Genomic DNA, 224,527 nt, shown 5'->3' with positions numbered 1-224,527 from the left:
CCTCACCGGCCGCGACCACGCGGCCCGCTCCCGCACAGCCCACCACCGCCCGGCGTGCCCCCGCGCGGCCCGTGACGCCGCCACCGCACTCCAATCCCGTGGTGCGTCCCGTGGCCCCCACCGCGCGCAGGGCCGTGCCCACCGTGCTGCCGTCGGTGGCGCTGCCGCCGCTGACCTCCCCGCCCGCCGCGCCCTGGCGGCGGACACCGGCTCCGTCGCGGCGCTGACCGTTCCCGCGGCCGGAGCCGGGAACGACGACGGCCCCCGCGGCGACATCGGCGCGTGACGCCGCTGCGAGGGCTGTGGGCCTTCCCGAGGAGAAGCGCCGCCGCCGTTGTCAGCTCCCCCTCGGGAAGGGGTCTTGGGACCGTCTCAGGGGGCGCCGCCGCCGGTCCGCCCCCTGAGACGGGGTCTAGTGGCCGCCCACCGCGACCGCGGAGTCCACCGCGGGCAGGTGGTCGTCGTACGCCGACCGCAGCTGCAGCTCCGCACCCGGTGAGGCGCCGATGGTGTCCAGTCCGAGCAACGCCGCCCCGACGACCGGCGGCAGGTCCACGACCCGCACCTGCGCGAGCGGCGCCACCTCCAGCACCCGCGACCGCACCGGCCCGAGCACCGCCTCACCGGTGCCGGTCATCACGCCGCCGCCGAGCACGACGTCGACGGGTTCGCCGAGCAGGTCGAGCTTGCGCAGCGACACCGTCGAGAGCAGCACGATCTCCTCGACCAGGCGGTCCACCACGGCCTGCGCCACGGCGTCACCGCCGCCCGCCACCTCGAACAGGATCGGGCAGAGGACGTGCGGGTCGAACTCGACCTCCTGGAAGTGCAGCTTCTCGACCACGGCGGCGATCGACCGCTCGCCGTAGTGCGCGAGCAGCGCGGGCAGCAGCTCCGTGCCGGCACCGCGACCGTCCTCTGCGCGCACCGCCAGCCACAGCGCCTGCTCACCCAGGTGACCGCCACCGCCCCAGTCACCGGAGATCTGGCCCAGCGCGGGGAACCGGTGCGTGCGGCCGTCGGCCGCGACGCCCACCGCGTTGATGCCGGCACCGCACACGACCGCGACACCGACACCGGAGGCCGTGCCGGAACGCAGCAGCGCGAACGTGTCGTTGCCGACGACGACGGACTGCGACCAGCCCCGCTCGGTGATCGCGCGGGTCAGGTCCTCCTCCTCGCGCGGCAGGTCCGCGCCCGCCAGGTAGGCGGCTGTGTGCGTGGCGATCGGTTCGTCGGGGTCGAGGCCCGCCAGGGCCGCGGCCTCGCGTGCCAGACCTTCGAACACGTCGAGTCCGCGTTTCATGCCGACGGTCTGCGGCGGCGCACCCGGCCCGCGCACCTGCGCGAGCACCCTGCCGTCCGCGTCGACCAGCAGCACAGCGGTCTTGCTGTTGCCGCCGTCGATCGCGAGCACCCGGTCCGTCATCGTCGTCAGGCTCCCTTCACCCACGGGAGCAGATCGCGGTTCTGCGCGATCAGCTCGTCGGCCAGCCGGTCCGCGATGGCGTGCTGGCCGATCAGCGGGTGGGCGAGCAGTGCGTTCGCCACGCGGTCGCGGCCACCGCGGACCGCGGCCTCCAGCGCCAGGTGCTCGTAGGCGGTCACGTGCGAGATCAGGCCGGAGATCGAAGGCTCCACCGGCCGCACCGGCAACGGCGTGCCACCACTGCCGTCCACAGTGGACGACACCTCGATCACGGCGTCGTCGGGCAGGAACGGCAGCGTGCCGCGGTTCTGCACGTTCACCACGTGCCTCTCGGCACCCGCGCCACCGGTCAGGGCGTGCACGAGCTGCACGGCGGCCTCCGAGTAGTACGCGCCACCGCGCTGCGACAGCTGCTCCGGCTTCGTCACCACCGACGGGTCGCCGTAGATGTCGAGCAGCTCCTTCTCCACCGCGGCAACGACCTCCGCACGCGGCGGCGAGTCGAGCTGCTTCTGCACCACCGCGTCGTGGTTGTAGAAGTAGTTCAGGTAGTACGACGGCACCATGTTCAGCCGCCGCATCAGCGCACCGTCGATGCCGATGTGCTCGGCCAGCCCGTCGACGTGGTCGGCGAGCAGCTCCGGCAGCCGGTCCACACCGTCGACGAAGACGCCGCGTTCCCACGTGAGGTGGTTCAGGCCGACGTGCTCCAGCTCCACGGTGGCCGGGTCCACGCCGAGCAGCGCGGACGTCCAGCGCTGGAACGTGATCGCCACGTTGCACAGGCCGATCGCCTTGTGACCCTCCTGCAGCAGCGCGCGCGTCACGATCCCGACCGGGTTCGTGAAGTTCACGATCCACGTGTCGGGCCCGGCGATGCGCCGCACCCTGTCCGCGATGTCCAGGACCACCGGCACGGTCCGCAGGGCCTTCGCGAGGCCTCCCGCGCCGGTGGTCTCCTGGCCGACGCACCCGCAGGTCAGCGGGAACGTCTCGTCCGAGGCCCGCGCCGTCTGCCCGCCCACCCGCAGTTGCAGGAGGACAGCCGACGCGCCCTCGACGCCTTCTTCGAGCGACGAGGTGGTGCGCACCTTCGCCGGGTGTCCCGCGTGCTCCAGCAGCCGCTGGCTGAACGGCCCGACGAGGCCGAGGCGGTGCTGGTCCGGGTCGACGAGGACGATCTCGTCCACCGCCAGGCTGGTGCGACGGCCGGCGATGCCGTCGATCAGCTCCGGTGTGTAGGTGGACCCGCCACCGACGACGGTGAGTTTCATCCCTTGACCCCCGTGAACGTGATTCCCTTGACGAACGACTTCTGGGCGAAGACGAAGAGGACGACGGCCGGGACCATCGTCAGGAACGTCACCGCCATCGACGAGTTCCACTGCACGATGTGCATGCCCTTGAACGTGGCCAGCGCCAGCGACAACGTCCACTGGTCCTTCACCTCGCCCGTGTAGAGCAGCGGGCCGAAGTAGTCGTTCCAGGTGAAGAGGAAGCAGAACAGCGCGGTGGCCGCGATGCCCGGCTTCGCCATCGGCACGATGATCCGCACCAGCGCTTGGAACTCCGAGCAGCCGTCCACCCGTGCCGCGTCCACGTAGGACTGCGGGATCGTGAGCATGAACTGGCGCAGCAGGAAGATGCTGAACGCGTCGAACAGGAAGTACGGCACGATCAACGGCCACAGCGTGCCCGTCAGGCCCAGCGACGACCACGTGTCGTACAGCGGCACGGCCACGACCTGCGGCGGCAGCATCATCGCGCCGATGACCAGGATGAACGCGACGTTCCGACCGCGCCACTGCAGCTTCGCCAGCGCGTAGGCGGCGGGGATCGACGAGATCAGCATGCCTGCGGTCGCGAGCAGGGAGTACGTGAGGCTGTTGACCAGGTACTCCAGCAGCGGTGCCTTGTCGAAGACCTCGACGAAGTTCTCCCAGTGCCACTCGCGCGGCCACAGGTTCGAGGTGAACGCCTGGTCGTCCGACATCACCGCGGTGAGGAAGACGAACACGACGGGCGTGGCGAACATCAGGCCGAGCGCGAGACCGATCGCGTGGGTCGCGACCCAGTTGAGGAAGCCCCCGACGTCGCGCTTGCGGCGCGGCTGCTCCGGTTCCGCGGTGACGTCGACCGGCGGTGTGGCCAGTGTGGCGGTCATGCTCCCGGACCCCCTTCCTCAGCCGTGGAGTTCTTGCGCATCCGCTGGACCAGCACGATGGTCACGGCGAACGAGATGATGAACAGGACCGTGGCCATCGCGGCCGCGTAGCCCATGTCGAAGTAGCGGAAGCCCTGCGTGTACAGGTAGACCGGGAACGTCAGCGTGGAGTTGTCCGGGAACCCGAGGTACTTGGTCGACCCCGTCGCGTCCGCAGCGCCCGAGCCGGCCGACCCTGCGACGACCGCCTGCGTGAAGAGCTGCAGCGCGAGGATCACCGAGTTCACGACGCCGAAGAGCAGCACCGGGGAGATCGTCGGCAGCGTGACGTGCCACCAGCGCCGGACCGGGCCGGCGCCGTCGAGCTCGGCGGCCTCGTACTGCTCCTGCGGCACGTCGAGGATCGCGGCCAGGATGATGATCATCAGGTCGCCGGAGATCCACAGCATGATCGCGGTGATGCCGGGCTTGGCCCACGCCGGGTCCGAGAACCACAGCGGCGAGTCCAGGCCGAACCAGCCGAGGACGCTGTCCACCGGGCCGCCGTTGGGGCGCAGCACCATGAAGAACACGAGTGTCGCGGCCACCGGCGGCGCCAGCGAGGGCAGGTAGCAGAGCGTGCGGATCAACCCGACGCCCGACTTCAAGCGAGCGATGACCGACGCCACGCCCAGCGCGAACACGGTCCGCGCGACCGTGAGCACCACGACGAACCACAGCGTGTTCGTGATCGCCTTGACCAGCAAGGGGTCCTTGAACATGAACGCGTAGTTGTCGAGGCCGTTGAACTCCGGCGGGTTGATCAGGTCGTACTTCGTGAACGAGAACACGACCGTGGCGATCAGCGGGTAGCCGAAGAACAGGACGAAGCCGATGAGGGCCGGGGCCATGAACCCGAGCACGGCCAGACGGTGGCGGGCACGGGCCCGCCCCTTGCCGGGGGCGGGCCGGGCGCCGAGCGTGGCGGTCATCTCGTGGACCCCTACTTGCCGCTCTTGGCGATCTGGTCGTCGATGTTCTTGTCGACCTCCTTGAGGCCCGCCGCCAGGTCCGCGACCTTGCCGGACTGGTAGGAGACCGAGAAGTCGGTGACGGCCTTGATGTGCGCGTCACCGATGGGGGTGACGGGGTTGCCCTTGAGCTTGTCGCTCCTGGCGAGCTCGATGAACGTCTTGAACTGCTCGTCCACCTGGAGCTTCGGGCTCTCCATGGCGGCCTTGGTGCTCGGCACGTTCTTGATGGCGTTGGACAGGTCGACGATCGTGTCGGTGTCGAACGTCAGGTGCTTGATCAGCTCCCACGCGGCGCCGGGGTTCTTGGCGCCCTTGGGGATGCCCATGATCGTGCCGGTGGTGAACGCCGTGCCGTAGTCGGCGGGCTTCCACGTCGGGAACGGGGCGGTGCCGAACTTGATCTGCGGTGCCTGCGCCTTGAGGAACGCGGTGCGGTACTCACCGTCGATCATGATCGCGATCTTGCCCTGGTGGAACGCGTGGTCGGCCGAGTACTCCTGGCCCAGGCCCGCGCGGAAGCGCTCGAGCGCGTCGTAGCCGTAGAAGTCGACGAGCTTCTTCTGGAACGTCATCATCTCGGTGAAGCCGGGCGAGGTCGAGAGCGCGGACTTGCCGTCCTTCTCCCACTCCGCGCCGAACGACGGCGCGAGGATGGTCGGGCGGTTGGCGTAGAAGCCCATGGTGGGCAGGTAGCCCGCGACCTCGATGTCGCCGTTGGGCGCCTTCTTGGTCGCCTTGACGGCCGCGTCGTAGAGCTCGTCGAGCGTCTTCGGCGGGTTCGTGACGCCGGCGTTCGCCAGCAGGTCCTTGTTGAAGTACATGGCGTACACGTCGGTGAGCATGGGCATCGCGCAGCGGTTGCCCTTGTACTCGGTGTACTCCTGGACCGCGGGGGAGAGCTGGTTCAGGTCGACCTTGTCGCGGTCGATGTAGGCCTTCAGCGGCTGGAACGCGCCGGAGGAGCAGAACTGGCCGATGTTGTCGGTGGTGAACGACAGCGCGACGTCCGGCGTGTTGCCCGACCGGATGCCCGCGGTGATCTTGTCGTCGTCCTGCGAGCCCTCGTGCTTGATCTCGATGTTCGGGAACTTCTTGTTGAACGTCTTGAGGGCCTTCGTGACTTCTTCGAGCTCGCGGTCGGAGTAGTTGCTCCAGACCGTGAGCGTCAGCTTGTCGTCCTTGCCGGGAGCAGCTGCGGCGTCGGAACCGGCGCCGCCACCCTTGCCCGCCGCACATGCGGTGAGGGTCAGCGCTGCGGCGACACAGAGCAAGGCAGCACGGGTGTGCTTGCGCATGTGCACTCCTTCTCGATCAACGTGGGGACCCGGCGACCACGGGGCCGCGGAATGGTGCGGTGGTGGCTGCCGGCAGGCCGAACACCTGCTCGCGCGCGACGGCCAGCGCCGAGTGCAGTGCGCCGGAGCGCACCGGCTTCCCGGTCACCAGCGCCAGCTGCACAGGGGTCCTGGGCACCACCAGTTGCCGCAGCTCCGCGGCAACGAGGTCGTTCAACGTGGTTCCGCCTGCCTGGGCGATGTCGCCGGACAGCAGGACGAGCTCGGGGTCGAGCACCGCGACGACACCGGCCACACCCGTGGCGATGCGCCTGGCGAGGTCGGCCAGGAACTCACGGCCCGCGGGACCGGCGGCCAGCGCCTTGCGCACGGCACCGTGACCGTTGCGCGCGGCGAGCCCGTGGGCCTTGGCGAGCTTGCAGATCGAAGCACTGCTGAGCAGTTCGCCGTACGTGCCGCCGGAGCGGTCGGTGTCGGTGTCGGCGGTCGCGCGGTCGGGGATCATCAACCCGTCGATCTCGCCGGCGCCACCGGAGGCGCCGCGCAGCAGCACCCCGTTGATCACGACGGCGGCACCGACGAGGTCGGCTGGCCAGATGACGACGAAGTCGCGCACCTCCGTGGCCCGCCCGGCGACCATCTCCTCCAGTGCGACGAGGTTGACGTCGTTCTCGACGCTCACCGACGTCCCGAGCCGCTCGCGCAGCCGGCCGGGCACGTCGAAGCCGTTCCAGCCGGGCAGGTGCGGTGCGTACGCGAGCTCGCCGGTCGCGGGGTTCACCGCACCCGGACAGCCCACCACGACGTGCAGCAGCTCCTCGGGACCCAGACCGGCCTGCGCGCACGCGGTGCCGACCGCGTGCGCGAACGCCTCCACGACGCCGTGCTTGGCGGGCATCAGCGCTTTGTGCTCGGTGAGCACGGCACCGGAGATGTCCGCGATGGCGACGTCGACCGACTCGGGGGTGAGGTCGACGGCGGCGATGTGCGCGAGGGTCCCGTTGACCGACCACAGCTGGGCCCGCGGCCCCCGCCCGCCCCCGCGCAGTCCGTTGCGGACGACGGTGTCGGCGGTTTCGAGCCGGGTGAGCAGCTGTGCGGTCGCCGGCTTGGAGAGACCGATGAGGCCCTCCAACTCCGACCGGGTCAGCGACCCGTTGCGCAGCAGAGCCTCGATGGCTGCGCGGTCGTTGATCTCCCGCAGCAGTCGTGGGCTTCCGGCACGCATTGGGTCAGCTCCTGTCTGTTAACTTTCCAGACGATTTCGTGGAGACGGTAGTGACCTGGTTCACCGCGGTCAATCCCCGATACAGCTCCGTTACCTGACTTAGGCTGACCTAAGGCAGTCTGGGAACATGACCGACGTGCGCCAGGAGTCGCTCGCATCACTGCTCGGAGGCCGAGGCGGCGCCCTCGACGCCTCCCTGCCCCCACTGGCGTTCGTCGCGGGCTGGCTCGTCTGGGGCCACTCGATCGGAGCAGGCGCTGTCGCCGCGGTGCTGTGCGGCGTCGTCATCGGCGTCATCCGCTTCGTGCGCGGCGAGAAACCCCGCGCCGTGGTGCTCTCCGTGCTGCTGGTCGTGGCCGCGGCCCTGATCGCCCTGTACACGGGCCGCGTCGAGGACTTCTTCCTGATCCAGCTGCTGTCCAACGTCGCGTCGGCGCTGGCGTGGGCCGGGTCGACAGCGGTGCGCTGGCCGTTGCTCGGCGTGGTGGTCGGCACCCTGCTGGGGCAGAAGACCCGGTGGCGGCGCGATCCTGCCCTTTTGCGCGCCTACTCGATCGCCTCCTGGCCGTGGGTCGCCCAGTACGTGCTGCGCGTGGCGGTGTTCACGCCGCTGTGGCTCGACGCCCAGGTGTTCTGGCTGGCCACGCTGCGCGCGGCGCTGTCATGGCCGTTGCAGGTCGTGTGCATCCTGGTGTCGGGGTGGGTGCTGCGGAAGGCGCTGCCTTCCGGACATCCGGGGTTCCGGCACCCGCAGGTGCCGGAACCGGGTGCTCAGCCGGGCTCGGGCAGTGATCGCGCCCGCAGGTAGGACGCGTGGAGCGGCTCCGCGCTCCGCACGACCTTCCCGGTGGGAGTGCGCGGGAGCGCGTCCATCACGTGGATGTGCTGGGGCAGCTTGAACTCGGCGAGCCTCTCCGCGCACCACTCCGACAGGGCGCGCGCGGTGAGCGTCGTGCTCCGGGTGCTCACGTAGGCGCGGATCTCCGGCTGGCCCAGCGCGATGGCCTCGGTCACCTGCGGGTGCCCGCACAGGACCTTCTCCACCTCGGTCAGGTCGACGTTGAAACCGCGCACCACGACCAGCGAGTCGGAGCGGCCGAGCAGGCGCAGTTCGCCGTCGGGCGTGAACTCGCCCCGGTCGCCCGTGCGGAACCAGCCGCCGGAGAAGCGCGACGGGCCGTCCTCGGACAGGTAGGGGGTGGCGGGCAGCGCCACCTCGACCAAGCCGTCGCGGACCCGTGCGGTGACGCCCGGCATCAGCGGGCCGACGGACGGGCGGACCGTACCGCCGACGGCCATGGTCAGCGCGCCGGTCTCGGTGGTGCCGAAGCACTCGCCGACCGGGATGCCGTAGGTGGCCTGGAAGCGGGAGGCGACGTCCTGCGGCATGAGCTCGCCGCCGGCGAACGCCCCGCGGGCCGTGCGCAGCGCGGAAGGATCGGGGGAGGCGGCGAGCAGGTCGAAGTGGAACGGCTGGCCGGTGACGAAGTCGACCTCGAAGTCCCGCGCCTGCCGGAGGATCGCCGCCGCGGTGGGCCTTTCCGCGAAGACGAGGTGCACGCCCGCCGCCAGCGAGTGCAGCAGGCCGCCGACCATGCCGAAGCTGTGAGCGGGGGAGTTCAGCAGCAGCAGGCGTTCACCGCGGCGCACCATGCCCTCGGCGGCCTCGAACCGCGCGACCTCGTCTGCCAGCGACGACGTGCTGCGCCCGATCACCTTCGGCCGGCCCGTCGAGCCGGAGCTGAACTGGACCAGCGGGTGGTCGGTGGCGGCGGGCAGGCCGTCCGCGCGGGTGGTCACCAGGTCGTACCGCTCCTGGAAGCCGGAGGCGGCTGCACCGCTCGGGTGCACGAGGAACTCCGGGCGGGTCAACGAGTGCAGGACCTGGGTCTCGGTCGGCGTCAGGCGGTGGTCGATCGAGATCACCTGCGCACCGGTGCTCCACAACGCGAGCACGGCTTCGAGCTGGCTGAAGCTCGGCGGCACCTGGACGGCGACCGCGCTGCCCTCCCCGATTCCCGCAGCGGCGAAACGACGGGCCTGAGCGGTGACATCGGCGCGCAACAACCCGTGCGTGACCGTGCTGCGGTGGCTGAGGAACGGCACCTCGTCGCCGTGGCGGTGCAGCAGGTCGGTGATGAACGCGCGCATGTCAGGACTCCTTGCAGAACTCGCCGATCGGCAGGCCCACGTGCCGTTGCTCGGTGGCGACGTGGCCGAGGAGCTCGTCACCGGGTCGGAGCTCGGTCACGTTCAGCACCTTGCCACCGGGGCCGAGGACGCGGACGTGCCAGTCGTCCTGGACCATCAGGTCGACCACGACGCCCTCCGGTGAGCGCGCGGTGATCGTGAGCATCGGGCGGGACTCCAGCTTGGCGCGGCCCACGGTCAGCTCGCGGGTGCGGCCGTCGGCGTTGACGGCGAGGACCTTGCTGCCGGACCGCAGCTCGGACAGGTAGTTCGTGCGGTTCGCCGGTCCGAGGACGTACGAGTGCAGCGCGCCCGCGTTGACGCGGAACGGCCGCGTCGGCATGTACGGCAACGGGTGCGTCTCGCTGCAGCACAGCACGAAGCCGGACGAGAAGGAGCCGACGAGGATGCCCTCGTCCTCGGCGAAGTGCGAGGCGGTGTCGACGCAGACGCGGTCGCCCAGACCGTTGTGGGTCAACGCCTCCACGGTGAGCGTGGTCAGCGTCAGCGGCGGGGACGTGGCTTCGAGCAGCCGGGCGAGCTTGAACACGTCGGTGGCGTCGGCGGGGGCCATCAGGACGCCGTCGGAGCCGTGTTCCAGGCATTCGAGGACGATCGCGGCCTCCACGAGGTCGGAGACCACCGTGACCAGCTTGCCGGGGGCGCCGTGCGCGGCCGCGATCACGATCTCCAGGGGGATCTTGGTCGGGTCGGTGAACGTGACGACGGTGTGGTCCAGGCGCTCCGCCGCGGCGCAGGCGAGCTTGAGCGTGCGGTCGTCGCCGACCGTGACGGACGCCGACCGCGTGGGCAGCCGGTCGAGCTCGTCCTGCTCGTCCACCGGCACGACCACGAGGTGCGGGCTCTCGACGGGCTCGTCCGCCAGCAGCACCCGCGTCATCGTGGGAGGGAGGTCGTCGAGCAGCGCGGGATCGTCCGCGACGACTCCGGCCACGCGGCTGTGCACGGCGGCGTCGACCACCGCGGTGCGCTGCGCTTCCGGGACGGTTCTGAGGTCGATCCAGGCGAACTTCACCGGTTCTCCAAGGCTGTCAGTGCGTCGATGAGGCTGGTGTCGGTGGGCGTGTGCACGATCGCCGCGAGCTCCGCGACGAGCTGCATCGGCGTCGGTGAGGCGAAGACCCGCCGTCCCACCGCGAGGCCCGCGCAGCCGGCGGCCATCGCGGCGCGCGCGTGTCCGGCGAGGCTGTGCGAGGAGGCGGCGCCGCCCGCGACGAGCACGGGGAGCGGGCAGTTCGCGACGACGTCCGCCATGTTCTCCGCCGGGTGCGCGAGGTTGGTCTTGACGATGTCCGCGCCCAGGTCCGTCGCGATGTTGACGACGTGCGCCAGCAGGGCCGGGTCGCGCGGGTCTCCGATGCGCGGTCCCCTGGCGTAGATCATCACGACCAGCGGGACGTTCCAGGCGTCGCACGCCGCCGCGACCGTGCCCAGGTCGGCCAGCTGACGCGCCTCCGTGTCGGAGCCGATGTTGACGTGCACGCTCACCCCGTCGGCACCGAGCCGCAACGCCTCGTCCACCTCACCGACGAGCACCTTGGCGTTGACGTCGGCCATGTGCGCGGTGCCCGCGCTGAGGTGCACGATCAACCCGCAACCGCCGAGCACGGCCGGGTCGATGGTGCGCACGCGTCCTTTGTGGACTATGACCGCGTCGGCGCCGCCCTGCACGACGGCGCTGATCAGGTCGTGCCACCGGTCCCTCGGCACGACCGGGCCGTCCGAGACGCTGTGGTCCAGCGGTACGAAGAGGTACCTGTCGTCTTGCTGACGGGAAAGGCGTCGCAGCCGCAACGCTTTCCTCATGGCCTCACCCCTGGTGTCATCCGGTGGTCGACAGCAGCCTGAGGCAGCCGGTGCGCGCAGCGGTAGGTGTGAGGTTCCGATAACTCCCGGTTTATCGGCCGAACGGAGCAATCCGAGGGTCGGCGCGGGCCGCAGAAAGGTCATTTGGTGACACCCGCGTGGCCGTGTTTGTCGCTCCTCCACTGCCCTAGGCTTCGTCAGTGCGAATGGAGCTCAGACATCTGCACGTGGTGCTCGCCGTGGCGAGTGCGGGCAGCATCACCAGGGCCGCCACGCAGCTGAAGATCGCGCAGGCCGGACTGACAGCCCAGGTGCGCAGGATCGAGGCGAGCCTCGGCGGGCCGTTGTTCCTGCGTCGCACCGACGGCGTCGAGCTGACCGAACTGGGCCGCCACGTCGTGCTGCGGGCTCAGGACCTGGTCGAACGCTTCGACGACCTGATCGTCACCTCGCACCGGCTGGTGCGGCGGGGTGACTCGGGCATCCGGCTCGGTGGCGTGGCGGGGTCGCCCACCGGGCTGCTCGTCGGGGCCGTGCGCGAGGTGCTGCCCGGCTTGCCGCAGACCACGCACGTCGAACGCGGCGGCGACACCGTGCTCGAGCTCGTGTGCACGGGCGAGCTGGACCTGGCCCTGGTGGTGGAGTTCCCGCGCAGCCCACTGCGGTTTCCCGAAGCGATCGGCCTGCGCGGTGTCGTGACGGAACGCATGCTGATCGGCGTCCCGGTGGGCCACCGGCTGTCGGGCCGCAGCGAGGTGCGGCTGTCCGAGCTGGCAGGGGAGGAGTGGGTCGTGCCGGACGAGAACCACGGCGGCCGGCTCAACCTCGAACAGGCCTGCGAGGCCGTCGGGTTCACGCCCCGGTGCGCGCACTTCGGTGCCGATGCCGCGGTGGCCGCCGACCTGGTGCGGTCGACCGGTGCCGTGGCGGGGTTCTTCCCCGGCCAGGACGCGCCGGGCGTGCTGCTCAAGCCGATCACCGGCAACCCGCTGTACCGCCGGATCACGCTGGTGTGGAACGACGACGCCGCCGAGCACGTGGACGACGTGCACGCCGGGCTGCTCCGGGCCTACCGCGAGCGGACACCGCACTCGGGCAGGCTGCTGGCCTCATGACCGGCTGGGCCGCGGCGCGTCCGGGCCCAGCACGTCCACCGCCGCCAGCCAGGCCGCCCCCACGGCCCCTTCCGTCGCCATGATCACCTCTGCGCCGCACCGCCCCCGCAGCTCCTGCTTCAGGTGCATCCCCACCGGTGTCTTGATCAACGAACCCACCAGCACGATCGGCGACGTGTCCTCCGGCGCGCGCACCGCCGAGGCCATGTCCGCCAGCAACCGCGCCGCCGACGCCACGATCGACAGCGCCGCCGGGTCCCCGTGGTGGTAGGCGGCCGACACCAGCGGGGCGAAGCGCGCGAGGGCGATCGGTGGCGAGGAGTTCACCGCGGTGATCAACGCACCGCGCCCGCGCACCCCCGCCGTCGTCAGCACCGCGGTGGCCAGCCCCTCCAGCGGCGCGTCCAGGTCCAGCAGGCGCACCGTGGCGCGGACGGCCTCGCGGCCCAGCCAGAACGCGGAGCCGTCGTCGCCGAGCAGCCAGCCGTAGCCGCCGGACTGGCCGACCATGCGGTGGTCCACGATGCGGCCCGCGATGGAGCCCGTGCCGGCGACCAGCACGGTGCCGTCGGCGGAGGAGGTGCCCGTGGCGAACGCCGCCTCGCAGTCGGTGACCACGCGCATCGGGCAGTGCAGGCCCGCGCGTTCCCAGGCCTCCTCGAACAGGGCCGACACCGCCGGGTCCGACATCCGGGAGGCGCCTGCCATGCCCAGGACGCCGGAGCGGACGCGGCGGGTGTCGAGGCCGTCGAGGGCCTCCTTCAGGGCCTCGCCGATGTGGGCCGCGGCGAGGGCGGGTGGGTGCGAGTTCGGGTTCGCGCCGCCGGCGAGGCCCTGGCCCAGCCGGGCGCCGCCGAGGTCGAGCACCACTGCCCTGGTGGACGTGCCACCGGCGTCCAGACCGACCACGAGATCCATGACGACCGAGTATGCCGAGGTCAGGCCACCGGTGGCACGCCCAACCGGGTGTCACCCGGCCAGTGCGCGGTCACCCGTCGCGTTGTGGTGGAAGAACACCAGGGTGCCCGGCGGAACTCGATCACCCGGATGGACCACAGTGGACAGTGAAGGGACCTCGGTCCCGTAGGCGAAGACGGCAGGCTCGGTCACGTCCACGAGCTCGTCGGCGTCGGCGGGCGCGGGGTAGCGGCTGGCCACCGCCACCGTGTACGTCACCGGGCCGGTCGGCAGCACCGAGCGCGACACCGGCAGCACCACCACGTCGCTGTCGAAGAGGTTGGTGTCGGTGGAACCGGCCAGGCCGTTGAGGGGCTGTTCGTCCACCACCTCGTCGGAGGCGACGTCGGTCGTGCGCGCGAGCCACACGTCCGCCGTCACGGTGCCGTCCGCGCCCTCCTGCTTGACCGCCTCGGTCAGGAACTCCTTGCCGCCCACCGTGAACCGCACCCGCGGCCGGGTGTTGCCGCCCTGGTTCTGCCACGTGTCCCAGGTCGCGACGCCGAACGCCAGCAGCTCCGGCGTCGCGGTCGCGCCGGCGTACCGCAGGTCGGCGCCGCGGGCAGTCCGGTTCGCGGTGCAGCCGTCGCGCACCTCCGGGGTGCACGCGGGCAGCCGCGGTGAGCGCGCGCCCAGTTCCAGCACGGTCATGCGCGCGACGAACTCGCCCTGGTCCAGGCCCTGCCCGGTGACCCGGCCGGACGACACCGACAGCCGCGACACCGGCTTCGGCGCCGCGTAGACCGGGACCTGCAACGACCGGTCGCCGGTGAACCGCACGAGCCCGGACGCCTCCGCCAGGAACTGCCGGCCGTCGGCCAGCGACACGCTCGGGTCCGGTGTCTTGCGCAGCGCCGCCGGGTTCGTGATCCGCAGCTGCACCCGCACGGGCGCCGACCCGCCTGCGGGCACCACCACGAACGGCGACACGGAGAACGCCACCCCCGGCACCTTCGTGATCGGCTCGTAGAACGGGTTCAGCCGCACCGGTTCCGTGCCCTTGTTGACCACCCGCAACGTCCGCGTGGCCTGCACCGGCCCGTCCACCTCGACCGTGCCGAACGACGCGTCGCCCAGCACCAGCACGTCCGCGCCGAGCGCAGCCAGCCCGTCCACCCGGCCGGAACCGACCCGCATCGGCGCCTCCCGCACGCCGGACGCGGACCGGACCACCCCGGAGGCCGTGTTCACCAGCGCGGCGCGGATCTCCTCGACCGTCCACCGCGGATGCGCCTCGCGCAGCAGGGCCGCGATGCCCGCCACGTGCGGCGACGCCATCGACGTGCCGCCCATCGACACACCGTCCGAGGCGGTTCCCGAGGCCGCGGAGAAGATCGTGTCACCGGGGGCGGCCACCGAGATCGCCGACCGCGACCGCGACGACGAGGGCGTGATCGTGTCCTCGATCTCCGGCGTCACCGACGGCACCGCGCGCTTCAGCGACGACGCCAGGCGCACCGTCAGCGTCCCGGCCTCCAGCGCGGGCCGCAGCGCCGTGGTCGCGGCCGCCGTCAGCTGGAACGCCGGGATGTGCGCGTTGCCCGCGATGCCGGCCGCGAACGCCGGCAACGTCGTCGGCAGCAGCACCCCGGCCGCGCCGGCCTGCCACGCGTTGTCCGTGCGCGGACCGGAACCGCAGGCGCGCGTCGCGTCGTCGTCGTCCCACTCCAGCCAGACGAGCTTGCCGGCCAACGGCTCGCTGATCGGCTCGCAACCGTCCACACCGGACTTCAGCCGCACCACCGGCAGCGTCAGGTCGATCGGGTCCTTGTAGCCGATGCTGTACTGGCCCGGCCACCGCTGTCCCAGCGCCTCGACGCCGTCGAGCACCTCGCCCGCGTCCCTGCTGTTCGCCACGGAGATCACGCCCGGTGCGTTGCCCGGCGACCCGGACACGTCGTAGAGGTCGCCGCCGTTGCCCGCCGCCGCCACCACGACCACGCCGTGCTCGACCAGCTTGCGCACGAACAGCGAGTCGGGGTCGTCCGGTGCGCCGAAGTTGCTGCCCAGCGACAGGTTCACCACGTCGAGCTTGTCGGAGAAGTCGCCGTCACCGTTCGGGTCGAGCGCCCAGTCCAGCGCCTTCGCGGTCAGCTCGGTGGAACCCCGGCAGCCGAACACCTTCAGCGCGTACAGCAACGCCCGCGGTGCCGTTCCCGGCCCGATCCGCATCGAGTCGAGGTCGACCGACGAGTACGAGCCGCGGTAGGTCGAGCCGTCGGCGTTCACGCCGAACCCGGCCGCCGTGCCGGCCACGTGCGTGCCGTGGCCCTGGCAGTCCAGCGGGTCCGCGTCCGGCACCGGCGGGGCCTTGCCCGCGGTGTAGGCGTCGCCCGCGAAGTCGTACCCGCCGACCACCTTGGCCGTGGGGAACGTGCCGCCGCCGAAGTCCGCGTGCCGGTAGTCGATGCCCGTGTCGATCACGCCGATCCGGACGCCCTCGCCGAGGCGCCCGAGCGACCGCCAGACGTCGGAGGTGCGGGTGAGCCGGACGGCGGAGGCGTTGGACGGCTCCTTCGGGACCATCCGGTGGACCGCGCGGACCTCGGGCATCCGCGCCAGTTCCGACAGGTGGGAACGGCCGACCGCGAGGACGACGCCGGGCACCGCGTTGGTCGTTCGCGCAACCTCCTTCCCACCGGACCGGGACACGACCCGCGACACGTGCTCGGAGATCCGCTCCCGTGCGGAACGCGCCTGAGAAGCGTCCCGAGACTCGACCGCCGGGGCCGAGGTCAGCTCGACGAAAACGGTTACATCCGGCGGCGAAGCAACAGGTGTCAGCAGCGCGCCCACCAGGAGTGACGCGATGGCCAAATTCATGATCAACCTCTCCTAGTCATCGGACGACTTCACGTCAGGGCCTAGACGCGAGTGCCTCGGCAGGGCTATACATCCGATGTATTTCGTGCGGTGTGAGCAGAGGAGGAACCGCCGTGCAGCTTCTGCGGCTCGGACCGGTCGGCGCTGAACGTCCCGCGGTGAGGACCGGCGACGGGACGACGTACGACCTCCTGCCGATCACCCCCGACATCGACGGCGGCTTCCTCGCCGACGGCGGTGTCGCCCGCGTCCGCGCCGCCCTCGACGCGGGCGAGCTCCAGGCGCTCGACACCGAGGGGGTGCGGGTCGGAGCGCCGCTCGCGCACCCCGGCAAGATCATCTGCATCGGCCTCAACTACCGCGACCACGCGGAGGAGACCGGCGCCGACATCCCCGGCGAACCCGTGGTGTTCCTCAAGACGCCGGACACGGTCGTCGGACCGTACGACGAGGTGCTCGTGCCCCGCCGGTCGGTGAAGACCGACTGGGAGGTCGAGCTCGGCGTCGTCATCGGGCGCACCGCCCGCTACCTGGAGTCCGAAGAGGACGCCCTGGCGTGCGTCGGCGCGTACGTGCTCTCGCACGACGTCTCGGAACGCGAGTTCCAGATCGAGCGCGGCGGCACCTGGGACAAGGGCAAGAACTGCGAGACGTTCAACCCGCTCGGTCCCTTCCTCGTGCCCGCAGACGAGATCGCCGACCCGCAGGACCTCGCGATGCGGCTCTGGGTGAACGGCGAGCTGAAGCAGAACTCCACCACCAAGAACATGATCTTCCCGATCGCGGAGGTCGTGCGCTACCTCAGCCAGTTCCTCGTCCTTCGTCCGGGTGACGTCATCAACACAGGTACACCCGCTGGGGTGGCGCTCGGCCAGCCCGAGCCCAAGCCGTACCTGCGCGCCGGCGACGTGGTCGAGCTGGAGATCGAGGGCCTCGGCAAGCAGCGGCAGACCCTCGGGCAGGCCTGAGCCCATGCCCACGATCACCGCACTGGACGTGCTCGACATCCGCTTCCCGACCTCGCGCGAGCTCGACGGCTCCGACGCGATGAACCCCGACCCCGACTACTCCGCCGCCTACGTCGTGCTGCGCACCGACGACGGACCGGAGGGCCACGGCCTCGCGTTCACCATCGGCCGCGGCAACGACGTGCAGGCCGCCGCGATCAAGGCGCTGGCCCCGCACGTCGTCGGCAAGGCCGTGCCGGAGACCGCGCAGGCGCTGGGCGAGCTGTACTTCGAGCTGATCGGCGACTCGCAGCTGCGCTGGCTCGGCCCGGAGAAGGGCGTGGCGCACATGGCGATCGGCGCGGTCGTCAACGCCGCGTGGGACCTCGCCGCCCGCCGCGCCGGGCTGCCGGTCTGGCGGTTCCTCGCCCGCATGACACCCGAGGAGGTCGTCGGGCTCGTCGACTTCCGCTACCTCTCCGACGCGCTGACACCGGACGAGGCGCTGCGGCTGCTGCGCGCGGTCGAGCCCGGCAAGGCAGAACGCGCGGAGTCCGTTGCCCGCGACGGATATCCGGCCTACACGACGTCACCGGGCTGGCTCGGCTACTCCGACGAGAAGCTCGCGACGCTCGCCCGCCAGGCCCTCGCCGACGGCTTCGACATGATCAAGCTCAAGGTCGGCGGCAGCCTCGACGACGACGTGCGGCGGATGAAGCTCGCCCGCGAGGTCGTCGGCGACGAGGTGCGGGTCGCGGTCGACGCGAACCAGCGCTGGGACGTCGGCACCGCGGTCAGGTGGATGCGCGAGCTGGCACCGTACGACCCGTACTGGATCGAGGAGCCCACCTCACCGGACGACGTGCTGGCCCACCGCGCCATCGGCGAGGCGCTCGCCCCGATGAGGATCGCCACCGGCGAGCACGTGCAGAACCGCGTGGTGTTCAAGCAGCTGCTGCAGGCCGGTGCGATCGACGTGCTGCAGCTCGACGCCTGCCGGGTCGCCGGTGTGAACGAGAACATCGCGATCTTGTTGCTGGCCAAGAAGTTCGGTGTGCCGGTGTGCCCGCACGCCGGCGGTGTCGGCCTGTGCGAGCTGGTCAGGCACCTGTCGTTCTTCGACTACGTCGCCGTCTCCGGTGAGGTCGGCGAGCGGGTGATCGAGTGGGTCGACCACCTGCACGAGCACTTCCTCGACCCCGCCGTCGTCGAGAACGGCCGCTACCTGGCACCCACGGCGCCGGGGTTCTCCGCGCAGCTCAAGGACGAGACGCTCGTCGACTACGCGTACCCCGGAGGTCCCGTGTGGACGGAACTGGAGCACGCGGATGACTGACTTCGAAGGCCTCGTCGCCGTCGTCACGGGCGGTGCGTCCGGCATCGGCCTCGCCACGGCGACCCTGCTGAGCAGCAGGGGAGCGACCGTCGCGGCGCTGGACCTCAACCCGGACGTGCCCGAGCCGCTCACCGGCATCCGCGCGGACGTCTCCGACGACGAGAGCGTGCGGGCCGCCGTCGACGAGGTCGTGCGGCGGTTCGGGCGCCTCGACGTGGTCGTGAACAACGCCGGCATCGGCGCCCAAGGCGACGTGGCCGGCAACTCCGACGAGGAGTGGCTGAAGGTCCTGAACGTCAACGTCCTCGGCATCGTCCGCGTCACCAGGGCCGCGCTGCCGCACCTGCGCAACTCGCCGGCAGCGGCGGTCGTGAACACCGGCTCGATCGCCGGGTGGTCGGGGCTGCCGCAGCGCGCCCTCTACTCGGCCAGCAAGGGGGCGGTGCACGCGGTGACCCTCGCGATGGCCGCCGACCACCTCCGCGAGGGCATCCGCGTCAACGCGGTCGCCCCCGGCACCGCGGACACCCCGTGGGTGGGCCGCCTGCTCGACTCGGCACCGGACCCGGCCGCCGAACGGGCCGCGCTGGAGGCCCGCCAGCCGCACGGCCGGCTCGTCTCCGCCGACGAGGTCGCGGGTGCGATCGCCTACCTGGCGAGCCCGCTGTCGGGTTCCACCGCCGGCACGGTCCTCGCCGTCGACGGCGGCATGTACGGCTTGCGCCTGCGTCCCCAGCAGCAATGAAAGGCAGCTCAACGATGAAGCGTCGCAACCTCACCGCCGCGGTGTGCCTCGCCCTCGCCGGTGCCCTGACACTGTCCGCCTGCGGCGGTGGCGGCGCCGGCGGTGCGGGAGCCGGTGGCGTCGGCCCGATCGGCGCCGACCACCCGCGCGCCGACACCGACTTCTGGAACTCCTACATCAAGTACTTCCCGGAGAAGGCCAAGGACCTCGGCGTCAACCTGCTCAACCCCACCAACTCGCAGAACAAGGTCGAGAACCTCGTCGCCAACGCCCAGTCACTGCAGTCGCAGGGCGCCAAGGCGATCATCATGGCCCCGCAGGACACCGGTGCCATCGCGTCCACCCTGGACCGGCTGGAGAAGGCGAACATCCCCGTCGTCACCGTCGACACCCGCCCGGACAAGGGCAAGACCTACATGGTCGTGCGCGCGGACAACAAGGCCTACGGCGAGAAGGCCTGCAAGTTCCTCGGCGAGAAGCTGGGCGGCAAGGGCAAGGTCGTCGAGTTCCAGGGCGCGCTGTCGTCGGTCAACGGCCGCGACCGCTCCGAGGCGTTCGCCGCCTGCATGAAGGAGGACTTCCCCGGCATCACCGTGTTCGAGGAGCCGACCGACTGGGAGGGCGCCAAGGCGTCCGCGGCCCTGCAGACCCGGCTGAACCAGCACCCGGACATCAACGGCATCTACCTGCAGGCCGGCGGCGCGTTCCTCACCCCGACGCTGCAGGTGTTGCGGCAGAAGAACCTCATCGTCCCGCCGACAGATCCCAAGCACATCTTCATCGTCTCCAACGACGGCATCCCGCAGGAGCTGGAGGCGATCCGCAAGGGCGAGATCGACGCGACCGTCTCCCAGCCGGCCGACCTCTACGCGCAGTGGGCGCTCTTCTACGCCAAGGCCGCGGTCGAGGGCAAGACGTTCCAGCCGGGCAAGACCGACCACGACTCGACGATCGTCGACACCGGCGGCGGCCGCATGGAGGACCAGCTCGCGGCACCGCTGATCACCAAGGACAACGTCGACGACAAGGCCTTCTGGGGCAACCAGATCGGCGGATGAGCGAGCTCGCAGCCACCGCGCGTGGCGTCACCAAGCGGTTCGGCCGCACCCTCGCCTTGGACGACGTGGGCATCGAGGTCCGCGCCGGTGAGTCGCACGCGCTCGTCGGGCGCAACGGCGCCGGCAAGTCGACGCTGGTCTCCGTCCTGACCGGCATGCAGGTACCGGACGCGGGCGAGGTCGCGTTCTTCGGCGAACCAGCGCCCCCGGTCGCCGACCGGGCGGCCTGGCGGCGGCACGTCGCGTGCGTGTACCAGAGGTCGACGGTCGTGCCGGAGCTGTCGGTCGCCGAGAACCTGTTCATCAACCGGCAGGACCTCGGCGGCGGGCTGATCAGCTGGAAGAGGCTGCGCCGCGAGGCGGCCGAGCTGCTGGAGACCTACGACGTGGCGGTCCACCCGGACGCGCTGGTCTCGGCGCTGACCGTCGAGCAGCGGCAGCTCGTCGAGATCGCACGGGCGCTGTCGATCGGCTCGCGGTTCGTGATCCTCGACGAACCGACCGCGCAGCTCGACGGCCCGGCGATCGAGCGGCTGTTCGCGCGGATGCGGTCGTTGCAGGCCAAGGGGGTGACGTTCCTGTTCATCTCCCACCACCTGCAGGAGGTCTACGAGGTCTGCCAGACGGTGACGGTCTACCGCGACGCGCGGCACGTCGTCACCGCACCGGTCGCGGAGATGTCGAAACCCGCCCTCATCGAGGCGATGACCGGTGAGGCGGGCGGGCTGAACGTGCCCAGCGGCGCCGACCGGCCGTCGTCGGCCGAAGCCGTGCTGACCGTGTCGGCGCTGAGCGGTGACGCGTTCTCGGACGTCACGCTGTCGGCGGCGCGCGGCGAGGTGATCGGCCTGGCCGGCAGCGCGTCGTCGGGCAAGCACGAGTTCGCCGAGACCGTCTACGGGCTGCGCAAACCGTCCGGGGGAACGATCTCGGTGGACGGAACCGCGGTGCGCGGCGGTGACGTGCCGTCGGCCCTGAAAGCCGGAATCGGTTGCGTGCCACGGGACCGGCACCACCAGGGGCTCGTGCTCGACCTGTCGATCGCGGAGAACGCGACGCTGAGCACCGCCGGCGCGTTCGTGTGGCCGCGGGCCCAGCGCGCGGCGGGGGCGACGGCGATCGCCTCCTACGACGTGAAGGCCGCGGGACCGGACCAGCCGGTGTCGGACCTGTCCGGCGGCAACCAGCAGAAGGTCGTGATGGCGCGGGCCCTCGCGGGCGACCCGGCCGTGCTGGTGCTGATCAACCCCACCGCGGGTGTCGACGTGAAGTCCAAGGAGTCGCTGCTCGGCGTCGTCGACGCACAGGCACGCCGGGGCAAGGCGGCGGTCGTCGTGTCCGACGAGCTCGACGACCTGCGGGTCTGCGACCGTGTTCTGGTGATGTTCCACGGCCGGGTGGTGCGGGAGTTCGCCCGCGGCTGGCGCGACCAGGAGCTCATCTCTGCCATTGAAGGAATGAGTGCGGAATGACCAAGGCCATGACTCCGCCCGTCCCGGCGCCCACACCGCCGGGGAAGCAGAAGTTCCAGTTCGCGCGGTACCAGGACCTGGCGCTGGTCCCGGTGATCGTGCTGCTGCTGGTCGTCGGCTCTGTCCTGTCGCCGATCTTCCTCACCTCCGGCAACCTGATCGCCGTGCTGACCCAGCAGAGCGAGCTCTCGCTGCTGGTGCTGGGCCAGGCGATGATCCTGGTCGTCGGCAAGATGGACCTGTCGCTCGAGTCGACCGTCGGCCTCGCGCCCGCGCTGGCCGTCGCGTTGATCATTCCGGCGTCGTCCGGCGGCCTCGGCGTCGGCCTGGCGGCCTGGCTGGCACTGCCGCTGTGCCTGCTGATCGGGGTCGTGATCGGCGGCCTGAACGGGTTCCTCATCCTCAAGGTCGGTCTGTCCGGGTTCATGGTGACCCTGGGCATGCTGACCATGCTGCGCGGCCTGCAGCTCGCGATCACCGAGGGCAAGTCGCTGATCGACGTGCCGGAGTCGTTCCTGTACCTGGGTTCCACGACGTGGCTCGGGCTGCCGGCGGCGGTGTGGATCTGCATCGTCTGCTACGCCGCGGGGATCTTCGTGCTGAAGTACCTGCGCGCCGGGCGGTCGCTGTACGCCATCGGCGGCAACTCCGAGGCGGCACGCGCGGCCGGCATCCGGGTCGACCGGGTGGTGTGGCTGGTGCTGGTCATCGGCTCCGTGCTCGCGGTCGTCGCGGGCATCCTGATGACCGGGCGCCTCGGCTCCGTCGCCGCGACGCAGGGCGAGGGCATGATCTTCCAGGTCTTCGCGGCCGCGGTGATCGGCGGGATCTCGTTGCAGGGCGGCAAGGGCACGCTGTTCGGCGCGCTGTCGGGCGTGCTGATGCTGGGGCTCGTGGAGCAGATCCTGCGGCTGCAGGGCGTGTCCGGGTTCTACATCAAGGCGTCGTACGGCGCGGTGATCATCCTCGCGCTGATCGTGACCAGGTTCGCCACCGGCCAGAAGCAGGAGTGACGCCCGTGAAGGTGCCCGTTTCCCGTCTCGGCTTCGGTGCCGCGCCGATCGGCAACCTCTACCGGGAGGTGTCCGACGCCGAGGCCTTCGGCGCGGTCGAAGCCGCCTGGCAGACCGGTGTCCGCTACTTCGACACAGCGCCGCACTACGGCCTCGGCCTGTCCGAACGCCGCCTCGGCGTGGCGCTGTCCGGCCGCCCGCGTGACGGGTACGTGCTCTCCACGAAGGTCGGGCGGGTGCTGGAACCGTTCGACGGCACTGGGATGGACGACGAGGGTTTCGCGGTGCCGCGCCACTTCCGGCGGATTCGCGACTACTCGGCCGACGGTGTCCTGCGGTCTCTTGAGTCCTCTTTGGAGCGTTTGGGGACCGACCGGGTGGAGATCGTCTACATCCACGATCCCGACGAGCACTGGGACGCGGCGTTCGGCGAGGCGTACCCGGCGCTGGAGTCGTTGCGGTCGCAGGGGGTCGTGGGTGCCATCGGCGTCGGCATGAACCAGTGGGAGATGCCGGAGCGGTTCGTCCGCGAGACCGACATCGACGTGGTGATGCTGGCCGGCCGGTACACGCTGCTGGAACAGCCCTCGCTGCCCACGTTCCTGCCGCTGTGCCTTGAACGCGGCGTGTCCGTGGTGGCGTGCGGTGTCTTCAACTCCGGCTTGCTGTCGAAGCCGGTCGTGCCGGCGGACGCCAGGTACAACTACGAGGAGGCGCCGCCGGAGCTCGTGGCCCGCGCCCGCGCCATCGCCGAGGTGTGCGGGCGGCACGGCGTGACGCTGCCCGAGGCGGCGATCCAGTTCGCCCTCGGCCACCCCGCCGTCGTGTCGGTCGTGATCGGCGCGCGCACGGCCGAGCAGATGACCGCGAACAGCGCGTACTTCTCGGCGTCGATCCCGGCCGGGGTGTGGGAGGAGCTGAAGTCCGCGGGCCTGCTCGGTGCCGAGGTGCCCACGCCGTGACCGGGTCCGCGCCCCTAGGCGAACAACGCCTTCAGCTCGTCGACCAGCCGCGGCGTGGCCTCGGCCAGCGGCTCCCGCACCGGACCCGCGGGCAACCCGAGCAGGGTGAGCGCCGCCTTGACCGCCACGGCACCCGGCTCGCGCGTCATGATCGCCGTGATCACCGGCAGCAGCGCCTGGTGCCGGCGCAGCGCCTCCTTGTTGTCACCCTCGTCGTAGGCGTCGAGCATCGCCTTGATCTCGTTGCCGACGACGTGCCCGACGGTGCTGACCGTGCCGACGCCACCGATCGAGTACAGCGGCAGGATCAGCTCGTCGTTGCCCGAGTAGTAGTCGAGCCCGGTCTCGGCGATGACCCTCGCGGTCGCCAGCAGGTCGACCTTGCAGTCCTTCACACCCACGATCCGCGGGTGCTCGGCCAGCCGCAGCAGCGTCTCGGTGTCGATCGCGGTGGCCGTGCGACCGGGGATGTCGTAGAGCAGCGCCGGCAGCCCGGACGCGTCCGCCACCCGCCGGAAGTGGTTCTCGACGCCCTCCTGCGTGGGCTTGCTGTAGTAGGGCGTCACGACCAGCAGCCCGTGCGCGCCGTTCTCCTCAGCCTGCCGCGCGAGCTCAATGGTGTGGCGGGTGGAGTTGGTCCCCACACCCGCGATGACGTGCGTCCGGTCACCGACCGCCTCGCTGACGGCCCTGATGACCCGCGCCTTCTCGCTGTCGGTGGTGGTCGGCGCCTCACCGGTCGTCCCGTTGACGACCAGCCCGTCCGCACCACCCCTGTCGACGAGGTGCGCCGCCAGCTCCTGCGCACCCCCGAGGTCCAGGTCACCGTCAGGGGTGAACGGGGTGACCATCGCTACCAGCACTCGTCCGAACATGCCTCCAGCGTGGCTCTAGTTTTCGCGAAGTTCCAGTTAGAAGTTCTGCCCGGAACGTTAAGCTGAGCTTTGTGTTGGACGTACGGCGCTTGAGATTGCTCCACGCCCTGTCGGTCCACGGCACGGTCACCGCGGCCGCCGAGGCCCTGCACGTGACCTCGCCCGCGGTCTCCCAGCAGCTCGCCGCACTGGAACGCGAGGCCGGTGTGGCCCTGGTCGAACGGGCGGGCCGCCGGCTGACGCTGACCCGCGCCGGCCACGTGCTCGCCGCGCACACCCAGCTCGTCCTCGACCAGCTGGCAGCGGCCGAAGCCGACCTCGCCTCCCTGCGCACCTCGGTCTCCGGCGTGGTCCGCATCGGCGCGTTCGTGTCGGTGGCCGCGTTGCTCCCGCGCGTGATCCAGCTGCTGCGCTCGGCACACGGGTCCGATGTGGACCTGTTCGTGCACGAGATGGAACCCGAGTCGTCACTGCCCGCGTTGCGGCGCGGCGACGTCGACATCGCCGTCATCCACTCGTACAACATCATGCCGCGCACGCTGCCCGAGTCCTGCGAGTCGCACGAGATGTTCGTGGAACCGGTGAACGTGGCCCTGCCGCTGTCAGACCCGTTGGTGCAACAGGACTCCGTGGACCTCGCACTGCTGGCGGACCGCCCGTGGATCATGCCGCGCACCGACGCGTCGTGCCACGAGCTGACCCAGCGGGCCTGCGGTGCGGCCGGGTTCGTGCCGCGGGCACAGGCCTACTGCGACGACTTCGGTGTCATGTGCGGGTTGGTCGAAGCCGGTCTCGGGGTGGCGTTGGTGCCCTCGGTGGCGCGGCGGCCCGGGGTGGCGTTGCGGCCGTTGAAGCAGCAGGTGTTCCGCACGGTGTCGGCGGTGGTGCGCAAGCGGGCGGACGGGCAACCGGCGGTGCGGGTGGTGCTGGAGCAGCTACGCCAGGTCTGACAGCCACTGCTCCACGCCGGCCACGTGCACCGTCGACCAGCTGCGCGCCAGCTCCGGCTGGTGCGCCGCGAGCGCGTCCACGATCGCGCGGTGCTCGGCGACCGTGCGGTCCACGGCGTTCGACTGGGTGATGCCGCGCCAGATCCGCACCCGGACCGTGGGACCGGCGAGGGTGTCGAGGAGCTGCGCGAGGTAGGCGTTGCCGGAGCACTGGGCGATGGCGCGGTGGAACTCCAGGTCGTGCTCGACCAGCTCTTCGACGGACTTCGCCTGCTCGGCGGCGTCGCACAGGGTCCGCAGCTTCACGACCTCGTCCGGGTCGATGCGCTGGGCGGCCATCGCGGCCGCGGCGGGTTCGAGGATGCGGCGGACCTGGAGGACCTCCAGCACCGAATCTTCGCCGCGGTGCAGGTCGAGCACGAACGAGAGCGCGCCCAGCAGGTCGTCCGCGCGCAGCGACGAGACGTAGGTGCCGTCGCCCTGGCGGACGTCGAGCACCCGGACGAGCGACAGCGCCTTCACGGCCTCGCGCAGCGAGTTGCGCGAGAGACCGAGGCGTTCGGCCAGGTCAGCCTCCCGCGGGAGACGGTCGCCCGGCTTCAGCTCGCCGGACACGATCATCTCCTTGACGCGCAGGATCGCATCGTCAGTGACTGCCACAGCACCCTCAACTCGTCGTAGACCTCGGATGTCTGACACCAGTATGCGTCACCTCCGATCACCCACACGGGTCCCGGTAAACATGACGCTCATTCACTCACTGTTTTGTGGGATGGTTATCTACTAACGACACGTGACGCGGACCCCCGTTGTCGCCATAATGGTCTGGACCATTCAAGGAGGGATCTTGGACGCCGTTGTCGCAGCACCGCGCGCTTTGCTCGGTCGCACGATCGTCGGTCCTGCCTCGGTGCGGATCAGGGATGGCCGCATCGTCGAGGTGACCACCGGTGAAGCTCCACCCGGCGCGGAGGTCCTATCCGACGGCCTGCTCACACCGGGTCTGGTCGACGTCCAGGTGAACGGCGCCGTCGGCGTCGACTTCGCCGAGGTGGACGCCGCCGGCATGCGCTCGGTCGCAGCAGCACTGCCAGCCACGGGTGTGACCCGCTTCCTGCCCACGTTGATCACCGCACCGGTCGACGTGGTCATCCGCCAGGCCCGCGCCGTGCTGGCCGCCTCGGCCGCACTGCCCGACGGGGTGGGCGCACGTCCCCTCGGCGTGCACCTCGAGGGGCCGTTCCTGTCACCGAAACGGGCGGGCGTGCACGACCCGTCGTTCATGGTCGAGCCTGGTCCCGACCAGATCGACGCGCTCCTGAACGACGACGCCCTGCGCAGGGCGCTGCGCATGGTGACCCTGGCACCCGAACAGCCCGGCGGCTTCGAGGCGATCCGCCGCCTGGTCGACGCCGGGGTGCTCGTGGCCGTCGGCCACTCCGACGCCACCGGCGAACAGACCCGCGCCGCCGCCGACGCGGGTGCCCGCATGGTGACGCACCTGTTCAACGCCCAGCGCCCCCTCGGCCACCGCGAACCCGGCGTACCCGGCGTCGCCCTGGTCGACGACCGCTTCACGCTGGGCCTGATCGCCGACCTGGCCCACGTGGGCCCGGACGTGTGCCGCCTCGTGTTCAACGCGGCCGGCGCACGGGTGGCCCTGGTGACCGACGCCGTGGCCGCGGCGGGCATGCCCCCTGGCCGCTACCACCTCGGCGGCGCGGACGTCCTCCTCACCGAGGACGGCGTGCCCCGCTCCCCCGAGGGCACGATCGCGGGCTCGGCGCTGACGCTGGACCGCGCCGTGCGCAACATCGTGTCCGTCGGCGTACCCGCGGCGGACGCGCTGGCCTCGGCGACGATCGTGCCGGCCGAGGCGATCGGCGAGTCCGGGCTCGGGCGGCTGGCGCCGGGGGCCGTGGCCGACCTCGTGTGGTGGGACGACGAGCTGCGGCCCAGGAAGGTGTGGGTCGACGGGGAGGTCGTGTTCGACGCCGCGGTGCCGGTTGCGCCCGTTGCTCCCGTCGGGGCGGTGGGGTACGCGACCGCTGGACAGTAGGCCCGGTTCGTAGCGGCTGGGTTCGTGGGGCTGAGGGGGATCGTCTGCTGAGGCGGCGGTCCCCCTGGCCGTTTTCCGGGCCGGTTTCGAGGCGTGGAGCTCCGGCGCTCCTCTGACCCACGGGCAACGCCCCCTCCGCGCGCTTCCATACCTGCGGGCGCAGGAACGGGTGTGTTTCGGACACCTACAAGACGAGCCCAGGCGTGGATCAGGACAAGCTTCACCCGTTCGAGTGGCGCCGACCAGGTCCCAAGCACGAAAAGGCCGCCCGGAGCGAAAGCCCCGGACGGCCGATCGAGCCAGCAGAACGAAGAACCCCTAGAGGGTGCGCGTCACCTTGTTCAGCCCCCGCGGGCTGTCCGGGTCACCACCGCGCGCCAGGGCCAGGCCGTGGGCCAGGCGTTGCACCGGCAGGATCTCCAGGACCGGTGCGACCTCCTCGGCCGTCTCCGGGATGGCGATCGACAGGGTCGCGCCGACCTTCTCGGAGGCGGAGCCCACGGCGACCACGTCGGCGCCGCGCTGGTGGACCACGTCCAGGGCGTCGCGCAGTGAGTCGCCGCCCTTGCCCAGCGAGGTGATCGCGAGGACGGCGGTCTCGCCGTCGACGGCGGCCACCGGGCCGTGCAGGAGGTCGGCGCCGGAGTAGGCGCGGGCGGCCAGGTAGGAGGTCTCCGCCAGCTTCAGGGAGGCTTCCAGGGCCGTGGCGTAGGAGTAGCCGCGGCCCGTGGTGAGCACGCGGTCGACGAAGCGGTAGCGGCGGACCGCCTCCTCCACGGTCGGGGTGGAGGCGTCCAGCGTCACCTGGGCCAGGTCGCCCAGGGGGGCCGCTGCCGCGCCGTTGCCGCCGCGGACGGCGTCGATCAGCAGGTACAGGGCCAGCAGGGTGGCCGAGTAGGTCTTGGTGGCGGCCACCGCGTGTTCGACGCCGGCCGAGACGTCCACCGAGAGCTCGGCGGCCGCGTTCAGCGGGGAGGTGGCGGTGTTCGTCACCGCCACGGTGAGGGCGCCGCGGCGGCGTGCGGAGGCGGTGACCTCCAGCAGGTCGGGGGAGCCGCCCGACTGCGACACCGTCACCAGCAGCACGTCGCGCAGGTCGGGCTCCGCGCCGTACAGGGTCGTGGTGGACGCGGAGACCAGGCCCGCTGGCAGCTGCAGCAGGATCTCGGTCAGGTACTTCGCGTAGATGGCCGCGTGGTCGCTCGAACCGCGCGCCGCGAACAGCACGAAACGAGGTGCGCGCTCCCGGATGACGGCGGCCACCTCAGCCACTGACGACCGGGACGCGTAGAGGGACGAGAAGATCGACGGCTGGGCCGCGATCTCCGCGGCCATGTGCTGGCCGGGCTGGGGCGTGGTCATGTCGTGCCTTTCAGGATCAGCTCGGCCGCGGCCCGGAGGCTCACCCGAGAACCGCCGTGGGTGTCGATGCGGGCGACGCTGCCCAGGTCGGGACCCGGCACGCCGGTTTCGACGTGCACCACGTCCAGGCCCAGATTAGTTAAGTTAGTTACCAGTTGTCGAGCGCTGGTGTGGCGGTGGGCGTCGCGCGTCACCACCACGATCGTGCGCTTGCCGGCGGCGCTCGCAACTTCTTCGGCCGAGATGTCGCGGGCCGCGATCACCTCGGTGCCCGGCAGGACCTCGCTCAGGTACGGACCGAGGCCCCACGGGACGTCGCCGACCGCGATCGACGGGTCCACCACCAGGTCGACGACGACCGGGTCCGCACCGACACCGACGCGACCGCGGACCGAGACAGCGCGTCGAGCGGCCGTGAGGCCGATCTCGGCGTCGTGCGCGTCCACGGTCGACGGCGGCAGGCCGAGTGCCAGCGACCGGGCCGCTGCCTGGGTCAGGCGCTCCTCCGACAGCTCACCGGACCGCACCGCGGCGACGATCGAGTCGATCAGCCACTGGATCTCCGCGTCGTCGAGCGGGATGCCGCCCAGGCACAGCGCGTCGACGCCCGCGGCCAGTGCCTTCACCGCACCCACCGCCAGGTCGCCGCCGACGGCCTTCATGTCCAGGCCGTCGGTGATCACCGCGCCGGTGAAGCCGAGCTCGCGGCGCAGCAGGTCGATCGCGTGCTTGTTCAACGTCACCGGCGCGCTGCCCCACTCGGGGATCACGAGGTGGCCGGTCATGATCGACCGCACCCCCGCGTTCACCGCCGCGCGGAACGGCACCAGCTCGACCTCGCGCAGCTGCTGCTCGGTGCGCGGCAGCACCGGGAGCTGCTCGTGCGAGTCCTCAGTGGACGCACCGTGACCGGGGAAGTGCTTGGCGCACGCCGCGACGCCGACGGCCTGCAGGCCCTCCACCCACGCGGCGACGTGCCGTGCGGCGAGCACCGGGTCCGAGCCGAACGCCCGCACGCCGATGATCGGGTCGTCGAGCGTCAGCACCAGGTCCGCCGACGGCGCCAGGTTCAGCGAGATGCCGCACCGGGCCAGCCGCGCGCCGATCGAGGCGGCCACGGACCGGGTCAGGTCGAGGTCGTCCGCCACGCCCAGGGCGTAGTTGCCGGGCACCTCGGACCCGTGGCCCGCGTCGAGGCGGGTGACGTCGCCGCCCTCCTCGTCGATGCCGATCACCACGTCCGGCCGCGCCGAGCGCAGCTGCGCGCACAGCGAGGTCACCTGGTCGTCGGAGACGACGTTGCGGCCGAACAGGACCACCCCGCCGAGACCGTCAGCGACCCGCCGCACCAACCAGTCGGGGGCGGTCGTTCCGTGAAAACCGGGCAGCAGAACGGCAGCGGCCAACTGATCCACGCGTCATCCCTTCACTGCACCGGCGGTGACGCCGGCGACCATCTTGCGCTGGACGATGAGGAAGAACACCAGCGCGGGCACCGTGAACAGCACGGAGGCGGCCATCGCGCCACCCCAGTCGGTGCCGAACGCCGTCTGGAAACCGGACAGCCACACGGGCAGCGTCTCGCTGTCCTGGCTGCGGATCAGCACCTTGGCGAACAGGAACTCGTTCCACGCCGTGATGAACGCGAACACCGAGGTCGCCACGAGACCGGGGCCGAGCAGCGGCAGCGTCACCTTCTGGAACGCCTTCCACCGACCGCAGCCGTCGACCATGGCGGCTTCTTCGAGCTCGATCGGGATGCCGTTGACGAACCCGCGCAACGTCCACGCGCAGAACGGCAGCGTCACCGCGAAGTACACGAGGACCAGCGACGACAGGTGTTCGTAGAGCTGCAGGTCCCGCATCATCAGGAACATCGGGATCAGCAACGCCTCGAACGGCGCCATCTGCGCGACCAGCATCAGCAGCACGAAGCCCTTGCGGCCGCGGAACGCGAACCGCGACATGGCGACCGCCGCGGTGATGCCGACGACGATCGCGGCGAGCACCGCGGTCAGCGTCACCAGGAGGCTGTTGCCCAGCGACGACAGGAACCCCGGCTTCGTCCACGCGGTGACGAAGTTCGTGAACGTCACCGCGAGCGGGACGAGGTCGTAGTCCGACGTGATCGTCGAGCCCTTGGGCTTCAACGCCGTCGTGATCATCCAGTACGTCGGGAAGAGGAAGAACAGGGCCAGCACGAGGCCGACGACGTTGGCCGCGGACTTCTTGAGCATCAGATCTTCCCCTCCTCGGTCTGCAGCAGCTTGCGCAGGTACTGGAACGTGATCAGGCCCAGGATGACCATCATCAGCACGGAGATCGCGGCCGCGACGCCGAAGTGGCTCTTCGCGATGCCCTCCAGGTACTGCAGCACCGGCAGCGTCGTGCTCTGCCCGCTGGGACCGCCCTCGCGGAACACCCAGATCTGGGCGAAGACCTTGAAGTCCCACAGCGTCGACAGGAACGTCACCATCATCAGCAGCGACTTGATCTCCGGCCACGTCACCGCGCGGAACGTCTGCCACGGGGAGGCGCCGTCGATGCCCGCCGCCTCGTAGAGGTCGCGCGGGATGCCGATGAGCCCGGCGTACAGGGAGAAGGCGAGGAAGGGGATCGCCTGCCAGACGATCAGCAAGCCGACGACGGACAGCGTCGACGAGCCGGAGGAGAACCACGAGTAGCCGGCGAACGAGTCGAACCCGAGCTGCACCAGCGTCTTGTTCAGGATGCCGTAGTTCTGGTCGAACATCCACTGGTAGACCGTGGTGGACGCCAGGATCGGCATCGCCCACGCGCAGAGCATCGCGATCTGCAGCGCGATCCGCACCCACGGCGTCAGCACGCGCATCAGCAGGGCGATGCCCAGGGCCGCGCCCACCGACGTCACGACGACGGACACGGTGAACACGACGGTGCGCAGCGAGACTTCCCAGAAGCGCTCGTCCTGCAGCACGGTCGCGTAGTTGTCGAGGCCGGTCCACACGATCTCGCCGCGGACCAGCTCACCGAGGTTGAGCTGGCGGAAGCTCGTCACGAACACCGAGACGACCGGCCAGCCGATCAGCCAGAGGATCGCGAGGAGTGCGGGGGCCAGCAGCAGGTAGGGCAGCGCCCGGTCGAAGGCGCCGCCCCGGTGGCGGCGCTTGCGCGCCCCACCCGTCACGGCAGGCGGCAGCGCCGGCGGGATGTTCCCGGCCGGCGCTGCCGTTTCGGTCGTCTTGACGGCCGTCATCTCGGCTGGGCTATCCCATGGCCTTGGTGACGGCGTCGCTCGCGTCCTTCGTCGCCTGGTCGAGCGACTTCGCACCCGTCAGGTACGCGGTGAGCGCGTCCTTCAGCGGGTTCTGGCCCGCCTCGACGGCCGCCCACTTCGGCGTCACCGGGGTGACCTTGCCGTTGGGGGAGGAGGCCGCCATGGCCTTGCCGATCGCGTTGGTCTCGAGCTTCGCGGTGTCCTTCGAGGTACCGGGGACCGCACCGCCCTCGGCGAGCATGTCCTGGTACTTCTTGGACGACAGCAGCGCCAGGTACTTCTTCGCCGCGTCCGCGTTCTTGCTGGACGCCGGGATCGCGAGGTTCGAGCCGCCGAGGAACACGGGCGCGGCGGAGCCGGCCTTCTTCGACGGGATCGGGAACGCCGAGGTCTTGTCCTTCAGCTCCGGCTTGGCCTTGACGGCACCGGCGAGCTCCCACGGGAGACCGACCATCATGCCGACGTTGCCCGTGCCGAAGACCTCCATCTGCTGGGGCTTCGCCTCGTCGATGTCAGCCGGGACCTTCTTGACGGCCGAGGCGTCGTACAGCGCCTTGTAGGCCTCGAAGCCCGCCTTGGCCTGCGCGGAGTCGAGCGTGCTCGTCCACTTGCCGCCGTCCTGCTTGGCGACGTCGCCGCCCTCGTCCCAGATGAGCGAGAGCAGGAAGTACCAGGACTGACCCGGCAGGTACAGGGCCTGGAAGTCCGGGTTGGCCGCGTTCGCGGCCTTCAGCTTGGTGATCGCGTCGATCCACTCGGCCCGCGAGGTCGGCGGCTGCGCGATGCCGGCCGCCTGGAACAGGTCCGTGCGGTAGATGACGGTGCGGTTCGCGGCGTAGAACGGCACACCGTACTGCTTGCCGTTCATCGTGAGCGAGTCCTTGAGACCGCCGAGCCACTCGGCGTCGTTGAACTGCTTCGCGTCCGCGGTGAGGTCGGCCAGCGTGCCCTGGTCGGCGAAGCTCGCCGTCTGGGTGTTGCCGAGCTCGATGACGTCCGGGGGCGTGCTGCTGGCCAGTGCCGTGGTCAGCTTCTCCTGGATGCCGGTCCACTTCTGGACCTCGTACTTGACCTTGACGCCGTTCGCGCTCTCGAACTCCTTGTTCAAGGCGTCGGTCAGAGTTGCCGGCGCGGAGCCGTCCATGAGCCACACGGTGATCTCTTTGGACTCCGTGCCGCTACCGCTGTTCGTGCTCGTGCCACATCCGGACACGGCCACTGCCAGTGCGGCGGCACCAGCAGCGAGTCCTCTCCAGCCCTTCACAGTCGCGCCCTTTCAGCAAGCCCGGCCCCTCGGCCGGAACGCCCAAGTGGTGTAGACCAATGCGGAACAGCGTGTGCCGCGTCACCCCTCCTGTCAAGCGCGTTGCCAAAGCGTTGCGGAGTCCTCGGACCTTTTTTGAGTCGAATGGCGGGGGTTCGGACGCGCGGGAGGACCCGGACAGGGCATCCTTGTGGGGCGTGACATGGAGTGCGAGGAGGAGGCCATGCTGGAGACGACGCCTGCATCAGGCGTGGACGCCAGGACGCGTGCGCAACGCGAACCCAAGTACTGGGGTCTCAAGCGGCACCTGCTCGACCTGCTGAGGGCGCTGCCGCCCGGTTCACCCATCCCCACGGAACGGTCGCTGGCCGCGGAGTTCGACGTCTCCAGGACCACGGTCCGCCAGGCGCTCGCCGAGCTGACGGTCGAGGGGCGGCTGCTCCGGGTGCAGGGCAAGGGCACCTTCGCGGCCGAACCGAAGGTCGCCCAGAGGTTGCAGCTGTCTTCGTACACAGAGGACATGCGCGCCCAGGGCCGCGTGCCGTCGTCCAAGCTCATCGAGGCCTCGGAGATGCCGGCGGAGGCGGAGCTCGCCCGGTACCTGGGCGTGCGCCCCGGTGCCAAGGTGCTGCGCCTGCACCGGCTGCGCCTGGCCGACAACGAGCCGATGGCCATCGAGACGACCCACCTCGCGCTGGGCCGGTTCCGCGGCCTGCGCCGCTACCTGGCGCCCGGTGCCTCGCTGTACCAGGTGCTGTCCGACCGGTTCGGCGTCGAGATGGGCCACGCGGAGGAGACGATCGAGACGGCGCTCGCCTCGCCCGAAGAGGCAGAGTTGCTCGGGGCGGACATCGGCCTGCCGATGCTGCTGCTGTCGCGGCACTCGTTCGACACCGAGGGCAACCCGATCGAATGGGTGCGCTCGGTCTACCGGGGCGACCGCTACAAGTTCGTGGCCACGCTGAACAGGCCGTCTTGATCGGCGGGGCATGATCGCCTGGGGCACGCCGCGCGCCCGCGCGGTGCTGGCCACGACGATCCTCGGCTCCGGCATGGCGATGCTCGACGGCACGATCGTCAACGTCGCCCTGCCCCGCATCGGCGCCGAGCTCGACGCGTCCGTGACCGACCTGCAGTGGATCCTCAACGGCTACCTGCTGGCGCTGGCCTCGCTGATCCTCGTCGCCGGCTCGCTCGGCGACCGCTTCGGCCGCCGCCGCGTCTACGTGACCGGCGTCGTCTGGTTCGGCGTGGCGTCACTGCTGTGCGGCGTCGCCTGGAACGTCCCGGTGCTGGTCGCGGCCCGTGTGCTGCAGGGCGTGGGCGCGGCGCTGCTCACGCCCGGCGCGCTCGCGATCCTGCAGTCGTCGTTCAACCGGGAGGACCGCTCGCGTGCGATCGGCGCCTGGTCGGGCCTGTCCGGCGTGGCCACGGCGATCGGCCCGTTCGTCGGCGGGCTGCTGGTGCAGGCCTGGTCGTGGCGGCTCGCGTTCCTGGTCAACCTGCCGGTGGCGGCACTGTGCGTGTACCTCGCGCTGCGGTCGGTGCCGGAGTCGCGCGACGAGACGGCGGGGCACCCCCACTACCTCAGCGCGGTCGTCGGAGCCGCGGGGCTCGCGCTGCTGACCGGCGGCCTGGTCGAGCAGTCCTACCCGGTCGCGGCCCTCGGGCTGGTGGCCATGATCGCGTTCGGCGTGGTCCAGGCGCGCTCGCACGACCCGCTGGTGCCGCCGGAGCTGTTCCGCGACCGCACGTTCCTGGTCGCGAACCTGCTGACGTTCCTGGTCTACGCGGCACTGGGCGGCGTGATGGTGCTGCTCGTCCTCCAGCTGCAGGTGTCGCTGGGCTACTCGCCGACGGCGTCGGGCCTGGCCAGCGTGCCGATCACGATCATCATGCTGCTGGCGTCGTCGACCTCGGGCAAGATCGCCCAGCGGTACGGCCCGCGCGTGCAGCTCGTCGCCGGACCGGTCGTGGTGGGCCTGGGCATGCTGCTGCTGCGCAGCGCCCAGCCCGGTGCGGGCTACCTCACCGGCGTGCTGCCCGGCGTGCTGGTGTTCGGCCTCGGCCTGGCCGCCGTGGTCGCGCCGGTCACCGCGACCGTGCTGGCCTCGGCACCCGACCACCACGCGGGCGTCGCGTCGGGCGTGAACAACGCCGTGGCGCGCACCGGCAGCCTGCTCGCGATGGCCGTGCTGCCGGCCGCCGTGGGCATCACGGGCGAGGGCTACGCGGACCCCGCGGTCATGACCTCTGGCTGGCGGATGGCGCTCGTGCTGTGCGCGGTGGCGGCCATCGTCGGCGGCCTGCTCGCGCTCGGCGTGGACAACCGGGTGCTGGCCACCGACCACGAGCAGCCGGACAACCCGCACCCCGGCGACTGCCTGCACTGCGGCGTCGAGGGACCGCCGACGCACATCCGCTCAGGTGGCGAGAAGGCGAGCCAGTAGCGCGGGGTCGACGTTGCCGCCGGACACGACGGCGACCCCGCCCCCGCCCAGCCTGGCCTGGGCGGCCACGGCGACCGCACCGCTCGGCTCCGCGACCAGCCTGGCCCGCCTGGCCAGGTCCGCCACCGCCGCGAGGATCTCGTCCTCGGTCACCGTCACCACGTCGTCGACGTACCGGCTGATGTGCGCCCAGGTGAGCTCGGACGGCTCGTCGCGCAACGCGTCGGCGATCGTCTCCGCACGGGCCACGGGGTCCCAGCGCACCAGCTCACCGGCCCTGAACGAGTCCGCGACGTCCGCCGCGAGCGCCGGCTCAGCGCCGACCACCCGGACGTCCGGCTTGATCGCCTTCACGGCCGTCGCCACACCGGAGATCAGCCCGCCACCGGACATCGGCACCACCACGGTGTCCACCGACGGCAGGTCGGCGAGGACCTCCAGCCCGATCGTGCCCTGACCGGCGATCACGTCGGGGTGGTCGAACGGCGGGATCAGCACCGCACCGCGTTCGGCGACGAGCTCCCGCGCCCGCTGCACCCGCTCGGTGATCCCGACGATGAACACCTCCGCGCCCAGCGCCCGCGTCGCCGCGACCTTCACCTCGGGCGTGTTCGACGGCATCACGATCGCCGCGGGCACCCCGTGCAGCCGGGCGGCGTAGGCGACGGCCTGCGCGTGGTTGCCGCTGGAATAGGCCACCACGCCGCGCGAGCGGTCCTCCAGCAGCGCCAGCGCGTTGAGCGCACCGCGCAGCTTGAAGGCGCCGATCGGCTGCAACGACTCCGGTTTCAGCCACCCCCGGCCGAACGGCAGCAGGGGCGTGCGCACCACGTGCGGTGCGATCCGCTCCGCCGCCGCCAGGACGTCTGGGAGCGCGATCATCCGAGGATCGACGCGAGCAGGGCCGGTTCGACGTTGCCGCCCGACACCACCGCGACGGTCTTGCCCTCCGGCAGCGACCGGTTCAGGTGGGCCGCGACGACGGTGGCACCGGACGGCTCCGCCACGGTCCGGGTGCGGCGCGCGATCTGCCGCACGGCGTCGCGGATCTCGTCCTCGGACACCGTGACGATGTCGTCCACGTACTCCTTGATGTGCGCCCACGTCAGCTCCGACGGCTCCGCGCGCAGGCCGTCCGCCGACGTGCGGGCACGGTCGTGCGCGTCCCACCGCACCAGCTCGCCCGCCTTGAGCGACGCGGCCGAGTCACCGGCCAGCTCCGGCTCGACACCGATCACGCGGGCGTTGGGGCACAACGCTTTCACGGCCACCGCGACACCGGAGACCAGCCCGCCGCCGCTCACCGGCACCAGCACCGTCGCCACGTCCGGCAGGTCCTCGCAGATCTCCAGGCCGACCGTGCCCTGCCCGGCGATCACGTCGAAGTGGTCGAACGGCGGGATCAGCGTGGCCCCGCGCTCCTCGACCAGCTCCGCCGCGCGCGACTCCCGTTCGGTGATGCCGACGACGAACACCTCGGCGCCGTGCGCGCGCGTCGCGTCGATCTTGAGCTGTGGCGTGTTCTCCGGCACCACGATCGCCGCCGTCATGCCGAGCGTCTTCGCCGCGTAGGCGACCGCTTGCGCGTGGTTACCGCTGGAGTACGCCACGACACCGCGCGCACGTTCCTCAGAAGGTATGCGGGACAACGCGTTCACCGCGCCGCGCTGCTTGAACGCGCCGATCGGCTGGAGGTTCTCCGGCTTGATCCACAGCGAGGAGTCGAAGGCCAGCAACGGGGTGCGGACGACGTGGGGGGCGATCGCGGCGGCGGCCGCGCGGATGTCCTCGATGGTCACCAGGCGCATGTGTCGATGATGCACGTCACCGGCGCACAACCGGTGAACTGTGCCCAACGTCCCACGTGTGTCATGGCTGATAAGGAGAAGATCACCCCCGTCAAGCTCGTCGCGAGCGTGCTCGCCGCCGTCACCGCGGCCGTGCTGAGCCTGCGCCTCAACGTGGTCGGCACGATCATCGGCGCGGTCCTCGCGAGTGTCGTCACCACCGTGGGAGCGGTGCTCTACCAGCGGTCCATGGAGCGCGAGAAGCGCTGGCAGGTCGTCGCCGTCGGCGGTCTGCTCGCGTTCGTCGTCGCGGTCCTCGCCGTCACGAGCGTCCAGCTCGTCTCCGGCACACCCGGCGGCACCGGTCCGGCGGAGCAGGAGGTCGAGCCGTCGACGTCCGCGGAACCGCAGAAATCGGTCAACCGCACCGAAAACAACCCGCCGCCGGCCACCGAGACGGTCACCGTCTCGCCGCCTCCGGGCACGTCCGGACGGTCGTCCGCCGAAAGCACCACGACCACTGCGCCGACCACCACGACGACAGGCTCGCCACCGCCCGCCGACGGCTCGACGCCTGTTCCGACAGGCGACCCCATTCGGTGATCACGTCACTACGTTGAGCGATAGTTAACTGTCAATTGCTACGCACCGCAGTTGATCTGTCGTGAGCTGTGACACACTTCGTCCACAGTCGGGTTCGGGCGTCATAGATAACAGGCCCGTAACGTCACTCGAACGGGCGAAAGTTTAGCTCCGAAAGAGACCGAAGGAGGGCGCGATGAGGCTCGTGGAAGGACCACTGGAGCGCAGTGCCCTCGGCCGAGAGGCCACGCGGAAGGAAGTGGGAGGGGTGGGGCGACCCCTGCCGCCGCCCCACCACCCGTCCCCCTAGAGCCCCCGAGAGAAGGTCCCTGCAACCGATCTCTCGGGTTCCCCTGCACCCGAAAGTGAGGGAGACGTCTTGATGAACCGCACGAGTGCGGCCCGTGTAACCGGTGCCGTTCTGCTCGCCACCGGAGTCGTGACTGCTCTCAGCGTACCGGCGTTTGGTGCGCCTGCCGCGCCGGTTGGCGGAACTGGTTCCGATACGGAGAGCTACCCGGCCGAGTTGCTCCAAGCGGTCGAGCGTGATTTGGGCCTGAACGCTGACCAGGCACGCGTCCGGTTGGCCTCTGACCTCAAGTCGAGCGAGATCGCCGAGCAGGCGAAGAGCTCGCTGGGCGACGCGTTCGGCGGAGCGTGGATCGACCAGGCGACCGGCAGGCTGACCGTTGCCGTGACCAAGTCCGGACTCTCCGTGACCGGCGCGGACACCAAGGTCGTGAAGAACTCGCTCACGCAGCTCAACGGGACCAAGTCGGTCCTCGACCTGATGAGCGCTCCCCAGTCGATCGCCAGCTGGCGCGTCGACGAGAAGTCCAACAGCGTCGTGGTCGAGGTCAACAAGACCAAGCGCGACGCCGCGGCGGAGCAGTTCATCGCCACCGCGAAGTCCGTCGGCTCGACCGTCACGGTCGAGGAGGTGACCGAGAACGCGACCCCGCTGTACGACCTGCGCGGTGGCGACGCCATCTACATGGGCAGCGGCGGCCGCTGCTCCCTGGGCTTCTCGGTGACCGGCGGCTTCGTGACGGCCGGCCACTGCGGCACCACCGGCACCTCGGTGTCCGGCTACAACCGCGTCGCGGCCGGTTCGTTCGCCGGCTCGGTCTTCCCCGGCAACGACATGGCGTGGGTCCGCACCAACTCCAACTGGACCCCGCGTCCGTGGGTGAACCGCTACAACGGCACCAACGTGACGGTGCAGGGCTCGACGGTGGCGGCCATCGGCGCGCAGATCTGCCGTTCGGGCTCCACGACCGGCTGGCGCTGCGGCACGGTCCAGGCCTACAACTCGACCGTGAACTACCCGCAGGGCACCGTCCGCGGCCTCACCCGCACCAACGCGTGCGCGGAGCCCGGTGACTCCGGTGGCTCGTGGGTGGCGGGTTCCGGCTTCGGCCAGGCCCAGGGCGTGACCTCCGGCGGTTCCGGCAACTGCACCTCCGGCGGCACGACCTACTTCCAGCCGGTCAACCCGATCCTGTCGCGCTGGGGCCTGACCCTGACCCGCGGCTAGGAGCTGCTCGCTAGCTGAACTGGACAGACCGTTTCGAGAGCCCGTACCAGAAGCCTTCAACGCTGGTACGGGCTTTCTCGTCGCTCGCGGCGCCCAGCGCGACGAAGAGCGGCGCGAAGTGCTCGGTCCGCGGGTGCGCGATGCCGGCCGCGGGCGCCTTCACCTGGAAGTCGAGCAATGCGTCCACGTCACCGCTCGCGAGCTGCCGGTGCGCCCAGTCGTCGAACTCCCGCGACCACGACGGCGGCGCGTAGTCCGGTCCGGCCGGGAAGTTCACGCAGCTCAGGTTGTGCGTCATGAACCCGCTTCCGACGATCAGCACGTTCTGCTCGCGCAACGGCGCCAGCTTCCGGCCGATCCCGTGCAGCGTGCGCGGGTCCAGCGTCGGCATCGACAGCTGCAGCACGGGCACGTCCGCGTCCGGGAACATCTCCTTGAGCGGCACGTAGGCGCCGTGGTCCAGCCCGCGCCGCTCGTCCTGCTCGACGTGGCCGCCGAGCAGCTTGCGCACGTCCTCGGCCAGCTCCGGCGCGCCCGGTGCCGCGTAGGTGACCTCGTAGTAGTGCTGCGGGAAGCCCCAGAAGTCGTAGACCAGCGGGACGGTCGTGGTGGCGCCGATCGTCGTCGGTGCCTCCTCCCAGTGCGCGGAGACCACGAGCACGGCCTCCGGGCGCGGGAGCGTGGCGGACCAGTCCCTCAGCTCTCTGGTCCACGTGGCGTCGTCGGCCAGCGGGGGAGCCCCGTGGCTCAGGTACAGCACAGGTGCGCTCACGCCGTCGAGCGTACGCCGTTTTGTTCAAATTTCAACGATCAAGTTCAATTTTGAACGACCTGGCGGCGGCGCGCGGGTCCTCGGCGTCGGTGATGGCCCTGACCACGACCACCCGCGTGGCACCCGCGGCCATGACCTCGTGCAGGTTCCCCAGGTCGATGCCGCCGATCGCGAACCACGGCCGCCGCGAGCGGGTGGCGCGGACGAGGTCCAGCCCCGGAGCCGGGCGACCGGGCTTCGTCGGCGTCGGCCAGCACGGACCGGTGCAGAAGTAGTCGACGCCCGGCTCGCCGGCCGCCGCCCGCATCTGGTCCACGTCGTGCGTCGAGCGGCCGATCACCGGGCCGTCGCCGATGATCCGGCGGGCCAGCGGCACCGGCAGGTCGTCCTGGCCGAGGTGCAGCACGTCGGCGTCCACGGCGTGCGCGATGTCCGCGCGGTCGTTGACGGCCAGCAGCTTCCCGTGGCGTTCAGCGGCTTCGGCGAGCACCTCGATCGCCGCGAGCTCCTGCCTGGCCTCCAGCGACTTGTCCCGCAGCTGGATGACGTCGACACCGCCGGAGAGGGCGGCGTCCGCGAACTCGGCCAGGTCGGGCCGGTCCGGGGTGCAGAGGTAGAGCGTCGCGTCGGCGAGTCGTTGCCTGATCAGGTTTCCGTCGAGTCCTGGCACGCACGCACGTTAACCGTTATGTTGAAGGCGGTCCGCACGGGAGCCTGGAGAAGACCGGGCTGAGAGGGAGCGTGGTTCGCTCCGACCGTCGAACCTGATCCGGGTCATGCCGGCGCAGGGAGCGTGAATGCCTTGAGCACTGTGGAAGTGACCGTCGTGGGCGGCGGTGTCATCGGCCTGTCCGCCGCGCTGTTCGCGGCACGGGCCGGCTACTCGGTCTCCGTGTCCGACCGCGGTTCCCCGCACGCGGGTTCGCGGGTCGCGGGCGGCATGCTCGCACCGCTCACCGAGGCGTGGCCGGGCGAGGAAGCCGTGGTGGCGCAGGGGGTCGAGGCGCTCGCGCTGTGGCCGGAGTTCGCCGCGTCGATCGGCGTGGAGCTGTTCACCGCGGGCACGCTGGCGGTCGGCACGTCCCCCGGCGACCTCACCGACCTGCGGCACGCGGGGGAGCTGCTGACCTCGCGCGAGATCCGCGCGTTCGAACCGTCGCTGGGCCCCGCCGTGCGCGGTGGGGTGCACACGAGCGACCTCGCCGTCGACAACCGGGCGCTGCTCTCCGCGCTGGAGAAGGCGTGCGCCGAGGCCGGGGTGCGGTCCGATGTGGACGGCCGGGTCCGCGTGATCGCGGCCGGTGCGTGGAGCGCGGGACTGCACCCGGCGCTGCGGGACGTGGTCCGGCCGGTCAAGGGCGAGATCCTGCGGCTCACCCACCGCCCCGGCGCGCTGCCACCGCCCCGGCACACGATCCGCGCGCTCGTGCAGGGCCGAGCCGTGTACCTGGTGCCGCGCACCGACGGTGTGGTCGTCGGCGCCACCCAGTACGAGGCCGGTTTCGACACCGACGTGACCGTGGCGGGCGTGCGGGACCTGTTGCGCGACGCGGAGGTCGTGCTGCCCGGCCTCGCCGAGTACGCGCTGACCGAGACCGCCGTCGGGTTCCGCGCGGGCAGCCCCGACAACGTGCCGGTCGTGCGGTGGCTCGAACCCGGCGTGATCGCCGCGACCGGCCACCACCGCAACGGCCTGCTGCTCGCCCCCCACACCGCACGCGAAGTGCTGCGGTTGCTCGAAGGAGGAACGTCGTGAAGGCGAAGGTGAACGGCACCTTCCGCGAGCTGTCCGACGGCACGTCGGTGGCCGCGGTGGTGTCGCTGGTGGGAGCGCCGGCCGCGGGCGTGGCCGTGGCGCTCGACGGTGCCGTGGTGCCCAAGGCGTTGTGGGACAGGACGATCGTGCCGGACGGCGGCGTGGTCGAGGTGCTGACCGCGGTCCAGGGAGGCTGACGTGGACGACCCGCTCGTCATCGCGGGCAAGGAGTTCCGCTCCCGCCTCATCACCGGCACCGGCGGTGCCGCGAACCTGTCCGTGCTCGAACGCGCCCTGGTGGCGTCCGGCACCGAGCTGACCACCGTGGCCATGCGCCGGGTCGACGCCGCCGGCCAGACCGGTGTGCTGGAGCTGTTGCGGCGCCTGGGCATCGAGGTGCTGCCGAACACCGCCGGCTGCCGCACCGCCGCCGAGGCCGTGCTGACCGCGCAGCTCGCCCGCGAGGCACTGGAGACGAACTGGGTCAAGCTGGAGGTCGTGCACGACGAGGAGACCCTGCTGCCCGACCCGGTCGAGCTCCTCGACGCCGCCGAACGGTTGGTGAACGACGGTTTCGTCGTGCTGCCCTACACCAACGACGACCCGGTGCTGGCGCTGAAGCTCCAGGACATCGGCTGCGCGACCGTGATGCCGCTGGGTTCGCCGATCGGCACCGGCCTCGGCATCCGCAACCCGCACAACATCGAGCTGATCACCGCCCGCGCCACCGTTCCGGTCGTGCTGGACGCGGGCATCGGCACCGCCTCCGATGCCGCGCTGGCCATGGAGCTCGGCTGCTCGGCGGTGCTCCTCGCCACCGCCGTCACCCGTGCCGGTGACCCGGAGCTGATGGGCGCCGCAATGCGCTGTGCCGTCGAGGGCGGCCGGCTCGCCCGGCTGGCCGGTCGCATCCCGCAGCGCTTCTGGGCGCAGGCCTCGTCACCGGGAATCTGAACGGCCCCAGGCAGTCGGTACCTCTCCTCCTCGGCGTTCGGGAACGGGGCCGTTCCCGAGGTCGTCTCCCTTCGCACGCGATAAAGCCGCGGTGGTGAACGCGCAGCCGCTACCGTGGGTGCACACGTGTTGGGGGATGATTGACCATTGCTGATTTCCGTCGAGGAGGACGACTAGCCGTGACGGCCCCCATTGACGCCGAGGTCGAGGACGCGACCGCGCGCCTGTACCTGGCGATCGGCCGGCTGGCCCGGTTGCTGCGCCGCACCGGATCGCCCGGACTCGGCCCCGGCGCGGTCTCCGCGCTGGCGACCCTCGCCCGCTGCGGCCCCATGCGCCTCGGTGACCTGGCGACGAAGGAGGGCGTGGCCCCGCCCACGCTGTCCCGCATCGTCGCCGCGCTGGTCGAGGCCGGGTACGTGAAGCGCGAACCCGACCCGCAGGACGGCCGCGCCTGGCTCGCCACCCCCACGCCCGAGGGCGAGACGATGGTGTCCGGTGTGCGCTCCGCACGCGTGCGCGAGCTGCAACGCCGCATCGAGCAGCTCACGCCCGAACACGTCTCGGCCCTGGTCAACGCGCTGGACGCGCTGGAGACACTGGTCGGCGAAGAGCCGAAGTAGCGCCGTCGGTCCGCAACTCGACGAAATCGATCGTCACCGAGCCCGTTTTCGGTGCCCTCGCCGGGATAACCTCGCGGAGATCCTTCCGGCGAACATTGGGGCCACCGCATGAGTCGCCCGGTCGCGGTGCTGGACATCGACGGAACCGTCGCTGACGTCCAGCACCGCCTTCACCTGCTCAGTTCGGACTCGCCCGTCAGGTGGGCGAACTTCTTCGACGCGGCGGGAGGCGACGGGCTGCTGCGGCAGGGCGCGGCGCTGGCCCACAGGCTGGCGGTGGACCACGACATCGTGTGGCTCACCGGCAGACCCGTCCGGATCGCGGAGCTCACCCGGCGCTGGCTCGCCGAGTACGGGCTGCCGGCCGGCACGCTGCTGATGCAGCGGGAGGGGGACCGGCGGCCCGCTCAGGTGGTCAAGCTCGAACGGCTCCAGGAGATCCGGCACCGCCGCACGGTCGTCATGGTCGTGGACGACGACCCGCGCGTGGTGAGCCACCTCCGCGAGGCCGGCCTGCCCGTCCACCACGCGTCGTGGTCGCACTGGACTCCCACGCAGGCCAACGAGGGCTGAGTCCCCACCCGGTCACCGGGGCGGGTCGGCCGAGGCGGCGAACAGGTCGTGCAACGCCCGGTTGAAGGCGTCGAACTCCGCGACCAGCACCTCGCGCGTCTGCGCCGGCACGTCCGCGGCCATCGCCACCAAGGCGGGGGTTGGCCACCCTGCACACCGTGCTGCAGGCGGAGCACCTGGCCCGCGACGACGAGATCACCGAACGGTTCCGCCGCCGCAACCGGCTCCTGCGCGGCCACTTCGCCAAGACGCTGGGCGAAGCGGCCGCGACGGAGCTCATCGCGTTCCTCGAAGGAGCGCTCACGGTCTGGTTGCTCGACCCGAGCAGACCGACCTGCGGGCGATGTGCGCCCGCTACCTGTCCAACCTCCACAGCGGCGACACCGGCCCGACCCCCGAACCCAGGGGGTAGGCCGCCGCCACGGACCTCACGATGAAGTCCTTGCCGAACCGCACCGCGTCCGGCACCGAGGCCCCGTGCGCCAGCGCCGAGCTGATCGACGACGCCAGCGTGTCACCGCTGCCGTGCGTGTTCTCGGTGTCGTAGCGCGGGCCGGGCAGCTCCACGAACTCGCGGCCGTCGTACAGCAGGTCCAGGCACTCCGGGTCGTCCCACATGTGGCCGCCCTTGACCAGCACCCACTCCGGTCCCAGCTCGTGCAGCGCCTGCGCCGCAAGACGCTGGTCCGCGCGGTCCTTCACCGCGATACCGGTGATCAGCCGCACCTCGTCGAGGTTCGGCGTCACCAGCGTCGCCCGCGGGAACAGCAGGCCCTTCAACGCCTCCAGCGCCGAGTCCGCCAGCAGCTGGTCGCCGTGCATCGACGCCGACACCGGGTCGACGACGAACGGCACACCACCGCGACCGATCCCGGCCGCGTCCAGCGCCGGCGTGATCGCCTCGATGATCGCCGCCGACGCCAGCATCCCGGTCTTCGCCGCCTGCACCCCGATGTCGGAGGCCACCGACGCGATCTGCGCCGCCACGACGTCGGGCGGGATCTCGTGCACCCCCGTGACGCCGAGGGAGTTCTGCACGGTCGCGGCCGTCAGCGCCACGCACCCGTGCACCCCGCACGCGAACATCGTGCGCAGGTCCGCCTGGATGCCCGCACCACCGCCGGAGTCGCTCCCGGCGATGGTGAGGGCCCTCGGAGGTGTCACGAAGTCTCCACCACGGGCAGGTAGACCTTGTTGCCGGTGCCGGCGAACTCACCGGACTTCTCCGCCATGCCGGCCTCGATGGCCTCCACAGTGGACAGCCCGCGTTCCTCGGCGTAGCGCCGCACGTCCTGCGTGATCTTCATCGAGCAGAACTTCGGCCCGCACATCGAGCAGAAGTGCGCCGTCTTCGCCGGTTCGGCGGGCAGCGTCTCGTCGTGGAACGAGCGGGCCGTGTCCGGGTCCAGCGAGAGGTTGAACTGGTCCTCCCACCGGAACTCGAACCGCGCCTTCGACAGCGCGTCGTCCCAGTCCTGCGCGCCGGGGTGGCCCTTGGCCAGGTCCGCGGAGTGCGCCGCGATCTTGTACGTGATCACGCCGGTCTTCACGTCGTCCCGGTTGGGCAGGCCCAGGTGCTCCTTGGGCGTGACGTAGCAGAGCATCGCGGTGCCCAGCCAGCCGATCTGCGCCGCACCGATCGCCGACGTGATGTGGTCGTAGGCCGGTGCGATGTCCGTGGCCAGCGGCCCGAGGGTGTAGAACGGCGCCTCACCGCACCACTCCTCCTCCAGCCGCACGTTCTCGGCGATCTTGTGCATCGGCACGTGGCCGGGGCCCTCGATCATCACCTGGACGTCCTTGGCGCGGGCGATGTGCGTCAGCTCGCCCAGGGTGCGCAGCTCCGCGAACTGCGCCTCGTCGTTGGCGTCCGCGATCGAGCCCGGCCGCAGGCCGTCACCCAGCGAGAACGTCACGTCGTAGGCCCGCAGGATGTCGCACAGCTCCTCGAAGTGCGTGTAGAGGAACGACTCCCGGTGGTGCGCGAGGCACCACGCGGCCATGATCGACCCGCCGCGCGACACGATGCCGGTGACGCGCTTGGCCGTGAGCGGCACGTACCGCAGCAGCACGCCCGCGTGCACGGTCATGTAGTCGACGCCCTGCTCGCACTGCTCGACCACGGTGTCGCGGTAGATCTCCCAGGTCAGCGCCGCTGGGTCGCCGTTGACCTTCTCCAGCGCCTGGTAGATCGGCACCGTGCCGACCGGGACGGGGGAGTTGCGCAGGATCCACTCGCGGGTCTCGTGGATGCGCTTGCCCGTGGAGAGGTCCATGATCGTGTCGGCGCCCCAGCGGGTCGCCCACACCATCTTCTCCACCTCGTCCTCGATCGACGACGACACCGCGGAGTTGCCGATGTTCGCGTTGATCTTCACGAGGAACTTCTTGCCGATGATCATCGGCTCGGCCTCGGGGTGCTTGCGGTTCAACGGGATGACCGCGCGCCCGATGGCCACCTCGGCGCGCACGAACTCCGCGTTGAGGTTCTCCCGCGCCGCCACGTAGCGCATCTCCGGGGTGATGATCCCGGCCTTCGCGTACGCGAGCTGGCTGACGGCTCCGTTGATCGGTTCCCGTGCGGCGACCCACCCCGACCTCAGGTCGGGTAGTCCACTGTGGACGTCGATGGTCGCGTTGTCGTCGGTATACGGACCGGAAGTGTCGTACAGATCGACATGCTCGCCGTTGGTCAGCTCGACCCTGCGGTGGGGCACGCGGATGTCCGGGGACACCTCGCGGTACACCTTGCGCGAGCCCGAGATCGGGCCGGTGGTCACACTGGGCTTGACCGAACGGTCGTCAAGTGCCGTCACGACATTCCTCCCTACGCCGGCATTACCCGGTCAGGTTCAGGCGGTCGGTGACACCGGCACGACGGCCAGTCACCCTCTCAGCCCGCTCAGGCGCGAGCTCCCGCGTTGTGTTCAGTTGTCGAGACCCGACCATAGTCACGGTGCGCCGCGGCTGCCAAGGCCGCCTTTTGCCCCTAATCTTCTCCCCGTGGCTGATCACCAGCCGTTCCCGCCCGGCGCGCGGCGCGGTCAACGTCCCGCTGTCGTCTCCGCATGCCCTTCGTGCGGTGAGCTCGCGGGTCGCGGCTACCCCGACTGCGGGTTCTGCGCCGAGCTGCTAGACCAGTTCTGGCTCGCGGACTGGGAGGAGCTGCGGACGTCCTCGCAGCTCGCCGACCGGGAGCTGGCCGAGCTGGTCACCTCCGCCGACGTCGGCGTGTACCCCTGGACCTGCGTCGACTGGGCGATGACCCTGCTCGCGTGCTCCCGCTGCGGTGCCGAGCTCGGCACCGGGCCGGTCGAGTGCGTGCGCTGCGCGGTCACCGAGGAGCGCCGGTGGAACTGGGACCACACGGCGCACCCGGCGACCATGAGCGCGAACGAGCACCTGCTGCGCGTCGCGCGGTCGGTCCTGCGCGCCCCGCACCGCAAGCGCTCGGCCGTCGTGCAGGCGTGGAAGCTCGTCCTGCCGTTCCTCATCGTGGGCGAGGTGATCGACTTCGGCCGGCTCGACCGCGTCCGCGCCCACGTCCTGGCGGGTGGCTACGAGCCGCTGGCCCGCTGCCACACCCTCGCTGAGCTGGCCGGACTCCCCGAGCTGTTCTGGCGCCGCGGCGGCCCGACGTCAACGCGGGTCGAGTACCAGCCGGACTCCGAGCGCCAGCAGCACGCCGCCCGACAGCTTCTCCAGAGCCGTGCGCACCCGCGGCCGGGCGAGCCAGCCGCGGACGGCGTGCAGGACCGCGACGACGACCAGGTACCAGACGGTGTCGACCACGACCCAGCCGGCGGCCAGGAGGAGCAGAACCCCCTGGCCGGACTCCCCGGCCGGCGCGAACTGCGGTAGGAACGAGATCGCGAACACGCCCAGCTTCGGGTTCGCCAGGTTGACGACCAGCCCGCTGCGGAACGCGCGGCCGGGCGGTGGCGCCTCGGTCGGCAGGCTCCTGCTGACCAGCGCTTTCACGCCCAGGTAGACCAGGAAGACCGCGCCGCCGATCCGCAGCGCGTGGTAGGCGATCTCCGACGCCGTGAGCAGCACCGACAGGCCGAGCGCCGCGGCGACGGCCCAGCACGCCACCCCGACCTCCATGCCGAACACCGTCGCCAGTGCGGCCCGCCGCCCGTGCACCGACTGTCGCAGGACCACGGCCGTACCGGGTCCCGGCGACAGTGCGATGAGGAACGAGGCCGCGACGAAGGCGACGATGTTTTCCAGTGGCATGCCCCTGATGGTCGCCGACGGCCGCAAGCCGGTTTCTTGACCTGGAGCGCGCTCCAGGTTGTTCGCTGACCGGCATGACGGATCTGGGGAAGCTGGGTTTCGGGACGTGGGCCATGGGTGGCCCGTACACCTTCGACGGCGAGCCGGTCGGCTGGGGACCGTCCGACGACGCGGAGTCGGTCAGGGCGCTGCGGCGGGCGCTGGACCTGGGCGTGACGCTCTTCGACACCGCCGACACCTACGGCTGCGGCCACTCGGAGACACTGGTGGGGCAAGCGTTTGCGGGCGTCCGTGACCAGGTCGTGATCGCCACCAAGTGGGGGTTCACGTTCGACGCGGAGACCCGCCGGATGACGGGGACGGACGGATCGGTCGGGCACCTGCGCCGTGCCGTCGAGGGGTCGCTGCGGCGCCTGGGCACCGACCGGATCGACCTGTACCAGCTGCACATCGGCGACCTGCCGCTCGACCGGGCGGCGCTGCTGCGCGACGAGTGCGAGGCGCTGGTCGCGCAGGGCAAGATCCGGTCCTACGGCTGGAGCACCGACGACCCGGAACGGGCCAGGTTCTTCACCGAGAAGCCGCACGGCATCGCCGCGCAGGCCGACGTCAACGTGCTGTTCGACAACCCGGAGATGTACGCGGGGGAGTACGCGGTCCTGTGCCGCCGTCCGCTCGCGATGGGTCTGCTGGCACGCGAGACGTTCGACGTGCTGCCGGCGGACGACGTGCGCGTCACCAACCCGGCGTGGCTGCGGTTCTTCGTCGACGGCCGCCCGTCACCGGAGTACTTCCGGGCCCGCGAGGCGGTCAGGGACGTGCTGACCTCCGGCGGCCGGACGCTGGTCCAGGGCGCGCTGGCGTGGTTCTGGGCGCGTTCTCCCCGGCTCGTCCCCATCCCGGGGGTGCGCACGGTGGCGCAGGTCGAGGAGAACGCGGCCGCACTGCGGTTCGGCCCGCTGACACCGGACGAGCTCGCCCAGGTCGAGTCCGTCCTGCGCTGGTCCGTCCTGGGCTAGTCCGTCCTGCGCTGGTCCGTCCTGCGTCAGTCGGTTTCTTCGTCGTCGAAGTAGTCGGGGTCGGCGGGGTCCCAGGACAGGCCCGGCTGGCCCCACTCGTTGTCGCGCAGCATCCGCTTCGACTCCCTCTTGTACCGGCCGACGAGGCGGTCGATGTAGAGGAAGCCGTCGAGGTGGTCGGTCTCGTGCTGGAGGCAGCGCGCGAAGAACCCGGTGCCCTCGACCTCGAACGGCTGCCCGTCGAGGTCTTGGCCCGTGCACTTCGCCCACCGGGCGCGTCCGGTCGGGTACGCCTCGCCGGGCACCGACAGGCAGCCCTCGAAGTCGTCGTCCGGGTCCGGCATGGTCTCGGGGACCTCGGAGGTCTCGATCCGCGGGTTCACGATCACCCCGCGGTGCTGCACGCCCTCGTCGTCCGGACAGTCGTACACGAAGACCCGCAGGTCGACACCGATCTGGTTGGCGGCGAGCCCGACTCCGCGAGCTGCTGCCATCGTCTCGAACATGTCGTCGACGAGCGTCTTCAGCTCGGTGTCGAACTCGGTGACCTCACGCGTGGGGTTGTGAAGTACGGGGTCACCAGCGATCACGATGCGGTGCACGGCCATGGTCAGACTTTAAGCCGTCCAAAACTGTCGGTGTCGCGCGGTAGGTTGGAACGATCACGTGATTAGATTGCCCGCACCTGATTGGTGTGGCGACCGTGGGGAGCCAGATGGATCACGCCGAGACGCTTTCCTCCGCTGACGGGCTGACCAGCCGCGAGCGCACCATGCTCGCGTTCGAAAGCCAGTGGTGGAAGTACTCGGGGTCCAAGGAACAGGCCATCAGGGAACTGTTCGACATGTCCGCCACCCGCTACTACCAGCTGCTGAACGGCCTGATCGAGTCCGAAGCCGCGTTGGCTGCCGACCCGATGCTGGTCAAGCGGCTGCGGGGCGTCCGGACAGGCCGCCAAAGGGTTCGCGCCCGCGCCAGGAGCACCGAGGACTGATGACCTCCCCCGAGTCCGCAAGCCCGTCGCGCCCGGCCAAGGCCGCCGGGTTCGCCCTCCTCGGCGTCGCCGCCGTGGCCGCCGTGATCGGAGTCGTGAGCCTCTTCGGCGGCTCCGACGACACACCACCGGCCGCCGCCTCCGGCACGCCGACACCCCCGCCCTCCTCCGCCCCGTCGGAGCCCCAGTCGAGCGCCCCGGCCCAGTCGTCGTCGGCGACACCCCCGTCGTCGTCCGCACCCGCGGTCACGACGACCGCGGCACCGACAGCGCCCCCGATCACCACGTCCGCCGCGGCGCCGCCACCCCCGGTCACCCCGCCCGGCGTCGCCAAGTCCCCGGTGCGCGTCTACAACAACAGCACCGTCGCCGGCCTCGCCGCCCGCGCCTCCGACGAGGTGCGCGCGAACGGCTGGCAGGTCGCCGAGACCGGCAACTACTCGGGCGGCACCATCCCCACCACGACCGTGTACTTCCGGCCGGGCACCGACGAGGAGGCCTCGGCCAAGGAGCTCGCCGCCGTGCTCAAGGCCCGCGTCGAACCCCGGTTCACCGGCATCGACCACGCGGCGCCCGGCATCATCCTGATCGTGACGAACGACTACCGGGGGCCGTCCGGCAGCAAGTAGAGCAGCCGGCGCCAGGCTTCGGCGGAGAACGCGAGCACGTCACCGCTCGCGTTCTTCGAGTCACGCACCAACGCGTCGTGGGCGAGAGACACCTCGACGCACTCGCCCTCGCCGTTGCTGTTGCTAGCGCTGCTCTTCCGCCAGGTCCGGTCCGGGGTCATGAGCGTCCTTTCGAAGTCCGCTGACGTACTCCGCCAGTCGGCGCTTCGATTGTTCCGCATCCAAGGCTGCGGCATCCAGCCGCTTGAACAGCTTCCTGCTGCGCTCGATGGCGCAGCCGTCCTGCACGAAGACGCCTGCCACGTCGCTCTCGGTGTAGACCACCGGCGTTGCCTTCTCGAACTCGTACAGGGTGCATTTTGACTGGACCGCGAGGTCCTTGGCCTCCGCAGGCACGATTCGCAGCATGTGCGTGCTGAAGAGCAGTCGCAGGTACTGGTCTTCCCTGATCCCCACATCGCCCAGCAGCATCTGAAGCGCGAGTTCGTGCAGGTAGAACATGAACTCAGTACGGTGCGAACGCCGCGTGATCGCTTGCCGTTCTATCCGCAACCGGACGTACTCCTTGACGGCTTCTTGGCCGTACGGTCCCTCTGAGATCAGGGCGTGCGCATAACCTTCCGTCTGGATGAGCCCGTTCGGCGTGAGGATGTCGTAGGCGGTGATCTTCGTTGCCATCGCCTCGGTCATTGCGATGGTGCGGAGGTTGCCGGGAAACTGCGCGAAGAACGGGTCAAACGCGTTGTGGTAGCGACTCCTGAACTTCTGCAGGTACTCCAGGTCCTTACCGCACGCCGTCATGATCTGTGCGAGGTCGACGTCGGTCGCCCGCGCCTTCCCGTGCTCGATGTTGGACACCTTGCTCGGGTCCCACCCGAGATGAACGGCGAACTGGCGGCCGTTCATCTTGGTCGTGGTCTCACGCAACAGCCGCAGCTCGTCGCCCAGGTCTCGGCTGAGCGCGGTGGAAGTGGTCGCAGACATGCTTCTGGACGCTATGACGTGCAATTAGTCCATGCCACTGGCTCGTTCGGGTGAAAACGTCAGCGTGCCGCCGCGTACGCCGCCAGCCCGGCGAGCTGTACCGGGTCGAGCGACGGCCGCACGACCTGGCGGGCCTTGGCCAGGTGTGCCTGCGTGACCTCCGCGGCCTCCAGGGACTCGCGCATGGCGGTCAGCGCCGCCTCGCGCACCAAGCCCGCGCAGTCGGCCGCGGAGTACATCTCCAGCTCCTTCGCCAGCTCGGCGAGGTCGACGTCGGCGGCGAAGGGCGTGTTCTTGGAAGCCGCCTTGAGGATCTCCGTGCGCGCGTCCGCGTCGGGAGGCGACACGTACACCAGCCGCTCCAGCCGGCCGGGGCGCAGCAGGGCCGGGTCGATCAGCTCAGGCCGGTTCGTCGCGCCGATGACCACGACGTCGCGCAGGGGTTCCACCCCGTCCAGCTCGGTGAGCAGGGCCGCCACCACCCGGTCGGCCACGCCCGCGTCCGAGGACTGGCCGCGGCGCGGTGCCAGTGCGTCGACCTCGTCGAGGAAGATCAGTGCCGGTGCGGCGTCCGCGGCGCGGCGGAACAGCTCGCGCACGGCGCGTTCCGACTCGCCGACGAACTTGTCCATCAGCTCGGCGCCCTTGACCGTCAGCACGTTCAGCTGGCCGGAGCCCGCCAGCGCGCGCACCAGGAACGTCTTGCCGCAACCGGGCGGCCCGTACAGCAGGATGCCGCGCGGCGGCGACACGCCGAGGCGGGCGAAGGAGTCCGGGTAGCGCAACGGCCACAGCGCCGCTTCCGTCAGCGCCTGCTTGGTCTCGACCATGTCGCCGACGTCGTCGAGGGTCAGGCCGCCGGTCTGGATGGTGTCGGAGGCGGACATGGAGATCGGCCGCACCGTGCCGAGCGCGCCGAGCAGGTCCTCCTGCCCGACCCGCGGCTCGTCGACGTTGCGCTGCCGCAGCGCCGCCCGCACCGCCGCCTCCCTGCGCAACGCGCACAGGTCGGCCGCGACGAACCCCGGCGTCTTCTCCGCCACCGCGCGGAAGTCCACATCGGACTCCACCGGCACGTCCTTCATGAGCACCCGCAACAGTTCTGCGCGGGTGGCCCCGTCGGGCAGCGGCAGGCTCAGCTCGCGGTCCACCAGGTCGGGCACCCGCAGCCGCGCGTCCACCGACTCGGCGCGCGCCGACGTGACGACCAGTGCCAGGTTCGGCCGCGACACCGCCGTCCTCAACATCTCCAGCACGACCGTCGCCACCGGCGGTGCCACCGCGGGCAGCAGCGCGTCGATGTCCGTGATCAGCAGCACCGTCGGGTGCTCCGGCACCGCCGAGATGGCGTCACCGAGCTGCTTGGCCATCGCCCCGGGCTCCAGCACCGCGATGCTGGGCGCGGCCAGCTCCACCAGCTCCGCCTCGACACCGGCCGCGACCGCTCGCACGAGCGTCGCCTTGCCGACGCCCTCCGGCCCGCTGACCATGGCCGCGAGCCGCGCCTGCGCCCCGAGCCTGGTGAGCAGCTCCGGCTGCCGGAACATCAGCTCCAGCCACTCGGTCAGCGTCCTGGCCTGCTCCTTCTGCCCGACGAGGTTCGCGACGGGCAACGCCTCGTGCTTCTCCTGCACCACCACCGGCGTCACCTCCTGCGCCGGCGCCTGCGCGGACCGCCACCCGACGACGCTCGACGGCCGCACCGCCACGGGCCCCGCCGGGTCGGTGGACGTGATGGTGATCAGCTCGTTGGTCCACGTCATGCCGATGGCGTTGCTGAGCTTGCGGCGCGTCTCGGACACGTTCGCCTCGGGCGGCGGCGCGAGGTCCTGGGGGAGCAGCGACACGTTGTCCCCGACCGTCAACACCTTGCCCGTCAACGCCATCCGCACGTGCTCGGGCGTCAGCGCCGTCGTCGCCAGCCGCGACCCCGCCACCGTGATGCTGCGCGCCGCCTCGACCTTCACCGGCGCGACCACGATCTCCGCGCCTTCGACCACGCCGAGGTTGGTGAGCGTGACGTCGTCGACCAGCACCACACCCGGCGGCTGCTCACCGGCCGCCGCCAGCGCCGCGCTGACCCGCGCGCCGGTCAGCCTGACCGCGTCCCAGGCCCGCAACCCGAGCGCGTCGAGCACCTCCGGGTGCAGCCTCACGACACCGCGACGGGTGTCCAGTGCGGACGGGGACAGACGAGCCGTCAGCGTGATCACGCCCCGACTCTAATGCGCCCGCCGACCGCCCACGGGGCGAAGCGCCTCGACCTCGCGGTCAGAACAGCGGAAAGCCCCGCGGGCGCGAACTCCCGCGGGGCTTCCCCGAACTCCTCACCCGGCGATCACGGCTTCTGCTGCCGCCGCAACCCCAGCCGCCGCCACGACCGCCGCCGTCCCGCCGGCGACGCCCCGTCGGCCACACCGGAGTCACGCCGAGGCCGCCGCACAGCCCGCATCGCGGCCCCGGCCACCCGGCCGCGCAACGGCTGCCGCAACCCGAGCCGCCGCGCCGCCACCCCGTGCGCCCGCCGGATCGCCCGGCGCTCCACACCGGTCACGGTCCACGCCTCGGGGTGCTTCGACAGCCACAGGTACCGCCGCACCGAGTACGGCAGGTGCGCCAGGTACACGACCATCGCGATGATCAGCGCCACCAGCGGGAACGTGATCACCGCGGCCGCCAGCAACGCGATCAGCACCAACGACGGCGCCACGAACCGCGGCGGCACCTTCACGGTCTTCACGGACAGGGTGGGAATCCGCGACACCAGCAGCAAGGCCACCACCACGGTCCACACCCCGACCGCGACCGGCGAGTTCCACCAGCCGTCGGTGCGGACCTGCTCCTCGATGATCAACGGGAGCAGCAGCAACAGGCCACCGGCGGGCGCCGGCACGCCCACGAAGAACTCCTTCGCGAACGGCGGCTGTTCCTTCTCCAGCAACGTGTTGAAGCGGGCCAGGCGGACCACCATGCACACCGCGAAGATCAGCGCGATGACCCAGCCGGCCCGGTTGCCCTCGAACTTCCACAGGTAGATGGCCAGCGCCGGCGCCACCCCGAAGGAGATGGCGTCGGCCAACGAGTCCAGCTCCGCGCCCATCTTCGACGTGGCGTCGAGCATGCGCGCGATGCGGCCGTCGAGCCCGTCGAAGACCGCGGCGGCCGCGATGGAGGCGATGGCCGCGCCCCACATGCCGACGTTCGCGAAGTGCACCGAGGACAGGCCGGCGCACATGGCGAGGACCGTGATCGCGTTCGGCAGGAGGCGAACGCCGGGCCCGCTGGGAGCCATCAGGCCTCCGGGAGCTCGGCGAGGACGGTCTCCCCGCCGATGGTGCGCTGACCGGCCTCGACCAGGACGCGGGAGCCGCGCGGCACGTAGGTGTCGACGCGCGAGCCGAAGCGGATGAGGCCGTAGGTCTGGCCGCGCTCGACCTTCTCGCCGTCGGCGACGTGGCAGACGATGCGGCGGGCGACCAGGCCGGCGATCTGCACGAAGATCAGGTCGTGGCCCTCGGTCGTGCGCATCCACACCGTGTTGCGCTCGTTCTCCTCGGAGGCCTTGTCGAGGTCGGCCGAGAGGAACTTGCCGGGGTGGTAGGAGACCTGGACGACCTCACCGTCGGCGGGGATGCGCTGCACGTGCACGTCGAACACCGACAGGAACACGCTGACGCGGGTCATCGGCTGGTCACCGAGCCCGAGCTCCTTGGGCGGCACGGTGTCGACGACGTGCGAGACGGTGCCGTCCGCGGGCGCGATCGCGATGTTCGACCGGGCCGGCGTGACGCGCTTCGGCTCGCGGAAGAACCAGGCCACCCACGCCGTGAGCACGGCGCCGACGACGCCGAGGCGCTTGTTGAAGCGACGCAGGACGAACGTGAGGACCGCCGCGCCGGCCACGAACGGACGTCCGGCCGGGTTCATCGGCGGAACGATCCCGCGCGCGAGTTCGAGGAAGTGGGAGACGGGCTTTTCGCTGCTCATCGTGGTGTGGGATTCCGTAGCTTCCGTGGATGTCGGGCGGCAACACGCTACGCCAACACGCCAAACCGCCCACATGGACTGCCGAGAAAACAAGTGGCCGGTAGCCCCGTGCATCCCCCGACGAATGCACGGGCCCACCGGCGCCTCAAGCCAGTGTAATCCCGGTCACAGGGGGTCAACAACGCCGTGCGGTGAGCGTTCCGTCACAGTCCGTCGACGCCGAGCGCCCGCAGCCGCGCCCGCACCTCGCCCACCCGCGCCGGGTCCCGCACCGCCGGTGCGACCAGGTCTTCGGAGTGCACCGCAGCTCCGTCCGCCATCCGCACGACGGGGATGCCGCCCCAGTTGAGTTCCAGCACGCCCCGCCCGGTCGTCACGAGCTGGTCCGCGACCGCGCAGGCGAGCAGTTCCGTCACGCTCTCCACGGCCGCCTCGTGCACCTGCTCCTCGCTGAGCGAGCCGTCCACCGGCCGCCCGGTCAGCCGGTGCAGCTCGGCGCGTTCCAGGCACGCCAGCACGTCCCGCAGCGTCTCGCCGACCCCGCTGACCCGCCCCGCGTGCCGCAGCGCGTCCGCGTACCGCCTGACCAGCGCCGGACCGGTCAGCGGCGCCAGCTCCTCCCACGAGATCGGCGGCCCCTGCACGTCGAGCAGCGCCGCGAACGCCTCCGGAGGCGTCCCGTCGAGCAGCTCCCAGGCGGGCCGTTCGTCGACCGGCACCGAGTCGGCGGCCGTCATCGCCGCGACCCGCTCGCGCACCGGCGGGTGGCTGTCGAACACCGACGTCGGCTCCTGCTCGGCCAGCACCGCCTCCAGCGCCCGCAGCTGGTGCACCCGCCGCGGGTGCGCCAGGTAGGCGCGGAAGCCCTCCAGCAGCGGCGGCGTCCGCCCCGCGAGCACCGCGAGCACCACGTACCAGCGCAGGTAGTCGCCCCAGCCCGCGCCGACCGGCCCGATCCGCAGCAACGCCCGCCGCGCCGCCGCCACCCCGGCCGCGGCCACCGACACCTCGTCGGCGAACCGCTCGTGCCGCCGGCTCTCCGAGGCCACCACCAGCGAGTACAGCCGCGCCCACCCGTACAGCAGCCGCATGAAGTCGCCCTGCTCGACGGCCAGCTCCAGCGCGAGCTTCGCCCGGAACCGCACCGCTGACACCCGCGTGTGCCCGCCGCCGTAGTGGCCCAGCTCGTGCGCCAGCACCGACCGCAGCTCACCGACCGACAGCCCGGCCACCAGCGGCACCCCGAGCTGCAGGTACCGCGTGCCACGCCGTTCCCACACGCCCGCGTTCGGCTCCGGCACCAACCGGACGTCGTCGGGCGAGCGCGTCCCGGCGAGCGCCGCCAGCTCGTCCACGTGCCGCCACAGCTCCGGGTGCGCGGCCCGGCCCAGCGGCACACCGGTCGGCTCCGGCCGCGCGTACACGGCCCGCACCACCGCCCACAACAACAGGAACCCCACCGCGGCCGCGATGAACCCGACCCAGCCGCCGCCCTGGAAGTCCCCGATCCGGAACCGCCACACCGACAGCGCGACCAGCCCCGCCGTGACCGCCGCGCCGAGCACGAAGAACCCGGCGAGCAGCACCAACGCCAGCACAGACCGCACAACCGCCACCGGATCGCCCGCTACCGCAGGTGCCGGACGGTGACCTCGTCGCCGGCCGCCAGCTCCGTGACGTCCTCCGGCACCTCGATCAGGCAGTTCGACAACGCCAGCGCCGACAGCAGGTGCGAACCCGGCCCCCCGACCGGCGTGACCACCTCGCCCGACGCCGGGTCGTACGCGCCCCGCCGGAACTGCGTCTTCCCGGCCGGTGACGTGAGCGGCGACGAGATCCGCGCGCGTGCGGTCAGCCGGTCGGTGCGGGTGTGGCCCATGGACGCCAGCAGCGCGGGCCGCACGAACACCTCGAACGACACCTGCGCGCTCACCGGGTTGCCCGGCAGCGTCAGCACCGGCACGCCCTCGTACCGGCCGGAGCCCTGCGGGCCGCCCGGCTGCATCGCGACCCTCGTGAACTCGACGTCGTGGCTCGCGAAGGCGTCCTTGACCACCTCGTACGCGCCCGCGCTGACCCCGCCGGACGTCATGATCACGTCCACCGACCCGAGGTGGGGCGCGAGCGCCCGGTGGAACGCCTCCACGTCGTCGGGCACGAACCGCAGCCGCACCGCCACGCCGCCCGCGTCGCGCACCGACGCGGCCAGCATCATGCCGTTCGACTCGTAGATCTGCCCCGGTCGCAACGGGGTGCCCGGCTCCACCAGCTCCGTGCCCGTGGACAGCACCAGCACCCGCGGCCGGCGCCGCACCGGCAGCTCGGGCAGGCCCAGCGCGGAGGCCAGCCCCAGCTGGGCAGGGCCCAGCCCCGTTCCGGCGACCAGCACCGGATCGCCCTCGCGCACGTCGTCGCCCGCCACCCGGATGTTCGTGCCGGGTGCGACGGTCGCGTTCACCTGCACCTGCTCGGTGCCCGCGTCGGTCCACTCCACCTGGACCACCGCGTCCGCTCCCGGCGGCACCGGCGCGCCCGTCATGATCCGGTGGACTGTGCCGGGCTCCACCGGCCGCACGTCCACCTTGCCCGCCGGGATGTCGTCGGAGACCGGAAGGCGGACCGGGACCTGAGCGAGGTCACCGGAGCGGACGGCGTACCCGTCCATCGCGGAGTTGTCGAACGGCGGCAGGGACACCGGCGCGATCACGTCCGCGGCGAGGACCAGCCCGAGGCACTCCTCGAGCGGCAGCTGCAGGACCGGCATCTGCCCGACGAGCGAGGCGACGCGCTGGCGGTGTGCGGCGACAGAGGTGGGGGACACGACTGCATACTGCCAAGGTCGCGGAGGCCGTGACGATCTCCCGGCCCACTCGTGGACCGGTTCAACCCCTGGGGGTGCACAGCGTGCAGGTCCGGACCCGGCACACACCGAGCTTCGGCGTGGCGAGACTCGTGCTCGCACCCGCGGAGATGGTGCTGGTCGAGCCGCAGTCGGTGCTCGCCACGAGCTACGGGCTCGCGGTCGAGCCGAAGGGCGGCGCCGTCACGCTGTGCACCGCCGGCGCCGAGGGCGGCTGGGTCGACGTCGCACCGGCGCTGCCCGGCGAGCTGCACACCGTCGACCTCGACGGCAGCAGCGGCTGGTGCATCTCCCGGCTCGGCTGGATCGCGTCCGGCAGCGCCGTGGTGATGAACCCGCAAGCGCCCCCGTTGCAGGCGCTCTTCGGCGGCGTCGAAGGATTCCTGAACTACGCACGTGGACAGGGGACGGTGCTGCTCGGCTGCTCCGGCGCACTCGACCTCGTGACCCTCGGCGAGGGTGAGGCGGTCACCGTCGACACCGATCACGTGCTCGCTTTCTCCGACACCGTGCAATGCCGGCTCCGCGCGTTGCCACCCGAGGGCACGCAGAACGTCCGTTCCGGTGAGGGCCTGGTGTTCGACTTCGCCGGTCCCGGTGCCGTCCTCACCCAGACGCGCGGACCCCGCCGGCTCGCCACCTGGTTGCGCGCCAACGGAGTCAGCTCGCGTTCATGACTCCGTAAGGAGGTATCCGAGTGAGTTTTCTTCTCCTAGCGTTGCGTTCTGCGCTTTGCGTGATCTGAAGGAGGACGCCTTGGCTCTCGGTACCGTCAAGTGGTTCAACTCCGAAAAGGGATACGGCTTCATCGCAACCGACGACGGGCCCGACGTGTTCGTGCACTACTCGGCGATCCAGATGGACGGCTTCCGGACGCTCTCCGAGGGCGACCGGGTGGAGTTCGAGGTGCAGGCCGGCCGGGACGGGCGCAGCCAGGCCTCGGACGTGCGCAAGGCGTAGAAGTCACTGTTTGAGCAACCCCGAGCAGCGCGATCCCGGCGGGCGTTAGGCTGCCTCGCGTGTCTGAGGACCTGAGCGGGCGGCGGATCGCGCACTACCGGATCGACGGTGTGCTCGGTCGCGGTGGCATGAGCGTGACCTACAAGGCCACGGACGTGAGACTGGGCCGGAAAGTCGCGCTCAAGGTCATCGGTGAGCACCTCGCACCCGACGCGGAGTTCCGCGAGCGGTTCGTCGACGAGGCGCGCAACACCTCCGCCATCGACCACGCGAACATCGTGCCGCTGTACGACTTCGACGAGGTCGACGGCCTGCTCTACATCGCGATGCGGCTGGTCGACGGCCAGGACCTCGCGGGCCACGTCAAGGAGGGGCCGCTCACCCCCGCCCGCACCCTGACGCTGCTGGCCCAGGTCGCCGAGGCGCTCGACATGCTGCACGGCAAGGGCCTCGTGCACCTCGACGTGAAGCCGGCGAACGTCCTCGTGACCACCAAGGAAGGCGTCCGCGAGCACGTCTACGTCGCCGACTTCGGCCTCACCCGCCGCGGCGCCACCGGCCACCGCACCCGAACAGGTGATTTCCTCGGCTCGCCGACCTACGCGGCGCCGGAGCACCTGCGCGGCGAGCCCGTCGACGGCCGCACCGACCAGTACGCGCTCGCGTGCATGCTCTTCGCCTGCCTGTCCGGGCGCCCGCCGTTCCAGGGCGGTGTGCAGGAGGTCATCCAGGGCCACCTCGCCCAGACCGTGCCCCCGCTCTCGCAGCTCGTCGCGCTGCCGCCCGCCATCGACGACGTCATCCGCCGCGGCACCGCGAAGGAGCCGGCCCAGCGCTACTCCAGCTGCGCCGAGCTGATCGCGGCCGCACGCGTCGCGCTCGCCGGGGTCGCGCAGGGATCGAGCCCCGCTCAACTCGGGCCGCACTCCGGCTCGATCCCCGTGCAGTCGCCGCTGTCCGGTCCGACGCCGGTGCAGCAGCAGGGCGGCTACCAGGGCGGGTACCCGCAGCAGCAGCTGTCCGACCCGGTCCGCCTGCGGCCGCCGAACCAGGTGGGCGTGAGTGCGTTCAACGCCACGTCCAAGGAACGTCCCGCCTGGCTGGCGCCGGTCATCGCGGCCGCGGTCGCGATCGTGGCGATCGTCATCGTGGTGATCATCCTGTCGCCCGGTGACGAACCGGCACGTCAGCCCAAGACCAACTCCTCGCCCACGCTCAACGTCGGCGACGACCCGACCTCGCGCAAGCCGCTGCCGACCTCCGTGCCGGTGCGCACGACGGGCTGACGCTCCACCCCGGCTGCTTGCACTCGCCGTGCCCGAGTGCTAAACACGTCTTAGCACTCGGCTCAGTCGAGTGCCAAAGAAGTGAGGCTGGGAAGGTGAGGCCCCCTTCGCGGGGTCGTCCGTCGCGGGCACCGAACCTGGCCAAGCGAACCGTGTTCCGCTGTGGGCTTTGCCGGCCCGCAGTGGCCCAGAATCCACAAAGGCGGAGGAACACACCGCAATGGCCAAGATGATTGCGTTCGACGAGGACGCCCGCCGCGGTCTCGAGCGGGGTATGAACACCCTCGCTGACGCCGTCAAGGTGACGCTCGGCCCGAAGGGCCGCAACGTCGTGCTCGAGAAGAAGTGGGGTGCGCCGACGATCACGAACGACGGCGTCTCCATCGCGAAGGAGATCGAGCTCGAGGACCCGTGGGAGAAGATCGGGGCCGAGCTCGTCAAGGAAGTTGCGAAGAAGACGGACGACGTCGCTGGTGACGGCACCACGACCGCGACCGTTCTCGCCCAGGCCCTGGTTCGCGAGGGTCTGCGCAACGTGGCCGCCGGCGCCAACCCGCTCGGCCTCAAGCGCGGCATCGAGCAGGCCGTCGAGGCCATCGCCGAGCAGCTCCTGAAGAACGCCAAGGAGATCGAGACGAAGGAGCAGATCGCTGCTACCGCGTCCATCTCCGCCGCTGACCCCACGATCGGCGAGCTCATCGCCGAGGCGATGGACAAGGTCGGCAAGGAAGGCGTCATCACCGTCGAGGAGAGCAACACCCTCGGTCTCGAGCTCGAGCTCACCGAGGGCATGCGCTTCGACAAGGGCTACATCTCCGGTTACTTCGTGACCGACCCCGAGCGCCAGGAAGCGGTCCTCGAGGACCCGTACATCCTGCTGTTCGGCTCCAAGATCTCCACGGTCAAGGACCTGCTCCCGCTCCTGGAGAAGGTCATGCAGGGCGGCAAGCCGCTGCTGATCATCTCCGAGGACGTCGAGGGCGAGGCCCTGGCCACGCTGGTCGTCAACAAGATCCGCGGCACCTTCAAGTCCGTCGCCGTCAAGGCCCCGGGCTTCGGTGACCGCCGCAAGGCCATCCTCCAGGACATCGCCACCCTCACCGGTGGCCAGGTCATCACCGAGGACGTCGGCCTGAAGCTGGAGAACGCCGACATCTCGCTGCTGGGCAAGGCCCGCAAGGTCGTCGTCACCAAGGACGAGACCACCATCGTCGAGGGCTCGGGCGACGCCGACCAGATCCAGGGTCGCGTCAACCAGATCCGCGCCGAGATCGAGAAGTCGGACTCCGACTACGACCGCGAGAAGCTCCAGGAGCGCCTCGCCAAGCTCGCCGGCGGCGTCGCCGTCATCAAGGCGGGCGCGGCCACCGAGGTCGAGCTCAAGGAGCGCAAGCACCGCATCGAGGACGCCGTCCGCAACGCGAAGGCCGCCGTCGAGGAGGGCATCGTCGCCGGTGGTGGCGTCGCGCTCCTGCAGGCCGCCGAGGCCGCGTTCGAGGGCCTGAAGCTCACGGGCGACGAGGCCACCGGTGCGAACATCGTCAAGGTCGCCGTCGAGGCGCCCCTGAAGCAGATCGCCGTCAACGCCGGCCTCGAAGGCGGCGTCGTGGTCGAGCGCGTCAAGTCCCTGCCCGCGGGCGAGGGCCTCGACGCCGCGACCGGCGAGTACAAGGACCTGGTCGCCGCCGGCATCATCGACCCGGCCAAGGTCACGCGCTCCGCGCTGCAGAACGCCGCGTCCATCGCCGCGCTGTTCCTGACGACCGAGGCCGTCGTCGCGGACAAGCCGGAGAAGAACGCCGCTCCGGCCGCGCCGGACGCCGGTGGCATGGACTTCTGAGTCCAGCCGCTGCTGTTCCACCTCGGAAGGCCCGGTCCCGCTTCGGCGGGGCCGGGCCTTCCGGCATTCCGGGGAGTCGGTGGTCAGTAGACCGGTTCGGTGACCTGCCACTCGACGCACGTCGGCCGGGAACCGGTCCGCTGGAACTCCAGGAGGGCGTCCCGGACCTGGTCGAGCCGGATCGCGGCGTTCCGGGGGAACTCCGTCTTGTTGTCCTTGTCGACGTAGAGGGTCGGTACGGCTGCCGGGGGTTCAGCACCCCGAGTCACCCAGTAGCCGATCTCGTCAGTGGTGCTCTCGGGGTCCGGGCCGACGAAGTGCAACGCGCCGAACCCGTGCCGCGCGTCCAGCTTGAACATCCGGTCCGGGATCTCGAGGACCCCGAACTTCGGCAGCTCCCTCGCGGCGATCTGTGCCGGGTGCGGTTGCGGGTGGTTCGCGACGTGGGTCAGGACTTCGTCCAACTCCGCCGCGGTGGCGACGGCGACGGGCTCGTCGGCGCGGTTGTCGCCGTGGTAGTACCAGAATTCGAGCGTGTAACTCACCGCACGTCCTTTCCGCGGAACTCCCGCGACCGTACTGGGTCGTGCACGGTCAACGTCTGCCCCGGCCCGAGCACGTGGGGGAGCAGCCGGGAGCAGGACAGGACTCCGTTGCAGAGTTCGTTGTTGACCACCAGTTCGACGCGGTTCATGCCGCTCTGCCGCATCCGCCAGGCGACCTTCACCTCGACGTGCTTGGACGCCTCCACGCTCGCACCAGGGCGTCCGATGCCGAGATCGACCAGGTGGTCGTTGATGCGGTCGTGCTCCCCATCCGGTTCACGCCCGCTCTGCACCAGGTCGGTGCGGCCGTCAGAGGACCGGTAGACGCCGCTCGTCCGGTACCAGGGCAACCCGGCTCGCGTGCCCGCAACCCACGACTGCACGGCTGCCGGCGAGGCCGGTTCAGGACGGCTGTGGACCTCGAACCGGGCTCGGATTCGCGCGAGTCCCTCCAGAGCTGCTCGCAGCTCGCGAACTCGTTCGGCGACACCGTCCTGGACGGCTTGGAAGGACGCGATGACAGCGGCGGCATCGTCTTCGGCCGTGGTTCCGGCCAGCGCGGCCAGCAACTGAGACCGGCATTCGTCGACGAGGGCGGACGCCCGCGACAACGTGCTGATCGCGGCTTCGCTCTTCTGCACGGCCTGGGTGAGAAGTGCGGCGACTTCACCGAACGTGCTCGGCACGCCGCCACCTCCCGCCGCGCGGGTCAGGGCCGCGAGTCACCGCCCCAGTTCAGCACCCCAGTGCGGGCGCGGCACGCCCCCGGAAACCCATACCGCGCCAATCCTGCAAAACCGTTCCCCACACCGAAAACGGCTCAAAGCATGATCGTCGGCGTCACCACGGTCCGCCCCGGTTCCCCGTGCGAGTTCACCAGGTGCACGAGGATCTGCGTGGTCCCGGCCGGAACGTCCGGCAGCACGAACCGCCCGCCGTCGTCGGCACGGGTGCACGACGACTTGTGGTCGGCGACGCGCACCTCGACCGTGTGTTCGCCGGCCGGGACGAGCCAGCCGTCGATGCGGTGGCGGGAGCCGGTCGACGTGAAGTTCACCATCAGCGTCAGGTTGTCGACGGTGAACGTGATGGTGCCGGTCTGGCCGCCGCGCACGCCCGCGAAGGAGCCTGCGCGTTCCCAGCGGGCCACCTCCACGTCGAGGTCCTCCAAAGCGATCGCGAACTTCACGCGGTCGACGAGGTCTGCGGGAGGTGGATCGAGTTCGTCGACCAGCCTGTTCAGCTCGGAGAGGACTGCGGTGTCCTCAAGGCCCCTGCGGTCGTCGCGCGGGTCGATCTCGTTCACCGCGATCCTCCTTCCGTTTCCAGGTAGTTGCGCAGCAGGTTCAGGCACCGTCCCCTGGTCGGACCGATGCTGCCGTGGGGCATGGCGAGTGCTTCGGCGACTGCTCGGTACTCGGCGCGACCCGCGAGCACGGTGAGCCGGAGCAGTTCCTGGCACTTGGTGGTGAGCCGGCCGAACGCGAGCCACAGCCTGCGGTCGCGGTCGTCCATCAACGTCACGTCCTCTGGCAGGCCGGTGTCGGACTCCAGCTGTTCGGCGTACTCGTCGGACAGGTGGGTCTCGCGCTTGTTCGGCGTCCAGGTGCGGCGTGCTTCACGCCTGGTCGTCACGACCAGGTAGCCGACCAGGGCGCGCGGTTCCTTGATGGTGTCGATCTTGCGGAGGAAGGCGAGCCACACCGTTTGCACGACGTCCTCCGCCGCGGCGCGGTCGAGGCCTTGGCCGCGGGCGACGTGCCACACCAGCGGGGTCAGCTCGGCCACGAGGACGTCGAGTGCGTTGCGGTTGCCTTCGCGTGCGGCGGCGACGCAGACCGCATGCCGTTCGGTGCCTTCCAGCCCGTCCCACGGCGTTCGGTCATCCGCCGTGTGCAGCTCGTCCACGCAGCACCTCCGATCGGCCGCCACGTCAGCGCCGTTCGCCAGGTCAGGAGGCGTCGACTGGGCGGTAGATACAAAATTCACTCAATTGGAGCAGTCTCGCCCATCGTCCGCCCTCATCTTCCCCTGGGTGCACCAGCGGCCCGTGATTCCCCCTCCGCATCACGGGCCGCCCTGGTGGGAGCCGCGCCGGCCGGCACCCCTCGAACCGGCTGACGCTCGCTCCACGTCCTGTCGCTCACTGAACAAGAGCGGCGAACCAGGACCCAGATACGCACTCCGACGCGGGGATGCGAGAAATCGCTCCCGGATTTCCGAAAGCACATCGACTTGCGCACTATGGTCTAGACCATGCCGATTCTCGAAGTCATCGCACTCGACGCAAGGGACGCCGTTGCTGCTCAGGAGGGCGGCGCGCACCGCCTGGAGCTGGTCGCCGACATGGCCGCGGACGGGCTCACGCCGTCGGTCGCCACCTTCACGGAGGTGCGGAAGGCGTGCGACCTGCCCATCAGGGTGATGCTGCGCGACCGGAACGGGTTCGCGCCCGGCGACCTGAGGCAGCTGCGCCGGACCGCCGCCGAGCTGCGGGAGGCGGGTGCGACCGAGTTCGTCCTCGGGTTCCTCGACGCGGAGGGTGAGATCGACGAGGGCGTCACGCTCAACCTCGCCGCCGAGCTGGAGGGCTGCGCGTGGACGTTCCACCGCGCGCTCGACAACTCGAACGACGTGCGCAAGGGCTGGCAGACCGTCGCCGGACTCGGCTGCGACACCGTGCTCGCCGCCGGTCACCGCAAGGGTGTCGAAGCGGGCAGGGAGGTCCTGAAAGAGCTGGTCAACGCCCAGCCGCCCACGCTGCTGGTCGGCGGCGGCCTCCAGCCCCACCACGTCGGGGAGCTCCTCGAAGCGGGCATCACCGCGTTCCACGTCGGCAGTGCCGTGCGGCCGGGCGGGTGGGACGAACCGGTCGACCCGGCATCAGTTCGGCAATGGATCAACCGTCTGGTCTAGACCCTTAGCGCGGACCGTTCTAGTCTCACGTTGCTTCCTGTGAAATGGCTGTTGCACTATATGCAATGCGGAGGGCGCGATGAGGCTGAAGGCACTCGTGGCCGTGCTGGGCGTGGGCGCGGTGGTCGCCTGCGCTCCGGTGCAGTCCGGACCGGCGAACACGGCGGGGGACGAGAAGACCGGGCAGCTGCGGGTGTGGCTGTTCGACGAGGTCAACCGCGGGCCCAAGGAGGCGGTGGTCAAGGAGGCCGTCACCGAGTTCCAGGGCAAGCACAGCGGCGTGACCGTCGACGTGCAGTACATCCAGGTGTCCAGCCGGGCGGAACGGTTCAAGGCCGCCTTCAGCGACCCCAAGAGCGCGCCGGACGTGGCGGAGTTCGGCAACACCGACCTCGCCGGCTACGTCTCCGCGGGCGGCTTCTCCGAGCTGGACCTCAGCGCGTGGAGCGAGTCCAAGGACCTGGTGCCGACGATCCTCGACACCGCCAAGGTCGACGGCAAGACCTACGGCGTGCCGTGGTTCGTCGGCGTCCGCGCGCTCTACTACCGCACGGACGTCTTCTCCGAGCTCGGCCTCAAGCCGCCGGCGACGCTCGACGAGATCGCGACCACGGCCCGTGAGATCCGGCAGCGCAAGCCCGAGCTGATCGGCATCTCCGCCGGCGGCAAGTACCTGTTCGCCGCCCTGCCGTTCATCTGGGCCAGCGGCGGCGAGATCGCCAAGTCCGACGGCGGCAAGTTCACCGCCGCCGTCGACAGCGCGGAGGCCAGGGCCGGTGTCGCGAAGTACACCGAGCTGATCAAGGACGACATCTGCCCGCCGGCCACCTGCGCGGGCAACGGCGGTGACGCGAGCGTCGAGGCGTTCCGCGCGGGCAAGGCGGCCATGACCATCGGCGGCGACTTCAACCGCAAGTCGGTCGACGCCTCCAGCGCGGCCGGCAAGTACGCCGTCGTGCCGCTGCCCGGCAAGACCGCGGGCTCGATCGCGCCCGCGTTCGCCGGCGGCAACCTGCTCGGCGTCATGAAGGGCACCCAGCGCAAGACGCTCGCGACCGAGTTCACGCAGCTGCTCGCGTCGAAGGAGTACCAGCAGAAGATGTACGCGGCGATGGGCAACCTGCCGACGTTCACCGACGTGCAGAAGCAGGTCGCGGACTCGGACAAGTTCCTGGAGCCGTTCACCAAGACCCTGCAGGCCGGCACGAAGTTCGTCCCCGTCACCCCGGCGTGGGCGAAGATCGAGGCGCAGACCGTGCTGCCGACGATGATCCAGGAGGTCGTCACCGGCGCGAAGAACGTCGACACGGCCACCGCCGACGCCGCCAAGACGATGAACGCGGCCTTCACGTCGTGAGCATGACCGCCAAGGGCCAGGGGAGGACCGCGTTCGCCTACCTGGCCCCAGCGCTGCTGGTGCTGGGCGGCCTGCTGGCCTACCCGATCTACCAGCTCGTGCTCATCTCGCTCTTCGACTACGGCCAGGAGCAGGTGAGCGGTGGTGCGCCGCTGGAGTTCCTGGGCCTCGGGAACTACCAGAGGCTGCTGGGCGACCAGCAGTTCTGGACCGTGCTCGGGCAGACCGTCGCCTTCGCGGCGGTCTGCGTGGTCGGCACCCTGCTCGTGGGCGCCTTCCTCGCGATCCTGGCCACGCGGGTCAGGACGTGGGTCCGCATGACGTTGTTCCTGGCGGCGCTCGGCGCGTGGTCCACACCCGCCGTCGCCGGCTCGACGATCTGGCTGTTCCTGTTCGACGCGAACTTCGGGTTCGTCAACGAGGTCCTCGGCATCCAGGGCTTCTCCTGGACGTTCGACAGGTGGACCGCGTTCGGGCTCGTCGCCGCCCAGGTGATCTGGTGCTCGTTCCCGTTCGTCATGGTCACGCTCTACGCGGGCATCAAGGCGATCCCCGGTGAGGTGCTGGAGGCCGCGGCGCTCGACGGCGCCTCGGCGTTCCGCACGGCGTGGAGCGTCATCCTGCCGCTGCTGCGGCCGATCATCCTCGTGGTGACGATCCAGTCGATCATCTGGGACTTCAAGATCTTCACGCAGATCTACGTGATGACCAACGGCGGCGGCATCGCCGGGCGCAACCTCGTGCTCAACGTCTACGCCTACCAGCAGGCGTTCGCGGCGTCGGAGTACGGGCTGGGCGCGGCCATCGGCGTCGTGACGACCGTGCTGCTGCTGGTGGTCACGCTGTTCTACCTGCGCGCACTGCGCCGTTCCGGGGAGGCCCTGTGAAGCGCTGGCTGACCGAGGGCTTCGTCCTCGTCATCGCCGCAGTCGTGGCGTTCCCGCTGTTCTGGATGGTGCTGAGCGCGTTCAAGCCGGAGGACGAGATCATCTCGGCCGACCCGGTGCCGTGGACGACGCGGCCGACGCTCGACAGCTTCACGCGGGCGCTCACGGTCGCGAACTTCGGGCGCTACTTCGTGAACAGCATCGTCGTGGCGCTGATCGTGGTGGCGCTGAGCATCCTGATCTCGTTCCTCGCGGCGACCGCGCTGACCCGCTTCCGGTTCCGCAGCCGCACCACGCTGCTGATCATGCTGCTGGTCGTGCAGATGGTGCCGGTCGAGGCGCTGACCGTGCCGCTGTTCTTCCTGATGCGGTCGGTCGGCGACACCGTGCCGGTGTTCGGCCTGAACCACCTGGGCTCGCTCGTGCTGGTGCACCTGGCGTTCAGCCTGCCGTTCGCGATCTGGATGCTGCGCGGCTTCGTCGCCGCGGTGCCGGTGGAGCTGGAGGAGGCCGCCACCCTGGACGGCGCCTCGCGGTTCCGGTTCCTCTGGCAGGTGCTGTTCCCGCTCGTCGCACCCGGACTGGTGGCGACGTCCGTGCTGTCGTTCATCCACGCCTGGAACGACTTCCTGTTCGCCAAGACGTTCATCATCTCCGCTGTGGAGAACCAGACCCTGCCACTGGCTCTCCAGGTCTTCGTCAAACCCGACCAGAACGATTGGGGCGCGATCATGGCGGGCTCCACCCTGATGACCATCCCTGTGCTCGTCTTCTTCATCTTCGTCCAGCGCCGGCTCGTGTCCGGTCTCGCCGGGGCGGTGAAGGGATGAACCTGCTGCCACGTCCGGTGTCCTATGTGGATGGCGGAAGACTCGTCGACTACAAGGGCTGGGAGACCGTGCTCGTCGACGGTCCGCCCGGCGGCTACCGGTTGCTCTCCTCCGACGACGGCGTGCTGATCGAGGCGCACGACGCGGCGGGCGAGATGAACGCGCTGCAGACGTTGCGGCAGCTGCTCGGCCCCGGCGCGTTCCGCGCGGCGGGCGACAAGCCGCGGGTCATCCCGGCCTGCGAGGTCGTCGACTTCCCGCGGTTCGCGTGGCGGGGCGTCATGCTCGACGTCGCCCGGCACTTCCTGCCCAAGCGGGAGGTGCTGCGGTGGGTCGAGCTGCTGTCCGTGCACAAGCTCAACGTCCTGCACCTGCACCTCACCGACGACCAGGGCTGGCGCTTCGAGGTGAAGGCCTTCCCGAAGCTCACCGAGGTCGGCTCGTGGCGGGAGGACTCGCGGTTCGGCGACCGGCGCTCGGGCGGGCTGACAGGCCGTCCGCACGGCGGTTTCTACACCCAGGACGACCTGCGCGAGATCGTCGCGTACGCGGCGGCCCGGCACGTCACGGTGGTCCCGGAGATCGACATCCCCGGCCACTCGCAGGCGGCGATCGCGGCCTACCCGGAGCTCGGCGTGCACGGCGGTGGCGTGTGGACCGACTGGGGCATCAACGAACGCGTGCTCAACACCGAGGAGTCCACAGCGGACTTCTACCGGGTGGTCTTCGACGAGCTGATGGACGTGTTCCCCGCGGAGGTCATCGGGCTCGGCGGCGACGAGGCACCCGGCCACGACGGCGAGCTGGTCCGCGAGATCGCGCGGCACCTGGTGCGCAGCGGGCGGCGGCCCTACGGCTGGGACGAGGTCCTCGACTCCGCTCCGCTGCCGGCGGGCACGGTCGTGGCGTCCTGGCGCGGCGTCGAAGGCGGTGTCACGGCGGCCCGCGAGGGCCACGACGTGGTGATGTGCCCCGAGGAGTTCGTCTACCTCGACTACCGGCAGTCCGGCTCGGACGACGAGCCCATCCCGGTGGGCACGGTGACGACGCTGGAGGACGTCTACGCGTGGGAGCCGGTCCCGGCCGAGCTCACCGGTGACGAACCGGGGCGCGTGCTGGGGGCGCAGGCGAACATCTGGACCGAGCACCTCGACTCGGCCCGGCGCGTGGACTACGCGGCGTTCCCGCGCCTGGCGGCGTTCGCCGAGGTCGTGTGGTCACCGGCGGAGAAGGACCCGGAGTTCGTGCGGCGGCTGCGCGAGCACCACCTGCCGCGGCTCGACGCCCTGGGGGTGGAGTACCGGCCCCTCAACGGTCCCCACCCCTGGCAACGGCTACCCGGCGTTCCCGGTTTTCCACGGTGATCACATCGCGGCGTCTTCCTCGGGCATGAGGATCCACGCGGCGACGTAGAGGACGGCGCCGGTGCCGAAGCCGAGCAGCGTGGCGGCGACCAGGACGATCCGCAGCAGCGCGGCGTCCACGCCGATCATCTTGGCCACGCCGCCGCAGACACCGGCGACCATCTTGTCGCTCCGGCTGCGCCGGAGCTTCTTGACCTTCGTCGTCGCTTCGTCGAGCACGTTGTTGTTCATGGCTCAAGAATCGTCGGTTCCGGGCGGTCGCACATCGGTGACCACCCGGAACCCGACCCTGAGTCGTACTCTGGGGGTCATGGACTCCCCGGAGGCGGTACGCCGTGCGTGATGTCCTGTTCGAGCTGGCCGACCGGGTCGCGAACGGCGAGACCGTCGGTGTCGGGACGGTGGTCGCGACGTTCAGCTCGGCACCCCGGCCGGCCGGTGCGGCGATGCTCGTGACCGGGGACGGCCAGGCGATCGGCAGCGTGTCCGGCGGGTGCGTCGAAGGGGCCGTCTACGACCTCGCGCAGACGACCGGCGAGCCGGTGCTGCAGCGCTACGGCGTCAGCGACGACGACGCGTTCGCCGTCGGCCTGACGTGCGGCGGGATCATCGACGTCTACGTCGAGAAGATCAACGCGGAGACGTTCCCGCAGCTCGGCGAGGTCGTGGACACCGTTCGCGCCGGGGAACCCGTGGCCGTCGCGACCGTCGTCGAGCACCCGGACCGCATCGGGCAGCGGATGGTCATCTGGCCCGATCGCCGCTCGGGCACGCTCGGGTCGTCCCGCGCCGACGACGCCGTCACGGACGACGCGCGCGGCATGCTCGCGAGCGGGCGGTCCGGCGTGCTCCGGTACGGCCCGGACGGCCAACGCCGCGGCGAGGGCATGAGCGTGTTCGTGAACTCGTTCGAGCCGCCGCCGCGGATGCTGGTGTTCGGTGCCATCGACTTCGCCGCCGCCATGGCGAGGCTCGGCGCGTTCCTCGGCTACCGGGTGACCGTGTGCGACGCACGGCCCGTGTTCGCGACCCGCACCCGTTTCCCCGAGGCCGACGAGGTCGTCGTCGCGTGGCCGCACAGGTACCTGCGGGCCGAGGCGCCCAAGCTCGACGAGCGGACGGTGATCGCCGTCCTCACGCACGACCCGAAGTTCGACGTGCCGCTGCTGGAGGTCGCGTTGCGGCTCAAGGTCGGCTACGTCGGCGCGATGGGTTCCCGCCGCACGCACGAAGACCGCCTGCGGCGGTTGCGGGAGGCGGGGCTGACCGAGGGCGAGCTCGGCGCGCTGGCTTCGCCGATCGGCCTGGACCTGGGCGCCAGGACACCGGAGGAGACCGCGGTGTCGATCGCCGCCGAGGTCATCGCCCTGCGGTGGAGGGGAACCGGCCGCCGGCTCGTGGACCTCGGTGCACCGATCCACCACTGAACGGCCCGGCGATCGCCGAGGTCAGCGGCGAACTCGCCGGCCAGTTCGCGGAACACCTGGCGAGCGCGGCGGCTTCCGGGGATGCTGACGAGGTGGCGCAACAGCAGCATCTCCGAGTGGTTCCCGACGAGCCGATCGACCTGATCGACACGGCAGGCGTTCCGGCGTTGAAGCGCGTGCTCCCCGTCGCGGCCGGTGTACTGGCCGTCGTGCTGTTACTGGCCCTGCGACGCAGGCGGCAGCGCTGAAGCGTGCTCACCGGTGGCCGGCCCTCGTGCTGGCCGCCGGTGTCGCGCTGTCCGGGTGCACCGGCTCACCGGTCGTGCTCACCTCGGTCCCGGTGCCACCGTCGTCCCCCTCGCCGGTCCCACCGCCGGCCCGCTCGTTCACCCTCACCGCCGGCGGCGACGTGCTGGTCCACCCGGCGCTGACCGACCAGGCGGTCGCCGACGGCGGTGCCGCGGGCCGCGACTTCCTGCCGTTGTTCTCCGGCATCCGCGACACGCTCAAGGCCGACCTGTCGCTGTGCCACCTGGAGGTGCCGCTGGGCAAGAAGGAGGGCCCGTTCTTCGGCTACCCGTCCTTCCTCGCCCCGCCGGAGGTCGCGAAGGGCCTGGTCGACGTGGGCTACGACGCGTGCTCGACCGCCTCGAACCACACCCTCGACCGCGGCGTCTCCGCGATCACGACCACCCTGGACGCGATGGACGCGGTGGGGCTCAAGCACACCGGCTCGTACCGCACGCAGCAGGAGTCGGCCACACCCCTGATCCTCGACGCGAACGGCGTGAAGGTCGCCCAGCTGTCGTTCACCTACGGCTTCAACGGCATCCCGCTGCCCCAGCCGTGGCGCGCGAACCAGATCGACGCCGACAAGATCCTCGCCGACGCGCGGGCCGCCCGCGCCGCCGGAGCCGAGGTCGTCGTGCTGTCCGTGCAGTGGGGCAACGAGTACCAGCACGCCGTCACCGCCGAGCAGAAGGCACTGGCCCGCCGGCTGCTGGCCGACCCGGCACTCGACCTGATCATCGGCACGCACGTGCACGTCGTGCAGCCGTTCGAGAAGATCGGCACCAAGTGGGTCGCCTACGGCCTGGGCAACGAGGTCGCCCGGCACGCGGAACCCCGCGGCGTCACCGAGGAGGGCGTGGTCGCCCGCTTCCGCTTCGAGCAGGGCCCGGCCGGCTGGTCCGTCACCGAGGCCTCCTACACCCCGACCCTGGTGGAGCTCGGCCCGCCGATCCGGCTGGTGGACCTGACGCGGGTGCCCGCGACGGAACGGCGGACGCAGGCGGTCAGCCGCACCGAGGAGGTCGTGTTCAGCCTCGGCGCCAACCAGCACGGGCTGGTCAGAGGGAAGCCCTGACCCGTTCGAACCGCTCGGTCCAGCGCCGGTCCACGACCTCGAACTCGCCGATCCGGTCCGGCACCGGCGCCTTCGCCGGCACGCGCAGGTAGCCGTTCTCCGGCTTCAGCGACTCGCTCGTCACATCGCCCTGGAACAGCTCCACCGTGGCGAGCCCGCACGCGTGGTCGAGCTCGGGCAGTGCCGCGGCCAGCGCGATCCCCGCGGCCATGCCGACCGACGTCTCCAGCGCCGACGACACCACGCACGGCAGCCCGCACGCCTCGGCGATCTCCAGCGCCCTGCGGACGCCGCCGAGCGGCGCCACCTTGATCACCGCGATGTCCGCGGCGCCCGCGACGGCCACCTTGAGCGGGTCCTCTGCCTTGCGGATCGACTCGTCGGCGGCGATCGGGACGGTCGTCCTCCTGCGCACCTCGGCCAGCTCGTCGAGCGTGCGGCACGGCTGCTCCACGTACTGCAGACCGCCGGCCGCGCGGTCCATCGCCTTGATCGCCCTGACCGCCGTGTCGACGTCCCAGAGCATGTTCGCGTCGACCCGGACGTGGCCCTGCGGCCCCAGCGCGTCCCGGACCGCCTCAAGCCGCGCGCAGTCCTCTTCGAGCATGCTCTCGGCGACCTTCACCTTGGCCGTCGCGCACCCCGACCTCGTCACGATCTCGTGCGCCCGCTCCGGACCGACGACGGGCACGGTGCAGTTGACCGGCACCTTGTCCCTGAGCGGCCGCGGCCACCCCTCGTACGCCGCCTCCAGCGCGCACCGCAGCCACGGCGCCGCCTCCTCGTCGTCGTACTCCTCGAACGGGCAGAACTCACCCCACCCCGCCGGCCCCTCGACCAGCACGCCGGTGCGGGTGGTGATGCCGCGGAACCGGACGTTCATCGGGATCGAATAGACGTGCACCGCCCGATTCAACCGCACCGGCGCCCCTCCAGCGAATGCCCTCCGCCGCGCAGGTGCACCGTCCCCACCGCCTGCACGGCGAGCAACGTGCACACGATCTGCCTGACCGCGTTCCGGCTCAGCAACGACACGTCCGTCGACACCGTGACGTCCAGCCCGCTCTCCACCCGGTCGACCGTCGCGGGCGCCGCGTCGAACGGCACCTCCGTGCTCAGCCCGCGCTGCTGCTCGTCGCCGCTGGGCCCCTGCGCGAGCAACGCCACGACGTCGCGGCCGGTGAGGCTGCCCTGGTCGCGGGCGACGGGCACGACCTGGCCGGCCGCGACCCAGTAGACGAACGGGGAGGGGTTCTCGACGGGACCGCTCGGGGCCTGCAGGCCCGGGATGACGCCGGTGGGGCGGATGCCGCAGGAGGCGAGGACCGCGACCGCGAGCACGGCCAGGATCGTCGGCGCGAGCTTGCGCAGGCGTCCCCTCGCAGGGGACCCCCGTTTTCCATTCTTCCAGCCGGCACCGACAGTTTTCGGGCTCACACCGGACTCCCAGCCGGCGGCTCCCCGGCTCACGCCGGATTCTCGGCTGGCGGCTCCCCGGCTCACACCGCACTCCCGACCGGCAACGGCTCCCCGCCTCACACCGCACCCCCGACCGGCAACGGCTCCCCGGCCGGCACCGCACCCCCGACGGGCAGCCGCAGCGTGAACACCGCACCCCCACCGGGCCGGTTCGCCGCCGTCAGCGTGCCACCGTGCAACCGCGCGTTCTCCCATGCAATCGCGAGCCCCAGCCCGCTGCCCTCCGACCGCCCCCGAGCCGAGTCGGCCTTGTAGAACCGCGCGAACACGTGCGGCAGCACCTCCTCCGCCAGTCCGGGCCCGGAGTCCGCCACCTCGATCACCAGCCACGACCCGTCGACCGCCAGCCGCACGGTGACGGGCGGGGCGCCGTGCCGCACCGCGTTGCCCACCAGGTTCGCCACGACCACGTCCAGCCGCCGCGGGTCGAGCCGGGCGCGCACCCCGTCGGGCAGGGTGGCGGTCACCTCGAAGCCGCGCAGCCGCAGCGTCGCCCGTACGACCTCGGCCACGTCCACGTCGTCGAGTGCCAGCGCGGCGGTGCCCGAGTCGAAGCGGGTGACCTCGATCAGGTCGTTCACCAGCCGCGTCAGGTTTTGCGTCTCCCGGTTCACCAAGCGCGCCGCCTGCCCGGCCACGCCCGGCAGTGCCGCGGTCTCCGCGTCCAGCACGTCCGTCACCGCCGTCATCGCGGCCAGCGGCGTCCGCAGCTCGTGCGACACGTCGGCCACGAACCGGCGGGCGTCGGCCTCCATCCGCCGCAGCTCGCCGACGTGGTGCTCCAGGGAGGCGGCGGTGCTGTTGAACGTCGAGGCCACGTCCGTCAGCTCGTCCCTGCCGCGGACCGGCACCCGTGCCGACAGGTCGCCCTGGCCGAGCCGGAACGCCGCCATCCGCAGCGCCCGCACCGGCCGCAGCACGCCCTGCGCGGCCAGCAGGCCCAGTGCCAGCGCCAGCACGAGGCCCGCGCCGCCGATCAGCCACGCGTTGCGGGCCAGCTCGTCGATCACCTCGGCCTCGCTGGTGAACGGGCGCAGCGCGTAGACCTCGATGCCGGACTCGCCACCACCGGACACCCGCAGCTGCATCCCGATGACCAGCCACACCCGGCCCGCGTGCGACACGCGCTGCCAGCCGACGTAGCCGAACGACACGTGCCTGCGCAGCTCCGGCGTGATCACCGAGGGGTTCATCGAGCCCGCCGTGACGCCGTGCGCCGTGGCCAGCGCGTCGCCCTCCCGGCCGGACACGCGGGCCGCGATGCGCTCCAGGACCAGCGCGTCCACCGGGCGGGCGGGCAGCGGGTAGAGCTGCTCGACCCGGTTCGTGGTCTCGGTGACGGCCCGGTCCTGCGCGCGTTGCACGATCGCGTCGCGGGCCCGCACGTACCCGGCGCCCGCGACCGCCACTGCGGTGAAGACGCTGATGAACGCGAACGAGAGCAACAACCGCAGGCGCAGCGTCACAGCGGTCCGAACCGGTACCCGAAGCCGCGCACGGTCTGCACGTACACCGGTGCCGCCGGGTCGTCCTCGACCTTCGAGCGCAACCGCTGCACGCACGCGTCGACCAGCCGCGAGTCACCGAGGTAGCCCTGGTCCCACACGCTCTCCAGCAGCTGCTGCCGCGACATCACCCGGCCCGGCGCCGCCGACAGCTCCAGCAGCAGCCGCAGCTCCGTCGGCGCCAGCGCCACGGGCCGGCCGAGCCGGGTGACCACGAGGCCGTCGCGGTCGATCGTCAGGTCGCCGTACCGCTCGGTCTGCACGCTGGGCTGGCTGACCGCGAACCGCCGCAGCACCGCCCTGATCCGCGCCTCCAGCACGCGGGCCTGCGCCGGCTTGGCCACGTAGTCGTCCGCGCCCGCCTCCAGGCCCGCGACCACGTCGATGTCGTCGTTGCGGGCGGTCAGCATGATGATCGGCAGGTCGCCCGCGGCCCGGATGCGGCGGCACACCTCGAACCCGTCCACGCCCGGCAGCATCAGGTCGAGCACGACCACGTCCGGGTTGTCGCCCCTGGCCAGGAGGTCGAGGCCCTCCTCGCCGGTGCGCACCGCCGTCACCGCGTGGCCCTGGTAGGTCAGGGCCAGCGACAGTCCTTCCCGGACCGCCTCGTCGTCCTCGATCAGCAGTACGCGCGGCATGTCCTCCAGCCTTCCGGACGGGTCTCATGAGGACGTCCGTGCGACGTCATCGTTGCGCAACGACCGCACGGGCGCAGCGGGCGCAGTGGGCGCCGATCAGTCCAGTGCGGCGGTGTGGCGCAGCTGTTCGGGGGTCGGGTCGGCCCGCAGCACGGCGAGCGCCGCCGCGAACCGGTCGAAGCGCCGGTCCAGGTCGGCGAGCTCGCGGGTCGGTTCCGCGACCAGCGCGGCCCGGCCCGGCTTCGCGGGTGCCAGTGCGAGCGCGGCGCGGACCGGCACCGAGCGGCGCAGTGCCACCAGCAGCGTCCACAGCCGCCGCTCGACCAGCGCCACCCGCACCGGGTCACCGGTCACGGCGAGGAAGTCGGTGCGGGCGGCGGTGGCGCGGCGGAGCTGTTCGGGGCACGTGAAGTCGGTGGACCGGACGACCTGGGCCTCGGGTGCGGCGGCGGCGAGCGACCGCTCCGACCGGAACCGGCCGCGGGGCGGGGGTGCGGCCGGGTTCCACATCCACCAGGTCGTCATCCGACCAGGTCGTCCGCGTCGACGATCTTGTACGCGTACCCCTGCTCGGCCAGGAACCGCTGCCGGTGCGCCGCGTACTCGGTGTCGAGGGTGTCCCGCGCGACCACCGAGTAGAAGTGCGCCTGCCGTCCGTCGCCCTTGGGCCGCAGCAGCCGGCCGAGGCGCTGGGCCTCCTCCTGGCGCGACCCGAAGGTGCCGCTGACCTGCACCGCCACCGATGCCTCCGGCAGGTCGATGGAGAAGTTGGCGACCTTGGACACGACCAGCGTGCGCAGCTCGCCCCTGCGGAACCGGTCGAACAGCTCCTCGCGCTCCTTGTTCTTCGTCGACCCCTTGATCACCGGCGCGTCGAGCTCCTCGCCCAGCTCGTCGAGCTGGTCCAGGTAGGCGCCGATCACCAGGGCGGGCTCGCCGGGGTGCCGCTCCAGCACCCGCCGGACCACCGGGATCTTCGTCCGCGCCGTCGAGCAGAGTTTGTACCGCTCCTCCGGCTCGGCCGTCGCGTACAGCAGCCGCTCGTTGTCCGTGAGCGTCACCCGCACCTCGGTGCACTCCGCGGGGGCGATCCAGCCCTGCGCCTCGATGTCGCGCCACGGCACGTCGTACCGCTTCGGCCCGATCAGCGAGAAGACGTCGCCCTCCTGCCCGTCCTCCCGGACGAGGGTGGCGGTGAGCCCGAGCCTGCGCCGCGACTGCAGGTCCGCGGTCATCCGGAACACCGGTGCCGGCAGCAGGTGCACCTCGTCGTAGACGATCAGGCCCCAGTCCCGCGAGTCGAACAGCTCCAGGTGCTTGTACTCGCCCTTCGACCTGCGCGTGATCACCTGGTAGGTCGCGATGGTGACCGGCCGGATCTCCTTGCGCTCACCGGAGTACTCGCCGATCTCCTCCTCGGTGAGGCTCGTGCGCGCGATCAGCTCCCGCTTCCACTGCCGCCCAGCCACGGTGTTCGTGACCAGGATCAGCGTGGTGGCCTGCGCCTCGGCCATCGCCGCCGCGCCGACCAGCGTCTTGCCCGCGCCGCACGGCAGCACCACGACCCCGGAGCCACCGGCCCAGAACGCCTGCGCCGCGAGCCGCTGGTAGTCGCGCAGCTTCCACCCGTCCTCGGCGAGTTCGATCGGGTGCGCCTCCCCGTCGACGTAGCCCGCCTGGTCCTCGGCCGGCCAGCCGACCTTGAGCAGCAGCTGCTTGAGCCGGCCGCGCTCGCTGGGGTGCACGATCACGGTGTCGTCGTCGATGCGCGCCCCGAACATCGGCGCGACCTTCTTGTTCCGCAGCACCTCTTCGAGCACCGCGCGGTCGGTGGTGGCGAGCACCAGCCCGTGCGCCGGGCTGTTGCTCAGCACGAGCCGCCCGAAGCGCCCCATCGTGTCCACCACGTCCACCAGCAGCGGCTGCGGCACCGGGTACCGGCTGAACCGCACGAGCGCGTCCACCACCTGCTCCGCGTCGTGCCCGGCCGCGCGGGCGTTCCACAACGCCAGCGGCGTCACGCGGTACGTGTGCACGTGCTCCGGCGCCCGCTCCAGCTCGGCGAACGGCGCGATGGCCGTTCGCGCCTCATCGGCCAGCGGGTGGTCTACCTCAAGCAGCAGCGTCTTGTCCGACTGCACGATCAGGGGGCCATCGGTCACCTGCCCAGTCTCCCTGACGGTGCCAAATGCGCTGCTGTCGCCATCACGGCGGACGCGGGAGCGGGCAACTGTGAGCCGACACACCGAGCCAACACCCCGTGTCGTACGTTCTCGCGCATGAGCACCGAGTCGACTGATCCCGTCGAGCCCACCGCGCAGCCACCCGCGGCCGAGGCGGAGTCCGACGAGTCGCCCAAGGGCAAGAACAGCTGGCTGAAGTTCGTCATCGTCGGTGTGCTGGCGGTGGTGCTGGTCGGCGGTGGCGTGTTCGTGTTCACGCAGATGGGCGGCCTGAACGCAGGCGACTGCGTGAGCGCGTCGCCGCAGGACGTGGACAAGCCGGACGGCGAGTGGAACGTCAGCTCCCAGGGCTGCGGTGACCAGGAGGCCACGCACAAGGTGGCGAAGGTGCTGGGCAACGCGGACGACCCGTGCCCGGACGAGGGCATCTACGAGCCGGTCAAGTCGGGCGGGGACTCGCTGTGCCTCATGCCGAACCTGGCCGAGGGCAACTGCTACACCTCCAGCGACGACGGCGCCTTCAAGAAGGAGGCGTGCACCGTCGAGTCGCCGGTGAAGATCGTGAAGAAGGTCGACGGGCTGCCCGAGGAGGGCACGGTGTGCCCGGAGGGCTCCAGCGAGCTGCGGTTCAGCGAGCCCGCGTCGGTCTACTGCATGGGTGTGCACGAGAACGCCTGATCCGGTGATCAGCCGGCTCGGGCGGCTGCCGATACCCAGGCCATGAAGAAGGTCGGCCTGGGTGTCGCTGCCGTCGTCCTGCTCGCGTTCGGCGGCCTGCTGGTCGTCGACCAGCTCCAGTCCGGCCCGAGCGCGCACGTCGGCGACTGCGCGCGGATCTCCGGCGGTCAGGACGACCCGGTCTACCAGGCGCTGGCGTGCGACGAGGGCGGCGCGACCGTCAAGATCGCCAAGATCCTGCCGCGCGACGACGACAGCTGCCCGTCCGGCGGCATGGACTACTCGACGTTCACGGGCGAGTCGACCTTCTGCCTGATGCCCAACTTCCACGAGGGCGCCTGCTACGGGCAGGACCGCGAGACCGGCATCGCCCAGGTCGACTGCGCCACCAGGGACTCGGTCCGGGTCGTCAAGGTGCTCACCGGCAGGACCGACCGCTCTGCCTGCGGGGATGCGCGCGCGGCGGTGTTCCCGGAGCCCGCCACGACGTTCTGCCTCGAACGCGGCGACAAGCAGCCGTAACGTTTTCGCAAAGCGCCAGCGGTGTCCGCTTCCGCCTGGCAGCCTCTGCTCCGGCCTTGTCGGGGGGCACGGGCCGCCCGAGGTTGAGCGGAAGCGAGAGAACAGCACATGAGCACGGAGCAGGTTGCGCCCATCGCAGGGCCGCAGCCCGAGGCGAAGAAGCCGAGCGTTCTGAAGAAGATCCTCGGTTACGTCGTCGGTCTGGTCGTCGCGGCCGTCGCGATCTACGCGTTCAACTACTTCACGAACGACGACGCGCAGGCGAAGGTGGGGGACTGCGCCCACATCACCGGCACGACGAACAACCCGGACTACAAGGCGGTCGACTGCGCGTCCGCCGAGTCCAACTACGTCGTCGGCCAGGTGTCCGGGGTCTGCAAGGGCGACTACGTCGAGTACAGCCACTCGCAGCGCCGCGGCCCCAAGACCAAGCTGTGCCTGGCGCCGGTGCTCGTCGAGGGCACCTGCTACGCCGACGACGGCGACAACGTGAACCCCAAGGTCGTCGGGTGCGCGGAGACCGCCACGTTCAAGGTCACCAAGGCGGTCAAGGACGCCGCCGCACCGGAGTGCGCGGAGGGGGAGAAGGCCTACGCCTTCCCCGAGGCCAAGCTGAACTACTGCATCGGCACGCCCGCGTAGCAGCAGGCCGGACCACGGGGAGACCGGAGTCGCGACCGCGCGGCTCCGGTTTCCCTTTTGCGCGCCCCCGTCGGAGAGGAACCCAGTGACGACGCCCCACCACCCGCAGCAGCCGGGCCCGTACGGCCCGCCTCCCGGCGGCCAGCCCCCGCAGCCCTACGGCCAGCAGCCGTACGGGCAGCAGCAGCCCCATGGTCAGCAGCCCTACGGCCAGCCCGTCCACGGTCAGCAGCCGCAGCCCTTCGGCACCCCGCCGGGCCAGCCTGGCTACGGAGCCGGCCCCTACGCGCAGCCCGGCCCGTACGGCCCGCCACCCGGCCAGATGCCTCCCGGCATGCCCGGCCAGCCGATGCCGTACGCCCCGCCGCCCAAGCCCGGCGGTGCCGCGGGCAAGGTCATCGGCGCCGTGTTCGTGGTGCTCGTGCTGGTCGGCGGGTTCATGGTGCTGCGCGGCGTGTTCGGCAGCAGCGAGCCGTCGGCCAAGCCGGGCGACTGCGCGAACATGACCGGCACGACCATCAGCCCGAACTACAAGAAGGTCGACTGCGGGTCGCCCGAGGCGAACTACATCATCGCCAAGGCCTCGAAGGACACCTCCGACGCGTGCCCGAGCAAGGAGTACGCGTCCTACCACCAGTCCGGCCGGCGCAAGGAGACGCTGAAGCTGTGCCTGGTGGAGAAGCTCGAAGAGGGCCGGTGCTACGAGGACCCGATGGCGGGCATCAGCCTCGCGGGTCCGAAGGCGATCGACTGCTCCAAGGGGCAGAACAGGTACTCGACCCAGAAGTCCTACAAGGTCGACAAGGTGGTCAGGCAGGCCTCCGCGGACTGCGGCGAGAGCACGCCCGTGTCCTACGCCGAGCCGGCGCCGGGCCTGACCTACTGCCTGAGCGCACTCGCGGAGAGGTGACCGAACGACGAAGGGCGGGTCACCGGGGGTGACCCGCCCTCCGCCGCTGGGAGAAGCGCTAGTTGATCGTGCCCGGTGGCAGCAGCTGCTGCACGTCCAGACGACCGGACAGCACGTCCTCGGTGTCCATCATGTCCGCCACCCGCTGGAGCCGGACGGGGTTCAGCGACAGCGGGAACGTGCCCACCGACACGAGCGCCGCGGTCGGCGCGTCCACGTCGGCGTAGGTGGTCAGCGAGTCCTGCACGGCCAGCTTGTTGGCCTGCGCGCGCTGCTGCGCCTCGCGGAGCACCTCGCGGAACGCCTTGAGCGTCTTCGGGTTCGCCTCGGCGAACTTCTTGGTGGACGCGTACCCGGACATCGGGAAGTCCAGTGTCGGGCCGCGCGCGGTGTCGGTGAGGATCTTCGCGCCGATGTTGCGCTGCGCCTTCGTGATGAACGGCTCGATCATGAACGCCGCGTCGACCTTGCCCGACTTCAGCGCCTCCTCCATCGCGCCGAAGGGCATCGGGCGGAACTGGATCTTGCCCCGCTCGACCGCGGCGGTGCCGAGCACGGCCTTCGTGGTCAGCGAGCCGATGTCGGTCTCGCTGTTCACCGCGATGATCGGCGACGGCCGCTTGCCGGGGTCGTCGTAGTCCGAGTTGGCGGGCGTGACCAGCGCCATCGAGTTCGGGCCCGCCTGGTAGGCCTCGCCCTGCAGCTGCAGCTCGCGGTTCTTCTCCGTGGTCGAGGCGACGGCCGAGAAGAAGCTGACGTGCGTCGCCCACGTGAGGTCGAGCGTCGTGTCGAGCTGGCCGATGGCCTCGGACTCGTTGGTCTGCGGGACCAGCGTGACCTGCAGGCCGTACTTCTCGAACAGCTTGTCGGTCAGCGCGATCCGCAGCGGGGCCACGTCGACCACCTGCGCGACGCCGATGCGCAGCGCGGTGCGTTCCAGGTCCGCGCCACTGCCGCTCGACGAACTTCCGAAGAGGCTGCAGCTCGCGGTCAGAACGCATGTCATGAGCACTGCGACAAGCCGCAGAGCGTTGGCTCGGGTAGCCATGGCACCTCTCGCCGGTTGGCCTTGAGTAGCATCAAGTTGATCAGTGAGTGTCGCCACAGGCCGGCCGTCCGCAGTCCCAACAGGGCGTTCGGACGGTCATGAGGCATGCCGACAACCGGGGATGTTAACCACCTGAACGTATGAAACGACACCCCGTCTCGACACGGTGAGTGCTTCTGGAGACTTCCCCCGAGCGGGGGCTGACCATTACGCTCCCGGCCGGGTGGCACAGGTCGTGTAGACCGGGGTGTCTGTGGACGGGGTAGGGCGCCTCAGCGGGCGAACGACCTCTGTGCTGCAATTCCGCCCGTTTGACGAGTCCATGCTCGGTCCTGGGGAGAGACCGGGACACTGCTGCTGGAAGAGGAAGCCCAGAGTGGCCCGACGTGAGAGAGGTCCCAGCCAGTTTGGCGTGGGTGACACCACACGCTCCGAAAGGCCCGAATCGGGTGACGGACTGGCTGCACAGGGTGACGGCCTGCTGACTGCGACACCCGCCGTGGTGAAGCGGGACGTCGGAACCGGCCCCGGACCTGCCCGATCCGCGGGCTGGCGCCTGCGCAACTGGCGGCTGCGCACGAAGCTGCTCGCCGTCCTGCTCATCCCGACGATCTGTGCACTCGCCCTGGGTGGCTTGCGCGTCCGCACAGACCTCCAGGACGCGACGGAGTTCAACAACCTCGCGAACCAGATCCGCCTCGAGACGGCGGTCGCCGACCTGGTGCAGCAGCTCCAGCGCGAGCGCGACCTCTCGGTCAGCTACGTCGCCTCGAACAGGAAGCTCGACCGGGTCGTCCTGGACCGCCAGCTCCGCAGGGTGAACGACACCAGCCAGACGTTCAACAACCGGATCTCGGAGCTCGGCTCCGACATGAACCCGGCCGCCGTCGAGCGCTTCCAGGTCGCCTTCAAGCAGCTCGACCGCCTCAACAGCCTCCGCAACTCGGTGCGGGAGACGCTCTACCCCGCCGAAGCCGTCCAGCGGACGTACTCGGAGTCCATCGAGACGCTGATCAGCCTCGGTGAGCAGACGATCTCCGAGATCAACGACCCCGAGCTGGTGCGCCTGCACCTGACGACGAACGCCATCGCGCGCATCAAGGAGCAGGAGTCGCTCAAGCGGGCCATCCTCCTCGACGTCTTCCAGCGCAAGGCGTTCACGCCGTCCCAGCTGCGCTCCCTGCAGGCCGCGGACGCCGAGCTCGAAGCCGCCCGCAACGACTTCCGCAAGGCGGCGACGCCGGAGCAGGCCAAGATCTACGACGACACCGTCACCGGCCTGATCGTCGACACCGCGAACGACATGCAGGAATCGGCCATCAACCAGCAGGCCGGCACCAAGGACTTCACGACGCTGACGTCGGAGAAGTGGGACATCGCCGCCACGCTGACGGTCAACCTGACCCGCGACGTCGAGAACCTGCTCCTCGAACAGCTGCAGGACCGGACCGACGAGCTCACGGGCGCCGCACGCACCCGTGCCTACGTCGAGTCCGGCGTCGTGCTGGCGGTCCTCGCGCTCGCACTGCTGATGGCGTTGTTCGTCGCCCGCTCGATCCTCAGCCCGCTGCGCACGCTGCGCCGCACCGCCCTCGACGTCGCCGACCACGGGCTCCCCGACGCGGTCGAGCGCATCCTCGCCGACCCGAACCCGGAGAACGCGGCGAAGACCGCCGTCGAGCCGGTGCCGGTGCACACCCGTGAAGAGGTCGGCCAGGTGGCGCGCGCGTTCGACGCGGTGCACGGTGAAGCGGTGCGGCTGGCCGCCCAGCAGGCCCTCCTGCGCGACAACGTCAACGCGATGTTCGTCAACCTCTCCCGCCGCTCTCAGGCCCTGGTCGAGCGCCAGCTGAACCTGATCGACCGGCTGGAGCAGGACGAGCAGGACCCCGACCAGCTGGCTTCGCTGTTCGAGCTCGACCACCTCGCCACCCGCATGCGGCGCAACTCGGAGAACCTGCTGGTCCTCTCGGGCACCGACCTCTCGCGGCGGCTCACCCGCCCGGTCCCCGCGGCCGAGGTGCTCGGTGCGGCGGTCTCCGAGGTCGAGCAGTACGCCCGCGTGCAGGTCGGCCAGACCCCGGACCTCACGGTCCAGGGCCGCGCGGTCAACGACCTCGTGCACCTCATCGCCGAGCTGCTGGACAACGCCACGGCGTTCTCCGACCCGGTCACCAAGGTCACCGTCCGCACGGCGAAGACCCGCAAGGGCGAGCTGGCGATCGAGATCCAGGACCGCGGCGTCGGCATGGGCGACCAGGAGATCATCGACGCGAACGAGCGCCTGGCGGACCCGCCGGACGTCGACGTCGCCGTCTCCCGCCGGATGGGCCTGTACGTGGTCGCGCGGCTCGCCAAGCGCCACGACATCAAGGTCCGCCTGCGCGGCAACGAGGACATCGAGGGCGGCACGACCGCGCTCGTGATCGTGCCGGAGACGCTCATCGCGACGCCGGGCCAGCCGATGCCCGCCGCCCCGCCGTCGGGCTCCGGTGGCCTCGCTTCCGCGTTCGGCATGCAGCCGCAGGCGGAGCTCACCACCGAGTTCGGCGGCACGGCCCACACCGGGCCGACCGACTTCGGCCACACCCCGGCCCCCGCCTCGACGACCACGGCCAGCAGGGCCAGCGGCATCGCGGGTGCGTTCGGCGGTGCCACCGGGGCCGTGCCGCGCATCGATGACTCGAGCCCGAGCATCCCGGTCAGCTTCGTGCCCAGCTCGCTCACCGACACCGGTGCGGGCGCCACGGCGGTGCCGGTCTACCAGGACCCGCCCCCCGCGGAGGACGTCACGCCGTCGGAGCGCTGGCGCCGCGACCAGCTCGCCGCGGTGGAGCCGGAGGGCTCGTTCGGCGAGCCGACGCTCTTCACGGCCTACGAGGACCGCGACGAGGAAGACGGCGAGATCTCCTTCGAGCCGGGCTACGAGACGACGCAGTTCGTCCCGATCCCGCCGGTGGACGAGCCGCCGTCGACCAACGGCGTCTCCCGCGCCCCCGTCGAGCCCGAGCTCGCGCACCGCAACGGCACCTCGGAGCCGTCGCGCAGGGCGATCGAGCACGACCTGGACGCCCCGACCGAGCGGCTGCCGATCTACGAGGCGGTCCTCTCGCAGTGGTTCCAGGCCATCGGCAGCGAGACGTCGGCGTCCACCGCCCAGCCGGTTCCGCCCGCGGCGGCCGGCGGGCCCGCGGCACCCGCGGGCAAGGTCGAGGCGAAGCTCAACGGCTCCAGCGCCGGCGGCGTCGAGTACATCGACGAGCCGCCGACGACCCCGCCTCTCTCGGACGGACCGGAACCGGAGCTCCCGACCCGTACCCGCAAGCCCGTCCCGGCGGTGGCACCCACCACCACGTCGGCAGCCGGTCTGCCCGTGCGCAAACCGCGCGCGAAGGTGCAGCCGCCGGTCGAGGAAGCAGTAGTCGCCCCCGCCGAGCAGGAGCGAGTTGTGGAACCGGAGCCCGTTGTGGAGGAGACTCCAGCGGCGGTACCCACTTCCGAGTCGGCTTGGCAGTCGCCTGCCGACGAGGGATGGCAGGCGGCTCAGGCGTTGTTGAACAAGACGCCGGAGTCGAAGACAGCGGCAGGATTGCCGAAACGGACACCGAAGGCTCAGCTCGTGCCAGGATCTGCGGCACCCACGCCGCAGGCCGTGTCACAGACAGCGCAGCGCCCGCCGCTGCCGCCCCGTTCCGCCGATGCGGTGCGCGGGCGCATGTCGAGCCTGCAAAGTGGTGTCCGGCGAGGCCGGCACGCATTGATCGAGGCATACGCTGGTGACCAGTCGAGCCGGCAGAACGAGGAGCAGGAGTGACGACCGCAGCGCAGCCAGGCAGCTTTGGTTGGCTTATCACCGACTTCGTGCGGAGGGTGCCCGGCGTGGCACATTCCGTCGTGGTGTCCGCGGACGGGCTGTTGCTCGCGGGGTCCCAGGGGCTGCCCCGGGACCGTGCAGAGCAGCTCTCCGCCGTCGCGTCCGGGCTGGTCAGCCTCACACAGGGTGCTGCCCGCTGCTTCGAGGCAGGCGGGGTCAACCAGACCGTCGTCGAGATGGAGCGGGGATACCTGTTCCTCATGTCGATCAGTGACGGCTCGTGCCTTGCCGTCCTGGCGGCACCCAACTGCGACATCGGCCTCGTGGCCTACGAGATGACGCTTTTGGTCGAGAGAGTCGGTCAACAACTCACCCCGGAGCTGCGCGCGCAGCTCCAGGGTGTGGTCCGCCGCTAGACCTCACTGGTAGTACAGGGGTGAGATGAGATGGCTCGGAGACCTGGCGCCGGTGGTCGCCGCTTGGGTAGGAACTTCAACTACCAGGAGTGGGCGGCTGGTGGCTTTCAGTTCGAGGAGCCCGACGCGCCTCCCCCAGACCCAGAGGAAGCCGAGGACGCACCCCACGATGAGCGGGTTACAGGGCAAGGGCTAGGCGATATGTCTCAGCGTGAGGTGGATGACTCGTCGTCGTACCCGTACGACGACGTGCCGAACCGGTTCGACATAGACGGCGGGTACGGCACCGGGTTGTTCGGTGGCCCCGGCGCGGACCTGTTCGGCCAGCACGAGATGCCGGAAGCGGTGCCCGAACAGCTGCCGTACACCACCGGGCCGCAGCCGGTGTACAGCACCGGCGCACAACCGGCGTACAGCACCGGTGCACAGCCCGCTGTGCGGCCGGAGGAGAATGCGTCTGCGGACTCGGGTTCACTGGTGCGGCCTTACACGCGCACCGGTGGACGCACACGACCCGACTACGACCTCGCGATCGAGGCGCTGATCTCGACCAGCGAGCGTGGCCTCGAACGGGATGCCGCAGTACTTCCCGAGCACAGGTCGATCTGCGGGTTGTGTGTGGACACGCGGTCGGTGGCCGAGGTCGCGGCACTCCTACGCTTGCCTCTTGGCGTCGTGCGGGTGTTGATCGGCGACATGGCAAGCATGGGATTGGTTTTGATTCACCAGGGCGGTCTGGTCGTGGGGGACCGGCCTTCCATGGAATTCCTGGAGAGGGTGCTCAGTGGGCTTCGCAGGCTCTAGTCCCCAGGGCGCCGAGGGCGCACGGAAGCCGACTACGTCCGCCAAGATCGTCGTGGCGGGTGGCTTCGGTGTTGGCAAGACGACGTTCGTCGGCTCGGTGTCCGAGATCGTCCCGTTGACCACCGAGGCGGTGATGACCGAGGCCAGCGCGGGGGTGGACGACCTCTCCGCCACGCCGAACAAGGTCACCACGACGGTCGCGATGGACTTCGGCCGCGTGTCGCTCGACAGCGACCTGATCCTGTACCTCTTCGGTACACCGGGTCAGCACCGGTTCTGGTTCATGTGGGACGACCTGGTGCGGGGTGCCATCGGCGCCATCGTGCTGGTCGACACCCGCAGGCTCGCGGACGCGTTCGCCTCGATCGACTTCTTCGACGACCGGCAGCTGCCGTACGTCGTGGGCGTCAACTGCTTCGACGGCCTCCTGCACCACAGGCTGGAGGACGTGCGCGAGGCGTTGACGATCGACGAGTCGGTGCCGATCGTGACGTGCGACGCGCGGAACCGGCAGTCGACCAAGCAGACGCTCATCACGCTGGTGGAGCACGCGATGCGCCAGTGGATGTCCGTCCGCGCCGGCTGATCCCCGCAGCCTGAACGACTCGAACGAGGCGGGCCCCACCTCCGGGTGCGGCGCTCGCCTCGTCGTCGTGTCCGGGGTCAGTCAGTCCTCGTCCACCAGGGCGGCGGACGTGACGCGGTGCAGGGGGAACCGGAGCACCTCGCCGTAGCTGTGGTCGTAGCCCTCCAGCACGCCGCCGCCGACGACGTGCGGTTCGATCACGCGCTGCGCCGCCGTGCCGTGCGAGTCGACGAACCCGACCAGCACGCTGCGCCGCGCCCGTGCCGCCTCCTGCAGCAACGACAGCGTCGCCGACGGCCCGGCACCCAGGTTCCCGGGAACGGCGACGCGCTGACCCCGTGGCGTCGCCGCCGCGCGGTCACCGGCGCGGACCAGCTTCACGAGCTCGCCCAGCCGTTCGTCGGCGGGCACGGCCGGTGTCGCCGGTTTGCGCGCCGAACGCTGCCTCGGCGTGGTGCGCCGTCCACCCGGCCGCAGGTCCAGCACCTGCCCGTCGGGGCCCTCCGCCGCCGGGGCGAACCCGGCCGAGCGCAGCCCGTCCAGCACGTCCGCCAGCGGCAGCGGGCTCACGAGCACGGTCGGTGCGATCCGGCGCAGCTCCAGCCTGCCCGCCTCCGGGTGCGCCAGGACCTCGCTGACCAGCACCGGGTCGTCGCAGCGCAGGAACGACCCCGCGGCACCGCCGCGCAGCCGCCCGTGCCGGCGTGCGGCGTCGTCGACCAGGTAGGTCAGCGACTGCGGCACCGGGGTGCGCGAGCGGAGCTTGAACAGCTCGTGCAGGTCGTCGGCGGTGCGGCCGGCGTCGAGCGCGCGGCGGACCGTGGTCTCGCTGATCCGGTAGACAGTGGCGCTGCCCGCCGACTCGACGTCCGCGACCAGGGCCAGCTCGTCGGCCAGCTCCGGTTCGAGCCGGCCGGGAGCGACCACGGTGAGGTCGGCCTGCACCAGCACGTGGTCGAGCGGGTCCGGCAACGCCTCGGCGAGCGCCTTCGCTGCGGGCCCGGCGCCCTCGTCGAGCAGCACGCGGCCCGCACTGGTGACCGCACCGAGCGCGAGCACGCCCACGGCCGTGCCCTCCTCGACGGTCCAGCGCACCAGCTCGTCGCGTTGCCGTCCGCCCCGGCGCGGTGCCCGCCAGGCGAGCAGCGCGGCGAGCTCCGCGGCACCGCCGATCGCGGTGCCCTTCGGCAGCGCGGCGAGGCTGTCGAGCACCCAGCGGCGGTCGCGGGGCGCCTGGGCGCGGCGGATCTCGTCGGCGAGCGGGGTGAAGAGCTTGTCCTTCTCGTCGCGGCGGCCGACGAGCGCGGGCAGCCGCGGCAGCTCCAGCCAGGCGTGCGCGAGCGTGGCCCAGCGGACCTCGGTGGTCGCCGCGAGCCACACGTCGGCCTTGGTCGTCGGCACCCACTCCGGTTCGGTGGACTCGGTGTTCGCGGCCAGGTCGGCGCCGACCACCAGCTCGATCAGCAGGGCGGCGCGCTGTTCGTCGACACCCAGGTCCTTGGCGGCCCTGCGCAGGTCCCGCACGCCCAGCCCACCCGTGCGCAGCACCGCGGGCGGTTCGACCGACCAGCTCGCGAGCAGGTTCTCGACGTGCCGCACGAGCTCCAGCGCCTCACCGCCGCCGGTGGCGTCGACGTTCGCCGGGGCGACGGTGCCGGTGCGCGGCTTCGGCTCGGTCACCTGGACCGGCCCGAGTGGACGGTCGCCGCGCAGCCGCAGCGCGATCTCGCGGGGCAGCTCCACCGTGCCGGGGTCGCGGCGCAGCAGCAGGCCGCGGGCGAGCAGCCGCTGGACCGGTGTCTCCGCCTTCTCCAGCGGCACGACCCGTGACGCGTCCTTCGTGTCGCCGATGGGCGGACCGGCGGCGAGCTTCTGCAGCACCCGCTGCTCGCCCTCGGTGATGCCGTCCAGGTCGTAGGTCTGCCCGGTGGCCCGGCCGAGCCCCGCCGGGTACGTGCCGAACGCCTCCCGCGTGACCGGGGGCAGCGACAGCGCCTCGTCGTCGCCCCAGACCAGCGCCAGCGACCGCAGCCGGGCGAGCGCCTGCTTGAGCGGCTTCGGCTTCACGTCCGGCCCGAGCACCCCCGCGAGTGTGGGCAACGCCACGGGCGCCGTGTCCGCGCCCACGACGACCAGGCCCTCCAGCACCACGAGCGTGAACGTGTCGAGGTCCTCGCAGGCGCGCGCGATCGACGCCCTGGTGCCGACCCTCGTCGCGAGCACGGACATGTCGGCTGGTGGGGGCGTTGCCAGGTCGGGACGGGCGCGCAGCAGTGCGACGAGCGCGTTGTCGTCCTGGCCGCGCAGCCAGTCGGCCAGAGTGATGCCGGACATTCTCACCACGGTATATGGGCCGCTGGAGATCTCCTCGTCCTCTGTCACACTTGTGGCGTCATCTGGCACCACCGAGGAGGAGAACGTGGCGAAAGGACGCCCTGAACGGGTCGACCCGCACTGGCCGGAGGGCCCGGAAGGCGGTCACCCCGTCACCGAGCTGACCAGCGACCTGCAGGGCGCGCTGTCGCCGTTCGGCACGGTCACGTTCCCGCTGCCGGTCGAGGACCTCCCGTACACGCACCCGGTGACCGAGATCAACAAGTCCTGAGTGGATTGTCAGACCGGTCTTAAAACTCGCCGAGTCGGGTGAGTACCGCAAAGGGGCCGGGGATAGGCTCGTTTCCCGCTTGAGCAGCACTTCGTGGGAGGAATGACGATGCCGGTCCCCGGCCCTGGTTACTCGATCACCGTTCGACTGGAGGCGCCGCCGTCAGCGAGCGCCGCGGGTGACCTCACCTCGGCCGTCGGCCGCGCGGGCGGCGTCATCACGGCGTTCGACGTCGTGGAGTCGCACAACGACCGCGTCGTCATCGACCTCACCTGCAACGCCCTGTCGGCCAACCACGCCAAGGACATCACCGACACGCTGGAGACGTTGCCCGGCATCGTCGTCCGCAAGGTGTCGGACCGCACGTTCCTCGTGCACCTCGGTGGCAAGATCGAGATCTCGTCCAAGGTCCCGCTGCGCAACCGCGACGACCTGTCCCGCGCGTACACCCCCGGCGTGGCCCGCGTGTGCGAGGCGATCGCGAAGAACCCGGACGACGCGCGCCGCCTGACCATCAAGCGCAACACCGTCGCCGTGGTCACCGACGGCTCCGCCGTGCTGGGCCTGGGCAACCTCGGCCCCGCCGCCGCCCTGCCCGTGATGGAGGGCAAGGCCGCGCTGTTCAAGAAGTTCGCCGGCGTCGACGCGTGGCCGGTCTGCCTGGACACCCAGGACACCGAGGAGATCATCCGCGCGGTCGAGCTCATCGCCCCCGTGTACGGCGGCATCAACCTCGAGGACATCTCCGCACCGCGCTGCTTCGAGATCGAGGCCCGGCTGCGCGAGAAGCTCGACATCCCGGTCTTCCACGACGACCAGCACGGCACCGCGATCGTGGTCGTCGCCGCCCTGCGCAACGCCCTGCGCGTGGTGAACAAGGACATCAAGGACTGCCGCATCACCGTCTGCGGCGTCGGTGCGGCCGGGTCGGCGATCATCCGCCTGCTGCTCGCACAGGAGCCCGGCGACATCATCGCCGTGGACGTCGACGGCATCGTGCACCGCGACCGCCCAGGCCTGGACGCGAACCTGAAGTCCATCGCCGCCTCGACGAACAAGGGCAACCAGTCCGGCCGCCTGCACGACGCGCTGGTCGGCTCGGACGTGTTCATCGGCGTGTCGGCCCCGAACCTCTTCGGCGCCGACCAGGTCGCGACGATGGCCAAGGACGCCATCGTGTTCGCGCTGGCCAACCCGGACCCGGAGATCGACCCGATGGAGGCCCAGCAGCACGCCGCCGTCGTCGCGACCGGCCGCTCGGACTTCCCGAACCAGATCAACAACGTCCTGGCGTTCCCCGGCGTCTTCCGCGGCCTGCTCGACGCCCACGCGAAGACCATCACCGACGCGATGCTGCTGGCCGCCGCCCAGGCCATCGCCGACGTGGTCGACGGCGACCGCCTGAACGCGTCGTTCATCGTCCCGTCGGTCTTCGACAACACCGTGGCCCCCGCGGTGGCCGAAGCCGTCCGCAAGGCCGCCAACGCCTGACCCCGCCCCTCTTTCCGGTCACGCGGGAGTCCTACGTTCCCCTCTGGGGCACGCGGGGCCCCCGCGTGCCCGGCGTGACGGGCGTTGCGGGCCGGGCGTGACCGGCGGGCGGGGCGGGGCGGGCGGAGGGGCCTTGGGCAGGGGGCGCGCACTTCGTGCGGGCTTACGATCGCGGTATGACCAAGCAGTTCACCCACCTGGACTCCCACGGCGCGGCCCGCATGGTCGACGTCTCCGGCAAGGAGCAGACCACCCGCACGGCCGTGGCCACGGGCGTGCTGCAGACGACCGCCGAGGTGGTGGCACTGCTGGGCGCGGACGGCCTCCCCAAGGGCGACGCGCTGGCCACCGCCCGCATCGCCGGCATCATGGCCGCGAAGCGCACCTCGGAGCTCGTTCCGCTGTGCCACCCGATCGCCCTGTCGTCCGTGGCGGTGGACCTGGCGCTGGCCGACAACTCGGTCCTCATCACCGCCACGGTCCGCACCACCGACCGCACCGGCGTGGAGATGGAAGCGCTGACCGCGGTCTCGGTGGCCGGCCTGACCCTGCACGACATGGTGAAGTCCGTGGACCCGGCCGCGACCATGAACGCAGTCCGGGTGGAACGCAAGGAAGGCGGCAAGACCGGCCTGTGGGAGCGCCCGTGAGGAAAGCAGTGGTCATCACCGCCTCGAACCGGGCGGCCGCCGGCGTCTACACCGACCGCAGCGGCCCCCTGATCACCGCCTGGCTCACCGACCGCGGTTTCACCGCCGGTGACCCGGTGGTCGTCCCGGACGGCGACCCGGTCCGCGACGCCCTGGCCGCGGCCGTGGCCGACGGCGCCGACCTCGTCATCACGACCGGCGGCACCGGCATCAACCCCACCGACCGCACCCCGGAGGCCACCCGCGCGGTCCTCGACCACGAGATCCCGGGCCTGGCCGACGCCATCCGCATGGCGGGCTGGCCGGAGGTCCCCGGCTCGGTCCTGTCCCGCGGGGTGGCCGGGGTCGCCGGCCGCACCCTGGTCGTCAACCTGCCCGGCTCCACCGGCGGCGTCCGCGACGGCCTGGAGGTCCTCGCCGAGGTCGTCGACCACGCCCTGGACCAACTCCGCGGAGGAGACCACAGATGAGCGTCGTGCTGCGCGCCACCGTGACCGAGGAACCGCTGTCGGTGGAGGAACACGCCGCCCTGGTGACCTCCGACCGCGCCGGTGCGGTCGTCACCTTCTCCGGCGTGGTCCGCGACCACGACGGCGGCCGCTCCGTCCTGGAGCTGGAGTACCACTCCCACCCGTCCGCCGCGGACGTGGTCGCCGAGGTCGTCGCGTCACTGGCGGACCGCTACGAGGGCGTCCACGGCATCGCCGTCTCCCACCGGGTCGGGCCGCTGAAGATCGGCGACGTGGCTCTCGCGTGCGCTGTGGCGGCGGAGCACCGCAAGGAGGCCTTCTCGCTGTGCGCGGACCTCGTGGACGAGGTCAAGGCGCGGTTGCCGGTGTGGAAGCGGCAGGTGTTCTCGGACAACACCGATGAGTGGGTCAACTGCCCCTGATCGGGTGCAGATTTCCGCAACGCACGTGAGCCGCTCGGAGGGCGGTCGGCGCTCGCAATGAGGCTGCCGGGGCCGAGCGAGGCTGCCGCTCGGGCGCGGTCGGCGGGATGGGCGCGGCTGCCGCTCGGAGTGTGGTGGGCGAGGCCGCCGGAGCCGAGCGAGGCGTCTCTCGCCGGACAACGCGTGGGTCCGTGCCCGTCCATCTCACGCCCGTGCCCGTCCGACGCGAACAGGGACCTCACCGCCGGGGGGTCGCGGTGAGGTCCCTGTTCTTGCATCAGCCCGTCACGGGCCAACGACGTTCGACGCTCAGAGCGCCAGCTTGTGACCGGGGAAGATCAGGTCGGGGTTCGTCAGGAACCCCTTGTTCTTCTCCACGATCGCCTGCCACCCGCCGCTGACCTTCTGCTCGTCAGCGATCTTCGACAGCGTGTCGCCCGCCTTGATCTCGTAGGTGCCGTTCGGGTTCGACTTCGAACCCGCGACGACGACCGGGGCGACCGGCGTGGCGGCCTGGCGCTGCTGGGGCTGCACCTGGCGCTGCTGCTGCTGTTGCTGCGGGGCGGGCGCGGCCTGGCGGGCCGGAGCCGGGGCGGTCTGGCCGCCGAGGCCCTTCACGCCGCAGGTCGGCCAGGCCTTGTAGCCCTGGGTCTGCAGGACGCGCTCCGCGATGCGGATCTGCTCCTCGCGCGACGCCTGGGCGGGGTTGCCCTGGCCTCCGTGGCCTTGCCACGTCTGCATCGAGAACTGGAGGCCACCGTAGTAGCCGTTTCCGGTGTTGATGGACCAGTTGTTGCCGCTTTCGCACTTGGCGACGGCGTCCCAGTCCATCGAGGGGGCGGCGTTGGCGGTGCCAACGGCCAGGCCCAGAGGGGCACCGGCGATGATGCCGGCGACCGCGACCTTGGCGATGGTGCGAGCTGCGGAACCCTGCTTGCCCTGCGTGCCACGGTTGAAAGCCATGTGCCTCTCGGTCCACCACACCTGCGTCAGCAGCTCGGGTTCGGGGCCCGGTGTGCTCCTGCGTCCCAGTCCAGCGGTGTCTCTCGCTCGGGGTATGTCCGGGGAACCGTGTGGACTGGGTTCGGTGCTCGGTTCTCCGGTGGTGCTCTCGGCCGGTTCGGGGCCAGCCGAGATGTGACCGTACGTAGCCCATGGCGGCACCGCCAAACGGAATCGACCGTGATGCGCGTCACAGTAACGGTTCGGTTTATTGTCGGAAATCTACAAAACCGCAGCTCAGGAGCGCCGTTATCGGTCTGTTTCCAATCCGAGATCGACCGAGATCTTTCACGGAAAGTGAGTCGTGGCTCACGACCACTAGGCCATCGGAGACGTCCTCCTCACGGTGGGAGGACGCCCCTGCGATCAAGTGCGCGGCGGAGGCGAGCAGACTGCGCGCACTCCTCGATGCACCCGTTCGGCTTACAGCTCGTCCGCCGCCCGAGGCGCTCGCCGGTCGGGCCGCCGTGTTCCCGGTCTCGACTCGCACGCCCGACTCGCGCTCGTGCGCGGACGCCTTGACGATGCACTGGTGACCGAGATCAAGTCCGTCGAGCTCGCGCAGGAGGCGCACAGCGCCGAGGACGAGGCGGAGCGCGCGGGCCCCGCGCTCGTGGCCGAGACCGGGTGCCGTTCCCGGGAGGAGGACCTCGACCGCGCATGACCAGGCTCGACCTGCTCCGCTCCGCACTCGCCGCCCGTCCCGGCCAGCCCGTCCCGTTCGACGAGCTGGTCGTCACCGTCTGGCCCGATGACCGGCCGGCGAACCCGAAGGCGGCGCTGCGCAACCTCGTCCGGCGCCTGCGCGCCACCGAGGCCGTGGTCACCGAACCGCACGGCTACCGCTTGGTCGTGCGCAGGCCCGGTCCGCGCCAGCTGCCCGCCGACCTGCCCGACTTCGTCGGCCGCGCACCGCAGATCGCCGCCGCGCTGGCCGCCACGGCCCCCGTCCTCGCGATCACCGGCCCGCCCGGTGTCGGCAAGACCTCGCTCGCCGTCCACGTCGCGCACCGGCTGCGGGCCGGCTTCCCCGACGGGCAGCTGCACGTGAACCTCCGCGCGTTCTCCGCGAGCGAGCCGGTGACGGTCGAGCAGGCGCTCGCCCGGTTCCTGCGCGCGCTCGGCGCCGAACAGGTCCCCCTCGCGCCGGACGCGCAGCTCGCGCTCTACCGGGAGCTGACCGCGGGGCTGCGGCTGCTGGTGGTGGTCGACAACGCCACCGCCGACCTGGTCACCCCGCTGCTGCCCGCCGGCGCGGGTAGCCGGGTGATCGTCACGAGCCGCACCGACCTGCCGGAGCACGAGCAGATCCGGCTCGACGTGTTCGACGACGCCGAGGCCGACGCGCTGCTCACCAACATGCGCGTCGACGGCGCTTCACCCGACCGCGCCGAGCTCGTCGGCTGGTGCGCCCACCTGCCGCTCGCGCTGCGCATCGCCGCCGCGCACCTGACCGACCGCCACCTCGCCGACTACCTGGTCGACCTGCGCGGCGAGGGACGGCTGGACGCGCTGGAGATCGAGGGCGACGCCGCGGTGCGCGCCACGTTCGAGCTGTCCTACCTGGCGCTGCCCGACCGCGCCCAGCGGCTGTTCCGGCTGCTCGGCCAGGTCCCCGGCCCCGACTTCGGCGTCGAGGCCGCGACCGCGTTGCTCGGCTCGCCCGCCGCCGAACCGCTGGACCAGCTCGTGGCGGCGAACCTGGTGCAACGCGCGCAAGACCGCCACAGCCTCCACGACCTGCTGCGCGCCTACGCACTGCGTCTGGGCGATGCCTCGCCGACCCGGCTGTTCGCGTACTACCTGCTCAACGCCGACCGCGCGGGCCGCACGCTGAACCCGGAGCTGCACCGCCTGCCGCTGCCCGAGCTGCCCGCCGACCTGCCCGCCCACGACCTGGGCACCATGGCCGACGCGCTGGCCTGGCTCGACACCGAACGCCAGAACGTCGTCGCCGCCGTCCTCGCCGCCGCCGACCGGCCCGTCGCCTGGCAGCTCACGGACGCGATGCGCGCCCACTTCCTGCACCACTCGGCGGACGTCGTCGACTGGCGCACCAGCGCCCGCGCCGGCCTGCGCGCCGCCCGCACCCTCGGTGACCAGCGCGCGGAGGCGACCATGCACGGGTCGCTCGGTCTCGCGCACTGGCGGTCCGGCGAGTTCGCCGAGGCGCTGCCGCAGTACACCCGCGCCGTCGCGCTGGCCCGTTCCCACGGCGACCACGCGGCGCTGAGCTCGCTGCTGACCAACCTCGGCATCATCCACTGGGAGCTCGGCCACCTCGCGGAGGCGGTGGCGGCGATGGAGGAGTCCCTGACCCTCGACCGCAGCCCGAACGCCCTCTACAACCTCAGCAGCATCCTCGTGGACCTCGGCCCGCTGGACCTGGCCGTCGCCTACGGCGAGGAGGCGCTGGAGATCTCCCGCGCCTCCGGGCTCACCGCGGGCGTCGCCTACTGCCTGCAGGGCCTCGCCTCCGTCTACCTCTTCCCCGGCGACCTGGAGACCTCCGAGCGGTACCTCGCCGAGGTCGCCACCCTCACGACCCCGGAGCTGGGCCCGCACTTCCCGAGCCGCAGCCGGGAGACCCACGCGTTCCTGCGCCTCGAACAGGGCCGCTACGCCGAGGCGGAACGCGACGCGCGCGCCGCCGTCGACCTGGCCGTGGCCGGTGCCGACGACACGAACGAGGCCGACGGCCGCATCACCCTCGGCATGGCGCTGCAACGGCAGGGCCGCGTCGAGGAGGCCCTCGCCGAGCACGAGCAGGCCCTCGCCATCGCCCGCAAGGCGGGCTTCGCCAGGGGAGAGGTGCAGGCGCTCGCGGGCCTGGCCGCCGACCACCGCGCCGCCGGCGACCTGGCGTCGGCACTGCGCTGCGCCACCGAGGCCGACGACCGCGCCGAACGCGCCCAGCTGCGGGTGCGGCAGGTGCAGGTCGTGGCCGAGCTGGTGGAGGTCCACCGGGAGCTCGGGGACTTCGAGGAGGCCGAACGCCAGCGGCTGCGCGGGCTGGAGCTGGCGCGGGTGACCGGGCGGAGGTCGTGGGAACGGCGGCTGACGCAGCCGGTGGACCCCCGCGGCTCGGGCGACGACGCGGGTCAGCCGCCCGCGAACGGCGGCAGCACGTCCAGCTGAGCCCCGGCCCGCACCGGCACCGACGTGTCCCGCACGGCCACCCCGTCCAGCAGGAAGCTCGACGCCGCCAGCACCTTGCCGAGCCGTTCGCCGTGGCGTTCCCCGATCGCGCTGACGACCACGGCCACGCTCGGCGAGCCTTCGAGCACGAGGTCCTCGTCCGAGACACCGGCCGCAGCGCGCGCACCCGCGAAGTAGCGGACCTTCACCGCGGTGGTCACCGTCATCCTCCGATGGCGCTCATGGGCCGGTCGGGCTGGCTGAAGCCCGCGTCGTTGATGCCGTGACCGGCCGCCTTGCCCCACATGGTGGCGCGCCAGGCGTCGGCGACGGCGGAGTCGGGGGAGCCGTCGCGCAGCAACGCGCGCAGGTCCGTTTCCGACCGGCTGAACAGGCAGTTGCGGACCTGGCCGTCCGAGGTGAGCCGGGTGCGGTCGCAGGCGGCGCAGAACGGCCTGGTCACGGACGCGATCACGCCGACGGTCGCGGGGCCGCCGTCGACCAGCCAGCGCTCGGCGGGGGCGCCGCCGCGCGGGACCTCGGACGGGGTCAGGGTGAAGGCCTGCGACAGCATCGCCAGGATCTCGTCGGCCGTGACCATGTTCGTGCGGGTCCAGCCGTGCTGCGGGTCGAGCGGCATCTGCTCGATGAACCGCAGCTGGTAACCGTTCTCGACGCAGAACCGCAGCAGCGGGACGGCCTCGTCCTCGTTCATGCCGCGCAGCAGCACGGAGTTGACCTTCACCGGTTCCAGGCCTGCCTCGCGGGCGGCGTCGAGGCCGTCGAGCACGTCGGTGATGCGGTCGCGCCTGGTCAGCGTGGCGAACCGGTCGGGGTCGAGGGTGTCGAGCGAGACGTTGATGCGGTTCAGGCCCGCGTCCTTCAGCGACTTCGCGCGGCGGGAGAGCCCGATGCCGTTCGTGGTCATCGACATCCGCGGCCGGGGCTCCAGAGCGGCGGTCGACGCGATCACGTGCTCCAGCCCGCGGCGCAGCAGCGGCTCGCCGCCGGTGAACCGGATGTCGGTCACGCCCAGGTCGACCACGGCGATCCGGATGAGCCGGACCAGCTCGTCGTCGGTGAGCAGCTCGTCCTTCTGCAGCCAGTCGAGGCCCTCGGCCGGCATGCAGTAGGTGCAGCGCAGGTTGCAGCGGTCGGTGAGCGAGACCCGCAGGTCCTTGGCCACCCGCCCGAACCGGTCGACGAGCAGCGGCGTGTCCGGACGTGCGGACACGTCGGGGGTGCCGCGCACCACGGGTAGTCCCAACTCCACTGCTGTCACCTCATTCAGCTTAATGAACAACCTCTTGTAGGTACCTCCACAACGGAGGTTTCTCACGTTCCGCCCAGTTGGAGCACATCCACGACCAATTGTCTTAGCGGCTAAGATGTTCCACATGGAACCTGAAGTGCTGGAGAGGTTCACCTGGTACATGCGGGAGCAGAGCGCGCTCACCGTCATGTTCCACACGAAGGTCGCCGAGCAGATGGGCCTGTCGGCGACCGACGAGAAGTGCATCGACCTGGCGATGCGGGCCGAGGGGCCGCTGACCGCCGGTCGGCTCGCCGAGCTCTCCGGCCTGTCCACCGGCGCCGTCACCGGTGTCATCGACCGCCTCGAACGCGCCGGGTACGTCCGCCGGGTCCGCGACCCGCACGACCGGCGCAAGGTCCTCGTCGAGGTCACGGTGGGCGACGTGGAGAAGTTCGGCGAGCTCTTCGCCAACGCCTACCACAGCCTCGTCGAGGTGCTCGGCCACTTCGACGACGCCGAGCTCGCGGTCATCGAGCGTTATCTCAAGCTCCAGATCGAGACGTTCCGCAAGCGCGTGATCGATACTTAGACCATGTGGCACTACTTGATGGACATGGACGGCGTTCTGGTGCACGAAGAGCACCTGATCCCCGGCGCTGACGAGTTCGTCGGAGAGCTGCGCGCCTCCGGCACCCCGTTCCTCGTGCTCACGAACAACTCCATCTACACGCCACGCGACCTGCGCGCCCGGCTGCAGCGGACCGGCCTCGACATCCCCGAGTCGTCCATCTGGACCTCGGCGCTGGCCACCGCGCGGTTCCTCGACTCGCAGCGCCCGAACGGCTCGGCGTTCGTCATCGGCGAGGCCGGTCTCACGACCGCGCTGCACGAGATCGGGTACGTGCTGACCGACCGCGACCCGGACTACGTCGTGCTCGGCGAGACCCGCACCTACAGCTTCACCGCGATCACCAAGGCCATCCGCCTGGTCGAGGAGGGCGCGAAGTTCATCGCGACCAACCCCGACGCGACCGGCCCGTCACGCGAGGGCTCGCTGCCCGCGACCGGTGCCGTGGCGGCGTTGATCGAGCGCGCCACCGGGCGTGAGCCGTACTACGTCGGCAAGCCGAACCCGCTGATGATGCGGTCCGCCCTGCGCGCGCTGGGCTCGCACAGCGAGAACGCCCTCATGATCGGCGACCGGATGGACACCGACGTCCGCTCCGGCCTGGAGGCGGGCCTGTCGACGATCCTGGTGCTCTCCGGGATCTTCACCGCCGAGCACGCCGAGATGTACCCGTACCGCCCGACGCGGGTGCTCAAGTCGATCGCCGAGCTCGTCGGTCACTCCCAGGACCCGTTCGGCGACTGGACTGACCACTGACGCGCGAGGGTTCATCACCTATCGTCGCGGAGGTGGACACGGATCGCCGTCCGATGCACGTCGTGGGTGACGTGCACGGGCACCTCGCCGAACTGATCAGGGCACTGCACGTCGCCGGGCTGTGCGACGAGGAGGGGCACTGGACCGGCGGTGCGGCCGAGCTGTGGTTCCTCGGCGACTTCGTGGACCGCGGTCCCGACGGCGTGGGCGTGATCGACCTGGTCATGCGCCTGGGCGAGGAGGCGGCCGAGGCGGGTGGCTCGGTCAACTCGCTGATCGGCAACCACGAGGTGCTGCTGCTGGGCATGCACCGGTTCGGCGACGAGCAGGTGCCCGACAGCCTCGGGCCGCGGTCGTTCGCGCGCAGCTGGCTGCTCAACGGCGGGCTGCGCAGCGACCAGGACCGGCTGACCGAGGCGCACCTCGAGTGGCTCACGACCCGGCCGGTGCTCAAGCTGCGCGCCGACCACCTGCTGATGCACTCCGACACGGTCGCCTACCTCGAATGGGGGTCCTCGATCGAGGAGGTCAACGAGGCCGTCCGCCAGGTGCTCAAGGGCGACGACCTCGTCGAGTGGTGGGAGTGCTGGCGCAAGATGACGACCAGGTACGCCTTCCGCGGGCCGCAGGGCCCGGAGATCGCCGACGAGCTGCTGGCCACGTTGGGCGGCAACAGGATCGTGCACGGGCACAGCGTCATCGCCGACCAGCTCGGGGTCATGCCCGAGCAGATCGACGGGCCGCTGGTCTACGCCGACGACAAGGTGCTGGCGATCGACGCCGGCCTCTACAGCGGCGGGCCGTGCCTCGTCGTCCCCTTGCCGTACACCGGGGCCTGACTACGGTGGGCGGATGACCGCCAGCTACTCCTCGGGCACGTCCACCGCCCCGCTGCTGGGCGACACCATCGGCGCGAACCTCGCCGCGACCGTCGAGCGCTTCGGCGACCGCGAGGCACTCGTCGACAGGGCGACGCGCCGCCGGTGGACCTACGCGGAGCTGGCGGCCGAGGTCGAGCGGGTCGCCGCCGGTCTCACGGCGCTGGGCGTGCGCAAGGGCGACCGGGTCGGCATCTGGGCACCGAACTGCGCGGAGTGGGTCTTCGTGCAGTACGCCACCGCCCGGATCGGCGCGGTCCTGGTCAACGTCAACCCGGCCTACCGGGTGCACGAGCTGGAGTACGTGCTGAACCAGGCGGGCATCCACACGCTGGTGTCCGCGCGGTCGTTCAAGACCTCCGACTACGCCGGGATGGTCGACGAGGTGCGGCCGCGCTGCCCGCAGCTGCGGCACGTCGTGTTCCTGGACGATCCGCGGTGGAGCGCGGCGGAGCTGCCCGAGGTCGAGCTGGACCGCGACGACCCGATCAACATCCAGTACACGTCCGGCACGACCGGGTTCCCCAAGGGCGCGACCCTGTCGCACCACAACATCCTCAACAACGGCTACTTCGTCGGCGAGCTGCTCGGCTACACCGAGCAGGACCGCATCTGCGTGGTGCCGCCGTTCTACCACTGCTTCGGCATGGTCATGGGCAACCTCGCGGCGACCAGCCACGGCGCGTGCGTCGTGATCCCGGCACCCGCGTTCGACCCGGCGGCGACCCTCGCGGCGGTGCAGGAGGAGCGCTGCACCTCGCTCTACGGCGTGCCGACGATGTTCATCGCGATGCTCGACCTGGTCGACGGCTACGACCTCTCGTCGTTGCGCACCGGGATCATGGCCGGCTCACCGTGCCCGGTCGAGGTGATGAAGCAGGTCGTCGAGCGCATGGGCATGGGCGAGGTGTCCATCTGCTACGGCATGACCGAGACCTCGCCGGTGTCGACGCAGACCCGCGCCGACGACTCGCTCGACCGCCGCGTCGGCACCGTCGGCCGCGTCGGGCCGCACCTGGAGGTCAAGATCGTCGACCCGGTCACCGGTGCCACGGTCCCGCGCGGCACGCCGGGCGAGCTCTGCACCCGCGGCTACTCGGTGATGCTCGGCTACTGGAACGAGCCGGAGAAGACCGCGGAGGCCGTCGACGCCGCCGGTTGGATGCACACCGGCGACCTCGCCGTGATGGACGACGACTCGTACATCACCATCACCGGCCGCATCAAGGACATGGTCATCCGCGGCGGCGAGAACGTCTACCCGCGCGAGGTCGAGGAGTTCCTCCACGCCCACCCGGACGTGCTCGACGCCCAGGTGGTCGGCGTGCCGGACGCGAAGTACGGCGAGGAGCTCGTGGCGTGGGTGCGCCTGCGCGAGGGCGCCGCGCCGCTGACGGCCGAGGCGGTGCGGGAGTTCTGCGCCGGCAAGCTCGCCCACTACAAGATCCCGCGCTACGTGCACGTCGTCGACGAGTTCCCGATGACGGTCACCGGCAAGGTGCGCAAGGTGGAGATGCGCGCGAGGTCGGTGGAGCTGCTCGGGCTGGACGACGGCATCCGGCACGCCTGAGGCCGTCCGCGGGTCACGGGACCTCGACGATCTCCTTGCCCAGCGGCACCAGCGAGACCTTGACCAGCTTGAAGTTGGCCACGCCCAGCGGGATGCCGATGACCGTGATGCACAGCGCGATGCCGGTGACGACGTGGCCGATGGCGAGCCACAGCCCGGCGACGAGGATCCAGATGACGTTGCCCAGCAGCGAGCCCGTGCCCGCTCCCGGCTTCTCGACGACCTCGCGGCCGAACGGCCACAGGGCGTAGTTCGCGATGCGGAACGACGCGATGCCCCACGGGATCGTGATGATCAGGATGCAGCAGATCAGACCGGCGACCGCGTAGCCGACGGCCATCCAGAAACCGGCGAGCACCAGCCAGATCACGTTCAGGATGAGGCGCATGACTCCAATCTAAGCTGATCGGCATGACGTGGGGTGTGATCGCAACGGGCGGCATCGCGCATGCGGTGACCGCTGACATGCTCAAGGCGGGTGTCCAGGTGGGTGCCGTGTCCTCTCGGGACGTCGCGAAGGCCGAGCAGTTCGCGGAGAAGTTCGGAATCCCGCGCGCCTACGGCGACTACCACGAGCTGCTCGCCGACCCGGACGTCACCGTCGTCTACGTGGCCACCCCGCACGGCCAGCACCACGAGGTCGTGCTCGCCGCCCTCGACGCCGGCAAGAACGTGCTGTGCGAGAAGGCCCTCGCGCTGACGGTCGCGCAGGTCGAGGAGATGGTCGACCGGGCGAGGACCACGCAGTTGTTCCTCATGGAAGCGATGTGGACGCGCTTCAACCCGTTGATCCGCAAGGTCGTGGAGGCCGTCGGCGCCGGTGAGATCGGTGAGGTGCGGCTGGTCCGCGCCGACTTCGGGTTCCGGCACGCCTTCGACGCGAACGACCGGCTGTGGGCCAAGGAGGCGGGCGGCGGCTCCGTCCTCGACCTCGGCGTCTACCCGGTCTCCCTCGCGCACCTGCTCCTGGGCGTTCCCGGCACGGTCCACGCGCACGGCGGCCTCGCACCGAGCGGCGTGGACGCCGACGCGGGCATCCTGCTGGGCTACGAGAACGGCGCGCACGCGTTGCTGGGCTGCTCGCTGACCGCCGACACCGGCGCCGGCGCCACCGTCATCGGCACCGAGGGGCGCATCGACATCCCCGAGGCCTTCTACAACCCCACCAGGGTGCTCATCAACGGCGTCGAGCACACGGCCGAGGACGGCGGCTACACGCACCAGATCCGGTCGGTCGACGACTGGGTCGCGATGGGGTTCGTCGAGCACGCGGACATGACGTGGAACGACTCGGTGGAGATCATGCGCATCATGGAGACCGCGCTCGGTCAGCTCGGTGTGTCCTATGCGGACGTCGTCAGGTAGATCAGCGCGGCGTTCAGCACCACGACGGCGAAGGCCACCGCCCACGCCGCGACGGTGACCGCCCGCCGGTTCGTGAACCCGCCCATCACGGACCGGCGCCCGGTCAGCCACACCAGCGGCACCAGTGCGAACGGGATGCCGAACGACAGCACCACCTGCGACAGCACCAGCGCGAACGTCGGGTCCACTCCGGACGCCAGGACCACCAGCGCCGGCACCAGCGTGACGAGTCGCCTGGTCAGCAACGGGACCCGCACGCGCAGCAGCCCGTCCATCACCACCGCGCCGGCGTAGCACCCGACCGCGGTGGAGGCGAACCCGGACGCCAGCAACCCGAGCGCGAACAGCAACGCGACCCCGCCGCCCAGCGCGGCACCGACCGCCGCGTGCGCGCCTTCGAGCGTGCCGACGTCCTCCCCGCCCTGCAACGCGGACGCCGCCAGCAGCAGCATCGCCATGTTCACCGCACCGGCCAGCACCATCGCGACGACCACGTCGACCTTCGTGGTGCCGAGCAGCGCCGGGTTCTTGCCGTGCCGGTCCCGTGCCAGCGCTGAGTGCAGGTACACCGCGTGCGGCATCACGGTCGCGCCGAGCATGCCCGCCGCCAGCAGCACGCTGTCCGCGCCGGCGAACCGCGGCACCAGGCCGGTGACCGCGTCCGGCACCGACGGCGGTGCCACGAACAGCCCCGCCACGAACCCGACGGCGATCACGACCAGCATCGTCGTGACGACCCGTTCGAACGGCTTCTGCCCGCGCCGGTCCCGCACCAGCAGCAGCACCGTCGACACCACGCCGGTGATCACGCCGCCGAGCAGCAGCGGCAGGTCGAACAGCAGGCGCAGCGCGATGGCACCGCCCAGGACCTCGGCCAGGTCGGTCGCCATCGCGACCACCTCGGCCTGCCCCCAGTAGGCGAGCCGCACCGGCCGCGGCAGGTGGTCCCGCACGGCCTCCGGCAACGACTTCCCGGTGACCAGGCCGAGCTTCGCCGACAGGTACTGCACGAGCCCGGCCATGACGTTCGCGACGACGAGCACCCACACCAGCAGGTACCCGTACGTCGCGCCCGCCGCGGTGTTCGTGGCCACGTTGCCGGGGTCGACGTACGCGACCGCGGCGACGAACGCCGGACCGAGCAACGCCGCGCCCGCACGCAGGCGCGTCCCGACAGCGACCACCGGACACCTCCCCTTGTTGCCAGATTATGGCAACAACGGGAGTCAGGCCTCCAGGGTCAGGCGCGCGACCGTGATCACGGCGTCCATCGCGCCGTCGAGGTCCCCGCTGGGCATCAGCAGGTGGCTCAGCGCGAGCCGCACGGTCGTCTCCGCCGTGAACCGCACGTGCTTGCCGGGGAAGTGCTCGGTGAGGTGCCGCTCGACCACCTCGGTGGCCTGGAACAGCACGGGGTGGCCGCGGATCGTGAGGAACGGCAACAGGTCCTCGGCGTCCTGCCCGGTGAGCACCGCCGAGGCCAGCCGGTCCTTCTCGGTCTGCTCGAACGTGAACCGGAACGCCAGCCGCATGGCCCGCCACGGGTCGGGGTCCTGCCGCAGCCGCTGCGCGATGCCCGCCAGGTACTCCTCCGTGCGGTGCGCGGCAACGGCCTGGACGAGCCCCTCCTTGTTGCCGAACTCGTTGTAGACGGTCTGCCTGCTCACCCCCGCGCGACTGGCCACCTCGATCATGCGCAACCCGTGGAACCCGTGTGCCGCCAACAGGTCGGCGGCCGACTCGATCAGGAGCTCGGTGATGTCGCTCACACGGACAGCTTTACACAGTTACGGATTTTGTAAAGACGTAGAGTCGAGTTCTGTGCCTCTCACCGTGGGTTTCGACCTGGACATGACGCTCATCGACCCCAGACCGGGCATGGCCGCGGTGCTGAACGAGGTCGGCGCCCGCACCGGCCACGACCTCGACGGCGAGCACTTCGCGGCGAACCTCGGCCCGCCCCTCGACATGATCTACCGCGACATGGGCGTGCCGGAGGAGGAGATCCCGGAGCTGATCACGTTGTTCCGCGCGCTCTACCCGGACGTCGTGATCCCCGCGACCGTCGCGCTGCCGGGGGCCTCCGCCGCGCTGGCGTGCGTGCGCGAGCTCGGCGGCGAGACCATGGTCGTCACCGGCAAGTACCGCAAGAACGCCGCACTGCACCTAGAGGCGCTGGGCTGGGAGGTCGACCACCTCTACGGCGAGCTGTGGTCCACCGGCAAGGCCGAGTCGCTGAAGCTGCACGGCGCCGCCGTCTACGTGGGCGACCACGTCGGCGACATGCGCGGTGCGGCCGCGGCGGGCGCGGTGGGCGTGGGCGTGGTGACCGGGCCGTGCAGCCGGCAGGAGCTCGTCGAGGCGGGCGCCGCCGTCGTGCTGGCGGACCTGCGCGAGTTCCCGGAGTGGCTCAGGACCTCCGGCGTGACTTCCTGATCACCGCGACGATCCCCAGCCCGAGCCCGATCGCGGGCAGGTAGGTGGCGGCGACGTTCAGCCACACGGGCAGGTCGCCGTGGCCGGTGAGGAACAGCGCGAAGACCACCACGATCGCCAGTACGCCCACGGCGAACAGGCCGATGGCCAGCGGCATCAACTTCGGAGCGGTCATACCGCCAGCGTAGTCGCGCTAACGGAGGTGCCTTCCCCAAGGTCTTCTGGCTACTCTGGTGGGACGCGTCCTGGGTACGCCCCCGGGGCGCGTTCGTTGTGCAAGAGCAAGGGAATGGTGAGCGCGGTGCCGACCGGCAAGGTCAAGTGGTACGACACGGAGAAGGGCTTCGGGTTCGTCACCCAGGACGGTGGCGAGGACGTCTACGTCCGCAAGTCCGCACTGCCACCCGGCGTCGAAGGCCTGAAAGCCGGCCAGCGCATCGAGTTCGGCATGGCCGAGGGCCGCAGAGGACCCCAGGCGCTGTCCGTGCGCCTGGTCGACCCCGCGCCGTCCGTCGCCGAGGCCCGTCGCCGCCCTGCCGAGGAGCTGCACGGCCTGATCGAGGACATGATCAAGCTGCTGGAGAACAAGGTCCAGCCCGACCTGCGCCGCGGCCGCTACCCGTCGGACAAGAAGAGCATGAAGCTCGTCGCCGAGGTCGTGCGGGCGGTGGCGCGGGACCTCGATCCGTAAAAGGATCGGCGTCATGTCTGACGCGGATCGGATCGTCGAGTTCCTCTACGAGGTCGGCCAGCTGAAGCGCCTGCCCAGGGCGGGGTGGTTGTTCGCCGGGGTCCAGCACCCCGAGTCGGTCGCCGCCCACTCGTTCCGGGTGGGCGTTCTGGCGTACGCGCTCGCCGTGCAGGAGGGCGCGAACGCCGACCGGGCGGCGACGCTGGGCCTGTTCCACGACGTGCCCGAGGCGCGCACCGGCGACATCCCGTACGTCGGCAAGCTGTACCTGGACGTGAAGGTGCCGCCGGAAGCCGTTGCGCGCGACCAGGTCCAGCACCTGCCCGCGCCGCTGGCCGCGCACGTCGAGGCGCTGGTCGCCGAGCACGAGGCCGCGAAGGACATCGATCACACGCCCGAGGCGCGCTGCTCCCGTGACGCCGACAAGCTCGAACTGCTGCTGCAGGCCCGCGAGTACCAGGCCGCCGGTGTCGCCAAGATGGAGCGCTTCATCCAGACCATGCAGGAGTCGGTGGTCACCGACACCGGCAAGGCGCTGCTGGACAGCGCTCTCCGCATCGCTCCCAGCGAGTGGTGGGAGGCGTTCGGCCGCCGTTAGGGCACGGCAGGGGTCAGGACGTCACCTCGACTGCCCAGTAGCCGCGCAGCAGCGGCTGACCGGTCTCCAGCACCGCGGCGGCCGCCTCGTGGATCTCGATGCCGAGCAGCTGGTCGGTCTTGTCCGGCAACGACAGCGTGTACGTGAAGTTCTCGCCCTTGCCGAGCAGGCCGGTGCCGGTGGTCTGCTCCTTGCCCGCCGCGTCGCGGTACAGGAACACGGCCTCCCACAGCCCGTCGGCGAGCTGGCCGTCGACCGAGATCTGCACGACCTTGCCCGCGGGGACCTTCAGCTTCGCGGGCTGGCTGCGCTCCGCGCAGTTGTCGCCGCCGAGGTCGCAGTACACCGCCGGCTCGACCTGGATGGTCTTGCCGTTCGCGTGGAACGTCACCTCGGGGTAGTGGCGGGGGAGCGAGCACCCTGTCAGCGCGAGCAGTCCAACGGCCAGGGCAGCAGCAAGTCGACGCACGTCAGGCAGCCTACGGGGTGGCTCCGGCCGGCCTGCGGACGAGCCGGTGCAACGAGGTCCCGTTGCGGTACATCCAGGTCTGCGCCAACCCCAGCGCCAGCAGCACCGCCACCACCAGGAACCCGATCCAGAACGTCGGCGGCAGCAGCACGCCCAGCGCACCGCCGAACACCCACGCCAGCTGCAGGATCGTCTCCGACCGGCCGAACGCCGACGCGCGCGACTCCTCCGGCAGGTCGTCCTGGATCACCGCGTCCAGGCTGATCTTGGCCAGCGACGAGGCCGTGGCGCCCAGCAGGCCCACGATCGCGGCGGTCACCAGGCCCGGCAGCGCGGCGGCGACGACCGTGGCGGCCAGCGCCGTGCCGACGCAGCCCAGCACCACCTCGTCGGGCTTGCCGAACTGCTGGCGCGCGCCGATCGCATTGCCCAGGAAGCTGCCGATTCCGGCGGCACCGGCGATCACGCCCAGCAGCAGCAACTGCCGGACCGCGTCACCCTCGGTCTGCTCGCGCACCACGAACGCGGCGAACAACGTCAGGAACCCGGTCAGCACCCGGATGGAACCGTTGCCCCACAACGACACCACGATGTGCCGCGACATCGGCCGCCGTGCCGGGTTGCGGGAGCGCAGCGCCGCGGGCACCTCGCCCTCGGTCACCTCGACCCACGACGGGATGCGCATGCACAGCACCGCGTTCGCCAGGCACAGCACCGCCGTGAACCACAGCGCCCCGGGCGAGCCGAAGATGTTCGCGAAGCCCGCCGCGAACGCACCGAACACCGCGCCCGCCGCGAGCCCGAAGACGGTCATGCGCGCGTTGGTCTTCGACAGCGTGATGTCCGGCGGCAGCACCCGCGGCGTGATCGCGGACTTGAGCACCGTGAACGACTTGGACAGCACCATGCTGCCCAGCGCCGCCGGGTACAGCAGCCAGTTGTCGAAGTTCAGCGCCATCACGACCGACAGGCCGATCCGCAGCACGCAGGACGCCGCCAGCGCGAGCCGCCGACCACGCTGGACCTTGTCCAGCAACGGACCGATCACCGGCGCGACCAGCGCGAACGGCGCGACGGTGATCAGCAGGTACAGCGCGACCTTCGTCTTGGACTCCGCGCTCGCCGCGGAGAAGAACAGCGTGTTCGCGAGCGCCACGGCCATCGCCGCGTCGGCCGCGTAGTTCATCATCACCGCGTAGGTGACCGACGACATGCCGGACTTCCCGGCACCGTCGGCGTGGGCCGCGCGCCGGAACGCCGCGACCGCCTGCTGCGACAGCTGCTTGGAGCGGAACCACGCGACGCGGGTGACCGTGAGCTTCTTCGGCGGCTTGGGCGTCGGGGTGGTCTGCTGGTCGGAGTTCGGCAACGGCCGGGTGCTCTGCGGGCGCGGCGGGGGCTCGAACCCGTGCCCGGACCCCTGCCCGGACGGCGTTGCGCCGCGCGACCGCGGCCGGTACTCGTCGTCCTGCCACGGGTAGCGCTTCGGAGCCGGCTCGTCACTCCACCCGCGGTCGCCCGTCACACCGTCAATCCTGCCCCATTCAGTGGAAGCGCACCCGGAAGACGGTGGGCCAGTTCTTGCCTGTGACCAGGAACTCGTCAGTGCCCGGGACGTGCGCGATGCCGTTCAGGACGTCGACGTCACCCTGCGGCTTCAACGAGGACAGGTCGTAGGTCTTCGTCACCTTCCCGTCGGCCGGGTCGATGCGCACGATCTCGTCGGTCTTCCACACGTTCGCCCACACCTCGCCGCCGACGCACTCCAGCTCGTTGAGCTGCGCGAGCGGCTTGCCGTCCCGCGTGACCCGCACGCCGCCGGTCTCGGCGAACGTCTTCGGGTCGCGGAAGGCGAGCTGCGCGCTGCCGTCGCTCATGACCAGCCGGGACTGGTCGTGGCAGATGCCCCACCCCTCGCCGTCGTAGGACACGCGGCGGATCTCGTCGAACGTCTTCCGGTCGCGTTCGATCGCCACGCCGTTGCGCCAGGTGATCTGCCAGATGGTGTCGCCGACGACCGTGATGCCCTCGCCGAAGAGCTCCTGCGGCAGGTCGACCTCCTTGCGCACCTCGCCGGTCGCCGGGTCGAGCGCCCGCATCGACGACTCGCCCTCCAGACCGGTGCCCTCGTAGAGGACGCCGTCGACGAGTTCCAACCCCTGGGTGAACGCGGTTGTGTCGTGCGGAATCTTTTGCAGGACTTCTACCTGCGGTTTTGTTTCCTGCTGGGCCGAACAGGCGGCGAGAACCGCGACGAGGACCAGCCAGACGGGTGAGCGCACCCCACGGAGGGTGGCACGAGTTTTCGTCCCCGCGAAGTCCTGCGGCACAATTCAGCTCGTGAACGCCACGCAACTGCTCGCCGACGCCGTTGACCTCGCCCGCGCCGCCGCGCAGGAGGAAGCCGGGTTGGACCGCGTCGGTGCTCATGTGGGGGTGTCCGCCGAGGACGAGTTCTCGGTGACGCACCTCTTCGAGGCCGAGCACGCGGGCTACCGCGGCTGGAACTGGGCCGTGACCGTCGCCTGCGCGGGCGAGGGTTCCCCGGTGTCGGTCAGCGAGGTCGTGCTGCTGCCCGGCCAGGACGCGCTGGTCGCCCCCGAGTGGGTGCCCTGGAGTGAACGGGTTCGCGCCGGTGACCTCGGCGTCGGCGACCTGTTCCCGGCCCGCGAGGACGATCCGCGACTGGTCTCCGGCCACGTCCAGTCCGACGACCCGGCCGTCGAGGAGGTCGCGCTGGAGATCGGCCTCGGCCGTGAGCGCGTGCTGTCCCGCGAGGGCCGGCTCGACGCCGCCGACCGCTGGCTCGCCTCCGACTTCGGCCCCCGCTCTGACATGGCCCGCTCGGCGCCCGCGCACTGCGGCACCTGCGGCTTCTACACCCGCGTGGCCGGTGCGTTCGGCGCCGCGTTCGGCGTGTGCGCGAACGAGATCGCGCCGGCCGACGGCCACGTCGTGCACGTCGAGTACGGCTGCGGCGCGCACTCGCAGGTCGAGGTCGACATGAGCCCCATGGTCCCGGTCGCCGACCTGGTCTACGACGACGCGCAGCTGGACGTCTCGGAGTGACCGACCCGTTCGGCACCGAGGCCCTGCGCACCTCGGTCCTCGCGGCCTGGCGCGGTTCGCCCACCCGGTTCCGCGAGGACGCGAACGCGGAGGAGGACCTCCGCATCGGCGGCTACCGCGACCGCCTGCTGGTCGAGCTGGCTCAGAACGCCGCCGACGCCGCGGGCGAGACGCCGGGTGTGCTGAGGATCACCCTCGTCGACGGGGAGCTGCGCGCGGCCAACACCGGCGCGCCGCTGACCGCCGCGGGCGTGGCGGCACTGGCCTCGCTGCGGGCCTCGGCCAAGGAGTCGGGCGTCGGGCAGTTCGGCGTCGGGTTCGCGGCCGTGCTGGCCGTCACGGACGCGCCGCGCGTGGTCTCGGTGTCCGGTGGTGTCGAGTTCTCCGCCGCCCGCACCCGCACGGAGGTCCCGGAGCTGGCCGCCGAACGCGGCGGTGACGTGCCGGTGCTGCGGCTGGTGTGGCCGTGTGACGAGCCGGTGCCGGACGGGTTCACGACCGAGGTCCGGCTACCGCTGACCGTCGAGCTGTCGCTCGACGACCTCGCCGCCGAGGTGCCGGACCTGCTGCTGGCGCTGCCGGGGCTGCGCCGCGTCGAGATCGGCTCCCAGTCGTGGGAGCGCTTCGTCACCGCCGACGGCGTGGTGACCGTCGGGCCGGCGCGCTGGCTGGTCGAGCAGGTCTCCGGTGAGCTGCCCGCCGAGCTCGTGCAGGGCGTGGAGCACCGTCCGCAGTGGACCGCCACGTGGGCGTACCCGCTGGACGAGCCGCTGGGCGAGGACGTGCTGCACGCGCCGACCCCGACCGACGAGCGCCTGTCGCTGCCCGCCCGCCTGATCGCGACCGTGCCGGTCGAGCCCTCGCGCCGCCGGGTGCTGCCCGGTGCCGCCGCGTGGGCGGTGCTGGAGTCGGCCGCGGCCCTGTACCCGCGGCTGGTCGCCCGCGTTCCCGCCGTCGAGCGCACGGCACTGGTGCCGCTGCCCGGTTTCCCGCTGTCCGAAGTGGACGACCGGCTGCGCGCGGCGGTGCTGGGGGCGTTGCGCTCGGCCGAATGGCTGCCGCTGGCGTCGGGCGAGTGGATCGCCCCGGCCCGCGCCCGCGTCCTGGACGTCGGCTCCGAGGAGCTCGTCGAGCTGGTCGAGGACGCCCTGCCCGGCCTGCTGGACGCCGAGCTGTCCGCTCCCGTGCACGCGAAGGCGCTGGCCGCGCTGGAGGTCCCGCGCGTCTCGATCGCCGAGGTGGTCGCCGCGCTGGCGGGCATCGACGGCGACCCCGGCTGGTGGCACGACGTCTACGCCGCCCTCGCACCGCTGGCCGAGGTCGACCCGGACGTGCGCGAGGCCCTGCAGTCGCTGCCGGTGCCGCTGGCCGACGGCCGCACCGTGACCGGCCCGCGCACCACCCTGATCGCCGACGAACCGCTGCCCGGCCTGCGCGTCGTGCACCCGGACGCCGTGCACCCGCTGCTGGTCCGCCTGGGCGCCGTCGAGGCGGGTGCCACCGAGCTGCTGGCCGACCCGTCGCTGCGCGAGAACGTGGCGCGGTCGCTGGAGGACGCCGAAGCGGGCCTCGACGCCGACGACCTGATCGACACCGTGCTGCGCCTCGTCGACCGCGCCGCCCTGCGCGCCGGTGAGGAACCGTGGCTCGGCGCACTGGCCCTGCCCGACGCCGCCGGCGAGTGGCACCGCGCCGACGAGCTGCTGCTGCCCGACTCGCCGCTGGTCGGCGTGCTGGAGTCGGACGCGTTCCCGGTGCTGTCGAAGGAGGTCGCCGACACCTACCCGCGCACCGCGCTGGTGGCCCTCGGCGTCGTCGACGGCTTCACCCTGGTGGTCGACGACGAACCGGCCGGCCCCGACCACGACCTGGCCGACGAACAGGCCTGGTGGACCGCCGGCCCCGACGAACCGGCACGCGTCGTCGCCGTCCGCGACCTCGACCTGGTCGCCGACTGGCCCGCGGCACTGCGCCTGCTCGCCGCCGACCCGGTGACCTGGCGCGCCGTCACCGAACCCGACGGCTACACGGGCTGGTGGATCGCCCGCCACGCCACGCTCGCGGGCCGCGCCCCGCAGGAGTACCGCCTGCCCGGCGCCACGGCCCTGGAGGGCCTGTTCGACGTCGTGCCGGACCTGGAGCTCCCCGACCACGTGCTGCGCGCCGCCGGCGTCCGCTCCCGCCTGGAGATCCTCGACGACGACGATGCCGAGCTGGTCCTGAGCCGCCTCGCCGACCCCGGCCGCACCATCGCGGACGCCGTGGTGCTCCGCGCCCACGCGGCACTGCCCGACGGCGACTTCGCACCCCCCGCACGCGTCCGCGTGCTGTCCGGCGAGGTCGTCCCGGCCGACGACGTGGTGGTCCTGGACCACCCGTGGCTCCTGGGCGTCGTACCCGCGTCCCGCGTCCTGCTCGCCGAGGGCTCGGAGGAGCTCGCCGACCTGCTGGACCTGGCACTGGCCTCCGAGGAGTTCGACGGCTCACCCGACCACGTCGGCGAGATCGTGCAGTGGCACGACCTGGCGGCCGTGCGGATGGCCTGCGAACTGCTCGAAGTGCCGTTGCCCGACGGTGTCGTGGTGGTGCACGAGCAGCTGCTGGTCGACGGTCAGCGGGTGGACTGGTGGATGGCGGACGTCCCGCACGCGGCCGACACCCCGGAGGGCCTGGCACGGGCGCTGGCGTGGGTGACGCAGCGGTGGGAGGACCGGCACACGTTCGCGGCGCTGATCACCGAACCGACGGCGGCGACCCTGCTGGGCTGAGCTGGCCGGGCTGAGCAGCTGGGTGGGCTGAGCTGAGCTGGGTGGAGCTGACGCGGCTGGAGCTGACCGGCCGGGTTCGACCCGGCCGCCTCAGGCCGCCACGTCGGCCGCTTCCGCCGCCGGAGTTCCCTCCCGGGCCGGTCCGCGCCGCCGCAGCCGCGGTCGGCCGATGTCCCCGCGGCGCACCAGGATCACCCACGCGGTCACCGTCACCAGCACCGACAGGACCCCGCCGACGATGATCGGCGCGCGGCCGTTGACCTCCCCGAGCCACCCCATCAACGGCCCGCCCACGGGGTTGCCGCCCAGGAACACCAGCATGTAGATGCCCATGACCCGCCCGCGCATCTCCGGTTCGACGGCGAGCTGGACGGTGGCGTTCGCGGTGGTGTTGAAGGTCATCATCGCCACGCCGACCGGGATCATCATCAGGCCGGTCAGCAGCATCGTCGGCATCAGGCCGGACACGACCTCCAGCGCGCCGAACACCACACCGGACCCGATGAACACCGACATCCGCGGGGTCTTGCGCCGGGCGGCGACCGTCGCGCCGGCCAGGGTGCCCACCGCGATCAGGGTCGACAGCAGGCCGTAGGCGTCGGCGTCGCCGCCGAAGACGTTGCGGGCCATGATCGCCAGGGTCAGGTAGAAGTTGAAGCCGAACGTCGAGATGAAGAACACCAGCAGCATCACGGTCATCAGGTCCGGCCGGCTGCGCACGTACCGCAGCCCGGACAGCAGCTGGCCCTTGGCCCGCGGCACCGGGTCGGAGCGCAGCAGCTCCGAGGTCCGCATCAGCCACACGCCGAGCACCACGCCGACGAAGCTGACGGCGTTCGCGACGAACACCCAGCCGGTGCCGATCGCGACGATCGCGAGGCCCGCGACCGCCGGGCCGATGATCCGGGCCAGGTTGAACATCATCGAGTTCAGCGCGACGGCGTTGGTCAGCGACTCGCGGCCGACCATCTCCACGACGAACGACTGCCGCACCGGCGTCTCCACCGCGGAGAAGCAGCCGAGCAGGAAGCACAGCACGTACACGTGCCACAGGGCCACGACACCGGTCACGTCCAGCAGGCCCAGCGCCAGCGCGCACAGGCCGAGCGCCGACTCCAGCCACAGCAGCAGCTTCCGCTTGTCCATGCGGTCGGCCAGCACACCGCCCCACATGGACAGCAGCAGGACGGGCAGGAACTGCAGGGACGCGGCGATGCCGAGCGCGACGGCCGACCCGTCGGTCAGCTCCAGGACCAGCCAGTCCTGGGCGACGCGCTGCATCCACACGCCGACCAGCGAGATGATCTGCCCGGAGGCGTACAGGCGGTAGTTGTGGATGCGAAGTGAGGAGAACATCCCGGTACGCCGAGGTGACGAGGTCTCCGCTCCACCACCCGCGTAACCCGACACGTCCTTACTGCCCCGCCATCCTGTCGATGATCTCGGCCGCCCTGGAGAGCAGCTCGCGTTCCTCCGGCCGCAGCTCGGCCAGCCGCTTGTCCAGCCACGCCTCGCGCGCGGTGATCTCGTCCTGGAGGTAGGACAAGCCTTCGCCGGTCAGCTCGACGATCGCTTGACGGCCGTCGGTGGGGTGCGGGCTGCGCGTGGCGAAGCCGAACTCCTCCAGCGCCGCGATCACCCGCGTCATCGACGGCGGTTGCACGCCTTCCTTGGCCGCGAGCTCACCGGGCGTCAGCGGTCCGCACTTGTGCAGTGTGGACAGCGCGGACACCTGGGTCAGCGACACCGCCGAGTTGGTGCGCTGCGCGCGCAGCCGGCGGTTGAGGCGGACGACGGCAAGCCGGAGCCTGCTCGCCAGACCGTGCTCTTCGTTCGCCACGTAGTTAGCATACCTCACGAAAATGGTTTCTCGCCGAACGTCAGGACAGCAGGGCCTGGATCGGGCCCAGTGCGAAGTAGACGACGAACGCCGCCGACACGACCCACATCAGCGGGTGGACGCTGCGGACCCGGCCGGTCAGCGCCTTGAGCAGCACGTAGCTGACGAAGCCCGCGCCGATGCCGTTCGCGATCGAGTAGGTGAACGGCATGACCACGATCGTGAGGAACGCGGGCAGCGCCACGGTGAAGTCGCTGAAGTCGATCTCGCGGATCTGCATCATCATCAGCGCGCCGACGACCACCAGCGCCGGTGCGGCCGCCTCGATCGGCACGACCTCGTAGAGCGGCGTGAAGAACATCGCCAGCAGGAACAGCACGCCGGTCACGACGTTCGCGAGACCCGTCCGCGCGCCCTCCGCGATGCCCGACGCCGACTCGATGTAGACGGTGTTCGACGAGCTCGACGCCGCACCACCGGCGACCGCGCCCAGACCGTCCACGAACAGCGCCTTGCTCACGTTCGGCAGCTGGCCGTCCTCGTCGATGAGGTCGGCTTCCTTGCCGAGGCCGGTCATCGTGCCGACGGTGTCGAAGAAGTCGGTCAGCACCAGCGTGAACACGATCAACGCCGCGGCCAGCGCGGGCAGCCGCGTCCACGCGCCGAACGACACGTCACCGAGCAGCGACAGGTCGGGGACGCCGAAGACCTGGTCGGGCAGCGCCGGGTAGCCGAGGTTCCAGCCCTTGGCGTTGGTGCCGGCCGACGGTCCCGCCTTGACGACCGCCTCCAGCACGATCGCGAAGATCGCCGTGCCGACGATGCCGATGAGGATCGCGCCCTTCACCTTGCGCGCGAACAGCACGCCCGTGACCACCAGGCCGACCACGAACACCAGCGTCGGCCAGCTCGCGATCGACCCGTTGATGCCCAGCCCGACCGGCACCGTCGTGTTCGCCGCGTCCGGCAGCCTGCGCACGAACCCGGCGTCGACCAGGCCGATGAAGGTGATGAACAGGCCGATGCCCACCGCGATGGCGGCCTTGAGCTCGTTCGGCACGGCGTTGAACACGGCCGTCCGCACGCCCGTGAGCACGAGCAGCAGCACCACCAGGCCGTTGACGAGGACGAGTCCCATCGCCTCCGGCCAGCTGACCTTCGCCGCGACGCTGACCGCCACGAACGAGTTGATGCCGAGCCCCGTGGCCAACGCGAACGGGTAGTTCGCGACCAGTCCGAAGAGGATGGTCATCACACCGGCGACCAGCGCCGTCACCGCCGCGACCTGCCCGACCGGCAGGATGTTGCCCAGCACGTCCGGGTGCGCGCCGGGTCCCGTCGGGGCGAAGCTGCCGATGATCAGCGGGTTCAGCACCACGATGTACGCCATCGTGAAGAACGTCACGACACCGCCGCGCACCTCCCGCGCCACGGTGGACCCGCGCTCGGAAATCTTGAAGAACCCGTCCAGCATCTGGTCTCCTAACCCCGTGTCCGAACGCGACCCCGCCCCCAGCCCGCCGCCGCTGCCGCACCGGCTGGCCGATCCCGTGCCCGTGGTGCTCGGGGGGACGGCGCTGTGGTTCCTCGGTTTTCTCGTGGTGCTCGTCGTCGACCGCTCGAACAGCACCCTGCTCTGGACGACCCTGTGCGGCGGTCTGCTCGGGATCATCGGGTACGGAGTCTTCTACTGGCAACGCGGGGCGGCGAGGCGCGGATCACGCGGGGCGCAGCAGGGCCTCGACGACGCCTAGTCCGGGACTAGCTCGCGCCCAGCGACCGCAGCAGGAACTCGGTCAGCCCGTCGAGGTACCCGTCGTCCACCGGCGCGTGCCGCACCACCAGCCGCCAGTAGATCGGCCCCGCCAGCACGTCCAGCGCCACGTCGACGTCGAGGTCGGCTGGCAGCTCCCCGCAGTCCACCGCCCGCGTCAGCGTCACCGACGCGATGTCGCGCCGCGGCTGTCCCACGCCGACGGCGATGGCGTCCGCCAGCACCGGGTTGCGCCCGCCCTCGGCGATCAGGTCCGGCAGGATCGCCGAGATCCGGTGGTGCGCCAGCCAGTCGTGCACGGCCTGCAGCATCGCGCGCAGGTCGGCCCGCAGCGTGCCGGTCTGCGGCACCTCGGCCGCGGGCACGCTCAGCTCCGCCAGAACGGCGATCACCATGTCCTGCTTGGACGGCCAGCGCCGGTACAGCGCGCTCTTGCCGACGCCTGCGCGTTTGGCGACGGCCTCCATGGACAGCCGGCCGTAGCCGGACGCGGCCAGCTCGTCGAGCACCGCCTCGGAGATCGCGGCGGTGACGTGCGGTTGCAGGACGGCTGCTCCGGTGGGGGCGCGTTTGGTCACGCCCTCAGTGTGGACGATACGGTCCCGTCCCGTCTAACGTAGGTCGAGACGAAACCGTATCGTCCTATCCGGAGGGGCGTCGTGCTGGACCGAGCGCTTGACCTGTTGATAAAGAAGGACATGGCCGGGTTCGCCGGGCTGTGGGCCGAGGACGGGCGGATGGAGTTCCCGTTCGCGCCGGAGGGCTGGCCGAGGGAGGTCACCGGCCGGGCGGGCGTCCGCCACTACATGCGCGACTACCCGAAGATGATCGACGTCAGGGAGGTGCTCTGGCAGCGGGTGCACCGGACGGCCGACCCGGCGGTGACCGTGGCGGAGTTCGACCTCGGGGGAGAGCTCGTGGCCTCCGGCAAGCCGTTCCGCAACCGCTACGTCGTGGTGATCACCGAGCGGGACGGGCAGATCGCCGAGTGGCGCGACTACTGGAACCCGCTGGCCGTCGAGGAGCTCTCGTGACCGTCCTCGTCATCGGCGGCACCGGCACGACCGGCAGCCGCGTCGCACAACGGCTCGAAGACCCGCGCATCGCCTCGCGCCGCACCGGGTTCGACTGGTACCGGCCGGAGACGTTCGCGCCCGCGCTGGAGGGCACCGACGCCGTCTACCTCGTCCCGCCCGTCGGCGAGATCGACCCCGCGCCGCACGTCGAGCGGTTCCTCGCCGCATCTGGTGACCGCAGGGTCGTGCTCCTCAGCTCGTCCGCGCTGCCGGACGACCCGAACGCCCGGCTGGTGCGGCAGCTCCCGGAGTGGACGGTCCTGCGCCCCTCGTGGTTCATGCAGAACTTCCTCGGCGACCACGCGGTCGCGCAGGGCGTGCGGCAGGGCGAGATCGTCACCGCCACGGGTGACGGGCGGGTCGCCTTCGTCGACGCCGGCGACATCGCCGCCGTGGCCGTCGCGGCGCTCACCGGGGACGCGCACAACACCGAGCACGTGCTGACCGGTCCGCAGGCGCTCGGGTACGCCGAGGCGGCCGCGATCATCACCGAGCAGACCGGTGTCCAGGTCCGCCACCGCTCGATCCCCGCGGCCGAGCTGGCCGAGCGGCTCGGGCAGCACCTGCCACCGGAGTTCGCCGCGTTGCTCGCCGCGCTGGACGAGGCCATCGCGGGCGGCGCGGAGGACCGGGTGACCAGTGCGGTCGAGGACGTCACCGGGCATCCGCCCAGGTCGTTCGGGGCGTTCGTGGCCGCGCACCGCGACCGGTGGTAAATCCCGTGCATGGTCATCACCACTGACTGGGTCCGGCTGCTGGTCGTCTGCCTCGTGTTCACGGCCGCGGCCGCCGGCGTCGCGTGGGCGACGGGGCTCACCAGGCCCGCACCGTTCGTCAAGGCCGCCGTCCGCGCCGTGCTCCAGCTCGCCGCCGTCAGCGCGGTCATCACGGTCGTCCTGACCCACCTGGGGCTCACCGCCGCGTTCCTCGTCGTGATGGCCACCGTGGCGACCGCGACGGCCGCCGCGCGCACCAAGACCGGCTGGCAGGGCACCTGGGTCGGGGTGGCCGTCCTGATCGGCACCGTTCCCGCGCTGGGCCTGCTGATCGGGCTGGGGCTCGTGCCGGTGAAGGGCATCGCCCTGATCCCGATCGGCGGCATCCTCATCGGCGGCGCCATGACCACCACGATCCTGGCGGTCAGGAGGGCGCTCGACACGCTCAGGGACCGGCACGGCGAGTACGAGGCGGCGCTGGCGCTCGGGTTCGCCGAGCCGGTGGCGGTCCGGTTCCTCGTCCGCCAGCCCGCGGCCGAGGCGCTGCTGCCGCCGCTCGACCAGACCAGGACGGTCGGGCTGGTCACCCTCCCCGGCGCGTTCGTCGGCATGCTGCTGGGCGGGGCACCGGTGTGGCAGGCGGGCGCGTTGCAGCTGCTCGTGCTGCTCGCCCTGCTCGCGGTCGAGGTGGCAGCCGTCGCGACCGTGGTCGAGCTGGTCGCGCGGGGTCTGGTGCGGAGGACTTCCCAAGAAGGAGAAGTTAGGCTAACCTAACTCTCGTCGCTTCGTGGTGGGAGCGGCAGTCAGTTCGGGAACGGACGAGGCCCCCGCTCTGGGCAGAGCGGGGGCCTCGTCGTGTTCGGCAGCGGGGGCTTGTCGGAGCATCCACCGCCGAAGCGTCAGGGCAGCAGCAGGCCGTTGCGGCCGGTGCGCGCCGCCTCGAAGCGCGCGGAGACGTCCTCCCAGTTGACGACGTTCCACAGCGCGCTGATGTAGTCGGCCTTGAGGTTGCGGTACTGCAGGTAGTACGCGTGCTCCCAGATGTCGAACGCGAGCAGCGGCGTGACCGCGATCGACAGGTTCGAGTGGTGGTCCTTGAGCTGCAACGTGATCAGCTTCTGGGCGATCGGCTCCCACGCGAGGACGCCCCAGCCGGAACCCTGGATGGACGACGCGGCGGCGTTGAGCTGCGCGCGGAACTTGTCGAACGAGCCGAAGTGCTCGTCGATGGCGGCGGCGAGCTCGCCGACCGGCTTGTCGCCGCCGTTCGGGCTCAGGTTCTTCCACCACACCTGGTGCAGCGCGTGGCCGGCCAGGTGGAACGCGAGCGTCGTCTCCAGTCCGACGATCGACCCGAAGGCCTCCTTGTCGCGGGCCTCCTCGATCTGCTCCAGCGTGTCGTTCGCGCCCTTCACGTAGGCCGCGTGGTGCTTGCCGTGGTGCAGCTCGTTGATCTCGCCGATGATCGCCGGCTCCAGGTCGCCGTAGTCGTAGTCGAGATCCGGCAGCACGTACTGGGCCATGTCATCTCTCCAATTGCAATCTCTTGGTTCTTGCAACCTACTAGCAACAAGGTCCAGTTAACCAGTTGCCGTGGCCGGTAGCGTCGTGAGCGTGTCCGTGCTGACAGCCAGGAAGATTTCGCTGTCGTTCGGTCCGAGGACCGTGATCTCGGAGGTTGATCTCGATGTTTCGCCTGGTGACCGCGTCGGCCTGATCGCACCCAACGGTGTCGGCAAGTCCACGCTGCTCCGCCTGCTCGCGGGGGAGCTCCCGCCGGAGACCGGAACCGTCTCGGCCACCGGGACGGTCGCGCACCTGACGCAGGAGACCCTCCCCGTGGCCGGGGAGTCCCTGCGCGACCACCTCGCCCGCCGCACCGGCGTCGCGCCCGCGGAGGCGTGGCTGCAGCGCGCGGCCGAGCAGCTGGCCGCGGGCGGCGGCGCGGACTACCCGGACGCGCTCGACCACTGGACCGCCATCGGTGCCGGTGACTTCGACGACCGCGCGGAGGCCGTGTGCCAGCGCCTCGGCCTGCCCGCCGACCTGCTCGACGGCCGTGCGCCGGACGAGCTGTCCGGTGGGCAGCAGGCACGGCTGCGGCTGGCGGCGGTGCTGCTCACGCGCGCCGACGTGCTGCTGCTCGACGAACCGACCAACGACCTGGACGCCGACGGGCTCGACCTCCTGGAGGCGCACGTGAACGGCCATCCGGGCGCGATCGTGCTCGTCAGCCACGACCGGGAGTTCCTGGCGCGCACCACGACCGAGATCGCCGAGCTCGACGAGTTCACCCACGGCCTCACCGTGTTCGGCGGCGGCTGGGACGCCTACGTCGAGGAGAGGGCGAACGCGGAACGGCGTGCGCACGAGGAGTACGAGAGCTACACGGCCCAGCGCGACTCGCTCGTGCAGCGGTCGCGGCAGACCAGGGAGTGGTCGCGCAAGGGTGCCCGCCGGGCCACGAACGCCAAGGCGCTGAACGACGAACCTGACCGCAACGTCCGGGCCGGCCGCAAGCGCGCCGCGGAGTCGCTCGGCGCGAAGGCGTCCGTTGTGGACCGGCGGCTCGCGAGGCTGGAGGAGGTCGAGGAACCCCGCGAGGCCTGGGAGCTGCGCCTCACCCTGCCGAGCGCGGGACGGGGCAGCTCGGTCGCGTTCACGCTGCGCCAGGCCGTCGTGAGCCGCGGCGACGTGACGCTCGGACCGGTCGACCTCACGATCGGCGCGGGGGAGCGGTGGCGGATCACCGGCCCGAACGGCACGGGCAAGTCGACGTTGCTGGGCGCCCTGCTCGGCCGCATCCCGCTCGTGAGCGGCGAACGCTCGATCGGGCCGGGCGTCGTCGTCGGCGAGGTGGACCAGCTGCGCGCCGAGTTCAGCTCCAGCACGCCCGTGCTGCGGATCGTCGCCGACGCGACGGGCCTGGAGGACGTCGAGGTGCGCACGCTGCTGGCGAAGTTCCGGGTGGGCGCGGACGCCGTGCTGCGCCCCGCCCGTGAGCTCTCACCGGGCGAACGCACCCGCGCGGGCCTGGCGCTGCTGCAGGCGCGCGGGACGAACTGCCTGGTGCTCGACGAGCCGACCAACCACCTGGACCTGCCGGCCATCCAGCAGCTCGAACAGGCCCTGGACACCTACGAGGGGACGTTGCTGCTGGTGACCCACGACCGGCGGCTCGCTTCGGCCGTGCGGGTGGACCGCGAGATCAACGTGCGTGACCTCCTCACGTTTCCACGCGCTAAGGGTGGAAGATAGGAGCATGACCACCGAGGAGGACTGGCCGGTCGAACAGACTTGGTCGATGCGCAACACCCACTGGCACGCCTATGTGGAGCACACTTCGCTCGACCACGCCTCTCCTCGCCAGGTCCGCCTGGAGCGCACGCCGGAGGAGGTGCTGACCTCGCCCGCCGAGGTGGCCGCCTGGCTCGAGGTCAACCTGCGCAGCGCGACGCGCCCGGAGGAGACCGGCAAGAAGCGGGTGAAGGACGAGCGCGACTTCACCGACTCCAACCGCGTGCACGCCTCGCTGGCCTCGCGCGGCGAGTCGATCTACACGGGGGTGAAGGGCGAGCTGACCCTGGCCGTCGAGGCCGTGACGCCGGAGGAGTGCCGGATCTCGCACGACGGCGCCGACGTCGCGCCGCTGAAGGCGGGCCGCCGCCGCTAGTCGATGCGGTGCTCGTGGCCGGCGGCGCCGTTGACGCCGGCCACAGGGGACGACCGGTGCGGACCTACCCGACGTGCCACGAGTGCACGGGCTCGCCCGCGTGCATCAGCTCCATGTACCGCTTGAGCATCCCGGACAGCGCGGCCTCCCGCGACATGCCGCGTTCCTCCAGCAGCGCAACGGTTTCCCGCTGCCACGACGACCCGGTGCGGCGGGCGAGGCAACGCTGCTCGATCACGCCGAGGTAGCGTTCGCGAGCTTCGTCGGAGACACCGCAGTCGCGCAGCCCCTCGTGCGCCATCGGCAGCAGCCGGCGCAGCACCAGCTCGTCCGGCGGGATCCAGCCGATGCCCGGCCAGTACAGCTGGGCGTTCATGCCGTGGCGTGCGCCGGTGTAGAGGTTCTCCTCGGCCGCCTGGAACGACATCTGCGTCCACAGTGGACGTTCCTGTGCGGTGAGCGCGCGCTGGGTCCCGTAGAAGAACGCGGCGTTCGCCATCGTGTCGAGGACCGTCGGGCCCGCCGGCAGCACCCGGTTCTCCACGCGCAGGTGCGGCACGCCGTCGACGACGTCGTAGACGGGCCGGTTCCAGCGCCAGATCGTGCCGTTGTGCAGGCGCAGCTCGGAAAGTCGTGGCGCACCACCGGCTTCGAGGCTCTCGATCGGGTCCTCGTCGTCGGTTTCCGGCAGCAGGCTGGGGAAGTAGCGCACGTTCTCCTCGAACAGGTCGAAGATCGACGTGATCCACCGTTCACCGAACCACACGCGCGGGCGGACGCCCTGGTTCTTGAGCTCGTCCGGGCGGGTGTCGGTGGCCTGCTGGAAGAGCGGGATGCGCGTCTCGTGCCAGAGCGCCTTGCCCAGCAGGAACGCGGAGTTCGCCGCGATGGCGACCTGCACCCCGGCCAGGCACTGCGCCGCGTTCCAGTGCGCGGCGAAGTCGGTCGGTTCCACCTGCAGGTGCAGCTGCACCGACGTGCACGCCGCCTCGGGCAGGATCGACTCCGCGTAGGTCAGGAGCTTCTCCGGGCCCTTGCCCGGCATCGCCGGGCCTTCCATGTGCAGCACCATCTCCTCGCCGCGTGCGGCGAAGATGGTGTCGTTGAGCAGCGCGTACCTCGGGCTCTCCGAGAGCCACTTCCGGTCGAAGTGCCGTTCCCTCAGCGTGGGCAGCACACCGATCATGGCGAGGTTGGCGCCGACGTCATTGGCCTTGGCGTCGGCGTTGTCGAGCGAGGTGCGCAGCTCCTCCTCCAGGCCGAGCATCTCACCGCCGGCCAGCTCGCGCGGCGGGACGTTGATCTCCAGGTTCTGCTGCCCCAGCTCCAAGGTGTAGGAAGGGTCGTCGATCTTCTCGAGCACCTCGGAGTTCGTCATCGCCGGCCGCATCGCGTCGTCGACGAGGTTCAGCTCGATCTCGAGACCCATCTGCTGACGGGGAAAGGAGAACGTGTCTTCTGCGAGCATCGTCGCCAAGGCGTCCAGACTCCGCTGCATCTTCGAGCGGTAACGCTGACGATCGTCTCTGGTGAACGTGCGGCTGGACACTTCACTTCCCATGCCGCTACCCCTTCGCTCGGCGCCGGTGGGCGCGGGCCAGGCGGAACGCCCAACTTGACACAGCGGTAACCTCGTTGACATCGCCCAAATCGGTGCTCTCTGTCACGTCGGGGTAACAACCAGCGATCATCCCCTGGTCGGGCGTGCGGCGTTCCGCCCTCCGGACTACCCGGCCTGTTCCACGACGGGCCGGGTGCAAAACTTCCCGCGTGGCAACAGTGATCGAGATCAACGACCCCGCGGACCCCCGGCTGGACGACTTCCGCGACCTGTCGACGGCCGACCGCAGGCCCGACCGGCCGGGTGGGCGCGGTCTCGTGATCGCCGAGGGCGTGGTCGTGGTGGAACGTCTGCTGGCCTCCCCGTACCCCGTGCGCGGACTGCTCGGCGTGCGCCGCCGCGTTGAGGCGCTCGACCTCTCTGAGCTGGACGTTCCTGCTTACGTGACGTCAGCGGAGGTTATGGCGTCGGTCGTCGGTTTCCACTTGAACCGCGGTGTGCTGGCCGCCGCCGACCGCGCTCCCGCCGTGGACCTGGACACCCTGACCGACGGCGCCCAGCGCCTCGCCGTCCTGGAGGGCGTCGGCGACCACGAGAACCTCGGCTCGATCTTCCGCAACGCCGCCGCGCTCGGCATCGACGGCGTCGTCCTCGGCCCCGGCTGCAGCGATCCCCTCTACCGCCGCAGCGTGCGCGTCTCGATGGGCCACGTCCTGCGCGTCCCGTTCGCTACCACGGATCAGTGGCCCGTGACGCTGAACATGTTGAGGCAAAAGGGTTATACAGTTGCCGCCCTCACGCCACGCCCCGCTGCCCTGCATCTTGCAGACGCCAATTTGCGCGGCCGCCGCGTCGCCGTCCTCCTCGGCTCGGAGGGCCCGGGCCTCACCGACGAGGCCATCGCCGCGGCCGACCTCGCCGTCCGCATCCCGATGTCGTCCGGCGTGGACTCCCTGAACGTGGCCACCGCCGGCGCCGTCGCCTTCTACGCGCTCCTCTAGAGCAGCGTCAGGATCAGCACGACCCAGGCCACCAGCACCCCGGTGACCACGCCGTAGGACACCCACCGCCACACCGGCACCTTGCGCCCGAGCCACACACTCGGCGCCAAGCCACCCACCACCAGCACGTTGGCGATGAGCGCCAGCCACCGGCTCGTCTCACCCAGCCCGAGCGACAACGACACGACCGTGACCGTGACGATGGCGGCCGTGATGAAGCTGACCGTCAGCCCCGTCCCCCACGGCGTCGGCTCCGGCTCTTCCTCCCGGTCCTCCACCACCGTCTGCACGGCCTGCTCCGCCACCGCCTCCTCGGGCGCGTCGACGCTGACCTGCTCACCGCTCACCGGGTCCGTGTACCGCACCGGCGTGTTCATGACCGCCGCGAGCCTGCCCGCGAGCTGCTTGCCCCGCCGCGCGACCAGCGCACTGGCCACCCCGTCCGCGGGCGTCTCGGTCCGCACGACGGCATCGGCGACCTTCGCCCACTCGTGCAGTGCCTCGGCCAGATCAGCGCCGAGGGGCAGGCTGTGCGGGTCGACCTCACGCTCGCCGGTCTCGTCCTCCCCGGCGAGCACGGCGCGGCCGTCCCGAACTCGCAACTCCACGAACCCCTCCTCCGGTGGTTACGTCGCAGAACCTATCGGACGGGGGAGGGCGGGGAGAACGATCGACCGCGCTGTTCGACGGAAGCCGGCCGCTTCTCGCCTGGTGACACCGGGGAGACCGGGGGCGTGCCGGGGGACGCCGGTTGAGCGAAGCGAGACGGACCGGCACAGCCGGGCCTGGCCCAACCCCGGTGGCAACGCGACAGGCGACGGGCCCACCCCGGCCCCGCTCCCAAGGCAACAGCCAGGGGCTCTCAGCCCGTGTCCCGCGCGACAAGCAGGCACTCTCGGCCCTACCGCAGGCGACCGCCAAGGCCTTCGAACGCCGCCCGCCAGGCGGCCCAGCCGCCGTCGTGGGATCGCGTTCGCGCCAGATCCCCATTGGCGCGAACGCGACCCAGGCCGCTACGCGAGCGAGTCGCGCCAGGCCGTGTGCAGGGCCGCGAACCGGCCCCGCTCACCGATCAGCTCCGCGGGGGAGCCGTCTTCCACCACAATGCCACCGTCCACGACCAGGACGCGGTCGGCGATCAGGACCGTGGACAGGCGGTGGGCGATGATGAACGCGGTCCGGTCGGCCAGGACGGTTTCCAGGGCGGCCTGGACGGCGCGTTCGGTCGGGACGTCCAGCGACGATGTTGCCTCATCGAGGACCAGGACCGCGGGATTTGCCAGGAAGGCGCGCGCGAAGGCGACCATCTGGCGTTGGCCCGCGGAGAGGCGGCCGCCGCGTTTGCGCACGTCGGTGTCGTAGCCGGCGGGAAGGGCTGCGATGAACTCGTGTGCGCCCACCTCCGCTGCCGCCGCCTCGATCTCGGCGCGGGAGGCCTCGGGGCGGCCGAGGGCGATGTTGTCGGCGACCGAGCCGGAGAACAGGAAGTTCTCCTGGGTCACCATCGTCACCGCGCGGCGCAGGTCCTCGTCCGCCAGGGAGCGCAGGTCCACGCCGTCGAGCTGCACGGCGCCCGCCGACGGGTCGTAGAAGCGGGCCACGAGCTTGGCCAGGGTGGTCTTGCCGGCACCGGTCGCGCCGACCAGGGCCACGGTCTGGCCGGCCGGCACGTCCAGCGTGAACTTCGGCAGCACCATCCGCGCGGAACCGGGGTAGGTGAACTCCACGTCGGCGAACCGGATCGCGCCGCGGGCGTGCGGCAGGGCCACCGGGGACGCGGGTTCGGGCACCGACGGTTCCTCCTCCAGGACACCGGAGATCTTCTCCAGCGCGGCCGCGGCCGCGGAGTAGGAGTTCGCGAACATCGCCAGCTCGTCGAACGGGTCGTAGAAGCGGCGCAGGTACAGGGTGAACGCGGCGAGCACGCCCAGCTCCAGCGAACCGGACGTCACCCGGTACGCGCCCCACGCCAGCACCACGGCCAGCGACACGTTGCCGATGACGCGGATCGTCGCGGTGAACGCGGCCATCACGCCCAGCGCGTCGGTGTTCGCGTCGCGGTACCGGGCGTTCAGGCCCGTCATGATCTGCTCGTTGCGCGGCTGGCGGCGGAACGCCTGCACCGCGCGGATGCCGTTCATCGACTCGACGATCTGCACGATGATCTTGGCGATGGCGCCGCGGGTGCCGCGGTAGGCCTCCATCGAACGGCGGCGGAACCAGCGCCAGATCAGGTACGCGGGCAGGAAGCCCGCCAGCACGACCGCGGCCAGCGGTGCGTCGAGCCACAGCAGGACGACCGCGATGCCCACCACGGACAGCGCCGCGTTGAACAGGCTGTCGAGGCCCTCTTCGAGCAGGTCCTGCATCGCGTCGACGTCGCTGGTCAGGCGGGAGATGACCTTGCCGGACGTGTACGACTCGTGGAAGCCGACCGACAGCCGCTGCGAGTGCCGGAAGATCCGTCCGCGCAGGTCGAGCAGCAGGTCTTGGCCGACCCGGCCGGACACCCGCAGGAACGCCCAGCGCAGGAACGTCATCAGCACCGCGCACACCGCGTACCCGGCGACGCACCACACCAGGATCGACGTGCCGCCGTCGACGGCGGCCGGGATGCCCTTGTCGATCGCCGCGGCGATCAGCAGCGGGCCCGCGAGGTTCGCGAGGTTGCCGCCGACGACCGCCGCGACCGCGACCGAGGCGCGGCCGACGTGCGGGCGCAGCAGCGAGCCGAGCAGCCGCCGCGACCGGGCCTGCAACCGCAGCCCCGTCGAGTGCGACAGCTCCTCGATCTCCTCGGCGGCGACGCCGCGCCACTCTTCTTCCCGCTGTTGCTGCACGACCACGTCGCTCACGACGCCACCTCCTCTTCCACCAGTTCGTCGTCCGTGCTGGACAGCAGGCGCCGGTACTCGTCGTTCGTCTCCAGCAGCTCCCGGTGCGACCCGACCGCGGCGATCCGGCCGTCGACCAGCAACGCCACCCGGTCGGCCAGCTGCACCGTGGACGGGCGGTGGGCCACGACCAGCGCCGTCACGCCGTGCAGCACCCGCCGCAGCGCCGCCTCGACCTCGGCCTCGGTGTGCACGTCCAGCGCCGACAGCGGGTCGTCCAGCACCAGCACCGCCGGCCTGCCCACGACCGCGCGCGCCAGCGCCAGCCGCTGCCGCTGCCCACCGGACAACGACAGCCCCTGCTCACCGATCCGTGTCGCGAGCCCCCACGGCAGCGCGTCCACGAACTCCTCGGCCTTCGCCACCCGCAACGCCTCGCGCACCCGGTCCTCGTCGACGTCCGGCACGCCCAGCGCCACGTTCTCGGTCACCGACGCGGAGAACAGCACCGGCTCCTCGAACGCCGTGCCGACCACTCGCCGCAGCTCCTCCAGCGACAGGTCCCGCACGTCCACGCCGTCGATCGTCACCCGGCCACCGGTCACGTCCGCCAGCCGCGGCACGAGCGCCGTCAGCGTCGTCTTGCCCGACCCGGTCGCGCCGACCAGCGCCAGCGTCTCGCCCGGCCGCAGGTCGAGGTCGACACCGGCGAGCACCTCGCGGCCGTCCTCGAACGCGAAGCGCACGTCCTCGAACCGCACGTGCCCGCGCACCGGTTCCGGCAGCGACACCGGCCGCTCCGGCCCGCTGATCGTCACCTCGACGTCGCGGACCTCCCAGTAGCGCTCGGCGGCGGCCGCAGCCTGGTTCGTCTCGGCGAGCAGCCAGCCGATCGAGTCGATCGGCCACCGCAGGTACGCGCTGACCGCCACCGCCGCCACCAGCGCACCGACGGTGAGCCAGCCGTTCACGATGCCGACCGCGCCGACCGCGAGCATGCCCGCGATGGAGAGCTCCGGCAGCACGATCAGCACCGACCACAGCGCGGCCAGGATCGAGATCTTGTTCAGCTCGGTCCCGCGCAGCTCACGGGCCTGCGCCAGGAACCGCTTCGAGAGCTCCGGGCCGCGCCCGAAGGCCTTCAGCACCCGGATGCCGAGCACCGACTCCTCGACCGTCGTGGTCAGGTCGCCCGCCTGGTCCTGCGCCTTGCGCGCGACGACCTTGAACTTCGCCTCGAAGAAGTACGAGATGACGATCAACGGCAGCGCGCCGCACAACGACACGACGACCAGCCACGGCGACAGGAACGCGATGATCCCCATGCCGATGACGATGACCACGGAGTTGACGATCAGGAACACGATCGCGAACGCCACGAACCGCCTGATGGTGCTCAGGTCGTTCGTGGCGCGGGACAGCAGCTGACCGGACTGCCACCGGTCGTGGAACGAGACCTGCAACCGCTGCAGGTGCCGGTAGAGATCGGCGCGCATGGCGGCCTCGACCTCGGCGGCGGGTCGCGCCGCGAGCTTGCGCCGCACGTAGAACAGGCCCGCCTCGCCGAGCCCGAGCACCAGCACGCCCAGGATCAGCCACGGCAGGACCGCGGTCTCCTTGTTCTGGATGGGTCCGTCGACGATGCGCTGGGTGAGCAACGGGATGCCGAGTCCACACAGCATCGCGAGCATCGTCGCCGTCAGCACGACGGTCATCCGCGCGCGGTACGGCCGCACGTACGGCCACAACCTCCGCAACGTCCTGATCGTCGTGTTTCGTTGATCGCTCACGCGATGAGCCCCCTCTTGGTGTTCCTCGACAGTACGAAGGAGCACCGACACTCAGCATCCGGTTTTTCGCTGCCCCGACCCTCCCGGCTCGACATAGGTCGAGGTCAAGGGCACGATGACCACCATGACGCGGTTTCTGCGCACCGAGCAGACGATGGCGTTTCCACACGGACGGCTCATCGCCTCACGCGATGGGGTGAACTACGTCCTGGCGCCCGACGGCTGGGACCACCTCGGCGGGCAGCGCCCGAAGCACGCCGCAGTCCTCTCCCGCGAGGAGGCGGAGGACTGGTGCGAGCGCGAGGGCTGGGACCTGCACCTGCTGGACGAGGTGCCTACGCCTTCTTGAACGTGAACAACGCCACGAGCCCGTAGGCCACGGCCGCGAGCAGCGCCTCGGCGTGGTGCCGGTTCGAGAACCACGCGAGCAGCGGCTCGTGCACCTTGAGGTACAGCCCGATGCCGAGCAGCACCGGTCCGAGCAGGATGACCGGCCACACCGGCCGCACCCCGAACACCCACAGCACCGGGCCGGCGAGCACGAGCGACGACACCAGCGCGAGCGGCAGCCCGACCAGCACCAGCAGCAGGAACTCCGACATCGACTGGCTGTCGAGCCACGACTTGAGCACGCCGCCCTCGTAGGCCCACGTCCAGCCGAGCACCAGCCCGGCGCCGACGGCCATCGACAGGACGACGCGCAGCAACAACCGGCGCCCCGCCTTGCCCGTCTTGCCCGCGGTGCTCTGTTCTGTCACGCCTGCCACCGTAATCGCTCGTGGGGACCCGAAAAACCTGCCGACGGGTACCCCTGGCAGTGGCCGTCCCACACCTTTCAGCTGTGTGACTCCACGGGACGTCTCGACGTGAAGAGCGCCGCGAGCGCCTAGGCCACACACGGCACGAGGATCAACGCGGTCTCGGCGTACTGCGGGTAGGCGTGCTTCGAGAACGTCCGCGCCATCACCAGCGACACGACCACCACGACCCACAGCCCGCTGCCGATCCCGGTCGCCCACCAGCCGCGCTCCTGCCGCCCCAGCCGGAACCCGCCCGCGATCAGCACACCGGCCACGAACGTCCAGAAGGCGAACAGCACCGGGATCGCCGCGAACACCAGGTAGGCCGGACCCCTGGACGGAAGCTGGTGCAGCGTCACCAGAAAACCCGCGCCGACGACCGCTCCGGTCACCGCCCCCACGACCACGCGCACCACCATGCGCCCAGGACTACCTGATCAAGCACCTGGTCAGGCCGTTGTGCACGGAACCTCCACAACACCTTCACGACCGCGGCGGGGTGGTGAGCACCGCGGCCAGCGCGAAGAACACGGCGAAGATCGGCACGGCCGCCCAGAAGAACCCGAGCGCGAAGAACACCGTCGTCGCCACGGCCATGACCACCGCAGGCACGGCCAGCCACGGCCGGGCCAGCTTCGCCGCGCGCAGCGCGAGCCACCCCAGCACCGACGCCACGACCGTGAAGATCGGCACGGTCATGACGGCGGTGCCGAGGCACCCGTAATCGTCCTTCGTGCAGACGGCGCCGGACGCGATGAGTCCGAACACCCCCCACCAGACCAGCCCGAGGAGTGCACCCACTCCGGCAGCCAGCGCGACACGACGTCCCATGACGGCGTCGGCCCTTCAGTCAGCGGTTCGACCGCACGCCGAGTAAAACGTCTTCCCACGACGGCACGATGGGGTGGTTCTTCTTCCCCCTCTTGGGCGGAGCGTCCTTGCGGACCGGCTTCTCCGCCGCGGGTGCCTCTGGTTCCGCCACCGCGGTGGCGGGGGAGTCCGTCGCCTGGGCCGGAACGGGCTCCGGCTCGGGCAGGTCCTCCTGCGCGGGCTTCTCCACCACCGGTGCCGGCGGTGCGGGTGCGACCGGCTCGTCCACCACGGGACCGGGGCCGATGATCACCGGAGCCGCCTCCAGCGCCTGCCGGGCCAGCTGCGTCACCGGCCGCACCGTGCGCAGCGTGCGGTTCGGGTTCGGGTCCATCAGGTCGACCGCGGCCTCGTCCAGCGCCGTGACCGTGCCGCCCTGCGCACCGGGGTGGAACGCCCAGTGCGCGCGGTTGTCCGAACGACCGGTCTTCCAGTGCAGCTGCACGATCCAGCGGCCGTCGTCACCGCGCCACGAGTCCCACGACGTGTCGCTCAGGTCGTGGCCGCGCAGCCCGAAGGAGTGCGCGACGACCTCGCCCAGCGTCTGGACGTCCGGCCCGTCCTCGCGCACCGGGTGCGCGCGCTGGGCCATGTCGGCCGTGCGCGACCGCTCCAGGAGCACGGGATAGGCGAAGCGCTCGACGCGGTGCGTGGGCAGCCCGGCGGCAGCGGCGACCTGCTCGATCGACTCGCCGGCGCGGATGCGGGCCTGGATCTCGCGCGGCCGCATCTGGGCCTCGCCCGACTCGATCTGCATCTGGCCGAGACGGGCCAGGTCACCGCGCAGTGCCGCCCGCAGGCGCTCGTCGGCGGGGAGCTTGAAGCGCTCGCCGCGGTTTTCGGGGTCCTCGAGGATGACGGACTTGCCGTCCTCGTCGAGCCCGATGACTCGCAGCGCTCGCATCGTGGCCTCCCTGAATCTGCACCTCGCCAGCGAAGAACGTTAAGACAACGAGCCGCCAAGAGGTGGGAGACTCGCCGATATCTTTACGTGATCTTGCCAGTTCACGGGCCCTGCCGCACGCCGGTTTCCGGAAGGTTCACCTGGACCACCAGCCCTCCTCCCCCGTTCGGACGAGCTTTCGCCGAGCCGCCGTGCGCCTTCGCCACGGACTGCACGATCGACAGCCCGAGGCCCGATCCGGCTGTGCCCGTGCGGTCGCGCAGACGTCGAAAGGGCTCGAACAAACCGGGTACCGCCTGCGCAGGCACGGTGGGACCGGTGTTCGCGACGACGAGGTCTTGATCAAGCTCTACCGTGACGGACCCGCCCGGCTCGTTGTAGAGCACCGCGTTGCGCACCAGGTTGCCGACGAGCTGGGCAAGTAGGACGGGGTCGCCGTCGACCAGATACCTGCGTGTCCGAACCGCAAACGTGACCTTTTTCTCGGCGGAAAGTGCCGCGCACGCCTCGATTTCGTCCTCCACGACCTCATCGAGCCACACCAGCTCACGCGTGGTGAGCCCGCGGTCGCTCCGCGCGAGCACCAGCAGCCCGTCGATGAGCTTCTCGCTCCGCTCGTTCGTGTCGAGCAGGTGCGCGCCGAGCCTGCGCGTCTCCTCGGTGACGTCCGGGTCGGCCAGCGCCACCTCGATCAGGGTCCGCTGCACGGCCAGCGGGGTGCGCAGCTCGTGCGAGGCGTTCGCGACGAACCGCTTCTGGCTGTCGAACGACGAGGCGAGCCGGTCGAGCATGCCGTCGAAGGTGTCCGCGAGCTCCTTGAGCTCGTCCGGCGGGCCCTCCAGCTCGATCCGCTGGTCGAGCCGGGTCGCCTCCAGCCGGTGCGCGGTCGTGGTGATCTCGTGCAACGGCGCCAGCACCCGCCCGGCCACCACCCAGCCCAGGCCGGCGGCCAGCACGGCGGCGACCACCAGCGCGATGGCGGACTGCCACAGCACGGTGCCCATGACGTCGGTCTTGACCGCCGCGGCCGTCATGACCACGGCGTCCGCGGGCAGCCTGGTCACGTCCACCGTCTGCTGCACCGGCTCCACCTCCAGTGGCCGCGTCACCATCCCCTGCGTGGCCAGCGCGACCCCGTCGGCGGGCAGGAACCAGTCCGCGAGCAGCCAGTAGTTCAGCCCGACCAGCGCGACGCCCGCGATCAGGAACACCCCCGCGTACCAGGCCGTCAGCCTGGTCCGCAACGTCACGGGCCGAACCGGTAGCCGGCACCGGGCACGGTCTCGATGACCTGCGGTGCGCCCAGCTTGCGGCGCAGCGTCATCACCGCCACCCGCACGGCGTTGGTGAACGGGTCGGCGTGCTCGTCCCACGCCTTCTCCAGCAGCTCCTCCGCGCTCACGACGGTGCCCTCCGCCCGCATCAGCACCTCCAGCACCGCGAACTCCTTGGGTGAGAGCGGCAGGAACCGCCCGTCCCGCGACGCCTGGTGCCGCGGCAGGTCCAGCGTCACGCCCGCGCGTTCGAGCACCGGCGGCAACGCGGGCCGCGCCCGCCGTCCCAGCGCCTGCACCCGTGCCACCAGCTCGGCGAACGCGAACGGCTTGGTCAGGTAGTCGTCGGCACCGAGCCCCAGCCCGGCGACCCGGTCGTCCACCTCGGCCGCCGCGGTCAGCATCAGCACCCGCGCCTCACCACCGCGGGCGTGCACGGCCCCGCACACCTGGTCGCCGTGCACCAGCGGCAGGTCCCGGTCGAGCACCACCACGTCGTAGGCGTGCACGCCCACGCGTTCGAGGGCCGCCTCCCCGTCGTAGCAGACGTCGACCGCCATCGAGAACCGGCGCAGGCCCTCGGCGACCGTGTCCGCGAGCAGCCGTTCGTCCTCGACCACCAGCACACGCATGCCGCACAGTCTCCGCGAACGGGGCATAAGCACTGGATAAAGCCTTTCGCTTAACGCCGTCGAATGACGTCCTCCGTAGACCTGTCGCCATGAAGACCACCACCGCTGTGCTGCTGGGGCTGCTCCTCGCGTTGAGCGCCTGCGGGACGGAAGAACAACCGGCCGCCCAGAACGACCAGAAGAGGGGCGACATGGTCGAGTTCGCCCAGTGCATGCGGGAGAACGGCATCAACATGCCGGACCCGCAGGACGACGGCCGCGTCGGCATCGCGATCGGCGGCGAGGACGGCGTCGCACTCGACCAGGACAAGATGAAGACCGCCCACGAGGCCTGCAAGCAGCACCTGCCCAACGGCGGCGAGCTCAAGCCGCCGTCGCCCGAGGAGCAGGACAAGCTGCGCCAGCAGGCGAAGTGCATGCGCGACAGGGGCTACAACTGGCCGGACCCGCAGTTCGAGGGCGGCGGCCCCACCGACACGATCGAGCTCCCCGATCTGGAGAACGACAAGGTCGAGCAGGACATGAAGGACTGCGGCCTCGGTGAGGGCATGGTCGCGGCGAGGCCCGTCGGATGACCCGCCGCGTCAACAGGAAGGTCGTCGTCGCCGCGCTCGTCGCCGCGGTGGTGCTCGGCACCGGCGGGGTCGTGGTCCTCACGAGGGTCGCGGCCGATCAGGCCAACGCCGCACCGCTGCGGAACGACCCGGCGAAGACGGTGCCGGTGAAGCGGACGAACCTCGCCGACCAGCAGCAGCTGACCGGCCAGCTCGGCTTCGGTGCCGAGCGCGGTCTGGCGAGCCGGAAGGGCGGCACCGTCACCGGGCTGCCGAACCAGGGTGCCGTCATCGAGCAGGGCAAGCCGGTGTTCCACGCGGACGCCAAGCCGGTGCCGCTGTTCTACGGTTCGCTGCCGCTCTACCGCGACCTCGAACAGGGCATGTCGAACGGACCCGACGTCAAGGTGGTGGAGGAGAACCTCGCCGCGTTGGGGTACAAGGACTTCGGCACTCCGGATGAGAAGTTCACCTACTACACCGCCACGGCGTTGAAGAAGTGGCAGAAGGCCAACGGCCTGGAGCAGACCGGGAAGCTCGGCACCGGCGACGTCGTCGTCCAGCCGGGCGCCATCCGGGTCGCGGCCCTGACCGCCCAGCTCGGCGCCCCCGCCGGCGGTGACCTGATGAAGGTCACCGGCACCGAACGCGCGGTCACCGTCGAGCTGGACACGGCCAAGCAGCGCCTCGCCAAGCAGGGCGAGAAGGTCGAGCTGTCGATCACCGGCGGCAAGCCCACCACCGGCACGATCACCGGCATCACCCGCACGGCGGGCGACCCCAACCAGGGTCAGAAGGCCAAGATCGTGCTGACGATCTCCGTCGACGACCCCGCTGCCGCGGAAGGCGTCGAGACCGCCAACGTCACGGCGCTGTTCACCGTGGCGAAGAAGCAGGACGTCCTGGCGGTGCCGATCGGCGCGCTGCTCGCGTCGGCCGAGGGCGGCTACGGCGTCGTCACCGACGACGGCAGGACCATCCCGGTCACCGTCGGCATCTTCGCCAAGGGCCAGGTCGAGGTCCAGGGCGACGGCCTGCGCGAGGGTGTGAAGGTGGTGACCACCGAGTGATCACCGTCGACCGCGCGAGCCGCACCTATCCCGGTGGCGTGCAGGCGCTGCGCGACGTCTCCCTGACCGTCGGGGGCGGGGAGATGCTCGCCATCGTGGGACCGTCCGGTTCGGGGAAGTCGACGCTGCTGCACCTGATGGGCACGCTCGACAAGCCCACGACGGGCCGGGTCGAGATCGACGGCCACGACATCTCGTCGTTGTCGGACAACGCGCTCTCGGCGCTGCGGGCCCGCACGATCGGGTTCGTGTTCCAGCAGTTCTTCCTCACGGACGGCTTGTCCGCCATCGAGAACGTGGCCTCCGGGCTCGTCTACGCCGGCGTGCCGCGCTCGAAGCGGCGTTCGATGGCGATGTCCGCACTGGACCGGGTCGGGCTGATCCACCGGGCGCTGCACAAGCCGCACGAGCTCTCCGGTGGTGAACGCCAGCGGGTCGCGATCGCGCGGGCCGTGGTGAACACGCCGAGAATCCTGCTGGCCGACGAACCGACCGGCAACCTGGACACGAAGAACGGCGCGGGCGTGCTGGAGCTGCTGGACAGCCTCAACTCCGACGGCACGACGATCGTGATGATCACCCACGACCGGGACATCGCGGCGTGGGCACCGCGCCGGGTCGAGGTCCGCGACGGGGTGGTCGTGTGATCGACCTGCTGCGCCTCGGGTTCTTCGGCATGAGGACCCGCCCGGTCCGCGCCGTGCTGTCGGCACTGGGCATCGCGATCGGCATCGCCGCCGTCGTCGCGGTCGTCGGCATCCCCGCCTCCAGCGCCGCCGCGTTGCGGGAGGAGATGTCCAGGCTGGGCACCAACCTGCTCACCGCCGCACCCGGCCAGGACTTCTTCGGCCAGGACGCGAAGCTGCCGGAGACCGCGGTGCCGATGGCCAGGCGGATCGGCGCGGTGTCGGCGGCGAGCGCGACGGGCAAGATCTCCGCGAGCGTCCGCAAGAACGACCTGGTGCCCGCCAGCGACACGCTCGGGTTGCAGGTGCAGGCCGCCGAACAGGACCTGCTCGCGGTGCTGCACGCCGAGGTCCGCGCCGGCCGGTGGCTGTCGCCGGGGGAGAAGTCGGTGGTGCTCGGGGGCACCGCGGCCGCGCGCCTGGGCGTGCAGGAGCCCGGTGTGCAGCTGTGGATCGACGGCCAGTGGTTCACCGTGGTCGGCATTCTCGGCCCGCTGCCGCTCTCGCCGGAGATCGACCGTTCGGCGCTGATCGGCTGGGAGGCGGCCAAGGAGGCGTTCGGGTTCGAGGGCAACGCCGGCACGGTCTACGTGCGCACCACGCCCGACCAGGTGGACGACGTCCGCAGGCTGCTCGGCCCGACGCTGAACCCGAAGCAGGCCAACGAGGTCAAGGTGTCGCGGCCCTCGGAGGCGCTGGAAGCGCAGAAGCTCGCGGAGAGCTCCTACAACGCCCTGTTCCTCGGCCTGGGCGGGGTCGCGCTGCTCGTCGGCGGTGTCGGCGTGGCGAACACGATGGTGATCTCGGTGCTGGAACGGCGCAGGGAGATCGGGCTGCGGCGGGCGCTCGGGGCGACCCGGCGGCAGATCCGGTGGCAGTTCCTCACCGAGTCGGTGCTGCTGTCCGGGCTCGGCGGGCTGGTCGGCGTGATCGTGGGTGTCGCGGTCACGGCCGGGTACTCGATCAGCCAGCGGTGGCCGGCGGCACTGCCGTGGCCCGCCCTGCTCGGGGGAGTGGGCGCCGCGATCCTCATCGGCGCGATCTCCGGGCTCTACCCGGCGGTGCGAGCCGCCCGCCAATCCCCCACCGAGGCCCTCGCCTGAACGCACGCGGGGACCTTTCGTACTCTCCGAGAGTACGAAAGCTCCCCGCGTGCGCTGTCAGAGCTGGCCGACGACCCAGTCGATCGCCTGGGTCAGGGTCGTGACATCGCTCGGCTCGATGGCCGGGAACATCGCCACCCGCAGCTGGTTCTTGCCGAGCTTGCGGTACGGCTCCACGTCCACGATCCCGTTGGCGCGCAACACCTTCGCCACGGTGGCGGCGTCGACGTCGTCGGAGAAGTTGATCGTGCCGACGACCTGCGAGCGGTCAGCGGCCTTCTCCACGTACGGCGCGGTGTACGCGGTCTTCTCGGCCCACGAGTAGAGCCGGTCCGACGAGTCCTTGGTGCGCGCGACGGCCCAGTCGAGGCCGCCGTTGCCGTTGATCCAGTCGATCTGGTGCGCCAGCAGGAACAGCGTGGCCACCGACGGCGTGTTGTACGTCTGGTCCTTCGTGGAGTTGTCGAGCGCGGTCGGCAGCGACAGGAACTCCGGCACCCAGCGGTCCTTGAGCTCCTCGACGCGCTCCAGGGCCTTCGGCGACATCAGCGCGAGCCACAGCCCGCCGTCGCTCGCGAAGGACTTCTGCGGCGCGAAGTAGTAGACGTCGAAGTCCTCGGCCTTGACCGGCAGGCCACCCGCGCCCGACGTGGCGTCGATGGCGATCAGCGCCTGCTCGGAGCCCTCGATGCGGGTGACGGGCATGGCCACACCGGTCGAGGTCTCGTTCTGCGCCCAGCCGACCAGGTCGGCGCCCTCGGCGTAGAACAGCTCCGGCGCCGTGCCCGGCTCGGCCTTGGTGACGAGCGAGTCCTTCAGGAACGGCGCCGTCTGCGTGACCTTCGCGAACTTCGACGAGAACTCACCGTTGGTGAAGTGCTGCGCCGTCTCGCGGACCAGTCCGAAGGACGCCGCGTCCCAGAACGCCGTCGTGCCACCGTTGCCGAGCACGACCTCGTACCCGTCGGGCAGCGCGAACAGCTCGCGCAGACCGGACCGCACCCGGCCCACGAGGTTCTTGACGGGCTTCTGCCGGTGCGACGTGCCGAGCAGGGCCGCACCCTCGGTGGCCAGGGCCTGCACGGCCTCCGGGCGCACCTTGGACGGTCCACAGCCGAAGCGGCCGTCGGACGGCTTGAGGTCGGCGGGCAGCACCAACGAGGTCGGATCGGCGGTCTGGGTCATGTGGTCACGCCTCCGGGGCGGTGAGTCTTCTAACGGACCTGACCGGCGCCGTTGCCGGAGTTCACAGTGTTGCAGGCCGGTGGCCGGCAGGTGACAGGCGGGTGTCCTGGGTCACTGCCGGAAGCCGCCCGGCGTGCGGTGGGGCCGGGGAGCTCGGCGCGTCACCGCAGCATCCCGCGCTCCATCGCCGTGGTGACCGCCGCGGTCCGGTCGGACACCCCGAGCTTGTTGAACACGCGCAGCAGGTGCGTCTTGACCGTGGCCTCGGAGATGAACAGCGCCCGTCCGATCTCGACGTTCGACAGGCCCTTCGCGACCAGCCGCAGCACCTCGGCCTCCCGCGCCGACAGCGGCGGGGTCCGGACCTGGCCGACGACCTTGGCGACCATCGACGGCGCCAGCACCGTCTCCCCGCGCGCGGCGGCGCGGATGGCGGCGATCAGGTCCTCGGTCGTCGAGTCCTTCAGCAGGTAGCCCGACGCGCCCGCCTCCACCGCGCGGAGGATGTCCGAGTCGGTCTCGTAGGTGGTCAGCACGAGCACGCGCGGGCCCGTCCCGACGATCCGGGCGGTCGCGGCCACACCGTCCATCTCCGGCATGCGCAGGTCCATCAGCACGACGTCCGGGAGCAGCGCCGCGGCCTGGGAGATCGCCTCGGCACCGGAACCGGCCTCACCGACCACCTCCAGGTCCGCGGCCACGAGCATGCCGCGCAGGCCCTGCCGCACCACCGGGTGGTCGTCCACCAGCAGTATCCTGATCACAGCGGCACCTCCACGAGCACCGAGGCCCCCTCGTCCGACGACAGGGACAGCCTGCCACCCACCTGCTCCAGCCGGGCGCGCATGCCCCGCAGGCCGAAGCCCTCCGGTGCGTCGCCGAAGCCGCGGCCGTCGTCGCGGACCTCCAGCGACACGCCGTCGGCGTCGAACCGCAGCACGACGTCCACCCGGGACGCACCGGAGTGCCGCAGCACGTTGGTCAGCGCCTCCTGGGCCGTCCGCAGCAGCACCACCTCCACCGACGTCGGCAGCGCGACCGAGTCGCCGATCACCCGGAACGCCGACGGCAGCGCCGCACCGGTCACCAGGCGCCGCAACGCGTCCTCCAGTGACGAACCGTCCAAAGGCGACGGTGCGGTGGAGGCGACCAGTGCCCGTGCCTCGCGCAGGTTCTCCCGTGCCGTGGCCAGTGCCAGCTCCACGTTCGGCTGCGCGCCCTGCAGCAGCGTGATGATCGACGTGAAGCCCTGCGCCAGCGTGTCGTGGATCTCCGCCGACCACCGGGCCCGCTCGGCCTCGATGGTCAGCGCCTCGATGCGGTGCAGCAGCTCACCGCGTTGCGCGTTCTGCCGCGAGATCTGGCTGATCGCCCACCCGAAGGCCTGCGAGAAGCCGATGATCAGCAGCGCGGCCGGCCAGGGCAGCGCGGGCACGGCGCCCGCGGCCCAGGTCAGGATCTGCGGCGTGAACACGAACACCGCCATCGGCAGGAACGCCCACGCGGTCGGCAGCACCATGTAGATCTGCGGCACCAGGCCGAACAGCGCGAAGGTCGCGTTGCCGCTGAACCACACCGCCGGCGCGAACGTGGCGAGCGAGCCGGCGGCGTAGACGAACCCGTGCCAGTCCTCGTGCCCGCGCCGGACCAGCTTGCGGCCGTAGAACAGGAACCACAGCGCGTTCAGTCCCAGCAACCCCGCCGCCGTCAGGCGGTCGGCGAGGGTGTTGTTGTCGATCAGGATGAGGACGAGCGCGGTGGCCTGGGTGACCGCGAAGAGCACGTACCAGGTGATCAGCGACTGCCGTTCGTCCACCTGAAGGTCCGGCTGACCCCCACCAGGCCCACCAGCGTCCACGCCCCGAGCACCAGGGCGGTCCTGCCGAGCTCCCATGATCCCGCCGCCTCCATGACCGCGTAGTTCTCGTCCAGAGCGAACACCGAGCGGAAACCCTGGCACACCCACTTGAGCGGGAAGAACGACCCCACCGTGCGCAGCGACTCTGGCAGCGCCGACTGCATGATGAACACGCCGCTGAGGAACTGCAGCACGATGTAGGGCAGGTTCAGCACGCCCGCCGCGCTGCGGGTCGAGGTCGCGATCGAGCTGAGCGCGACACCGATCAGCGAGCACGAGACGACGCCGAGCACGAACACCCACGCGAACGTGCCCCACTTCGCCGCGGTCGCCGGCAGCTCCAGGTCGAACCGCAGCACGCCCACCGCGACCAGCAGCACCGCCTCGAACAGGCTCGTCACGAAGACCAGGACGATCTTGCCGATGAAGTAGGACGTGAACGGCATCGGCGTGCCGCGCAGGCGCTTGAGGGTGCCGTCCTCGCGGTCGGCCACGACGCTCATGCCGAGCCCGACGAACGAGGTCGAGATGATGCCCGCGCCGATCATGCTGGCGGCGAACATCTGCGCGGCGGCCGGTTCCTTCACGTAGACGGTGCCGAGCAGCAGCATCAGCAGTGCCGGCAACGACACCGTGAAGATGAGGTTCTCCTTCTGCCGGAAGAAGTCCCTCAGCTCGGCCGCACCCCTCGCGAGGCCGAGCCGCAGGGTTCCGGGAAGCACGGCGGTGGTCATTTGATCAGCTCCAGGTAGACGTCCTCCAGCGACGGCCGGGTGACGGTGAGTTCGGCGAGCTCGCCGTGGCGGGACAGCTCGGCGACGGCCTTGGTGGGTTCGGAGGTGCGGATCTCGGTGTAGCCGCTGTCGGACAGCCACCGCACGGTGGCGTCGGCGTGTGCGCGGCCGCCGAGCGTCCGCGGCGTGCCCTCGGCGACGATCCGGCCGCCGGCGAGCACGGCCACGCGGTCGGCGAGCGCCTCTGCCTCGTCGAGGTAGTGCGTGGTCAGCAGGATCGTGGTGCCCTCGGCGGCCAGCAGCCGGACCAGGTCCCAGAACTGGCGGCGCGCCTCCGGGTCGAACCCGGTGGTCGGCTCGTCCAGGAACACGAGCTCCGGCCGCCCGATGATGCCGAGCGCCACGTCCAGCCGGCGCCGCTGACCCCCCGACAGCGTGCCGGCGCGGGCCTTGGCCTTCTCGGTGAGCCCGACGAGGTCGATGACCTCCTCCGGGTCACGCGGGTCCGCGTAGTACCCGGCGTAGTGCCGCACGGCCTCGCGGACGGTGAGGTTCGCGGCGTCGCTCGCGCTCTGCAGGACGATGCCGAGCTTCGAGCGCCACACCCGCCCCGCCTTCGCCGGGTCGCCGCCGAGCACGCTCACCTCCCCGGCGTCCCGGTCGCGGTGGCCCTCCAGGATCTCCACGGTCGTCGTCTTGCCGGCCCCGTTCGGCCCGAGGACCGCGAACACCTCACCGCGGGCGACGTCGAGGTCCACCCCGGCCACCGCCCGGTGCCCCCCGTAGGCCTTCTCCAGCCCTCGCACTCGAATCGCGTTCATGCACAAATCCTCCGGCGCACGGGTGCCTCTCCGGGACGACCGCCCCGCCGACCCCGGTTGTCCACCGGTCGGTGGACACGGCGGCACGCGGGGCCCTTTCGTGCGCTCCTGGTGAACGAAAGCTCCCCGCGTGCGTTCATGTTTCGGCGAGGTTTCCACTGGGCGGTAAACGGCTTTCGAGTGGTAGAACGAAGCTGTGCACCTGACGCCGCATGAACGGGACAAGCTCCTCGTGCACGTCGCTGCCGACGTGGCGCGGCGGAGGCTCGAACGCGGAGTGCTGCTGAACTACCCCGAGGCCGTCGCGCTGATCACCGACCACGTGCTGGAGGGCGCGCGGGACGGGCGGACGGTCAGCGAGCTGATGGAGAGCGGCCGCACGGTGCTCGCACCGGAGCAGGTCATGCGCGGGGTGCCGGAGATGATCGACTCGGTGCAGGTAGAGGCGACGTTCCCGGACGGCACGAAGCTCGTCACGGTGCACCACCCGATCGCACCGTCCGCCGGTCCCGCCCCGGGCGAGGTCGTCGTCGGCAGCGAACCGGTCGAGCTCAACCCCGGCCGGCCGCGGGTCGCGCTCACCGTCGTCAACGCCGCCGACCGGCCCGTGCAGGTCGGCTCGCACTTCCACTTCGCGTCGGTCAACGCCGGGCTGGAGTTCGACCGGGAGGCCGCTTTCGGCTACCGGCTGGACATCCCGGCCGGCACGGCGACGCGCTTCGAACCCGGCGTCGAGCGCGAGGTGTCGCTCGTTCCGCTGGCCGGCCTGCGGATCGTCAGGGGGTTGCAGCGGTGATCGACCGGGAGCGCTACGCCGAGCTGCTCGGCCCGACCGTCGGCGACAAGGTCCGGCTGGCCGACACCGACCTGTTCATCGAGGTCACCGAGGATCTGAGCCGCGGCACCGGCTCCGGCGACGAGGTGATCTTCGGTGGCGGCAAGGTGGTCCGCGAGTCGATGGGGCAGGGGATCGCCACCCGTGCCGAGGGCGCGCCGGACCTGGTGATCACCGGTGCCGTGGTGCTCGACCACTGGGGTGTGGTCAAGGCCGACGTCGGCGTGCGGGACGGCCGGATCGTCGCGATCGGCAAGGCGGGCAACCCGGACACGATGGACGGCGTCCACCCCGACCTGGTCATCGGCCCGTCGACGGAGATCCTGTCCGGCAACGGGAAGATCCTCACCGCGGGCGGCATCGACTGCCACGTGCACTTCATCTGCCCGCAGGTCGTGGACGAGGCGCTGGCGTCCGGCCTGACCACGCTGGTCGGCGGCGGCACCGGCCCTGCGGAGGGCACGAAGGCCACCACGGTCACGCCGGGCGCCTGGTACCTCGACCGGATGCTGACGTCGATGGACCACATGCCGGTCAACGTCTTGTTGCTGGGCAAGGGGAACACGGTCTCCGAGGAAGCTCTGCGCGAACAGCTCCGCGGTGGCGCGGGCGGGTTCAAGCTGCACGAGGACTGGGGCACCACGCCCGCCGCGATCGACGCGTGCCTGCGCATCGCCGACGAGTCCGGCGTCCAGGTCGCCATCCACACCGACACGTTGAACGAGGCCGGCTTCCTGGAGTCCACAGTGGACGCCATCGGTGGCAGGTCGATCAACGCCTACCACTCCGAGGGCGCGGGCGGCGGGCACGCACCGGACATCATCCGGGTCGTCTCACTGCCGAACGTGCTGCCGTCGTCGACCAACCCGACCCGCCCGCACACCGTCAACACGCTCGAAGAACACCTCGACATGCTGATGGTCTGCCACCACCTCAACCCGTCGGTGCCCGAGGACCTGGCGTTCGCCGAGTCGCGCATCCGCCCGACCACGATCGCCGCCGAGGACCTGCTGCACGACCTGGGCGCCATTTCGATGATCAGCTCCGACTCCCAGGCGATGGGCCGGGTCGGCGAGGTCGTCATCCGCACCTGGCAGACCGCGCACGTGATGTCGAAGCGCCACACCCTCGACCCGAACCTGCGGGCCCGGCGGTACGTCGCGAAGTACACGATCAACCCGGCCATCGCGCACGGCATCGCCGGCGAGGTCGGCTCGGTCGAACCCGGCAAGCTCGCCGACCTCGTGCTGTGGGAACCGAAGTTCTTCGGCGTGCGGCCATCGGTCGTGCTGAAGGGCGGCTTCATCGCGTGGGGTGCCATGGGTGACGCGAACGCCTCGATCCCGACGCCGCAACCGGTGTGGGCGCGGCCGATGTTCGGTGCCACGGCCGGTGCCGCGTCGAGCGTCTTCTTCGTCGCACCGGAGGCGGTCGAGGCCGGTATCGGCGACCGGTACGCCCGGCGGGTGCTGCCGGTGGAGAACACCCGCTCGGTGTCCAAGGCGGACATGGTGCTGAACGACGCGCTGCCGGACGTGCGGGTCGACCCGGACAGCTTCGCCGTGCACGTGGACGGCGAGCTGGTGGAACCGGCACCGGTCGCCGAGCTGCCGATGGCCCAGCGGTACTTCCTGTTCTGATGCTGACCGCGCTGATCCTCGCCGACTCCCGCTTCCCCGGCGGCGGGCACGTGCACTCCGGTGGCCTGGAGGAGGCGGCCACCCGGCGGCTCGTGCACGACGAGCCGTCGCTGGAGTCGTTCCTGCGCGGGCGGTTGCAGACCGCGGGGCTGCTCGCGGCCGGGTTCGCCGCCGCCGCGGCCCGCGGTGAGGACCTCGCGACGCTGGACGCCGAGCTCGACGCCCGCACGCCCTCGCCCGCCCAGCGCGCGGCGTCGCGGGCGCAGGGCCGCGGCATGCTGCGGGCGGCCCGGCGGGCGTGGCCGTCCGCGCGCCTGCGCGACCTGCCGCCGGACCCGCACCAGCCGCTGGTCATCGGCGTGCTGGTCGACGACCCGGTCGAGGCCGCGCTGACCTGCGCCTACCTCGCCGTCAGCGGACCGGCGTCCGCGGCGGTGCGGCTGCTGGGACTCGACCCGTTCGGGGTCAACGCGATCGTGGCGGCGCTTCCGGTGGAAGAGGTCGCCGCGCGGGCCGCGAAGGAGCTGCCCGCGCTCGGTTCACCCGCCTTGGACCTCTTGGCGGAAGCTCATGTTCGACGTGAAGGGGTGCGTCTCTTTGGGAGCTGACCACGGTCCTGACCCGCACGACCACCACCACGGCAAGGCGCCGCGCATCGGCATCGGCGGCCCCGTCGGCAGCGGCAAGACCGCGCTGACCGCCGCGCTGTGCCGTGCTCTCGGCGCGCAGCTGGAGCTCGCGGTGGTCACCAACGACATCTACACGACCGAGGACGCCGACTTCCTGCGCCGCGCGGGCGTGCTGGACCCGGCGCGCATCGAGGCCGTGCAGACCGGGTGCTGTCCGCACACCGCGATCCGCGACGACATCACCGCGAACCTCGACGCCGTCGAACGCCTGGAACACCGGTTCACCGGCCTCGACCTGGTGATCATCGAAAGCGGCGGCGACAACCTGACCGCCGTGTTCTCCCGCGGCCTCGTCGACAGGCAGATCTTCGTCGTGGACGTGGCCGGCGGCGACAAGGTGCCGCGCAAGGGCGGTCCCGGCGTCACGACCGCCGACCTGCTGGTGATCAACAAGACCGACCTCGCCCCGCTGGTCGGCGCCGACCTGGACGTGATGACCTCCGACGCGCACCGGATGCGCGGCGAGCTGCCGGTGATCGCGCAGTCGCTGGTGGAGACACCGGACGCGCCCGAGGTCGCGAAGTGGGTGCTGGCGCAGCTGTGAGGGCGTCCGCGCGGTTGGTCGTCGAGCTCGACCGGCACGGCAACAGCGTCGTGCGCGTCCTGCGCTCCCAGGCGCCCCTGACGCTGGTGCCGCACCGCCGCGCCGGTCCGGTCGCGCTGGTGCACCTCGTCAGCTCCGTGACGTCCCCGCTCGGCGGGGACGCGCTGGAGCTGGACGTCGCGGTCGGTCCCGGTGCCGCGCTGGACCTGCGGGGCGTGGCGGCGACGCTGGCGCTGCCCGGCCCGTCCGGTGCGGAGTCGTCCTCGGTCGTGCGGTTCACGATCGAGGGCACTGCCCGGTACCTGCCGGAGCCCACGGTCGTGACGGGCCGCGCGCGTCACACCGCAGTGGTGGAGGCCGAATTGGACGGTCACGCGGTGTTGTCGTTGCGCGAGGTGCTGGTGCTCGGCCGCGTCGGCGAGAAAGCCGGTGTGCTCTCCACGTCGGTGCGCGCGACCCGGTGCGGCACGCCGTTGTTGCACCAGCAGCTCGTCGTCGGCGACCCGGCGGTCGACGCGTCCGCGGCCGGGCTCGCCGGCAAGCGCGTCCTGGGCAGCCAGGTGCACCTGGACGCCGTCGAGCGCCCCGCTGACGGCGGTGAGTGGTGGAACGTCGTGCCGTTGGCGGCGGGCGGATCCCTTGCCACCGCACTGGGTGAAGACGTGGTCACCGTCACACGTGTGCTCGACGCCATCTGACTCGATCACGTATTCGATCCAGATCCGTTCAAACCACGGACAGTCACTGTTCAGGTGGTGGTCATCACCACGCAGGCGGTTTCGGGATCGGGTCGCCGTGCGTATGGTCGCGGGTCCAAGGACCACGAGTTCTGCGCTGTGCTGGGAGGTTCGCCGATGACGGAGACCACGAACATCGCTCTGCCCGCGATGCGCGTGTCTTATGAGCAGGGCTCGCTCGCCGAGTCGGAGCTTGCCGCCACCTGGCACGAACAGCTCCAGCTGTGGCTCGACCAGGCTTCCCGCGCCGGTCTGGCGGAACCGAACGCCATGGTCCTCGCGACCACCGACACCCAGGGCCGCCCCTCCTCGCGCACGGTGCTGCTCAAGGGCCTCGACGAGCGCGGCGTGGTGTTCTTCACCAACTACACCTCGAACAAGTCGCACGACCTGATGGCGACCCGCTACGCCTCCGCCACGTTCCCGTGGTTCGCGATGCAGCGCCAGGCGCACGTCCGCGGCACGGTCGAGAAGGTCGGGCCCGTCGAGACCGCCGAGTACTGGAACTCGCGGCCGCGCGGGTCGCAGATCGGTGCCTGGGCCTCGCCGCAGTCGCGCGTGGTGGCCGGCCGTTCCACTTTGGACTCGGCGCTGCACAAGATCGAGCGGCAGTTCGCCGACACCGAGCAGATCCCGGTCCCCCCGCACTGGGGCGGCTGGCGGGTCCGGCCGGAGGAGGTCGAGTTCTGGCAGGGCCGCCGCGACCGGATGCACGACCGGCTGCGGTTCCGCCTGGGCCGCGACGGCTGGCAGGTCGAGCGAGTAGCGCCGTAGTCCGCGGCGCGAGGCTTTCGCGAGGGGGCGTCTCCTGTGGGCGGGAGGCGCCCTTTCGCATGGCCTTGACACACTGTCGCGGAACCTGGTGGCGGCCTCACACGTCCTCAGGCTGACCTAAGCGCCCAAACCACCCCTCGGCATACTGGGCGCTCAGCCACAGCGAACTACGAGGTGTGACTTCACGTGTGCGGAGTGCTCGGACTCATCTGCCCCACCGAAGCCGGCGCCGGCTCGGCGCGCGGCTCAGTGGCCGCCGCACTGCGCTGCCAGCGGCACCGCGGTCCTGACGAGAGCGACACCTGGGCCGACGCGGAGGTCGTCTACGGGTTCAACCGGCTCGGCTTCATCGACCTCGACCACTCGCACCAGCCGCTGGTCTGGGGCCCGCCGGAGAACCCGGCGCGGTACACGCTGAACTTCAACGGCGAGATCTACAACTACAAGGAGCTGCGGGCCGAGCTGGCCCTGCGGTTCGGCGCCCAGTTCCGCACCCAGGGCGACGGCGAGTCGATCGTCGCCGCCTACCACTACCTGGGCGCCGACTCGGTCAAGCGGCTGCGCGGCATGTTCGCGTTCATGATCTGGGACGCGCAGGAGCGGGTGGTCTTCGGCGCGCGCGACCCGTTCGGCATCAAGCCGCTGTACTGGGCGTCCGGGCCCGGCGGGGTGGCGTTCTCGTCGGAGAAGAAGAGCCTGCTGCAGCTCACCGGCACCCTCGGCATCAGCCAGGAGCTCGACCAGACCGCGCTGCAGCACTACCTGGTCCTGCAGTACGTGCCGGAGCCCGAGTCGCTGCACAGGGCGATCCGCCGCGTCGAGTCCGGCACCTCGTTCCGCGTCACGCCGGGCGGGCCGGTCCTGTTCAACCGGTACTTCAAGCCGGTGTTCGCGCCGCGGCCGGTCAACGGCGAGCACGAGGCCGAGGCGCTGCACGAGCGGATCGCCGAGGTCATGCGCGACTCGGTGGCCAAGCACATGATCTCCGACCCGGACGTCACGGTCGGCGCGTTCCTGTCCGGCGGCATCGACTCAACGGCCACGGCGACGCTCGCGAAGCTGCACAACCCGAACCTCATCGCGTTCACCAGCGGCTTCGACCGCCAGGGCTACTCGGAGGTGGACGTCGCGGCCGAGACGGCGGCGGCCATCGGCGTGCGGCACGTGGTCCGCACGGTGTCGCCGGACGAGATGATGAACGAGCTGCCGCTGATCCTCTGGTACCTCGACGACCCGGTCGCGGACCCGGCGCTGGTGCCGCTGTGGTTCATCGCGCGGGAGGCCCGCAAGTACGTCAAGGCGGTGCTGTCCGGCGAGGGCGCGGACGAGCTGTTCGGCGGGTACGTGATCTACCACGAGCCGCTGTCGCTGTCGCCGTTCGAGAAGGTGCCCGGCGGTGTGCGCAAGCTGATGGGCGCGGTGTCGAAGTCCATTCCGGAGGGTGTGCGGGGCAAGGACCTGCTGCGGCGCGGCTCGCTGCGGCTGGAGGAGCGCTACTACGGCAACGCCCGCAACTTCAGCGACGCGCAGGTCCGCGCCGTGTTCCCCGGCTACGTCGAGGGCGTCGGCTTCCAGGACGTGACCGCGCCCTGGTACCGCGAGTCGGAGGGCTGGGACCCGGTCGCGCGCATGCAGCACATCGACCTGTTCACGTGGCTGCGCGGCGACATCCTCGTCAAGGCCGACAAGGTGACCATGGCCAACTCGATCGAGCTGCGGGTGCCGTTCCTCGACCCCGAGGTCTTCCGGGTGGCCGCCGAGGTGCCGCTGGAGCAGAAGCTCACCGAGGGCACGACCAAGTACGCGCTGCGCAAGGCGCTGGCCAAGATCATCCCTCCGCACGTGCTGAACCGGCCGAAGCTGGGCTTCCCGGTGCCGATCCGGCACTGGCTGCGCGCCGAGATGTACGACTGGGCGCGTGGGATCATCGCCGACTCGCAGACCGGCCACCTGCTCGACAAGAACGCCGTGCTCGACCTGCTCGCCGAGCACAAGTCGGAGCAGTTCGACCGGTCGCGCCAGCTGTGGTCCGTGCTGTGCTTCATGATCTGGCACGGGATCTTCGTCGAGGGCCGGATCAGCCCGAAGGTGCCGGAGCCGGTGTACCCGGTCCGCCTCTGACGAGTGGTCTTGGTGACACCTCACGTGAAGTGCTTGTTAGTTGTCATAGGCTAACGAAGTGGCCACTGTGGGGAGAAGCGCGCGCTCGACGTTCGTGATCGACACGCGACCGTTGAAGATCGTCGCGTACCGCCGGTTGTGGCTCTCCACGATCGTCACGGCGGTGGGCTCCCAGCTCACCGCCGTCGCCGTGCCCAAGCAGGTCTACGACCTCACCGGCTCGTCCGCGTGGGTCGGCATCGCCGCGGGCGTGGCGCTGGTGCCGCTGCTGGTCTTCGGGCTGTGGGGCGGCGCGATCGCGGACACCGTCGACCGGCGCAAGCTGCTGCTCGTCACCAACACCGGCATCGCGGTCTCCTCCGTGCTGCTGTGGGTGCAGGCCGCGCTCGACGTCCGATCGGTGTGGCTCGTCATCGCGCTGCTCGGCCTGCAACAGGTGTTCTTCGCGGCCAACGCGCCCGCCCGGTCGGCCTCCATCGCCCGGCTCGTGCCGGCGGAGCTGCTGCCGTCGGCGGGCGCGCTCGGCTCGACGGTCATGCAGTTCGGCGCCGTGCTCGGGCCGTTGCTCGCCGGCGCCCTGATGCCCGTCGTCGGGCTGCCCACGCTGTACCTGGTGGACGCGATCGCGCTCGTCGTCACCGTCTACGCGGTGTGGAAGCTGCCGCCGATGCCCCCGCTCGACGGCGTGGTGCGGCGGGCAGGGCTGAAGGACGTGCTGGCCGGCTTCGTCTACCTGTGGGCGCAGAAGGTGCTGCTCGCGTCGATGCTGCTGGACATCATCGCGATGGTGTTCGGCATGCCGCGGGCGCTGTTCCCGGAGATGGCGCAGCACACGTTCGGCGACCCACCCGGCGGTGGGTTCGCCCTCGGCGTGCTGTTCGCCGCCATCCCGATCGGTGCCGTGCTGTGCGGGCTGACGTCCGGGTGGATCGCGAACGTCGGCAGGCACGGCGTCGCGGTCACCGTGTCGGTGGTCGCCTGGGGCGTGGCCATCGCCGGGTTCGGGCTCTCCGGCAACCTGTGGGTGGCGGCGGCGTTCCTCGCGTTGGCGGGCGCGGCGGACATGGTGTCGATGGCGTTCCGCGGCGCGATCCTGCAATCGGCGGCCACGGACGAGATGCGCGGCCGCATGCAGGGCGTGTTCATCGTCGTCGTGGCGGGCGGCCCGCGGATCGCCGACCTGCTGCACGGCACGGGCGGCGCGGCGTTCGGCACGGCCGCGGCGGTCACGGCCGGCGGCGTGCTGGTGGTCGTGGCGACCGTCGTCGCGGTGCTGCTGCTGCCCGCGATCTGGCGCTACCGCGTCAGTTCCGCTGGCTGACCACGGCCGGCACCGGGTCCAAGACCCGCGCCGACGTGCCCCAGTCGGTGAACCTGGCGTCGTCGACGATCGTCGCCTGGCCGAACTGCCGGGAGACCTTCAACCGGGTCGGCAGACCGGCCCGGTCGAAGTCCAGCTCGGCGACCGACGCCTGCACGCCCTGGTCGAGAGCGATCTTGACCTCGTTCTTCAGGAAACCGTCCGGCAGCGCGTCGTAGGCCTTCCGGTGGTCGACGTCCACCGTGTACAGCGTGCGGTCGCCGAACTGGCCGGACAACCGCACCACACCGCCGGCCGCGATGATCGGCAGGTGGTACCGGGTGAACACGGCCTCCTGGTGGACCAGGTCGTAGAAGCCCAGCATGGTGTCCGTGAACTCGTCGGTGTCGGCGCGGGTGAGCTTCACCCACGGCTTGTCCGCGGGCAGCCCGAACACCGGGGGCAGCTCGACGTACGCGTTGTCCTCGCTCGTGGACACGTAGTGCAGCTTCTGCGGCGCCCCACCGGTCTGCACCGGTCGCTCGGTCGTGGCCTCGACGTCCGCGCCGTCACCCGCCGTGAGCCGCACGACCCCCGACGCCGACGCGACGGCGCCACCGCCCACCGGCGCGGTCACCGTGAAGCGGTAGGAGGTCTTCTCCGACACGGCACGGGTGGTCGCCGACACCAGCGAGGCGATGTCCTCGTGCACCACGGCGGTGGGCCCCGGAGCGGCCGGCGGCGGGGAGGAACAGGCCGCCAGCACCGCGGTCGAGATCAGCAGGACCGCGCGCTTCATCGCGACACCCCCAGGTCGGAACGAGTCCGGTCGATTACACCATACGGGTGAGGAAAGCAGTCATCAGTGCTGGTCGTCACACCGAACCGGCACAATTCCACGGCATGGCTGAAGCGACTCCACAAACGGAACAACCGGGGCTGCACCGGGCGATCGGGCCCAAGCTGCTGTTGTTCTTCGTCGTCGGCGACATCCTCGGCACCGGGATCTACGCGCTGACCGGCAACGTCGCCGGCAAGATCGGCGGCGCGCTCTGGTTGCCCTTCCTGCTCGCGTTCGTCGTCGCGTTCCTGACCGCGTTCAGCTACCTGGAGCTGGTCGGGAAGTACCCGAGAGCCGCGGGCGCCGCGCTCTACACCAACAAGGCCTTCAAGATCCACTTCCTGACGTTCATGGTCGCGTTCGCGGTCATGTGCTCGGGCATCACGTCCGCCTCCAGCGCCGCCCTCGCGTTCGGCCGCACCTACCTGCGGCAGCTGCTCGTGGAGTTCTTCGACATCGCGCTCAGCCCGGAGTCGCTGGTCATCACCGGCATCGCGATCGTGTTCATCGCGGCGCTCGCGATCATCAACTTCCGCGGCGTGTCCGAGTCCGTCAAGGCCAACGTGGTCCTGACCTGCATCGAGCTGTCCGGCCTGATCATCATCATCGCGATCGGCGCCTACGCGGTCATGGTCGGCGACGGCGACCCCTCGCGGCTCACCGAGATCCACACGCCGTCCGGCTCCAACGTCCTGCTCGCGGTCACCTCGGCGACGGCACTCGCGTTCTTCGCCATGGTCGGCTTCGAGGACTCGGTGAACATGGCGGAGGAGTGCCGCGACCCGGTCCGGATCTTCCCGCGCGCGATGCTGTGGGGCATGGGCATCGCCGCCTTGATCTACGTCCTGGTCGCGATCACGTCGTCGCTGCTGATCCCGTCCGACGAGCTCGCCAAAGCCGGCTCCGGCGCGTTGCTGAAGGTCGTCACCGTCGGCGCACCCGGCTTCCCGCTGTGGGTCTTCGCCCTCATCGGCCTGCTCGCCGTCATCAACTCGGCGTTGATCAACATGCTGATGGCGTCCCGCCTGCTCTACGGCATGGCGAACGAGAAGATCATCCCGAAGTTCTTCAGCGCCGTGCACCCGTTCCGCCGCACGCCGTGGATCTCCATCGTCTTCACCACCGGCATCGCGGTGATCCTGGTGTCCACGGCCGACATCGGCAAGCTCGGCGGCACGACCTCGTTGCTGCTGCTCGTCGTCTTCACCATCGTCAACATCGCGTGCCTGGTGCTGCGCAAGGAGAAGTCCGAGCACAAGCACTTCCGCGCACCCACCTGGGCACCGGTGCTGGGCGCCATCACCTGCGCGTACCTGGCGCTGCCGTTCACGTCCGGCCGGCCGTGGGACGACTACAAGATCGCCGGCTACCTGCTGCTCGCCGGCCTGGTGCTCTGGGGCATCAACCGGGTGCTGCACGGCAAGGTCGACATCAGCCCGGAGAACCTGTCGAAGTGACCGGTTCGGCACGAGGGACCGGTCGGGCCCGCCCGACCGGTTCCGCTGCCTTTGTCGCACCCGAGCGCGCGGACGGCCGTCATCCCAGCCTGGCCAGCTCGACCGGGTCGTGCGCGCAGAACACCTCGACCTCACCGGTCGCCTTCAGCTCCCGCAACCGCTCCACATTGGACAGCCGCTGCACCCGGATCGTCTCCGTCTGCCTGGCGGTCATCTTGAGCGCGAAGATGCTGCTCGGCGGCGTCTCGACCTCACCGCGGTAGAAGTAGGCGTCCCCGGCGTGCAGCAGCCAGCCGTCGTCCGACCTGACCGCGATGCCGCTGTGGCCGCGGGTGTGCCCGACCAACGGCACGATGAGGACGTCCGCGGGCAGCCCCGGGATGTCGCGGACCGCCTCGAACCCGAACCACTCCTCGCCGGTCGCGTGGTGCGTCCGGAACGTGACCCCCTCGCGCTGCGCCTTCGGGAACCGCATCTTCTCCTTGGTCGTGCGCGGGTTGGTCGCGGCCTCCAGTTCGGTGTCGAGCACGTGCACCGTCGCACCGGGGAAGTCCCGCAGCCCACCCGCGTGGTCCATGTCGAGGTGCGTGAGCAGCACGTGCCGCACGTCGCTCGCCCGAAACCCGCGCTTCTCGACCTGGCGGACCGCGGTCTCGTTGACGTCGAGCAGCGGCCGCAGCAACCGCCGGCTGAGCCCGTCGATGGTCTGCGCCGGGTCCTTCACCTCGTGCGTGCCGAAGCCCGTGTCGACCAGCACCAGCCCGTCGTCGGCCTCGATCAGCAGGCAGTGCGCCACGAGCCCGCCGGGCACCAGCGGCGGCCGCATCGAACCGCAGTTGAGGTGATGGACCTTCATGGGCAAATCCTTCCGTTGGCCCCGTAGGCTTCAGCCTCATGTTGGGGATCTCGTACGAGGGTGCCACCGCTGTGATCACGACTGTAGGCGCGGGCCTGCGGTCCTTCGAGGTGAACGGCGTCCCGTACGTGGAGACGTTCGGCCCGGACGAGAAACCACCGATGTCCGCCGGCGCCGTCCTCGTGCCCTGGCCCAACCGCACAGCCGGCGCCTGCTGGACCCTCGACGGCGAGGTCCAGCACCTGGAGGTCACCGAACCGGCCCGCGGCAACGCCATCCACGGCCTGGTCCGCCGCCGCCCCTGGTCCGTCCTCGAACACACCGGCTCCCTGGTGACCCTCGAAACGGTCATCGACCCCCAGCCCGGCTGGCCGGCGGCCCTGCGCACCACCGTCTCCTACGCCCTGGACGACAACGGCCTGACCATCGCCCACCACGTGACGAACGTCGGCGAGCTCGCCACCCCCTTCGGCGTCGGCACCCACCCCTACCCCCGCGCTGGGAACGCTTCCACGGACTCCTGCACGCTCACCCTGGCGGCCACGACGGTCCTCCCACTGGACCTCGAACGGATGGTGCCCTCCGGCCCCGCCGTACCCGTCGAGGGAACCTCCTACGACTTCCGCGCCGGCCGCCCACTGGCCGGGGTCCAGCTCGACACGCCGTTCGGCGGCTGCGAACCGGGCCGCGACGGGCTGGTGCGGCACTCGCTCGCCGGTGACGGCTGGGGGGTCGAGCTGTGGGCCGACCCGGACTTCCGGTGGGTGCAGGTGTACACGCCGGAGGCCTATCCGGGGCGGGGGCGGGCGGTGGCCGTTGAGCCGATGACCTGTCCGCCGGATGCGTTGAACTCCGGGGTGGATTTGATCTGGGTGGCTCCGGGGGAGTCCTGGGGGGCCCGGTGGGGGGTTCGGCCGCTGTGACTCGCTGAGGGTGGCTGTTCCTGGGGCTCCGCCCCAGACCCCGGCACTCCCGAAGAAGCCGCCGGCGCCGTTCGCGGGTTGATGGCACGCCTGTTGCTTTGTGCGGCTGCCGGTTGCGTTGCGGTGGGCGTCTGCCCCGCCTAGCGCGGAACCGCCCGAGGAAAGCCCTTCACGCCTCGCCTTCAGCTCGATCACAAGCCGATTCCCCGAACGCGGCCTTCGGCGCGTCCTTGGCGGAGGTTTCGGGGCGGGTCGGCACGTCTCCGCTACCGCTCTCGGTGCTCGCTCACCCCCGGGCACTCCCGCTCGCACCCGGCTGCTTCCGCCCCGGCTTCCCGCCCTGGCGCCTCGCACCCAGCTGCTTCCGTCGGCGGCTCCCCACCCCGGCTCCCCACCCCGGCTCCCCACCCGATCCCCACGCACCCCCGACACGCCTCCCCAGCGCGCCTCGCACCCTCACCTCCACCCCTCGACGCGATCCCCGACAACGTGCCGTGCGCCCCTCCCGCGCTTCCTTGTCTGCGGGCGAACGAACCACCTGCATCCGGACATCCCAACAGACGCCCAGGCGTGCAAATCAGGACAACCTTCACCCGATCAGGCGACCGCGCACGAAACGCAGGCAAAGCGAGAGCCACGAGGGCGGACTGGCCCGAGCGGCGTCCAACCGTTAGCGTTGCTAACCATGAACATCGCGATCACCGGGGGCTACGTCGTGCCGGTCGACGGGGAGCCCGTCGAAGGCGGCACTGTTCTGATCCAGGACGGGAAGATCGTCGCCGTCGGCGCCGACGTCGACATCCCGGACGGGGTGCGGGTCGTCGACGCGGACGGGGCCTGGGTGTTGCCGGGCTTCGTCGAGGCGCACGGGCACATCGGCGTCCACGAGGAGGCCGAGGGGTGGGCCGGGCAGGACACCAACGAGATGACCGACCCCGTCGGGGCGCGGATGCGGGCGCTCGACGCGATCAACCCCGCCGACATCGGGTTCGCCGACGCGCTCAGCGGGGGTGTCACCACCGCGGTGATCAAGCCGGGGTCGGGCAACCCCATCGGCGGGCAGACGGTCGCGATCAAGTGCTGGGGGCGCACGGTCGACGAGATGCTCGTCAAGGAACCGGTCAGCGTGAAGAGCGCGCTCGGGGAGAACCCGAAGCGGGTCTACGGCGACAAGGGGAAGCTGCCGTCCACGCGGCAGGGGGTCGCGGCGGTCATCCGCGACGAGCTCACCAGGGCGCAGGACTACCTGGCGAAGAAGGCGGAGGCGGAAGCGGACGGCAAGGCGTTCGACCGCAACACCACGCTGGAGGTCCTCGGCAAGGTGCTCACCGGCGAGCTGCCGTGGTGCCAGCACGCGCACCGGGCCGACGACATCGCCACGGCCATCCGGCTGGCGGACGAGTTCGGCTACCGGCTGATCCTCAACCACGGCACCGAAGGCCACCTGATCGCGGACCTCATCGCCGAGAAGCAGATCCCCGTCATCATCGGGCCGCTGTTCACCACGCGGTCCAAAGTGGAGCTGCGCAACCGCGGGCTGCGCAACCCGGGCATCCTCGCGCGGGCCGGGGTCGAGCTCGCCATCACGACCGACCACCCCGTCATCCCCATCCACTTCCTGGTGCACCAGGCCACGCTGGCGGTGAAGGAGGGGCTCGACAGCGACGTCGCGCTGCGGTCGATCACCACCAACCCCGCGCGGATCATGGGGCTGGACGACCGGGTCGGGGCGCTCAAGCCCGGTCTCGACGGTGACGTCGTCATCTGGTCGGGGGACCCGCTCGACGTGATGAGCCGCGCGCTGCACGTCTACATCCAGGGGCGCGAGGTCTACGCGTTCGACGAGCGCAAGGGCGAAGGGACCGTCGCCGATCCCTTCTACCGGGAGAACCTGGGCTAACGCAGGCCGCGGCCGATCACGAGGCGCTGGATCTGGTTGGTGCCCTCGAAGATCTGCAGCACCTTGGCCTCGCGCATGTAGCGCTCGACCGGGAAGTCGCGGGTGTAGCCGGCGCCGCCGAGGACCTGCACGGCGTCGGTCGTCACCTTCATCGCCGCGTCCGTGGCGACGAGCTTGGCGATCGACGCCTGCTGGCGGAACGGCAGGCCGGCGTCGCGGCGGCGGGCAGCCATCAGGTACGTCGCCCGCGCCGACTCGACGGCGGCGGCCATGTCGGCGAGCAGGAACTCCAAGCCCTGGAACTCGATGATCGGGCGGCCGAACTGGGTGCGGGACTTGGCGTACGCCACCGCCTCGTCCAGTGCCGCCTGGGCCAGGCCGACCGCGCAGGCCGCGATGCCGAGCCGGCCGGAGTCCAAAGCGGACAGAGCGATCTTCAAGCCGTCGCCCTCGGCGCCGATCAGGCGGTCGGTGCCGAAGCGCACGCCGTCGAACGACAGCTGCGCGGTGATCGAACCGGTGAGGCCCATCTTGCGCTCGGCGGGCGCGGCGGACAGACCGGGCGCCTCACCGGGGGCCAGGAAGCAGGAGATGCCGCGGCCGGCGTCGGGGGACGTGCGGGCCATCAGCGTGTAGAAGTCGGCGGCGCCGGCGTGCGTGATCCACGCCTTGGTGCCGTTCACGACGTACTCCGAGCCCTGGCGCACCGCGCGGGTCGACATCGCGGCCGGGTCGGACCCCGCCTGCGTCTCCGACAGCGCGTAACCGCCGAGCAGCTCGCCTTCGAGCATCTCCGGCAACCAGCGGTCCTGCTGCTCGCGGGTGCCGAACGCGGCCAGGCCGTAGCAGGACATCACGTGCACGGAGAGGCCGACGGCGACCGTCATCCACGCGGAGGCGACCTCCTCCAGCGCCTGCAGGTACACCTCGTAGGGCTGCGCGCCGCCACCGAACTCCTCGGGGTACGGCAGGCCCAGCAGACCGCTGCGGCCCAGCAGCCGGAACGCCTCGCGGGGGAACTTCTCGTTCTCCTCCGCGTCCGCCGCGTGCGGCTTCAGCTCGTCCCGCGCGATCTCCTTGACCAGCGCGATCAGGTCTTCGGCCTCTTGGGTGGGGAGCAGCCGCTCGGCGGGCATCGTCGACCTCCGGTGTGTACTGGTAGCTGTACTGTAGGACGTACTGCAGTACACCTGCCAGTCAGTGTGGCAAGGTCGTCACATGACGCGGGCTCTCACGCAGCGGCAGGCCGAGCTGCTCTCCCGGTTGGAGGTCCTCTTCCTCGACGAGGGCTTCGGTCACCTCACGCTGGACGACATCGCGGGCAGGCTGCACTGCTCGAAATCCACCCTCTACGCGCTCGCCGGCAGCAAGGAACAGCTCGCCGTGCGGGTCGTCGGCCGGTACTTCAAAGGCGCGGCCGAACGCATCGAGAAGCGCATCGCGGGCCTTCACGACGTGCGCAAACGCATCGGCAGCTACCTCGCTGCCGCCGCGGAGGAGCTGAACAGGGCCTCGGCCGCGTTCATCGCCGACGTGTCCGACTTCCCGCCCACGCGCGCCACCTACGAGCGCAACGCCCGTGCCGCCGCCGAGCGCATCAAGGCGTTCATCCAGGACGGCGTCGAGCTGCACGTGTTCCGCGAGGTGCACGCCACGTTGTTCGCCGAGATGGCCGGTCTGCTCATCGAGAGCATCCAGACGGGGGTCCTCACGAAACGGGCGGGTGTTTCGGATGCCGAGGCGTTCACCGCACTGGGGGAACTGCTGTTGGATGGTCTGCAGAGGACCGGGGCCGGCCAGAGGGAGTAGGACGCTGTGATCGTGGTTGCTGGTGAGGCACTGGTCGACATGGTGCCGGTGGGGGACGACGAGCTGGCGCCGCTCGCGCCCAAGCTGGGGGGCGGCCCGTACAACGTCGCCGTCGCGCTCGGGCGGCTCGGTGTGCCGACGGGTTTCCTGTCGCGGGTGTCGGCCGACCACTTCGGCGAGCAGCTCGTGAAACGGCTGCACGCGTCGAACGTGGGCACGGACCTCGTCCAGCGCGGGCAGGAGAACACCACCCTCGCGGTCGTCGGTCTCGCGGACGACGGCAGCGCGCGCTACTCGTTCTACGTCGACGGCACGGCCGACCGGCTCGTCGAGGACCCCGGCCCGCTGCCGCAGGGCGTGAAGGCCGTGTCGTTCGGCACGCTGAGCCTCGTCCTGGAACCCGGTGCGAGCGTCTACGAGACGGTGCTGCGGCGGGAGAGCAAGCGGCTGCTGACCGTTCTCGACCCCAACATCCGGGCAGGCCTGATCGACGATCCGGGCGCCTACCGCACGCGGTTCACGTCGTGGCTGCCCGATGTCGGGCTGCTGAAGGTGTCCGTCGAGGACGCTCAGTGGCTCGCCGAGGACGGCGACGTGATCGAGATCGCACGCACCTGGATTTCACAGGGACCCGCCGCCGTCGTGCTCACCAGGGGTGGTGACGGTCTCTCCGTGATCACCGCCACGGACCGGGTCGACGTGCCGCCGGTGGAGGTCGACGTCGTCGACACCATCGGTGCCGGCGACACCGTGCAAGGCGCCCTGATCGCGTGGCTGCACGACCACGACGCGTTGTCCGCCGAGAAGGTCCGCGCGCTGTCCGCGGAGGAGTGGACCAGCGCGTTGACCTACGCTGGTGCGGCCGCCGCGATCACATGTTCGCGTGCGGGTGCCGAGCCGCCCTTTGCGAGCGAACTCACCGCCGCGTTGGGTGGATAAAGCGCCGAACCGGACTACCGTGGGGGAGCCGCGCTAGAAACCTGCATCGCGGATGTGATGCCGGTCCCATCTCACAGAATCGGTTCACACCGCTGCTGCGAGGCGGGCCTTCCGCCGACTAGCGTGGATGAACTTGAAGACTCAGATCCCAACGGGGTGGTCCGAGACGACGGCAGTCCGCGCGGGCTGCCGCCACCCCGTCCGAGCGTTGAGAGGGACTTGAATGCCCGACGCGACGACTGCGCCGAACGACACCCAGACCGTCGCGCTGCGCCACGGGGGCGGAGAGCTCGAGATGAAGGTGGTGCCGGCGACCGAAGGCGCGTCCGGCATCGAACTCGGCAAACTGCTGTCGACGACCGGTCTGGTGACCCTGGACACCGGTTTCGTCAACACGGCCTCCTGCTCCTCCGAGATCACCTACATCGACGGTGACGCGGGCATTCTGCGTTACCGCGGGTACCCGATCGAGCAGCTGGCCCAGCGTTCGAACTTCGCCGAGGTCTCCTACCTCCTGATCTACGGCGAGCTTCCGACCGCCGCGCAGCTCGAGGACTTCACCTCCAAGATCAGCCGCCACACGCTGCTGCACGAGGACCTCAAGCGCTTCTTCGACGGCTTCCCGCGTGACGCGCACCCGATGCCGGTGCTGTCCTCCGCGGTCTCGGCCCTGTCGACCTTCTACCAGGACTCGCTGTCGCCGTTCGACGCCAACCAGGTCGAGATCTCCACGATCCGCCTGCTGGCGAAGCTCCCGACGATCGCGGCCTACGCCTACAAGAAGTCGGTCGGCCAGCCGTTCCTCTACCCGGACAACTCGCTTGGCCTGGTGGAGAACTTCCTGCGGATGACCTTCGGGTTCCCGGCGGAGGCCTACGACCTCGACCCGGACCTGGTCCGCGCGCTCGACCTGCTGTTCATCCTGCACGCCGACCACGAGCAGAACTGCTCCACGTCGACCGTGCGCCTGGTCGGCTCCTCCGAGGCGAACCTCTTCGCGTCCATCTCCGCGGGCATCAACGCCCTCTTCGGCCCGCTGCACGGCGGCGCGAACAGCGCGGTGCTGGAGATGCTGGAGAAGATCAAGGCCGACGGCGGCGACGTGGCGTCGTTCGTCAACAAGGTCAAGAACAAGGAGGACGGCGTCCGCCTGATGGGCTTCGGCCACCGGGTCTACAAGAACTACGACCCGCGCGCCGCGATCATCAAGAAGACCGCCGACGAGATCCTCAACAAGCTCGGCGCCGACGACCAGCTGCTCGACATCGCGAAGCAGCTGGAGGAGACCGCTCTCGCGGACGACTACTTCATCTCCCGCAAGCTCTACCCGAACGTGGACTTCTACACGGGTCTGATCTACCGGGCGATGGGCTTCCCGACGAAGTTCTTCACCGTGCTGTTCGCGCTCGGCCGGCTCCCCGGCTGGATCGCGCACTGGCGCGAGATGATCAACGACCCGGCCACGAAGATCGGCCGCCCGCGGCAGATCTACACCGGCCCGACCGAGCGCGACTTCATCCCGATGGAGAACCGCTGACCACGGCTGGGTTTCTCGTGAGCTGAAAGGCGCGTCGCCACGGGCGGCGCGCCTCTCGCGCGTTCTGAGGGGTGTGCGTGCAGGACGTGCGGACCGAGGTGACCCGGTTGTACGAGCAGCACCGCAAGCTGCCGTACCCGAGGGGCCAGCGCGGCCTGGAGGTCGCGGGTGTGGAGCTCGCCCTGGTCGACGCGGAGGCCGCCGGCTGCGTCTACAGGTGGCTGAAGAGCCGGGACGGACTCGACGAGCACGTCCTCCGGCGGGCCCCGCGCTGCCTGGACGACCTGCGCAAGGTGGTTCCGGTGTTCGCCGACCCGCAGTCGGCGCACCACCGGCCCTACGCGGCCCACTACTACGGCCGGTTGTTGCGAATGGTCCGGCTGATCACCCTCGAACTCGTCGCCGAGGTCGCCTGATCGCTCGTCGTGCAGGTGCCGTCCGCACGTTCTAGCGTCGGCTGGTGAGCTCTTCCCCCTCGATCGTCTGGTTCCGCCGCGACCTGCGGACGGCCGACCACCCGGCCCTCCTCGCCGCCGCCGGGCGTTCTCCCCGCGCGCTCGGGTTGTTCGTCCTGGACGACCGGTTGCTGAAGCCGTCGGGGCAGCCGCGGATCGAGTTCCTGCACCGCTGCCTGCACGCGCTGAACGACCAGCTGGGCGGCCGGCTGATGGTCGTGCACGGCGACCCGGTGAACACGGTCCCGCGCATCGCACGGGAGATCGGCGCGGGCAGCGTCCACATCTCCGCGGACTACGGGCCGTACGGGCGGCGCCGCGACGAGGCCGTCGAGGAGGCGCTGGGCGACGTCGAGCTCGTCCGCTCCGGCTCGCCCTACGCCGTCGCGCCCGGCCGGGTGCTCAAGGGCGACGGCACGCCGTTCAAGGTCTTCACGCCGTTCCGCAACGCCTGGCTCGACCACGGCTGGCGCGCGCCCGCCGACACCGGTGCCTCCACTGTGGACTGGCTCGAACCGCCGCACAGCACCGCGATCCCGAAGACCACCGAGAAGCTGCCGGACGCCATGCGGTTGTGGGAGGAGTTCCGCGACGAACGACTGCCGGACTACGACAAGACCCGCGACCGGCCCGACCTCGACGCCACGAGCCGGCTGTCGGCGTTCCTGCGGTGGGGCGTGCTGCACCCCCGCACGCTCCTGCGGGACTGCGACGGCACGTACCGCAGCGAGCTCGCGTGGCGCGAGTTCTACGCGGACGTGTTGTGGCACAAGCCGGAGACCGCGCGGCAGAACCTCGACCGCAAGTTCGACCGGATGGTGCACGACGACGACCGGGAGCTGTTCGAGGCCTGGAAGCAGGGGCGCACCGGCTACCCGATCGTCGACGCCGGCATGCGCCAGCTGCTCGCGGAAGGCTTCATGCACAACCGGGTGCGCATGATCGTCGCCAGCTTCCTCGTGAAGGACCTGCACCTGCCGTGGTGGTGGGGCGCGCGGCACTTCATGGAGCACCTCGTCGACGGCGACCTCGCGTCGAACCAGCACAACTGGCAGTGGGTCGCGGGCTGCGGCACGGACGCGGCGCCGTTCTTCCGGATCTTCAACCCGATCACGCAGGCCAAGAAGTTCGACCCGGACGGCGCGTACGTCCGCAGGTACGCGCCCGACTCGGCGGACCTCACGCCGATCGTCGACCACGCGGTCGAACGCCAGGTCGCGCTCGACCGCTACCAGGCCATCAAGTCCTGAACGCCTCGCGGAGCTTGACGCGAGCGCCGGTCCGCAGCACGGCGTTCGCGTAGACCTTGCCGCCCAGCCACGTCATCACCGCGATGGCCACCAGCGCCAGCACCACGGCCAGCACCACCTGCCAGGCGGGGGCGACGCCCAGCGCCATCCGGCCCGGCATCAGGATCGGGGCGAACGGCGGCAGCAGCGACAGGACCGTCACGGTCACCCCGGACGGGCTGCCGATCATCAGGTTGATGCCGGCCACGAACGCCACGATGATCGTCATGCTGATCGGCGTCAGCACCGACTGCAGCTCCTCCTGCCGCGACACCAGCGACGCGGCGGCCGCGAACACCGTGGCGTACAGGAAGAACCCGAGCAGGTACCAGAGCACGCCGGTCGCCAGCGCCGTCACGCCCACCGCGCCGACGTCGACCACGTCGAACCCCGACGACAGCGCGAGCCCGACCGTGGAGATCACCAGCAGCTGCAGCAACCCGACCGCGCCGAGGCCGATCACCTTGCCCAGCAACAACTGCCACGGCCGCACGGTCGCGAGCAGGATCTCCACGACCCGGCTCGACTTCTCCTCGACCACGCCCTGCGCGACCATGGTTCCGTAGACCAGCAACGAGTAGTACAGCAGCGCGGCCACTACCAGCCCGATGGCGAGGCGCTGACCTTGTTGTGGGTCAACGGGTTCCAGCGCTGTCACGCCCACCCGCACGTTGGCGAGGTTCTCCGCGACCTGCTGCGGGGTGATGCCCGCCTCCGCGAGCTGCGCGACCAGGACCTGTTGGCGCAGCACGTCGTTGAGCGCCGTGGTCAGCACCGAGTCGCCGGAGCCCTTGACGATCATCTTCAGCTCCGGCGGCGCACCGGTCACCAGCGCGTCCAGCGCGCCGTCGCGGACCAGCTGCTCGGCGTTGGCGTCGGTGGTGACGTCGCGCGTCTCCAGCTCGACGCCGAACGACATCGCCTTGTCCCGCAGCGGTTCCGCGAGCTGCGTGGCCTGGCCGGACAACCCGACGACGCTGCGCTGGTGGTCGTCGAACAGCACCGACTGCAGCACCACGTACCCGGCGAGCACCGCGATGATCACCGCGGTGCCGATGAGGAACGACCTCGTGCGCACCTTCGTGACGAACTCGCGCCGCGCCACCAGTCCGACCGCCCTGGCGGATGTCATGCGGTCCTCTCCCCGGTGGTCACGACGTTGCGGAAGAGCTCGGTCAGCGCCGGGCGCTGCCGGGAGAACTCGTGCACCGGACCGGCCGACAGGGCCGCGTGCAGCACGGCCTGGTCGTCGGTGCCGTCCACGAGCTCCAGCACGCAGCGCGTCCCGTTCTCCTCGATCACCCGCACGCCGTCCAGCGTGGCAGCCCAGTCGGTCGTCGGCGATTCGACGACCAGGCGCGGCAACCCGCCCGACCGCAGCTCGTCCACGGTGCCGACGGCGACCATCGCACCCTCGCTCACGATGCCGACCCGGTCGCACAGCCGTTCCACCAGGTCGAGCTGGTGGCTGGAGAACACCACGGGCACCCCGGCGGAGGCCTTCTCGCGCAGCACGCCGCTCATCACGTCCACCGCGACCGGGTCGAGGCCGGAGAACGGTTCGTCGAGCACCAGGACGTCCGGGTCGTGCACCAGGGCCGCGGCGAGCTGCACGCGCTGCTGGTTGCCGAGGCTGAGCCGCTGCACCTCGTCGGTGCGCCGGTCGCGCAGCCCGAGCCGGGCGATCCAGTTCTCGGCGTTGCGGTGCGCCTCGTTCGTGCCCAGGCCGTGCAGCTCGGCCAGGTAGACGAGCTGGTCGAGGACCTTCATCCGCGGGTAGAGCCCGCGTTCCTCCGGCATGTAGCCGATCCGCCGCCGGGTGTCGAGGTCGACGGCTCTGCCGTTCCACCGCACCTCGCCGGAGTCGGCGGCGAGCACGCCCAGCGCGATCCGCATGGTCGTGGTCTTCCCGGCGCCGTTGCTGCCGACGAACCCGAAGAGCTCGCCCGCACGCACGTCGAACGACATGTCCCGCAGGGCGACGACCTCTCCGTAGCGCTTGGAGACCGCGTCGATCTCCAGCACCCCCTCAGGCACGGTGCACCCCTTCGTTAGCCCGGATGGCGGTAATCGGACTCAAAGTATCGATGAGCAGGGAACGGGTGAAACGATACGGGCGTCTACGGCGAATCGAACGAACGACTGATTCACTCAACGGGGGTGACCATGCAGCCCATCGAGCCCGACCAGTGGCTCGCCCAGTACGGGGCGAAGATCGAGCAGGCCAAGCAGCAGGCCGAGCAGGCCCGCGACCAGCTCGGAGGCGTGGGCGGGAGCGCCAGCTCGCCGGACGGGATGATCACGGTGACCGTCAACGCCACCGGCGTGTTGACAGATCTCCGCATCAAGCCGGAAGCCCGCGGCATGGACCCCGGTCAGATCGCGTCCGAGATCCTCACCGCCTCGGCGAAGGCCCAGCGTGAGGCCTCCGGGCGGGTGGTGCAGATCATGACCGACTTCGTCGGCGAGAGCCCGGCCCTGGACTTCGTGAAGCAACAGATGCCGAACGGATACAAGGGCGACGGAACCGACGAGGACGAACCGAAGTCGGAGTTGGAGCGCAAGGACACGCGGCCCGACGACGAGTACTTCACGAACCCGCCCGACGTCATGGCCTGAGTGCAGGAGGGGGTTAAGGCATGAGCCAGTTCAATCTCGATCTCGACGAGCTCAGACGCCACGCCGCGAGCGTGGAACGGCTGACCGATCGGATGCGCAAGGCCACCGAGACGTGTGATCCGGGTGCTCTCACGACCGAGGCGTTCGGCGTGTTCGCGGGCTTCCTGGCCTCGCACATCCTCAAGACCGCCGGGCTGTCGCAGGACGGTCTCGGCAAGGCCGCCAACTCGCTGATGGACATGGGCATCGGGCTCAAGGAGACCATCGAGCAGTACGAGCAGGTCGACCTCGACAACATGTTCGGCTTCACCGGAAAGGGCCGAGGATGAACGCGCCCGCCACCCAGGCCGCGGGAACCGACCCGCAGCAGCTGATCAGCACCATCTCGAGCACCTACTCCGCGATCGAGCGCGGTGACTGGGTGCAGGGCGGTCTCGGCATCGCCAACACCGCGATGGGCATCGTCGGCATGGCGTCGAACCCGCTCAGCGGCTTCCTCTCCGCCGGTTTCAGCTGGGCCATCCAGCACGTCGACTTCCTGCGCGAGCCGTTCGACGTCCTGCTCGGCAACCCGGAGGCCATCGGCAAGATGGCCGGGTCGTTCCGGTCGGCCGGCAAGCAGGTCCACGACATCGCGGCCGAGTACAAGAAGATCTGCGTCGAGCAGACCCGCGAGTGGGAGGGCAAGGCCGCCGACGGCTACCGCGCGGCCGCCCAGAAGCACGCGGGCGGTCTGGAGTCGCTGGCCAAGGCCGCCGACGGCATCGCGGGTGCCGTCGAGGGCGCGGGCCAGCTGGTCGGCACCGTCCGCAAGATGATCATGGACATGATCAGCCAGGCCGTGTCCGACATGGTCATGAAGATCATCCAGTGGCTCGCGGCCTCGTTCCTCACCTTCGGCGCGGCCATCGCGGGCGCGATCTCCGACATCGTGACCACCGCGGTGAAGTACGCGAAGAAGCTGGCCGACTTCCTGCAGAAGCTCTCCGGTTCGCTGCAGAAGCTGATGAAGCTGGTCCAGAGCGTGCAGAAGATCGCCCAGACGGCCGAGCAGGTCATCAACGCGATCTCCGCGATGGCGCACAAGGGCGCCGGCGGTGGCGGCGGTGGCGTGACCCGCCCGTCCTCCGGCGGCCTGGGCATCGACGCGGGCCACCTCGACCGGGTGTCCGGCGGCGCGAACGGCCAGTACTCGCACGACCAGGGCGGCTACCGCGGCGGCCCCGGTGGCGGCAGCGGCGGTCCGCAGGTCCAGCCGGTCTACAACCCCGGTGGCGTCCCCGTCGGCGCGGGCGGCGGCAACACCGGCACGTCCGGCACCGGCGGCCCGGTGGTCCGCCCGCCGTACACGCCGCCCGGCCAGGGATCGGGCGGCGGTCAGTGGGTGCCCGGTCCCGGCGGTGGTTCCGGCGGTTCCGGCGGTCAGTGGGTGCCCGGACCCGGTGGCGGCTCCGGCGGCTACCCCGGTTACCCCCAGGGACCGGGTGGCGGCTCCGGCGGCTACCCCGGTTACCCCCAGGGACCCGGTGGCGGCTCCGGTGGCACCGGCAGCCAGGGCCCCGGCCGCTGGGTCCCCGGTCACTGGGAGTACGACCAGACGACCACGGCCGGTGGCAACACCGGGACGAGGCCGCCGTCGATCAGCACCCCGAGCACGGGTGACTGGTACCGGCCGGCCGTCGAGCACCCGGCGTCGCCCGCGTCGTCCACGTCGGCGCACTCGGCCACGTCCGCGGCGGGCGGTGGCGGCGGTGGTGGCGGTGGCATCCCCAAGGGCATGGGTGGCGGAGGCGGCGGCATCCCCGCCGGTGCCTTCGGTGGCGGCCCTGGCGGTGGCGGTGGTACGGGTGCGACCGCGATGCAGCACGGTGGCGCGGCCGGTGTCATGCCGACCGCCACGGGTGGCGTCGGTGGCGCTGTTCCCGCCGGCGGTGGCGGTGGCGGCGGTGGTGGTGCCGCGGGCGGCATGATGGGTGGCGCTCCGATGGCCGGTGCCGCCGGTCAGCAGGGCGGCTCCAACGAGCACAAGCGGAAGGTGCGGATCGAGGGCGACGCCCTGGTCGACCCGCCCAAGGCCGCGAAGCCCGTCATCGGCGAATAACCCGCGTTCCTCGCGCTGAGGGCGTCTGCGAGTACCACCGACTTCGTGTCGGTAGTCCTTGCAGACGCCCTTTTCACACGGTGGCGAGGAGTTTCGCGATCTCCGGCTCCGCCTTGGCGCGGTCCGCGGGCACCAGGCCGATGCGGGTGCGCCGGTCGAGCACGTCGTCGGCGGTGAGCGCGCCCTCGTGCCGCACGGCGTGCAGCACGTCCGCCTCCGTCACGCCGGGAGCGATCGGCGTGGTCGGGTGCGGCCGGTCGTCGACCAGGCGGATGTCCTTGGTGCGGCACGGCATCCGGGTCAGGCCCGTCGCGTTCACCGCGTCCGCCGCCATCCTGCGGTACGTGGTGAGCTTGCCGCCGACGATCGTGAGCACGCCGTTCGGTGCCGTGAGGACGGTGTGGTTGCGCGACAGGTCGGCCGAGCGGCCCTCGGCCTCCAGCAGCGGCCGCAGCCCCGCGTAGCTGCCGATCACGTCCTGCCTCGTCAGCTCCCGTTGCAGCACATGGGAAGCGGTCCGCAGCAGGAAGTCCACATCGGACTCGGGAACGACCGGCACGTCCGGGACGTCGTCGACCGGCTCATCGGTGAGACCCAGGTAGGCGCGGCCGTTCGGCTGGGGGAGCAGCAACGCGTACCGGTTGCGCTCACCGGGGACCGGGATCGTGACCGCCGTCCCCGCGAGACCGACGCCCTTCGCGTCGACCACCAGGTGCGAGCCCCTCGACGGCGTGAGCCGCACCGGTGCGAGCGTCCCGGCCCAGACACCGGTGGCGTTGACCACCGCCCTGGCCCTGACCGTGAACGCGGTGCCGGTGAGCGTGTCCACCGCCTCGGCACCGTCACCCTCCAGCGCGGTGACCTTCGCACGGGTGATGATCCGCGCGCCGTGCCCCGCCGCGGTCCTGGCCAGCGCGACGACCAGCTGGGCGTCGTCGGTCAGCTGGCCGTCGTAGCTGAGCAGGCCGCCGAGGAGGTTGCGCGGGCTCAGCCCCGGGACCAGCGCCAGCGCCTCGTGCCGGTCCACCCGGCGCGGCCGCGGCAGGACCCGCGCGGACGTGCCGGCGGCGATGCGCAGCGCGTTGCCCGCCTTGAGCCCGGCCAGGACGAGGTTGTTCGCCTTGTCGTGCAACGGGAACAGCATCGGCAACGTGCGGGTGAGGTGCGGTGCCGTGCGCGTCATGAGGATGCCGCGCTCGACCGCGCTCTCGTGCGCGAGCTTCACGTCCCCGTTCGCCAGGTACCGCAGCCCGCCGTGCACGAGCTTGCTCGACCACCGCGACGTCCCGAACGCCAGGTCGTGCGCCTCCAGCAGCACGGTCCGCAGCCCGCGCGAGGCCGCGTCGAGCGCGACGCCCGCACCCGTGACCCCGCCGCCGACCACGAGCACGTCGACGACCTCCCGTTGCGCCGCCTCCAGGTCCTCCCGGCGGCGGGCGGCGTTCAGCGACGTGTTCACGGCCTCAGCGCCCCGTCCAGCTGCCGGGCGAGCTCGTCCAGCAGCGAGGCGGGGTCGAGGCCCGACGTCGCCGGCCGCGTCGACAGCACCATGCCCTGCGTCGTCAGCAGCACCACGCGTGCCTGCGTCTTGGCGTCGCCGAACCGGATCGACCCGTCGAGGTGCCCGGCCTCGATCTGCGCGACCAGGAACTCCTCCACCAGCCGCTGCGTGCTGCCCAGCCGTTCGACCAGGTACGGCAGCATCAGCTCGGCGTCGAGCTGGAGCACCCGCTGCATCAGCGGGTTCGCGCCCAGCAGCCGGATCGCGTCCACGGCCCGGCTGACCAGCTGCTCACGGGCGTTGCCGCGCCCCTGCGTCCGCTCCAGCAGCGCCGCGAACTCGCGCGTCATCAACGCCCGCACCAGGTGGTCCACGTCGGGGTACCGCCGGTACAGCGTCATGCGGCTCACGCCGGCCCGTTTTGCGACGTCGGTGAGGGTCGTGCGGCGCACCCCCACCTCCAGCACGCACTCGCGGGTCGCGTCCAGCAGGTCCTCGTCGGTGTGACGTTGAGACGTCATGTGTAACACTGTAGCAGTGACTAGGGCCCGCTGGACCACCGAGACCACACCGCTGCCGCCGCACGCGCTGGCCTGGCTGAGCGCCCACGTGGGCCTCGGCGACCCCTTCACGCCCGCACCGGTGCAGGCACCGCCGTCCGCGCTCTCCGAGGACGCGTTCACGGCCCTGGAAGCCGTGTGCACGATCAGCGTCCTGCCCGCCGACCGCCTCGGACACGCCGGCGGCCTCTCGTACCTCGACCTGCTGCGCCACCGCGGCCACGGCGACCTGCCCGTGCCCGACGCCGTGGTCGTCCCCGCCTCCCCCGAGGAGGTCGCCGAGGTCCTGCGCGTCTGCGTGGAGCACGACGTGGCCGTGGTCCCGTTCGGCGGCGGCACCTCGGTCGTCGGCGGTGTCGAGGCCCTGCGCGGTCCCAAGGACGCGGTCGTCGCCCTGGACCTGGCCGGACTCGGCTCCCTGGTGTCGGTCGACCCGGTCTCCCGCGTGGCCGTGCTCCAGGCGGGCGTCACCGGCCCGGAGGCCGAACGCCTGCTCGGCGAGCACGGCTTCACCCTCGGCCACTTCCCGCAGTCGTTCGAACGGGCCACGATCGGCGGGTTCGCGGCCACCCGCTCCGCCGGCCAGGCCTCCTCGGGCTACGGCCGCTTCGAGGACATGGTCGAGTCGGTCCGCATCGCCACGCCCGCCGGTGAGTGGGTCGTCGGCACCGCACCGGCCTCCGCCGCGGGCCCGGACCTGAAACAGCTGGTCATCGGCTCGGAGGGGCAGTTCGGCGTGATCACCGAGGTGTCGGTGCGGGTGCGCCCCAAGCCGAACGGCCCGCGTTACGAGGGCTTCGTGGTCGACGGCTGGGAGGCGGGCGTCGAGCTCGTGCGCACGCTGGCCCAGAACGGCGCTCTGGCCGACATCACCCGTCTGTCCGATGAGCACGAAACGGAGGTCGCGCTGGCGTTGGCCGGTAGCAAGGCCTCCGTGGTGACGCGCTATCTGCGCCTACGGGGAGTCCGCAACCCGTGCCTGGTCATCTTGGGCTGGGAGTGCCGTTCGCGGTCGGCGACCATGAGCTCGTTGAGCGGCCACCGCGTCGTGCGCCTCGGCCGCGCCATGGGGGCGTCCTGGCTGCACGGCCGGTACAACGGGCCGCGCCAACGTGACGCACTGCTCGACGCCGGTGTGGCCGTGGAGACGCTGGAGACCGCCACGCACTGGTCGCGGGTCTCGCAGCTGCGGGACGCGGTCCGGGAGGCCCTGCTGGGCGAGCTGGGGGACGCGGTGGTCATGTGCCACATCTCCCACGCGTACGAGACGGGTGCCTCGCTGTACTTCACGGTGCTGGTGCCGCGCGACCTCGCCGACCCGGTGGGGCAGTGGGCGCGGGCGAAGGTGGCGGCGTCCGAGGCGATCTCCCGGCTCGGGACCATCACGCACCACCACGCGGTCGGACGGGACCACCGGCCGTGGCTGGAGCACGAGATCGGCGCCATCGGCGTCGACGTGCTGCGCGCCGTGAAGACCCGCCTCGACCCGACCGGCATCCTCAACCCCGGCAAACTGCTGCCGCTGTGAACGCACGCGGGGCGCTTTCGTGCTCCAGAAGAGTACGAAAGCGCCCCGCGTGCACTCGAAATCAGAACTTCACGAGCATCTTTCCGGTGTTGTCGCCGCGCAGCATGCCCAGGAAGGCCGCCGGGGCCTGCCGGACGCCGCCCTCGACGACGGTCTCGCTGTACTTCAGCTCCCCGGACGCGATCCACGCCCCGACCTCGGCCACGAACTGCGGCTGCAACGCCTTGTGGTCGCCCACGAGCATGCCGCGCAGCGTCAGCCGCTTCGCCAGGACCTGGATCAGGTTGCGCGGGCCGGTGGGCGTCCCGGCCTCGTTGTACTGCGAGATCGCGCCGCACATCGTGATGCGCCCGTTGAGGTTCAGCGCGCCGATGGCGGCTTCCAGGTGCTCGCCGCCGACGTTGTCGAAGTACACGTCGATGCCGTCGGGTGCGGCGGTCGCGAGCTGCGGGGCGACCGGGCCGTCCTTGTAGTTGAACGCGGCGTCGAAGCCGAGCTCCTCGACGAGGTACTCGACCTTCTCGGGGGAGCCGGCCGAGCCGATGACGCGGGAGGCGCCCTTCAGGCGGGCGATCTGGCCCACGATCTGGCCCACGGCACCCGCGGCGCCGGAGACGAAGACCGCGTCGCCCTCCTTGAACTCCGCGGTGACCAGCAGGCCCGCGTAGGCGGTCAGGCCTGGCATGCCGAGCACGCCCAGGTAGGCCGACAGGGGAGCGACGGACGGGTCGACCTTCACGGCGTGCGTGCCGGCGACGACGGCGTACTCGCGCCAGCCCAGGCCGTGCAGGACGTGGTCGCCGACCGCGAAGCCCTCGGCGTTCGAGGCCACGACCTCGCCCACCGCACCGCCGTCGAGGGGGGCGCCGACCTGGAACGGGGGCACGTACGACTTCACGTCGTTCATCCGGCCGCGCATGTACGGGTCGACGCTCATGAACACGTTGCGCACCAGGACCTGCCCCTCGCCCGGCGTCGGGATCTCCACCTCGGCGATCTCGAAGGTGTCCTCGGTCGGCCAGCCGGTCGGGCGGGACGCGAGCCGGACCTCGAGTGCGGTGCTGGTCATGGTCGAACCATCTCCATCCAGAGTCGTGTGAACGTCGGTACCCCGCGCAACGCCCCGTAAACGGATAAAGATTCCACTTTGTGAGCTAGGTCGCAGGCAGCAGGGTCGTCACGTCGCGGTACGCGAACCCCAGCTTGCGGTACAGGGCGATGGCCGGCTGGTTGGAACTCTCCACCAGCAGCGCGCAGGTGCCGTACAGGTCGAGCAGCGCCGACGCCACGAACTGGCACACCCGCAGCCCCAGACCGCACCGCGCGTGGGAAGGGTGCACCGCCACACCCATCATGAAACCGACGTCCACCGACGACCACGCCTCCGCGGCCGTCGCCACCAGCGCGTCGTCCTCGACCACACCGGCCCAGCGGCGCACGCCCGGTTCGCCCGGCCACGCCCACGACGACGGCAACGCCTTGCGCAGCAACGGTTCCACCTCGTCGTCCGAGGACAGCCAGCCCACGCCGGGAGGAGCGGCCAGCGAACCGGAGCGGTCCATCCACCCGAACGGCCCGTCCTCCACCCACGGCTCAGGCATCAGCGTCCGCACCTCCGCCGCCACCGACCGCTCCAGCATGGGCCGCAACGAGACACCGCGCCCGTGCGCCGCCAGCAGCGACGCCACGCCCTCGCTGGGACCGGACAGCACCAGCCTGCGCCGGCGCGTCAGGCACGGTGCGTGCACGGCGACCGCGCCGCGGTGCTCCCAGGCCGCACCGCCCGCCGACAACGCCTGAGCGGCCCACCGGACCAGCGGGTCCGCGCAGGCGTCGAGCACGTCGGCGGTGGTGCGCAAACGGCGCACTCAGTCCTTCTGCTTGCGGCGCAACAGGGTGCGCTTGGCCAGCGCGTTCTCCAGCGCCTGGTAGGCGAGGTCCATCCGCTCGTTGTACTCGCTCTGCGGCCGGGGCTGCACCGACTCGTCCGGCAGCGGCGGCGTGGTCATCTGCAACCAGCGCTCGTTCCACAGCTGCTCGACGGCCTGCTCCCAGTGCAGCGCGGCACCCATCCGCACCACCCGCTCGCGGTCGCGGACCTCGGCGATCTGCCGCTGCGTGGCCGCGATCCGCTCGGCCAGCTCGGCGCAGCGCACCTCGTCGAGCTTGCGCTGGCGTGCCGCCGCTTCCGTGGCGATGGCGATGATCTCCTTGTAGCGCTCCACCGCGGACAGCGCCGGCGCCTCGACCACCTCCTCGCTCTGGCGTTGAGCCGGAACCGACTCGAACATCGCCGTAGTCATCGGGTTCATGACACCTCACCTGTGTCGAACGGGATGATCACCTGCGGTCGCGAGTGCTCGAACCGGTCGAAGAACAGGCCGCGCCGCGGTCGTGGCGACCACGCCATCACCTGTTCCGGTCCGAGCGACAGCAGCTCCTTGCCCTGGACGTCGAACGCCACCCAGGCGCCGATGTCGTCGTACACACCGGGCGGAAGACTCGACTTCAGCCGCTGCACACCGCGCCACCAGCCCAGCACGTGCGTGCGGTGCTCCGGGCCGTGCTTCAGCACCGCCCGCAGGCTGTCCACACCGGACGACCGCGTCGCCGGGTCCTTCTGCTCCAGCAGCGTGAGCGCCGCGTCGACGCCGTACAGCACCAGGTAGTGCGGTTTCAACGGCGCCTCGGCCTGGCCCGTGCCGATCGACTGCAGCCGGGCCGCCGTCTGGTCCAGCACCTCGCGGATGCGGTCGATCTGGACCACGTCCGCGTCGTGCCCGTCGTGGCTCAGGCGCTTCATCAGGTGGAGCGCGGAGGGCATCGCCTCCTCGACCAGGCAGGCCAGCGTGAACACCGCCTCGTGCGGGTGGTGCTGGCGGCCCAGCGACGCGGCCGCTCCACCGAGCACCGCGGCCGCGTCCTGGACCACGGAGCCGATCACCGCGATGTTGCGTCCCGGCGTGCGGGCGAAGCGCACCTTCGCCGCGCTGCCCGCGACGTCGATGACCTGTCCGAGGAGCACCGTGGGCGATGCGTCGCCCGGTCGCAGGTCGAGGAAGTCCGGTGTCGCGTCCAGCAGCGGGACCTTGCTGCCGTCGAACAGGCCGGGTGCCTGGCCGGGTTCGCGCCGCCACAGCTCGGACTGCAGGAAGTCCATGGTGCCCTTGGACGTCGAGTCTGGGATGCGCGCGATCTCGTTGCCCGGCTTCACACCTGACTCGTGGTTGATCACCGCGTGCCAGCGCGGCAGCTCCACGGCGGCGTCGTTCTGCGGCTCGGCCAGCACCCGGCGGGCCTTCGGCAGCGCGATGCGGACCGTGAACTGCTCGAAGATCGCCGACTTGCCCCAGAACCCCTCGATGCCCGAGACGTCCTGCGACGACAGCACCAGGTGGATGCCCTGCGACCGGCCGCGCCGCGCCACGTCCTCCAGCAGTTGCGTGGCCGCCGCCGTGACCTGGTCGCGCTCGCCGAACAGGTACTGGAACTCGTCGATCACCGCGACGATCCGCGGCCACCGGCCGCCGGGGTCCTCGACCCGCAGGTGTTCGAGCTTCGTCACCTCGTGCTGCTTGGCCGCGTCCGCGCGCCTGCGCATCTCGTCGGACAGGAACTTCAGCAGCGCCACGCCGAACTCGCGGTCGGTGTTGACGTTCACGCCGACCAGGCGCGCGTGCGGCAGCCACGACGGGTCCTTGCGGCCCGGCGCGAACTGCGCGAACGACACGCCCTCCTTGAAGTCCAGCAGGTACAGCTCGAGCTCGTCGGGCGAGTAGCGCGCGCACAGCGAACCGAGCATCGCGTAGAGGAAGTTCGTCTTGCCGGAGCCGGAGGGCCCGCCGATCAACGCGTGCGGCGAGGTGTCGCCGAGCTGCACGCAGACCTGCTGGCCGTCGTCGAATCCCACGGGCGCAACGACTCCGGCCGCCGAGTTCTCCGTCCACGGGCGTTCCGGCAGCAGGTCGCCGAACTTGCCCATCCGCGAACGGCGTTCCTCGCGCTTGTCCGCGATGGCGGCACATGCGCGCGGCACCAGCGTCCGCGGCAGCGCGGGGTCCAGCGTCACGGTCACGTGCTTGCCGGTCATCGTGCAGGTCGCGGTTCCGTCGCCGCGCAACGACACCGTCTCCACCGGCGAGTTGACCGTGATCGGGATGTCCACGATGAACAGCTGCACGCCGCACGCCAAACCGTTGCGCGCCACGCGTTGCAGTTGCTGCTGGTGCTCTTCCCGCAACGCCTTGCGGTTGCCGAACAGCACGGCGATCCGCCACGGCTCGGTGCGCCGGCCCTCGCCGCTGACCGACCGGACGGTGAGGTGCCCGTCGACCAGGACCTTGGTGTGCACCTGGCGGATGTGCTCGGACAGCTCGTCGAGCAGCTCGTGCAGGCGCGCAGGGTCGTGCACCGTCAGCAGACCGGCGCGGGTCAGCGGGTACAGCCCCGGCAACGACCCGGTCAGCTGCCCGACGTCCCACACGTGCACGTGCACCAGACCCGGCTGGAAGTGCGAGAGGACCCGCAGCAACAGGTTCTCCACCAGCGTGTCCGCGAGCTGGCGGCTGTCCGGTGTGGACGCCACGTGCAGGTGCGACTGGTCCAGCAGCGGCACGGCGACCGGGAACGGCTGGGCCTCCGGCGCGGAGGTGACCACGCCGGTGCCGATCCGCCACAGCTCCGGCACGCCCTCGCTGCCGTCGTGCGCGCCCGGCGTGCCGAGCCACGACTCGTGCGGCCACGACGCCGGTCCGGCGGCGACCGAGCTCACCAGCGCGGTCAGCTGGTCGGGCCCGGTCGCGGACCACTCGTGGTAGGACTGCTGCCAGTCGTGCCTGATCTGGTCGAGCCGCTCGGCGAACTCCGGCATGGACAGCGGGGCCTGGCGCGGGTGCCCGGTCCGCTTCTCGTCCACGGTGAGGAACGCGGTCACGTCGGCGAGCGCCGCGTCCCGCAACGCCCGGTCGATGCCCACGCCGCGCACGGTGAACTCGACGATGTCCTTCGCGTGCTCCGTGGCGAGGGCGCGGTGCTCCCGTGCCACGGAGCCCAGCGCGGCCGCTACGGCGCGCTGGAAGTCCGCGAAGGCCTCCTCGATCCGGCGCCGCCGGTCGTCCCGCCTGCTCATCACAGCTCCACGGTGAGTCGTTGGATGCGCTCGAGGGTTCCCACCATCAGCTCCAGCTGTTCGGGGAATCTTTCCTTCGCGCGCACGAACTCCGCTGGAAGCAGCGACTCGTGGTGGTTCTCGCTCGACTCGGCGAGGATGGCGACCGCCTCGTCGAGACCGTCCTGCGCGCTGCGCACACTGCGGTACGACTCGCGCAGGATCTCGCTCGCCTGCTCGAGCGCGGCGCGGACCTCGCCGATCGATGCCATCAAAGCCTGCTGTTGATGCCCTCGGCCCCGGAGATGCCGGCGCCGAGGTAGTTCTGCAGCTCGCTCACACCGGAGACGACCTGCTGGAACTGCGCGTTCGTCGTTTCGACGTCCGCCTGCACGGAGCCCTGGGTGACCGATGTCAGCAGCTGCTGCGCGTCCTCGGCGAGATCGGCCGCCTGTTGGAGGGCCGACTGGCTTTGGCTCGCCTTGTCGATCGCCTGGGCAATTGCGGCACGGACCTCTTCGATGCTGGCCATGTCGACTCCCGAACCCTCCCGGAACGGGGTGGTCGCACGGCCACCCCAGTAGAGATTGTGCCCAGATTTTCACAGTTCATAACGAAGATCGGCTAACCGGGTGGATGCCTGAATGCACTCGAACGGGCCTTGCTTTAATGATCAGTTAGCCGCGTCACAGAACCCTTGCCCCGAACGTGAAGTGACGCTCTCGCACGCCTCACGGCCCGTGGTCGCCGCACCCCGCCGGCCGGGTGACTCACGTCTTTCTTCCAGGTGACCTGTCACGCGGAGTGCCTGCCCCGAACGGGTCATCGCCGGCCCACGCCTCGACCAGCACGCGCTCTGCCCCCGGCACCAGCCCGTTGATCAGCTCGGGCTCGTCGAGCACCGTCCACGCCGTCGGCGGCTCGCACGCCACCCGCGGTGTCGGGAACCCGTCACCCAGCCCGCGCACGAACGTCCGCACCGCTCGCGCGAGCGCCGCGGACACGTTGTGCGTGGTCTTCTCGGCGCTGGGCTCGGTGATGACCACGGCCCAGCAGTTCGGTTCCTCGTCCGAGCAGTCCCTGGCGTCCAGGACCCGCGCGCCGGTACGGCTGCTGAGCGCGTCGCACGCGCCCCGCGCCTGGTGCTCGTCCGCCGCCTCGACCACCACGGTGATCAGCAGCACGAGGTCGTCATCGCTCATCTCGGGCGTGATTGTCCCCCAGCGCGGACGGAGTCCCGGTACCGGGCCGCTTGCGCCGTACGGATGATTGTGGCCCCCTGCGCGCGCATCGTTAGCGTGGAAGACCCACTTCATAGGCCGATGGGGTGAGAACTTCCGCCGGGACGAACGGCGGCGGGCTCACCGTGCCGGAGCACGACGAGCCCGTCGCCGGTTCCTCAGACCGCGTAGAACGCGCTGATCGTGATGTGGCCGCCCGAGCACACCGGTCCGAACGTCCACGGCACGCTCAGCGGCGCCGTCTCGTTCGGCGGGATGGCCGCGACCTTCGACGGCTCCGGCTGGCACGCGCCCTGCACCGGCTCGGAGCCGGCGGGCACGACACCCCAGTGCAGGTTCGCGGCGGCCTTGGCACCCGGCGCGAGGTTCAGCGGCTTGGGGCCGGGATCGGCCATGCGCTCCAGCTTCGTCGGCACCGCTCCGGCGCCGTTCTCCAGCTGGAAGCCGCTGTAGCCGTTCAGCGTGCACGGCTGGGAGCCGGTGTTCGTGACGACGAACTTGCCGTACCGGTTGCCCGCGCCCGCGTCGGTGGGTTCCACCGCGCCCTTGAGCACGGTGGCGTTGCAGCGGTTCGAGACCTCGCCGCCCGCGTTGCCGGCCGCCGTGGACGGTGTGGCCGATGAGTTCGAAGAGCTCGAAGAGCTCGACGTGGACGGAGCCGCGGTCGGCAGCGTGCCCGATCCGACCTCCGCGCTTCTGTCGCCGCAGGCCGTCACGGAAGCGAGCACCAGCAGGCTGCAAGCGATCAACCGTCGGGTCATGGGTGCACCTCCTACCAGTGAGGATGTGCCCATTCACCAACTAGCTCACACAACCTGCCGGAAATTCACCGGATCTGGTGGACGTCCCACCCGTCGGGCAGCTCGGCGAGCCCCTCCACGGCGGCGGTCCACAGGTACGTCCAGGCGATCCGGCCGTCGGGCAGCACGACCCGCACCCGCCGGTAGTCCGCGCCCTCGTACTCGTCGAGCTGCGGCAGCGCCACCTCGGGCGACCGCAGCCGCAGCACGAAGCCGGGCACGCCCAGGCCGGCGCCGGGCCGCAGGGCCGGGTAGCCCAAGCCGGTGTCGAGCAACCTGCCGGGCAGGTGGGTCTCCTCGGAGTCCACGACGTGCGGCTCCATCAGGTGCCAAGCGCTTGCGCCCGGCTGGAGCGTGCCGTAGGCGAAGAGCAGCTCCGGCCAGTCGTCCGCCGACGGGTCGCCCTGCACCTCGGTCACGTCCAGGCCGTCAGTCGGCGCAGGACGGCCGCCGAGGTGGAGTGCGTGCCGCTGCGAGAGGTTCGAGCACGGGACCATGCGCCCGTTGACGAGGATCGGCATGCGCTTCTTCGAACCGGCCGTGTAGGCCAGAACGCTGTCGACGACACCGCCGTTGTAGAGCACCACACGGCCCGTGTGCAGGCGTACGAGGCGATAACGCAGACCGCGGCCCTCGCAGCGGTCCAGCACGCGCAGCTGCTCGGGCGTGGCGAACCAGACCGAGTGCTCCTCGACGACGCCGGGAGCCGCTGCCAGGGTGGCCGGGCGCTGGCCATCGCGCGCACGCGTGCCATCGGCCCACACCGCGGAGATGCCCTCGCAACGCGCGCGCAGCACGACCGCGGGGCCTTCGAGACCCAGTTCCTCGCGGAGCCAGGTGACCTTGCTGGGGTTCGCGTTGGAGCCGTAGCCGAGCACCGGCATCCGGGCCGCGAGGGGCGGTTCACCTCGGCTGATGAGCCATTGGTCCAGATCGATGTCATCCGGCTCGACCCGCCATCCCGACTCCATCGTGAGGTCCGGTCGCACTGGCCAGCCCGTTTCGTCGACGTGGACGAAACAGTGGTCTGGACGAGTGCCCGGATAGGGCTCCGCCGGATGGCTTTCGTCGGTGAACGGTTGGGCCATTGGTCCATTGTGCCAAGGATTCGCTCGGTTTGCCGCCCCCAGATCGTGACCTATCCGATCTCTACTGCCGACAGAGGGCGGTTAAGTGAGAACGTTCACTGCGCAAACGGGTGACTGACCCGATGTCTGTGGCGAGATGTTCCGGTGAAGCTCAGGAGGCGTCATAGCTTTCCTGCGCTTCGGCCACCTCGGCGCTGTTCGCGGAGATCCACGAGGCGAGCGCCACGAGGTGGACGGCCGCGCCCTTGCCGAGCGGCGTGAGGGTGTACTCGACGTGCGGCGGGATCACCGGGTGGACCTCGCGGTGCACGAACCCGTCGCGCTCCAGCGTCCGCAGCGTCTGGGTGAGCATCTTCTCGCTCACGACCTCCAGCTCGCGGCGCAGGTCGCTGAAGCGCCAGGACGCCCCGTCGAACAGCGCCTGCAGCACGAGCACGCCCCACTTGCTTGTGACGTGCTCCATGACCGCCCGCTCGGGACAGATCGTGACCTGCATGCTCACCTCCGGGTAAGTACCCCACTCAGAAGTAGGTACTTTCCACAGGTTAGCGCTAACCATAACGTCGACGCCATGACGATCCTCATCACCGGCGCGACCGGTCAGCTCGGCGGCGGCGTCGTCCGCCACCTCCTCGCCCGCACCGACGAGCAGCTCGTCGTGTCCGTGCGCGACCCGAAGAAGTTCGACGTCCCCGGCGTCGAGGTCCGCCAGGGCGACTTCGACCGCCCCGAGACCCTCGACTTCCGCGGCGCCGACCGGCTGCTCATCGTCTCGGCCGACGCGCACGACTCGGACGTGCGCATCCAGCAGCACGCCAACGCCGTCGCCAAGGCCGTCGAGCACGGCGTGGGCCACGTCTTCTACACGAGCATCACCGACGCCGACACCTCCACCGTGGGCGCGGCCGTCGTGCACAGGGCCACCGAGGAGATCATCCGCGACTCCGGCCTGACCTGGACGTTCCTGCGCAACGGCATGTACCACGAGAACTACCTCGGCCCGCTGTCCGCCGAGACCGTCGCCGTCTCCACCGGCGACGGCCGCATCGCCAGCGCCGCCCGCGACGACTACGCCCTGGGCGCTGCCGTCGCGCTGAGCACCGAGGGCCACGAGAACCAGACCTACGAGCTCACCGGCTCCACCACCTGGTCGTTCCCCGAGCTCGCCGGCGACCGGTTCCGCGACGTCAGCGACGAGGACCTGATCGCGGCCGGCGTGCCCGCGTTCGCCGTCGACTTCTTCACCGCCATCCGCAACGGCGTGTTCGCGCAGGTCCGCCCGGACCTGGAAAAGCTGATCGGCCGCCCCACCACCCCGATCGCGGTCTAGGGACGGCGCAGGAACGCGCGCCAGGCCGGGGTGCTGAAGACCAGCACCTCACCGGCCGGGTTCTTCGAGTCGCGGACGAGCGCGTCGTGGCCGAGGGACACCTCGACGCAGGCGCTGTCCTCGCTGCCGCCGCTGTGGCTGCTCTTACGCCATTCGCGGTCCTCGCTCATCGACACCCTCTCGCGGCAGGCTGATGTACTCCATCAGCTTCTGCCGCGATTGTTCCTCATCCAGGGCGACCTGCTTCAAGCGATCGAAGGTCAACCTGATCCGCGCGATGGCTCCGGGTTCCTGGACGAACACCTTCGCGAGGTCCGAGTCGTTGAACGCGACCGGCAACGCCTTCTCGAACTCCCAGAGGATCAGTCCCGTCGAGATGGCGGGTACGTCGGCAGGCACGATCCGGATCAGTCGCACGTTGAAGAGCAGGTGGAGGTACTGCTCCTCCATGACCTGGTCGTCGCCGAACCGCTGCCGCAGGGCCAGCTCGTGGATGTAGAACAGGCAGTCCGGCCGGGTCGTGCCGCCGCAGAACCGCCTGGCGATGACCCCGGATCTGCACGAGGGCCGGGATTCGCTCCTCCACGACGAGTCCGGAGTGCCGGTAGAGACCATCCGCGTACCTGTCGGTCTGCAGGAGACCGGTGATGGTCAGCACGTCGTAGGCGGTGATCGTCGTCGCGCTCGCCTCAGCGATGGCGACCGTGCGGAGGTTCTCCGGCACCAGCACGATGTAGTCGTCGAACGCGCGTCGGTAACGCTGCTTGAAGTCCTCGAAGAACGGCAGGTCCTTGCCGCACATCATCAGGAACTGGATGAGGTCGACCTCGCTGGGCCGCACCTTGCCGTTCTCGATGTTGGACACCTTGCTCGGGTCCCAGCCGAGTCGGACGGCGAGGGCGCGGCAGGTGAGGTTCGTGGTGGACTCGCGCAGCTTCTTCAGCTCGTCGCCGAGGTCCCGGCTGTACGCGGTGGACGGGGTGGTGGGCGCCATGACCATGGACGCTATGACTAGGACTTGTTCCACGGTACGGACTCATCCGGGTGAAAACGGTCTACGTGAACTCGGGGTGCGCCTCCGGGTGCGAGTCCCACCACTTGCGGTACTCCGGGTTGCGGTCCAGCACCGAGCGGTAGGCGTCGGCGGCGCACGCGAACACCTCGTGCGCCCGTCCCGCCACCGGTGAGTCCCGGCGGGTCGCCACGAAGATGTCGACCATCAGCGGCACGCCGCGCAACCGCCGGATGACGATGCCGTCACCGGTGCGCGACGGGGCCGCCGCGAACGAGACGGCGCCGCTGGCGACCAAGCCCCGGGCCATGCCCGCGTCGCCGGTGTGGTGCGTCAGCCGGGGCACGAACCCGGCGTCCGCGCAGGCCTGGAACATCTGCATCCGGTTGCCCTGCTGCTGGGCCGGCGGGGTGACCCAGTCGCGGTCGGCGAGCTGGGCCAGGTCGATCTCGTCCTGCTGCGCCAGCGGGTCGTGCTCGGAGACCGCGACGAACGCCGGTTCGGCCACGAGCCTGCGCAGCTCGATGCCCGCCAGGTCGCGGGAGGGCATGCCGTCGAAGAACTCGAACAGCGCCACGTGGATCTGGCCCGCCTCCAGCATGTCCACGACCTCCGCCGACGAGATGCGGGCCTCGGCGCGCACGTCGGCGTTGAGCTGGCGCAGGTTCTCCACGAGCTTCGCGAAGTACAGGAACGAGACGCTGCCGAAGAACAGCGGACCCCGGCGGTCGGCCTCCCTGGTGGTGCTCATCAGCTGCGCCATCTCGTCGAGCACCAGCCTGGCCGTGCCCAGCACGCGCCGGCCCAGGTCGGTGGGCACGCAGCCGTTGCGGGTGCGGTCGAACAGCTGACCTCCCACGAGCCGTTCGACGGTCCGCAGCTGGGCGGACAGCGCGGGCTGGGTCAGACCCAGCCGCGTGGCCGCCCTGGTGACGCTGCCCTCCTCGGCGATCGTGCGGACCGCTCGGAGGTGGCGGAGCTCCAACTCGGGCATAAAGACCTTGTATCCCGGTTCTGTATGAGCCGCCACCCTTCTAACGGGTCATAGTGGTTGCGCGATCTTCCGGCCCGGTGCTTGCGGCAGCACCGGGTCCGGCGCGGGAGGGTGCGCACCCCTTCGGTTCGACGCTGCTGCCGGGCACCCTGCAAGGCGCGGCAGCAGCGTCGGGCCCTCGCGGTCCCTTGCAGGGGAGCGCACAGCCGGTCCCTGGAACCGGGACCGGCTGTGACGGCTCGTGGTGTCAGGAAGAGGGGATGACGACGGCAGCGCCGGTCACCGACACCCGGCGGTCGGCGCGCGTGGCGTCGACCTCCAGCCGGGACGGGCGGCCCATGTCCTCGCCCTGGCTGATGACGAACCGCTGCGGCCCTTCGAGGTCGCGCAGGTAGCCGCCGAACGCCGCGGCGGCCGCGCCCGTGGCCGCGTCCTCCACGACACCGCCCACCGGGAACGGGTCGCGCGCGTGGACCAGCTCCGGCGACTCGCGCCAGAACAGGTGCACGGTCGTGAGGTCGTGGTCGAGCATCAGGTCGCGCAACGCGTCGAAGTCGTAGTCGAGGTCCGCGAGCTGCTCGCGGCTGCGCACCGGGACCAGCAGGTGCCGCGCACCGCCGAAGCCGACGTGCACCGGACCGTCGCCGACCTCGCGGTACCGCAACGCCTTCAACGCCCGTGCGACGAGCTCGGGGTCCGCCTCCTCGGTGCTGGTCGGCACGCTCGTGAGCGTCGCCGTGCCGTTCGCCGTCTCGACGGTCACGTCGCCGGCGAGCGTGTGGAACGTCAGCGGCCCGTCCCCGATCCGCTCGGCCAGCGCGACGGACGTGGCGATGGTGGCGTGCCCGCAGAACGGCACCTCGGCCCGCGGGCTGAAGTACCGGACGACGAACTCGCGGTCCTCCGCGCCCGGGAACAGGAACGCGGTCTCCGAGTAGCCCACCTTCGCTGCGACGGCGAGCATCTCGTCGTCGGTCAGTTCGGTCGCGTCGAGCACGACACCGGCCGGGTTGCCGCCCGCCGGATCGGTCGTGAACGCGCTGTACCGCAGTACCCCCGTGTCGCTCATACCCCGGTCCAACGCGTAGCCGTGCTGAAGTCTTCCGAACACGTACCGGCTGGTGAAGTAGGTCAGCCCGGCCTTCTCCAGCACCCGGCCGGAGGCGGTGTTCTCGGCCTGGTGAGCGGCGACCACCCGGTCCTTGACCGCCAGCGCCTTGTCCCGCAGCAGCGCGGCGACCTCGGTGGCGACGCCGCGGCCCCAGTGCTCGGGCGCCACCCAGTAGCCGATCTCGATCTCACCCGGCGCGTCGAGCATCTGCGCCAGCCCGACGACCTCGCCGTCCTCGACGACCGCGTGCAGGCCGAAGCCGTGCTCCTCCCAGTGCCGCAACGCCTGCTCGTGCCGCTGCGCCACGTACTCCGGCGACCACGGCCGGCCGTTGCCGACGTACTCGGTCATCCGCGGGTCGGCACCCCACCGCAGCATGTGCTCGAAGTGCTCGTCCCGCCACCGCACGAGTTCCATGCCGACCATGGTGCCCCACCCGCCGGACCGGTCAGGGCAGTTGCGGCAGCAGCCCCTCGCAGCTGCGGACGACGACCTGCGCGGCCCGGCGCTGGTCGTTCGGCGCGTGCACGTCGGCGGCCCGCGCCTGCCACCGCACCAGCGCGTCGAGCAACGCCTCGCGCTGCTCGCGCGGGTCGGCGTCGTAGTCGAAGCCCAAGCGCGCCAACGAGTTGGTGCCCTCGGCGCCGACCAGCCGCATGGCCTCGGCCTGCACCTCGGCCGGCAGCCTCGTGCGCCCGGACTGCAGTGCCGCGACCAGCCGCAGCTCGCGGAAGTCGTGGGCGGAGGCCACCACGCGTTCGAGGTCGGCCATCAGCTTGCGGGCGGCCGGCCGCGGTTCCACCCGGAACAGCACGTCCAGCGCCAGCAACGCCGAGCGGGCCTTGAGGATCTCCCTGCGTTCGGTGAAGTGCACGGCGATCGAGTCGCGCAGCTCGCCCAGGCCGCTGCGCTGCACGAGCTGGCCGGTGAGCTTCACCTGCGTGTCGAAGCCCTGCCGGATGAGCGCGGTGACCAGCCGGACCCCGAAGATGCCGAACCGGCCCAGCAACGCCTGGCGCACAGCGGGTTCCATCGGCACCGGGAACACCTCGCCGACGAACCGGTCCGCCGACAGGAGGTGGTCCTCCAGCTCCTCGCGGCCCAGCGCCGACAACGCCCGCAGCGCCGCGAACTCGTCCTCCCGCAACGTCCTGCCCGCCACCGCGAGCAGCCCGGCGACCGAGACCACGTTCTGGCACAACGGTTGTACCGCGACGTCCCTGCGGTAGCGGCGGGCGATCTGCTTGGCCGACGACAGCGCGTCGATCCGCCCCGCGCCGATCTCGTCGGCCCGCGCGAGCACCGCGACCGTGTGCACGGCGGCGGTGCGGGCGATCGGGTGGTCGTTGGCGGCCTGAAGGAACTTCAGGTCGTCGTCCTGCACGTGCCGCATCAGGTACAGCAACGCGTCGGCGTCGCCGAGCACCTGCTCCGGGGCCGCCGACGCCGGCGTGTCGATCAGGACCACGTCCCGCAGCGACCGCGAGGGCCACTCCACGACGACCCGGTCCGGCCGGTCGAACTGGCCGACCTCCACGTGCCGGCGGTGGTTGCGCCCGGTCACCGCGACCTCGTGCGGACGGCCGGGCCCGGCGAACACGTGCGCCCGCGCCTGCGCCCCGCCGCGGTACCAGACGAACGAGTCCAGCGGCGCGAACTCGTCGCCGACCAGCGCGTTGACGACGGTGGACTTGCCGATCCCCGGCCGGCCGGCCACCGCGATCCGCACCGGTTCGGTGTAGCGCTCGACCTGCGAGCGCAGCCAGCCGGTGGCGCGCGGGCTGTCGCGGTAGACGGCGGAGGCCTCCTGCAGCATCGACCAGACGACGCGGTCCAGGGTCACGCCGACAGCTCCATGACCGGTCCGCCCAGCGCCTGGACCCGCTTGTAGAGGCTGACGAGCTTGTCGAGCTCCTTGCGGCCCTCGCGCAACCGCCGCTCCCGTTCGGTCTGGTCGTCCTGGATGGCGCGCTTGGCGCTGCGGGCCGACTCCAGCAACGTCTCCTGGAGCTCCTCGGCCAGGGTGCTGAAGTGGGTGCGCAGCGCACGCTGGATGTGCCGGCCGGAGTCGCGGACGTCCTTGGAGAACTTGACGAAGAAGTCGTCGACGTGGCGCTGCGCCGCGGCCTTCGCGGCGGCCTGGCGGCGCTTGAGCCGGGCGTCGCTCTCGTCGAGGATCGACTTGCCGCCGAACAGCGCACCGGCGCCGAGCGAGACCACGTTGATCAGCGGCATCCCGGCCAGTGAGGTGACCAGACCGAACATCAGCAGGCCGCCGTAGGAGCCGCGCAGACCGGTGAAGAGCTTCTGCGACACCGAGAACGGCTCGATCTTCGGCTTCTCCAGCCGGCTGACCGGCTCCAGCAGGTCGTCGGGCAGCACCGAACCGGGGAGCAGGTCCTCGCGGTAGACGGGGAAGTTCTTCGCGACCTTCGCTGCCACCCACTCCGCGCGTTCCATCAGCCAGGCGAAGTTCGTGGTGGCGGCCTCGTTGAGGTTGTCCTCCAGCCACTGCTCGAACTTGTCCCAGCCGATCGCGGGGTCGGCCTCGTCGTAGGTCTTGTCGACCTCGCGCAGGATTCGGCGGGTGCGGTCGCGCAGGTCGTACTCGACGTCGGAGATCAGGTCGGCCATCTCGTCGTTGAGCACGTTCTGCCAGCGCGCCGACCGGCGGCGCAGCTCGTCGACCCGGCGCTGCGCCTCCTGCAGCGTCGCGACCGTGTCCGCGGTGCGCGCCGAGTCGTGCGCCGTCAGCTCTTCGCGCAGCGGCGTGACCAGCTGCGTCAGCGCGGAGGACGCGACCACGGCGACGGCGCGGCGGGCCAGCAGGTCGGCGGAGGCGACGATGTCGCGCTGCACGCACGCCAGCAGGTCGGGGAAGCCGGACTCGGCGTTCAACCCCTGGTCACCGGTCTTCGCCGCGCGCAGCCGCAGCGCGGACGACACCGGGATGAGCTTCGCCGGGACGCCGGCGCGTTGCAGCAGCGCCCTGTTGCGCTCCACGACGGCCCGCCAGCTCGGCACCAGGTCGATCTTCGTGACGACCACCGTGACGTTCGGGCAGGCCTGCATGACCTTCTTGAGCAGCGTCATCTCGGCGCCGGTCAGCTCACCGGTCGCGTCGGACACCATCAGCACCGCGTCGGCCTGCACCAGCGTCGCGAACGTGCTGGCGGTGTGCGCTGATCGGGTGTCACCCACTCCGGGGGTGTCGATGAGGACGAGGCCGTTGTCGAGCAGCGCCCGCGGGATGCCGACCTCGGCCCGCACGACCTCGCGCGCCTGCGGCGTCGACACCTGCTTGGTGACCTGCTCGATCGGCACGGCGATGCGCTCGGTCGGCGCGTGGAAGATCGAGCCGCCGGCGGAGGCGTTGCGGACCAGCGCGGCCGAGGGCGTCTCGGCGTGCTGCACGTAGGTCGGCACGGTGGTCGTGATGTCGTCGCCCACCGCGCAGACGGGGGCGTTGATCAGCGCGTTGACGAGCTGGCTCTTGCCCTGCTTGGACTCGCCGACCACCAGGACGCGCAGCCTGGGGTCCAGCTGCTGGGCCCGCTTCTCGCGCAGCCGGGCCTCCAGGTCGGGCCGCCGGTGCGTGACGCAGGCGCCGATCGTCTCGTCCAGCACGTCGAGCCAAGGCGGTGCCATCACGTGACGCATAGTGCCGTGTTCACCCCCCTGGGTGAAAGCCTGGAGTGCACAACCGGGTGCCGACCGGTGAGATGCGGCCGGTCGGCGCAGCCGGGTGACGTTGCTCACCGGCCGTCCGCCGGGACCGGAGAAGCAGAACCGGCCCTGTCCGCGGGGGACAGGGCCGGTTCCTCGTGCGGGAGGGGGAGAAGCTCAGCCGAGCAGGCCGTCGAGGCCGAGGTCGCCGACGACCGGCACGCCGTGGGTGACGTGGCCGACGGTGTCGGTGACGCCGCCGAGCACGTTGCCGACGCCCGCGGTGTCACCGGCCAGGCCGGTCGCGCTGTGCGCGACACCGGTGGCGGTGCCGACGACGCTGCCCGCGACGCCCTGCGCGGAGACGACGGTCTCGGTCGAGTGGACGTTCAGCGCGCCGTGCGACAGGTCGTCGAGGCCGGACACGCCGAGCACGTTGCCGAGGCCCGCGTCGCCGCCGCCGACGGTGCCGAGCAGGCCGTCGGCCAAGCCGGTCACGCCGCCCAGGTGGCCCACCACCGAGTCGGTGCCGGGGACGACCGAGGAGACGGTGTCCAGCGCGGCCGAGTCGATCGTCGAGACGCCGGTGTCGGCCACGTCGAGGACGGAGCCGGTGAGCGGGGAGGTGGTCTGGTCGAGCACGCTCGCCACGTCGCCGACGGCGGAGAAGTCGCCGTCCAGGCCGATGTTGGTCGAGGTGTACTCACCCAGCGTCCGGTTGGCGGCGATGATGTTGAGACCGTTGCCGTCCGCGGCCAGCACGCCGGCCGACGAGGTGTGGATGTCGCTGAGGGACAGGCCCGACGAGGTCAGCTGAGACGCGACGGCCTGCAGCTGGCTGATGGCGCCGAGCGGACCGTCCGCGAGCAGCTCGTCGGCCGGCAGGTCCAGGTCCACGCCGTCGACAGCGGGCAGGCCGTCGACGTCCGGGACCAGGTCGAGGACCAGCGGGATGACCTCCTGGACGTCCACGGCGGTGATGTCGGCCAGGCCGGCCTGCTCCAGGCAGCCCTGGGCGTCCGCCGCGAACGCGGCCTTCAGCGCCGGGTCGCTGAGCAGGTTGAGCACGAAGTCGTGGAGCGTGCCGGGCGACGACATCATCGAAGGATCTCCTGGTGGAAGCACGGGTCGGGGTCTGGCGGCTGGCTGTCGCAGAACGTAGGAGAACCGGCCCGTCTCGAACATCGGGGATAACTCCCAGTGAATCCCCGTTCCCCGATGGGGTGACGCTCGTTGACCCCCTAAGGGGTTAGGGGCATCGCTTGAGCGTGCTTCCTTCACCCGTGTAGGTACTGATCGCTGCTGCGAACAGGTGAGGAAGAGACGTGTCGTACGTACTCGGAGTCGATGTGGGCACCACCCGCACCACGGCTGCCGCGTGCCGTCTCGAGGGCGGCCGGGACGCCGAGATCGCCCTGGTCGTGCCCTCGTTGCTGCAGCTCACGGACGCCGGGACGTTCTCGGTCGGCGACGTCGACCCCGGCGGCTGGCTCGCCTCCGGGTTCGCCCGCCGGATCGGTGACGCGGTGCCGTTCTCGCTGGGTCCCGAGGTGGTCCCGGCCGAGGAGCTGACCGCGTTGCTCGTCCTGTGGGTCGTCGGCGAGGTCGTCGCCCGACAGGGTGAACAGCCCCGGCACGTGGCCGTGACTCACCCGGCCGGGTGGGGCCCCTATCGCCGGGGGCTGCTGCACGCCGCCCTGCGGCAGGTCGGGCTGCCCGAGGTGACGCTCGTGCCGGAGCCGCTGGCAGCCGCGGAGAACCACGCCGTGCTCGCCCGCGTCCTGCCCGGCTCGACCCTGGCGGTCTTCTCGCTCGGCAGCCACGCGTTCTCCGCCTCGGTCGTGCGGCGCACCCCGGACAGGACGTTCGAGCTGCTCAACCACGTCGACGCCGTCGACCACCCGGCCGGCGCCGACTTCGACGACGTGCTGGCGGCGCTGGTGCGCGGCCGGCTCGGCAAGGACGCGTTCGTGTCGGCCGCGGAGTGCGAGGCGGCGAAGCGGGCGTTCGGGCCCGCGGTCGTGGTGGCCGGCGCCGAGGTGACCCGCGACGAGTTCGCCGAGGAGCTGCGGCCCGCGGTGGACCAGCTGGTCAGCACGTTCGTGCGCGCGGTCGGCGCGGACCGGCCGGAAGCGGTGCTGATGGTCGGTGGGGCGGTGCGGACACCGGTGATCGGTGACGCGCTGTCCGCGACGGTCGACTGCCGGGTCCTCGCCGAGGCCGCCCCCGAGCACTCGGTCGCGAAGGGCGCCGCCGTCGCCGCGCGGCTCGTGGTCGTCGGCCCCGAGGCCGAGCCGGAGCCGAGCGACACGTCCGTGCTCGTGCACACCCGCGAGGCGTCCCTGCGGTTCCCGGTCGGCGAGGTCCAGAAGCCCGACGACGAGGAGTTCACCGCACCGCCGCCGCGCCCGCCCGTGGACGTCCCGCCGCTGGAGCTGCCGCCGCCGCGGTCCAAGCGCGTGACGCGGGTGCTGAAGCCGACCGGTCGCCGGTCCGGCTCCCGTTCCGACTGACTTCCCCCCACAGAAGAGGATGGCCGTTGAGCGTGACCACGCGAGCCCGACTGGTGCTGGACGACTCCACCAGGGGTGTCCTCGACCGGATCAACGACGCCGCGCCGGGCACAAGCCTGCGCGTGGTCGTCGCGGCGCCCGGAGGTCACGGCAAGACAGCGTTCCTCGGTGAGATCGGCAACCCCGCGGTCCGCGTGGTCGACGACGCCCACCTGCTGGACGACGCCGCGTTGCGCGCGCTGGCCGCGGAACCGTTGCTGGTGCTGGCTTACCGGCCGTGGCCGCGCCGTGCCGTGCTGGCCGAGCTGACCCGTGGCGCAGTCGTGGTGCCGTTGGCGCCGTTCTCGAAGGACCAGGTCCGCGAGCTCCTGCACGCCCCGCGGCCGGTGGTCGACTTCGTCCACGCCCAGACCGGCGGCGTGCCCGCGTACGTCGAACGGCTCGGTGCCGCCTCCGAGGTCACCGCCGAGGTGCTGTCGGCGTTCCGCGGCGACCTCGACTGGCTCGACCCGGATCTGCAGAAGTTCCTGCTGGCCGCGGAAGCCGGTGCCGCCCAGCGCCTCGACCTGCTGTCGGCGTTGCTGGACAAGGACTTCGACGAGGTCAGCGACATCATCGAGGCCGCACGCGCCACCGGCCTGCTCGCCGAGGACGGCACCCTGCTGCCGCTGGCGCAGCGCGCGGTCGGCGCCCTGACCCGCACCGAACGCCGCATCGCCGTCCGCCAGCGCCTCGCCCAGCTGCAGCTCGACCGCGGTGGCCCGGTCCTCGACCTGGTCCGCCCGCTGGTCGACACCGGCATCGGCGGCCCGGTCTTCGCCGCGGCCGCCCGCGAGGCCCTGTCCTCCGACCCGGCACTGGCCGCACGCCTGTTCAAGGCCTCGACCGGCGGTGGCGTCGTCCCCTCCGACACGGCCGCCCAGTGGGCCACCGCCTCCGCGATGGCGGGCGACCTCGACTCCGCCCTGCGCCTGGCCGACCAGGTGATCAGCGCCCCCGACTCCCCGCACCGCCGCACCGCGGCCGAGGTGGCCGCCGTCGCGCTGGCCCACCGCGGCCAGCTGGCCCGCAGCACCGAGCTGTTCCGCTGGGCGGCCACCCCCTACGCCGCGGCGTTCGCCGGCATCGGTGCCCTCGGCACCGGCACCCCGTCCGACGACACCCCGGCCCAGCCCCCGACCCTCCTGGGTGGCGCAGCATCCCTGATGCTGCAAGGCGTCCGGCAGTCCGTCTCCGGCTCCGAGACCGCCGCACTGTCCACTTTGGTCCGCGCATCCTCCCTGCTCGAACCGGCGGGCGGCGCCGTCCTGCTCCCCGACAGCCCGGCGTCGCTGGCCGCGCTGGTCGCCCTGCACTGCGGCGAGCCGAACGTCGCCGAGTCCGTCCTCGACCGCGCCGTGGAGGCCGGCACCGGCGGCGTCCTGATGTCCGTGCGCCACCGGCTCCTGCAGGCCTGGCTGCACATGCTGCGCGGCAACCTCGCCGTGGCCCGCGAGACCCTGATGTCCGTCCGCGGCACGTTCGAGCCCCGCGACTGGATCTTCGCCGTGGCCCTGGAGGTGGGCGTGGCCCGCCGCAACAGCGACCTCGCCACCCTGCGCCGCACCTGGGAGCAGGCCTGCGAGGCCGTGCTCCGCCACCCCGTCGACCTGTTCTCCCTGCTGCCGCTGGGCGAGTTCGCCGCGGCCGCCGCCCGCCTGCGCGACCAGGACCGCCTCGCCCCGCACCTGTCCCAGGCCCTGGCACTGCTCCAGTCGCTCGGCACCCCGCCCCTGTGGTCCACGCAGCTGCGCTGGAGCCTGCTGCACGCCGCGATCATCGACGACGACCTCACCTCCGCCGAGGAACACGCGGCGGTGCTGGCGGCGTCCCGCGACCACAGCCGCTACTGCGCGATCATCTCCACCGCGGCCGAGAGCTGGCTCGACGTCGTGGCCGGCGAGGTCGACGCCGACCGCGTGGAAGAGGCCGCCCGCAGCCTGCACGCCGTCGGCCTGTGGTGGGACGCCGCGCGCCTGGCCGGTCAGGCGGCGATCCGCACCTCCGACCGCCAGGCGATGGTCCGCCTCCTCGACTGCGCCCGCCTGCTCCAGGGCCGCCCGGTGTCCGCCCGCCGCGCCGAGGCCGACGCCCCCGTCGTGGTCGAGGACGCCGGGAAGCTGAGCGAACGCGAGCGCGAGGTCGCAGGGCTGGTGCTGGAGGGGATGACGTACAAGCAGGTGGGGGACCGGTTGTTCATCTCGGCCAAGACCGTCGAGCACCACATGGCGCGGATGCGGCAGCGGCTGGGGAGCACTAGCCGCAGCGACCTGCTGGCACAGCTGCGGCACATCGTGGGTTCCTGAAAGCACCTCGCGCGAGGTCGTTCCTCGCCCGAAGGGGCGAACGCCGCCGTGCGTCGGGACGATGTGGTTTGCTGGCGGTAGGCTTCCGCACCGTTGCTCGTCGAGCAGGTCAGGTGGAACGATTTTGCCGAGCCAGGACGACGCGAGATCGTCACGCCCGCCGGGACGTGACGAGGTGGCGCGCGACTGGGCCCGCGAGGTCAGCCGGACCTCCTACATCCCCCTGTCCTCCGCGAAGCTGGCGGAGGAGCTGCGCGAGCTGGTGAACCTGATCGCCGAAGCGCTCGCCGGGGACGCGAAGACCGCCGCGCGGGTCGGCACGCGGCTGGTGGAGATGCACTGCGTCGGCGCGGACAGCCTGCGCAGGTCCGTCGAGGTGCTGGCCGGGTTCGTGGCGCACGAGACGGAGGACGCGCACAAGAGCGCGTTGGTCATCGGGGAGATGTCCGCCGGGTACACCGATGCGATGCAGGCGTTCGTGCTGGAGCAGCAGGAAAGCGTCAGCCAGGCGATGTTGCGCGCGACCCGGGCCGCGCAGCTCGACCTGCGGGCGAGCGAGGAGCGGTTCGAGGACATCTTCGCGCACTCGTCGACGGGGATCGCGATCGTCGGCCTCGACGGGCGGCTGGAGCGGGCCAACGAGGCGCTGTGCACGATCCTGCGGCGCGAGGAGGTCGGCGGGATGACGCTCGGCGACCTCATCGCGCCGCCCGACCTGCCGTTGGTCGAGAACGCGCTGGCCGGCCTGCGGTACGGGCGGATGCGGCGGGTCCAGGAACGGCCGCGGCTCATCGACCGCGACGGCGAGCACTTCCGGGTGCTGCTCGCGGCGACCGTGCAGAAGGACGCGGAGGACACCCCGAGGCACTACGTCGTGATGATCGACGACGACAGCCAGCTCACGTTGCTCGGCGGGCGGTTGCAGTACCAGTCGCTGCACGACGCGCTGACCGGGCTGCCGAACCGGCAGTACCTCACGACGCGGCTGGAGTCGTTGCTGCACAGCGACATGGAGCACGGCGTCACGCTCTACCACCTCGACCTCGACGCGTTCGCCGTGATCACCGACGGGCTCGGGCGCGAGATCGGCGACCGGGTGCTCAAGCTCGTCGCGGAACGGCTGAGCGCCGTCTTCGCCGGCGAGAAGGCCATGGTGGCGCGGCTGGAGGGCGACGAGTTCGCCGTGCTCGTCGAGAACGGGCCGGACACGCCGGACGTCGACAGCACCATCCGCACGATCGAGCACGAGCTGGCCGAACCCGTCTACTTCGCCGGGCACGGCGTCGCGGTGTCGGCGTCGATCGGCGTGCTGCCGCGGCTGCACCCCGGCGGCCACCCGGCCGAGGTGCTGCGGGCGTCGGACATGACGCTCAGGAGGGCCAAGCGCAGCGGACGCCGGCAGTGGGGGCTGCACGACGCGACGCTCGACAAGCGGGAGCAGGAGGAGTTCGCGCTCGCCGCCGTCATGCCCGGCGCGTGGGAGAGCGGCGAGATCGACGTCGTGTTCACCCCGGTCATGCGGCTCGACGGCGCGGCACGGGTGTGCGTCGAGGCCGAGCTGCACTGGCGGCACCGCGACGCCGGGCTGATCCCGCACGAGAAGTGCGTGTCGATGGCCGAGCACACCGGGTTGATGCTGCCGCTGGGCGAGTGGATGTTGCGCAGGGCGGCGGAAGCGGCGTGCGGGCACGACGAGGTGCTCGCCGTGTGCCTGACCGAGGGCCTCGCGAACAGCCCGGACCTCGTGCGCGACGTGCGGCGGGTGCTCGCGGACACCGGGCTGCCCGCCGGCCGGTTGCTCCTCGGCTTCCCGGTGCGCGTGCTGGCCGCGCAGGACAGCGAGGCCGCCGACAACCTGGAACTGTTGTCGGACATGGGAATCCACATCGGCGCCCGTGACTTCGGGGGGTCGACCGCGGAGATCGAGCTCGTCCGCTCGCTCGGCGTGATGGCGGTGCGGATGACCGGCCGCAGCCGCACATCGGACGAGCTGGTGTCGCGCGTGCTCAGCGACGTCATCGGGTTCGTGCACGAGGCCGGTGGGCTGGTCGTGGTCGACCCGGTCGAGGACGCCGAGCAGCGCGACTGGTGGAGTGGTCTGGGAGCCGACGCGGGGGTCGGCCCGGTGTTCTGCCGGGAACCGGTTACGAGCTGGCCCGCCGCGGGCTGAGGTGCACGAGGACCAGCGCGAAGCCCGCGACGGTCACCATGCGCAGCGCGGCGCCGATGCCGTTCCAGTCCTTCGACTGCCACATCGCGAACCACTCGCCGCCGACCGTGATGAACCCGCCCAGGAACAGCGCCACGACCATCAGCAGGCCCGCCGACGCGAAGCTGCGCGCGCTGTCGTCGCGGTTGCGGGCGTACGCGACGGTGCCCGCGGTCAGCAGGAGCGCGGAGACCGCCTCCCACGCGATGATCGCGACGTAGACCAGCGTCACGACGGCGGAACTGGTGATGGCCCGCCACTTCAGCCCCTCGCCGAACGTGGTGTCCATCGCGAGCACGTGCTGCACGAACGCCTCGTTCGTGCCGTAGTCCGTGACGTTGCCGATCACGACGAGGACCATGTTCAACGCGATGAACCCGACGGTCACCGCGACGACCGCGCGCAAGCTGCCGACCCGAGCAAGTAAACGCATGGCGCGGACAGTAACCGATAGGGTGCGGGCGGTGAGCCGTGTTTGTGTCGTCTCCCACCGGCTGGGCGGGTTCGACGGCGTCAGCGTCGAAGCCGCGAAGTGGGCGCACGCCTTCGCGGTGCTCGGCTGGGACGTCACGCTCGCCGCCGGTCACTTCGCCTCGGGTTCCGGGGTCGTCGTCCGCGGCCTGTGGGCCGACCGGCCCGGCGGTGACCCGCCACCCGTCGACCACGCCCTGATCCGTGAGCTCTGCGCGACGCACGACCTGGTGGTGCTCGACAACGCCGGATCGCTGTGGAGCGCACCGGAAGCCTCGGTGGCGTGGGAAGAGCACGCTCTCGCGGCCCGCGTTCCGGTGGTCCTGCGCCACCACGACCCGGCGTGGCAGCGCGTCCAGCTGCGGCCGGTCGACGGTGACGTCGTGCCGCTGCACCACCCCGCGCACCTGCACGTGCTGATCAACTCGTTGACAGAGCGGGAGTTCCGCGCGCGCTGGCCCTCGGTGCACACCAGGGTGGTGCACAACAGGGTCGACGTCGCCGGCCTCGCGCACGGCGACCGCGACGGCACCCGCGCCGCCCTCGGTGCCGCACCCGGCGACTACCTCGTGGTGCACCCGGCCCGCGTCGAGGGCACGTCCAAGAACATCCCCGGTGCCGTCGACTTCGTCCGGCGCCTGTCCGCGCGCCGCCCGGACGTCCGCTACTGGCTCACCGACGACGCTCCCTGCCCTGCTGCGGACCGGCTCCCGGGTGTGCTGCGCGGGCGCGTCGCGAACCAGGCCGACCTCTACGCTGCCGCCGACCTCGTGCTGCTGCCGTCCACCTGGGAGGGGTGGGGGCTGCCCGTCTGCGAGGCCGCGGCGGCGCGGAAACCCGTTGTGGCAGGGCCCTATCCGGTGCTGGACGAGATCCGCGCGCTCGGCCTCACCGTGTTCGACCCCTCCGACCTCGACGGTCTGCTCGCCGCCACCGACGCCGTGCTCGACGCCAACCTCGCCGCAGTGCAACGACATCTGGACCTGCGCGAGCTGCCGCGCGTGCTGGCGGGGCTGGTGGAGGACGCCGTCCGGCTCAGCACGGGTCCCTGAAGTCCATCTGCGGCAGCTTCTCCTGCCACACCGCGGGGGTGAGCGCGCCGCGCGTGGCCGTGCAGATCCGGTCGACCTGGTGCGGCACGTCGAGGTCCCACAGCCGCACCACGCCGTCGGCGTTGCCGGTGGCCAGCAACCGGCCCTGCGTCGAGAACCGCACGTACGGCTCGGACGTCCAGTCGCCGGTGATCTGCTGACCGGTGAAGAACGGCTTGGCCGGGTCGCTGATGTCCCACAGCCGGAACGACTTGTCCGCACTGCTGCTCGCGAGCAGCCGGCCGTCCGCGCTGACCGAGATCGTGGTGATCACGCCCGTGTGCCCCCGCAGCTCGCTCACCAGCCGCGGGTGCTCGCGGTCGCGCACGTCGTAGAACCGGATCACCCGGTCCTGCCCCGCGGTGATCAGCGTGTCCCCGTCCGCGGTGAAGACCGCCTTGTGCACGATCTGCGGGTCCTGGATCGGCGTGCCGATCAGCCGCGCCCGCGTCGGGTCGCTCACGTCCCACAGCCGCACCGTCCGGTCGCTGCTCGCCGTGGCGACCGTGCGGCCGTCGGGGCTGAAGTCCATGCCGTTGACGTACGCGTCGTGCCCGGTCAGCGGTTCGCCCAGCGGCACGGGGTGCGCCGGGTCCGCGGCGTCCCACAGCCGCACCGAGTTGTCGTCCTGGCTGGTCAGCAGCACCGTCCCGGCCGGGTCGAACCGCGCGGCCGTGGCGAAGCGGGTCGGCAGCAGGACCGGTTCGCCCAACGGCCGCGGGCGGCTCGGGTCGGCCACGTCCCACCGGCGCACGGTCTGGTCGCCCGCCGCGGACACGAGCACCTTCCCGTCCGGCCGGAACGCCGGAGGGCCGACCGAGCGCTCGTGGCCCAGCAGCGGTGGTCCCGCCGGTTTCGGGTGGTGCTGGTCGGACAGGTCCCACAGCCGCACCGTCTTGTCCGCGGACCCGGTCGCCAGGAGCCGGCCGTCCGGGCGGAACGACGGCTCGCCCACCCGCGCGGTGTGGCCGAGCAACCACTCGCGCGGCAACGACCACAGGTTCGCGCCGCTCTCCTGCGACCCCGTGGCGAGCGTGGCGCCGTCCCCGCTGAACCCGACGGCGAACAGGGACCCGCCGCGCCCGGTGAGCGGGCGCCCGAGCGGGTTCGGCACCGCGGGGTCGCTGATGTTCCACAGGCGCGCGGTCGCGTCGGCGCCCGCGGAGGCGAGCACGGGCTCGGCGGGGCTGAACTTCACCGACCACACGGCCTCGGTGTGCCCGGCGAGCGGCAGGCCGACCGGTTCCTGCGTGGCCGGGTCCCACAGCCGCACCGTCTTGTCCTCGGAGCCGCTCGCGAGGAGCTTCCCGTCGCCGCTGAACGCCACCGAGTGGATGCCGTCGCGGTGGCCGGTCAGCGGCTTGCCGGTCCTGGTCCCGGTGGCCACGTCCCACAGCCGGATCGTGGAGTCGTCGCCGGCGGTGGCCAGCGTCCTGCCGTCCGGGCTGAACGCGAGCGAGCGCACCGCGGCGCTGTGGTCGCGCAGCGGTTCCCCGACGGGTTTGGCGTTCACGGGACTGCTCACGTCCCACAGCCGCGCCGACCGGTCTTCGTTCGCCGCCGCGAGCAGCCTGCCGTCGGGGCTGAACTCCAGCAGGTAGGTGGGGCCGTTGCCGGTCTCGATCGTCTTGAGCGCCCGGGGCGAGCCGGGGTCCGCCACGTCCCAGAGCCGGATCGTCGCGTCCTGGCCGGTCGTCGCGAGCACCTTGCCGTCGGGGGAGAAGACCGCGGAGCTCAGCCAGTCCTCGTGCCCGCTGATGACCGCGACCTGCCGTGGGCGGCTGCGGTCCCGGACGTCCCACAGCCGCGCGGTGCGGTCGTAGCTCGCGGTCGCGAGGAGCGTGCCGTCCGGGCTGAACGTCGTCAGGTAGACCGCGCCGGTGTGCCCGAGCACCGGCACCGCGAGCGGCACCTGCTGGGTGGCGAGCACCTTCGCGGCCACCGCCTGGTCGTCCGGGCGCATCCGGTGCGCCACGAGCAGCAGCTGCGCCGACAACGACACGTCCGTCGTCGCCAGCCGGTCCGCCTCCGCCACGACCTGGCGGTACTGGGCGTCGTTGCGCTGCTGCACGCTGATCACCGCCGCACCCGCCGCGATCAGCGCGAACACCGCCACCAGCGCGACGGCGCTGCGGCGCAGCCAGGTGCTCTTGCGGTGCTGGCGCTCCGACGTGCGCACGAACTCCCTGGCGAGCACGGTGACGTTCCGCTGCTGCCGCACGCCCTCCAGCCTGGCCCCGCGGTAGAGCATCGACGAGTCGCGGTCGTGCGCGGACCAGGTGGCCGCGTCCTCCTCCAGCCGCTGCCGGGTCAGGTTGCCCGCGCGGTCCTCGTCGATCCAGCCGCGCAGCCGCGGCCACGCGTGCAGCAGCGCCTCGTGCGTGATCTCCACGCTGCCGGCGTCGAGCGTGATCAGCCGGGCCCTGGCCAGCACCTCCAGCGCGCGTTCGGTCGCCGGCAGGTTCGTGCTCGCCTCCAGCAGGCCGTGGCGGCTGGAGCGGCGCCGGGTGTCCTGGGTGTCGTCGCCGACCCTGACCAGGCGCAGGAGCAGCTGCTTCGCTGCCTGCTGGCCGGGGTCGTCGAGGTCGGCCCAGGCCCGTTCGGCCGTCGTGGCGACGGCACCCTGGATGCCGCCGGCCGCCCGGTAGCCCGCGATCGTGAGCCGGCCTGCCTGCCTGCGCTGCCAGGTGACCAGCAGGGCGTGGCTGAGCAGCGGCAACGCCCCCGCGTCGTAGGCGTCCTTGCCGCGCCGGTTCTGGGCGCCCAGGTCGCGCAGCATGAGGTCGACCAGGCCCGCTTCGAGCTGCAACCCCGCGGCCTTCGCCGGGTTCGTGACCGCGTCGCGCACCTCGGCCGCCGACATCGCGCCGAGCACCATCTGGTTGCTCTGCAGCGCCTCGGCGAGCTCGGGGAAGTCGAGGCAGCGGGCGTAGAAGTCGGCCCGCACGCCCAGCACGACCGCCGTCTTCTGCGCGGCCGCGTGCAGGGCCTGCACGAACACCCGCAGCCGGTTCGCGTCGCCGCCGAGCGTGAACGCCTCCTCGAACTGGTCGACGACCACCACCCGCTCGCCGACCGCGATCTGCACCTCCTGCGCGAACTCGACCAGCGCGTCCGAGTCGGCGGCGGCTTCGAGCACCGCTATCAGTTCCGGCAGCTGGAGCGCGAGCTCCTTCAACGGATCGGTGCCGGGGGAAATCACCACCGCCTCTTTGCGTAGGCGGGGCAGCACGCCCGCTTTGATCAGGCTCGACTTACCGGCACCCGACGCGCCGACGAGCATTGTCAGACCGTTGTCGTTCATCCGGGCGAGAAGTGCGTTCGTCGCTCTTTCCCGTCCGAAGAACCAATTCGTGTCCTGCGGTCCGAATGCGCTGAGACCCATGTAAGGGCACACCGCGTTTTCGTCCTGAGGGGGTGTGTCCGCGTCACCCACCGGGCTGGCGAGCGCCTCCTCCCAGAGCGTGCGCCAGACCTCGACGTCGTAGAGCCCGTCGACCGCGGGCTGCGGCCGGCGCTTGCGCGCCTCGCCGGTGAGGACCTCCAGCACGGCGCTCAACCCGCTGAACCTCGCCGGCACGTTCCGCCCGCGCCGCCAGTCGCTGACCCGCTGCGCCGGCACGCGGACCGGTCTGCCCTGTTCGTCCGTCCGGCGGGCACGGGTCACCGACTCCGTGACCCGCTTCAGCGGCGGGTCACCTGCCTCCGCGTACAGCAGCGCGAAGCGCTCCGCGAAGACGCCACGGGGTCCCAATCGCCCTCCACCTCGTCCGGACCGGAAAACGCACACCACCCGCCTGAGCTGCGGCGCACGCGCCGGACGGGCCCTTCCGAACCCACCCTAACGAGATGGTCTGACAACCTCGACCGCACGTCCTTTCACGAGACCGGGAGACCGTCACAGTGGTAGCGGCTAGCTGGGGAAGATCTTCCACGGCTGAGGAGCGCTGGGGGTCTCCTCAGCCGTGGCCTCGACCGAGTGAGTGGCAGGGTGCTGCCTGCTAGTCAGGCGGCCGTCCAGAGCGCGTCGGCCTCCGGCTGCTTCGGCTGGACCCGGTTGGGGTCGGGCAGGTACTGCTCGACCGGCAGCGTCACGTAGCCGATGCTCCCCGGTCGCAACGCCGTGAGCTTGCCGGCGAGGCCCGCCAGCGCGCTGATCGATCCGAGCTCCGCGTCCGTCACGATCGACCTCGTCATGACGTCGGCGAGCTCGAACGTCCGCTGCGGGCTGCCGAGCCAGTTCTCAGCCGCGAGTTTCTGACTGAGTGCGGTCAGGAAAAGCTGCTGGTTCTTTATCCGGTTCAGGTCGCTTCCGTCCCCGATGCTGTACCGGGTCCGCACGAATGCGAGTGCTTGGGTTCCGCTCAACCTGTTCGGCCCGGCCGGAACGCGCAGTCCGCTCTTGTCGTCGTCGATCGCCTCGGGCAACGTGATGTCGACTCCGCCAAGGCGGTCTATGACGTCGCGGAAACCGTTGAAGTCGATCTGCACGAAATGGTCCATCCGCAGATTGCTCATCTGCTCGACCGTCGCCACCGTGCACGCCGCCCCACCCGTGGAGAAGGCGCTGTTGAACATGGCGATGCGCGCCGGCGGGTGGTCACCGCACCGCGGCCGCGGCACCATCGTGTCGCGCGGGATGCTGATCACCCTGGCCGCGTCGCCCCTGGCGTTCAGCCGCACGACCATGGCGGTGTCGGACCGCCCGTCGTCCCTGCCGATGAGAAGGATGTTGAGCGGCCTGCCCGGCGTCGACGGCGTCTGCGTGGGCCGCGGCGGCCGGACGTTGCCGTTGAGCTCCTCGGCGAGGTCGACGGTCTGGAGGTTGCCCTCAAGCCGTGCGTAGGACCCCCAGACGACGACGCCCGCCGCGATGACCGCAGCGGCTCCCGAGACCACCAGCCATCGTTTCCAGTGGACGTTCACATCCCCAACGGTCCCGGCACTTTGTCCGGACCCGGTAGGGGATTTGTCAGGGTTGTGTCACAGCCTCGCGGAGCCCGTCCGTGCCGATGGCGACCACCTCGCCTTCAGGTAGTACAAAGCGAGGGCATCGTCAATGCCGCGACCCGCGCCGACGACGATCCGATCACGCCACTGGGGGCACCGATGACAATCCGCAAAGCCGTGGTCTCCGACGCACCCGCCGTCGCCGCCGTCCACGTCGACTCGTGGCGGACCACCTACCGCGGCCACATGCCCGACGACGTCCTCGACGCCCTGTCCGTGGAGTCGCGCACCTCCATGTGGGAACGCCTGATCCCCTCCGGCACCGTCTGGGTCGCCTTGGCCGACGACGAGGTGGTGGGCTTCGCGAGCGTCGGCCCGTCCCGCGAACCGGACGCCACCCACGAGCTGTACGCGATCTACTTCCTGGAGTCCGCCCAGGGCACCGGCCTCGCCCACCCCTTGGCCGCCGCAGCACTGGAAGGCCTCCCGGACACCATCGTCTGGGTCCTCGCCGGCAACCAGCGCGCCCGCCGCTTCTACGAACGCCTCGGCTTCACCCCCGACGGCACCACCCGCCGCGAAACCCTCGGCGACGCCGTGCTCGACGAGGTCCGCTACCACCGCGCATGACCACGATCTTCCATCCGCCCAGCAGGGAGCCGCCGTGGTGTTCCGCCCTGTGTTCCGCCGCGCCCTTGAGTCCCGCGAAGCCGACATCGCGCGCAAGGTCTTCGGCGACGCCCTCGACATCAGCGCCCTCACCCTCGCCGAAGGCGGCCTCCTCGGCGCCTTCGGTGTCGCCCGCACCCTGCCCCGCCTCGTGACGTTCCCCAGGGGAATCCTCACGTCGCCGCAGAACCAGGCCCGTTACGAACGTTGGCTGGTCCACGAACTGACCCACGCCTACCAGTACCAGCACGGCCGCAGCGTCCTCAGCCTGCTGCCGACGGCGTTCGCCGGGTTCTTCGTGAAGGGGCTCTACGACTACGGCGGGGTCGAGGGGCTGCGGGGGAAGACGTTCGAGGAGTTCAACTCGGAGCAGCAGGCCAACATCATGGCCGACTACTACTACCTCAGCACTTATGAGCCTGGGCGGGATGTTTCGGCCTATGAGCCGTACGTCGAATTCGTGCGGTCGCAGGTGAGGTGATCAGTCTTCGGTGGGAAAAGATCAAGCTCCGACCGCGTTGCCGCTGGTCAGAGCTTGATTTCACCCGGCGAAAGGTGGTGCCCCAGGCAGGATTCGAACCTGCGACACACGGTTTAGGAATGTGCCGATCGAGCCTGGTCTATGCCTCTACCTGCAACAATGCTGGCGAAAGTCTTCGCACCATGCCCTATGTGGTCTCGATCTAGCCACAGTTCGCACCACGACCCGCACCACGCGCATGTGACACATCTGTGAGCCTAACTCTAGGAGGCGGAAGCCCAGTCGCACGACACAAGGCCGACCTGTCGGTTACTGATCAGGTGAGCTTGTAGATTGACCGCTCGTCGGGGTCAAATGAGTGTCGGCGACTAGGAGGGTCAATGATGGCCGAAAAATACTTCACCGATGATCCAATCGAAAGCGCGGATCAAGATCAGCTTGGCCGCGTTTCTTTTTCGGGTCAGGTCGTCAAGGTTTGCAACCAGGTTGCTGGTCAAAGTAGGACGACTGTCATGGCTCTCATCGGCCCCTGGGGGAGCGGTAAGTCGTCGGTACTTGAGCTCGTCACAGGTGAGATAGCTAAGGAAAGCGAAAATTGGAAAGTTGTCAAGTTCAACCCGTGGCTGTTCTCGGATATTGAATCCCTGTTGACGAATTTTTTTGGCGAGCTTGGGGCTGCCCTGCCGAAGGATGGACCCGGCAAAGCCGCTCGCAAAGCAATCGGTGAGTACGTCGAAAAGATTTCTCCGCTCGGCAAAATAGGATCGCTAGTTGGTGTCGACCTGAGCACGATTGCGCAGCGTGGCGGCGAATTGCTTAAAGGTGATACTTCAACAGAGGCGCGGCGAGCTGCAACGGAAAAGATCTTGGCTGACTTGCCTTATAAGATTCTTGTTGTTATAGACGATTTGGACAGGCTCCAGCCTGCCGAGCTGCTTCAAATATTCAAGCTAATCCGTCTTGTGGGAAGATTTCCGAATGTTCATTACCTCCTCGCTTACGATGAACGCACTATCCTGGACCTATTGGGAAGATCGGATCTGGCTTATGCTAGCCCGCAGCGAGCCCAGGACTATATCCAGAAAATTGTGCAAATTCGACTGGATCTCCCTCCGATGCACGAGGATCAGCAATCTGATCTGGTCGAGTCGGGGCTAAACTCTTTTTTTAATCAGAATCAAGTAGCCTTGGGTGACGCGGAGTTGCGTCGACTAGGTTGGATGTACCAAAATTCCATTAAAGTCTATTTGTCTGAGCCTCGCGCTATCAATCGTTTCATGGCGCAATTGCATGCTCTATATCCATTGATTCACGGTGAGATCAATGTAGTGGACTTCCTTGCGCTTACCTTCTTGCGCACTTTTGAGCCGACGTTGTACAAGTTGCTCCCCCGTCATAAGGAAGTGCTGACTGGGGTTTCATCGCGCGCGCTGTTTTCCTCTAGGGCCTCTTCTAGCGAAAAGGAAGCCACCTGGCGGAAGATCATTGAAAGCTCTGGTGTTGCTGAGTCGAATGCCGATCAAGTATTCGAGCTGCTAAGTGGCTTGTTTCCTCGTGCGCTTTCGGAATATGGTTCGGAGTTTGATGCGCGTCAGCGGGCAGTCAGCTCCGCGGACTACTTCGATCGTTACTTTCAGTTCGGCGTTCCGTCGTCGGATCTATCGGATGCCGTGGTGTCGAAGGCGCTTTCGCTTCTGCCTGATCTGAAGGCTCCTGAAGTCGTTTCTATGGTAGTCCAGTTTCGAGAGAACCCATCGCGTCTGCTTCGTAAAATCCAAAGCTTCCATGAGGAAGGATTGATTGAGAATCGCGAGAGAGTTCTTTCTCTTCTTTCGGTCACATACGAACTTTTGCCGCCGCGGTCTGGTTTTACTGACGCGCCAGATCTGATTCTTTTGCGGCTGGCGGGTGAACTACTTACAGCTCTCGATGAAAAAGTAGCTGCGGAAATTGTGGCAGAAAGTGCAATCTCGGTTAATACTGCGCTCTTTGCTGCTGATTTGACACGTAAGTTTACCAAAGACGGGGAAGAGTCTAAGGACTGGAGGCGATGGGCCGGGGCTGCACGGGGTCGTGTGATCGCGGCAATTACCGACCACATTAGTTCTTTTGGCGCGACGGAAGTCGGCGATCTTGGCAGGAAGTTCGGGCTTGTCTATCGACTTTATTGGATGACCAACGATGATACTCAAATCCGCAATCTTGTTCGCAAGAACATAGACGAGGGAAAGTGGACGGTTCTGGATATCTTGGTAAAGTTGGTCGGGGAGGGCGTTTCCTTAGGGAAGAAAACATTGTTCGGGCTGGACCCGTCGATGATTGATGTACTTCTCGGTATCGATCATGTAATTGCGGAACTTGGTGATCTTCTTGATGGGGAGATTAATAGCGATGACTTGAGTGAAGAAGTTGAGGCAACAAGGGAGAATAAAGAGAAGTATGTGTTGGCTATGATGAAGGTTCAGAAGCGAAATCGGTTGACGGCCGAATCCTAGATTCGGTCTGGCGTGAGATCGGATTCCAAAGTAAACTAGCGCAGTGACGGAATATCCTGAAGAATTGAAGTGGAAAGTTCATGGTAGTCGGACTGTCTACGACAACCGCTGGGTCAAGGTTGACCTAGTAGATGTGGAGCCTCCGGATGGAAGCAGGTTCGAACACCATGTAGTAAGGCTTGATCATGTCGCCGTTGCTCTGATCGTGAACGGTGACGAAGAGGTGCTAACGCTGTGGCGCTACCGATTTGCAGTCGACAAATGGGGTTACGAACTTATCGGCGGCCTAGTTGAGGACGGGGAAGAGCCTCGCGTCACAGCCGCGCGTGAGGCAGTGGAGGAGACCGGATGGCGCCCGGTCGGAGAACCTGAGCACATTGGAAAATTTCAGCCGTTGCCCGGAATCATCGACGCTTCAGTTGATGCCTACGTGTGGCGCGCGGCTGAGAAGGTTGGTGAGCCGACCGACGGTGAAGAGGCTGCGAGGATCGAGTGGATTCCGGTTGACCGGATTCTAGAGCTGGTTCGGCAAGGTGAGGTGCTCGGTTCGGGTGCGATCGTGCCTCTCTTGTATTACCTCGCGTCACGTACCATTTGAACGCCCTTTTGGTACCGGTAGCACTAGGCTCGCGAGACGCCGTTGTTGGCGATCGGACTTGATGCGAGACGCTAGCTGTCGTGCTGTGCGTGCGTACTCAAGTGCTCCCCGACTGTCGCCGGCAGCGGCGTACGCGAAGGCGAGATCTACATGCAAGTTGGTTTGACCGCGCACGGCGTTGAGTCCAGGCGTGGCGAGACCTCGAACTGCGGCTTCAAGTTGGTTGATCGCGTCCTGGTCTCCCAGGCGCAGTAGCGAGCTGCCGCGCCAACGTACAAGCTGCCCGTCGTTGAGGAGCAGGAAGGGCATCTCGGGGTCGACAGGATTTGCTGGCAGCAAAGCACTTGCTTCATCGAACGCACGTAGCGCCGCGTCCTGCTGACCATCGGCAGCGAGCCCTTCGCCGTGAGCCGCGGCGAGCCACGATTGCAGGAGCGACGGCGCGCGGTTCTCCGCGACGTATCGCGCGTACTCCAGCAGCTCGACGGCTTCGGCCGGCTGCCCGATGTCGAACAGGATCACCGCTTGCTGCGCGGCCGCGTGCGCCAAGAGGTGCGGCGAATCAGCTTCGCGCGCAGAGACCTTCGCGTCCTCGTGGTACTGCCACGCCTGAAGCTGCGAGCCCCTGTCGAGCGCCGTCCAACCTGCGAGCGTCCGCGCGTCTGTGAGGATCGCGGCGAGGCGTTCGCGGTGACGCGAACTTACGCTGAACGTGCGGTAGTCCTCGATCTGCCGGACGAGACTGTTCAGCTGGTCCAGGACCACTACGGCGCCGAACTTGTGATCCGAGCTTCGCAGGTCGTTGACCTGCCGCTGGAACATGTCGAGCGTCGCGGGATCGATGCTGCGCGCGATGATCAGCCGTTCGCGTAGCTCTTCAGCACTCTGGTTCTCCACCTCGGGTGGGAACCCAAGCTCTTCGTTGGTTCGTCCGTAGAACTCTCGGAACAACCGTTGGTAGGCGGGATCGGTCACCTCTACGTGGCCGTTCTCCCAGCGCGACATCATGATGAGTATCGATTGCTCTGTCGCCTGAGCACCGCCGATCTGCTGCCCACGCGTCAAGAAGAACCTGACCACCTGCGCCTGCGTGTACCCGAGCTCGTCGCGGACTGCTCGCAGTCTCGATCGAGGCTGCTCACCGCGCTTCTTTGCTGCCACGTCCCCCCGTTCCCCAACGGTCGTGACCTGCGGACCTAACTCCTCCTAACAAGCGGCGTGATAGCCGCTGGCAATTATTTCGACCCCCTCTCCGGCTGTCTTCTGTTCACATGGCAGCGACATCGGAACAAATCAGCGAAGGCGATCTAGTCCTTTCGTCGGGCTACGTCATCGAGACGAGTTGTGAGCGCTCCGACCTGGGCTCGAAGGCCGCGGAGTTCGCGAATAATTGTGTTGAGCAGCGGGACGAGCGGGTCGTCTCCGGTCGTGGCCGGCGAGTCGACCTCGGGTGGCGTTTTTCCCTGCAGCACCGCTCCCAGGTGCTGCGGGTGCCAGTCGAGGGCGATCGACAGAGCTTCGAGCGTTCGCGGGTTTCGGCGCCGCTGGATTCGTCCCTGCTGCATCTCTCGAACGATCGCGAGCGAGACCCCGGATCTCTCCGCGAGTTCCTTCTGCTTCAAAGCCAGCTCTGCCGCGCGGGCGTTCATTGCCTCCGCGACTGCCGACCAATCCTCTGTCACGTACGCCTCCGGGCTCCGCCTTCAGCGCCGACGTTAGCGCGCGCTCTTGCTCTGAAACGGGCTTAGCGCTGACATCGGCGGCAGATCGCTACTAATCAACGCCGACGTCAGCGCTTTCGGAGAAGAAATCAGTCTTTCGAAAGGGCTACATCTGATGACTACGTCAAGCACGGCGGGAAGTAACCCGCCGATCTTCTACACAGTCGCGGAGGCTGCACGCATCCTGCGCGTGGACGTCGCGACCATCTACAGGGCGATCCGAGAGGACGCGTTCCCGGCGGTGCGTCTACGCACTCGCTACGTGATCCCTGCACGTGCGGTTGAGGAGATCGTCCGGCAGGCGTCGGAATCCGGCAGCGTCGTTGACGTCGCGCGGATGACGGCAGAGCGCCGGTCGGCTCGTGAGTTCGAGGCCAAGGCCGGGGGTGCGTGGTGAACCCGGAGAACTACTACGAGGTGATCGCGGCCGAGCTCGACCGCTACGCCAAGGTCCCGGATGCCGTGTTGCTGGAGATCGTGACCCGTGACGGCGCCTGCATGTGGCTGTGGGCGAACGACGAAGAACCGGAGTGGCAGAACGAGAACCTGACCGATCGGGAGCTGGCCGCACGGCTGTGCGCGGGCTGCCCCATCCGCAACGTGTGCTTGGAATTGGAGTTGCGCACGGCCGGTGCGGAGACGGTTGGTGTGTGGGGCGGGCTGTCGCAGGACGATCGACGCGCGCTCTACCGCGTGTGGCGGGCTCGCCGTGAAGGCGGTGAGCCGTCATGACGATCAACCTGACTCCCACGCAGGTTCTCGCGGTGCTGGGTGCGGTTGTTGTGGTGCTGTGGATCTGGCGCGCAAGCGCCCGTAGGGCGAAGGCTGCCGCGAACGCAGCACGTACGGGTGCCCGGTTGCTCTCGCTCACCGGGCGGGTGCTCGTGATGGCCGGCGTCATCGTCGGGGTTCAGTGGGTGGTGATCACGCACCGGGGCGACACCGTGTTGTTGCTCGTGGTGCTGGGCCTCCCCGCGCTGTTCGCCGCGTACACGCTGACTCGCGCTCTCACGATCACCTCCTACGACAGTCCGCAGGGTAAGGGTGGTCGGCGATGAACGCGGTCACTCGGGTTCGGGAAGGGGTAGCCGCCTTCGGGCGGCTGCCCGCCGCCCCGGCAGCGCAGCAGCTCGCCGCCGATGCGGCGGAGGCGGCAGAACTGAGGGCCTACGCGACGCACCCTGACGTGGTCGCACTTCGCGTCGAACGGGTTCGGGCTGAGGTCGACCGGCTGTGCTGGGCGGGGATCGTGCTTGGTCTCGGCTTCACCATGACCAACGTGCAGAGCTTCGCGGCCGCGGGGACGCCGGCGTGGTCGTTGCCGTGGCTCGCCGCGTGGTTGCTTGATCCCACGGTGTCGCTGGTGCTGCTGGCGATCCTTCGGGCGGAGCAGGTCACCGCCCGGTACCGGGTGCGCACGGGTTCGTGGACTCGTCGTGCGAAGTGGTTCACGCTCGCCGCTACGTACGTCATGAACACGTGGCACTCATGGGCAGCAGGTTCGGTGTCCGGGGTAGTGCTGCACTCCGTTCCGCCGCTCGTGGTGTTCGTCGCGGCGGAGGCTGTCACGGACCTACGAGACAAGCTCACGGAGGCCGTGACCGTAGCGTTCACGGAGGCGGAACAGTGGACCGCACCGGTCACCGCAGCCAAGCCTCCGGCGGCTGTTGTGACAGGTTCTGAGCGCGCAAAGGTGAAGCAGCCCAACGGGAACAAGTCCACACGCGTGTCCTCCGCGGACTATCTAGCCAAGGCTCGCGAAGTGTGGACACCTGAGGTCGTGGTGAGCCCTGCGTGGGTTCGCGAGGTCACCGGTTGCTCGCGCGGTCTCTCATCACGTCTGGCCACAACACTCGCGGCGGAGGTCTCTGAAGGTGGTGACGGCCATGAGCGTGGATGACCAGGAGTTGGCCGTCACGGACCCGCGTCTGCCGGTGCGTGCGGTGCTCGAAGGCGAGTTCGTAAACGACGGTCCGCAGGCACCGCGCGCCACGTGGGTGCGCCGGTTCATGAACTGGTGGAAGCGTTCACCGCGTGTGCCGCTATGGGCGAAGGATCGCGTTCACGCGGTGCAGGCTGCGAAGGATCTCGTTGTGGCCCTGCTGCGTTCACCGTTCCGGTTCCTCGGGGCCGTGGTGCGCGGCCTGGTGGTTGGCATCAGGTGGTGGAGGTCATGGGTCACCGTGCGGGACTACCGGGAGGCTGCCGAGCAGTCGGAGAAGCTCGCGGACAAGTTCGGAGACATCCGTGAACTGACGCTCTTCCGGTGGAAGGTCACCGGGGCCGTGGTCGTCGGCGCGGCGATCGTCGGCGCCAGCGTTGACCTCGTGTACGGGCACCGGGTGCTGTGGATCGGTGGCGGTGTCATTGCTGTGGCGCTCGCTGTCCTCGGGAGGCGGAAGGACGGCAGTCCGGGGCGTAAGGCGGTGCTCGCCGGTCCGCGCACGCTGACGTGGACCATGGACCCTCAGGTGCTCGTGGACGCGTTCCGGGACGCGAAGCTGATCGGGAAGGACGAGACGCTGCGCCTGGTCGAGCGGGCGACCAGGCAAGGTGACGGGTGGGCCATCACCGTGGACCTGCCAGCCACCCGCAAGGCGGCCGACGTTGTGAAGAACCGGGACGCTCTGGCCTCCGCGCTCGCCGTCGATGAGGTGCAGCTCATCGTGGAGCGTGTCCGAGGGAACGGCGGCCATGCCGGCCGGGTCGCGATGTGGGTTGCTGATGAGGACCCGTACGCGGCGCCTCCGTTGCGGACACCTCTGCTCGCTGTGCAGAGGTGGGACGCGTGGCGGCCGTTGCCGTTCGGGCGGGACGCTCGTGACCGGCGGATCGACCTTCCGTTGGTGTGGACGTCGTTGCTCATCGGTGCGATTCCCAGGCAGGGCAAGACGATGGCCGCTCGACTGGTCGCTGCTGCCTTGATCCTGGATCCGCATGTTCGGCTGTACGTCGCTGACTTCAAGGCAGGAAAGGACTGGATTTCGGCGGCGAAGGTGGCTCACCGGTTCATGTCCGGGGACGACACCGAACACGTGCTGGCGCTCATTGACTGGCTCGTGGAACTCGTGGGTGAGGTCCAGGGGCGCTACCGGCGGATGCAGGAGTTGGACGACCTCACGTGCCCGGAGTCGAAGGTCACGCCCGACATGTCTCGTGATCGAGCGCTCGACATGCCGATCACGGCCGTGTTCATTGATGAGGTTCAGCTACCGCTCGAAGACCGCACACCTGTCGAGGTGCAGGGTAAGAAGCTCACGGCAGGGGAGTACATCGGCGAGTTGCTGACCTGGCTCGCCAAGAAGGCGCCGGCTGCTGGGCTGGTCCTGGTGCTCGCTACGCAGCGTCCTGACAGCAAGACCATCCCGTCCAAGCTGCGCGCGGTGCTCGGCTCGCGGTTCGCGCTGCGAGTCATCGACTGGCGTGACAGCAACATCGTCTTGGGCGAGCAGATGAACACACGTGGCTATGACAGCAGCCGTCTGCTGCCGTCGCACAAGGGCGTGGGCATCCTGCGGCCGGACGGCGAGACGGAAGCTGGTGCCGATGTACTCGCGCTGACCGTGCGCACGTTCTACATGCCGAACGAGGACTGGAGGGAGCTGTGCGAGCGCGGCCGTGGGCTGCGTGAAGCAGAGGGGACGTTGACCGGACACGCGGCCGGTCAGGAAGCACGGCCGGTGCTCGACCACGCGGCCGTCGCGAAGGCGATCGGGAGTGGTGCGCCGATGTCCGCGGAGGCCACTCACGCAACGGATGTTGAACTGCCTGAGCCGTTGGCGTCCGTTGTGGAGTACATCGAGGAGGGTGGTGACGGCCGCGACTTCCTTCCCACATCCGAGCTTGTCGAGGCGTTGGGACTGGAGAGGACGGCGTTCGGACGTGACATGGTCGAGTTGGGGTGCCGGTCGACGCGGAACCGCGTGGCGGCGACTGACGGCGTGAAGCAGATACGGGGCTACGCCGTCGCGGATCTGCTCGCCGCTGCCGAGCGCCTGCGGGACGCGTCCGTCCTTGAAGGCGAGGTGATCGACGGTGAGCGCTGACCCGTCACAGCCCGTCCCACGAACCCGTCACGACGTCACAAGCTCTGTGACGGGTCCCAAACGGTGTTCCACCTGCGCGAATGATCCGCCGTGACGGGTGTGACGTGTGACGGGTAGTCCCGTCACAGGCGGCCGTCGCGGTACCCGATGACGTGAAACCGGGTACCGCGACGGCCTTCGGTGCCAGCCTTGGCGGAGGCGTGTGACGGAGTGCGCCAAGGCTGGCCGCTTGGGGTGTGCGGTCTACGGCATGGGCGGGAGCGGTCCCGCCGAAGGCGCCTGCAAGCCTGCGCTTTGGTCCGCGAGAGCCCATGCGCTCTCGGACAACTTGACGATCAACGCCCTGGATTCGTCTTCGTCCAGGCTGGTGTCCGTGAGCGCGCTGACGACTGTGTCGTAGCCCTTGACCGCGTTCTCAGCTTCGGCGAACAAACTGGAGTTCTCCAGGTCCACCCACACCAGCGGTGCGTACTTCCCGAAGATCAGCAGCGTGAACGGTCCGGCCATGCCGGCGTGTGCGCCGCGTGCTGTGGGGATGATCCGGATCGTGGTGTTCGGCTGGTTCGCCGTGACGGCGAGGTGCTGCATCTGCCACGCGTGCATTTCGGGACTACCGACTTGCAGGCGCAACGTTGACTCGTGGACGAAGAACAGGCGCCGCGCGGTGTAGGGCAGCGCCCGTTGCATCGCGAGGTGCGCTTTCGTCCGTTCTTCGAGTTCATCGGCGGGGATCGTGGCGGACGCTCGGAGCACTTCGCGGATGTAGTCGGCCGTCTGAAGGAAGAGCGGCATCATGCTCGCGTGCCAGCTGATGAGCGTCTCGGCCACCTTCAGGTTCTCGAACGCCGTCCGCACCATGACGGGCGGACAAGTGCCATGTTCCTGCCACCACCCGCCGCCGTGGTGTCGCATCGGGAACAGGTCCATCAAGTGCGCCACTTCCGGCGCCGGGGTCCGGCAGACTCCTAGCAGTTGGGCGACCTCGATCTGAGTGAAGCCTCCCTTGCCGTTCAGGACATTTGAGACCTTGGCCTCGTCGCAGCCCATGATCCTGGCGATCTCACGCGAGGGAAGTCCGGTGCTCTCGATCGCCGCTCGAACTCCTGCCCCGAACTCGCGACCGCGGACAGTGGACACTCTCTTGGGCATGATCAGTTTCCCGCCTGGGCTGTGGCCGTGCGCAGCCGACGCTGACGCTGCTCGAAGTTGTTGTCAGACAGAGGTTCTTGCAGAGCCAGCGATGCCTGGCTGAGCCAATGAGCCGACTCTTCTCGTGTTCTGACGACATCGTTGAGCGCGAGAAGAGCACGTTCGTAGGGCGCGCAATCAGCAGCGGACTCAAGCCAGGTGTCGCCGCCGTGCAGGGTGCGCGTGAGGACGACGTCATCGAAACGCGGTGCTCGGAACCGCATGACGGTGAATGACTGCTGCATACCGAAATACGCTCCGGCGTCGCTGGCCACGATGCCGAGATCAAACCCCGTCTGTTCGGTCAGGTCTTCCAGGTGACCAAGCTGTTCGATCATGGTGGAGGCTTCGCCGACGGTACTAGTCAGAACGGGCTCCGTCAGAAGAAGACGCACGCGCAGTGGGCCGTGGCCACCTGGACGCGCCGCCTCCTTGGCGTCCATGTCCAGCCGGGCGAGGACGTCCTGCTGCCGGTCGAGATCGAGGCAGCCGGCTACGGCGCCGGACTTGCGCAGCATCTCGTGATAGGCGTTGGTGCGGAACAGCTCAGGCACTGCGTCGGTCGCCACGATCAGGAGTTCGCTGGCTTCCAGCATGACGTCCCAAGGCGTCCATACCAGACGAGCCCACGCGTCACCGTTGATCCGGTCCCACATCTGAGGGTCGTTCGCCCGCTGTGCCACACGAGCACAAAGCTCGATCTCGTCATCAGGTGCACGGCACGCGGTGCCGATCCTCAGGACATCGCTGGGTGACGGACGTACCACGGCCCTGCTGATCTGAGAGAGCGTCGCCGCCGAGTAGCCGACCAGTTCACCCAACTCCGCAAGTGACCAGCTTCGGATGTGGCGCCACCCCAACACGACCCTGCTCAGTGCGCGCACTTCCAGGCTTGCTTTACCTGCGGTGAGCTTCTGCGCCATGTCAGCTCACCTCATCCGCCGATGATGCGGCGCCGGCATTGGCCTTGATCTGCCGGTCGAGCGCTTCGCCTCGTTGGCGCTCGCACGTGGCCCACGCCGTCGCTTCGTGGAAGTGACCGCGGTCGAGCTGAGCGACCTCGGTGTAGATGGCCGCGCTGCGCAGGTAGTAGTCGCGCCACAGACGTAGGTCCTGCGTAGCCGGATTCGGACGCGCTCGGCTGAGCGCCTCGTGAGCCTGCATCAGTGTTTGCGCCAGAGCGGCCTTTGCCCACCAGTCCTCGTTCGACTGCACCTCATCACCTCACTTCTTGCTGCCGGAACCGCAGACATCAGCGTTCACTCGGCCGCACGAGGTGTAAATGACCTGGTATTGACCTAGCGTGCCATGATTGGACCTGAGCTAAGTAGCGCTGACATTGGCGCGTGAGAGGTCGGCCGGATGGGCTCGGCACGTGGACAGGAACGGGCACAGACGCTGTTCGGGGAGCTGCTGCGGCAACGCAGGCAGACCGCCGAGGAGTTCAGCGAGGCTGCCGAGGTGTTCGCGCGCGACCACGGCCTGAAAGGCACGATCAGCCCGCGGCACGTGCGCCGCTTGGCGTCCGGCAAGCGGGACGACGGGCGCGACCTCGGACCAGTCACGGCCGCGACCGGGCGCCTTCTCGAAGAGATGCTGGGCGTGCCGATCGAACGCCTACTGGAGCCGGTTGAACAAGTCACCTCGACGGCTACTGAAGACGAACTTGCCCTGCGTGCGAGGTTCGCGGCCGGCCGTGCCCTCGATTTGGACACCGTCCGGTTGATGAGGCAGAAGCTCGACATCACGCGGGTCATGGATCGGAAGCTGGGCGCGTCTGCCCTGCGCAGCGAGTTGTGCGCGCAGATCGATCACATGGAGCGCGTTCTTCGAGACGTGCTCGATCAGCACATCCGGGCAGCGCTCGCTGAACTCCTGGTTGACGCGGCTGCGCTTGCCGGGTGGCAGTCGCTCGATCAGGGATTGGTCAACGATTCGTGGAACCACTACGACACCGCGAAGGCTGCCGCACGAGAAGCTAGGTCGGTTGAGCTAGAGGCGTACGCGTGTGCTGGGCAGGCCGTGGTTCTGCTCGACCTCGGTGAAGCTGGCGCCGCTGTGAAGCTGACACGGCACGCGCTCGAACTTGCGCGTGGTCGAGTGCCGCGCCTGCTCTATTCATGGCTCTCCGCGGGCTACGGCGAAGCGTGTGCGGCGAGCGGCGAGCGCGCGCATTGCCTGATCGCCTTCGATGACGCTTTGCGATCGATGCCGGCATGCGTTGACGGTGCAGAGACGCCCTACCTGGTGTTCGATTCGACGCACCTTGCTCGGTGGCGCGGCAACGCGCTCGCTCGACTCGGTGACCGAGAGGCGATCGAGGTGCTGTCCGACGTTCTTCGGCGCCTTGATCCGACCTTCGCGCGCGCAGAGACGACGCTTCGGGTGGATCTCGCACAAGTACTCATGGCGAACGGCGCCGAAGATGAGGCAGCCGCGCACGTTGAACGTGCGCGGCAGCTCGCGGCTCAGGTGGGCTCAAAGCGGCAACAGAAACGCCTCGCGACGCTTGCAATCTAGTGCTGAATCTCAGAACGTTGACCCGCGTGACGTAGCACTGCCGCCGAGGTGTCTTAGCACTGCACCAGCGACCATCAGAGGGATCGCTGCGATCATGAGCGCCGGAACCCAAGACCAGACGTCCGCGCTGTCCCCTGTGATGATCACGCGGGTGAAGAAGCCTGTGCAAGCCGCGATTACCATCACGCTGGCGGCAGTCATGAATGTCATGCCGACACGATGGACCAGGTTCTTTGACCGGGCGCGCTGGCCCGACTGCTGAGAATCCTCCACGTCGGCTGCGTCATCACGCCGCGCGAACGGCGGCGGGGTCTTCCTCATGTAGAAGACCAGCAGGTATCCGGCACCAAGAGTGACGAACGATCCCACAGCGGTCAGCGCGGGCCATCGCCCGAACCCTGATTCGCCCAGGCCGTCGACGAAAATGCCCACGAGCCCCACGATGATCATCGCCGCTCCGAGTGCCATGACGCTGATGGCCAAACCGGAGGCGATCCGATCGCGCTGGATGCGCTGGATCAACAGCCACTCGTCATCCGGGTTTGAGGTCATGTCCCCAGCGTGCCGTTCGCATGTGCCGTCCCCGAGCCGCCGAACGAGCGATACCCACCACTTGATCGCTGCACTTGGGGACCTGGCGGACCTCTGCGCCCTGCCCACCACGTCGACTAGCGGGTCAACGCCCTGAGATACAGCACTAGGTCACTCGGCCTTCCGCTTGCGTTTGATGCTGACGACGTCAGCCGTGTCGGGTTCCTCTCCAGGTGCGAGCACAACGGCACGTTTCCCGCGGCTGGCGTTCACCAGTCCGGCCGCCTTCAGTTCTGAGATGGCGCGGTTGGCGGTACCCGCTGACACCCCGTACCGCGCTTTCAGTTCGATGACCGTGGGAAGGAGGTCACCAGGCCTGAGAGCGCCGCAGGTGATCGCCCCGCGCAAGTCGACAGCGATCTTCTGGTACGGGTTGTCCGCTGCCGGTTCCAGCGTGGAGACCGGGGCACCGGCCGGATCGACCTTGATCGGTGGCGTTGGCATCCGTCCGCCGATGGTTCCCGCCGCACGCTGGTCTGCCTCCGAAACCCATGCTGAATAGACGCGCAAGGTGGTCGCGCCTCCACCACCGTGGCCGAGTCGTCCGGCGACAGTGCGCACGTCTACGCCGGAGGCGATCAGTTCCGTTGCGGAGTAGTGGCGCAGCGAATGAATGTGCATGTCCCAGCCGAGCCGTGCGCACATCCGGCGGTATCGCTGGGTCACGGTGTCCGGCTTGATCCACTCGGCGTGATCGAACCTAGGCGAGAAAAGACGGCCGTCCTTCGCGACCTTCACGCCCAACTCAGCTGCCTTCGTTCCGCGGTACTGGAGGTACGCGCGCAGAAGCCCGACGGTTTCCGGATCGAGTGCGATTCGGCGTTGCTGGTGGGTCTTGGTGTCCTTCTCCTCCGTGGCCGCGCCGTCCTGGCTGATGCTGGTCTTGACCGGCAGCACGGCGTTCTCCAGGTCGAGCAGATCGAGGCGCAAGGCGCACATCTCACCGCGGCGAGCGCCCGTGGTCATCGCCAACCACACGAACATTCCCCAGGAGAGGTCTTTGAAGGCCTCGTTGACGATGGCGGCTGCCTGCTCGGGGGTAGGTGGGTGAGGGTCCGCCGCGACCGGCCTGGGCGTCTCTGCCTGTGCGAGCGGATTCGTCGCGGTCCAACGCCATTTGACAGCCCGCTTCAAGGCACCGCTGAGACACCAGTGCACTTGCCGGATAGACGACTTCGCGAGCGGGCGGCACACGTGCTGCGTGCACTGCTGCTCCGAGCAGTCGTGAGGTTCGGTCGTCTTGTGCTTCTCGATGTACGGCCTGCTATCGCAGTGAGCGCGGCAGCGGCGCAGCACGCTGTAGAACGAGTCCAGCGTTTCGCCGTTGAGCTTGCCTACCTGGAGATTCCCGAGGATCGGCCGGATGTGGTTGCGGATGTAGCCCTCGTAGCTCTTCCGCGTCTTCTTGTCGACGTCCAGCAGTTCGAGGTAGCGATCCATGAGCCGGTTGACCGTGGCCTTGGTCTTCGAGTTCCGCTGCTCATCGATCTCGTTGATGATCCGAGTACGGGCCTTCTCGGCTTCTTTCGCAGCGTTCGGACCGGCTGGAATGGTCTCGGTGATGTAGTGCCGACGACCGCTGATCGGGTCGATGCCGGCGTAGACCTTGACGCGCAGCGAACCGCTCGGAAGGGGCTCGATCTCCCCTCGCTGGCGGCCCTTGGCAGGGCGCTTCGGGGTGCTCATGGTGCGACCGTACGCCGGACTCGCACCACGTCTAGCCCCACGAACGGGCGATGAGATCGACTTCAGTCCCGACTAAAGACTAAGACCTCCGACCGATATACGCAGGTCAGAGGTCTTAGTTTCACCCGGCGAAAGGTGGTGCCCCAGGCAGGATTCGAACCTGCGACACACGGTTTAGGAAACCGATGCTCTATCCCCTGAGCTACTAGGGCTGGCGTGAGCAGTCTAGCGGTCCACCGCCACCGAGTTGACCAGGCCCCCGCCTACCCAGAGCCATCACGCTCGGTAAGGGACCGAACGAGTTGGGTGCGGCCGTTCGAAGGAAGTGAGGCAGGCCACCTTCTCCCGGCGGGATGCGTCGGGTACGCAGAGGGCGTGAGCAGACCCTGGCCCGACTTTCGTCCTGGCCCGCTGGGGGCCGTCCGGTCCTGGTGGCGGCGGCGGGTGCCGAACCGGCGTGACGACTACACGTACGTGCCGCCGGCCAGCAGTCATCAGCAGGAGTTCGAGACGCCGTTGCCCAGTGCGGTGTACGGGTTGGACTTCCTGTTGAAGATGAACGTCGTGTGGCGGTTCGACCTGGCCACCGGGTTGCGGCACAACTCGCCGAAGAGCGCTGCGATCCACCACGTGGTGCAGCGGGCCACGGAGATCAGTTCGTCGCGGATGTTGGTGCACCACGCGGCGTTGCAGGTGCACCTCGGGGACGAGTTGGCGCGTGAGCAGCAGGTGCCGGGGACGCACGTGTGGGCGCGGGCCGAGCAGGTCAAGGTCGAGGTGGACGACGGGGACCTGGAGATGGCGCGCAAGCACATCGAGTTGTTGCGGAGCTCGACGTTCAAGTTGGCGGAGCGGGACATCGAGCGGCAGGAGATCCGGTACCTGCGTGACGAGGTGCTGACGGACGTCGGGACCGCGACGATCTGGTGGTTGCAGCGCAACGGGTACCGGGTCGAGGAAGCGGTGAAGCTGTCAGACGAGCTGGCGCAGCTGGTGCGGATCGCGCAGCAGCAGCCGGCCAAGCACTGGGCGGAGTCGCTGATCAGCAGCGTCGAGAAGGCGTTGCCGGAGCTCGGGGACCAGCACCGGGTGGAGTTGCAGCAGCACCTGGCCAAGGCGTTGAGCGTGTACGGGGGCAGCCGGATCGCCACCGAGTTCGCCGACCAGGTGGGGTTGCCGGCCGGGGAGCAGGACGACGGTGTCCACAACGGACACAACAACGGGCATAAGTAGAGGCCGCCGACCCCTGGGGGTGGATCGGCGGCCTCATCTCGAAGGCCTACGAGCTGTAGACCTCAAGTTCGTACAGGGAGTATCCGTACCGAGTGGCCCGGTGGGTACCGGTCATCCGGAGGTGCCTCGCGTCCTGTGGCGTAAACGCTACGACATCGGAGCCGCCGTCGCCACTACTTGTCGCGAAAACGTTGCGCCAGTTTGTCCCGTCGCTGGACAGCTCGATGCGGTAGCCGGTGGCGTGGGCCGATTCCCATTGCAACACAGCGCGACCGACCCGTTGCACAGAGCCGAGATCGACCTGGATCCATTGGTCGTCGCTCCAATCGCTGGCCCAGCGCGACTGCGGGTTTCCGTCGACCACGTGCTGTGGCGGGAGGGTGTTCCAGCCGGTCTCGTGCGATGACGCGGTGGCCGTCGCGGAGGTGGCCAGGTTGGTGATGTTCTGGCCGCGACGGGACGGGAACTGCACGACCTGCTGGTAGGTCGGGCGGTTCTGCCAGTGGATCTTGTCCTGGGTGATGCCGCCCATCGCGCGGTGGATGATCGTGTCCGCGCACCACTGGTTGCCCGCGGCGCAGTCGGCGTCGCCGGGGTAGACCTGGGTGGCGGGCTTGGCCGCGGCCTGCTTCAGGGAGTCGACCAGTGCCGTCCGGCAGCCGGACAGGGTGCCGCCGCCGCAGTAGGTCTGCGGGAACGCGCCCTGGACCGGGTCGCCGAGGACCTTGCGGAGGTCCTTGTCGACGAAGCCCCACCAGCCGTACTGGAACGAGGAACCCTTGTGCGGGGCGGCGCCGTGGGTGTCGGACGGGGCCTCGTCCACCTGGATGGCGCCGACCAGGGCGGTGTACAGGTCGGTGCCGAGGGACGGCTGGAACTGCGCGGCGACCAGCAGCGGCCACCACGCGTCCAGCACGCGGATCGCGTCGGCGTGGGCGTAGGTCTTGCTGCCCTTGGCGGTCTCCTTGCGCAACGAACCGGAGCGCTGCCAGTCCTTCAGCTGCTGCACGACCGGGGCGAGCGCCGGGTCGACCGGTGCGGACTCGACGACGCGCAGCAGTTCGGGCAGCACCTGTTCGGCGCGCAGGTCGGCCACCGCGGCCTCGGCCATCGCCTTCGTCAGCGCCGCCCGCGTGACCTTCTGGCCGGAGGCGATCAGCGCGCGGACGCGGCCGTCGAGCAGGTCACCGCGGTGCACGGCGCTGTGGCCGAAGCCGCCGAACGTGAAGTCCTTGGCCTGCTTGTTGTTCCACGAGACGTAGTAGTCCTGGTTGATCGAGTTCGGGTGGCCGGCGAACGGCATGTACTGCGCGGTGTTCTCGTCGCCGTCGAAGCCCTGCCACTCGAACTCCTGGCGGCCCCACACCGGCAGGTTGGGGTCCACAGTGGACTTGCGCACCGGGTTCAGGCCTGAGTTGAAGTACGCCGTGTCCTTCGAGTCGACGTAGAACCAGTTGAACGCGTACCCGATCCGGTCGGCCGCCCGCTGGAAGTCGGTCGCCGACCGGATGGCGGTCGGGTCGTTGAGCTCCTGGAAGCCGATGATCGAGTCGACCTCGTGCAGGTAGGTCGAGCGCAGCGTCGTGTACGCCACGACCTTGCCGCCCACGGTGGCGCGGCTCGCGACCAGGCCGTACTTGGTCCGCCACATCACCAGGGTGTACGAACCGGCCGGCGTGCCGTCCGCGACGGTCGGCTTCCACGCGTTCTTGCGCTCCAGCCGCTCCATCGGCAGGCAGGCGCCGCGGTACAGGTAGTGCGAGGACGCCTTGGAGGGCGCGGAACCGTCCGGGTTGCACAGTTCCACGGCGTAGGTGTCGACGATGTCCTGACCCGCCGAGGTCGCGCTCCACGAGTAGTCGACGCCGCGGCCGAGCTGCACGTACATCGAGACGCCCGCGAACGACACGCCACGCGAGCGGATGCCGGGGCCGTTGAGCTCCTGCAGCATCAGCAGCTGCGGCGCGAAGTACCCGGTCTGCGGGCCCCACACGGCGACCGGGTTGCCGGAGTCGGTGTGGGCGCCGGACACGGCCAGCGCGTTCGACATGCCGTGCTTCTTGTTCAGCAGGTCCGCCGGCAGCACGCCGTCCGCGAAGATGCCGGAAGCCTTCTTCAGCTCGTCCGGTGCGGGAACGGAGACCGCGGCACCCGTTCCGCCCACCTCGTCGTAGATCATCCGCTCCGGGGTCAGGCTGCCCGCGTCCGGGAGTGCCACGCCCGCGGGGGAGGCCGGGGAGGCCGCGTACGGGAACGACTGTCCGTTGTGGAGGGTCAGCACGGCCTCGGGGTCGTTCTGCGCCCGGAACGCCTTCCACACCTGCTCGCCGACCGTGGCGCCGTAGCGGTTCTGCGCGGCCAGCTTCACCAGCGCCGACTGCACCTCACCGCCGCCGCCCGCGCCGAACAGGCCGCCGACGACCGCGGCGATGGCCACCATGTCGGTCGACTTGAACGGCTGGATGTCGTTCCAGTTCGTGATCGCGTCCGCGTGGCCGGTCAGCACGTACTCGCCGGGGAAGTTCCGCGCGCTGATCGCCTGGGTCAGGTAGGCGTTGATGCCGGCGATGTAGTCGTTGACGTCGGCCAGCGCCTGCCGGCCGCGGTCGCCGCCCTTGGCCGCGGCGGTGTCGATCTGCTTCTGCAGGTCCGCCTCGGTGTAGGGGATCTGGTTGTAGAACGACTGCTCCAGCACCCGGTTGCCCGGCGCGCCGCCCGCGAAGCCGCTGAGCTGGCCGCGGCCGAGGTGGCGGAAGAGGTCCATCAGCCACATCCGGTCCTGGCCGGCCGCGTAGCCGGCGCCGAACATCGTGCCGGAGCGGGTGGTGCCGGTGATGTGCGGCATGCCGATCTTCTTGTCGCGCACGATCGTCACGTCCGCGCGCGGCTTGACGGTGCTCTCGACCTGGTCGGCGGGCACGCCGAACGACGCGTCGTTGAAGAAGTCGGTCAGCTGGGCGTTGGACAGGCCGCCGTAGCCGGCGACGAGGGCGTCGTACTTGCCGAGCTGGTCGGCGGAGTGCGCGGGCCGGGTGCCGAACGCCTTGTGGGCGAGGATCTCGGCCAGCGTCGCGTTGCCGTTGTTGCCGGGCGGCAGGACGTCGCCGCACTGGCCCAGGCAGTAGTCGTCGGCGGTGAACGTGGGCGCGGGCGCCGCCTGGGCGGGTGTGCCGGGGACGATGACGAGGGAGGCGGTGACGGCGGCGGAGGCCAGCAGGGACGTCACCGGGTTGGCTCTCCGCATCCGCGAAGCTCCTCTCCGTGCAGGGCTGATGTGGCGCAGATTACTTTCTGGCACGCCTATTGCGAAAGACCTTCGCATTTCTGGAACTGCTTCCAGATGCGCTGTATCGATCACGTATGCGACGAAGATCAGCATGATCCGCCGACGCACGCTCTTGACCTCCCTCACCGCGACCGCCGCCGTCCCGGCCCTGTCCGCCACGCCTGCGACCGCGCAAGCCCCTGTTCAGATCTATTCCTGCGCCGACTGGGGTGCCCGCCCTCCGGGTGAAGGCATCGAGGTGGTGGTCCGAAAGCCGGAACGCATTGTGATTCACCATTCAACTTCCCCGAACCTCGACAACCAGTCGATAGGCCGGGCCTATGAGCACGCGCAGTGGATTCAGAACCTTCATATGGACCAAAACGGCTGGGTCGACTCAGGTCAGCACTTCTCGAACAGCCGCGGCGGGTTCGTCCTGGAGGGGCGGCACGGCAGCCTCAACGCCCTCGAGCTCGGCGACCGCATCGTGGTCGGCGCGCATTGTCCAGGTCAGAACGACTGCGCCATCGGAATCGAGAACGAAGGCCTCTACGTGGACGTCTCCCCACCGCTGGCGCAGTGGGATTCACTGGTCGCCTTCTGCGCGCACCTGTGTTTCCGGTACGGCATTCCAACAGGTGAGATTTTCGGCCATCGGGACTTCATGGTCACTCAGTGTCCAGGTGATGCCCTCTATGCCCTGCTGCCGCGCCTACGCAGCGAAGTCACCGCGCTATTCCGGTAACTGTGAACGCCTCCCGCCATCTCGAAAAACGGTTACCACATGATGAGATAACTGAGAATTAACGTGACCTTCGGCGGTTGTACGCGAAGATCACGGCTCATGAGGGAGCACGGAACGCCAATGCGGGAGGCGTCGTGATCAAGGTTCTGCTGGCCGACGACGAGGACCTCGTCCGTTCTGGCCTTCGCATGATCCTGAGCAGTGTCGGGGACATCGAAGTCGTCGCCGAATGCGATGACGGGCACCTGGTGGCCGACCTGGCGCGCCAGCACCGTCCCCACGTGGTCCTGCTCGACA

Annotated in this window: 220 protein-coding genes, 1 tRNA gene, 2 pseudogenes and 2 riboswitches (2 of these 225 cut by a window edge); of the genes and pseudogenes, 110 read left to right on the top strand and 113 right to left on the bottom strand. The window is 70.4% G+C overall.

Going from position 1 to position 224,527, the window contains the following annotated elements:
• On the top strand, positions 1–227 hold the 3' portion of the coding sequence (locus ACZ7CF_RS12260) for a hypothetical protein (protein WP_470369581.1). 172 nt of this gene lie to the left of the window's left edge; 227 of the gene's 399 nt are visible here — the last part of the coding sequence; its start codon lies off the left edge, out of view; it ends in the stop codon at positions 225–227.
• A 185-nt stretch (positions 228–412) separates the two neighbouring features.
• Here ACZ7CF_RS12260 and ACZ7CF_RS12255 read toward each other — a convergent pair whose 3' ends face one another.
• Genes ACZ7CF_RS12255 through ACZ7CF_RS12230 form a run of 6 tightly spaced genes read right to left on the bottom strand, consistent with a single transcriptional unit; the run spans position 413 to position 7,129 of the window.
• Positions 413–1,429: an N-acetylglucosamine kinase gene (locus ACZ7CF_RS12255; RefSeq protein WP_470369580.1), complete on the bottom strand. Its 1,017-nt coding sequence runs from the start codon at positions 1,427–1,429 to the stop codon at positions 413–415.
• A gap of 5 nt (positions 1,430–1,434) precedes the next feature.
• On the bottom strand, positions 1,435–2,703 hold the full coding sequence (locus tag ACZ7CF_RS12250; RefSeq protein WP_470369579.1) for a 6-phospho-beta-glucosidase: 1,269 nt from the start codon (positions 2,701–2,703) through the stop codon (positions 1,435–1,437).
• A complete protein-coding gene (locus tag ACZ7CF_RS12245; RefSeq protein ID WP_360385336.1) occupies positions 2,700–3,593 on the bottom strand; it encodes a carbohydrate ABC transporter permease in 894 nt (297 codons plus the stop codon). Before ACZ7CF_RS12245 ends, ACZ7CF_RS12250 begins: the two co-directional genes overlap by 4 nt.
• Positions 3,590–4,564 carry a carbohydrate ABC transporter permease gene (locus ACZ7CF_RS12240; RefSeq protein WP_470369578.1) on the bottom strand — a complete coding sequence of 325 codons (975 nt, stop codon included), beginning with the start codon at positions 4,562–4,564 and terminating at the stop codon, positions 3,590–3,592. The genes ACZ7CF_RS12245 and ACZ7CF_RS12240 overlap by 4 nt, the downstream gene beginning before the upstream one ends.
• Before the next feature lie 11 nt (positions 4,565–4,575).
• Positions 4,576–5,901 (bottom strand): ABC transporter substrate-binding protein, encoded by a 1,326-nt coding sequence (locus ACZ7CF_RS12235; protein ID WP_360385340.1) that lies wholly within the window; start codon positions 5,899–5,901, stop codon positions 4,576–4,578.
• Between the two features lie 16 nt (positions 5,902–5,917).
• Entirely contained in the window at positions 5,918–7,129 is a 1,212-nt protein-coding gene (locus tag ACZ7CF_RS12230) for an ROK family transcriptional regulator (protein ID WP_470369577.1), read from the bottom strand.
• A 127-nt stretch (positions 7,130–7,256) separates the two neighbouring features.
• Between ACZ7CF_RS12230 and ACZ7CF_RS12225 the strand changes: the two genes are divergently transcribed.
• A complete protein-coding gene (locus ACZ7CF_RS12225) occupies positions 7,257–7,937 on the top strand; it encodes a DUF3159 domain-containing protein (RefSeq protein ID WP_360385344.1) in 681 nt (226 codons plus the stop codon).
• Here the strand turns inward: ACZ7CF_RS12225 and ACZ7CF_RS12220 are convergent.
• From ACZ7CF_RS12220 to ACZ7CF_RS12210, 3 genes are read right to left on the bottom strand one after another with little or no spacing between them, the layout of a single operon-like run.
• A complete protein-coding gene (locus ACZ7CF_RS12220) occupies positions 7,901–9,280 on the bottom strand; it encodes a class I adenylate-forming enzyme family protein (RefSeq protein WP_470369576.1) in 1,380 nt (459 codons plus the stop codon). The two genes, ACZ7CF_RS12225 and ACZ7CF_RS12220, sit on opposite strands and share 37 nt — an antisense overlap.
• A 1-nt stretch (position 9,281) precedes the next feature.
• Positions 9,282–10,355, bottom strand: coding sequence for a 3-dehydroquinate synthase II family protein (locus ACZ7CF_RS12215; RefSeq protein ID WP_470369575.1), 1,074 nt, complete (start codon positions 10,353–10,355; stop codon positions 9,282–9,284).
• Positions 10,352–11,146 (bottom strand): 2-amino-3,7-dideoxy-D-threo-hept-6-ulosonate synthase, encoded by a 795-nt coding sequence (locus tag ACZ7CF_RS12210; protein WP_360385350.1) that lies wholly within the window; start codon positions 11,144–11,146, stop codon positions 10,352–10,354. Before ACZ7CF_RS12210 ends, ACZ7CF_RS12215 begins: the two co-directional genes overlap by 4 nt.
• A 206-nt stretch (positions 11,147–11,352) precedes the next feature.
• On the opposite strand from ACZ7CF_RS12210, the gene ACZ7CF_RS12205 reads away from it, so the two are divergent.
• Positions 11,353–12,261 carry a LysR family transcriptional regulator gene (locus tag ACZ7CF_RS12205; protein WP_360385352.1) on the top strand — a complete coding sequence of 303 codons (909 nt, stop codon included), beginning with the start codon at positions 11,353–11,355 and terminating at the stop codon, positions 12,259–12,261.
• Here the strand turns inward: ACZ7CF_RS12205 and ACZ7CF_RS12200 are convergent.
• Positions 12,256–13,179 (bottom strand): N-acetylglucosamine kinase, encoded by a 924-nt coding sequence (locus ACZ7CF_RS12200; RefSeq protein WP_470369574.1) that lies wholly within the window; start codon positions 13,177–13,179, stop codon positions 12,256–12,258. The two genes, ACZ7CF_RS12205 and ACZ7CF_RS12200, sit on opposite strands and share 6 nt — an antisense overlap.
• Positions 13,180–13,230: 51 nt before the next feature.
• Positions 13,231–16,041 carry a S8 family peptidase gene (locus tag ACZ7CF_RS12195; protein ID WP_470369573.1) on the bottom strand — a complete coding sequence of 937 codons (2,811 nt, stop codon included), beginning with the start codon at positions 16,039–16,041 and terminating at the stop codon, positions 13,231–13,233.
• Between the two features lie 113 nt (positions 16,042–16,154).
• Between ACZ7CF_RS12195 and ACZ7CF_RS12190 the strand changes: the two genes are divergently transcribed.
• The 7 genes from ACZ7CF_RS12190 to ACZ7CF_RS12160 are packed head-to-tail and all read left to right on the top strand — an operon-like array spanning position 16,155 to position 23,574.
• On the top strand, positions 16,155–17,009 hold the full coding sequence (locus tag ACZ7CF_RS12190) for a fumarylacetoacetate hydrolase family protein (RefSeq protein WP_470369572.1): 855 nt from the start codon (positions 16,155–16,157) through the stop codon (positions 17,007–17,009).
• A gap of 4 nt (positions 17,010–17,013) precedes the next feature.
• Complete coding sequence (locus ACZ7CF_RS12185; protein WP_360385360.1) at positions 17,014–18,324, top strand: enolase C-terminal domain-like protein; 1,311 nt, start codon at positions 17,014–17,016, stop codon at positions 18,322–18,324.
• On the top strand, positions 18,317–19,069 hold the full coding sequence (locus ACZ7CF_RS12180) for an SDR family NAD(P)-dependent oxidoreductase (protein WP_360385362.1): 753 nt from the start codon (positions 18,317–18,319) through the stop codon (positions 19,067–19,069). The genes ACZ7CF_RS12185 and ACZ7CF_RS12180 overlap by 8 nt, the downstream gene beginning before the upstream one ends.
• 14 nt (positions 19,070–19,083) lie before the next feature.
• Positions 19,084–20,127: a sugar ABC transporter substrate-binding protein gene (locus tag ACZ7CF_RS12175; protein WP_360385364.1), complete on the top strand. Its 1,044-nt coding sequence runs from the start codon at positions 19,084–19,086 to the stop codon at positions 20,125–20,127.
• The gene (locus tag ACZ7CF_RS12170; protein WP_470369571.1) at positions 20,124–21,599 is read left to right on the top strand and encodes a sugar ABC transporter ATP-binding protein; all 1,476 of its coding nucleotides are present in this window, start codon (positions 20,124–20,126) and stop codon (positions 21,597–21,599) included. Before ACZ7CF_RS12175 ends, ACZ7CF_RS12170 begins: the two co-directional genes overlap by 4 nt.
• A complete protein-coding gene (locus tag ACZ7CF_RS12165) occupies positions 21,596–22,612 on the top strand; it encodes an ABC transporter permease (protein ID WP_360385368.1) in 1,017 nt (338 codons plus the stop codon). The genes ACZ7CF_RS12170 and ACZ7CF_RS12165 overlap by 4 nt, the downstream gene beginning before the upstream one ends.
• A gap of 5 nt (positions 22,613–22,617) precedes the next feature.
• Complete coding sequence (locus ACZ7CF_RS12160) at positions 22,618–23,574, top strand: aldo/keto reductase (protein WP_458429592.1); 957 nt, start codon at positions 22,618–22,620, stop codon at positions 23,572–23,574.
• Positions 23,575–23,588: 14 nt separating this feature from the next.
• Here the strand turns inward: ACZ7CF_RS12160 and dapA are convergent, their stop codons facing one another.
• Positions 23,589–24,449, bottom strand: coding sequence for a 4-hydroxy-tetrahydrodipicolinate synthase (gene dapA / locus ACZ7CF_RS12155; RefSeq protein WP_360385372.1), 861 nt, complete (start codon positions 24,447–24,449; stop codon positions 23,589–23,591).
• A gap of 89 nt (positions 24,450–24,538) precedes the next feature.
• Here dapA and ACZ7CF_RS12150 point away from each other — a divergent pair, with 89 nt between their 5' ends.
• Positions 24,539–25,399: a LysR family transcriptional regulator gene (locus ACZ7CF_RS12150; RefSeq protein ID WP_360385374.1), complete on the top strand. Its 861-nt coding sequence runs from the start codon at positions 24,539–24,541 to the stop codon at positions 25,397–25,399.
• On the opposite strand, the gene ACZ7CF_RS12145 is transcribed toward ACZ7CF_RS12150, so the two are convergent.
• On the bottom strand, positions 25,385–26,059 hold the full coding sequence (locus ACZ7CF_RS12145) for a FadR/GntR family transcriptional regulator (protein ID WP_360385377.1): 675 nt from the start codon (positions 26,057–26,059) through the stop codon (positions 25,385–25,387). The genes ACZ7CF_RS12150 and ACZ7CF_RS12145 overlap by 15 nt on opposite strands.
• A gap of 187 nt (positions 26,060–26,246) precedes the next feature.
• On the opposite strand from ACZ7CF_RS12145, the gene nagA reads away from it, so the two are divergent.
• A complete protein-coding gene (nagA, locus tag ACZ7CF_RS12140) occupies positions 26,247–27,458 on the top strand; it encodes an N-acetylglucosamine-6-phosphate deacetylase (RefSeq protein ID WP_360385379.1) in 1,212 nt (403 codons plus the stop codon).
• Between the two features lie 318 nt (positions 27,459–27,776).
• Here nagA and ACZ7CF_RS12135 read toward each other — a convergent pair whose 3' ends face one another.
• The 5 genes from ACZ7CF_RS12135 to ACZ7CF_RS12115 are packed head-to-tail and all read right to left on the bottom strand — an operon-like array spanning position 27,777 to position 33,340.
• The gene (locus tag ACZ7CF_RS12135) at positions 27,777–28,820 is read right to left on the bottom strand and encodes an SIS domain-containing protein (protein WP_458429590.1); all 1,044 of its coding nucleotides are present in this window, start codon (positions 28,818–28,820) and stop codon (positions 27,777–27,779) included.
• Positions 28,817–30,235, bottom strand: coding sequence for a glycoside hydrolase family 3 protein (locus ACZ7CF_RS12130; protein ID WP_360385383.1), 1,419 nt, complete (start codon positions 30,233–30,235; stop codon positions 28,817–28,819). Before ACZ7CF_RS12130 ends, ACZ7CF_RS12135 begins: the two co-directional genes overlap by 4 nt.
• Before the next feature lie 3 nt (positions 30,236–30,238).
• Positions 30,239–31,057, bottom strand: coding sequence for a carbohydrate ABC transporter permease (locus ACZ7CF_RS12125; RefSeq protein ID WP_458434263.1), 819 nt, complete (start codon positions 31,055–31,057; stop codon positions 30,239–30,241).
• Positions 31,057–32,055 carry a carbohydrate ABC transporter permease gene (locus ACZ7CF_RS12120; protein ID WP_360385387.1) on the bottom strand — a complete coding sequence of 333 codons (999 nt, stop codon included), beginning with the start codon at positions 32,053–32,055 and terminating at the stop codon, positions 31,057–31,059. Before ACZ7CF_RS12120 ends, ACZ7CF_RS12125 begins: the two co-directional genes overlap by 1 nt.
• A 10-nt stretch (positions 32,056–32,065) precedes the next feature.
• On the bottom strand, positions 32,066–33,340 hold the full coding sequence (locus ACZ7CF_RS12115; protein ID WP_360385389.1) for a sugar ABC transporter substrate-binding protein: 1,275 nt from the start codon (positions 33,338–33,340) through the stop codon (positions 32,066–32,068).
• A 223-nt stretch (positions 33,341–33,563) separates the two neighbouring features.
• On the opposite strand from ACZ7CF_RS12115, the gene ACZ7CF_RS12110 reads away from it, so the two are divergent.
• The gene (locus ACZ7CF_RS12110; RefSeq protein ID WP_360385391.1) at positions 33,564–34,319 is read left to right on the top strand and encodes a GntR family transcriptional regulator; all 756 of its coding nucleotides are present in this window, start codon (positions 33,564–33,566) and stop codon (positions 34,317–34,319) included.
• 10 nt (positions 34,320–34,329) lie between these two features.
• Positions 34,330–35,790 carry an MFS transporter gene (locus ACZ7CF_RS12105; RefSeq protein ID WP_470369570.1) on the top strand — a complete coding sequence of 487 codons (1,461 nt, stop codon included), beginning with the start codon at positions 34,330–34,332 and terminating at the stop codon, positions 35,788–35,790.
• Here ACZ7CF_RS12105 and ACZ7CF_RS12100 read toward each other — a convergent pair.
• Complete coding sequence (locus ACZ7CF_RS12100; protein WP_470369569.1) at positions 35,764–36,672, bottom strand: threonine ammonia-lyase; 909 nt, start codon at positions 36,670–36,672, stop codon at positions 35,764–35,766. The two genes, ACZ7CF_RS12105 and ACZ7CF_RS12100, sit on opposite strands and share 27 nt — an antisense overlap.
• A complete protein-coding gene (locus ACZ7CF_RS12095) occupies positions 36,669–37,598 on the bottom strand; it encodes a threonine ammonia-lyase (RefSeq protein WP_360385397.1) in 930 nt (309 codons plus the stop codon). Before ACZ7CF_RS12095 ends, ACZ7CF_RS12100 begins: the two co-directional genes overlap by 4 nt.
• A gap of 63 nt (positions 37,599–37,661) precedes the next feature.
• Between ACZ7CF_RS12095 and ACZ7CF_RS12090 the strand changes: the two genes are divergently transcribed.
• Together ACZ7CF_RS12090 and ACZ7CF_RS12085 are read left to right on the top strand one after the other, a co-directional pair.
• On the top strand, positions 37,662–38,180 hold the full coding sequence (locus ACZ7CF_RS12090) for a hypothetical protein (protein WP_470369568.1): 519 nt from the start codon (positions 37,662–37,664) through the stop codon (positions 38,178–38,180).
• Between the two features lie 562 nt (positions 38,181–38,742).
• The gene (locus tag ACZ7CF_RS12085) at positions 38,743–39,696 is read left to right on the top strand and encodes a S1 family peptidase (RefSeq protein WP_360385401.1); all 954 of its coding nucleotides are present in this window, start codon (positions 38,743–38,745) and stop codon (positions 39,694–39,696) included.
• Positions 39,697–39,706: 10 nt separating this feature from the next.
• Here ACZ7CF_RS12085 and ACZ7CF_RS12080 read toward each other — a convergent pair whose 3' ends face one another.
• Both ACZ7CF_RS12080 and thiE read right to left on the bottom strand, forming a co-directional pair.
• Positions 39,707–40,468, bottom strand: a complete 762-nt coding sequence (locus ACZ7CF_RS12080) for a dioxygenase family protein (RefSeq protein ID WP_470369567.1) — start codon at positions 40,466–40,468, stop codon at positions 39,707–39,709.
• A gap of 31 nt (positions 40,469–40,499) precedes the next feature.
• Positions 40,500–41,138 carry a thiamine phosphate synthase gene (thiE, locus tag ACZ7CF_RS12075; RefSeq protein WP_360385405.1) on the bottom strand — a complete coding sequence of 213 codons (639 nt, stop codon included), beginning with the start codon at positions 41,136–41,138 and terminating at the stop codon, positions 40,500–40,502.
• Positions 41,139–41,164: 26 nt separating this feature from the next.
• Positions 41,165–41,276, top strand: a riboswitch (TPP riboswitch).
• Between thiE and ACZ7CF_RS12070 the strand changes: the two genes are divergently transcribed.
• The 5 genes from ACZ7CF_RS12070 (at position 41,262) to ACZ7CF_RS12050 (ending at position 44,374) form a co-directional block, all read left to right on the top strand.
• Positions 41,262–42,224, top strand: a complete 963-nt coding sequence (locus tag ACZ7CF_RS12070) for an FAD-dependent oxidoreductase (RefSeq protein WP_458429582.1) — start codon at positions 41,262–41,264, stop codon at positions 42,222–42,224. (Overlaps the previous riboswitch by 15 nt.)
• Positions 42,221–42,421: a sulfur carrier protein ThiS gene (gene thiS / locus ACZ7CF_RS12065; protein ID WP_458429581.1), complete on the top strand. Its 201-nt coding sequence runs from the start codon at positions 42,221–42,223 to the stop codon at positions 42,419–42,421. Before ACZ7CF_RS12070 ends, thiS begins: the two co-directional genes overlap by 4 nt.
• 1 nt (position 42,422) lies before the next feature.
• Complete coding sequence (gene thiG / locus ACZ7CF_RS12060) at positions 42,423–43,178, top strand: thiazole synthase (RefSeq protein WP_360385409.1); 756 nt, start codon at positions 42,423–42,425, stop codon at positions 43,176–43,178.
• Positions 43,179–43,357: 179 nt separating this feature from the next.
• Entirely contained in the window at positions 43,358–43,801 is a 444-nt protein-coding gene (locus ACZ7CF_RS12055) for a MarR family winged helix-turn-helix transcriptional regulator (protein WP_231114466.1), read from the top strand.
• Between the two features lie 108 nt (positions 43,802–43,909).
• Positions 43,910–44,374, top strand: a complete 465-nt coding sequence (locus ACZ7CF_RS12050) for a phosphatase domain-containing protein (RefSeq protein ID WP_360385412.1) — start codon at positions 43,910–43,912, stop codon at positions 44,372–44,374.
• Between the two features lie 354 nt (positions 44,375–44,728).
• On the opposite strand, the gene thiD is transcribed toward ACZ7CF_RS12050, so the two are convergent.
• The 3 genes from thiD to ACZ7CF_RS12035 form a co-directional block, all read right to left on the bottom strand.
• Positions 44,729–45,538 carry a bifunctional hydroxymethylpyrimidine kinase/phosphomethylpyrimidine kinase gene (thiD, locus tag ACZ7CF_RS12045; protein WP_458429580.1) on the bottom strand — a complete coding sequence of 270 codons (810 nt, stop codon included), beginning with the start codon at positions 45,536–45,538 and terminating at the stop codon, positions 44,729–44,731.
• Positions 45,535–47,190, bottom strand: coding sequence for a phosphomethylpyrimidine synthase ThiC (gene thiC, locus ACZ7CF_RS12040; protein WP_470369566.1), 1,656 nt, complete (start codon positions 47,188–47,190; stop codon positions 45,535–45,537). The genes thiD and thiC overlap by 4 nt, the downstream gene beginning before the upstream one ends.
• Positions 47,180–47,304, bottom strand: a riboswitch (TPP riboswitch). It overlaps the preceding gene by 11 nt.
• Before the next feature lie 709 nt (positions 47,305–48,013).
• Positions 48,014–48,613 (bottom strand): LysE family translocator, encoded by a 600-nt coding sequence (locus ACZ7CF_RS12035; protein ID WP_360385420.1) that lies wholly within the window; start codon positions 48,611–48,613, stop codon positions 48,014–48,016.
• A 74-nt stretch (positions 48,614–48,687) separates the two neighbouring features.
• Here ACZ7CF_RS12035 and ACZ7CF_RS12030 point away from each other — a divergent pair, with 74 nt between their 5' ends.
• The gene (locus ACZ7CF_RS12030) at positions 48,688–49,632 is read left to right on the top strand and encodes an aldo/keto reductase (RefSeq protein ID WP_470369565.1); all 945 of its coding nucleotides are present in this window, start codon (positions 48,688–48,690) and stop codon (positions 49,630–49,632) included.
• A 26-nt stretch (positions 49,633–49,658) separates the two neighbouring features.
• Here the strand turns inward: ACZ7CF_RS12030 and ACZ7CF_RS12025 are convergent, their stop codons facing one another.
• Entirely contained in the window at positions 49,659–50,240 is a 582-nt protein-coding gene (locus ACZ7CF_RS12025; RefSeq protein WP_360385424.1) for a peptide deformylase, read from the bottom strand.
• A 107-nt stretch (positions 50,241–50,347) separates the two neighbouring features.
• Between ACZ7CF_RS12025 and ACZ7CF_RS12020 the strand changes: the two genes are divergently transcribed.
• Together ACZ7CF_RS12020 and ACZ7CF_RS12015 are read left to right on the top strand one after the other, a co-directional pair.
• The gene (locus ACZ7CF_RS12020; protein WP_360385426.1) at positions 50,348–50,626 is read left to right on the top strand and encodes a DUF3263 domain-containing protein; all 279 of its coding nucleotides are present in this window, start codon (positions 50,348–50,350) and stop codon (positions 50,624–50,626) included.
• Complete coding sequence (locus ACZ7CF_RS12015; RefSeq protein WP_360385428.1) at positions 50,626–51,255, top strand: LytR C-terminal domain-containing protein; 630 nt, start codon at positions 50,626–50,628, stop codon at positions 51,253–51,255. Before ACZ7CF_RS12020 ends, ACZ7CF_RS12015 begins: the two co-directional genes overlap by 1 nt.
• Here ACZ7CF_RS12015 and ACZ7CF_RS12010 read toward each other — a convergent pair.
• The 7 genes from ACZ7CF_RS12010 to moeA form a co-directional block, all read right to left on the bottom strand.
• Positions 51,228–51,416 (bottom strand): DUF397 domain-containing protein, encoded by a 189-nt coding sequence (locus ACZ7CF_RS12010; RefSeq protein ID WP_458429575.1) that lies wholly within the window; start codon positions 51,414–51,416, stop codon positions 51,228–51,230. The genes ACZ7CF_RS12015 and ACZ7CF_RS12010 overlap by 28 nt on opposite strands.
• Positions 51,379–52,239 (bottom strand): helix-turn-helix domain-containing protein, encoded by an 861-nt coding sequence (locus ACZ7CF_RS12005; RefSeq protein WP_458429574.1) that lies wholly within the window; start codon positions 52,237–52,239, stop codon positions 51,379–51,381. The genes ACZ7CF_RS12010 and ACZ7CF_RS12005 overlap by 38 nt, the downstream gene beginning before the upstream one ends.
• Positions 52,240–52,298: 59 nt before the next feature.
• Positions 52,299–54,452, bottom strand: coding sequence for an AAA family ATPase (locus ACZ7CF_RS12000; RefSeq protein ID WP_360385434.1), 2,154 nt, complete (start codon positions 54,450–54,452; stop codon positions 52,299–52,301).
• Positions 54,453–54,577: 125 nt separating this feature from the next.
• Positions 54,578–55,531: a CDP-diacylglycerol--serine O-phosphatidyltransferase gene (gene pssA / locus ACZ7CF_RS11995; protein WP_360385436.1), complete on the bottom strand. Its 954-nt coding sequence runs from the start codon at positions 55,529–55,531 to the stop codon at positions 54,578–54,580.
• The gene (locus tag ACZ7CF_RS11990; protein WP_360385438.1) at positions 55,531–56,226 is read right to left on the bottom strand and encodes a phosphatidylserine decarboxylase; all 696 of its coding nucleotides are present in this window, start codon (positions 56,224–56,226) and stop codon (positions 55,531–55,533) included. The genes pssA and ACZ7CF_RS11990 overlap by 1 nt, the downstream gene beginning before the upstream one ends.
• A 203-nt stretch (positions 56,227–56,429) precedes the next feature.
• Positions 56,430–57,833 carry a M48 family metallopeptidase gene (locus tag ACZ7CF_RS11985; RefSeq protein ID WP_470369564.1) on the bottom strand — a complete coding sequence of 468 codons (1,404 nt, stop codon included), beginning with the start codon at positions 57,831–57,833 and terminating at the stop codon, positions 56,430–56,432.
• A gap of 20 nt (positions 57,834–57,853) precedes the next feature.
• Positions 57,854–59,047, bottom strand: coding sequence for a molybdopterin molybdotransferase MoeA (moeA, locus tag ACZ7CF_RS11980; protein ID WP_470369563.1), 1,194 nt, complete (start codon positions 59,045–59,047; stop codon positions 57,854–57,856).
• 83 nt (positions 59,048–59,130) lie between these two features.
• Here moeA and ACZ7CF_RS11975 point away from each other — a divergent pair, with 83 nt between their 5' ends.
• The 4 genes from ACZ7CF_RS11975 (at position 59,131) to groL (ending at position 63,172) form a co-directional block, all read left to right on the top strand.
• Complete coding sequence (locus tag ACZ7CF_RS11975) at positions 59,131–59,763, top strand: AIM24 family protein (protein ID WP_360385444.1); 633 nt, start codon at positions 59,131–59,133, stop codon at positions 59,761–59,763.
• A 79-nt stretch (positions 59,764–59,842) separates the two neighbouring features.
• Positions 59,843–60,046 carry a cold-shock protein gene (locus ACZ7CF_RS11970; RefSeq protein WP_360385446.1) on the top strand — a complete coding sequence of 68 codons (204 nt, stop codon included), beginning with the start codon at positions 59,843–59,845 and terminating at the stop codon, positions 60,044–60,046.
• Between the two features lie 59 nt (positions 60,047–60,105).
• On the top strand, positions 60,106–61,332 hold the full coding sequence (locus tag ACZ7CF_RS11965) for a serine/threonine-protein kinase (RefSeq protein WP_470369562.1): 1,227 nt from the start codon (positions 60,106–60,108) through the stop codon (positions 61,330–61,332).
• 220 nt (positions 61,333–61,552) lie between these two features.
• Positions 61,553–63,172, top strand: a complete 1,620-nt coding sequence (groL, locus tag ACZ7CF_RS11960; protein ID WP_360385450.1) for a chaperonin GroEL — start codon at positions 61,553–61,555, stop codon at positions 63,170–63,172.
• An 83-nt stretch (positions 63,173–63,255) separates the two neighbouring features.
• Here groL and ACZ7CF_RS11955 read toward each other — a convergent pair whose 3' ends face one another.
• The 4 genes from ACZ7CF_RS11955 to ACZ7CF_RS11940 form a co-directional block, all read right to left on the bottom strand.
• Positions 63,256–63,717, bottom strand: a complete 462-nt coding sequence (locus tag ACZ7CF_RS11955; protein ID WP_360385452.1) for an Imm1 family immunity protein — start codon at positions 63,715–63,717, stop codon at positions 63,256–63,258.
• Positions 63,714–64,403 carry a DddA-like double-stranded DNA deaminase toxin gene (locus ACZ7CF_RS11950; RefSeq protein ID WP_360385454.1) on the bottom strand — a complete coding sequence of 230 codons (690 nt, stop codon included), beginning with the start codon at positions 64,401–64,403 and terminating at the stop codon, positions 63,714–63,716. The genes ACZ7CF_RS11955 and ACZ7CF_RS11950 overlap by 4 nt, the downstream gene beginning before the upstream one ends.
• A gap of 134 nt (positions 64,404–64,537) precedes the next feature.
• A complete protein-coding gene (locus tag ACZ7CF_RS11945) occupies positions 64,538–65,014 on the bottom strand; it encodes a carboxypeptidase regulatory-like domain-containing protein (protein WP_458434261.1) in 477 nt (158 codons plus the stop codon).
• Positions 65,015–65,019: 5 nt separating this feature from the next.
• Positions 65,020–65,625 (bottom strand): RNA polymerase sigma factor, encoded by a 606-nt coding sequence (locus tag ACZ7CF_RS11940; protein WP_470369561.1) that lies wholly within the window; start codon positions 65,623–65,625, stop codon positions 65,020–65,022.
• A gap of 348 nt (positions 65,626–65,973) precedes the next feature.
• On the opposite strand from ACZ7CF_RS11940, the gene ACZ7CF_RS11935 reads away from it, so the two are divergent.
• From ACZ7CF_RS11935 to ACZ7CF_RS11915, 5 genes are all read left to right on the top strand, one after another.
• A complete protein-coding gene (locus ACZ7CF_RS11935; RefSeq protein WP_470369560.1) occupies positions 65,974–66,633 on the top strand; it encodes a copper homeostasis protein CutC in 660 nt (219 codons plus the stop codon).
• A gap of 79 nt (positions 66,634–66,712) precedes the next feature.
• Entirely contained in the window at positions 66,713–67,990 is a 1,278-nt protein-coding gene (locus ACZ7CF_RS11930) for an extracellular solute-binding protein (RefSeq protein ID WP_458429568.1), read from the top strand.
• A gap of 2 nt (positions 67,991–67,992) precedes the next feature.
• Entirely contained in the window at positions 67,993–68,877 is an 885-nt protein-coding gene (locus ACZ7CF_RS11925; RefSeq protein ID WP_360385464.1) for a carbohydrate ABC transporter permease, read from the top strand.
• Positions 68,874–69,707, top strand: a complete 834-nt coding sequence (locus ACZ7CF_RS11920) for a carbohydrate ABC transporter permease (RefSeq protein ID WP_360385466.1) — start codon at positions 68,874–68,876, stop codon at positions 69,705–69,707. Before ACZ7CF_RS11925 ends, ACZ7CF_RS11920 begins: the two co-directional genes overlap by 4 nt.
• On the top strand, positions 69,704–71,071 hold the full coding sequence (locus ACZ7CF_RS11915) for a beta-N-acetylhexosaminidase (RefSeq protein ID WP_360385468.1): 1,368 nt from the start codon (positions 69,704–69,706) through the stop codon (positions 71,069–71,071). The genes ACZ7CF_RS11920 and ACZ7CF_RS11915 overlap by 4 nt, the downstream gene beginning before the upstream one ends.
• Here ACZ7CF_RS11915 and ACZ7CF_RS11910 read toward each other — a convergent pair whose 3' ends face one another.
• The gene (locus tag ACZ7CF_RS11910) at positions 71,072–71,302 is read right to left on the bottom strand and encodes a PspC domain-containing protein (RefSeq protein ID WP_360385470.1); all 231 of its coding nucleotides are present in this window, start codon (positions 71,300–71,302) and stop codon (positions 71,072–71,074) included.
• A gap of 104 nt (positions 71,303–71,406) precedes the next feature.
• Here ACZ7CF_RS11910 and ACZ7CF_RS11905 point away from each other — a divergent pair, with 104 nt between their 5' ends.
• The 3 genes from ACZ7CF_RS11905 (at position 71,407) to ACZ7CF_RS11895 (ending at position 73,864) form a co-directional block, all read left to right on the top strand.
• Positions 71,407–72,498: an XdhC family protein gene (locus tag ACZ7CF_RS11905; RefSeq protein ID WP_360385472.1), complete on the top strand. Its 1,092-nt coding sequence runs from the start codon at positions 71,407–71,409 to the stop codon at positions 72,496–72,498.
• A gap of 116 nt (positions 72,499–72,614) precedes the next feature.
• A complete protein-coding gene (locus ACZ7CF_RS11900) occupies positions 72,615–72,746 on the top strand; it encodes a hypothetical protein (RefSeq protein ID WP_360385474.1) in 132 nt (43 codons plus the stop codon).
• 26 nt (positions 72,747–72,772) lie between these two features.
• Complete coding sequence (locus ACZ7CF_RS11895; protein ID WP_470369559.1) at positions 72,773–73,864, top strand: CapA family protein; 1,092 nt, start codon at positions 72,773–72,775, stop codon at positions 73,862–73,864.
• On the opposite strand, the gene ACZ7CF_RS11890 is transcribed toward ACZ7CF_RS11895, so the two are convergent.
• The 6 genes from ACZ7CF_RS11890 to ACZ7CF_RS11865 form a co-directional block, all read right to left on the bottom strand.
• Positions 73,848–74,768: an o-succinylbenzoate synthase gene (locus tag ACZ7CF_RS11890; RefSeq protein WP_470369558.1), complete on the bottom strand. Its 921-nt coding sequence runs from the start codon at positions 74,766–74,768 to the stop codon at positions 73,848–73,850. The genes ACZ7CF_RS11895 and ACZ7CF_RS11890 overlap by 17 nt on opposite strands.
• Before the next feature lie 8 nt (positions 74,769–74,776).
• The gene (locus tag ACZ7CF_RS11885; RefSeq protein ID WP_470369557.1) at positions 74,777–75,301 is read right to left on the bottom strand and encodes a GerMN domain-containing protein; all 525 of its coding nucleotides are present in this window, start codon (positions 75,299–75,301) and stop codon (positions 74,777–74,779) included.
• A gap of 98 nt (positions 75,302–75,399) precedes the next feature.
• Positions 75,400–76,809: an ATP-binding protein gene (locus ACZ7CF_RS11880; protein WP_470369556.1), complete on the bottom strand. Its 1,410-nt coding sequence runs from the start codon at positions 76,807–76,809 to the stop codon at positions 75,400–75,402.
• Positions 76,806–77,489 (bottom strand): response regulator transcription factor, encoded by a 684-nt coding sequence (locus ACZ7CF_RS11875; RefSeq protein WP_360385488.1) that lies wholly within the window; start codon positions 77,487–77,489, stop codon positions 76,806–76,808. Before ACZ7CF_RS11875 ends, ACZ7CF_RS11880 begins: the two co-directional genes overlap by 4 nt.
• Before the next feature lie 96 nt (positions 77,490–77,585).
• A complete protein-coding gene (locus tag ACZ7CF_RS11870) occupies positions 77,586–78,014 on the bottom strand; it encodes a hypothetical protein (protein ID WP_360385490.1) in 429 nt (142 codons plus the stop codon).
• On the bottom strand, positions 78,011–79,651 hold the full coding sequence (locus ACZ7CF_RS11865; RefSeq protein ID WP_360385492.1) for a DNA repair helicase XPB: 1,641 nt from the start codon (positions 79,649–79,651) through the stop codon (positions 78,011–78,013). Before ACZ7CF_RS11865 ends, ACZ7CF_RS11870 begins: the two co-directional genes overlap by 4 nt.
• Positions 79,652–79,768: 117 nt before the next feature.
• Here ACZ7CF_RS11865 and ACZ7CF_RS11860 point away from each other — a divergent pair, with 117 nt between their 5' ends.
• From ACZ7CF_RS11860 to ACZ7CF_RS11845, 4 genes are all read left to right on the top strand, one after another.
• On the top strand, positions 79,769–80,350 hold the full coding sequence (locus ACZ7CF_RS11860) for an LppU/SCO3897 family protein (protein WP_458429561.1): 582 nt from the start codon (positions 79,769–79,771) through the stop codon (positions 80,348–80,350).
• A 42-nt stretch (positions 80,351–80,392) separates the two neighbouring features.
• A complete protein-coding gene (locus ACZ7CF_RS11855; protein WP_360385496.1) occupies positions 80,393–80,872 on the top strand; it encodes an LppU/SCO3897 family protein in 480 nt (159 codons plus the stop codon).
• A 108-nt stretch (positions 80,873–80,980) separates the two neighbouring features.
• Positions 80,981–81,514 carry an LppU/SCO3897 family protein gene (locus ACZ7CF_RS11850; protein ID WP_360385498.1) on the top strand — a complete coding sequence of 178 codons (534 nt, stop codon included), beginning with the start codon at positions 80,981–80,983 and terminating at the stop codon, positions 81,512–81,514.
• 85 nt (positions 81,515–81,599) lie between these two features.
• A complete protein-coding gene (locus tag ACZ7CF_RS11845; RefSeq protein ID WP_470369555.1) occupies positions 81,600–82,424 on the top strand; it encodes an LppU/SCO3897 family protein in 825 nt (274 codons plus the stop codon).
• 58 nt (positions 82,425–82,482) lie between these two features.
• On the opposite strand, the gene ACZ7CF_RS11840 is transcribed toward ACZ7CF_RS11845, so the two are convergent.
• Entirely contained in the window at positions 82,483–83,430 is a 948-nt protein-coding gene (locus ACZ7CF_RS11840; protein WP_360385502.1) for an ABC transporter substrate-binding protein, read from the bottom strand.
• Between the two features lie 544 nt (positions 83,431–83,974).
• On the opposite strand from ACZ7CF_RS11840, the gene ACZ7CF_RS11835 reads away from it, so the two are divergent.
• From ACZ7CF_RS11835 to ACZ7CF_RS11820, 4 genes are read left to right on the top strand one after another with little or no spacing between them, the layout of a single operon-like run.
• Entirely contained in the window at positions 83,975–87,286 is a 3,312-nt protein-coding gene (locus tag ACZ7CF_RS11835; protein WP_470369554.1) for a sensor histidine kinase, read from the top strand.
• On the top strand, positions 87,283–87,702 hold the full coding sequence (locus tag ACZ7CF_RS11830) for a roadblock/LC7 domain-containing protein (RefSeq protein ID WP_030470879.1): 420 nt from the start codon (positions 87,283–87,285) through the stop codon (positions 87,700–87,702). The genes ACZ7CF_RS11835 and ACZ7CF_RS11830 overlap by 4 nt, the downstream gene beginning before the upstream one ends.
• 30 nt (positions 87,703–87,732) lie before the next feature.
• Positions 87,733–88,506, top strand: a complete 774-nt coding sequence (locus ACZ7CF_RS11825; RefSeq protein WP_360385506.1) for a DUF742 domain-containing protein — start codon at positions 87,733–87,735, stop codon at positions 88,504–88,506.
• A complete protein-coding gene (locus tag ACZ7CF_RS11820) occupies positions 88,487–89,092 on the top strand; it encodes a GTP-binding protein (RefSeq protein ID WP_030470877.1) in 606 nt (201 codons plus the stop codon). Before ACZ7CF_RS11825 ends, ACZ7CF_RS11820 begins: the two co-directional genes overlap by 20 nt.
• 81 nt (positions 89,093–89,173) lie before the next feature.
• Here ACZ7CF_RS11820 and ACZ7CF_RS11815 read toward each other — a convergent pair whose 3' ends face one another.
• Positions 89,174–91,426, bottom strand: a complete 2,253-nt coding sequence (locus ACZ7CF_RS11815; protein WP_470369553.1) for a helicase-associated domain-containing protein — start codon at positions 91,424–91,426, stop codon at positions 89,174–89,176.
• A gap of 85 nt (positions 91,427–91,511) precedes the next feature.
• On the opposite strand from ACZ7CF_RS11815, the gene ACZ7CF_RS11810 reads away from it, so the two are divergent.
• The 4 genes and pseudogenes from ACZ7CF_RS11810 (at position 91,512) to ACZ7CF_RS11795 (ending at position 94,730) form a co-directional block, all read left to right on the top strand.
• A complete protein-coding gene (locus tag ACZ7CF_RS11810) occupies positions 91,512–91,697 on the top strand; it encodes a hypothetical protein (RefSeq protein ID WP_360385510.1) in 186 nt (61 codons plus the stop codon).
• A gap of 108 nt (positions 91,698–91,805) precedes the next feature.
• Positions 91,806–93,188 carry an NAD-dependent malic enzyme gene (locus tag ACZ7CF_RS11805; protein WP_360386624.1) on the top strand — a complete coding sequence of 461 codons (1,383 nt, stop codon included), beginning with the start codon at positions 91,806–91,808 and terminating at the stop codon, positions 93,186–93,188.
• A 176-nt stretch (positions 93,189–93,364) separates the two neighbouring features.
• Entirely contained in the window at positions 93,365–93,838 is a 474-nt protein-coding gene (gene moaC / locus ACZ7CF_RS11800) for a cyclic pyranopterin monophosphate synthase MoaC (RefSeq protein ID WP_360385513.1), read from the top strand.
• A pseudogene (locus ACZ7CF_RS11795) lies at positions 93,835–94,730 on the top strand (molybdenum cofactor biosynthesis protein MoaE). The gene moaC and the pseudogene ACZ7CF_RS11795 overlap by 4 nt, the downstream one beginning before the upstream one ends.
• A 309-nt stretch (positions 94,731–95,039) precedes the next feature.
• On the opposite strand, the gene ACZ7CF_RS11790 reads toward ACZ7CF_RS11795, so the two are convergent.
• Complete coding sequence (locus ACZ7CF_RS11790) at positions 95,040–95,693, bottom strand: transglycosylase family protein (protein WP_470369552.1); 654 nt, start codon at positions 95,691–95,693, stop codon at positions 95,040–95,042.
• Between the two features lie 571 nt (positions 95,694–96,264).
• On the opposite strand from ACZ7CF_RS11790, the gene ACZ7CF_RS11785 reads away from it, so the two are divergent.
• Positions 96,265–96,396 (top strand): hypothetical protein, encoded by a 132-nt coding sequence (locus ACZ7CF_RS11785; RefSeq protein WP_360385521.1) that lies wholly within the window; start codon positions 96,265–96,267, stop codon positions 96,394–96,396.
• On the top strand, positions 96,393–98,870 hold the full coding sequence (locus tag ACZ7CF_RS11780; protein WP_360385523.1) for an ATP-binding protein: 2,478 nt from the start codon (positions 96,393–96,395) through the stop codon (positions 98,868–98,870). The genes ACZ7CF_RS11785 and ACZ7CF_RS11780 overlap by 4 nt, the downstream gene beginning before the upstream one ends.
• On the opposite strand, the gene ACZ7CF_RS11775 is transcribed toward ACZ7CF_RS11780, so the two are convergent.
• Entirely contained in the window at positions 98,834–99,097 is a 264-nt protein-coding gene (locus ACZ7CF_RS11775; RefSeq protein ID WP_360385525.1) for a MoaD/ThiS family protein, read from the bottom strand. The two genes, ACZ7CF_RS11780 and ACZ7CF_RS11775, sit on opposite strands and share 37 nt — an antisense overlap.
• Positions 99,094–100,152, bottom strand: a complete 1,059-nt coding sequence (gene moaA / locus ACZ7CF_RS11770) for a GTP 3',8-cyclase MoaA (RefSeq protein ID WP_470369551.1) — start codon at positions 100,150–100,152, stop codon at positions 99,094–99,096. The genes ACZ7CF_RS11775 and moaA overlap by 4 nt, the downstream gene beginning before the upstream one ends.
• 115 nt (positions 100,153–100,267) lie before the next feature.
• Between moaA and ACZ7CF_RS11765 the strand changes: the two genes are divergently transcribed.
• Genes ACZ7CF_RS11765 through ACZ7CF_RS11750 form a run of 4 tightly spaced genes read left to right on the top strand, consistent with a single transcriptional unit; the run spans position 100,268 to position 103,957 of the window.
• Positions 100,268–100,714, top strand: coding sequence for a MarR family winged helix-turn-helix transcriptional regulator (locus tag ACZ7CF_RS11765; RefSeq protein WP_458429554.1), 447 nt, complete (start codon positions 100,268–100,270; stop codon positions 100,712–100,714).
• A 3-nt stretch (positions 100,715–100,717) separates the two neighbouring features.
• A complete protein-coding gene (locus ACZ7CF_RS11760; protein ID WP_360385529.1) occupies positions 100,718–101,509 on the top strand; it encodes an HAD-IIA family hydrolase in 792 nt (263 codons plus the stop codon).
• Positions 101,510–101,562: 53 nt separating this feature from the next.
• A complete protein-coding gene (locus ACZ7CF_RS11755; protein WP_360386629.1) occupies positions 101,563–102,348 on the top strand; it encodes a metallophosphoesterase in 786 nt (261 codons plus the stop codon).
• A gap of 13 nt (positions 102,349–102,361) precedes the next feature.
• Entirely contained in the window at positions 102,362–103,957 is a 1,596-nt protein-coding gene (locus ACZ7CF_RS11750) for an AMP-binding protein (RefSeq protein WP_470369550.1), read from the top strand.
• 13 nt (positions 103,958–103,970) lie between these two features.
• Here ACZ7CF_RS11750 and ACZ7CF_RS11745 read toward each other — a convergent pair whose 3' ends face one another.
• The gene (locus ACZ7CF_RS11745; RefSeq protein WP_360385533.1) at positions 103,971–104,345 is read right to left on the bottom strand and encodes a YccF domain-containing protein; all 375 of its coding nucleotides are present in this window, start codon (positions 104,343–104,345) and stop codon (positions 103,971–103,973) included.
• A gap of 23 nt (positions 104,346–104,368) precedes the next feature.
• On the opposite strand from ACZ7CF_RS11745, the gene ACZ7CF_RS11740 reads away from it, so the two are divergent.
• Entirely contained in the window at positions 104,369–105,322 is a 954-nt protein-coding gene (locus tag ACZ7CF_RS11740) for a Gfo/Idh/MocA family protein (RefSeq protein WP_470369549.1), read from the top strand.
• On the opposite strand, the gene ACZ7CF_RS11735 is transcribed toward ACZ7CF_RS11740, so the two are convergent.
• The gene (locus tag ACZ7CF_RS11735) at positions 105,301–106,506 is read right to left on the bottom strand and encodes an Nramp family divalent metal transporter (RefSeq protein ID WP_470369548.1); all 1,206 of its coding nucleotides are present in this window, start codon (positions 106,504–106,506) and stop codon (positions 105,301–105,303) included. The two genes, ACZ7CF_RS11740 and ACZ7CF_RS11735, sit on opposite strands and share 22 nt — an antisense overlap.
• A 42-nt stretch (positions 106,507–106,548) precedes the next feature.
• Entirely contained in the window at positions 106,549–107,091 is a 543-nt protein-coding gene (locus tag ACZ7CF_RS11730) for a TetR/AcrR family transcriptional regulator (protein ID WP_360385539.1), read from the bottom strand.
• Positions 107,092–107,143: 52 nt separating this feature from the next.
• Between ACZ7CF_RS11730 and ACZ7CF_RS11725 the strand changes: the two genes are divergently transcribed.
• Positions 107,144–107,758, top strand: coding sequence for an HAD family hydrolase (locus ACZ7CF_RS11725; RefSeq protein ID WP_360385541.1), 615 nt, complete (start codon positions 107,144–107,146; stop codon positions 107,756–107,758).
• Here ACZ7CF_RS11725 and ACZ7CF_RS11720 read toward each other — a convergent pair.
• The gene (locus ACZ7CF_RS11720; protein ID WP_360385543.1) at positions 107,733–107,933 is read right to left on the bottom strand and encodes a hypothetical protein; all 201 of its coding nucleotides are present in this window, start codon (positions 107,931–107,933) and stop codon (positions 107,733–107,735) included. The two genes, ACZ7CF_RS11725 and ACZ7CF_RS11720, sit on opposite strands and share 26 nt — an antisense overlap.
• A gap of 126 nt (positions 107,934–108,059) precedes the next feature.
• Between ACZ7CF_RS11720 and ACZ7CF_RS11715 the strand changes: the two genes are divergently transcribed.
• The gene (locus ACZ7CF_RS11715; protein WP_360385545.1) at positions 108,060–108,449 is read left to right on the top strand and encodes a cold-shock protein; all 390 of its coding nucleotides are present in this window, start codon (positions 108,060–108,062) and stop codon (positions 108,447–108,449) included.
• 13 nt (positions 108,450–108,462) lie between these two features.
• Positions 108,463–109,047 (top strand): HD domain-containing protein, encoded by a 585-nt coding sequence (locus tag ACZ7CF_RS11710; RefSeq protein WP_470369547.1) that lies wholly within the window; start codon positions 108,463–108,465, stop codon positions 109,045–109,047.
• A gap of 13 nt (positions 109,048–109,060) precedes the next feature.
• On the opposite strand, the gene ACZ7CF_RS11705 is transcribed toward ACZ7CF_RS11710, so the two are convergent.
• From ACZ7CF_RS11705 to ACZ7CF_RS11695, 3 genes are read right to left on the bottom strand one after another with little or no spacing between them, the layout of a single operon-like run.
• Positions 109,061–109,516: a DUF2771 family protein gene (locus ACZ7CF_RS11705; protein ID WP_458429548.1), complete on the bottom strand. Its 456-nt coding sequence runs from the start codon at positions 109,514–109,516 to the stop codon at positions 109,061–109,063.
• 10 nt (positions 109,517–109,526) lie between these two features.
• Positions 109,527–111,050, bottom strand: a complete 1,524-nt coding sequence (locus ACZ7CF_RS11700) for an MFS transporter (protein ID WP_458434259.1) — start codon at positions 111,048–111,050, stop codon at positions 109,527–109,529.
• Positions 111,051–111,060: 10 nt separating this feature from the next.
• Complete coding sequence (locus tag ACZ7CF_RS11695) at positions 111,061–111,798, bottom strand: glutaminyl-peptide cyclotransferase (protein ID WP_470369546.1); 738 nt, start codon at positions 111,796–111,798, stop codon at positions 111,061–111,063.
• Between the two features lie 58 nt (positions 111,799–111,856).
• On the opposite strand from ACZ7CF_RS11695, the gene ACZ7CF_RS11690 reads away from it, so the two are divergent.
• Positions 111,857–112,585, top strand: coding sequence for a DUF3027 domain-containing protein (locus ACZ7CF_RS11690; RefSeq protein WP_360385555.1), 729 nt, complete (start codon positions 111,857–111,859; stop codon positions 112,583–112,585).
• Positions 112,582–115,353: a sacsin N-terminal ATP-binding-like domain-containing protein gene (locus ACZ7CF_RS11685; RefSeq protein WP_470369545.1), complete on the top strand. Its 2,772-nt coding sequence runs from the start codon at positions 112,582–112,584 to the stop codon at positions 115,351–115,353. The genes ACZ7CF_RS11690 and ACZ7CF_RS11685 overlap by 4 nt, the downstream gene beginning before the upstream one ends.
• Positions 115,354–115,443: 90 nt before the next feature.
• Here the strand turns inward: ACZ7CF_RS11685 and ACZ7CF_RS11680 are convergent, their stop codons facing one another.
• From ACZ7CF_RS11680 to ACZ7CF_RS11670, 3 genes are read right to left on the bottom strand one after another with little or no spacing between them, the layout of a single operon-like run.
• Positions 115,444–116,709, bottom strand: a complete 1,266-nt coding sequence (locus ACZ7CF_RS11680) for an MFS transporter (RefSeq protein WP_360385559.1) — start codon at positions 116,707–116,709, stop codon at positions 115,444–115,446.
• Between the two features lie 58 nt (positions 116,710–116,767).
• Entirely contained in the window at positions 116,768–117,193 is a 426-nt protein-coding gene (locus ACZ7CF_RS11675) for a MarR family winged helix-turn-helix transcriptional regulator (RefSeq protein ID WP_360385561.1), read from the bottom strand.
• Positions 117,194–117,233: 40 nt separating this feature from the next.
• Complete coding sequence (locus ACZ7CF_RS11670) at positions 117,234–118,667, bottom strand: NCS2 family permease (protein ID WP_360385563.1); 1,434 nt, start codon at positions 118,665–118,667, stop codon at positions 117,234–117,236.
• 16 nt (positions 118,668–118,683) lie between these two features.
• Between ACZ7CF_RS11670 and ACZ7CF_RS11665 the strand changes: the two genes are divergently transcribed.
• Entirely contained in the window at positions 118,684–118,947 is a 264-nt protein-coding gene (locus ACZ7CF_RS11665; protein WP_360385565.1) for a DUF2530 domain-containing protein, read from the top strand.
• A gap of 7 nt (positions 118,948–118,954) precedes the next feature.
• Here the strand turns inward: ACZ7CF_RS11665 and ACZ7CF_RS11660 are convergent, their stop codons facing one another.
• Positions 118,955–119,545 carry a TetR/AcrR family transcriptional regulator gene (locus tag ACZ7CF_RS11660; RefSeq protein WP_470369544.1) on the bottom strand — a complete coding sequence of 197 codons (591 nt, stop codon included), beginning with the start codon at positions 119,543–119,545 and terminating at the stop codon, positions 118,955–118,957.
• Between the two features lie 81 nt (positions 119,546–119,626).
• Between ACZ7CF_RS11660 and ACZ7CF_RS11655 the strand changes: the two genes are divergently transcribed.
• The 3 genes from ACZ7CF_RS11655 to ACZ7CF_RS11645 are packed head-to-tail and all read left to right on the top strand — an operon-like array spanning position 119,627 to position 121,533.
• A complete protein-coding gene (locus ACZ7CF_RS11655) occupies positions 119,627–120,001 on the top strand; it encodes a nuclear transport factor 2 family protein (RefSeq protein WP_360385569.1) in 375 nt (124 codons plus the stop codon).
• Complete coding sequence (locus ACZ7CF_RS11650; protein WP_470369543.1) at positions 119,998–120,759, top strand: Rossmann-fold NAD(P)-binding domain-containing protein; 762 nt, start codon at positions 119,998–120,000, stop codon at positions 120,757–120,759. Before ACZ7CF_RS11655 ends, ACZ7CF_RS11650 begins: the two co-directional genes overlap by 4 nt.
• A gap of 9 nt (positions 120,760–120,768) precedes the next feature.
• The gene (locus ACZ7CF_RS11645; protein WP_470369542.1) at positions 120,769–121,533 is read left to right on the top strand and encodes an ABC transporter permease; all 765 of its coding nucleotides are present in this window, start codon (positions 120,769–120,771) and stop codon (positions 121,531–121,533) included.
• A gap of 125 nt (positions 121,534–121,658) precedes the next feature.
• Here the strand turns inward: ACZ7CF_RS11645 and ACZ7CF_RS11640 are convergent, their stop codons facing one another.
• Complete coding sequence (locus ACZ7CF_RS11640) at positions 121,659–122,282, bottom strand: superoxide dismutase (RefSeq protein WP_360385575.1); 624 nt, start codon at positions 122,280–122,282, stop codon at positions 121,659–121,661.
• Between the two features lie 91 nt (positions 122,283–122,373).
• Between ACZ7CF_RS11640 and ACZ7CF_RS11635 the strand changes: the two genes are divergently transcribed.
• Both ACZ7CF_RS11635 and ACZ7CF_RS11630 read left to right on the top strand, forming a co-directional pair.
• A complete protein-coding gene (locus tag ACZ7CF_RS11635; protein WP_470369541.1) occupies positions 122,374–124,017 on the top strand; it encodes an ABC-F family ATP-binding cassette domain-containing protein in 1,644 nt (547 codons plus the stop codon).
• Positions 124,018–124,021: 4 nt separating this feature from the next.
• Positions 124,022–124,432: a hypothetical protein gene (locus tag ACZ7CF_RS11630; RefSeq protein ID WP_360385579.1), complete on the top strand. Its 411-nt coding sequence runs from the start codon at positions 124,022–124,024 to the stop codon at positions 124,430–124,432.
• A gap of 64 nt (positions 124,433–124,496) precedes the next feature.
• Here the strand turns inward: ACZ7CF_RS11630 and ACZ7CF_RS11625 are convergent, their stop codons facing one another.
• Positions 124,497–125,993, bottom strand: coding sequence for a glutamate-cysteine ligase family protein (locus ACZ7CF_RS11625; protein WP_360385581.1), 1,497 nt, complete (start codon positions 125,991–125,993; stop codon positions 124,497–124,499).
• Between the two features lie 209 nt (positions 125,994–126,202).
• Here ACZ7CF_RS11625 and ACZ7CF_RS11620 point away from each other — a divergent pair, with 209 nt between their 5' ends.
• A complete protein-coding gene (locus tag ACZ7CF_RS11620) occupies positions 126,203–126,994 on the top strand; it encodes a TrmH family RNA methyltransferase (RefSeq protein ID WP_360385583.1) in 792 nt (263 codons plus the stop codon).
• On the opposite strand, the gene ACZ7CF_RS11615 is transcribed toward ACZ7CF_RS11620, so the two are convergent.
• The 3 genes from ACZ7CF_RS11615 to ACZ7CF_RS11605 all read right to left on the bottom strand — a co-directional run bounded on the left by ACZ7CF_RS11615 (position 126,991) and on the right by ACZ7CF_RS11605 (position 131,618).
• Complete coding sequence (locus ACZ7CF_RS11615; protein ID WP_458429539.1) at positions 126,991–127,602, bottom strand: DUF2537 domain-containing protein; 612 nt, start codon at positions 127,600–127,602, stop codon at positions 126,991–126,993. The genes ACZ7CF_RS11620 and ACZ7CF_RS11615 overlap by 4 nt on opposite strands.
• A 405-nt stretch (positions 127,603–128,007) precedes the next feature.
• A complete protein-coding gene (locus ACZ7CF_RS11610) occupies positions 128,008–129,849 on the bottom strand; it encodes an ABC transporter ATP-binding protein (RefSeq protein ID WP_458429538.1) in 1,842 nt (613 codons plus the stop codon).
• Complete coding sequence (locus ACZ7CF_RS11605) at positions 129,846–131,618, bottom strand: ABC transporter ATP-binding protein (protein ID WP_360385589.1); 1,773 nt, start codon at positions 131,616–131,618, stop codon at positions 129,846–129,848. Before ACZ7CF_RS11605 ends, ACZ7CF_RS11610 begins: the two co-directional genes overlap by 4 nt.
• 124 nt (positions 131,619–131,742) lie before the next feature.
• On the opposite strand from ACZ7CF_RS11605, the gene ACZ7CF_RS11600 reads away from it, so the two are divergent.
• On the top strand, positions 131,743–131,967 hold the full coding sequence (locus ACZ7CF_RS11600) for a hypothetical protein (RefSeq protein ID WP_458429536.1): 225 nt from the start codon (positions 131,743–131,745) through the stop codon (positions 131,965–131,967).
• Here ACZ7CF_RS11600 and ACZ7CF_RS11595 read toward each other — a convergent pair.
• The 6 genes from ACZ7CF_RS11595 to ACZ7CF_RS11570 all read right to left on the bottom strand — a co-directional run bounded on the left by ACZ7CF_RS11595 (position 131,954) and on the right by ACZ7CF_RS11570 (position 136,098).
• Positions 131,954–132,376, bottom strand: coding sequence for a hypothetical protein (locus ACZ7CF_RS11595; RefSeq protein ID WP_360385593.1), 423 nt, complete (start codon positions 132,374–132,376; stop codon positions 131,954–131,956). The genes ACZ7CF_RS11600 and ACZ7CF_RS11595 overlap by 14 nt on opposite strands.
• 128 nt (positions 132,377–132,504) lie before the next feature.
• On the bottom strand, positions 132,505–132,837 hold the full coding sequence (locus tag ACZ7CF_RS11590; protein WP_470369540.1) for a hypothetical protein: 333 nt from the start codon (positions 132,835–132,837) through the stop codon (positions 132,505–132,507).
• A 64-nt stretch (positions 132,838–132,901) separates the two neighbouring features.
• Entirely contained in the window at positions 132,902–133,249 is a 348-nt protein-coding gene (locus ACZ7CF_RS11585) for a hypothetical protein (RefSeq protein WP_470369539.1), read from the bottom strand.
• 19 nt (positions 133,250–133,268) lie between these two features.
• Complete coding sequence (sepH, locus tag ACZ7CF_RS11580; protein WP_360385599.1) at positions 133,269–134,192, bottom strand: septation protein SepH; 924 nt, start codon at positions 134,190–134,192, stop codon at positions 133,269–133,271.
• 101 nt (positions 134,193–134,293) lie between these two features.
• The gene (locus ACZ7CF_RS11575; protein WP_360385601.1) at positions 134,294–135,442 is read right to left on the bottom strand and encodes a sensor histidine kinase; all 1,149 of its coding nucleotides are present in this window, start codon (positions 135,440–135,442) and stop codon (positions 134,294–134,296) included.
• Positions 135,439–136,098 (bottom strand): response regulator transcription factor, encoded by a 660-nt coding sequence (locus ACZ7CF_RS11570; RefSeq protein ID WP_360385603.1) that lies wholly within the window; start codon positions 136,096–136,098, stop codon positions 135,439–135,441. Before ACZ7CF_RS11570 ends, ACZ7CF_RS11575 begins: the two co-directional genes overlap by 4 nt.
• An 89-nt stretch (positions 136,099–136,187) precedes the next feature.
• Between ACZ7CF_RS11570 and ACZ7CF_RS11565 the strand changes: the two genes are divergently transcribed.
• The 4 genes from ACZ7CF_RS11565 to ACZ7CF_RS11550 are packed head-to-tail and all read left to right on the top strand — an operon-like array spanning position 136,188 to position 139,511.
• Complete coding sequence (locus ACZ7CF_RS11565; protein ID WP_470369538.1) at positions 136,188–136,673, top strand: hypothetical protein; 486 nt, start codon at positions 136,188–136,190, stop codon at positions 136,671–136,673.
• A complete protein-coding gene (locus tag ACZ7CF_RS11560; protein WP_470369537.1) occupies positions 136,670–137,722 on the top strand; it encodes a peptidoglycan-binding protein in 1,053 nt (350 codons plus the stop codon). The genes ACZ7CF_RS11565 and ACZ7CF_RS11560 overlap by 4 nt, the downstream gene beginning before the upstream one ends.
• Positions 137,719–138,369 carry an ABC transporter ATP-binding protein gene (locus ACZ7CF_RS11555; protein WP_360385609.1) on the top strand — a complete coding sequence of 217 codons (651 nt, stop codon included), beginning with the start codon at positions 137,719–137,721 and terminating at the stop codon, positions 138,367–138,369. The genes ACZ7CF_RS11560 and ACZ7CF_RS11555 overlap by 4 nt, the downstream gene beginning before the upstream one ends.
• Positions 138,370–138,398: 29 nt before the next feature.
• Positions 138,399–139,511: an ABC transporter permease gene (locus ACZ7CF_RS11550; RefSeq protein ID WP_470369678.1), complete on the top strand. Its 1,113-nt coding sequence runs from the start codon at positions 138,399–138,401 to the stop codon at positions 139,509–139,511.
• 57 nt (positions 139,512–139,568) lie between these two features.
• Here the strand turns inward: ACZ7CF_RS11550 and serC are convergent, their stop codons facing one another.
• The 5 genes from serC to ACZ7CF_RS11525 all read right to left on the bottom strand — a co-directional run bounded on the left by serC (position 139,569) and on the right by ACZ7CF_RS11525 (position 144,109).
• Positions 139,569–140,696 (bottom strand): phosphoserine transaminase, encoded by a 1,128-nt coding sequence (serC, locus tag ACZ7CF_RS11545; RefSeq protein WP_470369536.1) that lies wholly within the window; start codon positions 140,694–140,696, stop codon positions 139,569–139,571.
• A gap of 161 nt (positions 140,697–140,857) precedes the next feature.
• The gene (locus ACZ7CF_RS11540) at positions 140,858–141,460 is read right to left on the bottom strand and encodes a response regulator transcription factor (RefSeq protein ID WP_360385613.1); all 603 of its coding nucleotides are present in this window, start codon (positions 141,458–141,460) and stop codon (positions 140,858–140,860) included.
• The gene (locus tag ACZ7CF_RS11535) at positions 141,457–142,512 is read right to left on the bottom strand and encodes a sensor histidine kinase (protein ID WP_360385615.1); all 1,056 of its coding nucleotides are present in this window, start codon (positions 142,510–142,512) and stop codon (positions 141,457–141,459) included. Before ACZ7CF_RS11535 ends, ACZ7CF_RS11540 begins: the two co-directional genes overlap by 4 nt.
• A complete protein-coding gene (locus ACZ7CF_RS11530; protein WP_470369535.1) occupies positions 142,491–143,288 on the bottom strand; it encodes an ABC transporter permease in 798 nt (265 codons plus the stop codon). The genes ACZ7CF_RS11535 and ACZ7CF_RS11530 overlap by 22 nt, the downstream gene beginning before the upstream one ends.
• Positions 143,285–144,109, bottom strand: coding sequence for an ABC transporter ATP-binding protein (locus ACZ7CF_RS11525; protein ID WP_470369534.1), 825 nt, complete (start codon positions 144,107–144,109; stop codon positions 143,285–143,287). The genes ACZ7CF_RS11530 and ACZ7CF_RS11525 overlap by 4 nt, the downstream gene beginning before the upstream one ends.
• A 196-nt stretch (positions 144,110–144,305) precedes the next feature.
• Between ACZ7CF_RS11525 and ACZ7CF_RS11520 the strand changes: the two genes are divergently transcribed.
• The 8 genes from ACZ7CF_RS11520 (at position 144,306) to ACZ7CF_RS11485 (ending at position 152,770) form a co-directional block, all read left to right on the top strand.
• Complete coding sequence (locus ACZ7CF_RS11520) at positions 144,306–144,905, top strand: urease subunit gamma (RefSeq protein ID WP_470369533.1); 600 nt, start codon at positions 144,306–144,308, stop codon at positions 144,903–144,905.
• Positions 144,905–146,584 carry an urease subunit alpha gene (locus ACZ7CF_RS11515; RefSeq protein ID WP_470369677.1) on the top strand — a complete coding sequence of 560 codons (1,680 nt, stop codon included), beginning with the start codon at positions 144,905–144,907 and terminating at the stop codon, positions 146,582–146,584. The genes ACZ7CF_RS11520 and ACZ7CF_RS11515 overlap by 1 nt, the downstream gene beginning before the upstream one ends.
• Positions 146,581–147,192, top strand: a complete 612-nt coding sequence (locus tag ACZ7CF_RS11510; RefSeq protein ID WP_470369676.1) for an urease accessory protein UreF — start codon at positions 146,581–146,583, stop codon at positions 147,190–147,192. Before ACZ7CF_RS11515 ends, ACZ7CF_RS11510 begins: the two co-directional genes overlap by 4 nt.
• Positions 147,182–147,817, top strand: coding sequence for an urease accessory protein UreG (ureG, locus tag ACZ7CF_RS11505; RefSeq protein WP_470369532.1), 636 nt, complete (start codon positions 147,182–147,184; stop codon positions 147,815–147,817). The genes ACZ7CF_RS11510 and ureG overlap by 11 nt, the downstream gene beginning before the upstream one ends.
• A complete protein-coding gene (locus ACZ7CF_RS11500) occupies positions 147,814–148,515 on the top strand; it encodes an urease accessory protein UreD (protein WP_470369531.1) in 702 nt (233 codons plus the stop codon). Before ureG ends, ACZ7CF_RS11500 begins: the two co-directional genes overlap by 4 nt.
• A gap of 156 nt (positions 148,516–148,671) precedes the next feature.
• A complete protein-coding gene (gene pdxH, locus ACZ7CF_RS11495; RefSeq protein WP_470369530.1) occupies positions 148,672–149,328 on the top strand; it encodes a pyridoxamine 5'-phosphate oxidase in 657 nt (218 codons plus the stop codon).
• Between the two features lie 186 nt (positions 149,329–149,514).
• A complete protein-coding gene (gene asnB, locus ACZ7CF_RS11490; protein ID WP_470369529.1) occupies positions 149,515–151,449 on the top strand; it encodes an asparagine synthase (glutamine-hydrolyzing) in 1,935 nt (644 codons plus the stop codon).
• Between the two features lie 67 nt (positions 151,450–151,516).
• Positions 151,517–152,770, top strand: coding sequence for an MFS transporter (locus ACZ7CF_RS11485; RefSeq protein WP_458429525.1), 1,254 nt, complete (start codon positions 151,517–151,519; stop codon positions 152,768–152,770).
• On the opposite strand, the gene ACZ7CF_RS11480 is transcribed toward ACZ7CF_RS11485, so the two are convergent.
• A complete protein-coding gene (locus tag ACZ7CF_RS11480) occupies positions 152,754–153,548 on the bottom strand; it encodes a hypothetical protein (protein WP_470369528.1) in 795 nt (264 codons plus the stop codon). The two genes, ACZ7CF_RS11485 and ACZ7CF_RS11480, sit on opposite strands and share 17 nt — an antisense overlap.
• A 104-nt stretch (positions 153,549–153,652) precedes the next feature.
• Between ACZ7CF_RS11480 and ACZ7CF_RS11475 the strand changes: the two genes are divergently transcribed.
• The gene (locus ACZ7CF_RS11475) at positions 153,653–155,047 is read left to right on the top strand and encodes an APC family permease (RefSeq protein ID WP_360385633.1); all 1,395 of its coding nucleotides are present in this window, start codon (positions 153,653–153,655) and stop codon (positions 155,045–155,047) included.
• A 79-nt stretch (positions 155,048–155,126) separates the two neighbouring features.
• Here the strand turns inward: ACZ7CF_RS11475 and ACZ7CF_RS11470 are convergent, their stop codons facing one another.
• Positions 155,127–155,903: an MBL fold metallo-hydrolase gene (locus ACZ7CF_RS11470; protein WP_470369527.1), complete on the bottom strand. Its 777-nt coding sequence runs from the start codon at positions 155,901–155,903 to the stop codon at positions 155,127–155,129.
• Between the two features lie 38 nt (positions 155,904–155,941).
• On the opposite strand from ACZ7CF_RS11470, the gene ACZ7CF_RS11465 reads away from it, so the two are divergent.
• Positions 155,942–156,826 (top strand): aldose 1-epimerase family protein, encoded by an 885-nt coding sequence (locus tag ACZ7CF_RS11465; protein WP_458429522.1) that lies wholly within the window; start codon positions 155,942–155,944, stop codon positions 156,824–156,826.
• 685 nt (positions 156,827–157,511) lie between these two features.
• Entirely contained in the window at positions 157,512–158,726 is a 1,215-nt protein-coding gene (locus ACZ7CF_RS11460) for an amidohydrolase (RefSeq protein WP_470369526.1), read from the top strand.
• Here the strand turns inward: ACZ7CF_RS11460 and ACZ7CF_RS11455 are convergent.
• Entirely contained in the window at positions 158,723–159,862 is a 1,140-nt protein-coding gene (locus tag ACZ7CF_RS11455) for an acyl-CoA dehydrogenase family protein (protein ID WP_470369525.1), read from the bottom strand. The genes ACZ7CF_RS11460 and ACZ7CF_RS11455 overlap by 4 nt on opposite strands.
• 82 nt (positions 159,863–159,944) lie before the next feature.
• Between ACZ7CF_RS11455 and ACZ7CF_RS11450 the strand changes: the two genes are divergently transcribed.
• The 5 genes from ACZ7CF_RS11450 (at position 159,945) to ACZ7CF_RS11430 (ending at position 164,716) form a co-directional block, all read left to right on the top strand.
• On the top strand, positions 159,945–160,535 hold the full coding sequence (locus tag ACZ7CF_RS11450; RefSeq protein ID WP_360385643.1) for a TetR/AcrR family transcriptional regulator: 591 nt from the start codon (positions 159,945–159,947) through the stop codon (positions 160,533–160,535).
• A 6-nt stretch (positions 160,536–160,541) separates the two neighbouring features.
• Complete coding sequence (locus ACZ7CF_RS11445; protein ID WP_458429521.1) at positions 160,542–161,474, top strand: carbohydrate kinase family protein; 933 nt, start codon at positions 160,542–160,544, stop codon at positions 161,472–161,474.
• Between the two features lie 223 nt (positions 161,475–161,697).
• The gene (locus ACZ7CF_RS11440) at positions 161,698–163,011 is read left to right on the top strand and encodes a citrate synthase (RefSeq protein WP_360385647.1); all 1,314 of its coding nucleotides are present in this window, start codon (positions 161,698–161,700) and stop codon (positions 163,009–163,011) included.
• Positions 163,012–163,088: 77 nt separating this feature from the next.
• Positions 163,089–163,427: a hypothetical protein gene (locus ACZ7CF_RS11435; RefSeq protein ID WP_470369524.1), complete on the top strand. Its 339-nt coding sequence runs from the start codon at positions 163,089–163,091 to the stop codon at positions 163,425–163,427.
• 41 nt (positions 163,428–163,468) lie between these two features.
• On the top strand, positions 163,469–164,716 hold the full coding sequence (locus ACZ7CF_RS11430) for a cryptochrome/photolyase family protein (RefSeq protein ID WP_470369675.1): 1,248 nt from the start codon (positions 163,469–163,471) through the stop codon (positions 164,714–164,716).
• Here ACZ7CF_RS11430 and ACZ7CF_RS11425 read toward each other — a convergent pair.
• Together ACZ7CF_RS11425 and ACZ7CF_RS11420 are read right to left on the bottom strand one after the other, a co-directional pair.
• The gene (locus tag ACZ7CF_RS11425; RefSeq protein WP_470369523.1) at positions 164,706–165,887 is read right to left on the bottom strand and encodes an ABC transporter permease; all 1,182 of its coding nucleotides are present in this window, start codon (positions 165,885–165,887) and stop codon (positions 164,706–164,708) included. The two genes, ACZ7CF_RS11430 and ACZ7CF_RS11425, sit on opposite strands and share 11 nt — an antisense overlap.
• Positions 165,884–166,792, bottom strand: a complete 909-nt coding sequence (locus ACZ7CF_RS11420) for an ABC transporter ATP-binding protein (protein ID WP_470369522.1) — start codon at positions 166,790–166,792, stop codon at positions 165,884–165,886. The genes ACZ7CF_RS11425 and ACZ7CF_RS11420 overlap by 4 nt, the downstream gene beginning before the upstream one ends.
• 129 nt (positions 166,793–166,921) lie before the next feature.
• On the opposite strand from ACZ7CF_RS11420, the gene ACZ7CF_RS11415 reads away from it, so the two are divergent.
• The 3 genes from ACZ7CF_RS11415 to ACZ7CF_RS11405 are packed head-to-tail and all read left to right on the top strand — an operon-like array spanning position 166,922 to position 169,475.
• On the top strand, positions 166,922–167,374 hold the full coding sequence (locus tag ACZ7CF_RS11415) for a YbaB/EbfC family nucleoid-associated protein (RefSeq protein WP_360385653.1): 453 nt from the start codon (positions 166,922–166,924) through the stop codon (positions 167,372–167,374).
• Between the two features lie 20 nt (positions 167,375–167,394).
• Positions 167,395–167,703 (top strand): hypothetical protein, encoded by a 309-nt coding sequence (locus tag ACZ7CF_RS11410; RefSeq protein WP_360385655.1) that lies wholly within the window; start codon positions 167,395–167,397, stop codon positions 167,701–167,703.
• Positions 167,700–169,475: a WXG100 family type VII secretion target gene (locus ACZ7CF_RS11405; RefSeq protein ID WP_470369521.1), complete on the top strand. Its 1,776-nt coding sequence runs from the start codon at positions 167,700–167,702 to the stop codon at positions 169,473–169,475. The genes ACZ7CF_RS11410 and ACZ7CF_RS11405 overlap by 4 nt, the downstream gene beginning before the upstream one ends.
• A 73-nt stretch (positions 169,476–169,548) precedes the next feature.
• Here ACZ7CF_RS11405 and ACZ7CF_RS11400 read toward each other — a convergent pair whose 3' ends face one another.
• Both ACZ7CF_RS11400 and ACZ7CF_RS11395 read right to left on the bottom strand, forming a co-directional pair.
• Complete coding sequence (locus ACZ7CF_RS11400) at positions 169,549–170,934, bottom strand: glycerol-3-phosphate dehydrogenase/oxidase (protein WP_470369520.1); 1,386 nt, start codon at positions 170,932–170,934, stop codon at positions 169,549–169,551.
• The gene (locus ACZ7CF_RS11395; protein ID WP_458429516.1) at positions 170,931–171,497 is read right to left on the bottom strand and encodes a TetR/AcrR family transcriptional regulator; all 567 of its coding nucleotides are present in this window, start codon (positions 171,495–171,497) and stop codon (positions 170,931–170,933) included. Before ACZ7CF_RS11395 ends, ACZ7CF_RS11400 begins: the two co-directional genes overlap by 4 nt.
• Between ACZ7CF_RS11395 and ACZ7CF_RS11390 the strand changes: the two genes are divergently transcribed.
• Complete coding sequence (locus ACZ7CF_RS11390; protein WP_470369519.1) at positions 171,496–173,064, top strand: FAD-binding oxidoreductase; 1,569 nt, start codon at positions 171,496–171,498, stop codon at positions 173,062–173,064. The two genes, ACZ7CF_RS11395 and ACZ7CF_RS11390, sit on opposite strands and share 2 nt — an antisense overlap.
• A gap of 61 nt (positions 173,065–173,125) precedes the next feature.
• Here ACZ7CF_RS11390 and ACZ7CF_RS11385 read toward each other — a convergent pair whose 3' ends face one another.
• From ACZ7CF_RS11385 to ACZ7CF_RS11340, 10 genes are all read right to left on the bottom strand, one after another.
• Positions 173,126–174,133: an NADP-dependent oxidoreductase gene (locus ACZ7CF_RS11385; RefSeq protein ID WP_470369518.1), complete on the bottom strand. Its 1,008-nt coding sequence runs from the start codon at positions 174,131–174,133 to the stop codon at positions 173,126–173,128.
• Between the two features lie 85 nt (positions 174,134–174,218).
• Positions 174,219–174,932: a GNAT family N-acetyltransferase gene (locus ACZ7CF_RS11380; RefSeq protein WP_470369517.1), complete on the bottom strand. Its 714-nt coding sequence runs from the start codon at positions 174,930–174,932 to the stop codon at positions 174,219–174,221.
• Complete coding sequence (locus tag ACZ7CF_RS11375) at positions 174,933–175,376, bottom strand: hypothetical protein (RefSeq protein ID WP_360385669.1); 444 nt, start codon at positions 175,374–175,376, stop codon at positions 174,933–174,935.
• Entirely contained in the window at positions 175,373–178,192 is a 2,820-nt protein-coding gene (locus ACZ7CF_RS11370) for an FtsK/SpoIIIE domain-containing protein (protein ID WP_360385671.1), read from the bottom strand. Before ACZ7CF_RS11370 ends, ACZ7CF_RS11375 begins: the two co-directional genes overlap by 4 nt.
• Positions 178,192–178,443: a hypothetical protein gene (locus tag ACZ7CF_RS11365; RefSeq protein ID WP_458429511.1), complete on the bottom strand. Its 252-nt coding sequence runs from the start codon at positions 178,441–178,443 to the stop codon at positions 178,192–178,194. The genes ACZ7CF_RS11370 and ACZ7CF_RS11365 overlap by 1 nt, the downstream gene beginning before the upstream one ends.
• Positions 178,443–178,703, bottom strand: a complete 261-nt coding sequence (locus tag ACZ7CF_RS11360) for a hypothetical protein (protein WP_360385675.1) — start codon at positions 178,701–178,703, stop codon at positions 178,443–178,445. Before ACZ7CF_RS11360 ends, ACZ7CF_RS11365 begins: the two co-directional genes overlap by 1 nt.
• A 238-nt stretch (positions 178,704–178,941) precedes the next feature.
• Entirely contained in the window at positions 178,942–179,373 is a 432-nt protein-coding gene (locus tag ACZ7CF_RS11355) for a hypothetical protein (RefSeq protein WP_470369516.1), read from the bottom strand.
• Positions 179,374–179,570: 197 nt separating this feature from the next.
• Positions 179,571–180,173, bottom strand: coding sequence for a DUF4232 domain-containing protein (locus ACZ7CF_RS11350; protein ID WP_470369515.1), 603 nt, complete (start codon positions 180,171–180,173; stop codon positions 179,571–179,573).
• 65 nt (positions 180,174–180,238) lie between these two features.
• Positions 180,239–181,201, bottom strand: a complete 963-nt coding sequence (locus tag ACZ7CF_RS11345; protein ID WP_360385681.1) for a gamma-glutamylcyclotransferase family protein — start codon at positions 181,199–181,201, stop codon at positions 180,239–180,241.
• Positions 181,202–181,451: 250 nt separating this feature from the next.
• Positions 181,452–181,796 carry a winged helix-turn-helix transcriptional regulator gene (locus tag ACZ7CF_RS11340; RefSeq protein WP_360385683.1) on the bottom strand — a complete coding sequence of 115 codons (345 nt, stop codon included), beginning with the start codon at positions 181,794–181,796 and terminating at the stop codon, positions 181,452–181,454.
• Between the two features lie 75 nt (positions 181,797–181,871).
• On the opposite strand from ACZ7CF_RS11340, the gene ACZ7CF_RS11335 reads away from it, so the two are divergent.
• Positions 181,872–182,630: an SDR family oxidoreductase gene (locus ACZ7CF_RS11335; RefSeq protein WP_360385685.1), complete on the top strand. Its 759-nt coding sequence runs from the start codon at positions 181,872–181,874 to the stop codon at positions 182,628–182,630.
• On the opposite strand, the gene ACZ7CF_RS11330 is transcribed toward ACZ7CF_RS11335, so the two are convergent.
• From ACZ7CF_RS11330 to ACZ7CF_RS11295, 8 genes and pseudogenes are all read right to left on the bottom strand, one after another.
• Entirely contained in the window at positions 182,627–182,800 is a 174-nt protein-coding gene (locus ACZ7CF_RS11330) for a DUF397 domain-containing protein (protein ID WP_458429507.1), read from the bottom strand. The genes ACZ7CF_RS11335 and ACZ7CF_RS11330 overlap by 4 nt on opposite strands.
• Entirely contained in the window at positions 182,775–183,245 is a 471-nt protein-coding gene (locus ACZ7CF_RS11325) for a Scr1 family TA system antitoxin-like transcriptional regulator (RefSeq protein ID WP_470369674.1), read from the bottom strand. The genes ACZ7CF_RS11330 and ACZ7CF_RS11325 overlap by 26 nt, the downstream gene beginning before the upstream one ends.
• Positions 183,169–183,624 (bottom strand): annotated as a pseudogene (locus ACZ7CF_RS11320) (helix-turn-helix domain-containing protein); the annotation flags it as partial. The gene ACZ7CF_RS11325 and the pseudogene ACZ7CF_RS11320, both read right to left, overlap by 77 nt.
• A gap of 61 nt (positions 183,625–183,685) precedes the next feature.
• The gene (locus ACZ7CF_RS11315) at positions 183,686–184,636 is read right to left on the bottom strand and encodes a LysR family transcriptional regulator (protein ID WP_360385691.1); all 951 of its coding nucleotides are present in this window, start codon (positions 184,634–184,636) and stop codon (positions 183,686–183,688) included.
• A gap of 247 nt (positions 184,637–184,883) precedes the next feature.
• Positions 184,884–186,164, bottom strand: coding sequence for a PhzF family phenazine biosynthesis isomerase (locus tag ACZ7CF_RS11310; RefSeq protein WP_470369514.1), 1,281 nt, complete (start codon positions 186,162–186,164; stop codon positions 184,884–184,886).
• 31 nt (positions 186,165–186,195) lie between these two features.
• Complete coding sequence (locus tag ACZ7CF_RS11305) at positions 186,196–187,590, bottom strand: hypothetical protein (RefSeq protein WP_470369513.1); 1,395 nt, start codon at positions 187,588–187,590, stop codon at positions 186,196–186,198.
• Positions 187,587–189,395, bottom strand: a complete 1,809-nt coding sequence (locus tag ACZ7CF_RS11300) for a dynamin family protein (protein ID WP_360386645.1) — start codon at positions 189,393–189,395, stop codon at positions 187,587–187,589. The genes ACZ7CF_RS11305 and ACZ7CF_RS11300 overlap by 4 nt, the downstream gene beginning before the upstream one ends.
• 195 nt (positions 189,396–189,590) lie before the next feature.
• A complete protein-coding gene (locus ACZ7CF_RS11295) occupies positions 189,591–190,514 on the bottom strand; it encodes an IniB N-terminal domain-containing protein (protein WP_360385697.1) in 924 nt (307 codons plus the stop codon).
• A 224-nt stretch (positions 190,515–190,738) separates the two neighbouring features.
• Here ACZ7CF_RS11295 and ACZ7CF_RS11290 point away from each other — a divergent pair, with 224 nt between their 5' ends.
• The 3 genes from ACZ7CF_RS11290 to ACZ7CF_RS11280 all read left to right on the top strand — a co-directional run bounded on the left by ACZ7CF_RS11290 (position 190,739) and on the right by ACZ7CF_RS11280 (position 196,441).
• On the top strand, positions 190,739–191,926 hold the full coding sequence (locus ACZ7CF_RS11290; protein ID WP_470369512.1) for an Hsp70 family protein: 1,188 nt from the start codon (positions 190,739–190,741) through the stop codon (positions 191,924–191,926).
• 32 nt (positions 191,927–191,958) lie between these two features.
• Positions 191,959–194,271 carry a helix-turn-helix transcriptional regulator gene (locus ACZ7CF_RS11285; RefSeq protein WP_470369511.1) on the top strand — a complete coding sequence of 771 codons (2,313 nt, stop codon included), beginning with the start codon at positions 191,959–191,961 and terminating at the stop codon, positions 194,269–194,271.
• A 175-nt stretch (positions 194,272–194,446) separates the two neighbouring features.
• Complete coding sequence (locus tag ACZ7CF_RS11280) at positions 194,447–196,441, top strand: diguanylate cyclase domain-containing protein (protein WP_470369510.1); 1,995 nt, start codon at positions 194,447–194,449, stop codon at positions 196,439–196,441.
• Here the strand turns inward: ACZ7CF_RS11280 and ACZ7CF_RS11275 are convergent.
• The gene (locus tag ACZ7CF_RS11275) at positions 196,416–196,913 is read right to left on the bottom strand and encodes a DUF2165 domain-containing protein (protein WP_360385713.1); all 498 of its coding nucleotides are present in this window, start codon (positions 196,911–196,913) and stop codon (positions 196,416–196,418) included. The genes ACZ7CF_RS11280 and ACZ7CF_RS11275 overlap by 26 nt on opposite strands.
• Before the next feature lie 31 nt (positions 196,914–196,944).
• Between ACZ7CF_RS11275 and ACZ7CF_RS11270 the strand changes: the two genes are divergently transcribed.
• Positions 196,945–198,003 carry a glycosyltransferase family 4 protein gene (locus ACZ7CF_RS11270; protein ID WP_470369509.1) on the top strand — a complete coding sequence of 353 codons (1,059 nt, stop codon included), beginning with the start codon at positions 196,945–196,947 and terminating at the stop codon, positions 198,001–198,003.
• Here ACZ7CF_RS11270 and ACZ7CF_RS11265 read toward each other — a convergent pair.
• Both ACZ7CF_RS11265 and ACZ7CF_RS11260 read right to left on the bottom strand, forming a co-directional pair.
• Entirely contained in the window at positions 197,987–201,796 is a 3,810-nt protein-coding gene (locus tag ACZ7CF_RS11265) for a WD40 repeat domain-containing protein (RefSeq protein ID WP_470369508.1), read from the bottom strand. The two genes, ACZ7CF_RS11270 and ACZ7CF_RS11265, sit on opposite strands and share 17 nt — an antisense overlap.
• Positions 201,797–202,047: 251 nt before the next feature.
• Positions 202,048–202,968 (bottom strand): LCP family protein, encoded by a 921-nt coding sequence (locus tag ACZ7CF_RS11260; RefSeq protein WP_470369507.1) that lies wholly within the window; start codon positions 202,966–202,968, stop codon positions 202,048–202,050.
• A 183-nt stretch (positions 202,969–203,151) separates the two neighbouring features.
• Between ACZ7CF_RS11260 and ACZ7CF_RS11255 the strand changes: the two genes are divergently transcribed.
• From ACZ7CF_RS11255 to ACZ7CF_RS11240, 4 genes are all read left to right on the top strand, one after another.
• Positions 203,152–203,622, top strand: coding sequence for a GNAT family N-acetyltransferase (locus ACZ7CF_RS11255; protein ID WP_458429496.1), 471 nt, complete (start codon positions 203,152–203,154; stop codon positions 203,620–203,622).
• Between the two features lie 34 nt (positions 203,623–203,656).
• Complete coding sequence (locus ACZ7CF_RS11250) at positions 203,657–204,142, top strand: hypothetical protein (protein WP_470369506.1); 486 nt, start codon at positions 203,657–203,659, stop codon at positions 204,140–204,142.
• A 380-nt stretch (positions 204,143–204,522) separates the two neighbouring features.
• Entirely contained in the window at positions 204,523–206,637 is a 2,115-nt protein-coding gene (locus ACZ7CF_RS11245; RefSeq protein ID WP_470369505.1) for a KAP family P-loop NTPase fold protein, read from the top strand.
• A gap of 43 nt (positions 206,638–206,680) precedes the next feature.
• Positions 206,681–207,235: an NUDIX hydrolase gene (locus ACZ7CF_RS11240; RefSeq protein ID WP_470369504.1), complete on the top strand. Its 555-nt coding sequence runs from the start codon at positions 206,681–206,683 to the stop codon at positions 207,233–207,235.
• Here ACZ7CF_RS11240 and ACZ7CF_RS11235 read toward each other — a convergent pair.
• A complete protein-coding gene (locus ACZ7CF_RS11235; protein ID WP_470369503.1) occupies positions 207,221–208,315 on the bottom strand; it encodes a tetratricopeptide repeat protein in 1,095 nt (364 codons plus the stop codon). The genes ACZ7CF_RS11240 and ACZ7CF_RS11235 overlap by 15 nt on opposite strands.
• Before the next feature lie 227 nt (positions 208,316–208,542).
• Complete coding sequence (locus ACZ7CF_RS11230; RefSeq protein ID WP_470369502.1) at positions 208,543–208,917, bottom strand: helix-turn-helix domain-containing protein; 375 nt, start codon at positions 208,915–208,917, stop codon at positions 208,543–208,545.
• A gap of 154 nt (positions 208,918–209,071) precedes the next feature.
• Between ACZ7CF_RS11230 and ACZ7CF_RS11225 the strand changes: the two genes are divergently transcribed.
• The 5 genes from ACZ7CF_RS11225 to ACZ7CF_RS11205 are packed head-to-tail and all read left to right on the top strand — an operon-like array spanning position 209,072 to position 213,002.
• Positions 209,072–209,353 carry a helix-turn-helix domain-containing protein gene (locus ACZ7CF_RS11225; protein ID WP_236220514.1) on the top strand — a complete coding sequence of 94 codons (282 nt, stop codon included), beginning with the start codon at positions 209,072–209,074 and terminating at the stop codon, positions 209,351–209,353.
• Positions 209,350–209,688 (top strand): WhiB family transcriptional regulator, encoded by a 339-nt coding sequence (locus ACZ7CF_RS11220; RefSeq protein ID WP_470369501.1) that lies wholly within the window; start codon positions 209,350–209,352, stop codon positions 209,686–209,688. Before ACZ7CF_RS11225 ends, ACZ7CF_RS11220 begins: the two co-directional genes overlap by 4 nt.
• Positions 209,685–210,014, top strand: coding sequence for a hypothetical protein (locus ACZ7CF_RS11215; protein ID WP_470369500.1), 330 nt, complete (start codon positions 209,685–209,687; stop codon positions 210,012–210,014). The genes ACZ7CF_RS11220 and ACZ7CF_RS11215 overlap by 4 nt, the downstream gene beginning before the upstream one ends.
• Positions 210,011–210,856 carry a hypothetical protein gene (locus ACZ7CF_RS11210; protein WP_470369499.1) on the top strand — a complete coding sequence of 282 codons (846 nt, stop codon included), beginning with the start codon at positions 210,011–210,013 and terminating at the stop codon, positions 210,854–210,856. Before ACZ7CF_RS11215 ends, ACZ7CF_RS11210 begins: the two co-directional genes overlap by 4 nt.
• The gene (locus ACZ7CF_RS11205) at positions 210,843–213,002 is read left to right on the top strand and encodes an FtsK/SpoIIIE domain-containing protein (protein WP_470369498.1); all 2,160 of its coding nucleotides are present in this window, start codon (positions 210,843–210,845) and stop codon (positions 213,000–213,002) included. The genes ACZ7CF_RS11210 and ACZ7CF_RS11205 overlap by 14 nt, the downstream gene beginning before the upstream one ends.
• A gap of 243 nt (positions 213,003–213,245) precedes the next feature.
• Here ACZ7CF_RS11205 and ACZ7CF_RS11200 read toward each other — a convergent pair whose 3' ends face one another.
• The 3 genes from ACZ7CF_RS11200 to ACZ7CF_RS11190 are packed head-to-tail and all read right to left on the bottom strand — an operon-like array spanning position 213,246 to position 215,405.
• The gene (locus tag ACZ7CF_RS11200) at positions 213,246–214,151 is read right to left on the bottom strand and encodes a Scr1 family TA system antitoxin-like transcriptional regulator (protein WP_470369497.1); all 906 of its coding nucleotides are present in this window, start codon (positions 214,149–214,151) and stop codon (positions 213,246–213,248) included.
• A gap of 2 nt (positions 214,152–214,153) precedes the next feature.
• A complete protein-coding gene (locus ACZ7CF_RS11195; RefSeq protein WP_470369496.1) occupies positions 214,154–215,113 on the bottom strand; it encodes a Scr1 family TA system antitoxin-like transcriptional regulator in 960 nt (319 codons plus the stop codon).
• 1 nt (position 215,114) lies between these two features.
• The gene (locus ACZ7CF_RS11190; protein ID WP_470369495.1) at positions 215,115–215,405 is read right to left on the bottom strand and encodes an AMED_5909 family protein; all 291 of its coding nucleotides are present in this window, start codon (positions 215,403–215,405) and stop codon (positions 215,115–215,117) included.
• A gap of 147 nt (positions 215,406–215,552) precedes the next feature.
• On the opposite strand from ACZ7CF_RS11190, the gene ACZ7CF_RS11185 reads away from it, so the two are divergent.
• Positions 215,553–216,710 (top strand): hypothetical protein, encoded by a 1,158-nt coding sequence (locus tag ACZ7CF_RS11185; RefSeq protein WP_470369494.1) that lies wholly within the window; start codon positions 215,553–215,555, stop codon positions 216,708–216,710.
• Between the two features lie 9 nt (positions 216,711–216,719).
• Here ACZ7CF_RS11185 and ACZ7CF_RS11180 read toward each other — a convergent pair whose 3' ends face one another.
• From ACZ7CF_RS11180 to ACZ7CF_RS11170, 3 genes are all read right to left on the bottom strand, one after another.
• On the bottom strand, positions 216,720–217,262 hold the full coding sequence (locus ACZ7CF_RS11180) for a hypothetical protein (protein ID WP_470369493.1): 543 nt from the start codon (positions 217,260–217,262) through the stop codon (positions 216,720–216,722).
• A gap of 150 nt (positions 217,263–217,412) precedes the next feature.
• Complete coding sequence (locus ACZ7CF_RS11175) at positions 217,413–218,987, bottom strand: tyrosine-type recombinase/integrase (RefSeq protein WP_470369492.1); 1,575 nt, start codon at positions 218,985–218,987, stop codon at positions 217,413–217,415.
• A gap of 136 nt (positions 218,988–219,123) precedes the next feature.
• Positions 219,124–219,199: transfer RNA gene (locus ACZ7CF_RS11170), tRNA-Arg, on the bottom strand.
• A 163-nt stretch (positions 219,200–219,362) separates the two neighbouring features.
• Here ACZ7CF_RS11170 and ACZ7CF_RS11165 point away from each other — a divergent pair.
• The gene (locus ACZ7CF_RS11165; RefSeq protein ID WP_458429475.1) at positions 219,363–220,220 is read left to right on the top strand and encodes a hypothetical protein; all 858 of its coding nucleotides are present in this window, start codon (positions 219,363–219,365) and stop codon (positions 220,218–220,220) included.
• 46 nt (positions 220,221–220,266) lie between these two features.
• Here ACZ7CF_RS11165 and ACZ7CF_RS11160 read toward each other — a convergent pair whose 3' ends face one another.
• Positions 220,267–223,464, bottom strand: a complete 3,198-nt coding sequence (locus ACZ7CF_RS11160; protein ID WP_470369491.1) for a penicillin acylase family protein — start codon at positions 223,462–223,464, stop codon at positions 220,267–220,269.
• A gap of 133 nt (positions 223,465–223,597) precedes the next feature.
• Between ACZ7CF_RS11160 and ACZ7CF_RS11155 the strand changes: the two genes are divergently transcribed.
• On the top strand, positions 223,598–224,230 hold the full coding sequence (locus tag ACZ7CF_RS11155; RefSeq protein WP_458429473.1) for a peptidoglycan recognition protein family protein: 633 nt from the start codon (positions 223,598–223,600) through the stop codon (positions 224,228–224,230).
• Between the two features lie 134 nt (positions 224,231–224,364).
• Positions 224,365–224,527, top strand: partial view of a response regulator gene (locus ACZ7CF_RS11150; protein ID WP_065914918.1) — the 5' end (the start) only. The gene runs 485 nt beyond the window's last position; 163 of the gene's 648 nt are visible here — the first part of the coding sequence; its start codon is at positions 224,365–224,367; its stop codon lies beyond the right edge, outside the window.

The organism is Lentzea sp. NPDC036955 (assembly GCF_055608005.1).
The sequence above is the reverse complement of the archived record's forward strand: the minus strand, read 5'-3'. Positions and strand labels throughout refer to the sequence as shown.

Excerpts from the sequence above, each read along its gene's own strand:
- ACZ7CF_RS11335 (WP_360385685.1), top strand. The coding sequence starts at position 181,872 with ATGACGATCCTCATCACCGGCGCGACCGGTCAGCTCGGCGGCGGCGTC.
- ACZ7CF_RS12200 (WP_470369574.1), bottom strand. The coding sequence starts at position 13,179 with ATGGATCTCGTGGTCGGTCTGGACGCCGGTGGCACGTCCACCAGGGCA.
- ACZ7CF_RS12230 (WP_470369577.1), bottom strand. The coding sequence starts at position 7,129 with ATGCGTGCCGGAAGCCCACGACTGCTGCGGGAGATCAACGACCGCGCA.
- ACZ7CF_RS11315 (WP_360385691.1), bottom strand. The coding sequence starts at position 184,636 with ATGCCCGAGTTGGAGCTCCGCCACCTCCGAGCGGTCCGCACGATCGCC.
- ACZ7CF_RS11475 (WP_360385633.1), top strand. The coding sequence starts at position 153,653 with ATGGCTGAAGCGACTCCACAAACGGAACAACCGGGGCTGCACCGGGCG.
- ACZ7CF_RS11625 (WP_360385581.1), bottom strand. The coding sequence starts at position 125,993 with ATGGGAAGTGAAGTGTCCAGCCGCACGTTCACCAGAGACGATCGTCAG.
- ACZ7CF_RS12020 (WP_360385426.1), top strand. The coding sequence starts at position 50,348 with ATGGATCACGCCGAGACGCTTTCCTCCGCTGACGGGCTGACCAGCCGC.
- ACZ7CF_RS11440 (WP_360385647.1), top strand. The coding sequence starts at position 161,698 with ATGCCCGACGCGACGACTGCGCCGAACGACACCCAGACCGTCGCGCTG.
- ACZ7CF_RS12185 (WP_360385360.1), top strand. The coding sequence starts at position 17,014 with ATGCCCACGATCACCGCACTGGACGTGCTCGACATCCGCTTCCCGACC.
- ACZ7CF_RS11415 (WP_360385653.1), top strand. The coding sequence starts at position 166,922 with ATGCAGCCCATCGAGCCCGACCAGTGGCTCGCCCAGTACGGGGCGAAG.
- ACZ7CF_RS11775 (WP_360385525.1), bottom strand. The coding sequence starts at position 99,097 with ATGACGGTGACCACCGCGGTGAAGGTCCGCTACTTCGCGGGTGCGCGC.
- ACZ7CF_RS11350 (WP_470369515.1), bottom strand. The coding sequence starts at position 180,173 with ATGACCCGACGGTTGATCGCTTGCAGCCTGCTGGTGCTCGCTTCCGTG.
- ACZ7CF_RS11590 (WP_470369540.1), bottom strand. The coding sequence starts at position 132,837 with ATGGTGGTGCGCGTGGTCGTGGGGGCGGTGACCGGAGCGGTCGTCGGC.
- ACZ7CF_RS11870 (WP_360385490.1), bottom strand. The coding sequence starts at position 78,014 with ATGACGACCTGGTGGATGTGGAACCCGGCCGCACCCCCGCCCCGCGGC.
- ACZ7CF_RS11200 (WP_470369497.1), bottom strand. The coding sequence starts at position 214,151 with ATGCCCAAGAGAGTGTCCACTGTCCGCGGTCGCGAGTTCGGGGCAGGA.
- ACZ7CF_RS11825 (WP_360385506.1), top strand. The coding sequence starts at position 87,733 with ATGGCTCGGAGACCTGGCGCCGGTGGTCGCCGCTTGGGTAGGAACTTC.
- ACZ7CF_RS12090 (WP_470369568.1), top strand. The coding sequence starts at position 37,662 with ATGGCTGATAAGGAGAAGATCACCCCCGTCAAGCTCGTCGCGAGCGTG.
- pssA (WP_360385436.1), bottom strand. The coding sequence starts at position 55,531 with ATGGCTCCCAGCGGGCCCGGCGTTCGCCTCCTGCCGAACGCGATCACG.
- ACZ7CF_RS11780 (WP_360385523.1), top strand. The coding sequence starts at position 96,393 with ATGACCAGGCTCGACCTGCTCCGCTCCGCACTCGCCGCCCGTCCCGGC.
- ACZ7CF_RS11550 (WP_470369678.1), top strand. The coding sequence starts at position 138,399 with ATGAGGACCCGCCCGGTCCGCGCCGTGCTGTCGGCACTGGGCATCGCG.
- ACZ7CF_RS12050 (WP_360385412.1), top strand. The coding sequence starts at position 43,910 with ATGAGTCGCCCGGTCGCGGTGCTGGACATCGACGGAACCGTCGCTGAC.
- pdxH (WP_470369530.1), top strand. The coding sequence starts at position 148,672 with ATGACGGAGACCACGAACATCGCTCTGCCCGCGATGCGCGTGTCTTAT.
- ACZ7CF_RS12210 (WP_360385350.1), bottom strand. The coding sequence starts at position 11,146 with ATGAGGAAAGCGTTGCGGCTGCGACGCCTTTCCCGTCAGCAAGACGAC.
- ACZ7CF_RS11215 (WP_470369500.1), top strand. The coding sequence starts at position 209,685 with ATGACGATCAACCTGACTCCCACGCAGGTTCTCGCGGTGCTGGGTGCG.
- ACZ7CF_RS11840 (WP_360385502.1), bottom strand. The coding sequence starts at position 83,430 with ATGACATGCGTTCTGACCGCGAGCTGCAGCCTCTTCGGAAGTTCGTCG.
- ACZ7CF_RS11805 (WP_360386624.1), top strand. The coding sequence starts at position 91,806 with ATGCCGGTCCCCGGCCCTGGTTACTCGATCACCGTTCGACTGGAGGCG.
- ACZ7CF_RS11585 (WP_470369539.1), bottom strand. The coding sequence starts at position 133,249 with ATGGGACGTCGTGTCGCGCTGGCTGCCGGAGTGGGTGCACTCCTCGGG.
- ACZ7CF_RS12025 (WP_360385424.1), bottom strand. The coding sequence starts at position 50,240 with ATGGCCGTGCACCGCATCGTGATCGCTGGTGACCCCGTACTTCACAAC.
- ACZ7CF_RS12250 (WP_470369579.1), bottom strand. The coding sequence starts at position 2,703 with ATGAAACTCACCGTCGTCGGTGGCGGGTCCACCTACACACCGGAGCTG.
- ACZ7CF_RS12245 (WP_360385336.1), bottom strand. The coding sequence starts at position 3,593 with ATGACCGCCACACTGGCCACACCGCCGGTCGACGTCACCGCGGAACCG.
- ACZ7CF_RS11195 (WP_470369496.1), bottom strand. The coding sequence starts at position 215,113 with ATGGCGCAGAAGCTCACCGCAGGTAAAGCAAGCCTGGAAGTGCGCGCA.
- ACZ7CF_RS12165 (WP_360385368.1), top strand. The coding sequence starts at position 21,596 with ATGACCAAGGCCATGACTCCGCCCGTCCCGGCGCCCACACCGCCGGGG.
- ACZ7CF_RS12225 (WP_360385344.1), top strand. The coding sequence starts at position 7,257 with ATGACCGACGTGCGCCAGGAGTCGCTCGCATCACTGCTCGGAGGCCGA.
- ACZ7CF_RS12105 (WP_470369570.1), top strand. The coding sequence starts at position 34,330 with ATGATCGCCTGGGGCACGCCGCGCGCCCGCGCGGTGCTGGCCACGACG.
- ACZ7CF_RS11560 (WP_470369537.1), top strand. The coding sequence starts at position 136,670 with ATGACCCGCCGCGTCAACAGGAAGGTCGTCGTCGCCGCGCTCGTCGCC.
- ACZ7CF_RS11600 (WP_458429536.1), top strand. The coding sequence starts at position 131,743 with ATGACGCGGTTTCTGCGCACCGAGCAGACGATGGCGTTTCCACACGGA.
- ACZ7CF_RS11210 (WP_470369499.1), top strand. The coding sequence starts at position 210,011 with ATGAACGCGGTCACTCGGGTTCGGGAAGGGGTAGCCGCCTTCGGGCGG.
- ACZ7CF_RS11790 (WP_470369552.1), bottom strand. The coding sequence starts at position 95,693 with ATGGCTTTCAACCGTGGCACGCAGGGCAAGCAGGGTTCCGCAGCTCGC.
- ACZ7CF_RS11630 (WP_360385579.1), top strand. The coding sequence starts at position 124,022 with ATGACCACCGAGGAGGACTGGCCGGTCGAACAGACTTGGTCGATGCGC.
- ACZ7CF_RS11525 (WP_470369534.1), bottom strand. The coding sequence starts at position 144,109 with ATGAACGCGATTCGAGTGCGAGGGCTGGAGAAGGCCTACGGGGGGCAC.
- ACZ7CF_RS11300 (WP_360386645.1), bottom strand. The coding sequence starts at position 189,395 with ATGGCACCGCCTTGGCTCGACGTGCTGGACGAGACGATCGGCGCCTGC.
- ACZ7CF_RS12110 (WP_360385391.1), top strand. The coding sequence starts at position 33,564 with ATGCTGGAGACGACGCCTGCATCAGGCGTGGACGCCAGGACGCGTGCG.
- ACZ7CF_RS11720 (WP_360385543.1), bottom strand. The coding sequence starts at position 107,933 with ATGACCGCTCCGAAGTTGATGCCGCTGGCCATCGGCCTGTTCGCCGTG.
- ACZ7CF_RS11640 (WP_360385575.1), bottom strand. The coding sequence starts at position 122,282 with ATGGCCCAGTACGTGCTGCCGGATCTCGACTACGACTACGGCGACCTG.
- ACZ7CF_RS11855 (WP_360385496.1), top strand. The coding sequence starts at position 80,393 with ATGAAGAAGGTCGGCCTGGGTGTCGCTGCCGTCGTCCTGCTCGCGTTC.
- ACZ7CF_RS11745 (WP_360385533.1), bottom strand. The coding sequence starts at position 104,345 with ATGCGCCTCATCCTGAACGTGATCTGGCTGGTGCTCGCCGGTTTCTGG.
- ACZ7CF_RS12100 (WP_470369569.1), bottom strand. The coding sequence starts at position 36,672 with ATGATCGCGCTCCCAGACGTCCTGGCGGCGGCGGAGCGGATCGCACCG.
- ACZ7CF_RS11815 (WP_470369553.1), bottom strand. The coding sequence starts at position 91,426 with ATGTCCGGCATCACTCTGGCCGACTGGCTGCGCGGCCAGGACGACAAC.
- ACZ7CF_RS11680 (WP_360385559.1), bottom strand. The coding sequence starts at position 116,709 with ATGTTCTCCTCACTTCGCATCCACAACTACCGCCTGTACGCCTCCGGG.
- ACZ7CF_RS12030 (WP_470369565.1), top strand. The coding sequence starts at position 48,688 with ATGACGGATCTGGGGAAGCTGGGTTTCGGGACGTGGGCCATGGGTGGC.
- ACZ7CF_RS11645 (WP_470369542.1), top strand. The coding sequence starts at position 120,769 with ATGGTCATCACCACTGACTGGGTCCGGCTGCTGGTCGTCTGCCTCGTG.
- ACZ7CF_RS12195 (WP_470369573.1), bottom strand. The coding sequence starts at position 16,041 with ATGAATTTGGCCATCGCGTCACTCCTGGTGGGCGCGCTGCTGACACCT.
- ACZ7CF_RS11185 (WP_470369494.1), top strand. The coding sequence starts at position 215,553 with ATGGGCTCGGCACGTGGACAGGAACGGGCACAGACGCTGTTCGGGGAG.
- ACZ7CF_RS11395 (WP_458429516.1), bottom strand. The coding sequence starts at position 171,497 with ATGACGTCTCAACGTCACACCGACGAGGACCTGCTGGACGCGACCCGC.
- ACZ7CF_RS11910 (WP_360385470.1), bottom strand. The coding sequence starts at position 71,302 with ATGAACAACAACGTGCTCGACGAAGCGACGACGAAGGTCAAGAAGCTC.
- ACZ7CF_RS11755 (WP_360386629.1), top strand. The coding sequence starts at position 101,563 with ATGCACGTCGTGGGTGACGTGCACGGGCACCTCGCCGAACTGATCAGG.
- ACZ7CF_RS12125 (WP_458434263.1), bottom strand. The coding sequence starts at position 31,057 with ATGCTCAAGAAGTCCGCGGCCAACGTCGTCGGCCTCGTGCTGGCCCTG.
- ACZ7CF_RS11155 (WP_458429473.1), top strand. The coding sequence starts at position 223,598 with ATGATCCGCCGACGCACGCTCTTGACCTCCCTCACCGCGACCGCCGCC.
- ACZ7CF_RS11670 (WP_360385563.1), bottom strand. The coding sequence starts at position 118,667 with ATGCTGGACGGGTTCTTCAAGATTTCCGAGCGCGGGTCCACCGTGGCG.
- serC (WP_470369536.1), bottom strand. The coding sequence starts at position 140,696 with ATGACCCAGACCGCCGATCCGACCTCGTTGGTGCTGCCCGCCGACCTC.
- ACZ7CF_RS11245 (WP_470369505.1), top strand. The coding sequence starts at position 204,523 with ATGATGGCCGAAAAATACTTCACCGATGATCCAATCGAAAGCGCGGAT.
- ACZ7CF_RS11990 (WP_360385438.1), bottom strand. The coding sequence starts at position 56,226 with ATGAGCAGCGAAAAGCCCGTCTCCCACTTCCTCGAACTCGCGCGCGGG.
- ACZ7CF_RS11530 (WP_470369535.1), bottom strand. The coding sequence starts at position 143,288 with ATGACCACCGCCGTGCTTCCCGGAACCCTGCGGCTCGGCCTCGCGAGG.
- ACZ7CF_RS11385 (WP_470369518.1), bottom strand. The coding sequence starts at position 174,133 with ATGACCAGCACCGCACTCGAGGTCCGGCTCGCGTCCCGCCCGACCGGC.
- ACZ7CF_RS11330 (WP_458429507.1), bottom strand. The coding sequence starts at position 182,800 with ATGAGCGAGGACCGCGAATGGCGTAAGAGCAGCCACAGCGGCGGCAGC.
- ACZ7CF_RS11875 (WP_360385488.1), bottom strand. The coding sequence starts at position 77,489 with ATGCCGCGCGTACTGCTGATCGAGGACGACGAGGCGGTCCGGGAAGGA.
- ACZ7CF_RS11425 (WP_470369523.1), bottom strand. The coding sequence starts at position 165,887 with ATGACATCCGCCAGGGCGGTCGGACTGGTGGCGCGGCGCGAGTTCGTC.
- ACZ7CF_RS11310 (WP_470369514.1), bottom strand. The coding sequence starts at position 186,164 with ATGGAACTCGTGCGGTGGCGGGACGAGCACTTCGAGCACATGCTGCGG.
- ACZ7CF_RS12005 (WP_458429574.1), bottom strand. The coding sequence starts at position 52,239 with ATGTCTGCGACCACTTCCACCGCGCTCAGCCGAGACCTGGGCGACGAG.
- ACZ7CF_RS11930 (WP_458429568.1), top strand. The coding sequence starts at position 66,713 with ATGAGGCTGAAGGCACTCGTGGCCGTGCTGGGCGTGGGCGCGGTGGTC.
- ACZ7CF_RS11470 (WP_470369527.1), bottom strand. The coding sequence starts at position 155,903 with ATGAAGGTCCATCACCTCAACTGCGGTTCGATGCGGCCGCCGCTGGTG.
- ACZ7CF_RS11225 (WP_236220514.1), top strand. The coding sequence starts at position 209,072 with ATGACTACGTCAAGCACGGCGGGAAGTAACCCGCCGATCTTCTACACA.
- ACZ7CF_RS12235 (WP_360385340.1), bottom strand. The coding sequence starts at position 5,901 with ATGCGCAAGCACACCCGTGCTGCCTTGCTCTGTGTCGCCGCAGCGCTG.
- ACZ7CF_RS12170 (WP_470369571.1), top strand. The coding sequence starts at position 20,124 with ATGAGCGAGCTCGCAGCCACCGCGCGTGGCGTCACCAAGCGGTTCGGC.
- ACZ7CF_RS12175 (WP_360385364.1), top strand. The coding sequence starts at position 19,084 with ATGAAGCGTCGCAACCTCACCGCCGCGGTGTGCCTCGCCCTCGCCGGT.
- ACZ7CF_RS11365 (WP_458429511.1), bottom strand. The coding sequence starts at position 178,443 with ATGGCATCGATCGGCGAGGTCCGCGCCGCGCTCGAGCAGGCGAGCGAG.
- ACZ7CF_RS12135 (WP_458429590.1), bottom strand. The coding sequence starts at position 28,820 with ATGACCACGCCCCAGCCCGGCCAGCACATGGCCGCGGAGATCGCGGCC.
- ACZ7CF_RS11850 (WP_360385498.1), top strand. The coding sequence starts at position 80,981 with ATGAGCACGGAGCAGGTTGCGCCCATCGCAGGGCCGCAGCCCGAGGCG.
- ACZ7CF_RS11255 (WP_458429496.1), top strand. The coding sequence starts at position 203,152 with ATGACAATCCGCAAAGCCGTGGTCTCCGACGCACCCGCCGTCGCCGCC.
- ACZ7CF_RS11355 (WP_470369516.1), bottom strand. The coding sequence starts at position 179,373 with ATGAGCGATGACGACCTCGTGCTGCTGATCACCGTGGTGGTCGAGGCG.
- ACZ7CF_RS11390 (WP_470369519.1), top strand. The coding sequence starts at position 171,496 with ATGTGTAACACTGTAGCAGTGACTAGGGCCCGCTGGACCACCGAGACC.
- ACZ7CF_RS11460 (WP_470369526.1), top strand. The coding sequence starts at position 157,512 with ATGAACATCGCGATCACCGGGGGCTACGTCGTGCCGGTCGACGGGGAG.
- ACZ7CF_RS12035 (WP_360385420.1), bottom strand. The coding sequence starts at position 48,613 with ATGCCACTGGAAAACATCGTCGCCTTCGTCGCGGCCTCGTTCCTCATC.
- ACZ7CF_RS11760 (WP_360385529.1), top strand. The coding sequence starts at position 100,718 with ATGTGGCACTACTTGATGGACATGGACGGCGTTCTGGTGCACGAAGAG.
- ACZ7CF_RS11370 (WP_360385671.1), bottom strand. The coding sequence starts at position 178,192 with ATGAGCAGGCGGGACGACCGGCGGCGCCGGATCGAGGAGGCCTTCGCG.
- ACZ7CF_RS11450 (WP_360385643.1), top strand. The coding sequence starts at position 159,945 with ATGACGCGGGCTCTCACGCAGCGGCAGGCCGAGCTGCTCTCCCGGTTG.
- ACZ7CF_RS11455 (WP_470369525.1), bottom strand. The coding sequence starts at position 159,862 with ATGCCCGCCGAGCGGCTGCTCCCCACCCAAGAGGCCGAAGACCTGATC.
- ACZ7CF_RS11180 (WP_470369493.1), bottom strand. The coding sequence starts at position 217,262 with ATGACCTCAAACCCGGATGACGAGTGGCTGTTGATCCAGCGCATCCAG.
- ACZ7CF_RS12255 (WP_470369580.1), bottom strand. The coding sequence starts at position 1,429 with ATGACGGACCGGGTGCTCGCGATCGACGGCGGCAACAGCAAGACCGCT.
- ACZ7CF_RS12180 (WP_360385362.1), top strand. The coding sequence starts at position 18,317 with ATGACTGACTTCGAAGGCCTCGTCGCCGTCGTCACGGGCGGTGCGTCC.
- ACZ7CF_RS11750 (WP_470369550.1), top strand. The coding sequence starts at position 102,362 with ATGACCGCCAGCTACTCCTCGGGCACGTCCACCGCCCCGCTGCTGGGC.
- ACZ7CF_RS11325 (WP_470369674.1), bottom strand. The coding sequence starts at position 183,245 with ATGGTCTCTACCGGCACTCCGGACTCGTCGTGGAGGAGCGAATCCCGG.
- ACZ7CF_RS11860 (WP_458429561.1), top strand. The coding sequence starts at position 79,769 with ATGAGCACCGAGTCGACTGATCCCGTCGAGCCCACCGCGCAGCCACCC.
- dapA (WP_360385372.1), bottom strand. The coding sequence starts at position 24,449 with ATGTTCGGACGAGTGCTGGTAGCGATGGTCACCCCGTTCACCCCTGAC.
- ACZ7CF_RS11935 (WP_470369560.1), top strand. The coding sequence starts at position 65,974 with ATGCCGATTCTCGAAGTCATCGCACTCGACGCAAGGGACGCCGTTGCT.
- ACZ7CF_RS12220 (WP_470369576.1), bottom strand. The coding sequence starts at position 9,280 with ATGCGCGCGTTCATCACCGACCTGCTGCACCGCCACGGCGACGAGGTG.
- ACZ7CF_RS12010 (WP_458429575.1), bottom strand. The coding sequence starts at position 51,416 with ATGACCCCGGACCGGACCTGGCGGAAGAGCAGCGCTAGCAACAGCAAC.
- ACZ7CF_RS11565 (WP_470369538.1), top strand. The coding sequence starts at position 136,188 with ATGAAGACCACCACCGCTGTGCTGCTGGGGCTGCTCCTCGCGTTGAGC.
- ACZ7CF_RS11710 (WP_470369547.1), top strand. The coding sequence starts at position 108,463 with ATGTCTGACGCGGATCGGATCGTCGAGTTCCTCTACGAGGTCGGCCAG.
- ACZ7CF_RS11205 (WP_470369498.1), top strand. The coding sequence starts at position 210,843 with ATGAGCGTGGATGACCAGGAGTTGGCCGTCACGGACCCGCGTCTGCCG.
- ACZ7CF_RS12015 (WP_360385428.1), top strand. The coding sequence starts at position 50,626 with ATGACCTCCCCCGAGTCCGCAAGCCCGTCGCGCCCGGCCAAGGCCGCC.
- ACZ7CF_RS11765 (WP_458429554.1), top strand. The coding sequence starts at position 100,268 with ATGGAACCTGAAGTGCTGGAGAGGTTCACCTGGTACATGCGGGAGCAG.
- ACZ7CF_RS11915 (WP_360385468.1), top strand. The coding sequence starts at position 69,704 with ATGAACCTGCTGCCACGTCCGGTGTCCTATGTGGATGGCGGAAGACTC.
- ACZ7CF_RS11465 (WP_458429522.1), top strand. The coding sequence starts at position 155,942 with ATGTTGGGGATCTCGTACGAGGGTGCCACCGCTGTGATCACGACTGTA.
- ACZ7CF_RS11480 (WP_470369528.1), bottom strand. The coding sequence starts at position 153,548 with ATGAAGCGCGCGGTCCTGCTGATCTCGACCGCGGTGCTGGCGGCCTGT.
- ACZ7CF_RS11925 (WP_360385464.1), top strand. The coding sequence starts at position 67,993 with ATGACCGCCAAGGGCCAGGGGAGGACCGCGTTCGCCTACCTGGCCCCA.
- groL (WP_360385450.1), top strand. The coding sequence starts at position 61,553 with ATGGCCAAGATGATTGCGTTCGACGAGGACGCCCGCCGCGGTCTCGAG.
- ACZ7CF_RS11160 (WP_470369491.1), bottom strand. The coding sequence starts at position 223,464 with ATGCGGAGAGCCAACCCGGTGACGTCCCTGCTGGCCTCCGCCGCCGTC.
- ACZ7CF_RS11570 (WP_360385603.1), bottom strand. The coding sequence starts at position 136,098 with ATGCGTGTGCTGGTGGTCGAGGACGAACGGCTGCTCGCGGACACGGTC.
- ACZ7CF_RS11360 (WP_360385675.1), bottom strand. The coding sequence starts at position 178,703 with ATGGCCAGCATCGAAGAGGTCCGTGCCGCAATTGCCCAGGCGATCGAC.
- moaC (WP_360385513.1), top strand. The coding sequence starts at position 93,365 with ATGACCAAGCAGTTCACCCACCTGGACTCCCACGGCGCGGCCCGCATG.
- ACZ7CF_RS12205 (WP_360385352.1), top strand. The coding sequence starts at position 11,353 with ATGGAGCTCAGACATCTGCACGTGGTGCTCGCCGTGGCGAGTGCGGGC.
- ACZ7CF_RS12120 (WP_360385387.1), bottom strand. The coding sequence starts at position 32,055 with ATGACGGCCGTCAAGACGACCGAAACGGCAGCGCCGGCCGGGAACATC.
- ACZ7CF_RS12240 (WP_470369578.1), bottom strand. The coding sequence starts at position 4,564 with ATGACCGCCACGCTCGGCGCCCGGCCCGCCCCCGGCAAGGGGCGGGCC.
- ACZ7CF_RS11340 (WP_360385683.1), bottom strand. The coding sequence starts at position 181,796 with ATGCAGGTCACGATCTGTCCCGAGCGGGCGGTCATGGAGCACGTCACA.
- ACZ7CF_RS11175 (WP_470369492.1), bottom strand. The coding sequence starts at position 218,987 with ATGAGCACCCCGAAGCGCCCTGCCAAGGGCCGCCAGCGAGGGGAGATC.
- ACZ7CF_RS11295 (WP_360385697.1), bottom strand. The coding sequence starts at position 190,514 with ATGATGTCGTCGCCCGGCACGCTCCACGACTTCGTGCTCAACCTGCTC.
- ACZ7CF_RS11275 (WP_360385713.1), bottom strand. The coding sequence starts at position 196,913 with ATGCGTTTACTTGCTCGGGTCGGCAGCTTGCGCGCGGTCGTCGCGGTG.
- ACZ7CF_RS11740 (WP_470369549.1), top strand. The coding sequence starts at position 104,369 with ATGACGTGGGGTGTGATCGCAACGGGCGGCATCGCGCATGCGGTGACC.
- ACZ7CF_RS11405 (WP_470369521.1), top strand. The coding sequence starts at position 167,700 with ATGAACGCGCCCGCCACCCAGGCCGCGGGAACCGACCCGCAGCAGCTG.
- ACZ7CF_RS11375 (WP_360385669.1), bottom strand. The coding sequence starts at position 175,376 with ATGAACCCGATGACTACGGCGATGTTCGAGTCGGTTCCGGCTCAACGC.
- ACZ7CF_RS11410 (WP_360385655.1), top strand. The coding sequence starts at position 167,395 with ATGAGCCAGTTCAATCTCGATCTCGACGAGCTCAGACGCCACGCCGCG.
- ACZ7CF_RS12095 (WP_360385397.1), bottom strand. The coding sequence starts at position 37,598 with ATGCGCCTGGTGACCATCGAGGACATCCGCGCGGCCGCCGCCGCGATC.
- sepH (WP_360385599.1), bottom strand. The coding sequence starts at position 134,192 with ATGCGAGCGCTGCGAGTCATCGGGCTCGACGAGGACGGCAAGTCCGTC.